This is a genomic window from Pseudomonas sp. BNK-45, from assembly GCF_047456255.1.
Lineage (GTDB): Bacteria > Pseudomonadota > Gammaproteobacteria > Pseudomonadales > Pseudomonadaceae > Aquipseudomonas.
In genome coordinates this window covers 2655626-2880508 of record NZ_CP179909.1, presented here as the reverse complement: position 1 = coordinate 2880508, position 224883 = coordinate 2655626, and the positions used below count along the sequence as shown (strand labels likewise).

Genomic DNA, 224883 nt, shown 5'->3' with positions numbered 1-224883 from the left:
TCGACCCCGGTATCGGCCCAGGCCTTGAGCATGTTCAGGGCCTTGAGGCCGTCACTGGCGATATGCATCTTCACCCCGAGCTGGCCGAGGGTATCGCGCAGCTGGGAGAGGGCCACATTGGAGTCGTCCACCAGCAGCACTTCACGACCGCGCGCGCGCTCCAGCACCGGATCTTCGAGTTTGTCCCGGGAAACCTTGGCATTGTAGGGGACGATTTCGGCCAGGACCTTTTCGACGTCGATGATCTCCACCAGTTGCTCGTCGACCTTGCTGATGGCCGTCAGATAGTGCTGGCGCCCGGCACTGGTAGGCGGCGGCATGATGGCTTCCCAGTTCATGTTGACGATGCGGTCCACCCCACCCACCAGGAACGCCTGCACCGAGCGGTTGTACTCGGTGACGATGATGGTGCTGTTGGGCCCCGGAACCAGCGGGCGCATGCCGATGGCCTGAGACAGGTCGATCACCGGCAGGGTCTGGCCGCGCAGGTTGACCACACCGCAGACAAACGGGTGACGCTGGGGCATCAGGGTCAGCTTGGGCAGTTGCAGGACTTCCTGAACCTTGAAGACGTTGATGGCGAACAACTGCCGACCGGCCAGGCGGAACATGAGGATTTCCAGGCGATTCTCACCCACCAGCTGTGTGCGTTGATCTACCGTGTCGAGAATGCCGGCCATTAATGACTCCTGGGCTTGTTCTGATGAATTCACTAAAGACAGATATCGGCGGGCTGCGCCGTATCTTGACCCACATGCAAATTGCCATATGAAAGCCATTGATGTCACATTAACATCATGCTTTACTGAGGCCGTCAATTCAGCAACACCAGTCTGCGACGACGCGACCTTAATCACGGCGTGAAGTTCCTGCGCCTAAGGGTTTCCCCTAGCAACAATCAGGACCATCCTGATATTCGCGATATCCAATAGCCATTAATGTGACGCCATTCTCATTGCATGAACGGAGTCAGGCTTTTGTTTGTGACCGCAGAAAGGTGGCCCAGCACCCTTTCAAGCCTAAACCCCCTCGCCCATCACGCCCCAGCGCCCATGCGCCGCATGGCTGTGGCCGGTATTTGGGCAGCGTTCGGAAACGATGAAAATCGCCTCTCGCAGGCGGCTGCAACCCCGGAAATAAAATCAGAATTATCCTATATACAATTTGAAAAAGCGCACCATACCTTAACCCCCTTCAGCCAGAGCCCTATCCCCTCATCGGACACGAAGTCATGGAGATAAGCATGCTAAAGGACAGCCACGAATGCGCCCCACCCCTGCCTGAGTTCCTGCTCGAAGCCCAGGCCCTGCTGGCCAAATCGGAAGATTGCCTGAGTCATCTGCACCTGATCAGAAACGACGAAGAGGCCATCAACTGCCTGCTCGCCAGCCTGCAGTCCCTGGCCCAGATCGCAGCGCGCCACGCCATCAGCCCGTTGGCCGAGTTCGCGCTGCATATCCATGGCGTGCTCAAACGCACCGTGCACCCGGTGGACCTCAACGACCCGATCCTCGATGCCTTGAGGAGCTGCCTGACCCTGATGGCCTGGCAATTGGAACTGGTCGACCCGCACAATGGCCAACTCAATCTGGACGACAGCGAACAGCTCATGCTGATCGGCGAACTGACCCAACAAGTGACACAGAACTGCACCTGCGCCTCCCCGTCCTGCAGCCATTGAAATTGCACTTGCGCCAAGCGATGGCCGATAAAGCCGCTATCTACGATCGCTAACACAGAACATCGATAGAACCCTGGGGCCCAAGGACAACTAATAGGTCGTTATTGAATATTTCATACTCAAGAACGACAGCATCGTTGCAAAAAAACCAACTAATGCCGGGCCCGGACTTACTGTTCCAATCCATATTTTCCCGCGCAAATTCAACGACAGTTCCTATTGGAGATTGGCTCTCCAAGGCCCGCAGACTAACTGGCACAAGCGTGCCTGAGCCCGATATTCCTGACTTTGAAGACATATATACCTGCGTGTATAAACGCGACCAACGGTATGTTCGGTGGTATTATGCGGCGCATAAACGGACCCAGATAATGGCACTTTGATTCCAATGTCGACAGTCACTACGCGGCTTCTGCAAAACCCACACCCTGCATTGATCGAAGCCGGCAATTCAAATAACACTGTTTCTCAAACAAGCCTCGTCATCCATACCTGACCGGGCACTTCGCAGCGAACATTCATTGGCTCCATCCGCTATGTACGCCAGCCTCAAGTCATTCTTCTCTTGGCCTCCTTCCCGTGATCATCTGCGCTGGTTCAGCCTGTTGCTGTGCTCCTGCTCAAGCCTGGGCAATGTGCTGATCTACAGCCTGGGCCGGCCCGTGCCCATGAGCCTGCTGGCAGTCAATATCGCGGCGCTGGCCTGCATCTGGATGCAATACGGCTATTCGCGAAAGTCCATCCGGTTCCAGCCTCAGGAACTGGCCGAGCGCCTGCTCAAGGTCAAGGAGAATGAACGCCACCGCCTGAGCCGGGAACTGCACGACGACATTGGCCAACTGCTGACCGCGGCCAAGTTGCAGACCGACTGGCTAAAGCGCCGTCTGCCGGACGACTTGCAGCAACCCTGCGCCGTGCTCGCCACCACCCTGGAAGAGACCCTGGCCAAGGTCCGCGACGTGTCCGCCATTCTCAACCCCCGGCAACTGACCAGCCTGGGCCTGGAGGCCAGCCTGCGCGCCCACCTGCTCAAGACCCTGGAAAACACCTCGGTGCACTGGAGCCTTGAATGCCACCAGCGCCTGACGGGAATTCCCGAGGAGATGGCGGTGGCGGCGTTTCGCATCACTCAGGAAGCCGTGACCAACATGCTGCGTCATGCCCGGGCCAAGAATCTGCTGGTGCGCGTACAGCGCTTGCCCGAAGGCCTCTCGCTGTTCATCAGCGACGACGGCCAGGGGTTCGCCCCGGCCAGCGATCCGGGCGCCCAGGGTCAGCGCGGCATGGCCGGGATGCAGGAACGAATCAGCCAGCTGGGCGGCCTGCTGAAAGTCACCAGCGAAGCCGACCAAGGCACCCAGATCGAAGCACTCTTTCCCTGGGCCCCCCGCACTCTGGAACGGGCCAGCACGAATAAGGTTTCCCATTGACCTGTAATTTACTCTTGGTGGATGACCACTCGCTCATCAGGGCTGGCGTGCGTGCCCTGGTCATGGACATTCCCGGATACGCGGTGATCGGCGAGGCCGACGACGGCGCGCACCTGCTGGAACTGGTCGAGCAACTGCGCCCGGACATCATCCTGCTGGACCTGTCGATGAAGCGCATCGGCGGCCTCGACGCCTTGCGCCGGCTCAAGGCGCTGCACCCGCAAAGCAAGGTCCTGATCCTGTCGATGCACACCGATCCGGCCTTGATCATGCAGGCCCTGGAGTCCGGCGCCCACGGCTACCTGCTCAAGGACACCACCGCCACCGAGCTGGAACATGCCCTGGAAGCCCTGCGCAACAACGAACGCTACCTGAGCCCGGCCATCGCTCACACAGTGATCACCCAGGCCCTGACCCGGGCCCAGAAACACACGCCGCAGCCGGTGGACAATCACAACCTGACCGCTCGCCAACTGGAGATCCTGCGGCTGATCGTGCGCGGCAAATCCACCCGGGAGATCGCCCTGGGCCTGGGGCTGAGCATCAAGACCGTGGAAACCCACCGTTCGCAGATCATGAAACGCCTGCAGATCTTCGACGTCGCCGGCCTGGTGCTGTTCGCCGTGCGCGAACACATCATCAGCCTCGACGACTGACCTAAGGCGTACCGCCGAGCAACGGCGAGTCCACCGGCAAATGCACCTGCAAGGCCGCCGGACGCGCGCTGAAGCGCAAGGTGTCGCCCTGCAGCGGCTCGCCATCGAGGTTGATGTCCAGCCCCCGTGAAGCCTTGATCTCGACCCAGGGCAGCCGCGCACGGACAAACATGTTGTCGATCCCCAGGCCGCCGGCAAGCAGGTTCTTCAACGTGCCCACCAGTTCCTGCGGGGCCGGCAGGATGCTGATATCCAGCAAACCGTCATCAGCCAGGGCACCCGGACACAGTTCATGCCCGCCCCCCGCCTGACGGCCATTGCCAATGCCCAGGGCCAGGAGTTCGCCGCGCCAGTGGAAATCCGGCCCCTGCAACTCGCCATAGGCCGCGCTCAGCTCGGCAAAGCGCGACAGCCCGGTAAACAGATAAGCCGCGCCGCCGAGTACCTTCTTCAGGTCTTCCGAAGTGTTGGCAGTCACCTGACTGCCGAAACCGCCGGTGGCCATGTTGAGGAATATCTGCCCGCCCACCTCCCCCAGATCCACCGCCCGGGGGGCAACCTCCAGCAGCTCCAGGGCGGCAGCCGGCTCCAGCGGCACCCCGGCGGCCCGGGCAAAGTCATTGGCCGTGCCCAGTGGCAACAACACCAGGCTGGCCGGATTCGGCGCATTGGCCAGGGCCTCGGCGATGTCACGCAAAGTGCCATCACCGCCCCCGGCAATCAGCCGCGTGTGGCCGGCGGCCAGCCCTTCATGCACCAGGCGCCGGGCATCCCCCGCCTCCCAGGTCAGCCGCACCGACAACGCCCAGCCCTGGGCCCGCTTGGCCTCGACCGCCGCGCGGACCTCATCGTTGAGGGCCTGTTTGCCGTGCAGTATCAGCAGTGCCTTGCGCTCACTCATCAGCCATGACTCCGATTATTGAATCCTTGAAGGATGTTGACCCCGGGCCATGCGAAAAAAGTCTGTCCCGTCGATTAATTTTTACCTGCCGCGGATCTGTCCGGGCGGCCCGCTCCGGATCAGGCTGAGTCAGCTGTCGCCCCTTCAGCACCTGCAGCCACTTCCCCCTGGCCGGGCGCAAACCAATGGCCGAGCGACCTCAAGCGACCGCCTGGAACAATCGCCCAACCTCTGGAATTCGCTGCGCGCCACAGCGAAAACCGATCAATCCGCTTTGATCTGCGCATCCGCTGGCGCACCATGGCGCCCATCATCATGTTCCGCGAGACCCACTGAGTGAGCACTCTCATTCCCTGCATCATTGCTGGCGGCGCCGGCGCCCGCCTGTGGCCGGTATCCCGCGAGGCCGCGCCCAAACCCTTCATGCGCCTGCCCGACGGCGACAGCCTGCTGCAGAAGACCTTCGCCCGCGCTGCCGCCCTCAAGGGCGTCGAACGGCTGCTGACGGTGACCAACCGCGAGGTGTTCTTCCGCACCCTGGACGACTATCGCCCGCTGAACCAGGCGCGGATCGAGCTGGACTTCATCCTCGAACCCTTTGGTCGCAACACCGCGCCGGCCATCGCCGCCGCGGCGCTGCACGTCAGCCAGCGCTACGGCGCTGATGCACAACTGCTGGTACTGCCCGCCGACCACCTGATCAAGGATGTCGCGGCATTCGCCGCCGCGGTGGACAGCGCCCGGCCACTGGCCGAACAAGGCTGGCTGGTGACCTTCGGCCTGGTGCCCACCCATGGGGAAACCGGCTTCGGCTATATCGAGAAAGGTCAGGCTCTGGACGACCACAGCTTCCAGGTCAGGCGCTTTGTCGAGAAACCCGATGCCGCCACCGCCCAGCGCTACGTCGAGGGCGGCCAGCACCTGTGGAACGGCGGCATGTTCTGCATGCGTGCCGACGCGATTCTTCAGGAGCTGCGGGAGTTCGTGCCGCAGGTGCTCAGCGCCGTCGAGCACTGCCTGGAGCAGAGCTACCGCAAGGAAGGCCCCCACGAGTTGCAAGTGGAGCTGGAGAGCGACAGCTTCGCCCAGGCGCCGGACATCTCCATCGACTACGCGGTGATGGAACGCTCGGAGAAAGTCGCCGTGGTGCCCTGCCAGCTCGGCTGGAGCGATATCGGCTCCTGGCAGGCGGTGCGCGAGCTGATCCCGGCGGACGAACAGGGCAACCAGTGCACCGGTGACACCGTGCTGCACGAAGTCAGCAATTGCTACATCGATTCGCGCCAGCGCCTGGTGGGCGCAGTCGGCCTGGACAACCTGATCATCGTCGACACCCCGGACGCGCTGCTGATCGCCGATGGCAAGCGCAGCCAGGACGTCAAACTGATCGCCCAGGAGCTCAAGCGCCTGGGCCACGATGCCTACCGGCTGCACCGCACCGTGAACCGCCCCTGGGGCGCCTACACCGTGCTCGAGGAAGGGCCGCGCTTCAAGATCAAGCGCATCGAGGTCAAGCCCGGTGCCTCACTGTCCCTGCAGATGCATCACCACCGCAGCGAGCACTGGATCGTGGTCAGCGGCATGGCCCGGGTGACCAACGGAGAAGACGAACTCCTGCTCGACACCAATGAATCGACCTTTATCAAACCCGGGCGCCCCCACAGGTTGAGCAATCCCGGGGTCATCGACCTGGTCATGATTGAAGTGCAGAGCGGCGAATACCTGGGCGAAGACGACATCGTGCGCTTCAACGACCTGTATGGCCGGGCCCCGATCGCCCCCGGCACTCGCTGAAACCGCGTCGAGCCCATGAGTCTAGCGCAACAGCCCCGAGGACCTGAAAAAAGGTGCAGGACTTAAAGTAAATTTTCTGACTGCAGAATGAGAATTGCCTGAATTGACCCTGTCGGGCCAATCAGTGACTGTGCATGCCAGGCGCTGACGCCTCATACAGGGAAGTGAATCGTCATGAACGACAAGGGGTTTTATTCACGGGGGCATTCACCCCTGACCCGCATCAAGGACAGCTCCTGGCTGACGGGGCACCCGTCACCGGAGTTCGATCTGCCGCTCTCCTGCGAGGCGCAAGCGCCTCATTCCAGGCTGCTGTCGATACTCAAGCGCGTGGGCTGGCTGACGCTGGCGGCCTCGATAATGGCGGGGCTGGTGGCTTGGGGTTTCCACAGCCGCTTCGGCCTGCTGCTGTTGCTCCTGCTGCGCTGAACCGCGAGGCGCGGGCCCGACACCGAACCGGGCCCGCCCTCGATCAATCCAGCACCTCGCTCAACGGAATGAAGCTGACCCAATCGCCCTCTTCCAGGGTCCGGCCTTCTTGCACTTCCACCAGACCTTCCGCCCAGGCCGCGCTGCGCAACACCCCCGAGCTCTGGTTGCGATAGATGATCGCTCGCCCGTTCTCCAGGCGCCCGCGCAGGTACTCGCGACGATTGCCCGGTTGGGGCCAGACAAAACCGGCAGGCACCTGGAAGCGCAATGGCTGCACCTGCTGCACACCCTGGCGCCGCAGCAGGTACGGCCGCGCCAGCAGGGCAAAGGTCACCAGGGTGGAAGCCGGGTTGCCCGGCAGACCGATCACCGGCACACCGCGAAAATGGCCGACGGTCAGGGGCTTGCCGGGTTTGATCGCCAGCTTCCACAGCGTCAGTTCGCCGGCTTCGCGCAGGGCCATACCGAGAAAGTCCGCCTCCCCCACCGACACCCCGCCGGTGGAGAGGATCAGATCGACCTCGCCCAACTCCGCCAGGCGCTGGCGGGTCGCGGGCAGGTCATCGGGCAGGATGCCCGCGTCCAGCACTTCGCAGCCCAGGCGCTGCAACCAACTGCACAGCAGTACCCGGTTGCTGTTGTAGATCTGCCCGGGGCCCAGGGCCTGGCCCGGCTCCACCAACTCGTCACCGGTGGACAGCACCGCCACCCGGACCCGCCGCACCACGACCAGTTCGGCACATCCCAGGGAAGCCGCCAGCCCTTGCTCGATCGGCCCCAAGCGTGTGCCAGCTGCGAGCACCTGCTCGCCCACCGTGGTTTCCTGCCCCTGGGGACGGATGTTCTGGCCGATCTTCAAGGCTTGGTTGAACAGCACCCGCTGATCGTCCTGAACCTGGACGTTTTCCTGCATCTCAACGCAATCCGCCCCGGCCGGCACTGGCGCGCCGGTAAAAATCCGCGCGCAGGTTCCCGGTTGCAACGGCTCGGGGGACTGTCCGGCGAAGATCCGCTGGCTGACCGGCAAGGGCTCGCCCTTCCAGTCCTCCAGGCGCAAGGCGTAGCCGTCCATGGCGCTGTTGGGCCAGGGCGGCAGGTCCAGGCTGGAGATCAGCGCCTCGGCCAGCACCCGGCCCTGAGTGGCCGCCAGGGGCAATGATTCGCGCTCGACAATCGGCGCCGCCGCGGCCATGGCCAGCAAACGCTCCAGCGCCTCCTCAACCGGCATCAAGGCGCCGAGCTTGCCCGGCTTACCCACGGGATTCACAAGCCGCCGCCTGTTTCAGATGGGGAACGAAATTGCACGGCCGGTGGCGTGCATCCAGTTGCTCGGCGAGGATTCCATCCCAGCCGGTGCGCACCGCATTGGTGGAGCCCGGCAGGCAGCACACCAGGGTGCCGTTGGCCAGCCCGGCCAGCGCGCGGGACTGCACGGTGGAGGTGCCGATATCGGCCACCGAAATCTGCCGGAACAGTTCACCGAAACCGTCGACCTGCTTGTCCAGCAGGCAGGCCACCGCTTCCGGGGTACTGTCGCGACCGGTAAAGCCGGTACCGCCGGTGATCAGCACCACCTGCACCTGTTCGTCGGCGATCCAGGTGGCGACCTGGGCGCGGATCTTGTACAGATCGTCCTTGAGCAACACCCGTGCGGCCAGACGATGACCCGCGGCGCCCAGACGCTCGACGAAGACCTGTCCGGAAGTGTCGGTTTCCAGGGTGCGTGTATCACTGACGGTCAACACCGCAATGTTCAGGGGAACAAAAGGTACATCAGCCTTGGCTTTCATAGGCTCGATCCTGAGGTAAGAGAAACAGCCCGGTGTTATATCACAGCGCTCCGATCCGCCGCCCCTGGCGGCCGGCAATCCCCTGGGACGGTCCTGCGCAGGCCGCCAGGAGCAGGCATCCGCCTGCGCGGCCAGCCACGCGACACTAGTCAAGATAACTCGCTGAACGCCTACGATCTGTCTGACAACGTGGCAGAATGCACCTGGCCAAGGAACTTGCAGACGCACCATACGTCTGAAGACCAGCACTCAAAAGTACTCATTTCGGAGACACACAATGACTCATCGGACCCTCGCCACTTTCATGCTCGCACTGGGCCTGGCCACGCTCGCCGGTTGCGCTTCGCCATCAGTGATCACCTTGAATGACGGTCGCGAAATCCAGGCCGTCGACACCCCCCAATACGACAAGGACTCGGGTTTCTACGAGTTCGAACAGCTGGACGGCAAGCGCACCCGCATCAACAAGGATCAGGTCCGCACCGTCAAGGAGCTGTAAGTCCGACGGCTAGCGATCTGCATGCAATAAAACCCGCCTGGTGCGGGTTTTATTGTTTCTGCGAAAGGGTTTTCACCACTGCAGGCGGATGCGGCTCTCGAACTCGCGTTCCTGTCCAGTCAGCGGATCGATGAAACGCAGCCCCTGGGCCAGCAGCTTCAGCGGCCTGGCATGATCGTCCTCGGCATCCTTGAGCACCTCGGGGTAGAACGGGTCGTTGCAAATCGCCGCCCCCAGCGCGCTCATGTGCACGCGCAACTGGTGCTTCTTGCCGGTCACCGGGTACAGCGCGTAACGCCACAGGTCGCCGTGCTTTTCCCTGACCTCAATGGCGGTTTCGGTGTTGCTTGCGCCCGCGCCTTCCTGCATGCGGAAAAAGGGCTCGCCGTCCACCAGGCGGCTCTTGTGCACCAGGGGAAAGCTCAGGTGCGGCAAGGCGCCGGCAATGGCCTCGTAGCGTTTCTCGATCCGCCGGGTGGGGAACAGCGCCTGATAGGCCGAACGACTGCCCGGATCGGCGGAAAACAGCACCAGCCCGGCGGTGTGCCGGTCGATGCGGTGCAAGGGCACCAGGTGCGGGTTGTCCAGGCGCCGGATCAGACGGCGCAGCAAGGTCTGCTCGACATACTCGCCCGCCGGGGTGACCGGGAGGAAATGCGGTTTGTCCGCCACCACCAGATGCTCGTCGGCGTAGAGGATGGTCTCCTGCACCGGGATCACCTTCTCGTCCGGCACCTCGCGGAAATAATGAATCCGCAGGCCTTCGCGATAGGCCAGGTCCACACTGATGGGCTGGCCCTGCCCGTCCAGCACCCGACCACGGGCGATGCGATCCAGCCATTGCTCGCGGCTGATGGCCTTGAAGTGATCGCACAGGCAGTCCAGCACCGTCGGCCAGGAGCCGGGGGGCAGGTACAAGGTGCTGGCTTGATGCTGTGCAGCAGAAAAACTCGCGGAGGACATGACAAAGCTCGAGGGTTCAATGCGAGGCGGCATTATCCAACAGCAGCCCCCGGGAAACCTAGGATCAGTTTGCCCGACCTCAAGCGCACGAATGCCGGGCCTGCGCGGCAGCCTCGGTGAACTCCTTGAGCCAGCGCAATACATCCACCGCCTCCCAGCGGCCTGGATCATAGAGGGCGTACAGCAGCCCCTGGTAACCCACCACATCCAGTTGCCGATGGTAACCGGCACGCTGGAACAGGGCCTCGATCTCGGCAAAGCAGGTATTGAAATGCAACTTGTTGAAGGGCGTCTTGCCTTCGGTGACCAGTCCGTCCAGGCGCAGCTCCAGCACCGCCTCCCGAACCACATCGGCAGACATGCCGTTCACGCTGTTTTTCAGTTGTTCGACATTGACCATCATGTATTCCTTTAACGATTCGAAGCGTGCGCCACATCCATCAGGGCTGCTTGCGCCCCACATAACTGACCACCCACAGCACCACGCCCCAGATCTCGATCGAGTCCGGGTCATCCAGCGCCATGGAGGGAATTGAAGGCCGCGCCGCCTTGAGCAACAGGCCGCCCCGAGGATCGGGCGCCAGCAGGCGCAGGGAGTATTCAGCCGTGCCCCGGGGCCTTACCACCAGGTACTGATCCACCACCGGAGTGGCCGAGCGATCGACGATCAACCGGTCTCCGGGGTAGATGCCGAACCCCAGCAGGTTGTCGTCATCCACCAGCAGGCCGTGGATCTGCGGAGCCCCCAGCCCCAGGGTCCGGTCAAGGGAAAAACCGTTGCCGATGGGCTCACTGGCCAGGGAGGCACAGTCACCGTCACCCTGCTCCAGGAAACGGGCTGGCAACGGCTGTGAGCGTTCGGAACCGGTCAGGAAAGTGAGAGACATGGCGAGACTCCTCGACAACTGTATATGCATACAGTAACCGAATCGACGGATCTCGCCAATGAATTCCGGGGACGGGCGACAGGCGGAAGTCGCGCCCCGGCTACCCGGGGGTCAGCGCAGGAACGCCACCACCTGTTCGGCATCGAAGGGCCAGCCCAGCTCGCCGCCATTGTCCACGCGGCGCAACACCGGAATGCGCAGGCCATAGGTTTCGAACAGCTCCTGACTCTCGGCGATATCCACCAGCTCGACCATCAGGCCGTGCTCCACCAGCGGCATCAACTCGGCCTCGGCCAGTTCGCACAAATGGCAACCAAGGGTGCCGAACAATTGGCATTCAGGGGGCATGACAGGGCAACCGTGTGAAGAACAGGTGCCTATTTTAGGCGCGAGCAGGCAAGCCGTCGACCCGCTCCTGGTCCTGGCTGACCCGGGATCCGTGCCCCTGCGTGGCTCTGCTCCGAGAATGCTGCGGCAGGCGGACAGCCCCCGGACAGGCAGATTCTGAGGCTCATGAATATGAAGCATTCTCGACAAAGAATGACGTGAGTCAGGGTGTTTTTTTGCCGTCCAGGCGATCCTCGCCGCTTTTTTGCCTCTAGGCTTTGCCCTGCCCGCCCCCTTGTCCGGAGATGCCCGTTGTTTGCCAATCTGCTGATCATTCTCGCCTCGTCACTGGTGGTCATCGCGCTGTTCCGGCGCCTGAGCCTGCCGCCGGTTCTAGGCTACCTGTCCGTCGGCCTGATGGTCGGGCCCACCGCTCTGGACTGGGTCAACGACAGTGAAGAATTGCCGGACCTGGCCGAACTGGGCGTGGTGTTCCTGCTGTTCTCCCTGGGCCTGGAATTCTCCCTGTCGAAGATGCTCGCCCTGCGCCATGTGGTGTTTGGCCTGGGCAGCCTGCAAGTGCTGTGCACCGGGCTGATCCTGGGGGGAGTACTGGCCTTGTTCGGCATGCCCCTGAGCGCGGCGCTGATGCTCGGCACCGGGCTGGCCCTGTCCTCCACCGCGATTGTCAGCAAGGAGCTGACCAGCCTCGGCGAGATCTTCAGCAGCCACGGGCAGAACGCCATCGGCGTGCTGCTGTTCCAGGACGTGGTGGCGGTGCTGTTGCTGACCCTGGTGCCGGTCTTCGCCGGCAACAGCGAGCACGCCTGGTACTGGGCCCTGCCGGCGACGCTGGGCAAGACCCTGGTGCTGTTCTTCGGCCTGCTGCTGGCCAGCCGCTGGCTGCTGCCGCGGCTGTTCCATGAAGTCGCCGCCTCCCACTCCGCCGAGCTCTTCGTGCTACTGGCCCTGGTGATCGTGCTGCTGACCGCCTGGCTCACCCACCTGCTCGGCCTGTCGCCGGCCCTGGGCGCCTTCCTCGCCGGCATGCTCCTGGGAGAAAGCCATTACCGGCACCAGATCGAAGCCGATATCCGCCCGTTCCGCGACATTCTGCTCGGACTGTTCTTCGTCAGCATCGGCATGCTCATCGACCTGCAACTGTTCATCGATCACAGCCTGCTGATCCTCGGCCTGACCCTGGCCCTGCTGCTGATCAAGGGCAGCGTGGTGGCGATCCTGCTCAAGCTGCGCGGCAGCGACGGCGAGACGGCCTGGCGCAGCGGCCTGGCCCTGGCCCAGGGCGGCGAATTCTGCTTCGCCCTGATGGCGCAGATGCAACTGACCCAGATGATCCCGTCCCACTTGAGCAGCCTGCTGCTGGCCGCCACCTTCAGCTCCATGCTGCTGACCCCACTGTTGCTGCGGGCCGCGCCGGTGATCACCGCGCGCCTGCACCGCAAGCCCAACCAGGCCGCCCAGCTGGAGGAGATCAGCGCGCAGAACGCCGAGCTGCAGGGCCATGTCGTGATCTGCGGCTATGGCCGGGTCGGCCAGTCCATCGGGCGTTTCCTGCGGCACGAGCACCTGCGTTTCATCGCCCTGGACGATGATCCGGTGCGGGTCCAGGAAGCCTCGGCGGCGGAGAGCTGCGTGCACTACGGCGATTGCCGCCGTGGTGACCTGCTGGCCGCGGTGGGCCTGGAGCGGGCCCGCCTGCTGGTGATTGCCGTGGACAAGACCGACATTGCCCTGGCGGTACTCAAGGCCGCGCGGCGCCTGGACCGCAATGTGCCGATCCTGGTGCGGACCCGGGACGACAGCCAGTTGGCCGAACTCAAGGCCGCCGGTGCCAACGAAGTGGTGCCCGAATTGCTGGAGTCGAGCCTGATGTTGGCCTCCCACGCACTGATCATGCTCGGCCTGCCGGAGCAGCGGGTGCAACGCAGCGTGGACGAAGTGCGCCATAGCCGCTATCGCCTGCTGCACGGTTTCTACCACGGCGCGCAAAGCACGACCCAGGACAATCACGAACCGCCGGCGGTGCAGATGCACGCGGTGAACCTGGACGCCGACGCCCACGCCTGCAACCGGCTGCTGCAAGAGCTCGGCCTGGAAGCCCTGGGGGTGGATGTGCAAGGCGTGCAACGCAACGGCAACGACCTGCCGCTGAACCCGGCACCGCGCCTGCAGGCCGGCGACCGGGTGCTGGTGTCCGGCTCCCAGGCCGCGATCGAGGCCTGCGAAGCCCGCTTGCAGGGCGGTTGAGGCCGCCCTGCAATGGCCCTGGGCGTGACGCCGCCAGGGCCGCGAGTGCCTCAGTCCTGACTCACCGCACCGATCTTGTGCAGCGACAGGTCGGCGCCGTAGTACTCCTGCTCCTGGGTCAGGCGCAGCCCGCAGGCGGCCTTGATCAGGCCATACACGGCAAAACCGCCCAGCAGCGCCACCAGCACCCCGAGGCCGGTGCCGAACACCTGACTGGCCAGGCTGACCCCGCCCAAGCCGCCCAACGCGCTCTGGCCGAAGATCCCGCAGGCAATCCCGCCCCACGCGCCACACAGGCCATGCAACGGCCAGACCCCGAGCACGTCGTCGATCTTCCAGCGGCTCTGGGCGGCGATGAAGCACCAGACGAACAAGGCCCCGGCAATCGCCCCGGTCACCAGGGCCCCTACCGGGTGCATCAGGTCAGAACCGGCGCAGATCGCCACCAGCCCGGCCAGTGGCCCGTTGTGCAGAAAGCCCGGGTCATTGCGCCCGACGATCAATGCCGCCACGGTGCCGCCGACCATGGCCATCAGCGAGTTCACCGCCACCAGGCCGCTGACCCCTTGCAAGGTCTGGGCGCTCATCACGTTGAAGCCGAACCAGCCGACAATCAGGATCCACGACCCCAAGGCCAGGAACGGAATGCTCGACGGCGCGAACGCCACCAGCTTGCCGTCGCGATAGCGTCCGTTGCGCGGCCCCAGCAACAGCACCGCCGCCAGCGCCAGCCAGCCGCCCATGGCGTGCACCACCACCGACCCGGCGAAATCATGGAACCCGGCGCCAAAGCGCTGTTGCAACCAGGCTTGCACGCCAAAATTGCCGTTCCACACCAGGCCCTCGAAAAACGGGTAGACGAAGGCCACGATCAGCACCGTGGCGCACAATTGCGGCACAAAACGCGCGCGCTCGGAGATGCCGCCGGAGATAATCGCCGGGATCGCCGCGGCGAAGGTCAGCAGAAAGAAGAACTTCACCAGGCCATAGCCGTGATCGGCGCTGATGACCGCGGCCGGTTGCAGGAAGCTCACGCCGTAGGAGATCCAATAGCCTATAAAGAAATAGGCCAGGGTCGAGACGGCGAAGTCACTGAGGATCTTCGACAGCGCATTGACCTGATTTTTCAGGCGCACGGTGCCCACCTCAAGGAAGGCAAAACCGGCGTGCATGGCCAGGACCATGACCGCCCCGATCAGGATGAACAGGGTGTTGGAACCGTGGACCAGGGTGTCCACAGCGCTTTGCAGATTTTCCATGGAGTAGGCAGATCCGAAATCGGCCATCATCTCCCGCACCCTGCAGCCGACCTTGCACCAAGTTGGCTCCCCGGGTGCGCGATCCGCGCTGTCGGTGAACCGTTTTGGCGCGCCAGGCAGCGGACGCAAGACCACGGAAAGCAGATTGACCTTGAGGTTGTGATTTTTCGGCCAGGGTTTACGCGGGCTAGCGCGCCACCCTCGCTCGTTTTCGGCGCAAGCCCGACGTCTTGCGCACCAGGACAAAGCAAAAGCTGTACCAGGCAATTACAGTGAACCTTCACTCAGGGCTCACACTCATAGCTCACACACGCAATCAACGGAGAAACAACCATGGCCAGCAAAACGGCGAAGACGGCTCAAGAAGTACTGATGGCGGATTTTCAGGCACTGGTCAGTGACACGGAGCGTCTGCTGGAACACACCGCGACCCTGGCTGGCGACCAGGCTGACGAACTGCGCGAACAGATCCACGAAAGCCTGCTCAAGGCCCGGGAAACCCTGCAACTGACCGAGGAATCCCTGCGCCAGCGCGGCCAGGCCGCCGTCACCGCCGCCGAGGACTACGTGCAGAGCAACCCTTGGCAGTCGGTCGGGATCGCCGCCGGCGTGGGCTTTCTGATCGGCCTGCTGGCGACGCGGCGCTGATATGGCTATCGGCGAATCCACTTCGTCCGGCAGCGGTCCAAGCGCGTCCTCCCGGCGTCTGGGAGCCGCGGTTCTGGGCCTGCTGCACAGCCACGTAGAACTGTTCGGCATCGAGTTGCAGGAGCAGAAGGCCCGCACCGTCAGCCTGCTGCTGTTCGCCGGGCTGGCCCTGGTGTTCGCCCTGCTGTTGCTGGTGGGGCTGTCGGCGCTGGTGCTGATCCTGTTGTGGGACAGCTATCGCCTGGCCGGCATCATCGGTCTGTGCGTGTTCTATGCCCTGGCGGCGCTGTTCTGCGGCCTGCGCCTGAAAGCGGCGATCTTCGATGAATCCTCGCCCTTCCACGCCACGCTCGAAGAGCTGGCCAACGATCGGGAGCGCCTGCTGCCATGAACTTGCCCGACATTCCGCAGAACACCTCACGCCGGGAGATGCGCAAGGTACTGATTCGCCTGCGCATGGAAATGCACCGCCAGGAAATCCGCCACGAGTCCCAGCAACTGCTGCAACCCCTGCAACGGGTGCGTGGCCTGGGACAAAGCTGGCAGGAAGGCTTTGGCATCAAGCACGCACCACTCTGGGGCGTGGCGGTAGTGACCCTGCTGGGGTTCCTCACCGGCAAGGGTGCCAAGAGCGGCGGCACCGGCGGCCTCACGCGCCTGGTTCGTCTGGGCACCAGCCTGCTGCCGCTGATCCGGCTGGCGCTGCAAGGCACTTCGCGCAAGCCCTGATCGCCCCTGCGCAACCGACCTGTCACTGGCGGTTCCACATCTGGCTGCATTCTTGCTATGCAACCCCGATCGGCCCCTTAACCAAGGGGCCGACTCCTGCCTGTGCACCCGGCAGCCAAGACTTCCTAACCACAAGAATCTTATAAGGAGGCTCTGTGATCGACGGGCAACCGCTCGCCTGCTTCCAGCCGTTCATCGATACCGCCACCGGGCGGATCGCCGGGGTCGAGGCCCTGGGCCGCCTGCGCCAGAGCAATGGCCAGCTGACGTCGGTGGGACCGCTGTTCGCCGATCCGCGTACCCCTTCCAGCGCTTTGCGGCGCCTTGACCGCCAGGTCCGCGACGACGCCCTGCGGCGCCTGCACGAGGCCCCGGCGGACTGGTTCCTGAGCCTGAACATCTCCCCGCGCTGGATCAGCCGGCTCAGGCCCGGGCAGGCCCTGCCGAGCCTTAGGCAGATCCAGCACAACGCCGTCGACCCACGGCGCATCGTCTTCGAAATCACCGAGCTGGGGGGCAACAGCCAGCGTCTGAGCGAAGTGGTGGCGCGCTACCGCCAGGCCGGGGCGCGGATCGCCATCGACGACTTCGGCGCTGGCTACTCGCAACTGGACCGGGTGCTGGCCCTGCAACCGGACATCCTCAAGCTCGACATGCGCCTGTTCCAGGCCGCCGCCCGCGGCGGCCCCAGCAGCGACGTGGTCAAGGCCCTGGCCCTGATGGCGGAAAAGACCGGCTGCTGGATCATCGCCGAAGGGGTGGAAACCGAGGCCGAGCTGGATTTCGCCCTGGAGTGCGGCTCGCGCTATGTCCAGGGTTTTCTGTTTGCCCGGGCCCAGGAACAGCTGTTCGCCAGTGATGCCTTCGTCCAGCCCTTCGCCCGCCTGCGCGAGCGCTATGTGCGGCACAAGCTGGCTGAACGCAATCGCCTGATGCACATGCGCCTGCAACTGGCGGAACTGATGCACCTGCTGCAGGCCTGGGCCCAAGCCCAGGCACCCATCAGCCAGTTGCCCGAGGTCACGGCCTTTCCCTGGCTGCTGCGCTTCTACCAGTGCGATCGCCACGGCACCCAACTGACCCCGAACCTGGAATGGCGCCACAACCATTGGCAGGCCGACAGCAGCTACGTCGGCCACAACTGGTCCTGGCGGCCGTACTTCTATCACCTGCTGGCCGAAGGCTGGGAGGAACGGCGCCTGACCCTGTCCAGCACCTACCGCGACGCCACCAGCAACCAGTACTGCCTGACCGCCGGCCAGTTCTTCGACAACGGCCAGCGCCTGCTGCTGATCGACATCGACGCCGCCGGCTTGTAGCCCCGCGCAGCGACACGATGGGTGCACGGGCTGCGGGCCCTTTCGCCGGCAAGCCGGCTCCTACAGCTGGGGGCGCAGGCCAGACCATTTTCGTGTAGGAGCTGGCTTGCCAGCGAAAGCGTCGGCCAGGTTGATACATGAGCGCAGGCCATGCGCCTCTTGCGGCGGCGCCCGGGAACCCGGAAGCTCTGCCCTTCAGTTTTTTTTCGGAGAGACCCCGCCTTGGATTGGCAGACCCTGCTCAACCGCGAACGCCTCGGAAAGCCAGTGCACAGCCCGGAAGAACTCGGCCGTAGCCCTTTCCATAAAGACCATGACCGCATCATCTTCTCCGGCGCATTCCGCCGCCTGGGACGCAAGACCCAGGTGCACCCGGTGTCCAGCAACGACCATATCCACACCCGCCTGACCCACTCCCTGGAAGTCAGCTGCGTCGGTCGCTCCCTGGGCATGCGCGTCGGCGAGACGCTGCGCGACGCCCTGCCCGACTGGTGCGAACCCAGCGACCTGGGGATGATCGTGCAGTCGGCCTGCCTGGCCCATGACATCGGCAACCCGCCCTTCGGCCATTCCGGCGAAGACGCCATCCGCCACTGGTTCCAGCAGGCCGCCGGGCGTGGCTGGCTGGACGCGATGAGCGAGGCCGAACGCCAGGACTTCCTCAATTTCGAAGGCAATGCCCAGGGTTTCCGGGTCCTCACCCAGCTCGAATATCACCAGTTCGACGGCGGCACCCGGCTCACCTACGCCACCCTTGGCACCTACCTCAAGTACCCCTGGACCGCGCGCCATGCCGACTCCCTGGGCTACAAGAAGCACAAGTTCGGCTGCTACCAGAGCGAATTGCCGCTGCTGGAGCAGATCGCCCACAAGCTCGGCCTGCCACAACTGGAAGACCAGCGCTGGGCCCGGCATCCGCTGGTGTACCTGATGGAAGCCGCGGACGACATCTGCTACGCCCTGATCGACCTGGAAGACGGGCTGGAGATGGACCTCTTGGAGTACGCCGAAGTCGAGTCCCTGCTGTTGGGACTGGTGGGCGACGACCTGCCGGAAACCTATCGCCAGCTGGGCCCGGGGGATTCGCGCCGGCGGCGCCTGGCGATCCTGCGGGGCAAGGCCATCGAGCACCTGACCAACGCCGCCGCCCGGGCCTTTGTCGAACAGCAGGACGCCCTGCTGGCCGGCACCCTGCACGGCGATCTGGTGGAGCACATGCATGGCCCGGCCAAGCGTTGCGTGCTCAATGCCAAGGACGTGGCACGGCGCAAGATCTTCCAGGACAAGCGCAAGACCCTGCACGAGATCGGCGCCTACACCACCCTGGAGATCCTGCTGAACTCGTTCTGCGGCGCGGCACTGGAGCAGCACGGCGGCAAGACGCCGTCGTTCAAGAACCGGCGGATCCTCGATCTGCTGGGCAACAACGCGCCGGATCCGAACTGGCCGCTGCACACCTCGTTCCTGCGCATGATCGATTTCATCGCCGGCATGACCGACAGCTACGCCAGTGAAATGGCCCGGGAAATGACCGGACGCTCAAGTCCGCAATGACCCTCGCACATCAAGTGCCTGGCGGCCGCGCCAGGCACTTGATATGACCGGCAACATTCAATCGACAACTAAGGGATTCCCCTAGCCCGGCCGGCGCAACAGCGGCCGACAAACTCCGGATATGCGCCAATACAGGGGGAAAAACACTCGGCATTACGGGCATGTCATTCAAGAGTCCGACTCTAAGGCATTCCCCGAGCAACATGACTTCAATTAACGAACAACAAGACTAGAGCAACTACTCAGGTAGAAAGAGCAACTAGCCGTAAACACTCGGTGTGCGGCGCGCAGATATTGCGCTGCTTTCACACATTCCAACACCTGTTCTTGATTCAACCAAACATCCTACCTTTGCAGATTCTCAGCAATTGCCTGAACCCCTTGCCAATCAAGGCCGCCAGGATTTTTTTGTTAGCCTTCTATGCATTTACAATTTACGTACAAATCGAGTTTTTAGTTTCGGATAGTCTCGATTTCAACAAGATATTTCCCCGCTGACCGCCCCCGGAAAAATTAGTTTCACACCACGCTGTAACGTTTGCACTGCAACTCACTCAACCCTTTTGTCATACCTGATTTTAGATTGAAGCACCCGGCTCTCACTCAGGAATTGTCACTCGCGAGCACTTGAAGATAGGTCGTCGATATAGCGATCGACGGCACCTCATATTCACAGTGCAGAACTTAAAGCGACGTCACTAGTTGAGCCTCAACGATCGGCTTTTCTGTTGTTCGTCACTTGGTCTTTTTACAGTAAGGATGCCAAGTGCCCTATTCATCACGCACTGACCGCTCCCTTTTCGCCCCTATGGGCAACGGCTGCCTGGGATTGTTGCTGGGCCTGATCTGCCTGACCCCGGCCCTGGCCCTGGCCGACGTGCAACCGGGCCAGGAAGCCCTGCGCCTGCAGCAGCAACAGCAACGCGACCTGCAACAACTGCAATTGGAACAGCGCCAGCGGCAGATGCAGCGCGGCAGCTTCAGCAGCACCCCGGCCAACCCCGACCTGCCCCGGCAGCCCGCCAGCGACGAGCGCTGCTGGCCCCTGAGCGGCACCCGCATCGGCGGTGTCAGCCTGTTCGGCAAAACCCGGCTCAACGACGCCATCAAGCCGTACGTAGCGCCGTGCATGGGGGTCAATCAGATCAACCAGTTGCTGGCGGCCATCACTCGCCTCTATGTCGAGGCCGGCTACATTGCCAGCCGCCCGTACCTGGCCAGCACCCCGGCCGCCGGGCACAGCCTGGATATCCTGGTGGAGGAAGGCTACGTCGAAGCCATCGAACTGGCCGACCAGAGCCTGCCGGTGTCCCTGGGCGGGGCCTTCCCCGGCATGCTCGGCAAGCCGCTGAACCTGCGGGACCTGGAACAGGGCCTGGACCAGTTGAACCGCCTGCGCTCCCTGGACCTGACTGCCGACATCGCTCCCGGCAGCCAGCCCGGCGCCTCGCGGATCATCCTGCGTTCGCGCAGCAGCGCCGCGCGCTGGGGCCTCGGCCTGGGTGTGGATAACCTCGGCAGCGCCGGCACCGGGCGTGACCGCCAGTCGATCAACCTCAACCTCGACAGCCCGTTGCAGATCAACGACGCGCTGAACCTGAACTACAGCGACACCCTCAACCACGGCCCGCGCTACAGCCGCAGCAGCAGCCTGTTCTACTCGGTGCCCTACGGTTACTGGACCTACAGCCTGTTCGCCAGCCACGCCGAATACCGCGCCCCGCTGAAGCTGGCCCGCACCACCCTGTACAACAGCGGCCGCACCGACATGGTCAGCGGCCGCGCCGACCGGGTGCTGTGGCGCGATCAGAGCCACCAGCTCAGCGCCAACCTGCAACTGGCCTACAAGGACGTGGACAGCTACCTGCAAAAAGCCCACCTGCAGATCCAGAGCCCGACCCTGACCGTGGCCGAGGCCGGGCTCAACCTGTTCTGGCTCGACAGCGCGGTGTGGAACCTGGATGTCAATTACGCCCAGGGCCTGACCTGGTTCGGCGCCGACCGCGACTCGCAACAGGTGCAGCGCAACCTGCCCCAGGCACAGTTTCGCAAGTACCGCGCCGGCCTCAGCCAGTGGCGCAACGGCCAGCTGGGCGAGCAGCGCTGGCAGTGGCAGAGCCAGCTCTCGGCGCAGTACAGCCCGGACCCGCTGCCGGCCATCGAACAACTGCTGGGCACCGACGATTCGGCGGTGCGCGGCTACCGCCTCAACAGTGCCTCCGGCGCCATCGGCGCGGTGTGGCGCAACACCCTGCGCCTGCCGCTCAACAGCGACCTGCCGCTCAAGATCACCCCGCGCCTGGGCCTGGACAACGGTTGGATCAAGGCCGAACACGGTGCCCAGAGTCGGCACCTGAGCGCGGCCAGCCTGGGCCTCAACCTGGCCTGGAAAAACCTTCAGGTCGACCTGGATTACCAGCACAGCCTCAACACCCCACAAGGTTTCCGAACGGAACCGGAAGTCTGGCTGGCCAGGTTCAGCCTGCAGATTTGATCAACCGCCGATTAGCCTGAAATACCCGACGAACCTGAGCACAACGCGCCGTCGCCCCTCTAGAAGGCAACGCCCGGCTCACTTACTCAGAACGAGGTTCTCATGCCTGACAACACTCACCGCTTCAACCTTTCGCCCCAGGGCAGATTGCGCTGGACCATCGCCGGCCTGCTGCTGGTATCCCATCTGCCCCTGGCCCTGGCCGGCGGGATCACCGTGGTCGAGGGCCCCGGCGGCACCCCGCAACTGCAGAACCAGGGCGGCGTGCCCATCGTCAACATCGTCGCGCCCAATGCCGGCGGCCTGTCCCACAACCAGTTCCTGGACTACAACGTCGGGCAACAGGGGGTGGTGCTGAACAACGCCCTGCAAGCCGGGCAGTCGCAACTGGCCGGGCAACTGGCGGCCAACCAGCAACTCCACGGCCAGGCGGCCAGCGTGATCCTCAACGAGGTGATCAGCCGCAACGCCTCGCAACTCAATGGCGCCCAGGAAATCTTCGGCCGCGCCGCCGACTTCGTGCTGGCCAACCCCAACGGCATCTCGGTCAATGGCGGCAGCTTCATCAACACCCCCAACGCCAACCTGGTGGTGGGTCGCCCGGAACTCCAGGACGGCAAGCTGCAGGGGCTCAACACCCAGGACGCCCGGGGCCAGCTGGATATCCACGGCGGCGGCCTGCGCAACGCCGAGGGCTCGATCAACCTGATCGCCCCACGCATCGACAGCAAAGGCAGCCTCGCCGCCCGGGACCAGTTGAACGTGACCGTGGGCCGCAATCAGCTCGACTACCCCAGCGGCAAGGTGCTGAAGGTCGACCCGACCAGCCACACCCAGGACCAGCGCATCGATGCCAGCCTGTTCGGCGCCATGCAGGCCGGGCGGATCAATATCGTCAGCACCGCTGAAGGCGCCGGGGTGCGCGTCGGCGCCGTCCAGGTGGACGGCCGCGACGGGGTCAAACTGACTTCCGCCGGTGACCTGGACATCCGCGGCCAGGCCGTGGACAACAGCCTCGACGCGGTTCGCGCCGGGGTGCGCAGCCAGGGCGATATCGAACTGCACGGCGCCAAGGACCTGACCCTGGCCGCCACCGACGTCAGCGGCCGCAACGTCAAGCTCGATGCCGGGCGCAACCTGACCCTGAGCAGCATCGAAAGCCGCAAGCTCCAGGAAAAACGCCAACAGTGGGACAAGAGCACCATCGGCATCACCTGGGAGACCTACGACGCTACCCAGACCGATAGCGAAACACGCCAGCACGGTAACAAGGTGCTGGCCCAGCATGACGCGGAGCTGAAATCCGGCGCCAATACCCGGATCCAGGGCAGCAGCGTCGAGGCTGGCCACAACCTCAACGCCCAGAGTGGCGGCGACCTGCAACTGACCGCCGCCACCGAAACCCACACCCAGCGCGACCAGGGCCAGCACCGCAAGCACCTGTGGAAGGAAAACTGGGACAACGCCAGCAGCCAGCAGCGCAGCGTCACCAGCCAGCTCAAGAGCGGCCAGCAACTGCAACTCGACAGCCAGCAGAAGCTGCGCCTTGAAGGGGCCGAGCTGCACAGCAAGGGCGACATCCAGCTGGCCGCCAAGGACGTCGACATCACCAGCGCCAGCCGCCAGCAGAGCCAGAGCAACCAGCATTACTCCGGCGACCTGGTGGGCGGTGGTTTCTTCGGCAAGAACGCCGACGGCGACCAGGGCAAGACCGAGAACCAGGGCAGCAAGGTCAACGCCGACGGCAAGCTGATCGTGCGTGCCGACAGCGTGCGCATCAGCGGCAGCCAGGCCCGGGGCGCCACCCAGGCCAGCGTCATCAGTAACAAAGGCTCGCTGACCATCGACGGCGTGCAGGACACCTCCCATCGCAACAGCCACAGCAAGGACAGCAAGTTCTTCGGCATCACCAAGGACGAGAGCCGTCAGCAGAGCCAAGGCAGCACCACCGTCGGCAGCCAGGTGCGCTCGGACAGCAACCTGAAGTTGCAAAGTGCCGAGGACCTGACCATCAGCGGCTCCCAGGTCGCCGCTGCGGGAGCCCTGGACGCCAGCGCCAAGGGCACGGTCAAGGTCGTCGCAGCCGAAGACACCCGGCACGACAGCAGCAGCACCCAGAAGCGCGGCTTCGACGCCTACGCCAAGGAAAACGCTCCGGGCACCGGCCAGTACCGGGCCGGGGTGCGCTACCAGGATGAGCAGCGCAACGACAGCAGCGACAGCACCCGGCAACAGGCCTCCAGCCTCACTGGCGGCACCCTGGCGGTCACTGCCGGCGAGGACCTCAAGGTACAAGGCAGCGACCTTGCGGCCACGGCCGGCGATGCCAGCCTGAGCGGCAAGAATGTGCAGTTGCTGGCCACGGACAACACCACCGACAAGCACAGCGACAGCACCACCACCGGTGGCGGCTTCTACTACACCGGCGGCCTGGACCGCGCCGGCAATGGCCTGGAAGTGGCCCACACCAGCACCCAGGACAGCAGCAGCAAGAGCACTGCCCAGACCAGCAACATCGCTGCCAGCGGCAACCTGACCATCAATGCCGGCAACCGCCTCACCACCGAAGGCGCCCAGGTCAAGGCTGGCGGTGCATTGCAGGTCAATGCAGCCGAAATCGACAACCAGGCCGCGCACAACCGCGAAAGCAGCAGCCACAAGGAGAACAACTGGGCGGTGGATGTCGGCGCCAACGTCGAATACAAGGGCGTCACCCGCCCCATCGAAAAAGCCATCCAGGGCGTGGCCCAGCGCAAGTTCCATCAGCCTGGGGTACTCGATGCCCTGGAACAGCCCAATGTCGGGCTCGATGTGGACGTCAGCCACCAGAACCGCCAGCGCAACGAAAGCGCCAGCACCGCCGTGGTCAGCCAATTGAGCGGCGCCCAGGTCACGGTCAAGGCCGACGGCCAACTCAAGGACCAGGGCACCCAGTACCGCGCCACCGACGGCGCGCTGAAGATCGACGCCGGCAGCCTGCTGGCCAGTGCCGCCAGCGATACCCACAGCAGCAGCGAACAGGCCGTGGACGCCAAGGTTGGCGTGCGGGTCTACACCAACACCGGTGAAGACTTGAACATCCGTGGCAGCGGTGCCGGTGGCAGCAGCAACGTCACCAGCAGCTCCGAGAAGGCCCAGGTCGGCAGCTACGCAGGCAGCCAGGGCGTGGACATCAAGGTCGGTGGCGATGCCCGCTTCGAAGGCAGCCAGTTCAATGGCGGCCAGGGCGGCGTCAACATCAAGACCGACGGCAAGCTGGCACTCAATCAGGCCAATGATCGCCAGAGCAGCAGCAACTCCAGCCTGCGTGGCGATGCCTCCCTGACCCTGGGCACCACTCCAGGTAGCAGCGGCACCAACCTCAATGTCGGCGCCGGCTTGCAACTGGATCACAAGGGCCTCGAACAGCAGGACAGCCAGGCACGGGTCGCCAGCATCCAGGGCCAGGGACCGGTCAACCTCAAGAGTGCAAGCGACCTGACGCTGCAAGGCACGCAGATCGGCAACGCCGCGCGTCCGGCCGGCGATATCACCCTGGACGCCGGCGGCAAGCTCGACCTGCAAGCCGCGGTGGACACCCACCACAGCCAGGGCAGCAACCTCGGTGGCGGCCTCACGGCCGGTGGCAGCAAGACCAGCAGCGAGCAAAGCAGCGGCAAGAGCGTCAACCTCAGTGCCAACTTCAACATCGGCCGGGTCAATGAAAACGATCAGAGCCAGCGCGGCGCCCAGCTCTACAGCCAGGGCCAGGTACGCCTGGCCAGCGCCGCCGAGGGCGACAGCGCCATTCACCTGCAGGGCACGCGCATCGACGCCGCCAAGGTGGTGCTGGATGCGGCCCAGGGCGGCATCTACCAGGAGTCGGCGCAGTCCACCCAGGTCCACAACAACTGGGGCCTGACCCTGGGCGCCGGTGGCAGCATGGGCAAGACCACCCTGGCCGATGCCGGTGAGCACGACTCGCCGAAAGTCGATCGCGGGATCAATGCCCGGGCCAAGATCGACGTCGATCAGCGCCAGAACACGACTCAGCACAACAGCCTGATCAAGGCCGATCAGGTGACCCTCAACAGCGCCGGCAACGTGCACCTGGCCGGCGCCAACATCGACGCGCAACGCCTCGACGGGGCCATCGGTGGCAACCTCGACATCGAAAGCCGCCAGGACCGGCTGCGCAGCACCCAGGTCAATATCGACGCCAAGCTGGAAGTGGCGAAGAACCAGCCGGGGCTGGTGGACAAGCTGGCCAAGCCGGCCGGTCCGCTCAAGGACGACCTGAAGGCCAAGGCCGAAAAAGGCTTCGACCAGCACCGGGAAAAGCTGGAAAACGCCGTCGACAAGAGCGTCGACAAACTCGGCTCGGCGAAAGACAACCTGATCGCCAAGGCCAGCGACGCCAAGGAGCGCCTGGGGGAAAAACTCAGCCGCAGCGGCAGCTACGACGTCAACCCCGAGCCACGCGGCGCCTTTGGCAACGGCGTGGACAAGGCCAAGAACTACCTGGCCGACAAGGCCGACGCCGTGGGCAATCGCTTCTCCAGCCTGAAGGAACGCTTCTGGCCGAAAACCAGCGACAGCTACTCGGTCAGCGAGAAGAACACCACCGGCAGCAAAGTGGCCAATACCGCTGAAGGCGTGCTGTTTGGCGACAAGAGCGGTCAGACCTCCTATACCCCGACCTTGAACCTGAACGTCAGCCACGAGAGCAAGAACCGCGTGGAACAGGCCTCGGGGATCAGTACCCAGCAGGGCGTCAACCTGAAGGTCAGCGGCGAAACCCAGCTCACCGGTGCGCGCATCGGGGCCAGCGAGGGTCGCGTCGAACTGGGGGGGTCCAAGGTCAGCAAAACCGACCTGGCCGGCTCGGAACTGCGCGTGGACGTCGGCGCCAACCTGTCCAAGTCACCGGTCAACATTGCCACCGGCAGCGTGGCCGAATTGACCCGCAAACAGGATGACGCCACCCGCCAGGACCAGGCGTTCAACCTCGGTCCGCTGCGGATCGGCGGCCATACCGACAGCCAGCTGCTGCAAGCCGGCATCGATCAGAAAACCCCATGAGGCCCGGGCCGCCCTCCTCGCGGGGGGCGGCCTGCACGGACTCGCGCCGGGGCCTTTATTCCGGGTTCAGGGGCGCTGCGCTCCGCCTTAACTTCACGTGACAGCCAACCGGCTGTAATACCTCCCCTTATTCGTTGTAAGACCTGTCTTAGATTGGTTTTTTCAACACTTTCGCAACTATTTCCGCTCCCGCGGCTGGGCTACTGTTCGGACTTTCCTTTATCGGCAGGAGGCCAACATGGGCTCAGTACTTATCATTGACGATCATCCCGTGATACGCATGGCGGTGCGTATTCTGCTGGAACACGAGGGGTATCAGATCATTGGTGAAACCGATAACGGCGTGGATGCCCTGCAAATGGTCCGCGAATGCGAACCCAGCCTGGTCATCCTCGATATCTGCATCCCGAAGCTCGATGGCCTGGAGCTGCTGGAGCGCTTGAGCAACATGCACCCATCCATGCGCATCCTGGTGCTTACGGCCCAGTCCGCGGCCCTGTTTGCCAGTCGCTGCATGCGCGCCGGGGCCAGTGGCTATGTGTGCAAGTGCGAAGACCTGAGCGAACTGCTCAGTGCCGTCAAAGCCATTTGCAACGGCTACAACTACTTTCCCAGCCAGGCCCTGCACCTTGACCGGACCGCCCTGGGAGCAACTTTGGAGTTGGCCCAATTCAACTCCTTGAGTGATCGGGAGTTGATGGTTCTGCAACTTTTCGCCATGGGCCAGACCAATAAGGAAATTGCCACGGGCATGTTTCTCAGCCACAAGACCGTCAGCACTTACAAGAAACGCATCATGCAGAAACTGGCCACCACCTCGATGAATGAACTGGTGGACATGGCCAAGCGCAATGAACTGATATGAGACACCAGTTGCCGATACCACCGTCGCGGCGAGCGGCCGAGCGATGATCGACACCCTGCTCCAGCCCGTTGGCATCATCAGCCTGATACTGCTGGCTTCATGGCTGAACCAGGTCCGGCTCTATCGGCAACTGCGCCAGCAGCGCCGGCACTTGCAGGCACTGGCCCGCTCGGCGACGGCCCTGGAGGCCGACAAGCAGCGCGCCGAAGCGGCCGATCGCAACAAGAGCCGCTTCCTCGGGCACCTTGGCCACGAACTCCGTACCCCGTTGAATGCCTTGATCGGCTTGCTGGAGCTGGTGCTGCGCCGCACCGGCGACAGTTCGCCAACCCACGCGCCGCTGGAGCTGGCGCTGGGCGCGGCCGGCGACCTCAAGGAACTGCTGGATGACCTGCTGGACATCAGCCGGATCGAGTCCGGCCACCTGCGCCTGAACCCGACCTGGGTCGACCTGCGCGATTGCATCGAGGGGCAGATCGGGGTGTTCCACGCCCAGGCCCGGCAAAAGCACCTGGCGCTGGAGCTGGAATTCAACGCCCCCAGCCCCGTTCCCCAGGTACTGATCGATGTTCTGCGCTTCAAGCAAGTGCTGGGCAACCTGTTGAGCAACGCCATCAAGTTCACCCAGCAGGGCGCGATCCAGGTCAGGGCGACTTTGCAGCCCGCCGCAAGCCAGGATCGGTACGAGCTGCTGTTGCAAGTGCAAGACAGCGGTATCGGCATTCCCGAGCAGGAACGCCAGGGGCTGTTGCTGCCCTTCGCCCAGCTTGACGCCGACAGCCAGTCGCCGCGAAACAGCGCCGGGCTTGGCCTGCCCATCAGCCACCAGTTGTGCCGGCAGATGGGCGGCAGCCTGAGCCTGCACGGGCGCAGCGGCCCCGGCTGCGAGGCGCGGGTCAGGCTCCCCCTGAGCGGCCGCACCGCCCAAGCCGCCGCGGGTGCCACAGAGCCGCCGCCCGCCACGGCGGTGCCGCTGGATGTGCTGCTGGCAGACGATCACCGCGCCAGCCTGACCCTGCTGCAGGGCCAGCTGGAGTACCTCGGACACCGGGTCACCTGCGCCAGCGACGGACGCCAGGCCTTTGAGTTGTGGCGCCAAGGCGACTTCGACCTGCTGATCCTCGACTGCAACATGCCATCGATGGACGGCTACCAACTGGCTGAGGCCATACGCCAGCACGAAACACGGGAGCAGCGACCGGCGACCACCCTGATCGGCTGCAGCGCCGACACCGACCCGCCAGCGCTCCAGCGCGGCCTCGACGCCGGCATGCACGACTGCCTGGCCAAGCCCCTGGGCCTGGAGCACTTGAGCCGCAGGCTGGCGAGCCTCAAGCCCCGGCCTCGGCCCGACAGCTTCAGCATCCGCGCCTTGCGGACCCTGACCCGTGGCAAGCCGCTGTTCGCCCGGCGCATGCTCAACGAGTTGCTGCGCTGCTGCCAGGAAGACCGGCGCCAGCTGGAGCAGATCCCGACCAGTGATCCCCGGGCGCTGGTGGCCCTGGCCCACAAGATCAAGGGCTCGGCGCTGATGGTCGGGGCCGGGGCATTGCAAGCCGGGTGCGAGGCTCTGGAACAGGCTTGCCTGCAACCGGCTGCACAGCAGGCGATAAGCGCTGCGGTCCGCCGCCTGGACCGGGACCTGGTGCACTTCGCCCAGTCCTTGCATCGCCACCTTGATCACCCGCCACCCGAGCCCTCCAAGACGCAAGCCACAGGGCAGAAAAGCATCGCCCCGCAGCTGACGAATCCGCCATGAAGCCTGCGCTTGCCAGATAAATATCAAAGGGCCAGTATTGCCTCGCCACCCGTCCCTGCAGGCCAGCCCCGTCAACCCGCAGCCGACGGGGCCAAGGCAGGAAGAGCCGGCCTTAACTATGCTTGGGCCTAGAACCCAGCCCCATGCGCCTCCGGAGAGAATTGCAATGCCGAGCACGCCAACGCCTGCCCTCCGTCGCTTTCCTCTTCATATCCACATCAGCGTGATGTTCACCCTGCTGATGTTGCTCACCGGGGTCATCCTGGGGATCTACAACTACCGACAGACCACCCGCATCATCCTGCAAAGCAGCGAAAAGCTCTTCCAGCGCATCGAACAGGATGTGCGCGGCGACCTGAAGTCCACTTACGAACCCATCCGCCATCTGCTGCGCCTGCTGGCCGGGGACCCGGCGACCCAGAGCGGCAACCTGGAGCAACGCCTGGCACTGCTCAGGCCGTTCAGCCAGTCGCTGCAGGACAACCCGAACCTGGCCTCGTTGTACCTGGGGTATGCCAATGGCGATTTCTTCATGGTGCGGCCCCTGCGCGACGCGGCTATCCGCAATCAGCGCCAGGCGCCGCCCAACAGTGCCTACGAAGTCTGGAGCATCGAGCGCGACGCCAACGCCGGACAGATGCACTCACAATCACTGTTCTTCGATTCGCAGCTCTCGATGATCGGCCGCCAGGAGCACCCGCAGGAGGGCTACGACCCTCGCAACCGCGATTGGTTTTCCAACGCCCGCAGCGAAACCGAGCAGATCACCACCGAGCCCTATGTCTTCTATTCCACCAACAACGTCGGCACCACCCTGGCCCTGAGCAGCGGCAACCTGGCAGTGATGGGCGCCGACCTGACGCTGGAACAACTGTCCTCGACCCTGGCCAAGCACCGGGTCACCCCCGGCACCGAGATTGCCCTGCTCGACGACCGGGGCAACGTCGTGGCCTATCCCGACAGCGACAAGCTGGTCCTGGAAAAGCACAGCGCACGCCTGATCAAGGCCAATGCTCTGAATCCGGTGTTCGGCGCGCTGCTGCGAGAGCAGGCGGAAAACGGCCACTTGCAGTCCGAGGGGCGCAGCTGGATCGCCGCCAGCAACCGGATCGCCGAGGGCGGGCCGGGCGGCCTGCAACTGGCCTTGCTGGTGCCCGAGGATGAGCTGCTGGCCGATGCCTATCGCCTGCGCTGGCAAGGCGCGCTGATCACCCTGACCATCCTGCTGCTGTGCCTGCCCTTGGGCTGGCTGATCTCACGGGTGCTGGTGCGACCGCTGCGCGCCCTGGTGCAAGAAGCCGACGCCATCCGCAGTTTCGACTTCAAGGCGCCGATGTCACGCCGCTCGCCGGTGCTGGAAGTGGATCAACTGAGCCTGTCCATGGCCCGGATGAAAGACACCCTGGCGAGTTTTTTCGAGATCAATGCCAGCCTGTCGGCGGAAACCCGCTTCGACCCGCTGCTGCAACGAGTGCTGTCGGAAACCGTCAAGCTGGCCCAGGCCAAGGCCGGCCTGATCTACCTCTCTGAAAGCAAGGGCGCGCGCCTGGAACCCTATGGCCTGATCATCGACGGCGAGCATCAGGATCTACCTCGCTTCAATATCGCCACCAAGGACCTGACCGACCACCGGCTGCCGGACTGGCTGCGCCAACTCACCGACAGCGACACCGTGGTCACCACCCTGGGCTTCGAACAGGCCGGCAGCCTGCAAAGCGTGCTGCTGGCCCTGGACAGTCCCAGCGCCCACTTGCTGGGCCTGCGCTTGCGCAACCGCCATCACGAAATGGTGGGCATGCTCCTGCTGTTTCTGGAAGACAGCGGCACCGAGGCGGACCTGGACAAACTCAGCCCGGATCGGATCGCCTTTATCCAGGCGGTGTCTGCCACCGCCGCGCTGTGCATCGAAAGCCAGCGCCTGCAGAACAAGCAGAAGCAACTGCTGGACGCCTTCATCCAGCTACTGGCCGGCGCCATCGACGCCAAGAGCCCGTACACCGGCGGCCACTGCCAGCGAGTGCCGGCCCTGACCCTGATGCTGGCCGAGGCCGCGGCCGCCAGCCACGACCCGCGATTCGCCGCCTACCAGCCTACCGACGACGAATGGGAAGCCCTGCATATCGCAGCCTGGCTGCACGATTGCGGCAAGGTCACGACCCCGGAATACGTGGTGGACAAGGCCACCAAGCTGGAAACCCTGAACGATCGGATCCATGAAATCCGTACCCGCTTCGAAGTGCTCAAGCGCGATGCCTGGATCGACTACTGGCGGGCCGTGGCCGAAGGGGCGGAAGTCACTGCCCAGGCCGCCAGCCGCGACGAGCGCCTGCGTGCCCTGGACGACGACTTCGCCTTTGTCGCGCGCTGCAACCTGGGGGCCGAGTTCATGGCCGAGGCCGACCAGCAGCGCCTGCAGAATATCGCCCTGCGCACCTGGAGCCGGACCCTGGATGATCGCCTGGGGGTGTCCTGGGAAGAGCTGCGGCGCCAGGAACGCACGCCGGCGCCCAGCCTGCCGGTGCAGGAGCGGCTGCTGGCGGACAAGCCGGAACACCTGTTCGAGCGCAGCGCGGTGGAGATCATGACCGCGGACAATCCCTGGGGCTTCAAGCTCCAGGTGCCGGCCCACAAGTACAACCGCGGCGAGCTGTACAACCTGAGCGTGCCCCGGGGCACGCTGACCGCCGAGGAGCGCTATGTGATCAATCACCACATCGTGCAGACCATCATCATGCTCAACCACCTGCCCTTCCCCAGCCACCTGCAGAACGTGGCGGAGATCGCCGGCGGCCATCACGAGAAGATGGACGGCAGCGGCTACCCCAAGCAGCTCAGGCGCGAACAGATGAGCCTGCCGGCGCGGATGATGGCCATCGCCGATATCTTCGAGGCCCTGACCGCCGCGGACCGCCCCTACAAGAAGGGCAAGACCCTCAGCGAAGCGCTGAACATCATGGCCATGATGTGCCGCGACGCCCACATCGATCCCGAGCTGTTCGAGCTGTTTCTCCAGGAGCAGATCTATCAGCGCTACGCCGAGCGCTTCCTGGTGCCGGAGCAGATCGATGCCGTGGATCGGGACGCGCTGTTGAAAAAGGCAGGGTTGACCGCCTGATGGCGGTCAGCAGTCACTCAGGCGCAGGAAGATCGCCGCCAGTTGCTCGATCCCGGCCTGGTCCGCCGGGCTGAAGCGGGCCAGCTTCGGGCTGTCCAGGTCGAGCACGCCGATCAGCTGGCCGTCCTTGACCAGGGGCACCACCAGCTCGCTGTTGGACGCGCTGTCACAGGCGATGTGTCCGGCAAAGGCATGCACATCCTCTACCCGCTGAGTCTGCAGGGTGGCCGCGGCAGTGCCGCAGACGCCACGGCCGAAGGGAATCCGCACGCAGGCGATCTGGCCCTGGAACGGACCCAGCACCAGTTCCTGGTTGCGGTTGAGGTAGAAGCCGGCCCAGTTCAGGTCGTCGAGCTGGCTGAACAGGAACGCCGAGAACTGCGCGGCATTGGCGATGAAGTCACGCTCATCGGCCAACAGCGACTCCAGCTGGGCACACAGCAGCCCGTAGCCATCCAGACCTTGGCCGGCACTTTGCAAATCGATCATGCTTTTTGCTCCAACAACTGCAAGCCCACCCAATAGCGGGCAAATTGATAGGCACACCGGCCGTTGCGGTTACCCCGGCCCGTGGCCCAGCGTACCGCCAGAATGTCCAGCTCCTCCGTGCGCTGCCAGCTCAAGCCGGCCTTGCGCGCCAGCTCGCCGATCCAGTGTTCCACCACATTGAGAAAGTGTTCCTGAGTGAAGGGATAGAACGACAGCCACAGGCCGAAGCGGTCCGACAGGGCGATCTTGTCCTCCACCGCTTCGCTGGGGTGCAGCTCGCCGTCGACGCGCTTCCAGTTCTCGTTGTCGCTTTCCTTTTCCGGCACCAGGTGCCGGCGGTTCGACGTGGCGTACAGCAATACGTTTTCCGGGGCCTGTTCCAGGGAGCCGTCGAGCACGCTCTTGAGCACCCGGTAATCGCCCTCGCCGGCCTCGAACGACAGATCATCGCAGAACAGCACGAAACGCTGGGGCAGCTTGACCAGTTGCTCCACCACCCGCGGCAGGTCCGCCAGGTGATCACGCTCGATCTCGATCAGCCGCAGGCCGCCCTTGGCATGTTCGGCCAGCAAGGCGCGCACCAGGGAGGATTTGCCCGTGCCACGCGAACCCCAGAGCAGGGCATGGTTGGCCGGCAGGCCATCGAGGAATTGCCGGGTGTTGCGCGCCAGTTGCTCGCGCTGCTTGTCGACCCCGATCAGATCGCTCAGGCGCATGTCCAGGCTGACCTCCAGGGGCAGCAGGAAGCCGCTGCGGCCCTCGCGCTGCCAGCGCGCGGCCAGGCACTGGTTCCAGTCGATGTTCTGGCGCAGGGTCGGCAACAGCGGTTCGATCCGGGCCAGCACGGCGTCGGCACGTTCAAGAAATGCATTCAATCGGGCATCCACGGCTTTTCCTCAGGCACGTTCAAGGTAATGATGCGGCACACAGACCAAACGCCGTCCTGATCAAAGGGTCTATCGCCTTGTCAGCTGCTGCCGACCCGACCGGCAACCAAAGATGATCAGCTATGCTTGCGCAGCGAAGGGAAACGAAAGTGGTTCACCCCCCCATGGATATCAAGTTCACCAACCGCCTGTCCTATAAACAGGCCCGGCTCACCGTGCTGGTGGGGTTCATTCTGGGGACCGCGCTCAGTCTGCTGCAAATCGGCATCGATTATGCCAGTGAAGACGCCTCCATCAATCGTGAAATCCAGTCATTGCTGGAAATCAGCCACAACCCGGCCTCGCGTATTGCCTACAACATCGACGCCGAACTGGCCCAGGAGCTGACCCTGGGCCTGTTGCGCTCCCCGGCGATCATTCGCGCGCAATTGATCGACAACAACAATACCCTGCTGGCCAACGTCGAGCGCCCGCCGCAACAGAGCGGTTACCGGGCCCTGAGCGACTTCCTGTTCGGCGCCGACCGCCAGTTCGAGGACCGCCTGTACCTGAGCCACCTGCCGGAAGAATCCCTGGGCACCCTGCACCTGGACGTGGACACCTATGCCTTCGGCAGTCGCTTCCTGCGCCGCGCCGAGGTCACCCTGATCAACGGTTTTGCCCGCAGCCTGATCCTCACCGGGATTCTCCTGGCCTTGTTCTACGTGATGCTGACCAAGCCGCTGGTGGGGGTGATCCGCGAGCTCAGCAGCCGCGATCCGCGCAGCCCGCAACAGACTCCGCTGGAATTCCCCCCGGGCCATGAAAACGATGAAGTCGGGGTGCTGGTCAAGGTCGCCAACCAGCAGTTCGAGATCATGGCCACGGAAATCCAGCAGCGCCGCATTGCCGAGAACCGCCTGACCGAGTACCTCGGGCAACTGGAAAACATCGTCTCGGCGCGTACCACCGAGCTCAAGGCCAGCAACGCCCGGCTCAGCCAGTCCAACGAAGAACTGGAGCTTGCCCGACGCACCGCGCTGGACATGGCCCAGGCCCGCGCCGCCTTCCTGGCCAACATGAGCCACGAGATCCGCACCCCGCTCAACGGCCTGCTGGGGATGATCGCCCTGGCCCTGGACAGCCCTCTGAACCCCGAACAGCGCCAGCAGCTGTCCATCGCCCACGACTCCGGCAAGGTGCTGGTGGAGCTGCTCAACGATATTCTCGACATGTCCAAGTTCGACGCCGGGCAGCTGGAACTGGAGCGCATTCCCTTCGATCTCGGGGTGCTGGTGGAGGACACCGCCAACCTGTTGTCGCAGAACGCCGCGGCCAGCGTGGAACTGGCCTGCCTGATCGCTCCGGACTTTCCGGCCCTGGTGCTGGGGGATCCGATGCGGGTGCGGCAGATCGTCAGCAACCTGCTGTCCAATGCCCTCAAGTTCACTCGCTTCGGCCGGGTCGATGTGCGCCTGAGCACGCAGGGTGACGGGGTGCGCATCGAGATCTGCGACACCGGCATCGGCATCGCCCAGGAAGCCCAGGTGAAGATTTTCCAGCCCTATACCCAAGCAGGCGCCGGCATCACCCGCCAGTACGGCGGCACCGGCCTGGGGCTGGCGCTGACCAACAACCTGTGCGAAGCCATGCACGGGCGCCTGACCATCAGTTCGGAAGTCGGTTTCGGCAGCCAGTTCTGCGCCGATCTGCCGCTGCCTTGCCATACGCCTTCGGCCCCGCCGCCGGCCTTGTCCGGAAAGGTCGTGGGCATTACCGATGCCGGTAGCGGCCTGGCCGAACTGCTCGACTCCCTGCTGCCGACCTGGGGCCTGGACTACCGGCGCTACGACATCGAGGCCTCGCTGGCCGGGATCAATCCCGACCTGCTGATCACCGATTGCCCGGAATGCCTGTTTGGCCTGCGCCCGGCCATCACCGCGCCGATCCTGCTGGTGACCGCCTATGGCAGCTTCCTGCCCAGCGAGGAGGCCAGCGCCCTGGCGCCACTGCAGCAACAGGCCCGTCCCCTGGCGCGCAATGCCCTGTATCAGACCCTGCGCCGTTCATTGCTGGCGGAAACCATCACCCTCAACGACGCCCAGTTGAACATGCCGACGCAGCGGCGTCGGGCCGACATTTTGCTGGTGGAAGACAACCCGGTGAACCAACTGGTGGCCAAGGGCATGCTGAGCAAACTCGGCTGCGCGGTGACCGTGGCCGCCCACGGTGCCGAAGCCCTCAACCAACTGGAGCACAACCGCTTCGATCTGGTGCTGATGGATTGCAACATGCCGGTCATGGACGGTTACGAGGCCAGCCGGCAGATCCGTCGCAGCGGACGCTGGCCGGACCTGCCGATCATTGCCCTGACCGCCAACGCCATGCCCGAGGAACGTGAACGCTGTCGGGCCGCGGGCATGAGCGACTACCTGGCCAAGCCATTTCGCCGCGAGGAACTGATCGCCCTGCTGGACCAGTGGGTGCCGACTACGACAAGGCTCTGATCTGCTGCAGCAGGTGATCGAGGCCGTCGCGCAAGGGATCAAGGTTGTCGAGATCGACGCCGCTGTCGCACAACAGCGCCGCCTTGAGCGGCGGCACCTGATCCCGCAGAGCCAGTCCGGCTTCGCTCAGGCTCAGGTGCACTTCCCGTTCATCGCGCCCGGAACGTTGGCGCTGCACCAACTGCAGTTGCTGCAAACGCTTGAGCAGCGGGGTCAGGGTTCCGGAGTCGAGCAACAGACGCTCCCCCAGGGCTTTGACGGTCGGCTGCGGCACAGGCGTCGCCTGCCACTCCCACAGCACCAGCATTACCAGATACTGCGGGTAGGTCAGGCCGAGGCGGTCGAGCATCGGCTTGTAACCACGCACCACCGCCCGCGAGGCGGCGTACAGCTTGAAGCACAGCTGGCGGTCGAGCTGGAGGGAGGCATCCACGGGCAGGTCGTTCATTTGAGCAGGGCTTCGATCTCGCGGGTCAGGTCCTGGGGCTTGGTCGCCGGAGCGAAGCGCTTGACCAGCTTGCCGTCCCGACCGATCAGGAACTTGGTGAAGTTCCACTTGATGCCCTGGGAACCGAGGACACCGGGCGCGCGCTTCTTCAACTGGACGAACAGCGGGTGGGCCGCGGCGCCATTGACGTCGATCTTCTTGAACAGCGGGAAGCTGACGCCATAGTTCAGCTCGCAGAACTCGGAAATCGCCCCTTCGTCACCCGGCTCCTGCTTACCGAACTGGTTGCAGGGAAAACCCAGCACCACCAGGCCCTGGTCCTTGTAGGTCTGCCACAACTGCTCAAGCCCCTTGTACTGAGGGGTGAAGCCACATTTGCTGGCGGTGTTGACCACCAGCACGGCCTTGCCGGCGAAGTCCGCCAGGGTCTTGTGTTCGCCCTTGATGGTGGTGCAGGGAATAGTCAGCAGCGAGTCGGTCATGGCAGCAATTCCACTCAGGATAAGAGTCGGTAAAAATAGCGCCCAATTAAATTGTGTGCAATTTAATTGATAAAAAGGCGACCCAAGAGTCGCCTTGTGCCCTAGCGCGGCGAGAGATCCAGGCACACCGAGTTGATGCAGTAACGCAGGCCGGTGGGTGGCGGACCGTCCGGAAAGACGTGGCCCAGGTGGGCATCGCACTTGGCACAGACCACTTCGGTGCGGATCATGCCGTGGCTCATGTCCCGGATCTCGACCATGGCGCTGTCGGCGATCGGCTCGTAGAAACTGGGCCAGCCGCAACCGGAGTCGAATTTGGCCCGGGAGTCGAACAGCGGCTCGTTGCAGCAGATGCAGTGATAGACGCCATCGGTCTTGGTGGCGTTGTACTTGCCCGAGAACGGGCGTTCGGTGCCTTTGAGCCGGCAGACGTTGTACTGCTCCGGATCGAGCATCGCCCGCCACTCTTCCAGGGTTTTTTCCAGCTTTTCCATGGTCCTTCCTCTGCAACGGAAAAAGCCCGATCTGTGTCTTTTCCACGGATCGGGCGGCACGTATGATTGCGCCTCGTCAGACGCCAGTCTGGCAGCCGCGTTACACCCATTCAAACGGATTTTGCCGCAGCCGGTGCGGGCTACAGGCCGGTGTGACACGGCAGGATTCCCAGTACGGTAGTTCATCCTCCGCCTGGATCGTTCATTTTCGGGAACACATCGCCATGCAGGTCAGCAAATCGAACAAGCTCGCCAACGTCTGTTATGACATTCGCGGCCCAGTGCTCAAGCACGCCAAGCGTCTGGAAGAGGAAGGCCATCGCATCCTCAAGCTGAACATCGGCAACCCGGCGCCCTTTGGTTTCGAAGCGCCGGACGAGATTCTCCAGGACGTGATCCGCAACCTGCCCACCGCCCAGGGCTACAGCGATTCTAAGGGCCTGTTCAGTGCGCGCAAGGCGGTGATGCAGTACTACCAGCAAAAGCAGGTGGAAGGCATCGGCATTGAAGACATCTACCTGGGCAACGGTGTTTCCGAGCTGATCGTGATGGCCATGCAGGCCCTGCTCAACAACGGCGACGAAGTGCTGGTGCCGGCCCCGGACTATCCGCTGTGGACCGCCGCGGTGAGCCTCGCCGGCGGCAACCCGGTGCACTACCTGTGCGACGAGCAGGCCAACTGGTGGCCGGACCTGGCCGACATCAAGGCCAAGATCACCCCGAATACCAAGGCCCTGGTGATCATCAACCCGAACAACCCCACCGGCGCCGTGTACCCCAAGGAAGTGCTGCTGGGCATGCTGGAACTGGCCCGCCAGCACAACCTGGTGGTGTTCTCGGACGAGATCTACGACAAGATCCTCTACGACGACGCCTTGCACATCTGCACCGCTTCCCTGGCACCGGACCTGCTGTGCCTGACCTTCAACGGCCTGTCCAAGTCCTACCGCGTAGCCGGTTTCCGTTCCGGCTGGGTGGCGATTTCCGGTCCCAAGCAACATGCCCTGAGCTATATCGAAGGCATCGACATGCTGGCCAACATGCGCCTGTGCGCCAACGTGCCCAGCCAGCACGCGATCCAGACCGCCCTGGGCGGCTACCAGAGCATCAACGACCTGGTGCTGCCGCCGGGCCGCCTGCTGGAACAGCGCAACCGCACCTGGGAGCTGCTCAACGACATTCCCGGGGTCAGCTGCGTGAAACCCATGGGCGCGCTGTATGCCTTCCCCCGGATCGACCCGAAAGTCTGCCCGATCCATAACGACGAGAAGTTCGTTCTCGACCTGCTGCTTTCGGAAAAACTCCTGGTGGTCCAAGGCACCGCCTTCAACTGGCCTTGGCCGGATCACTTCCGCGTGGTCACCCTGCCGCGGGTGGATGACTTGGAACAGGCCATTGGTCGGATCGGAAGTTTCCTCAAGTCCTACCGTCAGTAATCCGAATCACGCAGTGCGATCCTTACCCGGTCGCACTGCGATTAATTCAGCAACACATCTTCACTGCCCTGCACCACGCCCCTTCTATAAGCTTGCACTTTCCGCCCGGCCCATGGTCACAAACCCTGCACCGCAGCCGGTTGATTGCCCCATCCGACAATCGCTCGCGCCGCGTCAATGCAAGCGCCTAACACTGGGGCTAGACGACACAGTTTGAAATAGAAGCCGTATTGAATAGGCCGTTGCCGCACCTTATATACCCCGCAGTACGCTACATCTTTAGCTTGAGGAGATTTCTACAACCATGATGCGAATCCTGCTGTTTTTGGCCACTAACCTTGCGGTCGTGCTGATTGCCAGCATCACCCTGAGCCTTTTCGGCTTCAACGGGTTCATGGCGGCCAATGGGGTTGATCTCAACCTCAATCAGCTGCTGATTTTCTGTGCCGTCTTTGGTTTTGCCGGTTCGCTGTTCTCGCTGTTCATCTCCAAGTGGATGGCGAAGATGAGCACCAGCACGCAGATCATCACTCAACCGCGCACCCGCCATGAGCAATGGTTGTTGCAAACCGTTGAGCAACTGTCCCGCGAAGCCGGGATCAAGATGCCCGAAGTGGGTATTTTCCCGGCCTACGAGGCCAACGCCTTCGCTACCGGCTGGAACAAGAACGACGCCCTGGTAGCGGTCAGCCAGGGCCTGCTGGAGCGTTTCTCGCCCGATGAAGTGAAAGCCGTGCTGGCCCACGAGATCGGTCACGTTGCCAACGGCGACATGGTGACCCTGGCGCTGATCCAGGGCGTGGTGAACACCTTCGTGATGTTCTTCGCGCGGATCATCGGCAACTTCGTCGACAAGGTGATCTTCAAGAACGAAGAAGGCCAGGGCATTGCCTACTACGTAGCGACCATCTTCGCCGAGCTGGTCCTGGGCTTCCTGGCCAGCGCCATCGTCATGTGGTTCTCGCGCAAGCGTGAATACCGTGCCGACGAAGCCGGTGCCCGCCTGGCCGGCACCAACGCCATGATCGGCGCCCTGCAGCGCCTGCGTTCGGAACAGGGCCTGCCGGTGCATATGCCCGACACCCTGAACGCCTTCGGCATCAATGGCGGCATCAAACAGGGCCTGGCTCGCATGTTCATGAGCCACCCGCCGCTGGAAGAGCGTATCGACGCCCTGCGTCGTCGCGGCTGATCCGCTGCAAGGCCATACCCAAAAGGGCGACGCGAGTCGCCCTTTTGCATGGCCGCCAATAAAGCCTATTCACGGACACCTTGCTTGTTCAGGCGATAGACCCGCTCCACCAGCCGGGTCACGCCACCCTGGAGAAACTTCCAGCTCTCTCCCAAAATGTCGCGCTCCGTTTCGATCTGCAGCTGCCAGACATCACCCAGGCGCTGGTGAACTTCATCGTCGAGCACCGCGAATGGCGGCCCGTCCAGTTGCTCCTGGGCGTAGTCCATGGTTATCAGCAGCCCCTGGCTGCCCTCCGGCAGCAGGCCATTGAGGTGGGCGGTGTAGCGCTGCCGCATCGGCGGGGGTAAGGCAATCATGGCCGCACGGTCGTACAGGGCTGTGCAACCAGCCGTGTCCTCGGCAGTCAGGGCAAAGAAATCGCCGCACCAGAGCTGGATCGGACCCTGGGCATAAACCTTGAACTCTCCGTGCTGACTGATCTGAGGCTGCAACTGATGCTCACGGAAGAAATCCTCCACCGCCTTTTCCGCCAGCTCGATGCCCAGCACCTCGAAGCCCTGGTCGGCGAGCCAGATCAGGTCCAGGCTCTTGCCGCACAACGGCACCAGCACACGGGTTTGTGCTGCCAGCCCCAGAGCCGGCCAGTACTGCTGCAGGTAGGGGTTGACCTCTGCCAGGTGAAAGCCGATCTGATCCCGCTCCCAACGCTTGTGCCAAAAGTCCGCTTGCATGAGAAGTCCTTAAAATTCGATCAAAAAGCGCTAAAACTTATATTAGATTTAGATCAATGATCTGATTGAAGATGGCGCATCTTAACCTTCAGGACCTTCCTCATGCTCCCCAGCCTGTTTATCTCCCATGGTTCTCCCATGCTGGCCCTGGAACCCGGTGCCAGTGGTCCCGCCCTGGCCAACCTGGCGGCACAGCTGCCACGCCCCAAGGCGATCCTGGTGGTTTCAGCCCATTGGGAAAGCCAGGATCTGCGGGTCAGCGCCCAGCCTCATCCGGAAACCTGGCATGACTTCGGCGGCTTCCCAGCCGCCTTGTTTGCCGTGCAATACCCGGCTCCCGGCGATCCTGAACTGGCGGCACAAGTGGTGGAGCTGCTCAAGGCCGACGGCCTGCCGGCGCAGCTGGACAACCAGCGCCCCTTCGACCACGGCGCCTGGGTGCCGCTGTCGCTGATGTACCCGCAAGCGGACATCCCGGTGATCCAGCTATCGCTGCCCACTCGTCTGGGCCCGGCACTGCAGACCCGCATCGGCCACGCCCTGGCAGGCCTGCGGCAACAGGGCGTGTTGCTGATCGGCTCCGGCAGCATCACCCACAACCTGCGGGAACTGGACTGGCACGCCGGCCCGGAAAGCGTGGAGCCCTGGGCCAAGGCCTTTCGTGACTGGATGATCGAAAAACTGGCGGCCAATGATGAAGCGGCCCTGCATGATTACCGGCAGCAGGCACCGCATGCCGTGCGCAGCCATCCCAGCGATGAACACCTGCTGCCGCTGTACTTCGCCCGAGGTGCCGGTGGCGAATTCAGCGTGGCCCACCAGGGCTTCACCCTGGGCGCGCTGGGCATGGACATCTACCGCTTTGGCTGAAGCCTCAGCGCCAAGGCTGCTACACCGCCGCGCAGCAGCCGGCTTGCCGGCGAACAGTCCCGGCCCGAACTCCAGGCAAAAAAAATCCCCGAACCAGTCGGGGATTTTTTATGCCTGATCAATCAGCCCGAGGGCGGATCAATCTTCGCGGTAGCGACGCAGCTTCAGCTGCTTGCCAGCCACGCGAGTGTCCTTGAGCTTGGTCAGCAGACGGTCAAGACCGTCTTCCGGCAGCTCGACCAGACTGAAGCTGTCACGCACCTGGATGCGACCGATGGCTTCACGGGCCAGGCCGCCTTCGTTGAGGATCGCGCCCAAGAGGTTCTTGGCAGCGATACCGTCACGGGCACCCAGCGCGGTACGGCAGCGAGCACGGCCTTCGCCCAGAGGCATTGGCGCGCGACGCTCACGATCACCACGATCAGGACGATCGCCGGAACGCTCAGGACGATCACCACGTGGCGCGCTGTTGGGCACCAGTGGACGCTCTTTCTCGATGGCTGCCAGGTTCAGCGCTTGACCGTTGGTGGCCTTGCGCAGCAGGGCCGCGGCCAGGGCGCGCGGGCTGCAACCGATGTCGGCAGTCAGGCGATCCAGCAGCTCACCGTGGGTCGCTTCGGCATCAGCTACCAGCGGCGACAGGCTGTTGGTCAGTTTCTTGATGCGGGCATCAAGAACGGCCTGGGCGTCCGGCAGGCGAACTTCGGCAACCTTCTGACCGGTCACACGCTCGATCACTTGCAGCATGCGGCGCTCACGCGGAGTCACCAGCAGCAGCGCACGACCTTCGCGACCGGCACGGCCGGTACGGCCGATACGGTGCACGTAGGATTCCGGGTCGTACGGCATGTCCACGTTGAATACGTGGGTGATGCGCGGTACGTCCAGACCACGAGCGGCGACGTCGGTGGCCACAACGATGTCCAGACGACCATCCTTGAGGGAGTCGATCACGCGCTCACGCTGGTTCTGGGCAATGTCACCGTTCAACGCAGCGGCCTTGTAGCCTTTGGCTTCCAGGGCACTGGCCAGGTCCAGGGTCGCTTGCTTGGTGCGCACGAACATGATCAGGGCGTCGAAATCTTCAACTTCCAGCAGGCTCAGAACGGCAGAGGTCTTCTGGTCAGCGTGAACCAGCAGGTGAGCCTGCTCGATCGCGGTGACGGTCTGGGTCTTGCTCTGGATCTTGACGTGTTTCGGGTCTTTCAGGTGACGCTCGGCAATGGCCCGGATCGACTGCGGCAGGGTGGCCGAAAACAGTACGGTCTGGCGGGACTCAGGCATGGCCTTGAAGATGACTTCCAGGTCATCCATGAAGCCCAGCTTGAGCATTTCGTCGGCTTCGTCGAGAACCAGGTGGTTCACGGTGGCCAACACTTTTTCGTCGCGACGCAGGTGGTCGCACAGACGGCCCGGTGTGGCGACAACGATCTGTGCGCCATTCCGGATTGCTTTCAATTGTGGGCCCATCGGCGCACCGCCGTAGACGGCCACAACAGTCACGCCCGGCATCTGCTTGGCGTAGGTTTCGAAAGCGGTTGCAACTTGCAGCGCCAACTCACGGGTTGGGGCCAGGATCAGAGCTTGCGGCTCGCGCTTGGACGGATCAATGCGGTGCAGGATAGGCAGGGCAAAGGCAGCGGTTTTACCGGTACCGGTTTGCGCCTGGCCAATCATATCGTGCCCGGCAAGGATGATCGGGATCGACTGCTGCTGAATAGCCGAAGGCTCTTCATAGCCGGTAGCGACTACTGCAGCAACAATATTGGGATGAAGTTCAAGAGCGGCGAAGCCGCCGATTTCCTGGGTCATGGGTCTGCCTCTAAGTGCATCCGCAAAGACCCATGCTCCAAAGCTGCGCATGCCGTGTAAGACTCAAGAGTCACCCTGGCAGCTTTGTCGGCGGGGATTTGCGAAAACGATTGGATGAATGGATCGTCAAGGATAGTCCGCGCAGCGGACAAGCAGCCGAAGCTGACTTCGGGGAATTGCATTACCTAAACGTGGCCCGGCTAAAGGCCGGCGCGCACTATACCGGAATTACTCAAAAAAGGGAGTTTTTTTTATCGGAAAAATCCGCTCAACGCCCGATGGTCACGGGCTTTGCGCAGACTCGAAGGGCGCGCTATTTTGCTTGGGCCCGCCGCTGTTGGTCGTCACCGCTAAAACGATTCACCCTGGTGCTTGAAAGCCGTCTCGCCCATTCCCTCTAACCCCTTGAGGATCGCGTCCATGAATCAGCCCAGTGCCAGCCGTGTCAGCCGCGAACTGCGCGGTCACCTATTCCTGATCGGCCTGGACCGGGTCGCCAAGCGCAATGCCTTCGACCTGGAGCTGCTCAACCAGCTGAGCCTGGCCTACGGCGAGTTCGAAGCCAGCAGCCAGGCGCGGATCGCCGTGGTGTTCGGCCACGGCGAGCACTTCACCGCGGGATTGGACCTGGCCAATGTCGGTGCCGCCCTGGCCCAGGGCTGGCAGGCACCACCCGGCGGCTGCGACCCTTGGGGCGTGTTCGCCGGACCGCGGGTGAGCAAGCCGGTGATCGTCGCCGTGCAGGGCTACTGCCTGACCATCGGTATCGAGCTGATGCTGGCGGCGGACATCAATCTGTGTGCCAGCAATACGCGCTTTGCCCAGATGGAGGTGCAACGCGGAATATTTCCCTTCGGCGGCGCGACCCTGCGCCTGCACCAACTGGCCGGCTGGGGCAATGCCATGCGCTGGTTGCTCACCGGCGATGAGTTCGACGCCCATGAAGCGCTGCGCCTGGGACTGGTGCAGGAGGTGATGGCCAGCGAAGACCTGCTGCCCCGGGCCGTGGAACTGGCCGAACGCATCGCCCGGCAAGCACCGCTGGGCGTGCAGGCGACGCTGATGTCGGCGCGTCAGGCCCGGCTTGAGGGCGAAACACTGGCCGCTCAGGGCCTGCCGCCGCTGGTGCACAAGCTGATGAACAGCGAGGACGCCAAGGAAGGTGTGCGAGCGATGATCGAGAAACGCCCCGGGGTGTTCAAGGGCTGTTGAATAGGCTGGCCGGCGGATCGTCTTCGCCGGCCAGCCGTGGCCTGGCAGGGGTTTAAGTGGCGGGGCGAATGGCCTTGATCAGCGGCTGCAGGGAGTAACCCAGGCGCGGGGCCAGGGCTTCGGCGCGGGCATTCAGAACTGGCAGATCGAGCGTCTGATCAAGATCGGAGGGCACGATCAAAATCACGTTGCCTTCCTTCACCGGCAGCTCCCAGTAATGCCGGTGATAGAGCCCGCGCAACAGCGCGGCGCCCAAGGGCTTGCCATCATCGGTGGCCCATTGGTTGATCACCAGCCAGCCCCCGGGATTGAGGCGCTTCTGGCAGTTTTCCAGAAACCCCCAGGCCAGATGGCCAACGCCGGGGCCGACATCGGTGTACAGGTCGACGAAGATCAGGTCGGCGGATTCGGCGCTGTCCAGCAGCTCCAGGGCATCGCCGATTCTTATATATAGACGCGGATCGTCGTCCAGCCCCAGGTACTCGATGGCCAGGCGCGGCACATCCGGACGCAGTTCGATGGCCTCGACGTCTTCCAGGGGCAAGAACTTCAGGCAGGCCTGGGTCAGGGTCCCGGCGCCCAGGCCGAGAAACAGCGCGCTCTCGGGGGCGGCATGACACAGGGCGCCGATCAGCATGGCCCGGGTGTAGTCGTACTCCAGCCAACTGGGGTCGGCGGTGAACACGCAGCTTTGCTCGATGGCGTCGCCAAATTCGAGGAAGCGGTAGTCCGCCACTTCCAATACCCGAATCATGCCGAACTCGTCATGAACCTCGGCGAGCACACGCTCGACGCGCTCCTCAGTCATTTCATCTCCTAGTCGCGGGGCCCGCAATCGGGCCGGCGCGAGAAACCAACCGCTCGGCAGCGAGCGGGAAAGGCGCGATTGTCGGCCAAGCGAGAGGAGCAGGTCACGCACTAATTTGCTGCTAACATACCCCTCCCACTGTAAAGTACTCGAGTCCGCGATGAGCCAACCCTGGAGCCCCGACAGCTGGCGCGCCCTGCCGATCCAGCAACAACCCCAGTACCCCGACGCCGCACGTCTGCTGCAGGTCGAGCAGACCCTGGCCAGTTATCCACCGCTGGTGTTTGCCGGTGAAGCCCGGGAGTTGCGCCGCCAGTTCGCCGAAGTTACCCAGGGTCGCGCCTTCCTGCTACAGGGCGGCGACTGCGCCGAAAGCTTTGCCGAATTCTCCGCGGCGAAGATCCGCGACACCTTCAAGGTGCTGCTGCAGATGGCCATTGTCATGACCTTTGCCGCCGGCTGCCCAGTGGTCAAGATCGGGCGCATGGCCGGGCAATTCGCCAAACCGCGCTCGGCCAACGACGAAACCATCAATGGCGTGACCTTGCCGGCCTATCGCGGCGACATCGTCAACGGCATCGGTTTCGATGAGAAAAGCCGGGTACCGGACCCGGACCGCCTGCTGCAGTCCTATCACCAGGCCACCGCCACCCTGAACCTGCTGCGGGCCTTTGCCCAGGGCGGGTTTGCCGACCTGCATCAGGTGCACAAGTGGAACCTGGATTTCATCGCCAACTCGGCCCTGGCCGCGAAGTACAGCCAGCTGGCGGACCGCCTCGATGAAACCCTGGCCTTCATGCGCGCCTGCGGCATGGACGGCTCGCCGCAACTGCGCGAAACCAGCTTCTTCACCGCCCACGAAGCGCTGCTGCTCAATTACGAGGAAGCCTTCGTCCGTCGCGACAGCCTGACCAACGACTACTACGACTGCTCGGCCCACATGCTGTGGATCGGCGACCGCACCCGCCAGCTCGACGGTGCCCACGTCGAGTTCCTGCGCGGGGTGAACAACCCGGTCGGGGTCAAGGTCGGCCCGAGCATGAACACCGAGGAACTGATCCGCCTGATCGATATCCTCAACCCGAGCAACGATCCAGGCCGGCTCAACCTGATCGTGCGCATGGGTGCCCACAAAGTCGGCGATCACCTGCCACAGCTGATCCGCGCGGTCGAGCGCGAAGGCAAGCAAGTGCTCTGGAGCTCGGACCCGATGCACGGCAACACCATCAAGGCCAGCAGCGGCTACAAGACCCGGGATTTCGCGCAGATCCTGAGCGAGGTCAAAGAGTTCTTCCAGGTGCATCAGGCCGAAGGCAGCTATGCCGGCGGCATCCATATCGAGATGACCGGACAGAACGTCACCGAGTGCATCGGCGGCGCCCGCCCGATCACCGAAGACGGCCTGTCGGACCGCTATCACACCCATTGCGACCCGCGGATGAACGCCGACCAGTCCCTGGAACTGGCCTTCCTGATCGCCGAGACGCTCAAGCAGGTCAAGCGTTGAGAAGCGCTTTCGCGGGCAAGCCCGCTCCTACAAGGGCAGCGTAGGAGCGGGCTTGCCCGCGAAGCTCATCACGCCATGACCTCACGCAGACGGCGTGCGCCGTCACGTCGGCAATTGAGCTGAATCTGCTCCAGCCCCAGCCAAGTGGCCATCTGCCGTAGCTGCCCGGCCAACGCCACCACCCCCTCCTCGTCCAGGCCTGGCGCCTCCTCATGCACCGCATGCACCGCCAGGCAGCCTTGGGCTCGCTCCGCCCGCAGGTCGATGCGGGCGACAATCCGCTCGTTGTGCAGGAACGGCAGCACGTAATAGCCATAGACCCGCTTGTGCCTTGGCGTGTAGATCTCCAGCCGATAGCGGAAGTCGAACAGCCGCTCGGTGCGACTGCGCTCCCAGATCAGCGAATCGAACGGTGAGAGCAACGCACTGGCGTCGACCTGGCGCGGCACCCTGACCTGCGGCAGACAGTAGGCCGGCTGGCGCCAGCCCTGCACTTCGCAGCTCAACAACTCGCCGGACTCCAGCAACTCCGCCAGCCGCGCACGGCTGTCGCCGGGATCCAGGCGAAAGTAGTCTCGCAGGTCCTTCTCCGTGGCCACGCCCAGGGCCCTGGCCGCGTGCACCAGCAAGCCGCGCTGGGCCTGGGCTTCGTCCAGCGGCGACTGCTGGAGAATGGCCGCCGGCAGCACCCGCTCCGGCAAATCGTAGAGCCGCTCGAAGCCACGACGCCCGGCCACCGTCACTTCACCGGCGGCGAACAACCACTCCAGGGCGTGCTTTTCATCGCTCCAATCCCACCAGGGCCCGGCGCGCTCCTCACGGGTGGAAAGGCTGCCGGCACCCAGCGCGCCCTGCTCTTGGACCGCCGCCAGAACCCGACGGACCGTGACCAGGCGCTCCTGGCCAAAACGCGCCAGCTGCGAATAGATGCCCTGCCCTTGCCGCGCCCGCTGCATCCGCCAGCGCAGCAACGGGTACATGGACATGGGCAGCAACGACGCCTCATGCCCCCAGTATTCGAACAAGGTGCGTTGCCGGCCCTGACTCCAGGCGGCCTGGTCGAGCAGCGCCTGTGGATAACTGCCCAGGCGGGAGAACAGCGGCAGGTAATGCGCCCGTACCAGGGCATTGACCGAATCGATCTGCAGCAGGCCCAGGCGCTCGATCTGTCGATTGAGCCCCGCGGCCTTGATCGTTGCCGGCGGCCGGCGCCCGCCGAACCCCTGGGCGGCCAGGGCCAATCGGCGAGCTTGTTTGAGTGAGAAAGAACATTCTGCGGGCATGGGGGAGTCTCCTTGTCTGCCCGCACGCTAGCGCACCGGGAACCGGCTTGTGTAGCACCCTTGCCGCTATTTATGCATTGGGTCGTCCCAGAACGGGCGGACCCGCTCATGCTCGACATCGACCCGCGTGAGCCCCAGGTCCTTCAACGCCTCATCGCTCAGCCCGGCCAGCATCCGGCGCTCGCGCCCAAGCTCATACCAGCGCAAGACCCGACGCCACAGGCCGCTGAAGGCCAGCGCCTGAAATGACAGCTTGTGGACCAGCACATAACCCTTTTGACCTTTCATCATCTTGCCCTCCAGTGGGGATGACGACAGTGTCTGCCGGGGCTTAAGATCAATCCAACGAATGTTTCTTATGCCATACATCTCAGGATTTGATGCAATGTCCCAGTTCCCCAGCATCGACACCGAAGTTCTGCGCACCTTCGTCGCCATCGCCGATGAAGGCGGTTTTACCCGGGCCGGCGAGCGGGTCAATCGCACTCAATCCGCGGTGAGCATGCAGATGAAGCGCCTGGAGGAAGACGTGCTGCAGCGCCAGCTGTTCCAGCGCGACGGGCGCCAGGTCAAGCTCACCGCCGAGGGCCAGGTGCTGCTGGGCTACGCCCGACGCATCCTGAAACTGCATAGCGAGGTGTTCAACACCCTGCGCGAGCCGCACATGGTGGGCCTGGTACGCATCGGCACCCCGGATGACTATGTGATGCGCTTTCTGCCGGGGATTCTGTCGCGCTTTGCCCAAAGCTACCCGCTGATCCAGATCGAGGTGCATTGCGAGTCGAGCAAACAGCTGTTGCAACGCCAGGACCTGGACCTGTCCATCGTCACCCGCGAGCCGGGCAGCGAGATCGGCCAACTGCTACGCAAGGAGCGCTTCGTCTGGGCCGTGGCCCAGTGCTTCAATCCCCACGAGCAAACACCTCTGCCCCTGGCAATGTTCAACAGCGACTGCTTCTGCCGGCTCTGGGCCTGCAACGCTCTGGACGCTGCGGGCCTGGACTACCGCATTGCCTACAACAGTTCCAGCCTGTCGGCGATCATGGCGGTGGTCAGCGCCGGGCTGGCGGTCACCGCCCAATTGGAAAGCCTGATCACCCCGGACATGCGCATCCTTGGCGAGGCACAGGGGCTGCCGCAACTGCCGGAAGCCAGCATCATGCTGGTGCGCAACCTCAACAATCCCTCCCCGATCACCGAGTGCCTGGCAGAGCACATCGTCGAAGGCTTCAAACTTTGAAGGCCAGCATCACGGCACACACCACCAGGAAACCGCAGAACAACCCACGCAACAGGCGCTCGGGCAAGGCATGAGCCACCTTCACCCCCCAACTGATGCTCAACAGACCGCCGGCCGCCAACGGCAGGCCGATCATCCAGTCCACCTGATGATGCAAGCCGTAGGTCACCAGGGTCACCCCGGTGCTCGGCAGCGCCAGGGCCAGGGACAGTCCCTGCGCCACCACCTGGGTGGTGCCGAAGATGCTGGTCAATACTGGCGTGGCCACTACCGCACCGCCCACGCCGAACAAACCGCCCATGGCCCCGGAAGCGGCGCCCAGAACCCCCAGCCAAGGCCAGGAATAACGCATCTGCGTGCTGGCCGGCGCGCTGCTCATGAACATGCGCAGCAGGTTGTAGGCCGACAGCACCAGGAGAAAGGCGACAAAGCCGATACGCATCTTCTGCGCGTCAATGCCCACCGCACAGATCGAGCCGAGCCAGGCGAAACAAAAGCCCATCAGCGCCAGCGGCAGGGCATGGCGCAGTTCGATGCGGTTGCGCTGGTGATAACGCCACAGCGCCAGCATCACATTGGGCACCACCATCACCAGCGCGGTGCCCTGGGCAATCTGCTGGTCCAGGCCGAACATGACCCCCAGCACCGGAATGGCGATCAAACCGCCACCGATCCCGAACAGACCGCCCACCGTGCCCAGGGCTGCGCCCAACAACAGATACATCACTAACTCGATCAAAGCGTCTCTCCTCACCCGAGAGCTGCATGCTACGCAGTCGGCCCTGGCTCGGAAACGCACAGCAACGCACAATGGCTGTGCCGTTTTCGCATAAGCGACCTGATCATGAATCCCAATATCCTCACCGAACAACTGGGGCTGTTTCTCGATGTGCTGGAAGCCGGGAGCTTTTCCGCCGCGGCCCGCCGTCATCCCCTGACCCCTTCCGCCGTGGCTCGGCGCATCGACAGCCTGGAAAATGCCGTGGGCACCCCACTGTTCATGCGCACCACCCACGCGGTAGTCGCTACTGCGGCGGGCCTGGCCTTCGCCGAACGGGCTCGGCGCATCGTCGCTGAACTGCAACTGGCTCGCGCCGAAGCGGTGTCCTTGAGCCACGCCCCGGAAGGCCTGATCCGCATCGATGCCCCGGCCGCCTTCGGTCGCCGCCATCTGGCACCGGCCATTGCCGACTTCCTGGCGCTCTATCCGGGGCTGGACGTGCAGTTGCACCTGATCGACAGCTTCGTCGACATGCAGGGCTCGCATCTGGGCAAGGTCGATCTGGTCCTGCGCGCAGGCCAGCGGGTGGATACGCGAATGGTCGCCACGTCCCTGGCCAGCATCGTGCGCATCGCCTGCGCCAGCCCGTCCTACCTGAAAAACCGCGGCATCCCGACCCATCCCGCCGAACTCAGCCAGCACGATGGCCTGGACTGGGACGGGCTGGCGCCGCTGTTTGCCTGGCGTTTCGAGCTTTATGGCCAGGTGCAGAGCCATCGCCCCCAGCGCATCCGCCTCAGTGCCAACAATGCCGAAGCGCTGCTTTCCGGGGCCCTGGCCGGCCTGGGGATTGCGCACCTGCCGACCTGGCTGGTGAGCGAATACCTGCTGCGGGGGGAACTGGTGCCGCTGTTCTGCGACGGCGGCCTGCCCAAGCCGGAAACCGCCGGCATCTACGCCTTGCGCATGGAACAGCATCCCAATGCCCGCAGCCGCTTGCTCCTGGAATACCTGAAGAGCCGTTTCAGCCCGATTCCACCCTGGGACCTGGCGCTGCAAAGCGCCATGGGCTAGGCCTGGGGGAAAATTATCTGGCGCATTAAAGACTCGCCCGCTAGATTCAGGACCATTAATGATCAAGGCCAGCCTCATGACCACCCAACCCTCTACCGCGGACACTTGCGAACAGCTGCTGCTGGATAACCAGGTATGTTTCGCCCTGCACTCCACATCGCTGCTGATGACCAAGGTCTACAAGCCATTGCTGCAGCGACTGGGTCTGACCTACCCGCAGTACCTGGCCATGCTGGTGCTCTGGGAGCGCGACGGACTGACCGTGGGCGAGATCAGCCAGCGGTTGCTGACCGATCCGGGCTCACTGACGCCACTGCTCAAGCGCCTGGAAGCCGAGGGCCTGCTGAGCCGGACCCGCAGCCGGGAAGATGAGCGGGTGGTGATTGTGCAACTGACCGAGCAGGGTCGCGCCCTCAAGGATCAGGCCCGGGAAATCCCCCAGTGCATCCTCGGCGCCAGCGGCCGCACGGTGGAGCAGTTGCGCCGGTTGCAGGAGGAGTTGCAGGTACTGCGGGGGCATTTGCAAGACAGCCTTTGAGGCGGCATGGATCAACCAGCTCTCAGCGGCGGGAGCTGGTTTTCGCAATGAAAATATATCTTTTTTAAAATCAACTGCTTGGCGCGAATTGATGGGCTTTTTGCGGTGTTCTCTGAAAAATTATCTTGCGCACTAAATATTGGCGCAGTACATTTATTTCGCACTTACTTGGCGCGCAAACTATTAGCGCAAAAACAATCGATACGAGGCTCTCGCCATGCAAACTCTCTACACCGCTGTTGCAACCGCCACGGGTGGCCGTGATGGTCGCGCCGTCTCCAGTGACAATATCCTCGACGTCAAACTGGCCACTCCTAAGGAGCTGGGCGGTGCCGGTGGGCAGGCCACCAACCCGGAACAGTTGTTCGCCGCCGGCTATTCCGCCTGCTTCATCGGCGCACTGAAGTTCGTGGCCAGCCAGAGCAAGCGCAAGATTCCGGACGACGCGTCGATCACCGCCCATGTCGGCATCGGTCAGATCCCTGGCGGCTTTGGCCTGGATATCGATCTGCATGTGCGCCTGCCCGGCCTGGCCCAGGATGAAGCGCAAAGCCTGGTGGACGCGGCGCATCAGGTCTGCCCCTACTCCAACGCCACCCGCGGCAACGTCGATGTGCGCTTGCACGTTAGCGTCTGAAGGGCAAACGCCAGGCATAAAAAAGCCCGACTCGAAGTCGGGCTTTTTCATGTACAAGGTCGAGCCAGGATCAAACCTTGGCGCGGCCCTTGTAGGAACCGCCTTCGCGGGTATCGATCTCGATCATGTCACCGATCTCGATGAAGTCCGCAACGCTCAGCTCGGTACCGTTTTTCAGTTTGGCAGGCTTCATCACCTTGCCCGAAGTGTCGCCGCGAGCGGAACCTTCGGTGTAGTCAACCTGACGCACGATGGTGGTCGGCAGGTCAACGGAAACCAGACGGTCTTCGAAGAACACGGCTTCGCAAACGTCGGTCATGCCTTCTTCGATGAACGGCAGAACCGCTTCGATGTCTTCGGCGTTCAGCTCGTACATGGTGTAGTCGGTGGTGTCCATGAACGTGTAGGTGTCACCGCTGATGAACGACAGGGTCGCTTCTTTGCGATCCAGGATCACGTCGTCCAGCTTGTCGTCCGCACCGTAAACGGTTTCGGTCTTGTAACCGGTCAGCAGGTTCTTCAGCTTGGTCTTCATGATCGCGCTGTTACGACCGGACTTGGTGAATTCAGCTTTCTGAACCAGCCAAGGATCGTTGTCGATACGGATCACGGTACCGGGTTTGAGTTCTTTACCAGTTTTCATTGCGAATATCCGAATTTGGATGGGATTTACAAAAATCTAGGCCGCGTATCATATCCAATTTAGGTAAAACTGCACCAGCGCCGCAGCAAGATCGGCCTGCAAGCCTTGTTCCAGACACCATTGCTCGGCATGTGCGGCGACTTCCGGCCAGTGTTGCAGCAGGTTTTTCCAGGGTTCGGCCATCGCGGCCTCGGTATTCCAGGCCTGCCACAGGGCCAGTACCGCCGCCTTGGCGCCCGGGGAAAGTGCCCGGGTGTACAGGGCAAGAAAGGCCTCGAGCTTGTCCAGGTGAATATCTTCGTCCTGGCGATAGATATGCCAGAGCATCGGCCGCCCGGCCCATTGTGCGCGCACGAAGGAATCCTCCCCGCGCACCGCGTTGAAGGCGCAGCACCACAGCAAACGGTCGTAATCTTCCTGGCGCACAAAGGGCAAGACCTGGACCGTCAGCGACTGACGTACCTGCAGACTGCCGACCGTCAGAGGTTCCACTCCCAGCCAGCGCTGCACGTCGCCCAGAATACGTCCTTCAGGCACCAGCAAATGAGTCGGTCGCGCATCGGCGGCCAACGCTTCCAGCCAACTGCCAAGGCCGGCGTTTTCGTAGGCAAACAGCGACATCAAGCGGCTATCGGCGGCGGGAGTCACTCCCAGGCCCTGCAGAAACTCCTGCTGGGCCTGGCGATCGGCCTGAAAATGCCGGCGGCGCTCAAGCAACCCGGCTTCGCGCAGCAAACCGCCCGTACCAGGCTGGAATCCGGGGAAGAAAAAGTACTTCTGTACGCCACGAAACTTCACTGACGGCAGGCCGTGACAGCCACTGACCCAGTCTTCCGCACTCAGGTAATCCAGGTTCAGCCACAGGGGCGCCCGCTCGCGATCAGCCATGGCCTCCATATAGGCGTGGGGCAACTGGCAGGCGAACGCGGCAATCACCACATCCGCGGCCGCCTCAGCCTGCCACTGGGCCGACCAGTGCCGCACCTCGACCCCATCCTGTTCCTGGCGCTGCCGCTGGGTGTCAATTTCCGGGCAAATCCTTTCAAAGGCCCGCAGATCATCGACCCACAAGCGCACCGCGCATTGATGCTCGGCCACCAACTGCCGGGCCAGACGCCAGGTCACGCCGATGTCGCCGTAGTTGTCGACGACGCTGCAAAAAATGTCCCAGGAGGCTTTCATTCCAGTCCCCGATTGGCAAAGGCGCCGATTGTCCGCATAAATGCTCCTGCGCAGAAGAGCCAACCTCGATTAATCTTCGTGCGACAATCAGCCCTCGCCCACTACCGCCCGCCAGGAGGCAACCATGTCCTATCGCCCGCCCGCTCGTCGCCCCTTGCGCATCAGCTTCAATGCCCTGGCGCTCAGCGGCAGCATTGCCCTGGGCTTGTGGCTGGGTTTTCTGGCGATTGCCCTGACTTGCTGGCTGGGTTCGCACTTTCTCTTCAGCCAGCAACTGGCCCCTGTGGCGCAAGCCGTACAGCAATTGGCGAAGCCGCCGGTAGTGGCGCCGGAGCCGCCCAATCGGATGTTCGAGCAATATCAGGAAAACCTGCGCAAGAACGAAGAACTGCAATCCCTGGATAACGCTCGCAGCAATCCGCGCAACCTGTCCAACCCCAAATGCCAGTTCTGGTTGCAGCAGGACCAGACCGCACCCAGTGACAAGAGCCGGGCCAATGTCCTGCAATTCTGTAATTGATCATGAATAAACAGTCTGTCTGCCAACTGATTCTGCAACAGCTCCGGGACGACCTGGAGGTCGCGGTACGGGCCGCACAAACCGCCTACGAAACCGCCACCCATGAAGAGAACATCGCCGAGAACAAGTACGACACGCTGGGACTTGAGGCGTCCTACCTGGCAGCCGGACAGGCTCGCCGGGTCGAGGAGATCCGCCAGGCATTGAGCCTCTGGCAAAACCTTGGCCTGCGTCCCTACGACGCGCAGTCAGGGATCCAGGTCGGCACGCTGTTGGGACTTGAGGATGAAAATGGCCGCGAACAATGGCTGTTTCTCGGTCCGGATGGAGCGGGCTTGAAAGTCCAGGTGGTCGGACAGCTGGTAACCGTCATCACCCCGCGCTCCCCGCTGGGCAAAAGCCTGTTGGGCAAGTTCGAGGAGGATGAGGTGGAAATCGTGGTGGCGGGGACTCGGCAACACTTCACTGTCACCGAGGTCCGCTAGGATCAGTGAACCGGCAGTTCGACGCCGTCGAACAGTTCTTCCAGTTCCTGCTTGTTGTGGCAGGCAATGGCCTTGGCCATGACTTCGCGAGTCAGGTGCGGAGCGAACTTCTCGATGAAGTCGCACATGAAACCGCGCAGGAAGGTGCCGCGACGGAAACCGATCTTGGTGATGCTCGACTCGAACAGCTCACTGGCATCCAGGACCACCAGGTCGCTGTCGAGCTTGGTGTCGACGGCCATCTTGGCCACGATGCCCACGCCCAGCCCAAGGCGCACATAGGTCTTGATCACGTCGGCGTCGGCGGCGGTGAACACCACCTTTGGCGTCAGGCCGCGATGACTGAAGGCTTCGTCGAGCTTGGAGCGGCCGGTGAAACCGAACACGTAAGTGACGATCGGGTACTCGGCCAGGGTTTCCAGAGTCAGTTTCGGCAACTTGGTCAGCGGGTGGCCCTGTGGCACCACCACGCAACGGTTCCAGCGGTAGCACGGCATCATCACCAGATCGCCAAACAACTCCAAGGCCTCGGTAGCGATGGCGAAATCCACGGTGCCGTCGGCGGCCATTTCGGCGATCTGCATCGGTGAGCCCTGGTGCATGTGCAGGGCCACATCCGGGTATTGCTTGATGAAGCTGCTGATCACCGGAGGCAAGGCGTAACGCGCCTGGGTGTGAGTGGTGGCAATCGACAAGGTGCCTTTCTTCTCGTTGGAGAACTCCTGGGCGATCTGCTTGATGCTTTCGACCTTGCGCAAGATCTCGCCAGCGGTAGTGATGATCCGCTCGCCGGCCGGGGTCACCCGCGTCAGATGCTTGCCACTGCGGGCGAAGACCTCGACCCCGAGCTCGTCCTCGAGCAGACGGATCTGCTTGCTGATACCCGGTTGCGAGGTGTAAAGGCTTTGCGCGGTGGCTGAAACGTTGAGGTCGTGGTGCGCCACTTCCCAGATGTAGCGCAATTGTTGAAGCTTCATATGAATCCCTCAAAGCAGGTAGACGCCACGGGTATCAGCGACGGTATATAACTATATTAATGGTCAGGAGAATAAATCTAGAACTTTTATTCAGATTTTTCCATTCCGCCCTCAGGCATCCCCCTGCCGTCGACGCTGGACCAGCGGCACCAGGTAAACCGGCACTTTGGACAACTGCAAAACCCGTGATGCGGTGCGCCCCAGAGGAGTTTGCGCACCGACCCCGTGGCTGTGACTTCCTACGATCAGCAAATCCACCGAGAGTTTCCCCGCCTGCTCCAGAATCACTTGGGACGGATCCCCCTGAAGCACCCGCACCGACTGGATCAAGCTCAGGTCGTGCATGCCTTCACCCAGCTCCTCGCGAAAACTGTCCAGTACCCGCTGTTCGATATTGGCCATCACGGTGCTCAGGCCCTGGCGATGAAACTCGTTCAGCGACTGCTCGTCCAGATAGCTCTGCAACACCGATTCGGCGAACAATCCCATGGGCTCCACAGCGTGCACTACATGTAAGTCGGCATTGAACGTTCGAGCCAGCTCCAGGGCATGCTGCATGACAAAGGGAGCGTACAGACCGAGGTCCGTGGCATACAGCATCGAACGAATCATATGACCTCCTCAACTGCCAAGATGGCGGAGATGGATTCAGCTTAGCAGTGCCAGGAACTGTGGGAGGCTGGAGGCAAAACCACCAGGTTTCGGGCTCAAGTCCTGGCTTCGTTGCTGATGCCATGAGGCACATGACCGGTAGCGACCACCTCGCGAGCGGACTCGCAATGACCGGCCTGGTCGTCGAAAAAAACATCGGCGGCGAAGGCTTCGAGAAAGGCCGCTTTCTCCAGGCCGCCCAGGAACAGGGACTCGTCGAGACGGATGTTCCACTCGCGCAAGGTGCGAATGACCCGCTCATGGGCCGGTGCCGAGCGGGCGGTGACCAGGGCCGTGCGGACCGGGCAGGCGTCGTCGGCAAACTCGCCCTGAAGCAGATTCAGCGCCGCCAGAAACCCCTTGAAAGGTCCTCCGGGCAGAGGCTCACGCGCCGACTGCCGCTCACTGGCCTGAAACGCTTCCAGACCTGCGGCCTGGTAGACCCGTTCCGAGTCGTCGGAAAACAGCACCGCATCGCCATCGAAGGCGATGCGCAGTTCGCCATTGGCAGCGCGTCGGGCCCCACCGGAAAGGATCGTTGCAGCGGCGAATCCGGCCTCCAGTGCGCTGCGGACATCGTCGGCATGAGTGGAGAGAAACAGATCGCTGCCGAAGGCTGCCAGGTAGGGATAGGGACTGCGCCCCCCCACAAATGCCGCACGGGAGATACCCAGGCCGTAATGTTCAATCGAGTTGAACACCCGCAGGCCGGTGTCGGCACTGTTGCGCGACACCAGCACCACTTCGACCCGCGCCCGGCCCAGGCTGGCATTCAGGCTCAGGAGTTTCTTCACCAATGGAAAGGCATCGCCTGGCTCAAGAATCTCGTCCTCGTGCTCGATCTGATATTGCCGATAGGCTTCGACGCCCTGGGCCAGATAGACCTTATGGCTTTCGCTCAGGTCGAACAAAGCGCGCGAAGAGATTGCCACCACCAGTTTGCCATCCAGTCCCTTTGCCATACCGCGCCCCCTTCAGGTCATAAGCTCAAACATGGTGCCGGTCGATAAAACACAGGCTCTGGTACAACGCCCGGATTTTCGGCAACTCGCAACCCGCGGCCCGTGCCGCTGCCAAAGGTGCAGCATAAATAGCCGCCAACTCCAGAGGGCGCTGATGCAGGAAATCGTGGTACATGCTCGGCCAATAATCGGGCATGTGCTCAGTGGACCTGAACAGTTGCTGTGCATAAGCCTCAGGGATCACATGACCGCAAGCCGCAGCCCCCTGCAAGACTTCCTGCATCAGGTCCTGAATCAGCTCGCGACTGGCCGGGTCGGCCATAAGCGGCGTGGTGCTGGCCTTGAGCAGCACCGACAGGCCGTTGTACGGCACATTCCACACCAGCTTCTGCCAGCGCGCCTGATGCAGATTGTTCATGGCCTGGGAGTCGAGCCCGGCAGCACGAAACAACGCCGCCCCCTCCTCGACCAGCGCCTGGCTCAGGGCCGGATCGGCACTGGACGGACCACTGTGGTAACCCAGGTTCACCGCCCCCAGAGCCTGGTGTTCGATCTGGCCGGGGCCCGCGCGATGCACGCAGATAAAGCACAAGCCGCCTAATAGATGCAGCGTGTCGGGGAGCTCGGCACGCAAGGCGTCCTCCACGTCCAGCCCGTTTTGCAGCAACAGCACCTTGGCCCCAGGCGCCGCCGCCTGGATGATCGCCGGCGCCAACTGGAGATTGTTGGTGGTCTTGGCGCCCACCAGCAGCCAGTCACAAGGTGGCATCTCTTCGGCACTGGCGTATGCCTGCACCGGCTTCAGGCTCAACACCCCATGCTGGGCGCTATTGACCCGCAGTCCCTGCTCCACCACCGCGGAGAACTCGCTGCGCAGCAGAAAATGCACGTCGAAACCGGCCCGCGCCAGCATCACCCCGTAAAAACCTCCGATCGCTCCGGTTCCGATAATGCCTATACGCGGCTTACGGTCTGCACCCATCAAGGCAACTCCTCTAGCATTCGATTGAGCGCCTGACGCAGGCCCGCAATGAGCGCATTGGGCGTCAGCCGCGATTCTAAGGATCCATAAAACTCACCGTCGCGCACCACGAACAGCGCCGGCAGGTGAAACACTTGATAGCGCTCCACTGCCCCACCGTTGTCGCCCGCATCGACCCAGCACAGGCGCGCGACCGGCAGTCCCATCCCGGGCAGCTGTGATCGTGCCCAGCGACAACCGGAGCAACCGGGGGAGGTGAAAACCACCAGGGAAACGCCATCAAGGCTCAGTAATTGCTGGTCGATATCGAAGTCGGTCAGTTCCAATTCGATCACTATACTGGGGGAAATAATGTCAAATGGACGACACTCGGAGTCTGCGGTCATGGGACGTTTTCTGCCTCATCCTGATGATGTTCCGGTTGAACTGACCCTGCGCAAGTACGCCTGCATTTCGCGCCAGCGGTTGCACACTATCAGCCTCGGTGGCATGGCGTGCAATTACCACCGCGCCTGGCGCCACGGCACCGCGCTGGAAGTGCACATGCCCTCGCTGGGGGAAAACGCACGCTACAACGGTTATGTTGCCTGGTGCCTGAAACGCAAGCGCGGCTATCTGGTGGGTATCGCCTTCGTCGATGAGCAAACCCTGTTCAGCGCTCGCATGGGCGAGCAGGTGTGCCAGATCGCCCGCTACTGCCGCCTGCATGAACCGCTAAGCGAACAGCAATGCATCGAAGCCCTGGCTCTGGATTGGGTCGAACGGCATGCAGAAGACTATTCGCAAGACCGCGTACACCAGGCTTTTGTGCAGCCTTAGCCCAATAAAACCGCCCCTTGCCCATTGTAGAGTCACCGGCTAACGCGCTAAGGTTCCGCTCCCCGACGCGCTCAAATCCGCTGTGCTCCGCCGCGCGGGGATCGCTGGCGGCCGGCACCCGTGACCTGACGAGTAACACGATGGCTGATTTACCGATCAACGACCTAAACGTCGCCTCCAACGAGACCCTGATCACCCCTGATCAACTCAAACGAGACATCCCGCTGAGCGACACCGCCTTGCGAACCGTGACCAAGGGTCGCGAAGTGATCCGCAACATCCTCGACGGCACTGACCATCGGTTGTTCATCGTCATCGGGCCCTGCTCGATCCACGACATCAAGGCAGCCCACGAGTACGCCGAGCGACTCAAGGCCCTGGCGGCGGAAGTTTCCGACACCCTGTATCTGGTGATGCGCGTTTACTTCGAGAAACCGCGGACCACTGTTGGCTGGAAAGGCCTGATCAACGACCCGTACCTGGACGACTCGTTCAAGATTCAGGACGGTCTGCATATTGGTCGCCAGTTGCTGCTGGACCTCGCGGAAATGGGTCTGCCCACTGCCACTGAAGCTCTGGACCCCATCTCCCCGCAATACCTGCAGGACCTGATCAGTTGGTCGGCCATCGGTGCCCGCACCACGGAATCCCAGACCCACCGCGAGATGGCTTCCGGCCTGTCCTCTGCCGTGGGCTTCAAGAACGGCACCGACGGCGGCCTGACGGTAGCGATCAACGCCCTGCAATCGGTTTCCAGTCCCCACCGCTTCCTGGGGATCAACCCACAGGGCGGCGTGTCGATCGTCACCACCAAAGGCAACGCCTACGGCCACGTAGTATTGCGTGGCGGCAATGGCAAGCCCAATTATGACTCGGTCAGTGTCGCGGTCTGCGAACAGGCCCTGAGCAAGGCCAAGATCAAGCCGAACATCATGATCGATTGCAGCCACGCCAACTCCAACAAGGATCCGGCGCTGCAACCACTGGTCATGGAGAACGTCGCCAACCAGATCCTCGAAGGCAATCAGTCGATCATCGGCCTGATGGTGGAAAGTCATCTGAACTGGGGTTGCCAGGCCATTCCAAAAGACTTGTCGGACCTGCAGTACGGGGTGTCGATTACCGATGCCTGCATCGATTGGGAAAGCACCGAGAAAACCCTGCGCAGCATGCACGCCAAGCTCAAGGATGTACTGCCGAAACGCGATCGCAGCTGATCACCTTCGCCAGACACAAAAACGCCGGGCCAAGCCCGGCGTTTTTCATGGTCGCCCCGATCAGAGCTTCGCGGCGTGACGCTGATGGCGTTCCATGTAGCGTTCTACATAGGAGCAGGAAGGAATCACTGTGTAGCCCATACGTTCGGCGTACTCCAGTGCCTGCTCGGTCAGCGCCGCGGCAATACCGCGCCCACGCAACGCATTGGGCACGAAGGTGCGGTAGATATCCAGGGTTTGCTTACCCAGGTCCATATAGGTCAGGTAGGCACGATGACCGTCCACATTGGTCTCGAACTGATGACCAGCCTGGTCATGGTGGATGGACAACGCCTCGCTCATCACTACTCCTTGCGGGTCTGGAATGCTGACCCCTACCTTACCGATGTTTTTCCGGCGAAGGAACAACTTACGCCACCTCGTGCCAGTCGGACGCCGAGTAGAAGCTACCGCTCTTGCATCGCGAGCACGTTACAAAATAGTAGGCGCCCTTGGCGCAAATGCTCAAGCCACACTCGTCACAGATCAGCGCAAATACTCCAATCGGGCCTTACAGGAACCACTGCCCGGTTAAGCGCATGCATGGGTTGAGGCTATACATCGCCGGATGCTGGAACTTAAGACGAACAGCGCTTCTTAAAGTCACCGGCGAGATGGATAAAGATAGGCCAAGGCTGCGCGGAATCTGAAGAAAAGTGTCGGTCACGCAATATAGAACGACTTTAGCCTAGACTCCGAAACAGTGATCGGAAAAGTCCGTGAGCAATGCTGGCAAACGAGCAGCACCCTCTGGCAGAGCCTTGCGATTGAATATTTTTTATACAACCGCCCAAAAAGTTGCTCGAAAAAGAATCACCACCTAGAATTTTTTTTGCTTCTTGCGCTACGTCAGTTTACTTACTACAAGTAATGGGTAGTATGTACGCCGGTTATTTCCCCACTCTGGGGGGATAGCTACTAATAGAAAGTCCTTGAAGGGGAACACGATGAACAACGTTCTGAAATTCTCTGCTCTGGCTCTGGCCGCAGTTCTGGCTACCGGTTGCAGCAGCGTATCCAAAGAAACCGAAGCTCGTCTGACTGCTACTGAAGATGCAGCCGCTCGTGCTCAGGCTCGTGCAGACGAAGCCTACCGTAAAGCTGATGAAGCTCTGGCTGCTGCTCAAAAAGCACAACAGACTGCTGACGAAGCTAACGAGCGCGCTCTGCGTATGCTGGAAAAAGCTAGCCGCAAGTAATAGTCCCTCGGGATTGTTATCAAGCCGATCCATTTTTTGGATCGGCTTTTTTATTGCCCGGAGTTTTTCACCGGCAATAAAAAACCCGCCGCTGCCAGTCGACATCGGCGGGTTTCTGTTGCAGCGCTTACTGCTGCAGATCGTAGGACAGGTTGGACGTCGATGCCGCAGGCGCTGCGGTCGTCGGTACCGCGATCTCCACTGGCAGCCCGTCTTCGGCGGCCACTACATCACGCACCACGTCCCAGTTCATACGCAGGTTATTGGCAAGATCTTCGCGCTTGAGCAAGGCATTGATCACCGCAGTGTGTTTATCGACCACTGAAGGATTGCCCTTGTCATCCAATGGCGTGTGCGCCTCCAGATAGACTTTTCCGCCACTGACGCCGAACTTGTACGGCTCGTTGATGATGCGCACCGAAGTTCCGACCGGAACCATGCCAGCCATCTCCAGCACGTTGTTGTTGAGCATGCGGAAACAGCCATGGCTGGTGCGCATGCCAATGCCAAACTTCTTGTTGGAACCGTGAATCAGGTAGCCGGGGGTGCCCAAGGTGAACTTGAATGGTCCCAATGGGTTGTCCGGCCCGGCAGGTACGACGCTTGGCAACGGGTCACCGTCGGCAGCGTGTTCTGCCCGGATCGACGCCGGTGGCGTCCAGGTCGGATTCGGAGTCTTCGCGGTGATGCTGGTGTGCGCGATCGGCGACCCCCAGCCCTCACGCCCAATGCCCAGGGGGAAGGTGTAAACCACATTCCGCCCTTTGGGAAAGTAGTACAGGCGATACTCCGCCAGGTTGATCACAATGCCTTCACGAGGCCCGGGAGGCAGGACAAAGCGAGTCGGCAGGACCACCTCGGTGCCGGCTCCCGGCAACCAGGGATCGACCCCCGGGTTGGCCGCCACCATTTCCAGGTAGCCCAGGTCGTAGGCGGTACCCAGATCGGCAAAGGTGTCTTCGTACTTGGCCTTGATCACCTGCACCTGGCCGACGATATCTTCACCGGGCGGCGGTAGAGGCAATTCCAATGCTGCAACGGGACCGGCCACACACAATGCGGCAAGTGTCAGGCAGCGGGTGACGGCAGGGAGGCGCGGCAACATCCGGATAATCCTTCGCATGAACAACGAGTGATAGAAACGCGATTGTACACCCCCGCCCCGAGGCTACGGGAGCCAAGCGGGGAGACAAGCACAGACACATGAAATCCCTGTCGCAACGGTCGGCGATCGACCGCCTACAGCTCGAAGCGCAGCTCAGGCCAGATCGGTGGCGTCCCGCGCTTTTGTGACTCCAGGATCGCCCGACACAGAGGGCAGAGTCGCTGGTCCTGGAAAATCGTCCGATCCACGCTCGACCAGCGCGGCTGCGCAGGCAGCAAGGTGCCGCACAAGGTCCGGTCGGCCGAACCACCCAATTCCAACTGCCGAGTCACCAGATGCACCCGAACTTCCTGACAGGCGAACAGGTCAAGCTGCTCATCAGGCTCGATCAGTTGATAGGCAAACAGGGACCAGGCGGGACGCGGCATCGGGGGCTCCAAATCGGGGGCGCCACATTAGCCGAAACACTGCCACTAGAAAAGCGTCAAAGCAGCGGTTTTAGCGTCGGCCAGACATTTTCCAGCAACTTGCCCTGGGCCGCTGCCGCGGGGTGCAAACCGTCCGCCTGCATCAGTTCGGGATGACCGCCGACCCCTTCGAGAAAAAACGGCACCAGGGCCACCTGCTTGTCGCTGGCCAACTGGCTATAGACCTGGGCGAACGCCCGGGTGTAGCGCACACCGTAATTGGGCGGCAACTGCATGCCCAACAGCAGAACCTTGGCCCCATCGGCCTGGGCACTGTCGATCATCGACGCAAGATTTTGTTGCAATTGCTGCGGCGGCTGGCCGCGCAAGCCATCGTTGCCACCCAATTCAAGGATCACCACTTGCGGCTTATGTGCTGCAAGCAGCGCCGGCAGCCGCGCCTGCCCCCCCGCACTGGTGTCGCCGCTGACCGAGGCGTTGACGACCTTGTCGCTAAAACCCTGGTCCTTGAGCCGCTTCTCCAGCAGGGCCACCCAACCATCGCGGGTATCCAGGCCGAAAGCCGCACTGATACTATCGCCCACGATCAGGACCGTACCCGCCGCTGCGTTCTGGGCCATGCACATCAAGGCCAGGCCGGCACTCAAAAACCATACACGCATCGGATTCTCCATGGGCGCAAGCATTCTCACTGCGCGGAACCTTAGCAAAGTGGTTCCCAGCGCGGAAGGTGAACTGACCATCCTGCACGAACTCGACCTGGAGCTGAATCAGGGCGACAGCCTGGCCATCGTCGGCGCCTCCGGCTCCGGCAAATCCACCCTGCTCGGCCTGCTGGCCGGACTCGACCTGCCCAGCAGCGGTGAAGTGACCCTGGCCGGTCAGGCCCTGAGCCGCCTGGATGAGGACCAGCGGGCGCGGATCAGGGCCGAACACGTGGGATTCGTCTTCCAGTCCTTTCAACTGCTCGACAGCCTCAATGCTCTGGAAAACGTCATGCTGCCCCTGGAACTGGATGGCCGCCGTGACGCCCGAGAGCGAGCCACCGAGTTGCTGCAGCGAGTCGGCCTCGGCCAGCGCCTGAGCCACTCGCCACGCCAACTGTCCGGCGGCGAGCAGCAACGAGTAGCTATCGCCCGGGCCTTTGCCGCCGAACCCGATGTGCTGTTTGCCGATGAGCCCACTGGCAACCTCGACAGTCACACCGGCGAACGCATCAGTGACCTGTTGTTCGAACTCAACAAGGAAAGCGGCACCACCCTGGTGCTGGTGACCCACGATGAACGCCTGGCCCATCGCTGCCGGCGCCTGATCCGTCTTGAAGCGGGCTTGCTGGTCGCCCCTCTGGAGCCTTGATGGCACGCATGCCACTGTTGCGCCTGCTGAGCCTCGCCGTCCGCCAGTTGCTGCGCGACGCCCGCGCCGGCGAGTTGCGCGTATTGTTCTTTGCGTTGCTGGTCGCCGTGGCGGCAAGTACCGCCATCGGCTATTTCGGCGCCCGTCTCAATGGCGCCATGTTGTTGCGCGCCACCGAGTTTCTCGGCGCTGACCTGCTGTTGGAAGGCAGCTCGCCGGCACGCCCGGAACAAATCGACAGTGGGCGCGAACTTGGGCTGGAGCATGCACGCATTGTCGAATTCTCCAGCGTCATCGCCACAGACAACGGCATTCAGCTGTCGAGCATCAAGGCCGTGGACTCCGCCTACCCGCTGCGCGGCCAGCTCAAGAGCGCAGCAGCTCCCTACGCCAGCGAAGAGTCGGGCGGGGGGCCGAAGGCGGGCGAGGCCTGGGTCGAGTCACGACTGCTGACCGCGCTGAACCTGAAGATCGGAGACAGCATCGATGTCGGCCTGCAGACCCTGCGCCTGGCGCGGGTCCTGACCTATGAGCCCGACCGGGCCGGCAACTTCTACAGCCTGACGCCCCGGGTGCTGATCAGCCTGGATGACCTGCAAGCCACCGGCGTCGTCCAGCCTGGCAGCCGGGTCAGCTACAAGGAGCTCTGGCGCGGCCCCGCCGCAGCCCTCGAACACTACCGCCAATTGATCAAGCCGGGACTGGCAGCCAACCAGCGACTGCAGGACGCCCGAGATGGCAACCAGCAGATCGGCGGCGCCCTGGGCAAGGCCGAGCGCTACCTGAACATGGCCAGCCTGGTGGCAGTGCTGCTGTCGGGTGTCGCCGTGGCCTTGTCAGCCAATCGCTTTGCCGCCCGCCGCTTCGATGCCAGCGCCCTGTTGCGCTGCCTGGGCTTGTCACGCCGGGAAACCATGCTGCTGTTCAGCGTGCAGTTGGCAGTGCTGGGGCTGCTGGCCAGCCTCGCCGGCGCGCTGCTGGGCTGGCTGGCCCAGCTTGGCCTGTTCTACCTGTTGCATGATCTTTTGCCCAACGACGTGCCACCTGGAGGACTGCTGCCAGCCATCGCCGGGATTGGCACCGGGCTGGTCGCCCTGGCGGGATTCGCCTTGCCGCCCCTGGCCGCACTGGGACGGGTCCCGCCATTGCGGGTCCTGCGGCGCGACCTGCTGCCGATTCCCTCCAGCACCTGGATGATCTATGGCGCCGCGCTATTTGCCCTGGGCCTGATCATGTGGCGCTTGAGCCTGGATCTACTGCTGACCTTCGCCCTGCTCGGTGGCGGCCTGATCGCTGCACTGTTCCTGGGCGGATTGCTGCTGTTGCTGCTGCAAAGCCTGCGTCGCCTGCTGGCCCGGTCGTCCCTGCCCTGGCGCCTGGGGCTGGGCCAATTACTGCGTCACCCCCTGGCGGCGGCCGGGCAATCCCTGGCCTTCGGCCTGATTCTGCTGTCCATGGCCTTGATCGCCCTGCTGCGGGGCGAGTTGCTGGATACCTGGCAGAACCAGTTGCCCAAAAATGCCCCGAACTACTTTGCCCTGAATATCCTGCCGGCCGAAAAGCAGGCTTTCAGCGATCGCCTGGTACAACTCTCGGCGCCCTCAGCACCGCTGTATCCGGTGGTTCCCGGACGCCTGGTGAGTATCAATGGCGAACCTGTGAGGGAGATTGTCAGCAAGGACTCCAGTGGCGACCGGGCCGTTCAGCGTGATCTGAGCCTGACCTGGGCCGCTGATCTGCCTGCCGGCAACAGCATCACCGAAGGCCAATGGTGGTCGAGCCAGACCGATGACCCGGTGCCTGGCGTGTCCGTGGAGGCCAAGGTGGCGCAAAGCCTGAAGCTGAAACTGGGTGACTGCTTGATCTTCACCGTGGCGGGAGTCAATCGGGAGGCCCAGGTCACCAGCCTGCGCAGCATCAACTGGGACAACTTCCAACCGAACTTCTTCATGATCTTCCAGCCAGGCACCCTGAAGGACCTGCCCGCCACCTACCTCACCAGCTTCTATCTGAGTCCAGGTCACGACCAGCAGATCGTCGAACTGTCCAGGGCTTTCCCGGCAGTCACCATCCTTCAAGTGGAGGCCCTGCTGGAGCAGCTGCGCAGCATCCTGGCCCAGGTCACTCTGGCGGTGGAATATGTGTTGCTGTTTGTCCTGGCGGCGGGAATGGCCGTGCTGTTTTCCGGCCTGCAAGCCACCCTGGACGAACGCATTCGCCAGGGTGCGCTGCTGCGCGCCCTCGGTGCCGAACGACGGTTGCTGATCAAGGCCCGACGGATCGAGTTCGGCTTGCTTGGCGCGGTCAGCGGCCTGCTGGCGGCCCTGGGCAGCGAACTGATCAGCCTGGTGCTCTACCGGTTTGCCTTCGACTTGCCCTGGCACCCCCACCCCTGGCTATTGCTGCTGCCGGTGATTGGCGCGCTGCTGATAGGCGGAGCCGGAATTTTCGGCACCCGCCGGGCGTTGAACGCCAGCCCCTTGAGCGTCCTGCGCGAAGGATGAAGACTCATGGCTCGCCAGCGCCGGCTGCCGAGCCTACTTCACGTACTCGATCTGGTTGATCCACCAGCAGGTTTCACCCGCCGGGGTATGAACAATGGCTTCGTCGCCCACTTCCTTCTTCAGTAGCGCCCTGGCCATCGGCGAGTCGATGGAAATGTAGTCCTTGCGCAGATAGATCTCGTCATAACCGACGATACGAAAGCGCTTGATCTCGGCGGCCTCGTTTTCCACTTCGACCCAGGCACCGAAAAATACCCGGCCTTCCTGCTCCGGGGCATAGGTCACCACTTTCATGTCTTCCAGACGCTTGCGGATGTAGCGCACCCGACGATCAATCTCCCGCAGCAGCTTCTTGTTGTACTGATAGTCGGCATTCTCGCTGCGATCCCCCAGGGACGCCGCCCAGGTGACCTTCTGGGTGATGTCCGGACGTTTCTCCCGCCACAGATAATCCAGCTCCTGCTTCAGTGCGTCGTAACCATCCTGTGTGATGAGCTTGGTACTCAATTGGCTTGTCACCTTCCAGCCTTGTAGCGGCTGTTCTGTTATTTGAATTAACCGTTGAACCCGGCCGATCTCGGGCGGCTGCTCTCCCCGCGCATCGTTAACGCAGCACTATCAGATTTGTCCGATTTAGATTTCAGAGAGGTCGGCCAATCATAGAGCCAAACCGCCGAGGCTTACGGCCTCAGACACATTTTAAGCAACAGAGTTTGCACTCGGCGCGCCTGACAACCTGCAACCGACCTCCGCAAAGAACCCGCCACCAACGACCAAAACCTCTAAAAAACAAAGGGAATGCACTAAATGGGCAACATCATTATCGTCGATGACCACCCACTGATCCGACTGGCCATCAGGTCGGTGCTGGAACCCCATCACCACACCATCGTCGCTGAAGCCGACAACGGTGCGGACGCCGTGCAGTTGGTGCGCAAACACATGCCGGACCTGTTGATCCTCGACCTGGGGATTCCCAACCTGGACGGGTTCTCGGTCATCGCCCATATCAAGTCCGCGGACCTGCATGTGAAAACCCTGGTCCTGACTTCAAGCGACTCGAAGAACTTCGCCTTGCGCTGCCTGCAGGCCGGAGCCGCGGGCTTTCTGTGCAAGACCGAGAATCTTCACGAACTGGCCAATGCAGTGAAGGCCATTCTGTCCGGGTACAGCTACTTCCCGGAAGACACTATCAATATCCTGCAGCAGAACACCAATGCCGCCAGCCAGGAAAGCGTACTGATCTCCCGCCTGACCGATCGCGAGATCACAGTCCTGAAACTACTGGCCACCGGCCTCAACAATCAGCAGATTGCCGACGCCCTGCTGATCAGCCACAAGACCGTCAGTACCTACAAAGTGCGTTTGCTCAAGCGCTTCAACATTTCCAACCTGGTAGCCCTGGCTGAACTGGCAAAGCGCAATGCGGTTGTTTGAATAGCCAGCCCCGATCAGTGCATGAGCAAGGAGCATCCGCCACAGCTGGAGATACGCCAGCCACTGTCTGCTCGATGCAATCACTATCTAAATACGGCGCAGTCAGCAGCAAGCTGCACAGCGCCGTCGGAGCCGCCGAACCACTAACGGCGAATGATCAGCCCTTGGCGAGCGACGCGGGTCAATTGCTTGATGACTTCAGCGGCGTGCTCGGCACTGGGTGCCGGAATGACCGCCAGATCAAAGCTGTCACTGGCAAAACGTGCCAGGGACTCGCCCTCTTCGACGAACTGGATCAGAAATGCCGCCGGGCCCGCGGAACGCCGCGGCCAGCCATCGAGATAACGCAACAGGGTGGGTTGGTGCTTGCCGCCAAGAAGAATTTTCGGGTTGCGCTGGGAAAGACTCGCCGTGAGCGGCGCAAGACGTACAAGGGGGCGTGGTGCATTCATCGTATTGTGTCTCTGCCTCTGGTTTCTGCCGGGCAGGTGAGAGGCAACACCGAACCAGCGCTTTAGCGGTATTTCGAAGCCTGCCTGCAGCTTCTATCGATGGTCTTTCGACTCACCTGGCGCCCCGCAAGTAGCTGTTTAAATCGGCGCATGGGCAGCATCCTAGAGAAGCCGGCCGGTCAGTGTCAAGATTTCGCAGCAACGAAAAAGGCCTGCACAGGCAGGCCTTGGAATTTCTCCTAAGGGTTGATCCAGAGCGTCCGAAAGCCACCAGCGACGGACGAATCAAGCCCACGGATTACTTGGCGATCGTTGCATCCAGCGACAGTTTGCCGGCGCCTTCAAACAGCACGGCAAGGGTACCGCCCAGCAGCGCCAGGGCGAATTCATAGCCATTGTTGGCCATGAACAAACCGTGGCTGATATGCACCGAAAAGATTGCCACCAGCAGGGTGAACGACAGGCCCAGCGCAGCAGGACGCGCCAACAGGCCAATGATCAGCGCCAGACCCGCGAAGAACTCGGTACCACCGGCCAGCAACGCCATCAGATACCCCGGCGCCAGGCCGATGCTCTCCATCCACTGAGCCGTCCCCGCCAGGCCGCCACCACCGAACCAGCCAAAGAGTTTTTGCGAACCGTGGGCGGCAAAGATGATGCCGACGAAAATCCGCAAAACGGTCAAGCCATAACCGGCGCGAGTGCTCAGTACGTTTTTGATCAGTGTGCTCATGCTGTGTAGTCCTGTGTAAGACGGGGAAGTTGGTCGCCATATTAATCAGTTTTTATCATGTTAAAAGCGGAATAATTCCGAGATAACAATCAGTATTTTCGATTATTTGCGAGACGCAACTTTTCGCTCCCGAGGCTCCAGCGAGTCCCGTTCACGATCGAAGGCCAGATAGTATTTGTTGACGCTATTAACATAGCTGACCGCGCCCATACCCACCTGCTCCATGGCGATCCGCTCCACCTGGAAAAACCACTGATTGGGATTGAGCCCTCGCCGCCGGGCTTCGCTGCGCATGCCCTGCACCCGTTCCGGCCCCATGTTGTAGGCGGCCAGGACAAAAGCCATGCGCTCGCGTTCGTTGAGCTTGGGACTGGCAAAAAACTTGCGACGAATCATCGCCAGGTACTTGGCTCCCGCCTGCACATTGCTATCGAGGGACTGGATATTGTTGACCCCGACCCGTTGCGCCGCCGAAGGCGTGATCTGCATCAGTCCGGTGGGGCCACTACCGCTCCTGGCGCTGGGTTGCAGAGCCGACTCCTTGAACGCCAGGGCCGCCAGATTCAGCCAGTCCATGCCCTGTTCCCCGGCATGCTTCTGCAACACCGGACGCAGTTTCTCCAGGCGCTGTCGGTCGGCTTGGGCCAGGGGGTAATGCACCTGATACTGACGCCGATAGATGCGCAGGAACGCCACATCCTGATCCGCCGGGGTCTTATAGCTCTTGAGAAAACGGTCGATGCTGGCCCGCAGCATCGACGCATCGCGCCGCACAAACCAGTGCTCCTCGCCCGGCTCGCTGATCTTCAACTGTCGATCGAAACGCAGCTTGGGCAGGATCTTGCTCCAGCGCTCGGCAATCGGCTGCTCGACGATGGTCAGGTGAAAGATTCCCCCCTGGACCATTTCCAGCACGTCCTCCACCGCCAGACTCGGGTCCACCCACTCGACCTTGATCGGCGCCAGCTTGCGCAACGCCAGTCGCTGATTGATCTGACTCACCGCCTCGCCGGCGGCACTGCCGGTGGTCAGGGTCAGCGTCTTGCCGGACAGCTGTTCGATCCGCGTGTAACGACGCTCGCCCTTGATACCCACCAACAGCAACGGAACATTGCTGACGATGGGATCGCTGGAACTGACCGCATGGCCCGGCAGAGCCTCCAGTAATTCCCCAGGCGCCACCAGATCGCCCTCTCCCCGCTGCAACGCGCCCAGCAACTGATCCTTGGCTTTGGGAATGATCTTGAGGCTGATTTCCTGTCCGTCACGGGCATGACCATTGAGGTATTGCTCGAACGCGCGCAAGCGATGGTATTCGACGCCGATGGCCTGTCCCTGGACCTCACCGGAGCTGTTGCGGCTCTGATTGACCAGCACCCGCAGCACGCGGCTGCTGCGGATCTCTGCCAGGTCCCGGACCTTGCCGGACGCCAGGGCTTCCGGCGGTCCGGCCAGACGGGCCAGCGCCGGCAAGGGCAGCAGCAGCGACAGGCACAGCGCGAGCAAGATCGAGGGTCGGGTCATCCGTTCTCCGCAGGAAATACTGTTCAACCCTTCGTCGTTTTTTGAAGGCTTGATCGACAGAAACAGAGCGCCTTGAGCGCTGCCAAGGTGCAAAAGAGCTGCGAAACGGCGGCACAATGCCCGGCCGCTACGTGCTTCTGGCAGCAAAAGACAGCGTTAACTCGTTGTAGTTCTTGGCTTTTCTTATAAATCTACAGCTCTGATATGCTTTCCGGCCGCAGGCGGAGATAGCACCATGCAACTCATCGATATCGGCGTCAACCTGACCAATCCCTGTTTTGCCGAAAAACACCAAGCCGTTCTCAATCGCGCCTATGAGGCCGGGGTCTGCCAATTGATCCTCACCGGAACCAGCGTCGATGGCAGCGAACAGGCCCTGGAACTGTGCCAGCAACTGGATGCCGATGGGCAAAGACTGTTCGCCACTGCGGGCCTGCACCCTCACTCTGCCAGCGACTGGAATGCCGACAGTCCGCGGCGCTTGCGCGCCCTGCTCAGCGAGCCACGGATACGGGCGGTGGGCGAATGCGGACTGGACTTCAACCGCGACTTCTCCCCTCGCCCGCAGCAGGAAAAGGTCCTGGAAGAGCACCTGGCCCTGGCGGCCGAACTGCAACTGCCGGTGTTCCTCCACGAGCGCGACGCCAACCAGCGTCTGCTGGACATTCTGCGAGACTTTCGTGACCGTTTGCCGGCGGCCGTGGTGCATTGCTTTACCGGCGAGCAACGAGCGCTGTTCAGCTACCTCGACCTGGACCTGCATATCGGCATCACCGGCTGGATTTGCGACGAACGCCGGGGCACCCATCTGCATCCACTGGTGCGCAACATCCCCCGGGGACGCCTGATGCTGGAAAGCGACGCCCCTTACCTGCTGCCCCGCAGCCTGCGGCCGAAACCGAAAAATGGCCGTAACGAACCGGCCTACCTGACAGAAGTCCTGCGGGAAGTGGCTCTGCACCGGGACGAAACGCCGCAAGACCTGGCCAGCCACAGCACGGCCTGCTCCAGAGCCTTTTTCAACTTGCCAGAAATAGCTTGACCCATATCAAGATTTTTCCGAGATCATAGCGGCACAATACTGGCACCTTGCCAATACTGTTTCGCTCAATCAGAGAAGACCTTCTATGGGTGCCTGGCTTAGCAATATCTCGCTGAAATACAAATTCTGGGCGGTCAATGCGGTCGCCTTCGTCACCACCCTGTTATTGGTGCTGTACGCGGTGCAACTGGAGCAGCAGGCCCGTAGTCAGGCCGCCCAGGCCGCAGCCCGGAGCCAGGCCCATCTGCTCAATGCCTGGCCTGCGGGACAGCCCTTGCCCACTGGCGAGAACCTGTTGGCCTTCTCCCAGGGCCAGACTCCCAGCCTCAACGAACAGACCTTGCCTGAACTGAACGGCGCCAACGGCTGGGTCGAAATCAATCACATGCCGCTCTTCGGCGACAACCCGCTGCTGGGTGCCGAGGTCGTCAGCCGCGCCAATGGCCAGCAGGTTGCCGTACTGGCCCACGCACCGAGCCTGGCTCAGGTCTTCAGCGACCGCTTCACCAATTACGCCGTGGCCGTCTTCATCCTGATGTTCGCCATGCTTTGCGCCTCGCAGTTGCTGATCCGCTTTCTCCTCAGCCAGCTCAACACCCTCAAGGATGTGATGCTGCATGTGGAGAAAACCGGCGACCTGTCGGCCCGGGTGCCGCTGTCCTGCAAGGACGAAGTCGGCCAGATGGCCAGCGCCTTCAATGCCATGCAGGCCGGTTACCAGCGGGTGGTGAACACCGTGGCCAACACCGCTCGCCAGCTGGATCAGGGTGCCGCGCGCCTGGCCTCGAGCATGAACGATGTGCGTCACGGCATGCTCGGTCAGCAAAGTGAAACCGATCAGGCCGCCACTGCCATCAACGAAATGTCCGCCACCGTCTTCCACATCGCCCAGCACGCCGGCGCCACCCGGGACCTGTCCCAGACCGCCGACACCCTGGCCGGCACCGGCCATGAAGTGGTCGGCCGAGTGCAGAAATCCATTGCCGGGCTCTCCAACGGCGTGCAGCAAACCGCCGAGATGATTCAAAAGCTCGCGGAAGACAGCCAGAAGATCAACGGCGTGGTCAACGTGATCCACAGCATCGCCGAACAGACCAACCTGTTGGCTCTCAACGCCGCCATCGAAGCCGCCAGAGCTGGCGAAATGGGCCGCGGCTTTGCCGTGGTGGCCGACGAGGTGCGCAATCTGGCCAAACGCGTACAGTCTTCCACCGACGAGATCACCGGCATGGTCGCAGCCTTGCAGGCAGGCACCCGGGACGCCGTGGACTTCATGCAGGAGAGCTCGTTCAAGGCCGACGACTGCGTACAGCAGGCCCAGGAAGCCGGGGCGGCTCTGGCGGAGATCACCGGCGCGGTGGCGCAGATGCGCGAAAGCAATACGCAGATTGCCGTGGCCGCAGAACAACAAAGCCAGGTGGCCGAAGAAATGAACCGGGCGGTGGTGAGCATCCGCGACGTCACCGAAAACACCGTGCAACAGACCGTGGCCTCCGCCACCACCAGCAGTGAACTGGCGACCCTGGCCGGCGAACTGAGCAAGGCCATCGGCCAACTGAAACTCTGATCCCCTGCACATGCCCGCTGGCTATCGGAACGATAGCCAGCCTTGATTCGCCCTCTTACGACCTCGCCCCTATTCTTGGTTCACGAGTTTTCAAGAACTGAGGATGATCACCATGGGCAAACGTCACCCCAATCTTCCGGCCTGGCAATGGCGCGTCTACCCGCAGAGCCACCAGCACCCGACCAATCTGGTGTTGCACCTGATTGCCGTACCGCTGTTCATCGTCGGTTTTCTGCTGATTGTCTCGGGCGTGTTTTCCCTGAGTTTCCTGAGTCTGGCCATCGGCCTGGTCGGTGTATTGGCCGCCCTGGGCCTGCAACGCCACGGCCATAGCCTGGAAGCCCAAGCCGTCGAGCCTTTCACTGATCGCCAGGACGCCGTGCAACGCCTGCTGGTGGAACAGTTTCTGACCTTCCCGCGCTTTGTCCTCAGCGGTGCCTGGTGGCGGGCCTGGTTGCAACGCCACCGGCACTGAGGCCTCAGGCGAAGATGGTCACCGTCTGCCGGCTCAGAGCAATCAGTTGTCCATCGGGACTCCAGAGTGCCGCCGCCGCGTGGCCGTAACCGTCGCGGGCATGTTCGGTTTCCACCCGGTACTTGCACCAGTCCAGGGTGCTGACTGGCAGCAGCGGCTGCACGAACTCGATGGTCCAGGTCAGGGTGCTGCCGGCGGCCGGCTTGCTCAGGTGCGGCAACAAGGCCGGCGGCCAGGCATCCACCAGCGCCAGGATATGCGCCTCGGTCACGGGTTCTTCCTTGACCTCCCCGCGCAAACGCACCCAGCCGCCCATGTCCCGGGAACGGTTGCCGGTAAAGGGCAGGCCGCCAACGCTCCAGCGCATCGCCAGATGGCGCATGAACTCCGGCGTTACGCCCTTTATGTAGGGCAGCTCCTGGCAGTCATCCCAGTGTTTCATCTCGGGCGCAGGTTCGGCGTCAATCGTCACCGAAGACTCGCGTGAGGCGCCAAAGCTGCCCTGCACCAGGGTCACCACCTGGCCTTCCTGCATCACCCGTCCCAATACCTGGCTGACCGCCTTGCCTTCACGCAGGACATCCACTTCAAAACTGACCGGAACGTCCGGCGCCACGGGCCCGACAAAAGTGACCGCCAAAGAGCGCACCGGGCGGTCGGCCGGAACCTTGGCGCGCATCGCTTCGTACTGCAGGGCGACCACCAGGCCACCGAAACTGGCGCGACCTTGAGCCCACTCGGCCGGAATGGTCAGCGCTTGGGGCTGGCTGCGAACGGCTTCGAGCAAATCATAGAAACGCATGAAAACCTCGGGGGCAAAAAAAAGACTCAGGGATCTTAACCAGCACCTTAGAGCCGCACAGCCACTATTCCGGCCAAAGCAGCGGACAGATAAGCCGCACAACGACAATCACTTTCGCAAGCAATCGTCGTACAACTGATCCAGCACCTGGTCAGCCGCGGTTTCGGCCTTGAGCATGGTTCGACGCCAGACGGCGACACAGGGCAGCAGATCCGCTTGCTGCTCGGCCTGAGCCAGCCACTGCCAGCAGTCATGCCAATCCCCCAGGGCGCCCTGGGCCGCCTTGAGACGTTTCATCGCCAGCGCCGGCAAACGATCGAGCTCGGGATAGGCATCGGCCGCGTAGCGCACACGCTTGATCAACAGCCGCAAACGATGGCGATCGTGAGCGGGATCCTGCAGCGCCTTGCCCAGGGCTTTCCACTGCTTGGCCAGGCGCTTCTCAATCCGCACGCGCAAACCTCGGAGCAAACCCTGGCGCTGGCAAGCCCGCAGGAATCGCGGAAACGCATCCAGTACCAGGAACAGCTGGGCCAGCTGGGGTCCGCCAGCCACTGCCGAATACTCCCGGCGCAACTGGGCGGTGCGCCGCTCGGCGGCAAGGTGCTGGCCATGCTGGTGCAGATAAGCCGCCAGTACTTCACGATCACGAATCGGCGTTGTCAGTTGCCCGACCGCGCCGGCTGCCGCCTCCAACTGCTCGACACCGGGCAAGCCGCGCAACGGGCGCAACAGGCTGCGCAAGCGGCGCACGGTGATGCGCAAGTCGTGCAGCGCCTCGGCATCGGTGGCCGCCGCCATGCGCGCCTGACAAGCCAGCAAGCTCACTTCCAGGCTCAGGATCTGAACCACCAAACGATCAACCAAGGCAGACATCACGGGTTCCCCAATACGACGTGCAAGCCTGAATTCGGCTTATCCAGCTCAAGAATGAAAACGTGGGCCCGTGACCGGCATTGCGCCCGGTCACGGCCCCACGCTATGAGGGTTGCCGCTTCAGCGTAGCGCCTGGCGCGACTCAGCGCCCAGCACGCGACTCGCGAATGTAGAAGCGCGCCTTCTCGGCTTTCTTGGTGCAGCCTTCAAAGGCTTCGAATTGCTGCTGGGTCTTGGCACCGGTCAGCAGCGACAGGGCCTTGGAATAGCTCACGGTGCCAGCGAACCCTTCGGCCTTGGCCAGGTCCAGCTCATGCCAGGCGGCGTCCAGCTGAGTGCCGCAACTGTCGCGGTAGGCGGTCTTGCCCGCGCAACCGGTCAGAACCAATGCAATCAGGGGCAAACAGATCCAGGCTTTCATCAATGACACCTCAGGAAAAAGAAACAGTCGTACAGGTTAAGACGATGGCAGCCGCGAAAAGTGCCTGACTCGACCTTTGGAAAATATAGCCGCAGGAGCATAGCGTCACCGCCCCATCGCCCCTAGGAAAAAACACTGATGCAAGCCGCAGGCGCATCAGCAATTGAACCCCGGGGCGCTATGGGTGCATTGTTGCAGCCTGTTTGGCGAAGGGACGAATCATGAACAAACGTGTTGCATTGGTCCTCGGCTCAGGAGGCGCACGCGGGTATGCCCATATCGGGGTCATCGAGGAGATCGAAAGACGCGGGTATGACATTGCCTGCATCGCCGGTTGCTCGATGGGCGCGGTGGTGGGCGGCATCTACGCGGCGGGCAAGCTCGCCGAGTACCGGGAATGGATCGAAAGCCTGGACTACCTCGATGTGCTGCGCCTGGTAGACGTGAGCTTCCGCCTGGGGGCGATTCGCGGCGAAAAGGTCTTCGGCCAGATCCGCAAGATCGTCGGTGACGTCAACATCGAAGACCTGCGCATTCCCTACACCGCCGTGGCCACCGACCTCACCAACCAACAGGAGATCTGGTTCCAGGAGGGCTGCCTGCATCAGGCCATGCGCGCCTCGGCGGCCATTCCCAGCCTGTTCACCCCAGTGATGCAGGGCAATCGCATGCTGGTGGACGGCGGCCTGCTCAACCCGCTACCGATCGTGCCGGTGGTGTCCAGTCATTGCGACCTGATCATCGCGGTCAACCTCAACTCCACCAACCAGCGCCATTACCAGTTGCCGGTGATCCAGCGCCCGCCGGCGTTCAAGAGCCGCTTCGACAGCCTGATCAATTCCCTGGGCTCGCACCTGCCGTTCCGCCGCAAGCAGGCCGAGCAACTGTTGCTGCTCGAACAGGAAGCCTTCAAGAGCGAAGCGGCCGACATCAATCCCTGGGTCGAAGGCGCCGAGCCGGAGGCCCAGCAACCGGCGGCCGCACCGGAAACCGAAGGCGCGCCCAAGTCCGCCAGTGGTTCATTCATCATCGACAACGTCGGCCCGGCGTCGCTGCTGGACCTGGTGAACCAGAGCTTCGAGGTGATGCAGACCTCCCTGGCGCAGTACAAGATTGCCGGCTACCCGCCGGACATCCTGATCAACGTGCCCAAGCGCGTGTGCCGGTTCTTCGAGTTCTACAAGGCGCCTGAGCTGATCGCCCTGGGGCGGGAAATCGCCAGCGACACCCTGGACCGCTACGAACAGGAACAGCGCTGAGCCAGCAAGAGCCGAGCCCGACAGCTCAGGAATCACCGCCCAACAGCCGGTAGCCCACTCCCGCCTCGGTCACGATGAACCGAGGCCGGGTCGGATCGTCCGCCAGTTTCTGCCGCAGATGCCCGACCACGATCCGCAGGTAGTGGCTGTCCTCGGTGTGGGTCGGTCCCCAGATGTCCTTGAGCAACTGCTGCTGGGTGATCACCCGCCCGGGATGCCGTGCCAGCTGCGCCAGCACGGCGTATTCCTTGCGGGTCAGGGCCACTTCAAGACCGTCCAGAAGTACCCGGCGATAGGCCAGGTCCACCGTCAGCGGCCCCACCTGCAAGGCCGCTTCCTGCACCTCGCCGGCGGGCGCCTGGCGCAGCAGGGCACGGATGCGTGCCAGGAATTCCTGGATGCCGAAGGGTTTGGTCACGTAGTCATTGGCGCCGCCATCCAGGGCTTCGACCTTCTCCACTTCGCTGGCGCGCACCGAAAGCACCAGCACCGGCACCGTCGACCACTCGCGAAACTCGCGCAGGACCTGCTGGCCATCCATGTCCGGCAGCCCCAGATCGAGCACCAGCAGGTCCGGTTTGTTCAGCGCAGCCTGGGCCAGGCCTTCGGCACCGGCTCCGGCTTCAATCACTTTGTATCCTTGTGACGCCAGGCTGATGCGCAGGAACTTGCGGATCTGCGGCTCGTCGTCGATGACCAGGATGGTCGCGGTCTGGCTCATGGGTTCAATTCAAGGCAAATAAGAGGCAAAAGAGTAGCGCACGCCGGGCCACATCCAAATGGCCTTCGTGCGCGCTGGCAGTGTTGCGGATCACGGCTTGTCACAGGTCGTTCTCCAGCTCCGGCTGGGTTTGCAGCGGCAGGTGCAAGGTGATGCAAGTGCCCTGGCCGTCGATGCCTTCGGCGACGCTGATATGCCCGCCATGGGCGCCGACCATGCCCTGACAGATCGCCAGCCCCAGGCCCGTGCCCTGCCCGCCACGGTCGCCGCGGGCGGAGGTGTAGAACATGTCGAAGATCTTCGCCCGCTCCTCCTCGGGAATCCCCGGCCCCTCGTCGCTGACGGCAAAGCTCAACTCCCCCTCACCGGCACTGACTTTCAGCTGCAAACGCCCTTGGGGCGGCGAGAAGCGTGCGGCGTTTTCCAGGACATTGACCAGCGCCTGCTCGATCAGGGCCGCATGGACATAGAGCAGCGGCAGGTCCGGCGGCAGCTCGGTGCTCACCCGCAACGGCGCCAGCACCACCCGCAGACGGTTGAGGGCACTGCCGACTATGTCCCCCGGCGCCACCCAGTCCCGGGCCAGCTTCAACGCACCATGCCCAAGCCGGGTCATGTCCAGCAGGTTCTGGATATAGCGATCCAGGCGCTCGGCTTCATCCCGCGTCCCTTCGAGCAATTCGCGCCGATCTTCCAGGGGGATCGCCTCCCCCAGGGCCAGCAGGCTGTCGATACTGCCGCGCATCGACGTCAGCGGCGTGCGCAGGTCGTGAGACACCGAGGCCAGCAAGGCACTGCGCAACTGTTCGGTTTCGCCGTGCAGGCGCGCCGCCTCCAGGTCCTCGGCCAGACGCGCCCGGGCCAGGGCCTGGGCCAGGGGCTGGCTGAGGGCCGTGAGCAGGCGCCGGCGCTGACCGCTGAACTCCTCGCCTTCCCTGGGGCACACGCCCAACAGCCCCAGGGGACCGTCGTCCACCGAGAGCGGCCACCACCACCAGCGTCCGAATGGCAGGGTCCCGGTGCCCAGGCCCGCCGGTTGATCATGCTGCCAGGCCCAGTCCGCCGCGGCCCGCTCGGCCTCGGAAAACTGCAGCGAACCGCCGGTCTCGACTTTCCAGCCGCCCTGCCCGTCGCGATTGAGCAGGCAGATGCGCAATTCATCGCGACCGTGCAGGTGCTGGGCTGCGGCGCTGATCACCGCCTGCCGATCGGTAGCGGCCGTGAGCTTGCGCGACAGATCGAGCAACTCGCCGGTTTCCTCCTGGGTTTCACGCAACGCCTGCAGCTGCCGCCGCTGGCGCGCCGCCAGGTTGCCGGTGAGCGCCGCCATGAGCAGGAAGAACAACAGGGTCAGCACATCCTCTTCACGTTGGATGGCAAACGAGAAACTGGGCGGGATAAACAGAAAGTCATAGGCCAAAAACGACAGCGCGGCGCAGGCCAGGGCCGGCCCCAGGCTGCTGCGCACCGCCACCAGCAACACCGCGGCGAGAAACACCAGCGAGATGTTCGGCAGCGGCAGGACACTGGCCACCCCCCAGGCTAGGGCACTGGCCAGAACGGTGGCCAACAGCGCCAGGCCATAGTCGAACCACTGCAGGGAATGCTGGCTGCGCAAGCCCGGCTGATGCGGCAGAGGATCGGTATCCAGGACATTGATCTCCAGGCCCTCGGCGTTGCGCAACAGCCGCGCCGCCAGGCCGCCGCCAAACCAGCGCCGACGCCAGCGACGACTGGACTGCCCCACCAGCAGCAAACTGGCACGGCGTTCGGCGGCGTGCTGGATCAAGGTCTTGGCCACCTCACCGGCGCGCAGCAGCACCACCTCCCCGCCCAGGCGCTCAGCCAGTTGCTGCGCCGCCTGCAACCGCAGGCGCGATTGCTCGTCCTGCAGCCGACCATTGTCCACATGCACCAGGCTCCAGGGCAGGTGCCGACGCTGGGCCACGCGACTGGCATGGCGCACCAGGCGCTCGGCCTGGGCATCGCCGTCAATGCCCACCAGCAAACGCCCCCGCACCGCCGGCGCCGCCTGGCCGAGCTGGCGGTAGCCCAGGGCCAGGTCGTTATCCACCTGGGCCGCGGCGGTCTGCATCGCCAACTCGCGCAAGGCGGTGAGATTGGTCTGGGTAAAGAACGCATCGATGGCCGCCCGCGCCTGCTCCGGCACATAGACCTTGCCGTCTCGCAGGCGCTCCAGCAGCTCTCGTGGCGGCAGGTCAACCAGCAGCAGTTCATAGGCTTCCTGCAGCACCCAGTCGGGCAGGGTTTCACGCACCTGGACCCCGGTGATGCCGCGGACCTGATCATTCAGGCTTTCCAGGTGCTGGACATTGACCGTGGTGAACACGTCGATGCCGGCCGCCAGCAGTTCCTGAATATCCTGCCAGCGCTTGGCGTGCCGACTGCCGGGGGCATTGCTGTGGGCCAGCTCATCCACCAGCACCAGCTTGGGCTTGGCCTTGAGCAGGCCGTCCAGGTCCATTTCCTCGAGCATCACCCCGCGGTATTCCGAACGCACCAGGGGCTGCTGCGGCAAACCGGCCAGCAGCGCCTCGGTCTCGGCGCGTCCGTGGGTTTCCACCACCCCGGCGAGCACCTTGACCCCTTGGCGCAGCTGCGTGTGGGCAGCCTGGAGCATGGCGTAGGTCTTGCCGACGCCGGGAGCGGCACCGAGAAAGACCTTGAGCCGGCCACGACCGTCACGGGGCAGTTCAGCGAGCAGCGCATCGGCGCGACCGGAATCACTCATGGGGTATCTCTCTGCAACGAAACATTCTATTCACCAGGCACTCTAGCTGCCGCCGCCGGCGCCAGCGCTTACAACTGGTCCAGGGCTTGATTCAGGGTCAGCACATTGACCACCGGTGGCCCCACCAGGGGCCGCTGGGTATGTGCCGCCACCAGGGCCCGCAGCTGGTCCGCCGGCAGATTGCGCGCCGCCGCGACTCGCGCCAGTTGATAGTCAATTGCCTCGGGTGGCAAGTGCGGATCAAGGCCGCTGCCCGAGGTGGTGAGCAGGGCCAGGGGCACCGGGCCCTGACCCGCAACCTGGAGCTTGTGGGCATCGTCGATCACCCGGGTGGCCAGGGCCGGGTTGCTCGGCGCCAGGTTGCTGGCAGAGCTGGATACCGTGGCAAAGGCCCCCGCCGAAGGGCGCGGATGGAACCAGGCATCGCCGACAAAATCCTGGGCAATCAGGGCCGAGCCCCGCACCTTGCCCTCGGCATCACGCACCAGGCTGCCGTTGGCCTGGTCCGCAAACGCGACCTGGGCCACTCCAGTGACCACCAGCGGATAAGCCACGCCGGTGATCAGGGTCATCAACACCATCAGGCTCAAGGCCGGACGCAATACGCTAGTCATTTCTCATTCCTCGATTCATTCGGTCACGTGCAGGAGCCGGCTGCCGGCGATCAGGTCGCAAAACTTGCTGCGTCCTGCGCCGGCCAGCGGCGGGCTACACCAGGTGCAGCGCGGTCAGCAGCATGTCGATCAGCTTGATCCCGACAAAGGGCACCACTATCCCGCCCACGCCATAGACCAGCAGGTTGCGCCGCAGCAGGTGGGCGGCGCTGGCCGCCTGGACCCGCACGCCACGCAGCGCCAGGGGGATCAGCACCACGATGATCAGGGCGTTGAACACGATCGCCGAAAGGATCGCGCTCTGCGGGCTGGTCAGTTGCATGATGTTGAGCACGCCCAGCTGTGGATAAATCGCCGCGAACAACGCCGGCAGGATGGCGAAGTACTTGGCCACGTCGTTGGCAATGGAAAAGGTGGTCAGGGCGCCACGGGTCACCAGCAGCTCCTTGCCGATCTGCACCACGTCCAGCAGCTTGGTCGGATCGCTATCCAGGTCGACCATGTTGGCCGCCTCGCGGGCCGCCTGGGTGCCGTCGTTCATCGCCATGCCGACATCGGCCTGGGCCAGTGCCGGGGCGTCGTTGGCGCCGTCGCCGCACATGGCCACCAGACGCCCGTCGTTCTGCTCATGACGGATGCGCGCCAGTTTCTTTTCCGGCGTGGCCTCGGCCAGCACATCATCGACCCCGGCCTCCGCCGCGATGGCGGCGGCGGTCAGCGGGTTGTCGCCGGTGACCATGACGGTGCGGATCCCCAGCTTGCGCAACTCGGCGAAACGCTCGCGGATACCGGGCTTGACCACGTCCTTGAGGTGAATGGCGCCGAGCATCCGGCCTTCGCCACAGACCAGCAGCGGCGTGCCGCCGCTCTGGGCGATCTTGTCGATCTCCCGGGACAGGGCCGGGGCCAGGTCGCGGCGCTCCAGGCCGACGAAACTCAGTACCGAATCCACCGCGCCCTTGCGATAGATCCGCCCCTGGTAATCGACGCCGGAAAGACGGGTTTCCGCACTGAACGGCACGGCGGTCAACACATCGCTGGCCGGCTCGGGCTGTGGATAAAGTTCGCGCAGGTACTCGACGATGGATTTGCCTTCGGCGGTGTCATCCGCCAGGGAGGCCAGCAAGGCCGCCTCCGCCAGTTCCCGAGCGTTGATCCCGGGAGCCGGGTGGATGGCGCTGCAACGACGGTTGCCGAAGGTGATGGTGCCGGTCTTGTCCAGCAACAGCACGTGCACGTCCCCTGCTGCTTCCACCGCACGACCGGATTTGGCGATCACGTTCAGGCGCACCAGTCGGTCCATCCCGGCGATCCCGATCGCCGACAGAAGGCCGCCAATGGTGGTGGGGATCAGGGTCACCAGCAACGCCACCAGGAACACCAGCGGCAGGCTGCCATTGGCGAAATGGGCGAACGGCTGCAGGGTCACCACCACCAGCAGGAAAATCAGGGTCAGGCCGATCAGCAAGATGTCCAGGGCCACTTCATTGGGGGTCTTCTGCCGCTTGGCGCCCTCCACCAGGGCAATCATGCGATCCAGGGTCGACTCTCCGGGGTTGCTGGTGATGCGCACCAGCAGCCAGTCGGAAACCAACCGGGTATTGCCGGTCACCGCCGAACGATCCCCACCGGATTCGCGGATCACCGGTGCCGACTCACCAGTAATCGCCGCCTCGTTGACCGCGGCGATGCCCTCGATCACCTCGCCGTCCCCGGGGATCATTTCCCCGGCTTCGACTCGAACTACATCGCCTTTGCGCAGTTGGGTCGCCGGCACCAGCTGATAGCCGCCATCGGCGCTCCGGCGCCGGGCGCTCAAGCCCTCGCTACCGGCCTTGAGGCTGTCGGCGCGAGCCTTGCCCCGACCTTCGGCCAGGGCTTCGGCGAAGTTGGCAAACAGCACCGTGAACCACAGCCACAGGGCGATCTGGGCAGCGACGAAAGTCGGCACCGTAGTGTCCGGCACGAAACACAGCACGGTGGTCAGGAGCGCCGTCAACTCCACCACCAGCATCACCGGCGAGCGCTGCAACTGGCGCGGATCGAGCTTGACGAAGGCCTGGATCAGCGCCGGACGCCACAGGGCCGAGATCGCGGTGCCCGACGCTTCGGCCTTGGCCGGCTTGGTCTTGGGGGGCGCATCGGCAGCCTTGTTTGAGGCAGGAACATGCATATTCATCATCAGGTCCTCAGAAGCCCATGCTCAGGTGTTCGGCGATAGGGCCCAGCGCCAGGGTCGGCAGGAAGGTCAGGCCCCCCACCAGCAAAATGGTCACGGTCAGCAAGGCCACGAACAACGGGCCATGGGTGGGGAAACTGTTCAGGCCGATGGGCGCGGTTTTCTTCAAGCCCAGGCTGCCGGCCAGGGCCAGCACCGGCAGGATGTAGCCGAAACGCCCGATCAGCATGCCCAGGCCCAGCATCAGGTTGTGGAACGGGGTATTGGCGCTGAAGCCGCCAAATGCCGAACCGTTGTTGGCGCTGGCCGAGGTGTAGGCGTACAGCAACTGGCTGAAGCCGTGGGGCCCCGGGTTGCTGATGGCGGCGGCCGGACCCGGCAGGCTGGCAGCCAAGGCGCCCAGGACCAGTACGCCGATGGGCATCACCATCAGGGTCACCACCAGCAGTTGCACTTCCTTGGCCTGAAGCTTCTTGCCCAGGTATTCCGGGGTGCGGCCGATCATCAATCCAGCCAGGAACACCGCAATCAGCACGTTCAGCAGCATGCCGTAGAGACCAGCCCCCACGCCGCCGAAGATCACTTCGCCGACCATCATGTTGATCAGCGCCACCATGCCACTGAGCGGGTTGAGGCTGTCATGCATGCCGTTTACCGAGCCATTGGAGGCGGCGGTGGTGGTCACCGACCAGAGCACCGTGGCAGTGGTGCCGAAGCGTGCCTCCTTGCCTTCCAGAGGGGCGGTCTGTTCTACCGCAGCGTTCTGCAACGCGGGGTTGGGCTGGTATTCGGCCCACAGCGAGGTGGCGCCGCCGATCAGGAACAGGGCGAACATGCAGGCGATGATGGCGCGGCTCTGGCGCAGGTCCTTGACGTAATGGCCGAAGGTAAACACCAGGGCCACCGGAATCAGGATGATCGACACCAGTTCCAGCAGGTTGCTCCAGGCGGTGGGGTTCTCGAAGGGATGCGCCGAATTGACGCCGAAGAAGCCGCCGCCGTTGGTACCCATCTGCTTGATGGCGATCTGGCTGGCTGCCGGGCCCAGGGGGATCACCTGCTCGTTGCCTTGCAGGGTCAGGGCGTCCACGTAATGGGCAAAGGTCTGAGGCACGCCCTGCCAGACCAGGAACAAGGCCAGCAGCAGGCACAGGGGCAGCAGGCCATAAAGGGTCGCGCGGGTCATGTCGACCCAGAAATTGCCCAGGGTGCGAACCGAACGCCGGCCGATGCCGCGGCACAGGGCAACCAGCACCGCCAGGCCGGTGGCCGCGCTGACGAAGTTCTGCACGGTCAGGCCCACCATCTGACTGAGGTAGCTCAGGGAGGCTTCACCGCTGTAGGACTGCCAGTTGGTATTGGTCATGAAACTGACCGCCGTGTTGAACGCCAGGGTCCATTCCTGCCCAGGAAGATGCTGCGGGTTGAGCGGCAAGTGATCCTGGAACAGCAGGATGGCGAACAGCAGGACAAAGCCGGCAAAGTTGAACGCCAGCAGGGCCAGGGCGTATTTCTGCCAGCTCTGCTCCACCTGCGGATCGACCCCGGAAACCCGGTAACAGACACGCTCCACCGGCCCCAGTAGCGGCGTCAGCCAGGTGCGCTGACCTTCCATGACCCGGTAGTAGAAACGTCCCAGCCAGGGCGCCGGCAACAGCACCAGGGCGAAAAAGGCCAGGATCAGCCAATAGTCATAACTGTGCATAACCGCAGCTCCTAGTTCCGGTCCGCGCGCAACAGCGCAACCAGTAGATAAACGAACAGGCCCACTGCCAGCAGCAGCGACACCGCGTCCAGAATGTTCATGGAATGTCTCCGAGGTACGGCGATTGCCGCGAATGCCGTCATTGTCCGCAGGGTCCCTGTAAAGGAACGAGATCGACGGGGTGGGCAGCCCATAAAGAAAGCGTAAAGACTGGGTTGGCGCGCACGGTGGCAGGACGGGCCTGAGAGGCCAACAGCAGTCGTGCCCCAAAAAGAAGCGCAAGGACAGCGCGGGTGGAAGGGAATCAGCGGCGAAAAAGCGGGAAATATCCTCGATACGACAGCTTTCCCGGCTTTACGACGCGGGTTGCGGGACTGGCACGGCTGCTGCAGCGGCCTATCCCGAGCACTGTCAACCGTTCAGGGAGCCACCGATGAACACACAACTCAAACCCACCTTGGGCACGCTGCATTTATGGGGAATCGCGGTTGGCCTGGTGATTTCCGGAGAGTATTTCGGCTGGAGCTATGGCTGGGGGGTCGCCGGGACCCTGGGCTTTTTGCTGACCTCCTTACTGGTCGCAACCATGTATACCTGCTTTATATTCAGTTTCACCGAGCTGACCACTGCCATTCCCCATGCGGGAGGCCCGTTTGCCTACAGCCGTCGCGCCTTCGGCGAGAAAGGCGGCTTGATCGCCGGATTGGCCACCCTGATCGAATTCGTCTTCGCCCCACCGGCCATCGCCCTGGCGATCGGGGCCTATCTGAATGTGCAGTTTCCGGCGCTGGACCCCAAGCACGCTGCGGTGGGCGCTTACATCGTCTTCATGGGCCTGAACATACTCGGGGTGAAACTGGCGGCCACCTTCGAGCTGGTGGTCTGTGTGTTGGCGGTGGCGGAACTCCTGGTCTTCATGGGGGTGGTGGCCCCGGCCTTCAGCTTCAGCAACTTTGCCCTCAATGGCTGGGCCGGTGCCGACACCTTCGGCGCTCCGGCGATCGCCGGGATGTTCGCCGCGATTCCCTTCGCCATCTGGTTCTTCCTGGCCATCGAGGGCGCCGCCATGGCCGCCGAGGAAGCCAAGGATCCCAAGCGCACCATTCCCAAGGCCTATATCAGCGGCATTCTGACCCTGGTGCTGCTGGCCATGGGTGTCATGTTCTTCGCCGGCGGCGTGGGCGACTGGCGCACCCTGTCGAACATCAACGATCCTTTGCCCCAGGCAATGAAGGCGGTGGTCGGCGACAGTTCCGGCTGGCTGCACATGCTGGTGTGGATCGGTCTGTTCGGACTGGTCGCCAGTTTTCACGGGATCATCCTCGGCTATTCGCGGCAGTTCTTCGCCCTGGCCCGGGCCGGTTACCTGCCCGCTTCCCTGGCCAGGCTGTCGCGCTTTCAAACACCGCACCGAGCAATCATCGCCGGCGGCCTGATCGGCATCGCCGCGATCTACAGCGACGGCCTGATCAACCTGGGCGGCATGACCCTCACCGCAGCGATGATCACCATGGCCGTGTTCGGCGCCATCGTGATGTACATCATGAGCATGCTCAGCCTGTTCAAACTGCGCCGGGCCGAACCGAACCTGCCACGCAGCTTTCGTGCTCCTGGCTATCCGCTGATTCCGGGGGTCGCCCTGGTCCTGGCCGTGGTGTGCCTGGTTGCCATGGCCTGGTTCAACGCCCTGATCGGCCTGATCTTCCTGGCTTTCATGGTGCTGGGCTTCATCTACTTCCAACTCACCGCACAACTGCGGGCCAATGCTCCGGCGGATGCCATGCTCACCGGGCTGTAAGCATCGGTCGCCACTGGCCAGGGCAATCGGGCATACAATGGAACCCCTGCGCAGTGCTTTAACTCAAAGCATTACAGGCCGTGCCGAGGACGAACCTTCGTCCTCGGGAACTGCCGTTCAAGGAGAGTCCTATGCCCTGGTATGCCTGGTTGATCCTGGTGGTTGCTATCGGTTCGATCGTCGGCGGCTTGATGCTGCTGCGCGACACCGCCAACAAGGTGGAGTTGACCGATGAGCAGCGTAAACGCGTGGCACAACGCAACGCGGAAATGGATGCCAAGGAAGCACGAGATCGTTGATCCCCAGCCCCTTCACCGACGGATGAAGGGGCTATTTCGTGCCCTACTGTTCCCATTCGGCCTTGGCGATATGCAAGCCGTGCAATCCTTTGTAGGCCGCGCGCTGCGGCTGGCTCCAGCCTTCGAGCAGGGTTTCGTCGAGACGATAGATCTCGACCCCCAACGGTCGGCATACGCTCAAGGGATCCTGGGCATCCGGGCCCCACATCGGTAGCGACAGATCACCGCCCGGGCAGGTCGACAACGCACACAGCAAGTCGATCTCGGCAAAGAACTCCAGATAATCGCCCTTCTGTGCCGGACAGGCCTTCATGAAGTACATGTCGTCGTGATTCAGGCCGGTGCACTGGAAGATGTTCAAGACATCGTGCACGTCAAACTCGGTCAGCCCGTGGGGCAGCACCGCCCGGGTCAGGTTGGAGTGACAGTGGTGGTGGAAGTCCTCGCCGGTGAGCATGCGGTTGACATAGGGATCACAACGGGTGCCCAACAGGTCGTGAAGGCGACCGCCGTGCTCATCAATGCCGTAATTCGCCAGGCTGTCATCGGTGATGGTGACCAGGGGCCGAAGAAAAGGCAGGTTCGACCAGAGTCGATCGTGGGTACTGACGTGAGCCCCTTGCAATTGCCGGGTCCGGGCCGCCCATAACCTTTCCCGCGGGTCGTTGGCATTCCAGACGTTGAAATCGCCCACCTGCGGCCCTGCCGGAGTGGTGACGCGAAACACATGTCCGGCGGGAACCTTCCAGGCACGCCCGGTGCGGATCGGCACCTCAAATTGCTCGACCAGCGTGCGCTGCTCACGGCTGTCGCGAATACGTTCATAGAACGCCGTGTCCACCTGCAGCGCCGAACCTTTACTGACTTGGTAAGCCGCTGGATAGTCTTTGTACATGGGTATCGCCCTCGCTCAGTGACGTAAGGATTGGCTGAACATGCTCAACAACAAGCGCTCGGAGTCGTCCAGATAGGTCTCCATGGCCTCGCCGGCGGAGGTTCTGTCCCCCTCTGCCAACCACTGGTAAATGATCCGGTCACGCATCAGCCAGGGGGCCTGAAACTGCGCTTCGTCTGGCGCGTTGCAAAACACCAGGCGCAACTGTGCGACCACATTGGTGAAGAACTCATCGAACAGCGGCGAATCCAGCAACCCCACCACATGCTGATGGAAGCGCAAACCATGGGTACCGACGGCGCGCCAGTCTTCACGTTCCCGGGCCAGCTCGGCCGCTTCGATGGCATCAAGCATGCGCTCGGACTGCAGCTCACACAGAGGGCGGGCGCCAGCGATCGCCTGCAACTCGAGAGTGCGGCGTACCCGAAACAGGTCCCGTATGTCGTCATGACCGAGACGGCGAACCACCACGCCCTTATGCCGGACATAAAGGGCCAGGCCCTCCTGACCCAAACGGTGCAGTGCTTCACGAATGGTGTTGCGAGAGGCGTTGTAACTGTTGACCAGCTCGCTTTCCACCAGCGGCATGCCAGGCAGCAAGCGACCGCCGATGATGTCTGCACGCAGTTCCACGGTGATCTGGTCCGCCAGGGATAAACCGTTGCTCATGGAGGCGCCTCTGGATTGTTCAACAACTTTTGATCAATCAGCGAACAATTATCGTGCCAAACCTCCATGAGACTCCTAGCAGCAATACCTGTCAGAACGCTGTACCTACAGATAAAGCCTACAAGAAGGTGCGGCGTGATCTGACCATCCTTGGTTAAAATGGCGCTCTAGATGTGGAGGTTTCTCAAATGCGTTATTCAGCAGACCATAAAGCCCAGACTCACCAACGCATTATCAAAGAAGCTTCGGAACGCTTTCGCCGTGATGGAATAGGCGCAACGGGGTTACAACCCCTGATGAAGGCGCTGGGCTTGACCCATGGCGGTTTCTACTCCCACTTCAAATCCAAGGATGAGCTGGTAGAGGAAGCACTAAGCTCAGCGGCCCAAGACCTGGATGCCCATTGCGCCACCTTGCTCGCACAAGCGCAGCCGCTACAGGCGTTTATCGACAACTACCTGTCCGAATGGCACCGGACTTCCCCCCATCTGGGCTGCCCGCTACCGACCATGAGCGCGGAGCTCGGCCAACGTGGCCAACCCAGCCCCATCACCGATGCAGTACTGAACACCAGGCTCGCGCAACTGGAAGACACCCTGGAAGGCGATAACAAAGCGCAGCGCAGCCTGATGATCATGTCGACCCTGGTGGGTGCGCTGATGCTCTCGCGCAGCGTGGAAAACGCTGAATTGGGCGAGCGGATTCTGGATGTTGTCGCCAATGGCCTGAAGGAGCGGGAGCTTAAGTAACACCGCCCGCTCCAGACAACGCTCGAAGGCAGTGAACGCTTGCGACCTGACATCCCTGAGTCGCTAAAACCATCCAAGACTTCGCCGCAGGTTCACTTGCGAGCCAGAAGCCCTCAGACATGCCAGAGGCCGGTGGAAGTCCGGCCTCTGGTGATTACAGAATCAAATCAATTGACCTCGAGCTTGTCCCGATTGCGCTCCAGGATGGTCTTGCCAATCCCCTTGACCTCCAACAGCTCATCCACCGAAGCAAAAGGGCCATTCTCTTCGCGATAAGCAACAATCGCCTTGGCCTTGGCCTCGCCAATACCGAAGAGCTCGCGCTGCAGTAAGGCCTGGTCAGCGGTATTGATATTGACCTTGCCACTTTGAGCGGTTGCCAGCTCCACGATTTCGGGAGAGCTGGCCGGCGCGTTGACAAGAGGAGCCGCTTGAGTGGTAAGCGAAAGACTGGCCAGGAAGGCAAAGATCAGAGAGAGGAAATACGAGTTTTGCATAATGACGCTCCATGACATCGAGTAAGGAAAGCAGCTTTTCCGAAGCTGCCTTCCAAACCTAGGTGATGCGGGAGGCAAGTCAAAGATGGGAGAGTTACTGCGTATGTAGCCTCAGGGTTTGAGGCGGTGCTGCTGATAAACCCAGTCGACAATTTCGCCATCCGGTGTATAGCCACTCACCGTCTCACGGAGCAACTGGCGAACCCTTGCATAATCATCTGCGTCCAGCGCAGCAAGGAGCTCACTGAGCTTGACCTTCAGTGAATCCCAAGGCAGATGGTCTTCATTGGCACTCATGATCATCGGATGCTGAGTAGCCACTACGTTGTCACCAATCAGCAACTCTTCGTAAAGCTTTTCCCCAGGACGCAGACCGGTAAACTCGATGGCGATATCACCGTGGGGATTTTTTTCCGAGCGTATGCTCAGCCCGGAGAGATGAATCATCTTTTCTGCCAGCTCGACAATTTTTACTGGCTCGCCCATGTCCAATACAAAAACATCACCACCCTGCCCCATCGACCCTGCCTGAATAACCAACTGCGCAGCCTCAGGAATGGTCATGAAGTAGCGAGTAATTTTCGGATGGGTGACCGTCAATGGGCCGCCGGCTTTGATCTGTTTGTGGAACAGCGGAATGACCGATCCCGAGGAGCCCAATACATTGCCGAAACGCACCATGGTGAAACGGGTTTTATTGACCCTTGAAATATTCGACGGGTCATTGAATAACACCGGAGCCACTTCTTTGCTTAAGGCCTGCAGAGTGAGCTCCGCCAAACGTTTGGTGCTGCCCATTACATTGGTTGGGCGAACAGCCTTGTCAGTGGAAATCAGTACAAAGTTGGCAACACCGGACTGCAAGGCAGCTTGTGCAGTGTTGAGTGTGCCTATCACATTGTTGAGCACGCCCTCCGCAATATTATGCTCCACCATAGGCACGTGTTTATAAGCCGCTGCATGATAGACCGTCGCGACGTTCCAGGTCTTCATGACCGACAACAACTTCTCGAAGTTACGCACCGATCCTAGAATCGGAAGCAGTTTTACAGCGCGCGCCTCACGCGTTCGCCGCTGTTCAAGCTCGGACAAGATACTGTAAAGGTTGAACTCGCTATGCTCGAACAATATTAACGTACTAGGGTTCAGACTCAGAATCTGTCGACATAGTTCAGAACCAATAGATCCACCGGCACCTGTCACCAGGACGGTTTGTCCCTGGATGCAATGCGCCAGCAAATCCCCTTGAGCGGGAACAGAGTCACGACCGAGCAAGTCAGCAATGTCTACTTCTTGAATGTCATCTACCTTCACTCGACCACTGGCAAGATCCATGAATCCGGGAACACTACGGACATGAAGAGGAAAACCCTCAAGAAAACCAAGGATTTCTCTACGACGACTGCGAGTTGATGAAGGAATTGCCAAAAGTATCTCTTCTGCTCCGGTGTCGTCGATCATTTGCTGCAAATGCTTGGGTTTATATACCTGCAACCCAGCGATCATTCTGTCGGCAATACTGCTGTCATCATCGATAAATGCAACTGGGCGCATAAGACGCCCTAATCGTAACGCGGCAACTAACTGATTACCTGCGGCACCTGCGCCATAGATCGCAACTTTGGGCAAACCATCATCACGATTGGTGAACGGTACATGCTGAGCAGCCGTGAACCAATCCCCGAGAAAGTAATGGCGCATAACCAGTCTGAGCCCACCGATCATAACCATACTCAACCACCAATAGTTGAATACAATTGAACGTGGCACTACGGTTTGATGATTACTGTACAGATAGACAACAAGTGCAAGAACCAATGCAGACAAGGTTACCGCCTTGACTATTGCAATGAGGGCATCGTTCCCGAAGTAACGCATGACCGCACGGTACATTCCAAACTTGATGAATAACGGAATAGCAACGACAGGGGCACTGGCAAAAAGCCAGAAATGCACAACAAAGGGGTTACTGAGATCATCAAAACCCAGCCTCACGACGAACGCTATCCACAATGCCGCCCATACCAAAAAGATATCGGTTATTACTTGCAGGACTCGTTTTTGTCGGCGCGGAAGCCTCAAGAGACGTGTTCGTACTTTATCCATAATCGCTTCTATGAGCCCCAGCCCCTTTCCTGAATATCAGTTTTAGCGCCAATGGGGAGCTTTCTTTGGCAGCCCATGATATTGACCACTATCAGGCGGTTTTCTCAAGCTTGCCAGCATTAAACCTAGCAGCAAGGAAAACCAACGGCGCATATGCCAATACCGTGCCTATAGTACCATCCAGATCGAAGAGCCCCACCCATATGGCTATCGGCAACAACCAAAAAATATTGATTACCATGACCGCTAAGGTCACAGGCAAATGCCTACCAAACTGACGCGACGCAAACTGATAAGCATGACTACGATGCGCTTCATAAACTTTATCGCCACGTAATAATCTACGCATCAGTGTAAAGGTCGCATCAACAATAAATACACCGAGAAGAATCACCCACACCCAGAGGAAGCGCGGCGAAACCCACGCCGCCTGTATTGATAAAATCCCCAGCACAAGACCAAGAAAACCACTACCCGCATCCCCCATGAAGATACGCGCAGGAGGAAAATTCCAATACAAAAAGCCCAAAACGGCCATAACCAATAATAACGGTGACCAGATCAAAGATGTATCACCAGCCAGCCAATAGATAAGACATGCGCCAAGGCATGTAGTTACCGCCTGAACACTGGCTATTCCATCAATACCATCCATGAAATTATATAAATTAAGCATCCAGACCAGATAGAAAACGGCTAAAAGATGACCAACCCAAGACAGATCGAAATCGACTCCTAATAACTGTAAAGCTGGCAGACCACGCATCCAGAACATTGCCCAAATAGCGGCAGAGAAATGCGCGACTAGTCGCCAACGTGCAGCTATATGCCCATGATCATCCAGAAAACCAACCACAGCTATAAGCCCACCTGCGCCCCATAGAGTCCAGATAAATGACCAAGACAAATCAGCAAAAAATGACAGGAAAGGGGCTGCCGCAAGAAAACTCAAGACAATTGCTACCCCTCCTCCTCTTGGAGTAGGAAAAGAATGGGAACTACGATGATTGGGAATATCCAGCAAGCTGCGAGTTAATGCGTAACGCCGCAACCCCCATGTTAAAAACAACGAAGCACCAAATACCACCGACATCAACCACCAAATCACCATTTATGTTTAAGCCCCAAACCGAATGAGAACGCGACAACTGGCAAACCGCTCCCTTTGAATAAAATATTAGGCAACCCGCGCCTCATAAAGAAATAAAATACAATATCCTTCTCGACAACGCTGTTTAACAGCGAGACAAAAGCCAAAATCTAGGACTACAAAAACTTCCAAAAATCAAATCTTTTTAAAAAATTCAAAATGATAAAAAACGCTACCCCCAAAAAACAGCAAAAAAGCACGTAACTGTGCTCACCAAAAAAAGTACTACCCAATACATTGTTCGCCAGCACAGCCATTAATAGGCAACTCCCATCATTGACTAGAAACCTTGATTCAAAACCAACAAAAGATGCAATTACCTCCCAAACTCATTTCACTATGCAGATCCCGCCCCCACTTATAAATTTAAAAAAATCAAGATACTTAATAGAAAATTCTGTACACATATAAATTTCAACAAGAATAATGCATAACAACAGCAAAATCTGTCACAACCTAAATCTGATCCGCAGCACAGCCAATCTAATCAGCATGAACCACACCATTTCCCAAAAGCGGCCCACATACAAAAACTATTGATTAATGACCCTAAACACAAGCCCTCGAAATTACATTTACCCCCCAAAAAACAAAACATATACACAGCAAAAAACATAAAAACAAAAAACGACACACTCATTCCAACAAAAATGCGCCAAAAACACTAACGCTTAAAACAAACAGAAGTTTCAAACAGAAAAAGCTCATTAAAAACATTGAAATACGAAAAACTCACAAATCCAAACCAGGCACCTGTTCAATCATTACTCATCCTCTTCATTCACACGATCTCGAAGTTCCTTACCGGGCTTGAAGTGTGGAACGAATTTTCCATCCAAACTAACTGATTGACCCGTTTTTGGATTCCGACCTACCCGAGGAGCCCGATAGTGAAGCGAAAAGCTACCAAACCCACGAATTTCAATCCGATCACCTGTAGCCAAACACTGAGACATTTGCTCAAGCATTGTCTTGATGGCCAACTCGACATCCTTGGATGACAGCAGCCCTTGATGGGTGACAATTCGTTCGATCAACTCCGACTTCGTCATATTTTTCCCTTCTTTTTCAAGCAGCTAGGTCAGTGCTCAAAAGGTTTTAGCACGCCCAGAAGGTTTTGAACAGCCCATGCGCAAAGCAGATACAAACTCAGCAGCCTATAAAAGAAGCAGCAGCCAAAATACGATATCTACCTATCGACACACGACTAACATCGTTCGAGTCAGATGACCCGCCGGATTCCAACCAAAAGGGTAATCCCCCTCCTCATCCTTGGAGTCGCTGGACTTGGTGATGACCTTGTATCCATCAGCCCTACACTCAAGCTCAGCACGCTCGTAACACTTGCCCCAGCCCACCCCCAATCCTGAACAGTCAACCTCTATACCACTGCCCCCACGAACTGCATGAGTCTTTACATTGGTCACACACCCGACCAGGAGAAGAAGAAAAACAACAACACTCAGCTTGATCATGCTCTTCCTTAGGACAGCCAGCGCCGCCCGGGCAACACACCGTTAGACTAAAAGCTGAGACCCAAAGGAGTCAGCCACTAAGAAAGAGACAACCCATTGCTAACATTGGTTTCGCCACTCTTTTCACCTCAAATCTCACGCACAAAAAAAGGGCGACCGAAGTCGCCCTTTTTATGGTCAAACAGAACTTAGTTCTGTTTTTCCATCTGTGCACGCAGCAGGTCGCCCAGAGTGGTAGGACCAGCAGCGATATCCGAAGCAGCTGGCTTGTCGCGCAGGCTCTGGATAGCTTCTTTCTCGTCTTCAACGTCTTTCGACTTGATCGAGAGCTGGATTACACGGCTCTTACGGTCAACGCTGATGATCTTGGCTTCAACTTCTTCGCCTTCTTTCAGAACGTTACGCGCATCTTCGATGCGGTCGCGGCTGATTTCGGAGGCTTTCAGAGTAGCTTCGATATCGTTAGCCAGGGTGATGATGGCGCCTTTGGCGTCAACTTCTTTTACAACACCCTTAACGATTGCGCCTTTGTCGTTCTCTTGAACGTACTCGGAGAACGGATCGCTTTCCAGTTGCTTGATACCCAGGGAGATACGCTCGCGCTCTGGGTCAACCGACAGGATAACGGTGTCCAGCTCGTCGCCCTTCTTGAAGCGACGTACGGCTTCTTCGCCCACTTCGTTCCAGGAAATGTCGGACAGGTGAACCAGACCGTCGATGCCGCCGTCCAGACCAATGAAGATACCGAAATCGGTGATCGACTTGATGGTGCCGGAGATTTTATCGCCCTTGTTGAATTGGCCAGAGAAGTCTTCCCATGGGTTGGACTTGCACTGTTTGATGCCGAGGGAGATACGACGACGCTCTTCGTCGATGTCCAGAACCATAACTTCCACTTCGTCGCCAACTTGTACGACTTTCGAAGGATGGATGTTCTTGTTGGTCCAGTCCATTTCCGAAACGTGCACCAGACCTTCAACACCCTCTTCCAGCTCAGCGAAGCAGCCGTAGTCGGTCAGGTTGGTTACACGCGCGGTAACGCGGGTGCTTTCTGGGTAACGAGCCTTGATAGCGACCCATGGATCTTCGCCCAGTTGCTTCAGACCCAAGGAAACACGATTGCGCTCGCGATCGTACTTCAGAACCTTGACATCGATCTCGTCACCAACGTTGACGATCTCGGATGGATGCTTGATGCGCTTCCAAGCCATGTCGGTGATGTGCAGCAGGCCATCGACGCCGCCCAGATCAACGAATGCGCCGTAGTCGGTGAGGTTCTTGACGATACCTTTGACTTGCTGACCTTCCTGCAGGGATTCCAGCAGAGCTTCACGCTCAGCGGAGTTCTCGGCTTCGAGGACGCTACGACGGGAAACGACAACATTGTTGCGCTTCTGATCGAGTTTGATGACTTTAAACTCGAGCTCTTTGCCTTCCAGGTGCGTGGTATCGCGCACAGGACGGACGTCAACCAGAGAACCTGGCAGGAACGCACGGATGCCGTTAACGTCGACAGTGAAGCCGCCTTTAACCTTACCGTTGATAACGCCCTTGACCACTTCTTCGGCTGCGAAGGCTGCTTCCAGAACGATCCAGCATTCAGCGCGCTTGGCTTTTTCACGGGAGAGCTTGGTTTCACCGAAACCGTCTTCAACCGAATCCAGAGCAACGTGAACTTCATCACCAACATTGATGGACAGTTCGCCAGCATCGTTGTAGAACTGCTCAAGCGGGATCAGTGCTTCAGACTTCAGACCAGCGTGAACGGTTACCCAACGCGCTTGGTAGTCGATGTCGACGATAACACCGGTGATGATGGAGCCTGCCTGAAGGTTCAGGGTTTTTAGGCTTTCTTCAAAGAGTTCCGCAAAGCTTTCGCTCATTTTAATTCCTGTTGATAAGGGCGAAGAATACGCCCATCTGCCACATCCCAGACAATGTGGGTTACGTTCATATAAAAGAAAGATCGCAGGACTATGACTGGTCCCCCGCGATCTTCCTTGTTCACCCGGCGATATCGCGAATGGCGATCTCGCTCAGAATGCGTTGCAACACCTGATCGATGGACAACTCCGTAGAATCCAGCTGTATGGCGTCGGCCGCCGGCTTGAGCGGGGCCACCGCTCGCTGGGTATCGCGCTCATCGCGCGCACGAATCTCATCTAGCAGACTCGACAGACTAACACCATCGACTTTCCCCTTCAACTGCAAGTAACGTCGACGAGCACGCTCCTCGGCGCTGGCAGTGAGGAAAATTTTTAACGGCGCATCCGGAAACACCACTGTCCCCATATCGCGACCATCCGCAACCAGCCCCGGCGGCTCCTGGAAAGCTCGCTGACGCTGCAACAAGGCATCACGTACGGCCGGCAGCGCCGCGACCTGAGAAGCCCAGGCACCAACCTGCTCATTACGCAGATCATCAGTTACATCATCGCCCTCGAGAATGATCCTCTGCGGATGATTTTCGGTGGCGCCGAGAAACTGCACATCAAGATGCGCCGCCAGCAACTTAAGCGACTCTTCGTTGGTCAGGTCGACCCCATGATTACGTGCCGCGAACGCCAGCAACCGGTACAAAGCGCCGGAATCCAGCAAGCACCACCCCAAATGCTTGGCCAACTTGCCGGCAATGGTGCCCTTGCCGGAACCGCTGGGCCCGTCGATGGTGATTACAGGCGCCTTGATATTCACGACTGAGCCTCTTGTGCAACCCGAATCCCAACCTGCGCGCACAGCGCGAGAAAATTCGGGAACGAAGTCGCGACGTTCGCGCAGTCGTGAATACGAATCGGCGCATTGGCCCGCAACGAGGCAACACTGAAGGCCATGGCAATACGGTGATCGCCGTGACCGTGCACTTCGCCCCCGCCGATCTGCCCACCATCAATGATGATGCCGTCCGGAGTCGGCTCGCACTTGACCCCCAAGGTCAACAAGCCGTCAGCCATGACCTGGATGCGGTCGGATTCCTTGACCCGCAGCTCTTCCGCGCCGCGCAGCACAGTGCGTCCTTCAGCGCAGGCCGCCGCCACGAACAACACAGGGAATTCATCGATTGCCAGCGGTACCAATTCCTCGGGAATCTCGATCCCCTTGAGTTTGGCTGCGCGCACATGCAGATCCGCAACAGGCTCACCGCCGACTTCGCGCTGGTTCTCCAGACGAATATCAGCACCCATCAGCCGCAGGATATCAATTACGCCAGTACGGGTCGGGTTGATACCCACGTGCTCAAGCACCAGTTCCGAACCTTCGGCGATCGACGCCGCGACCAGGAAGAACGCTGCAGAGGAGATATCTGCCGGCACTTCAATATGAGTCGCCTTGAGCTTGCCGCCGGATTCAACCGAAGCGGTTGCACCGTCGACATTCACCGAGTAACCGAAGCCTCGCAGCATGCGCTCGGTGTGATCGCGAGTTGGCGCAGGCTCGGTGACGGTGGTCTTCCCATCGGCGTACAAACCGGCCAACAGCAGGCACGACTTAACCTGGGCACTGGCCATCGGCAAGGTATAGGTCAGCCCCTTGAGCTTGTGGCCACCGCGAATCACCATCGGTGGACGCCCTTCGGCCGCCGTCTCGATCACCGCCCCCATTTCCCGCAGCGGATTGGCCACGCGGTTCATTGGGCGCTTGGACAGAGAAGGATCCCCCGTCAGAGTGCTGTCGAAGCTCTGCGCAGCCAGCAAACCGGAGAGCAGACGCATCGAAGTACCGGAGTTGCCCAGGTAGATCGGGCCCGGTGCCGGCTTCAAGCCATGCAACCCCACACCATGGATGGTCACACGCCCATGGTGCGGCCCCTCGATGACCACCCCCATATCGCGAAATGCCTGCAACGTGGCCAAGGCATCTTCACCCTCGAGGAAACCCTCGACTTCAGTGGTGCCTTCAGCCAGGGAGCCGAGCATGATCGAACGGTGGGAAATCGACTTGTCGCCCGGTACACGAATCCGCCCAGACAGGCGGCCACCAGGATTTGCCAGGAAAATCAGATCGTTGGAGTTCATAGCGTCCACATAGGCCCGGCGGGCCAGGATTTTACCGAAATGCTCGCGGGCAACCCGGGCGCGAGTGAATACGCCCAACAACTGATGCCCGTCCCCTGCATCGACCGCATCGCGCAGGGCGTCGAGGTCGTTGCGAAATGTATCGAGTGTGCGCAGAACCGCTTCGCGATTGGCGAGGAAGATGTCGTGCCACATGACCGGGTCGCTGCCGGCGATTCTCGTGAAATCGCGGAACCCGCCCGCAGCGTAACGGAAGATGTCGAGATTTTCACTGCGCTTAGCCAGCGAATCCACCAGGCCGAATGCCAGCAAGTGCGGCAAGTGACTGGTGGCCGCCAGGACCTCGTCATGGCGCTCGACCTGCATGTGTTCAACATCAGCCCCCAGTTCACGCCAAAGCCTGTCGACCAGATCCAACGCATCCGGATCGGTTTGCTCCAGAGGCGTCAGGATCACTTTATGGCGACGGAACAGCTGGGCATTGGAGGCTTCGACACCGCTCTGCTCGGAGCCGGCAATCGGATGCCCGGGGACGAAGCGCGCCGGCATGCCAGCAAACGCCTCTTGTGCCGCGCGCACCACATTACCCTTGGCACTGCCGACATCCGTCAGCACCGCCTGCCCCAGATCCATCCTGGCCAGCAGCGCCAGAAGCTTTTCCATGGCCAGGATCGGCACGGCCAGCTGAATCACATCGGCCCCCTGGCAAGCCAGAGCCAGATCCTCTTCACAGCGATCCACAACCCCCAGCTCAACCGCCAACTGGCGGGACTGCGGGTCCAGATCGACACCGACCACTTCGCGGCACACGCCACTTTCGCGCAACCCCTTAGCGAAAGAGCCGCCAATCAATCCCAGACCGATCACCACCAGGCGACCGATCATAGGCACAGCAGATTGCGTTGGAATGACATCAACCACGAGCCAGAACCTTGGCCAAAGCCTCAAGGAAACGTGTGTTTTCCGCCGGCAAGCCGATGGTGACGCGCAAATGGTTAGGCATCCCGTAGTTAGCCACCGGACGCACAATCACCCCTTCACGCAACAAGCCCTGAAACACGGGGGCAGCCTCGCGCCCCACATCCACGGCAATGAAGTTGCCCTTGGACGCAATCCAGCTCAAGCCCAGATCACCGAATCCGGCCTCCAGCTGCTGCATGCCCGCCTCATTCAAACGACGGCTCTCAGCCAGGTAATCCCCATCCTGCAACGCGGCACAAGCCGCCGCCAGGGCCAGGCTGTTGACGTTGAACGGCTGACGGACTCGGTTCAGCACATCCGCCACCACCGGGGTCGAGAGACCATAACCAACCCGCAGGGCCGCCAGGCCGTAGGCCTTGGAGAAGGTCCGCGATACCAGCAGGTTCGGGTAGGCCGCCAGGAAGTCCAGGCCGTCCGGCAGATCGCTGCCTTCGGCGTACTCGATATAGGCTTCGTCCAGTACCACCAGCACATGAGCCGGGACGTCCTGCAGAAACTCATCCAGTTCTTCGGCACTGAACCAGGTACCGGTCGGGTTGTTCGGGTTGGCAATGAACACCACACGGGTCTGCTCATCAATGGCCTTGAGCATGGCCGGCAAGTCATGCCCCCAATTCCTGGCCGGAACCACACGCGCCGCGGCTCCCACCGCCTGGGTCACGATGGGATAGACGGCAAAGGCATGCTCGCTGAACACCGCATTCAGTCCTGGCGCCAGGTAGGCCCGCGCCACCAGCTCAAGGATGTCGTTGGAGCCGTTGCCCAGAGTGACCTGCTGGATATCCACGCCGCAGCGTTCGGCCAGCAGGGATTTGAGGGCAAAGCCGTTGCCATCGGGATAACGGGTCAATTCCGCCAGCTCGTCACGAATCGCCGCCAGCGCCTTGGGGCTGGCGCCCAGCGGGTTTTCATTACTCGCCAGCTTGACGATTGTGGCCGGATCGATGTCCAGCTCACGGGCCAGTTCGTCCACGGGCTTGCCCGGAACGTAAGGCGAAAGTTGTTGCACGCCTGGTTGTGCCAGTGCGAGGAAGTCGCCACTCATTGTTAAAGCCTCAGAGAACCGCTTTCGGGTAGGAACCCAGCACCTTGAGTGCCACTGCTTCCTGACTGATCTTCTCCAGCACATCCTTGATCAACGGATCACGGTGGTGGCCAACGAAGTCGATGAAGAACACATAGGTCCATTTGCCACTGCGCGAGGGTCGGGTCTCGATGCGCGTTAGGTCGATACCGTTGTCGTGGAACGGCACCAACAACTCGTGCAGGGCCCCAGGCTTGTTGCTCATGGAGACAATGATCGAAGTCTTGTCGTCGCCGGTCGGCGGCACTTCCTGATTACCGATCATCAGGAAGCGCGTGGAGTTGTCCGGACGATCCTCGATCTTCTCTGCCAGGCGCGTCAGCCCATACAGACCCGCAGCCATGTCGCCGGCAATGGCCGCCGAGTTCCATTCGCCCTTGACCCGCTTGGCCGCCTCAGCGTTGCTGGACACCGCCACGCGCTCGACATTCGGATAATGGGCGTCCAGCCACTTGCGGCACTGGGCCAGGGACTGGGCATGGGAGTAGATACGACTGATGCTGTCGGTCTTGGTGTTCTCGCCCACCAGCAGATGGTGGTGGATACGCAGCTCGACTTCGCCGCAGATCACCATGTCGTGTTCGAGGAAGCTGTCGAGGGTATGGTTGACCGCGCCCTCGGTGGAGTTTTCCACGGGTACCACACCGAAGTTCACCGCACCGGCCGCCACTTCGCGGAACACTTCGTCGATCGCCGCCATCGGCTTGCTGATCACGGCATGACCGAAGTGCTTCATGGCCGCCGCCTGGGTGAAGGTACCTTCAGGGCCGAGGTAAGCCACTTTCAGCGGCTGCTCCAAGGCCAGGCACGAAGACATGATTTCGCGAAACAAACGCGCCATCTCTTCATTGCCCAGCGGCCCCTGGTTGCGCTCCATCACCCGCTTGAGCACCTGAGCTTCACGCTCGGGACGATAGAACACCGGCACTTCGCCTTCTGCCAGGGAAGCCATCTTCACCCGGGCAACTTCCTGGGCACACCGCGCACGCTCACTGATCAACTCCAGGACCTTCTCGTCCAGAGCATCGATGCGCAGGCGCAGGGCCTTGAGTTCTTGCTCAGACATCAGCCGTGTTCCTTCTCGAACTCTGCCATGTAAGCCACCAGCGCATTGACCGCGTTGATGTCCACGGCGTTGTAGATGGAGGCGCGCATGCCGCCCACCGAGCGATGGCCCTTGAGGTTGAGCAGGCCGCGGGCCTCGGCGCCAGCCAGGAACGGCTTGTCCAGGCGATCGTCGGCCAGGCGGAACGGCACGTTCATCCACGAGCGGTCGGACTTGTTGATCGGGTTGCTGTACAGGCCGCTGGCATCGATGAAGTCATACAGGGTGCGCTGCTTGACCTCGTTGAGCTTGGCGATGGCTTCCACCCCGCCCTGCTCCTTCAGCCATTCGAACACCAGGCCGGACAGGTACCAGGCCAGGGTCGGCGGCGTGTTGTACATCGAGCCGTTATCCGCAGCGACCTTGTAGTCGAGCATGGTCGGGCACAGGGAACGGGCACGCCCCAGCAGGTCTTCGCGAACGATGTTCACCAGGATGCCGCTAGGACCGATGTTCTTCTGCGCGCCGGCGTAGATCATGCCGAAACGGGAGATATCCACAGGGCGCGAGAGGATGTCGGAAGACATGTCGGCCACCAGGGGAACATCGCCGGTTTGCGGGATCCAATTGAACTCCAGGCCGCCGATGGTTTCGTTCGGCGCGTAGTGCACGTAGGCGGCGTCTTTCGACAGCTGCCATTCGTTCTGGCCGGGAATCGCAAAGTAGTCGTAAGGCTTGGCAGTGGCCGCGACATTGACCTGACCGTAGCGGGAAGCCTCTTCGATGGCTTTCTGCGACCAGATACCGGTGTCGATGTAGTCAGCCTTGCCGCCTTCTGGCAGCAGGTTCAGTGGAATCTGGGCAAATTGCTGGCTGGCGCCGCCTTGCAGAAACAGCACTTTATAGTTCGAGGGGATATTCAGCAGATCACGCAGATCCTGCTCGGCCTTGGTGGCAATGGAGACGAATTCATCGCTGCGATGACTCATCTCCATGACCGAGAGGCCCTTGCCATGCCAATCCAGCAATTCGGCCTGGGCACGCAACAGGACAGCTTCAGGTAGCGCAGCGGGACCTGCGCAGAAGTTATAGGCTCGTTTGCTCACATCCACTCTCGCTATGCATTCACGGTAGCGGACAGAGCAAACACTCTGCCCTGCTACGATTTATTTAGTCTTGCGACTCTTCTTCGCCTGCGGCGTCTGCCTGTTGGCTATCGGTTGCATCATCCGGCTCGGCTGCCGCATCCAGCACGGTGCCCTCGATTTCAGCGCCCTCTTCACCTTCGTACTCTTCGCCCTCGATCTCCGATGGCTCCTGCACACGCTCCAGGCCCACCAGGGTTTCATCGTTGGCCAGCTTGATCAGGGTCACGCCCTGAGTGTTACGGCCCAGGCTCGACACTTCGTCGACCCGAGTACGAACCAGGGTGCCCTGATCGGAAATCAGCATGATTTCCTCACCGTCCAGCACCTGCACCGCACCAACCAGGCGACCGTTACGCTCGTTGCTGACCATGGCGATAACGCCCTGTCCGCCACGCTTGTACTCGGGGAACTCGCTGATGGCCGTGCGCTTGCCAAAACCACGCTCGGAAGCGGTGAGAATCTGGCTGCCTTCTTCCGGGATCAGCATGGAGATCAGTTTCTGGCCTTCGACCAGACGCATGCCGCGCACACCGCGGGCGGTACGGCCCATGGCACGCACGTCGGACTCCTTGAAGCGAGTCACCTTGCCACCGTCGGAGAACAGCATCACTTCGCGCTCGCCATCCGTGATAGCGGCACTGATCAGCACATCGCCTTCGTCCAGCTCCAGGGCGATCAGACCGACGCTGCGCTGACGGCTGAAGGATTCCAGCGGGGTCTTCTTCACGGTGCCGTTGGCGGTGGCCATGAAGATGTAGTGACCTTCGGTGTATTCCTCGACCGGCAGCATGGTGGTGATGTATTCGCCATCGTCCAGCGGCAGCAGGTTCACCAATGGACGGCCGCGAGCGGCGCGGGATGCTTCGGGAATCTCGTAAGTCTTGAGCCAGTACACCTTGCCCTTGCTGGAGAACAGCAGCAGCGTGGTGTGGCTGTTGGCAACCAGCAGGTGAGCGATGTAGTCCTCATCCTTGACGCCGGTAGCCGACTTGCCCTTACCGCCGCGACGCTGAGCCTGATACGCAGCCAGCGGCTGGGTCTTGGCATAGCCGCCGTGGGAGATGGTCACCACGCGCTCTTCTTCCGGAATCATGTCGCCCAAGGTCAGGTCGAGACGGGCATCAAGGATCTCGGTGCGACGGGCATCGCCGTATTCGGCACGGATCACTTCCAGCTCTTCGCGGATCACTTCCATCAAGCGCGTAGCGCTGTTGAGGATGCGGATCAGCTCGCCGATCTGGTTGAGGATCTCCTGATACTCGGCCAGCAGTTTCTCGTGCTCGAGGCCGGTCAGGCGGTGCAGACGCAGCTCCAGGATGGCTTGCGCCTGCTCCGGGGACAGGAAGTACTTGCCATCGCGCAGACCGTACTGCGGATCAAGGTTTTCCGGACGGCAGGAATCGGCGCCGGCGCGCTCGACCATGGTCATGACCGCGCTGGACTCCCACGGCGTGCTGATCAGCGCTTCCTTGGCTTCCGACGGTGTTGGCGAGGCCTTGATCAGGGCAATGACCGGGTCGATGTTGGACAGGGCAACGGCCTGGCCTTCAAGGATATGGCCACGCTCACGGGCCTTGCGCAGTTCGAACACGGTGCGGCGGGTCACGACTTCGCGACGGTGACGAACGAAGGCTTCCAGCAGGTCCTTGAGGTTGAGGATCCGCGGACGACCGTCGATCAGCGCCACGATGTTGATGCCGAACACTGCCTGCAGCTGGGTTTGGGCGTAGAGGTTGTTGAGGATCACCTCAGGCACTTCGCCGCGACGCAGCTCGATCACTACGCGCATACCGTCCTTGTCGGACTCATCGCGCAGCTCGGTGATGCCTTCGAGCTTCTTCTCTTTCACCAGCTCGGCGATCTTCTCGATCAGGCGAGCCTTGTTCAGCTGGTAAGGCAGCTCGGTGATGACGATCTGCTGGCGGCCACCGACCTTGTCGATGTCTTCGATGATCGAGCGGGCACGCATGTAGATGCGGCCACGGCCAGTACGATAGGCCTCGATGATGCCTTCACGACCGTTGATGATCGCCGCGGTCGGAAAGTCCGGACCGGGGATGTATTGCATCAGATCGTCAACGCTCAGCTCGGGGTTGTCGATCAGCGCCAAGCAACCGTCGATGACTTCACCGAGGTTGTGCGGCGGAATATTGGTCGCCATGCCCACGGCGATACCGCTGGAACCGTTGACTAGCAGGTTGGGGATCTTGGTCGGCATCACCGCCGGGATCATCTCGGTGCCGTCGTAGTTCGGCACCCAGTCCACGGTTTCCTTGTGCAGGTCGGCCAACAGCTCGTGCGCCAGCTTGGTCATGCGCACTTCGGTGTATCGCATGGCCGCCGCGTTGTCGCCGTCGACCGAACCGAAGTTACCCTGGCCGTCTACCAGCAGGTAGCGCAGGGAGAATGGCTGGGCCATACGAACGATGGTGTCGTACACCGCGGTATCACCATGCGGGTGATACTTACCGATCACGTCACCGACAACACGGGCAGATTTCTTGTACGGCTTGTTCCAGTCGTTACCGAGCTCGCTCATCGCGTAGAGCACACGCCGGTGCACGGGCTTCAAGCCATCGCGCGCATCAGGCAGTGCCCGCCCGACGATTACGCTCATCGCGTAGTCGAGATAGGACTGTTTCAGCTCGTCTTCGATATTGACCGGGAGGATTTCTTTGGCCAGTTCGCCCATGAGAAGCCTGATTCCTTTTTCTGGTGAAACTTCGTCACATCCATATGGGACGAACGAAGCTCGCCGCTGCAGGCCTAGTGCCATGCACCGACTTACGACAAATCAACAAGTTATGCCATGGATTTGCGCAGTGAAGGCGGCCGCATCGGACCACCTTGGAAACCGCCGGATGTTATCACAATCGCCGCCACGCACCTATCCCCCAGACGCGCATGGAGCATAGTTAGTTGACCGGTGACAGCCTGATAAGAGACGAGAGAGCCTCAGAGGACAAATTCGTACGCATTTGACCGGTTTTTGCTGACTGGACAGCCGCCCAGGGAAGTCGCCACCGACCATTTCCGCGGACCACGGTCAATGCAAGCGCTTGCGACACATCAATTGCGCCATCTTGGCGGCGTCCGGACGCTCGACAACGCCCTTCTCGGTGACGATGGCATCGATCAGGTCCGCCGGGGTCACATCGAATACCGGATTGAAGACTTCCACCAAGGCACCCAGCGGTTGCCCGCCGACATCCAGCAGCTCACTGCCTTCGCGCTCTTCCAGAGGAACATCCTCGCCACTGACCAGGGTCATATCAATGCTCGAACTGGAGGCCACCACCATGAAGCGCACGCCATGGTGCATGGCATTGACCGCCAGTTGATAAGTGCCGATCTTGCTCGCCACATCACCATTGGCGCAGATCCGATCAGCGCCGACCACCACCCAGGTCACCCCCTTGGTCTTCATGATGTGCGCGGCCGCGGAGTCGGCATTGATGGTGCACGCAATCCCCTCATGGGCCAGCTCCCAGGCGGTCAAGCGCGAGCCTTGCAGCCAGGGCCGCGTTTCATCGACATAGACCCGCTCGACCATGCCTTCCAGCCACGCCGCACGGATCACCCCCAGCGCAGTGCCGAAACCGCCGGAGCCCAAGGCGCCGGTGTTGCAGTGAGTCAATAGGACCTGGGGATTGCCCTGATGCCGGCGAATCAGCTCCACGCCCAATTGGGCCATGGTCAGATTGGCCTCCCGATCGCTTTCGTGGATCGCCAGTGCCTCGGCTTCCAGGGCCGCCAGTGGACTGGCCTGATCCTTGACCCGATCCAGGCGCTCGCGCATGCGATTCAGGGTCCAGAGCAAATGACCACCGGTTGGGCGCGAGTCCGCCAGCAGGTTGAAATCCTCTTCCAGGGCTGCCAGCCAGTCACCGCCCGCGGCAAGGCGCGCGCCCACCGCCAGGACCACGCCATAGGCCGCGCAGATGCCAATGGCCGGCGCACCGCGCACCACCATCGAGCGAATCGCCTCAACCACCCCGGCCACACTGTCGCATGCAACCCAGACTTGCTCGCGGGGCAATTTCCGCTGATCGAGCAGGTACAGAGTGCTATCTCGCCATTCAATGGCCTTGACCTTCTCCGCAGCCAACAGACGATCGCGCATCCCTCACCCCGTACTCATGAACAAAAGCGGCCGATTATAGCGATCACCCCGCCAGGACGCTCGGGTATACTTCGCCATCCTTTATATGAAGCCCTGGACCGATATTCGATGCCAAACCGTGACATTGCGCTCGACCTGCTGCTGTTGCCGACCTGGTTGGTACCGGTGGAGCCGGCCGGGGTCGTGCTCAAGGACCACGGGCTGGGCATCCGCGACGGCCGCATCCACTTCATCGGGCCACGCAGCGAAGCCCTGAAGTGCCGCGCCAGCGAAATCCGCGAGCTGCCCGGCATGCTGCTCAGCCCCGGTCTGATCAACGCCCATGGGCACGCGGCCATGACCCTGTTCCGTGGCCTGGCCGACGACCTGCCACTGATGACCTGGCTGGAGAAGCACATCTGGCCCGCCGAAGCCAAGTGGGTGGATGAAGCCTTCGTCCGTGACGGCACCGACCTGGCCATCGCCGAACAGATCAAAGGCGGTATCACCTGTTTCTCTGACATGTACTTCTTCCCAAAGGTTGCCAGTGAACGGGTGCACAACAGCGGCATTCGTGCACAGATCGCCATGCCGATCCTGGACTTCCCCATCCCCGGCGCCCACGACGCCGACGAAGCCATTCGTCAGGGAGTGGAACTGTTTGGCGACCTCAAGCATCACCCACGGATCAAGATCACCTTCGGCCCCCACGCCCCCTACACCGTGGGCGACGAAAACCTGGAAAAGATTCGGGTGATCGCCGAAGAGCTCGACGCTTCGATCCACATGCACGTGCATGAAACCGCATTCGAGGTGCAGCAATCCCTGGAGCAGCGCGGTGAGCGGCCGCTGGCGCGCCTGGCTCGCCTCGGACTGCTGGGACCGCGCTTCCAGGCCGTTCACATGACCCAAATCAGCGATGACGACCTGGCTTTACTGGTAGAAACCAACACCAGCATCATTCATTGCCCGGAGTCCAACCTGAAACTGGCCAGCGGCTTCTGCCCGGTGGAGCGTCTGTGGCAGGCCGGTGTCAATGTTGCGCTGGGCACCGATGGCGCGGCCAGCAACAACGATCTGGATCTGCTGGGGGAGACTCGCACCGCGGCCCTGCTGGCCAAGGCCGTGGCCGGATCGGCAACCGCCCTGGACGCCCATCGCGCGCTGCGCATGGCCACCCTCAACGGCGCCAGGGCCATGGGCCTGGAGAGCGAAGTCGGCTCCCTGGAAATCGGCAAGGCCGCAGACCTGGTGGCCTTCGACCTGTCCGGACTGGCCCAGCAACCGATTTACGACCCGGTGTCGCAACTGATCTACGCCACCGGCCGGGACTGCGTCAGGCACCTGTGGGTCGCCGGCAAGCAACTGCTGGAGGACCGGCGCCTGACCCGCCTCGATGAACAACAGCTTGGCGCCACCGCCCGCAGCTGGGGCCAGCGCATCGGCGGCCACACCCAATAACCCGGGCCTTGAGCGGATGCTCGAGGCCCAACACAGCATTCATTAGCTTTGGAGCACCACCCATGAGCAACGTCGACCACGCTGAAATCGCCAAATTCGAAGCCCTGGCCCATCGCTGGTGGGACCGCGAAAGCGAATTCAAGCCCCTGCACGACATCAACCCGCTGCGGGTCAACTGGATCGATGAGCGGGTCGGCCTGGCGGGCAAGAAAGTCCTCGACGTCGGCTGTGGCGGCGGCATCCTCAGCGAAGCCATGGCCCAACGTGGCGCCACCGTGACCGGCATCGACATGGGCGAGGCCCCCCTTGCCGTGGCGCAACTGCACCAGCTGGAATCCGGCGTCAACGTCGAGTACCGGCAGATCACCGCCGAAGCCCTGGCCGAGGAAATGCCCGAGCAATTCGACGTGGTCACCTGCCTGGAGATGCTCGAACACGTTCCCGATCCTTCATCGGTCATCCGTGCCTGCTTCCGCATGGTCAAGCCCGGCGGCCAGGTGTTCTTCTCGACCATCAACCGCAACCCCAAGGCCTACCTGTTCGCCATCATCGGTGCGGAATACATCATGAAGCTGCTGCCCCGCGGCACTCACGATTTCAAGAAATTCATCCGCCCCTCGGAGCTTGGCGCCTGGAGCCGCTCCGCCGGCCTGACCGTCAAGGACATCATTGGCCTGACCTACAACCCGCTGACCAAGCACTACAAGCTGGCGGCGGACGTTGACGTCAACTACATGATCCAGACCCTGCGAGAGGAGTGAGACATGGCTATCAGAGCCGTTCTTTTCGATATGGATGGCACCCTGCTCGATACTGCGCCGGACTTCATCGCGGTCTGCCAGGGCATGCGCCATGATCGCGGCTTGCCACCGATCAACGATCAGCACATTCGCGACGAAGTCTCCGGCGGCGCCAAGGCCATGGTGGCCGTGACCTTCTCCATGGATCCGGAATCCCCGGGCTTCGAAGAACTGCGCCTGGAGTTCCTCGAGCGCTACCTCGCGCATTGCGCCGTGCACAGCCGGCTCTTCGACGGCATGGCCGAGCTGCTGGCCGATATCGAAAAAGCCAATCTGATCTGGGGCGTGGTCACCAACAAGCCGCTGCGCTTCGCCGAACCGATCATGCAGCAACTGGGACTGGCCGAGCGCTCGGCGCTGCTGATCTGCCCTGACCACGTCAAGAACAGCAAGCCCGATCCGGAGCCGCTGATCCTGGCGTGCAAGATGCTCGACCTGGACCCTGCCAGCGTCCTGTTCGTCGGCGACGACCTGCGAGACATCGAGTCCGGCCGCGACGCCGGCACCAAGACTGCCGCAGTGACCTATGGCTACATCCATCCGGACGATAACCCCCGGCACTGGGGCGCCGATGTGGTGATCAATCACCCGCTGGAACTGCGCCAGGTTCTGGATAACGCATTGTGCAGCTGCTGAGCAGCGGCATTCCCGGCTAAGCGCCGGGAACGCTCCATTTTCTGTTGAGGCCCTTTATGTTTGATTACTCCGCTCGCCCCGAACTGCTCAAGGATCGGGTCATCCTGGTCACCGGCGCCGGCCGCGGCATCGGCGCCGCCGCCGCCAAGACCTTCGCTACCCACGGTGCCACGGTACTGTTGCTGGGCAAGACCGAAGCCAACTTGACCGAGGTCTACGACGCCATCGAAGCCGCGGGCCACCCTCAGCCTGCGGTGATCCCGTTCAACCTGGAAACCGCCCTGCCACACCAATACGACGAGCTGGCGGCGATGATCGAGACCGAGTTCGGCCATCTCGACGGCCTGCTGCACAACGCCTCGATCATTGGCCCGCGCACACCGCTGGAGCAGTTGTCGGGGGAAAACTTCATGCGGGTGATGCAAGTCAACGTCAACGCGATGTTCATGCTGACCAGCACCCTGCTGCCCTTGCTCAAGCTGTCCCAGGATGCCTCGGTGGTCTTCACCTCCAGCAGCGTCGGACGCAAGGGGCGGGCCTATTGGGGGGCTTACGGCGTGTCCAAGTTCGCCACCGAGGGCCTGATGCAAACCCTGGCCGATGAGCTGGATACCGTGGCCCCGGTTCGCGCCAACAGCATCAACCCCGGCGCCACCCGCACCAGCATGCGGGCCCAGGCCTACCCCGGGGAAAACCCGAGCAACAACCCGACACCGGAAGAGATCATGCCGGTCTACCTGTACCTCATGGGCCCGGACAGCGCCGGGATCAACGGCCAGGCTTTCGACGCGCAGTAACCCCTCCCGTTCGTCGCGCCAGAATACTGGCGCGATGCCTCTACCGCTCCCGGTTCTCGGGGGTTCTCAAGCCAAACAAGTGTCGCTTGAGGCGACATGCCTTCCGAAACAATCACCAACCATTTGAATTAAAACGAGTTTTATTCAGATGAACCGAATGGCACGAGTTTCGCTCTAAGAACACTCAACGCACAGTGCATCAACACTGTGGTAACCGGCTTGCGCCAAGGGCTTTCTAGCCAATGGCGAGCGGCATAAAATGCGCGCAATTGTCCTACGGGACTGAAGGAACAGTATGACGCGCAGCTCCGAGCCGCTCTCACCCAGGCAGTAACAGCGTACACAGTGCTCAGGGGGCTCAAGCTCAGATGAAAACACCTTCCCAGACCAACGCAATTGACTTCGATAGCGCGAAATTGCAACGCCTGGGTTTTGGCCAACAGACACCGCCGGTCAAGCACCCCATCAGCCTCGGACAATTGCGCCAGCAACTGAGCCTGCAACTGCAGACCAGCCTTGAGCCACAACGCATCCTCGGCCTGTTCTTTCGCGAAGCGCAAAGACTGGTCCCCCTTGATGCCCTGCGCTATGAGCACGCCCCCAGTGATCTGCGCCTGGAATTTGGCCAGCGCGGGCACCACTCCATCAGCTACAGCCTGAGCCATGAAGGCGAGCCCATGGGCGAACTGGTGTTCCGGCGCAACCAGCGTTTCAGCGACAGCGAACAGGGCAGCCTGGAGTCGTTGCTGTCCACCCTGCTGTACCCCATGCGCAACGCCCTGCTGTATCGCGCCGCCACCCGCAGTGCACTGCGCGATCCGCTGACCGACACCGGCAACCGCATCGCCATGGACCAGACCCTGCAACGGGAAATCGAGATGGCTCGCCGCCACCAGCTACCACTGTCATTGCTGATGCTGGATATCGATCACTTCAAGCGGATCAACGACAGCTACGGCCACAGTACCGGCGACGAAGTGCTCAAAGCCGTGGCGGCCTCGATCAAGGCGCAGTTGCGCAATGTGGACATGGTGTTTCGCTTTGGCGGGGAGGAGTTCCTGATCCTGCTTTCCAACACTGGACGCGAAGCCGCAGCAATGGTGGGAGAACGGCTGCGACATGCCGCGCAAGCGCAGGAGTATCGAGCCGATGACCACTCAATCGAACTGACGGTGAGTCTGGGCTGCTCGACCCTGCTGCCGGGAGAGTCCGCCGAGAGCCTGTTGCGTCGCGCCGACAGCGCGCTATACGTGGCCAAGCGCGAGGGCCGCAATCGCCTGGCGATGGCCGGCTAGACGCCGGCCCACACCTCACAAGCAGTGGCGGGCAACGCCATCGTCACAAGCGCCCCGCGCCCGCGACCAGCGAGCTGCCCGCCCCCTCCTGCCTTACCCCTCGACCAGCGCGAGACGCTCGCGGGTTACCGTGGTCTTTTCCTGCTGCATGCAACGTTCCAGAAACAGGAACATGTAGTCATAGCTTTTGCAGATCGCCTGCCGCAGCTCGGCTTGCAGCGCCTTGCTCGGATTCAGGCCCGCCAGGGTGACAATGATCTCCAACGCTTCCCAGGGATGAGCATCATCGTACTGGGCATGCATCTTCAGCCACTTCATGGCGCGCTTGCGCTCCTCTTCCGGGAACGCGGCAGCGTAGACACCACTGGAGCAAACCAGGGCCGACCATTCGCCCGTCGCCCCTTCGATGGCGTAATTGGTGGCCGCAATAGCCACGATCAGCGAATCCGCAGAGCTGGTGTGCCAGCACCAATGACTCAGGGCATGCAGTTCCGGTGGCACTTGCTGGGCCTGCAAGTCCTCCAGGGTCACACCGTGGGCCCGACTCCAGTGCACCCAGTAATCGGCATGATTGAGTTCGACACGAATGTTGCGCATCAGCCAGCGGCGCGCCATGTCCTCGCCGGGGTGGCGGGCAAAACGGGTCTTGGTCAGGTTCTGCGCCATGTACAGGGCAAACTGCTCAACCACCGGCCAGCCGCCGATCAGGTACTGGCGCATGACTTTGGCGCTGAGCTTGTTGTCGCGCATGCGCTGGTACAGCTCATGCTCCACCACACGGCGCTTGCTCTCGCTGCAGTCCTGGATCAATTGCTGGGTCCAGGCGGGGTAGCTGGCAGCTTCCATGAGCGGGCCGGTTCGGTTGAATGTGTCGATCACTGTCGGACTCCTTTTGATTGTGATGTGCGGACCCAAAAGAGGTTTCAACGGAAGGTGCCGGGCGCCTTGAACAACAAGGGCCGTGGTCGCACGGGTCGACACTGCAGGCTGTCACAGGTAAACAATTGCGGGCGTTCAACAATGTAGCCTTGAGCATAATCCACGCCGATCTCAAGCAAGGCCTGCTCGATCTGCGGTGTTTCAACAAACTCGGCAATCGTGCGCTTACCCATGACATGCCCGATGTGGTTGATCACTTCGACCATGGCGCGGTTAATCGGGTCGTCCAGCATATCCTTTACGAAACTTCCATCGATCTTGAGGAAGTCTACAGGCAAATGTTTGAGATAAGCGAACGACGACATTCCCGCACAAAAGTCGTCCAGGGAAAAATGACAGCCCAAGCCCTTGAGTTCATTTATAAAACGGATCGCACTGCCCAAATTGGCAATCGCACTGGTTTCAGTAATTTCAAAACAGATCATCTGCGGCGGTACGCCGTAGACGATGAACTGCTCCCTCAGGAAGTCGAGAAATTCGTCGTCGCCAATGGTGATCCCCGACAAGTTGATCGCGCACATGGCCATGGGCCCTTCACGCCCCTCGGCAATGCACTGGGCAATGACCTTGAACACGTTCTGCACCACCCAGCGATCCAGAGAGGTCATCAGGCCGTAGCGCTCCGCCGCCGGGATAAAGCTGTCCGGCAGGATCATCCTGCCCGCCTCGTCGTGCAGACGCAGGAGAATCTCGACATGCCCACCCTCACGCTCGGCATGACCCAAGGCCGTGATTTCCTGGGAATAGAGGCAGAAACGGTTCTCCTCGAGAGCCATGTGCAGGCGCTGGACCCAGGCCATCTCGCCGAATCGCAGGGAAAGCTCCGAATCGTCGGCATGGTAGACCTGGACCCGGTTGCGTCCTTTTTCCTTGGCCATGTAGCAGGCCATATCCGCCGCCCGCAATGACGCCTCAAGGGTGGTCGGGGTCTGGGCGATGTGCACCAGACCGATACTCACCGTGGTGACGAACGGCCGGCCCTTCCAGACAAAGTGCAGATTCTGCACCGTCTGACGCAGCCCTTCGGCAATCTTTTCCGCCGCCTCCGGCGAGCAGTTTTCCAGGAGAATCCCGAACTCGTCGCCCCCCAGCCGCGCCAGGGTGTCACCTTCGCGCAGCCCCGACTGCAGCAGCGCACAAATATGTCGCAGCAACTCGTCTCCGGCGGCATGACCACAGGTGTCGTTGACCAGCTTGAACTGGTCCAGATCCAGGAACATCAACGCGTGCCGGGCCGGCTGGCGGATCAGGTTGTGCAGGGCCTGCTCCAGGCGGAACTCGAACTCGCGGCGGTTGGCCAGCCCGGTCAGTGCATCGTGGGTCGCCTGCCAGGACAGATTGGCGATGTACTGCCGCTCCTGGGTCATGTCATGCAGCACCAGCACCGTGCCACTGACCTTGCCGGCATTGCGGATTGGCGCCCCCACCAGGGTCACCGAGACCGTGCTGCCATCCAGGCGCTGGATCAGCTTGGAATGTTCGCTGCCACCGCTGAGCTGGCCGCTGAGAATGTGCTCGATCAGGGTGAACCCATCGGTCTGGGCGTTCTCATCCAGCAGATTGAACAGCGCGGCCAGGGGCAATCCCACCGCCTGCTCGGCCTTCCAGCGGGTCAACTCTTCCGCGGCCGGGTTCATATAGGCAATGGCGCCCTCGACATCCGTGGTGATTACCCCATCGCCAATCGATTGCAGGGTAATCTGCGCGCGCTCCTTCTCCAGTTGCAAGGCGTCGGCAAAGGCATGGCGCTGGGCCAGCAGCTTGTGGGTGCGCAGCAACGCCAGGGCAATCAGGACCAACGCCGTGGCCAGGTTGGTCACCAGCAACAGGCGCAAGATCACCCGCGAGCCCTCTCCCAGGGCGTCGCTGAAGGCCTTGGCCGCCGGCGTCACCCCATCGTTGATGGCAAAGATCTGACCCTTCCAGCGCTTGACGTCGGCTTCGCTGGCGCTGTTGCTGCCGATCCCCTGGTGCATCTCTCGGGCCACCGTATCGAGCTGCAGCAGGTAGCCGTCACCCACCGTCCACAAATCGATGGCCTTTTCTAGATAGCTGAAATGACGGAAGTTGAGATACAGCCAGATCAGACTGGGGACGTCATCCGGGTGATTGCCGCCCTTGAGGATCCCCAGCCGCGCCGCCTCCAGATCCGGCGGCTGGCGATCCAGGGCCACCCGCAGCTCATGCCCGCCCTGAGGCACGGCTATGGCGTTCTGGTATTTGAGAAAGGTGCCTTCGTCGCGGCTCTCGGCGTACAGATTGAGGTAGTAGATGGCGTCCTTCTGCCCTTTGGACCACAGGCTTTCGCCAGCCACGTAACCACGCACTGCCGACAGGACATAGAGGCTGAGGCCACCCAACAAGGCTTGGAATAACACCACGGCGATAAAGGGCCAGACGATGCCCAACAACCGCGGCGTTGCGAAAGTCCGCTTTTGCTTCATGAGGGTCCTTGCTCGCGCACTGCCAAATGAACACCCAGTAGTCCCGCCCCAGCCAGCACAGATTAGGCCAATTTCCTCAGATCCGACGCAAGGCGAGCTGCAAGCGGATCTGACCAGCAGGAGGAAACGGCCGCTGCCTCACGCTGAAACGGTTATTCCACCAGGAAATTCAAGCACTAAGCACAGAAAGCCGGATAAAACTCAAGACTATCGAACCTGCTGCAGATGCCCGTAAAGCTTGGCATAAAGGCCGCCATCGGCAATAAGCTGCTGATGGTCGCCATCTTCGGCAATCTGCCCGCCATCGAACACCAAAACCCGGTCTGCCTGTTTTACCGCCGACAGGCGATGAGCAATGATCAGCGTAGTCCGCCCACGCAGAAAGCGCGTCAAGGCCTGATGCAGGTTGTATTCGGTGGCGGCATCCAGGGCTGAGGTGGCCTCGTCCAGGATCACCACCTTGGGCTCGGCCAGGACCATCCGTGCAATGGCCAGGCGCTGGCGCTGGCCACCGGACAAACGCACCCCGGAGCGTCCGACCACGCTGTCCAGTCCCTGCGGCAGAGCCCTGACGGTGGCGTCCAACTGGGCAATTTCCAGAGCCTGCCAGCAGGCGCTGTCACTGCGCTCGCGCCCCATGGTCAGGTTGGCGCGAATGGTGTCGTTGAACAGCGCAGGATGCTGCAGCACCACGGCGACGTTATCGCGCACGGTTTCCAGGCCGATTTCCTGCTGGGTCGCACCACCAAAACGGATCACTCCGGTCTGCGGCGTGTACAACCCCAGCAGCAGCTGCACCAGGGTGCTCTTGCCACCGCCACTGGCGCCGACGATGGCCACCTTTTCGCCAGGCGCAATGGACAGGTTCAGGTTGTCCAGCACCCGTTCATCGCCGTAACCGAAGCTCAGGCCGCGGACCTCGATGCCCACGGTTTCGCAGCCCAGGAACGGATCCGTACCACCGCTGTACTGCGGCTCGTCGGCCCGCGCCAGCAACTCGTTGATCCGGGTCAGGGCCCCGCCGGCGGCGTAGTAGGCGTATTGCAGGTTCAGCAACTGCTCCACCGGGCCGATCATGAACCACAGGTAGCTGAACACCGCCAGCATCTGGCCGATGGACAGGTCGGAGAACAGCACCGTGAGCATCGCGGCGGCGCGGAAGATATCGATGCCGAACTGAAACAGCAGGCCGCTGGCCCGGCCCGAGGCATCGCTCTTCCACTGCGAGGCCACGGCATAATCGCGCACCTCTTCGGCACGCCGCCCCAGGCGACCGAGAAAGTAGCCCTGACGGTTGCCGGCTCGAATTTCCTGAATCGCCTCCAGCGTCTCGGTCAGCGCCTGGGTGAACCGCGAGGTGCTGTCGTTTTCCAGTTTTTTCAGGTGCTTGACCCGCTTGCCCAGTTGCACCGTGGCAAAGATCACCAGCGGGTTGAACAGCAGGATCAGCAGCGCCAGCTTCCAGTGCATCCACATCAGGATGCCCGCCGTGCCCACCAGGGTCAGCATGGCCACCAGGAACCGGCTCAGGGTTTCCCCGACGAACTTGTCCACGGTGTCCAGATCGGTGACCAGGTGGGTGGTCACCGTGCCGCCCCCCAGGCTTTCGTATTCCCCCAGGGAAATACGCTTGAGCCGCTCGATCAGGCGCACCCGGATCCGGTAGACGATGTCCTTGGCCAGCCCGGCAAACAGCCGAGCCTGGACCACGTTGAACACCAGGGCGGAGCAACGCAGGATCAAGGTCGCCAGCAGCATCAGGCCGATGTAGCCCGCCGCGCTCTGCCAGCCGCCCGGCAGCAGGCGGTTCATCACTTGCAGCGCCGCGTCGCCATGCCCCAGCAGCACCTCGTCCACCAGCAATGGCAGCAACAGCGGAATCGGCACACTGCACAGCGTTGCCAGCACGGCCACGCCGTTGGCGATCCACAGCGACTTCCGGTGGTGCAGGGCCAGACGGCGGATCTCACCCCAGCTCAGACGATCGACGGTTTTGCCGGGGATGCTGGATTCGACCGGCTCAGGCACAGGCGGCGCGCTCCAGCCAGCGGCCAAGCAACGGCGACAACTCGCTCAGCGGCTGATAGCCATTGGTCAGCAGCGCCAACTGGCCGTTGCGCTCTGCCAGCAAGGTAGGAAATCCGGCGATTCCCAGGTCCTGGACCCAGGTGAAGTCCGCCGCCGTGGCCGCGTGCTGCTCGGCCCGGTCGAAGGCTTCGGCGAACTCGATCCGCGGAACCCCGGCCTGCTCCGCCAGCTCGACCAGCACACTGGCCAGGGTGACATCACGGCCTTCGACATAGAACGCCCGCTGGATCAGCCCCAGCAGCCTCCAGGCGCAGTCCGGGGCCAGGCTCCGGGCGGTGACGATCGCCCGGCAAGCCGGCTCGGTGTCGTAGACAAAGCCATCGGGCAAGGCGCCTTCGAAGGTGAACGGCTGGCCTGTAGCCTGCTGCACCGCCTGCCAGTGCTCAAGAATGTAGCGCCGGGTGTTGGGTTCCAGCGCCGAGCCGCTCCCGGTGCGCAAGCCGCCCACCACCAGATGCAGCTCGACACCGGCAGCCTGGGCCTGCTCTGCCAGGGCCTGGGCCACGGGCGCAAAACCCCAGCACCACGAACACATCGGGTCCATCACATAGAGCAGGCGGGCAGACATGGCTCAAGCCTCGGAGGAAGATTGCTTGTAGTTGTAACCGATCGGGTGCGGCATGTTGCGCGCCTTGGCCAATTCGATCTGCTTCTGCCGGTCGATGGCACTGCGGCGGGTCTTCTCGCTCAGCTTGTCCCAGCAATGCGGGCAGCTGATGCCGGGCACATAGTGCTCGGACGCCCGATCCTCGACGCTCACCGGAGTCCGGCAGGCATGACATTGATCGTAGTCGCCTTCGCTCAAGTCGTGGCGAACGGTGACCCGGTTGTCGAACACGAAGCAGTCGCCCTGCCACTTGCTCTCCTCTTGTGGCACCTCTTCGAGGTACTTGAGGATCCCGCCCTTGAGGTGGAACACCTCGTCGAAGCCCTCGCTGAGCATGTAGCTCGAAGCCTTCTCGCAACGGATGCCGCCGGTGCAGAACATCGCCACCTTCTTGTGCTTGCTTGGGTCGAAGTTGGCTTTGATGTAGTCCGGAAACTCGCGGAAGCTGGTGGTCTTGGGGTCGATGGCGCCTTCGAAGGTGCCGATGGACACTTCGTAGTCGTTACGGGTGTCGATCAGCAGCACTTCCGGATCGCTGATCAGGGCGTTCCAGTCCTGGGGCTCGACATAGGTCCCGACTTTCTTGTTGGGGTCCACGCCGGGCACGCCAAGGGTGACGATCTCTTTCTTGAGCTTGACCTTGGTGCGATAGAACGGCTGCTCGTCGCAATACGACTCTTTGTGATCGATATCGACCATGCGCGGATCGTTCTTCAGCCAGGCCAGCAGCCCGTCAATGCCTTCGCGGCTGCCGGAAACCGTGCCGTTGATGCCTTCTTCGGCGATCAGCAAGGTGCCCTTGATGCCGTTGTCGAGCATGGCCTGCAACAGGGGCTCGCGCAGGCTGACGTAATCTTCGAGGGTGACGAACTTGTACAGTGCCGCCACGACAATGGGTTGTGTCATGGGAAATCTCTCCAGGTGGCTACCCTCGTAAAGGGTGAACCGGATGCAAAAAAAAACGCGCCGGCATAAGCGGCGCGTTGCGGATTCTATCAGAAAGGCAGCCTCAAGCTCCAAGCGGCAAGCCGCACCTGAGTGACCTCAGAACTGCGGCGAGACGCACCCGCTCCTATCGACCACCGGCGCAGGTCGGCGAGGCCGGAGCCACACCGATCTTCGACCACTCCTCGGGGGTGTAGGTGTGCAGCGCCAACGCATGGAACTGGCCCATCAGCTCACCGAGGGTGGCGTAGACCTTCTGGTGACGCTTGACGCTGTTGAGGCCGGCGAACTGCTCGCTGACCAGTACCGCCTTGAAGTGGGTTTCCAGGCCACGGCTGTGCATGTGGCTTTCATCCAGCACTTGCAGGTGCTCGGGCTGCAAGGCCGCGAGCGCCGCTTCGATACGTTGTTGCATGGTCATTGCGGGCTCCGCTTACTTCTTCTTCGCCGGGGCCGCCTTGGGCTCGAGCTCGGCGGTCATGTCGGCCAGCAGCTTGTTCACCACCGGCACCGCGCTTTCCAGCTTGGCCTGGGTCATCTGCGCCGATTGCTGGGTCAGTTGGGGCATTTTTTCCAGGACTTTCTTGCCCAGTGGCGACTGGTAGAACGCGACCAGGTCCTTGAGCTCGGACTCGCTGAAGTTGCTGGTGTAGAGCTTGACCATGTCCGGTTTCAGCTTGTTCCAGCCAATGGCCTGATCCAGCGCGGCGTTGGCCTTGGCCTGGTAGGTTTCCAGCAGAGCGCGCTTGGATTCCGGGGCTTTGGTCTGTTCAAAACGCTGGGCGAACATTTGCTGGACTTGCATGTACACCGGCGTACCGAGCTTGTCCGCATGGGCCAGGGTCAGGAAGGCCTCGGCACTGGCGTTGTGGCTGGCGGTATCGGCAAGAACCTGGCCGCTGGCACACACCAGAACAACCGCGGTACAGATGGCACGAAAACGGGTCATCGAGTTTCCTTTTCTAGCAGGCGAGGTAAAACCCCAAGGGCGCCCATTCTGCGCCTATTAATCCGCGTCCCTCAACCCCACGCCCCAGCGACCCCGGTTTTGCCCGGATAACCGACACAAAACCTCCGCGCACGGAACCCGGGCCGCAGATCAGGGCCTAAACTGGCCAGTCAGACTTGGAGGAATGTCACGATGAATCGAATCGAAACCGACAGCCTGGGCCAGGTTGAAGTCCCGGAACAAGCCTATTGGGGCGCACAGACCCAGCGCTCGCTGATCAACTTCGCCATCGGCAACGAGCGCATGCCCCTGGCCGTGCTGCATGCCCTGGCCCTGATCAAGAAAGCCGCCGCCCGGGTCAATGATCGCAATGGCGATATCCCCGCCGACATCGCCCGGCTGATCGAACAGGCAGCCGACGAAGTGCTGGCCGGCGAGCATGACGATCAGTTCCCCCTGGTGGTGTGGCAGACCGGCAGCGGCACCCAGAGCAACATGAACGTCAACGAGGTCCTGGCCGGGCGGGCCAACGAACTGGCGGGCAATCCCCGGGGCGGCAAGTCTCCGGTGCACCCCAACGATCATGTCAACCGCTCGCAAAGCTCCAACGACTGCTTCCCCACCGCCATGCACATCGCGGCGGCCCAGGCCGTGCAGTTCCAACTGCTGCCGGCGATCACCGAGCTGTCCGGCGGCCTGGCCGAACTGTCGGCCCGGCACATGAAGCTGGTGAAGACCGGGCGCACCCACATGATGGACGCCACGCCCATTACCTTCGGTCAGGAAATCTCCGCCTTCATCGCTCAACTGGGCTACGCCGAACGGGCCATCCGCAGCGCCTTGCCGGCGGTCTGCGAACTGGCCCAGGGCGGCACCGCGGTGGGCACCGGGCTGAATTCGCCCCACGGCTTCGGTGAAGCCATTGCCGCCGAACTGGCCGCGCTGTCCGGCCTGCCGTTCGTCACCGCCCCCAACAAGTTCGCCGCCCTGGCCGGCCACGAGCCGCTGACCACCCTGTCCGGCGCGCTGAAAACCCTCGCGGTGTGCCTGATGAAAATCGCCAACGACCTGCGCCTGCTGGGCTCTGGCCCGCGGGCGGGGCTGGCCGAAGTCAAGCTGCCGGCCAACGAACCGGGCAGCTCGATCATGCCCGGCAAGGTCAACCCGACCCAGTGCGAAGCCCTGTCGATGCTCGCCTGCCAGGTGATGGGCAACGACGTGGCGATCGGCTTTGCCGCCAGCCAGGGCCATCTGCAGTTGAACGTGTTCAAGCCGGTGATCATCCACAACCTGTTGCAATCGATCCGCTTGCTGGCCGACGGCTGCAGCAACTTCCAGCAGCACTGCATCGCCGCGCTGGAACCGGATCCCCAGCAGATGGCCGCGCACCTGGAACGCGGCCTGATGCTGGTGACCGCGCTGAACACCCACATCGGCTACGACAAGGCCGCCGAGATCGCCAAGAAGGCCTATGCCGAAAACCTGACCCTGCGCGAAGCGGCGCTGGAGCTGGGCTACCTGACCGATGAGCAGTTCGATGCCTGGGTCCGCCCGGAAAACATGCTGGAGGCCGGAAAACAGGGTTAGCGCGGCGTCTTGTTCGCTGGCCAGCCAGTCCCTACAGACGGGTTGCTGCAGGAACTGACTCGCCAGCGCAGCTCACCCCGCCGCGATCCGCTGCCGCCGGGCGCGCAACCCCGCCATCAATGACGGCCCCAGGGCCGTCAGCGCCGACCCCAGCACCACCAGCAACGCCCCACCATAACCCAGGCCGTTGATCTGTTCGGCCTGCACATGCTCCGGCCAGACCCAGGCCGCCCACGCCACCGCGGCAAAGGTCACCAGGGGCGTGATCGCCAGGGTCGCGCTGACCCGCGACGCCTCCCAATGCGCCAGGGCCTCGGCAAAGGCACCGTAGGCGATCAGGGTATTCAGGCAACAGGCGAGCAACAGCCAGCCTTGCAGGGGGCTCAGCTCCAGGGCTTCCAGCGGGCGTACCCAGGGCGTCAGCAGCAAGGCGCAGAACAGGTAGATCACCATCATCACCTGCAAGGAATTCCACACGCTCAGCAGCTGCTTCTGGCCCAGGGCATAGAAGGTCCAGACCGCGGAAGCGGCGAGAATAGTCAGGACGCCGGCGGTGTAGTCACTGAGCGAGGTCAGCAGCTCGGTCAGCCGTTGATTGAAGAACAGCCCGAAGCCAATCAGCAGCACCAGCAACCCCAGGCCCTGCCCCAGGCTGAACCGCTCCTTGAACACAAACACACTGGCGATCAGCAACAGGATCGGTCCCATCTGCACCACCAGTTGCGCGGTGCCTGGGCTCAGCAGGTTCAGGCCCATCAGGTACAGCACGTAGTTGCCCACCAGGCCCAAGACCGAGATCGGTACCAGCCATATCCCTTTCGGCCCAAGCAAGCGCCAGCTTGGCAAGCGCCTGGCCGCCGCCAGATAGAGCAACAGGCAGCCGCCGGAGACCGTCAGGCGAAACCAGGTCACGGTGACCGGGTCCATCACCAGCAGCACTTGCTTGAGCTTGATGGGCAGGATGCCCCACAACAGCGCGGTCAACAGGGCCAGGAACAGACCGTAGACCCAACGACCGGACGAGACGTGCATGCGAACCCCAAAAAGCCGTGCCAATGAGGTGCACATTCTAGGCCTGCGCCAACCCTCGACACAGTGACAGTTGGCGACCCAGCGCAAACAGAATTGTGCAGGTCGCAAACCGGCCCCGCAGGAGCCGGCTTGCCGACTCCGCGAAAACTAGCGCACGGCTTCGAACAGCCCCGTGGCGCCCATGCCACCGCCCACGCACATGGTGACAATGCCGTAACGCAGGTTGCGCCGCTGCAATTCACGCACCAGATGCCCGACCTGGCGCGAGCCGGTCATGCCGAACGGGTGGCCGATGGAGATCGAGCCGCCATTGACGTTGTACTTGGCGTTGTCGATCTCCAGGCGGTCGCGGGCATACAGGCACTGCGAGGCAAATGCCTCGTTGAGTTCCCACAGATCGATGTCGTCCACCTTCAGGCCCTTGGCCTTGAGCAGCTTGGGCACCGAGAACACCGGGCCGATGCCCATCTCGTCCGGCTCGCAGCCGGCGACCGTAAAGCCACGGAAGAACGCCTTGGGCTTGAGCCCCAGGGCCAGGGCCCGTTCCAGGCTCATCACCAGGGTCATGGAGGCGCCATCGGACAGCTGCGAAGAGTTGCCCGCGGTCACCGAACCGTCCTCGGCAAACACCGGCTTGAGGGCCGCAAGGTTTTCCAGGGTGGTATCCGGGCGGTTGCAGTCGTCACGATCCACTACACCGTCGAGCATCTGTACTTGCCCGGTGTGCTTGTCCTCGATGTGGTACTTGACCGTCATCGGCACGATCTCGTCGCGAAACAGGCCGTCGGCCTGGGCCTGGGCGGTACGCTGCTGGCTTTGCAGGGAATACCGGTCCTGGGCTTCACGGCTGACGTTGTAGCGCCGGGCCACCACCTCGGCGGTCTGGCCCATGGGGAAGTAGATGCCCGGCACCTGCTCCTTGAGCAGCGGGTTGATCAGGTTGTCGGTGTTGACGCTCTTCATGGTCAGGCTGATGGATTCGACACCACCGGCAACGATGATGTCGCTGCAGCCGGAGGCGATCTGGTTGGCGGCAATGGCGATCGCCTGCAGGCCCGAGGAGCAGAAACGGTTGAGGGTCATGCCCGCCGTGCCGGTACCCAGGGCCGAGAGCACCGCGACGTTGCGGCCGATGTTGAAGCCCTGGGCCCCTTCATTGGAACCGGCGCCGACGATGCAGTCCTCGACGCTGGCCGGATCGATGCCATTGCGGGCGAGCAGCGCATTGACGCAGTGCGCGGCCATGTCATCCGGACGGGTCTGGTTGAACTTGCCGCGAAAGGACTTGGCCAGGCCAGTCCGTACGCTGTCGACGATCACCACTTCACGCATGACGCACCTCATTGTTGTTGGCAGCAGGAAGAGCCTCGAGCATAGATGCCCCTCCCTCGCTGCCGCGACAATCATTCACTGGGCGTATGCGCGACCATCGGCCTACTTCTTGTCCTTCCGGTCTTTCTTGTCGTGCTTGTCGGAGCGCTCGAAGGCGGCTTCCAGGGCACGGTTGATGGTGCGCAGAACCTTGACCCGGGCCCAGCGCTTGTCGTTGGCTTCCACCAGGGTCCAGGGCGCCACTTCGGTACTGGTACGGTCGACCATGTCGCCGACGGCAAGGCGGTAATCGCCCCATTTATCGCGGTTGCGCCAATCGTCCTCGGTGATCTTGAAGCGCTTGAAGGGAATCGCCTCCCGCGCCTGGAAACGCTCCAGTTGCGTGTCCTTGTCGATGGCCAGCCAGAACTTCACCACAATCACCCGGGCATCGGCCAACTGCTCCTCGAAGTCGTTGATCTCGCTGTAGGCCCGCAGCCAGTCAGCGGGCTGGCAGAAGCCCTCGACCCGCTCCACCAGAACCCGGCCGTACCAGGAACGATCGAAGATGGTGAACTTGCCGCGCGCCGGAATATGCCGCCAGAAACGCCAGAGATAGGGCTGCGCGCGTTCGTCTTCAGTGGGCGCGGCAATCGGCACGATGCTGTATTGGCGCGGGTCCAGGGCCGCGGCGACCCGACGAATGGCGCCGCCCTTGCCCGCCGCGTCATTGCCCTCGAAGACCGCCACCAGGGCGTGCTTGCGCATGCGCTTGTCCCGCAGCAGACCGGCCAGGCGCGCCTGCTCGGTAATCAACTGCTCCTCGTAGTCGTCCTTGTCCAGGTGCTGGGTCATGTCCAGGCTGTCCAGCAGACTCAGCTCATCCACCGCTGTCGGCAACGGCGCGGCGTTGACCTGGGCCGGTCTCAGCGGCTGGCGGTTCAAGGCATTCTGCAGGCCCTCCAGAAGGATCCGGCCCACGGTAAGGCTGCGGTAATGCGGATCGACACCCTCGATCACATGCCAGGGCGCATAGTCGCGACTGGTACGCCGCAGGACCCGCTCGCCGTACTTGACGAACTTGTCGTAGGTTTCTGACTGCTGCCAGTCCAGCGGGCTGATGCGCCAGCTGTGCAGCGGATCATCCTGCAAGGACTTGAGGCGGTCCTTCATCTGTTTCTTGGACAGGTGAAACCAGAACTTGAAGATCAGCGCGCCTTCATCGCAGAGCATCTTTTCCAGGCGTTCGGCGCCATTGATCGCCTGGTCCAGGCGCGGGTCCTTGATCTGGCCATGCACCCGGCCCTGGAGCATCTGGCTGTACCAGTTGCCGAAGAACACCCCCATGCGGCCCTTGGCCGGAAGCATCCGCCAGTAGCGCCAGGCCGGCGGTCGCGACAGTTCTTCATCGGTCTGCTGGTCGAAGGTGCGCACTTCGATCAGCCGCGGGTCCATCCATTCGTTGAGCAGCTTGACCGTCTCGCCCTTGCCCGCGCCCTCGACGCCATTGATCAACACAATCACCGGAAACCTGGCCTTCTGGCGCAGCTCGAACTGCGCCTCGAGCAAGGCTTCGCGCAAGGCCGGCACTTCGGCATCGTAGGTTTCTTTGTCGATGGCGTGACCGATTTCAGCGGATTCGAACATGGGTGGCTCCTTCCAAGAATTGTCCAAGACTAGCGGATCGGCCTCGGCCAAGGAAAACAAATCCCCGACCCCGCTCAGCCTTGCCGTGGATCAGGCACGGCGCGGGCGATCGGCTAGAATGGCCGCCTTGCGCCAGACGAGCCGAACATGACACCTGAACTGCCCCACGCCCAGCTCGACTGGGACGACCAAGGACGCCCGCGCTCGCGGGTCTTCGATGACGTGTACTTCTCCAGCGACTCGGGCCTGGAGGAAACCCGCCATGTGTTCATCGAACAGAACCGCCTGCGAGAACGCTTTGCCGCCTTGAATGCCGATGCGCGATTCGTCATCGGTGAAACCGGCTTCGGCACCGGACTGAACTTTCTCTGCGCCTGGCAGTTGTTCCGGCAGCAGGCGCCGGCCACTGCACGGCTGCATTTCGTCAGCGTGGAAAAGTACCCCCTGAGTCCGGCCGATCTGCAACGGGCCCTGGCCCTGTGGCCGGAACTGACGGAACTGAGCCAGCAGTTGCTCAAGCACTACGTCGCCGTGCACGGCGGTTTCCAGCGCATCGTGCTGGACGACGGCCGGGTCACCCTGACCCTGCTGATCGGCGACGCCCTGGAACAATTGCCGCAACTGGACGCACAGATCGACGCCTGGTTTCTCGACGGCTTCGCCCCGGCGAAGAACCCCGACATGTGGACCCCGGAACTGTTCGCCGAACTGGCGCGCCTGGCGGCACCGGGTTCCACCCTCAGCACCTTTACCAGCACCGGCTGGGTACGCCGCCTGTTGAACGCGGCGGGTTTCAAGATGAAGCGCACCCCGGGCATCGGTCGCAAGTGGGAAGTGCTGCGCGGCGAATTCCTGGGCTGGCCCGAGGACAGTCCATCGCCGGCACAGGCCAAGCCGTGGTTCGCCCGCCCGCCGGCCCAGGCCAAAACCGCCCTGGTGATCGGCGGCGGCCTGGCCGGCTGCTCCAGTGCGGCCAGCCTTGCCGCCCGCGGCTGGCAGGTGCAATTGCTCGAACGCCACGAACAACTGGCCCAGGAAGCCTCGGGCAATCCGCAAGGGGTGCTCTACCTCAAGCTCTCCGCCCACGGCACTGCGCTATCGCAAATGATCCTCAGCGGTTTCGGCTACACCCGGCGCCAGCTGGAACACCTGCAACGTGGCCTGGACTGGGACGGCTGCGGGGTACTGCAACTGGCCTTCAACCCCAAGGAAGCCGAGCGCCAGGCGCAGTTGGCCGCGGCCTTCCCCGCCGACCTGCTGCGGCAGCTGGGCCAGCCAGAGGCCCAGGCCCTGGCCGGCATCGGCCTGGAACACGGCGGCCTGTTCTACCCCGAAGGCGGCTGGGTGCATCCGCCAGCGCTGTGTCAGTGGCAGGCCGATCATCCGCAGATCCAGATCCTGGCGCACCGGGAGGTGCTGGAGTTACGCCGGGTCGATCAGCAATGGCAAGCCTGGGACGGCGAACGGATGCTGGCCAGTGCGGCGGTGGTGATCCTTGCCGGTGCCGCCGAAATCAGGCGCTTCCCGGCCAGTGCCGAATTGCCCCTCAAGCGCATTCGCGGGCAGATCACCCGCCTGCCGCAGACCGCGCAAAGCCAGAGCCTGGCCACCGTGGTCTGCGCCGAGGGTTACGTCGCTCCGCCGCGCCTTGGGGAGCACACCCTGGGCGCCAGCTTCGACTTCAAGAGCCAGGACCTGACCCCGACCAGCGCCGAGCATGCCGGCAACCTGGACATGCTGCGGGAAATCTCCAGTGATCTGCTGCAACGCCTGAACGCCGAGCAACTGCCCCTGGACCGCCTGCAAGGTCGTGCGGCCTTCCGTTGCACCAGCCCGGACTACCTGCCCATCGTCGGCCCCCTGGCGGCCCCGGCAGCGTTCGCCGACACCTACGCCGCCCTGGGCAAGGACGCGCGCCAGGTGCCGGACCTGCCCTGCCCCTGGCTCGATGGCCTGTACATCAACAGCGGCCACGGTTCTCGCGGCCTGATTACCGCGCCACTGTCCGGCGAACTGCTGGCCGCCTGGCTGGAAAACGAGCCGCTGCCACTGCCCAGGAGCGTGGCCGAAGCCTGCCATCCCAATCGCTTTGCCCTGCGCCGCCTGATTCGCGGCAAGGCCTGAGACAGAGCGCCAACCCCGGGTGTTGAAGAGCGCCGCCGGCCCTTGGCCGAACGCAAAACCGCTCTTCACGCCTCAGCACCACCGGTCGGCTTATAACCGATCGGTCTAAAACTCCCGAGTTATGCACAGGTCAGTTTCCAGGTAGCCGCCGTTTTGGCGACTGCGGATTGACTCTCCCCAACGGAAAAACCGGTAAGGACTTATGTGCGGATTAGCTGGCGAATTACGCTTTGATCATCAACCTGCCGACCTGGCAGCGGTTGAACGAATCACTCATCACCTGGCCCCCCGTGGCCCCGACGCCTGGGGCTTTCACAGCCAGGGCCCGATCGCCCTGGGCCATCGACGACTGAAAATCATGGACCTGTCGGACGGCTCGGCGCAGCCCATGATCGACAACCAACTGGGCCTGTCCCTGGCCTTCAACGGCGCGATCTACAACTTCCCCGAATTGCGCGCCGAACTGGAAGCCCGGGGCTATGCCTTCCATTCCGGCGGTGACACCGAAGTGCTGCTCAAGGGCTATCACGCCTGGGGCGCCGACCTGCTGCCCAAGCTCAACGGCATGTTCGCCTTCGCCATCTGGGAGCGCGACGCCCAGCGCCTGTTCATCGCCCGCGACCGCCTCGGGGTCAAGCCTCTGTACCTGTCGCGCAACGGCCAGCGCCTGCGCTTCGCCTCGGCCCTGCCGGCCTTGCTCAAGGGCGGCGACATCAACCCGATTCTCGATCCGGTGGCGCTCAATCACTACCTGAACTTCCACGCCGTGGTGCCGGCGCCACGCACCTTGCTGGCGGGCATCGAGAAACTGCCACCGGCCACCTGGATGCGCATCGAAGCCGACGGCCGCACCGAACAGCAGACCTGGTGGTCCCTGCCCTACGGCCCCCGTGCCGACGAAACCCAGCTGACCCTGGAAGACTGGACTGACCGGGTGCTCGATAGCACCCGCGAGGCAGTGGCCATCCGTCAGCGGGCCGCGGTGGATGTCGGCGTGCTGCTGTCCGGCGGTGTCGATTCCAGCCTGCTGGTGGGCCTGCTGCGAGACGTCGGGGTGGACGACCTGTCGACCTTCTCCATCGGCTTCGAGGATGCCGGCGGCGAACGCGGCGACGAGTTCCAGTACTCGGACCTGATTGCCCGCCACTACGGCACCCGGCATCACCAGTTGCGCATCGACGAGGGCGAGATCATCGACCAGTTGCCGGCGGCGTTCCGCGCCATGAGCGAACCGATGGTCAGCCACGATTGCATCGCCTTCTATTTGTTGTCCCGAGAAGTGGCCAAGCACTGCAAGGTGGTGCAAAGCGGCCAGGGCGCCGACGAACTGTTCGCCGGCTACCACTGGTACCCGCAGGTAGACGGCGCCAGCGACCCGTATGCTGCCTACCGTGCGGCCTTCTTCGATCGCAGCTACGACGACTACGCGGCCACCGTGCAGCCGCAATGGCTGACGGCACACGACGCCGCCGGCGACTTCGTCCGCGAGCATTTCGCCCAACCCGGCGCCGACGCGCCTGTGGACAAGGCCCTGCGCCTGGACAGCACGGTGATGCTGGTGGATGACCCGGTCAAACGTGTGGATAACATGACCATGGCCTGGGGCCTGGAGGCGCGCACGCCGTTCCTCGACTACCGCCTGGTGGAGCTGTCGGCCCGGGTGCCGGCACGCTTCAAGCTGCCGGACGGTGGCAAGCAGGTGCTCAAGGAAGCGGCGCGGCGGGTGATCCCCAGCGCGGTCATCGACCGCAAGAAAGGCTACTTCCCGGTGCCGGGCCTCAAGCATTTGCAGGGCGACACCCTGAACTGGGTGCGTGAACTGCTGCTGGACCCGAGCCAGGATCGCGGCCTGTTCAACCCGGCCATGCTCGATCGCCTGCTGACCGATCCCCAGGGCCAACTGACCCCACTGCGCGGCTCCAAGCTGTGGCAACTGGCGGCCTTGAACCTGTGGCTCAGCGAACAAGGAATCTGACCGATGAAAGCCAATGCCACGGCTTACAGCCAACGCCTGCTGCGCGGCCAGGCGCCCTCCTATGAACGTCTGCAAGCGCGCTTTGCCGAAGACGGCAGCGAACCCGGCAACGCCCCCATTGCCCTGCACTGCGGCTGGGGCCGACTGCTGATCGGCCACACCTTTCCCGATCCCGGCAGCCTCGCCGCGGAACTGCTCAACGAGCAGCCCGGTGAACGCGACATTGCTCTGTATGTGGCCGCGCCGCAGCAGGTGCTGGGCCTGGAACCGACGCAGCTGTTCCTCGACCCTTCCGACACCCTGCGCCTGTGGTTCAGCGACTACCGCCAGGCCACCCGGGTGTTTCGCGGCTTCCGCATCCGTCGCGCGCAAAGCGAGTCCGACTGGCAGGCCATCAACCGCCTGTACCAGGCACGGGGCATGCTGCCCATCGACCCGCAACGGCTGACCCCGCGCCATCAGGGCGGTCCGGTGTACTGGCTGGCCGAAGACCAGGACAGCGGCGCGGTGATCGGCAGCGTCATGGGCCTTGATCATCACAAGGCCTTCCAGGACCCGGAGCACGGCAGCAGCCTCTGGTGCCTGGCGGTGGACCCCGATTGCAGCCGCCCGGGCGTGGGCGAAGTGCTGGTGCGGCATCTGATCGAACACTTCATGAGCCGCGGCCTGAGCTATCTGGACCTGTCGGTGCTGCACGACAACCGCCAGGCCAAGAGCCTCTACGCCAAGCTGGGCTTTCGCACCCTGTCGACCTTTGCCATCAAGCGCAAGAACGGCATCAACCAGCCGCTGTTCCTCGGCCCCGGGCCCCAGGCGGACTTCAACCCCTATGCACGGATCATCGTCGAGGAGGCCCATCGCCGTGGCATCGATGTCCAGGTGGATGACGCCGACGCCGGGCTGTTCACCCTCAGCCACGGCGGTCGCCGGGTGCGCTGCCGGGAATCCCTGAGCGACCTGACCAGTGCCATCAGCATGAGCCTGTGCCAGGACAAGAGCCTGACCCACAAGGTGCTCAAAGAGGCCGGCCTGAAGCTGCCCGCCCAGCAATTGGCGGGCAACGCCGACGACAACCTGGAGTTTCTCGACGAGCACCAGCGAGTGGTGGTCAAGCCGTTGGACGGAGAACAGGGACAAGGCGTGGCCGTGGATCTGAGCACGATTGAAGAGGTGCAGCAGGCCGTCGACCACGCCCGCCGCTTTGACAGCCGGGTGCTGCTGGAGAGCTTCCACGAAGGGCTGGACCTGCGCATCCTGGTGATCGGCTTTGAAGTGGTGGCCGCGGCCATTCGCCGTCCCGCCGAGATCATCGGCGACGGCCAGCACTCCATTGGCGCGTTGATCGAGGCCCGCAGCCGCCGACGCCAGGCGGCCACCGGAGGCGAAAGCAAGATCCCCCTGGACCAGGAAACCCAGCGCACCCTGCATGCCGCCGGTTACGACTACAACAGCGTGCTGCCGGCCGGGGAGCGGCTGTTCGTCCGACGCACCGCCAACCTGCACACCGGCGGCACCCTGGAAGACGTCACCAGCCTCCTCCATCCGGCCCTGGCCGACGCCGCCATCCGCGCGGCCCGGGCCCTGGACATTCCGGTGGTCGGCCTGGATCTGCTGGTACCCGCGGCGGACCAGCCGGACTATGTGTTCATCGAGGCCAACGAGCGCGCCGGGCTGGCCAACCACGACCCGCAACCCACTGCCGAGCGTTTTATCGACCTGCTGTTTCCCCACAGCCAACCTGCGCCTTGATCCTTCGCCGGCCAGCCGGCTCCTACCCTCATTCGTAGGAGCTGGCTTGCCAGCGAAAGCCCTCTTCAGGCCTCTCACTGCCTCATCGAAACCATCGATGGCCTTTTTCATCCGGAGTTTCCATGACCCGTCAGATTCCCCAGCCCGATCTCGCTTACCTGCAGAAAGTCCTTCTGGAAATGCTCGCCATTCCCAGCCCCACCGGCTTTACCGACACCATCGTGCGTTACGTTGCCGAACGCCTGGAAGAACTGGGCATTCCCTTCGAGCTGACCCGGCGCGGCACCATCCGCGCCACCCTCAAGGGCCAGAAGAACAGCCCGGACCGGGCGGTGTCCGCACACCTGGACACCATCGGTGCCAGCGTGCGCGCGGTGAAAGACAACGGCCGCCTGACCCTGGCCCCGGTGGGCTGCTGGTCCAGCCGCTTTGCCGAGGGTAGCCGGGTCAGCCTGTTCACCGACAACGGCGTATTGCGCGGCAGCGTGCTGCCGTTGATGGCCTCCGGCCACGCCTTCAACACGGCGGTGGATGAGCTGCCCATCAGTTGGGACCATATCGAACTGCGCCTGGACGCCTACTGCACCACCCGCGCCGATTGCGAATCCTTAGGTATAGGCGTGGGCGACTTTGTCGCCTTCGACCCGCTGCCGGAGTTCACCGAAAGCGGCCACATCAGCGCCCGGCACCTGGATGACAAGGCCGGCGTCGCCGCCCTGCTGGCAGCGCTCAAGGCCATCGTCGACAGCGGTGAGTCGTTGATGATCGATTGCCACCCGCTGTTCACCATCACCGAGGAAACCGGCAGCGGCGCGGCGGCGGCCCTGCCCTGGGATGTCAGTGAATTCGTCGGTATCGACATCGCCCCGGTCGCCCCGGGCCAGCACTCCAGCGAACACGCGGTCAGCGTGGCCATGCAGGACTCCGGCGGCCCTTACGACTATCACCTGTCCCGGCACCTGCTGCGCCTGGCTGCCGAGCACGAGTTGCCGGTGCGCCGCGACCTGTTCCGCTACTACTTCAGCGACGCCCACTCGGCCGTGACCGCCGGCCATGACATTCGCACGGCGCTGCTGGCCTTCGGTTGCGACGCCACCCACGGCTACGAACGCACCCACATCGACAGCCTGGCGGCGCTCAGCCGCTTGCTCAGCGCCTACATTCTCAGCCCGCCGGTGTTTGCCAGCGATGCACAACCGGCCCAGGGTTCCCTGGACCGCTTCAGTCATCAGCTGGAACACGACACCCAGATGGAAAGCGACACTCGGGTGCCCTCGGTAGACAGCCTGGTGGGCAACAGGTCCTGAACCGCGACCCGGGGTTTGTGCGCGCTACAACTGGCGGCACGGCCCCGGGCGCAGTAGCATCCGGGATTGTTTTTCGGAGGCCCCCATGCTGATTCCCCACGACCAACTTGAAGTCGACACCCTGACCCGTCTGATCGAAGACTTCGTCACCCGCGAGGGCACCGACAACGGCGATGAGACGCCTCTGGAAACCCGTGTGCTGCGGGTTCGTCAGGCCCTGAGCAAGGGCCAGGCGGTGATCGTTTTCGATCCGGACAGCGAACAGTGCCAGTTGATGCTCAAGCACGACGTGCCCAAGGAGCTGTTCGACTGATGCCTGGACCGGCCCAAACCTTTGGGCCGGGATGCTCAACCGTTGGAAAAGCGCGGGCCGAACAGAATCACACTGGCCCCGATCACACACAGCAACAGCCCCAGCCAGTCCGAGCCCAGGGGCCGCACCCGCTCCACCACCGCCAGCCAGCCAATGGATGCAACGATGTAGATGCCACCGTAGGCGGCATAGGCGCGTCCGGCGTAAGTGGCTTCGACTTTGGTCAGCAGCAGGGCGAACAGGGTCAGGCTGATCAGGGCGGGAATCACCCACAAGGCGCTCTTGCCCTGGCGCAGCCACATCCAGAAGGCATAGCAGCCGGCGATTTCAAACAGCGCGGCGAGGAAGAACCACAGGTAATTGAGCATGCAAGGTCTCGTCAGGATTGCCAGGTGCCGGCAACCCTAACGAGGCCAAGGGGGTGGAGCAAGCTCAAGGAGCGCTCTGTTTGGCCTTGGCGCGCATCTTGTCGGCCATCAGGGTCATTTCGTCGTACAGCGCCTGAGGGTTCTGCTGCTTCAGGGCCCAGGCCATGCGTCCCTGCTCGTGGGGCAGGATCATGAACTGGCCGGCGTTGACCTGGGTGTGGATGTAATCGGCAATCTGGGCGGCGGTAATCGGCGAGCTTTCCAGCAATTTGCCCACCTGGGCCTTCATCGCCGGGGTCGGACCACGGAAGGAATCCAGCAGGTTGGTCTGGAAGAACGACGGGCAGACCACGTGCACGCCGATTTCCTGCTGCGCCAGCTCGACCAGCAGGCTCTCAGACAACGCCACCACGCCGGCCTTGGCCACGTTGTAGTTGCTCATGGCCGGGCCCTGCATCAAGGCGGCCATGGAGGCGATGTTGATGATCTTGCCCTTGCTCTGTTCCAGCAGCGGCAGAAAGGCCTTGCAGCCCTTGACCACGCCCATCAGGTTGATCGCGATCTGCCAGTCCCAATCCTCCAGGGACAGCTCGCTGAAGAAACCGCCCGAAGCCACACCGGCGTTGTTGACGATGATGTCGATGCCGCCGAACTTGACTTCGCAAGCCTGGGCAAACGCCGTCAACTGGCTGTAGTCACGCACGTCGCAGCGCTGCACGAAGCCGTCGCCACCAGCTTCGCGGACCCGTTTCAGGGTTTCCTGCAGACCCGCTTCGCTGACATCGGACAAGGCCAGCCGCCAGCCATCGCGGGCCCAGCGCAAAGCGATTTCGCGACCCAGGCCGGAGCCCGCGCCAGTGATCATCATGCGATTGTGCATAAGAGTTGCCTTGTTGTTCCGGGGAAGATGGGCCGCAGTGTAGCGAAGGGCCCTGCGCCACCCACGCACCATCAGGCTGCTGAATGCCCCGGGCAAACCACTGGCCGGGTGCACGGTGCCGCGCGACCGATGACAGACGCAAAGGAAATAACCCGGGCAGCGCAATGCATTAAAAAATTTGGAATTATCTCGATAGGTGCAGAGTCGGATTTATTAAGCGCTTGGCTTTATTTATAAAGCCAAGTTGTCCTTGAACAACTGCGTTGTTCAACTCTATTCAATTCAAGGAAACCACCATGGGCACCATTCTGATCGTCATTCTGATTTTGCTGCTGATTGGCGGCCTGCCTGTATTCCCCCACTCCAGAAGTTGGGGTTACGGCCCTTCGGGAATCATCGGCGTCGTGCTGGTGGTGCTCTTGGTGTTATTGCTGCTGGGCAGGATTTGAATCAGCCAGACCGCTTTAGCGTGAACTGACTACTGAAACAGCCAGCGTCCTGACGACAGGACGCTGGGCAGGGTTCACAGACGAGTGAAGAACCCCCGTTCATTCATACATGAACGTCACCGTGGCGTTGGCCAGGACATCGCCTGCCGTTACTTCCGGACCGTACTGAAAATAAAAGACGGTGAGCGGGATACTCAGCAATTCGCCATCGACAGTGGTTTGCGAAGTCTTGAATTCAGTGCGGGTGCTGAGCTCTTGCAGAATCGGGCTGCTGGCATCACCTTGTACCAGGAACAGGCCCACGCCCTTGGCCATGCCCTTCCCCTCGCTATTTTTTAGAATATGCAGGTTGCTGTTGAGCCCGGTGATGTAATAGGCAACCTTGACGCCTTTGTCACACTCAAGATCGATCGCAAACGACTTGGGGCCGATCGGAGTGGCATCCGGCTTGAACTTGCCCAGTGGAACAGTGGGCATGGTGACCGTTTGCACCGGACGGGCGACAGTACACCCCCTGCTCTGAGCGGTGTAGGACACGTTATTGAACAAAATCTCATTGCTCAGTTGGTTGTGATAATAAATCCTGATCTTGTGATCGATGAACTTTCCCGAACTGATGGTGCCGGTCTTCACCAGTTCGAACTTGAACTTGTGCGGTGGTAAATAGGCGTTGGGGGTTATTCGACGCTCGAACCTGGGCCAGTCCATATAAACCCCTCCCTCGTTGTACCAGTAAATCCGCATGCCAATCCCAGGCACTCCCGTCTCATAGACATGTTCATAGGCGGTCTTGGTAGCGCCACCGACAAAGCCGTAGTCAAACCAGAGTCCGTCGCCGTTGCAGTTCATGGTGGTTTTGCCCTGGTCTATCTCCTTGACCAGGATAGTGCTGCCCACCGGAATATCGCGCGGAGGCTTGAGCATGGCGAAATCGGCACTGGTGAAGTGCGTCGCCAATGGCTCTCCGATGCATTTATTGGCCCAAGCGTGACCGCCATGAATGGTGGCAAGCAGTAACCAAGCCATTAAGGACCATCGATTGTTGAGCAGGACTTTGATACTCATCCCTTACCTACCTGTTTAAGATTGCGCCGCCCTTATGGCAGGGCAACTCCAATTGCTGGTAATACTCGTCATTCGAGGAGGGGGCGCTGGGCATACGATAAGAGGCCAGGCAACTCTGCCCTGCCCCCCACTGAATCAACAACTGGCCCTGACCTTCCAACCCCCGAACAAAGGCTCGGCCGCCCTGTCCGACCTGCGTCAACACCTCCCCATTGACACCGAGAACTTGCGCGCCCAAGGGAATCATCTGGCCATCATCGCGTACCAGTTTGAGCAGCACGGCCGTCCCCACCACGGTCGGATAACGCAACATGACCACCGCCCCCGCACGCGGAGCTGTCTGTTGCGAGGTCATCTCCAACTCGACATCCCGGGAAGTGCCCTTAGGGTCCAGGGCCATATCGTTGCGTCGATAAGGAGTAAGTCCGGTCACGACTGCATAACCGTTATCAGCGATCCGCGTGTTGGCGTTACTCAGGACCTGGGCGCCCTTGGCCCCGGCGGCTTCGAGCACGGCCATGGTTTCGCCCTGCCCCGAGGTGGCGTTGATGCCGCCCGGGTGGGCGACCAGGGTGCCTTGCATGGCGAAGCTGGCTTGCTGATAGTTCTGGCCACGGCTGGCGCTCAGGTTGTAGTTGGCATGGGCCGCGTCATAACGCAGGTTGCCGCCATAGTTGCTGTTGCTTTGCCCCGCATAACGATCACGTGAACCGTAGAGGCTGTAACCGACCTGGGCGTTTTCGCCGAGACTGCCACTCAAGGAGCTATTGACGCCGTGATTGCCGCTGCCGTCGTAGTTGATGGACGAGCTCAGGTAGGGTGAATAGCGGCTGCGTCCCAGAGGCAAACTGATACTGAGCAGGTATTGATTGTCCATGCTGCCCCCTCCGCTGCGGGTGCGGGCGGCGCTGAAACTGAAACTTCCCCAGCTGTAACTGTTGGAGTACCCCACCTGATAGCTCAGATCCCGCCCCTGATCGCGACGCCAGTAATCCTGCGCCAGAGCGGAAAAGTTCAGCTGCCCCATGCGCTCGCCTATCGGCTGACTCAGGCTCAACTGCAGCCGACTGCGTTGCTTGAACGACCGGTCTTGCGACGGGCTGTCCCGCAGGCGAGCGTACTCGTCGAAGTTCAGATAACCCTCACTGGAGAACCGATAGGCCGCCACGCTGAAGTTGGTGGCAGTGGTTTCAATCAGCTTGTTGTACGACAAGCGCAGGCTGCGACCACTGAGTTGCGTGGGGCCGTCAGCCTCTGAATCGTTCAAGCCCGAGGCCTGGGAATGGGTCAGATCCAGCGCCACCGCTCCCAGGGAAGTGCTCAAGGCCACGCCGCCCTGCCAGGCCCGATAATCCTGAGCCAGGATACTGCCGCCATAACCGGTCCACAGATTGGACAAGCCGTACTGATAGGTTCCCTGGACAAAACCGGGCAGCGTATCCAGGCTGTCATCGCGGTAGCGTCCGGCACTCAGGCTGAAGCGCGAACTGCCGGGCCGCAGTAACTGGGCCATCGAGGCATAGGGCACCACAAAACTTTTGGTCCGCCCATCGGCTTCGGTGATGGTGACATTGAGGTCACCGGCGTAGCCCGCGCTGTTCAGGTCATCGATGGCAAACGGCCCCGGGGGCACCGTAGTTTCATGCAACAGGTTCTGGCCCTGACGCACGCTGACCTTGGCGGTGGTATCGGCGACGCCACGCACCACGGGCGCAAACCCACGCATCGAATCAGGCAACATGCGCTCATCGCTGCGCAGTTGTACGCCGGTAAAGGAAAAGCTGTCGAACAGATTGCCGGGGGTATAGAACTCCCCCAAGGTCAGCTGGGCCTGGGCTGCGGTGATATCGCGCTGCACATAGCTGCTCAAGGCGTTGTACTGGCTGCGACCGCCGGAACCTGACTGATCGTCATAACTGTAGGAGCCATTGTGTCGCAGGCGCCATTGGCCCAGGTTGAGCCCCGTATTGAGGCCGCTATAAAACTGGCGACTGCGCTGTCCGTTGCTACGGTTCTCGGACAGGTTGTTGCTGTAGCCGAGAAAGCCTGCATTGACCCCCGCATCCCACTCTTTGGACGACACATAACCGCGCTGGGTCCGGCTCAGGTACAACTGAGGAATGGACAGATCAGCGCGCAAGTCGGCCATGTCCACTTCCAGGCGCCCCTGAGGCACCATTTCGTCGGGCCCCAGGCACTCGGCGGCTCGGGCCCGGTTGGCCTGGTCCTCGGGCAGCCGGGTGAAATCAACGCCCAGTTGCTCCAGCAAAGCGGGTGGCAGGCAGGGCTCGACCCTTGAACCATCGGCCACGGTCCTGAGCAGAATCTCTTGAGTCCCAACCCGGTTTTGATTGAGATACACGTCAAGGCGATAAGTCCCGGGCGTCAGCGGATTACCTTGCTCATACCTGGACAGGTCCAGCGTTTCTCCACGACTGCTGCCAAAGAACGCCGGATTGAAACGAATCGGTTCGTCAGCCACGCTGACATCAATAACCATCCACGATCCGATCAGCGTCATGCTGCCCAGAATAAAACCATCACGCACAACCAAACATTTTCTAGAGCAAGCAAGTACGCAACTCATAACTAACGACAACTTTTTTGACAAAGCACTCATCTAACCTGCCCGAACAGTCAGTACGATGGGTCAATGACGAAAATACCGAGGCAAATGCCTCGGCACGAACATTAAGAAAGGGATAAAACCAATAACTTTCCTGGAGCACTTTACTATTGAAGCTTGGCCTCAACGCGCATATTGGTTCCAAAATCGTTGATCCATTCGTACATCACACCCACCCCGACATCCGAGGCTTTGGGTGTTTGTTCAAAAACAAAATCAGCAGATGATTTTGGAGCGACCATATGACTTTTTACTGTTAGAGCCCGACCATTGTTGAGCTTTAACTCAACCGACTTGAAAGACACATGAAAGGCTCCATCATTGTGCACCTGCAAGACAGTGCCCTTGCCAGACCTGGATAAATTCCAGCGCAGTTTCTCCGCACTTTCAGTGGAACTTCCCGGAAGATCCGCAGGGCGGAAAAACAACTTCAGACGCGTACGAAACGCCAGTTGCATGTGATTGCCGACCTGCGCACTCGCCAGTGGGGGTACATCCAGCACATTGAGCCAGAACACCGACTCACGATCCTTGGGCAAATGAGTTGACGGTATAAAGGCAATCCGCAGCGACTGCCCCTTGTCGGGATCGATCCGCACCATGGGCGGCGTCACCATGAAAGGTGTATCCACCTCATCAGGCTTGGCATCGACGCGGCCATCGTCGATCCAGGTCTGTACCAGCGCTGCTTGTTGCCCCTGATTGCTCAGCCTGAGAGAAACCTCGCGCTCCTTGGCTGGATAGACAATTCGCGTGGCATCAACCACCACGCTGGCCTGGACGGAGAGAGAGCACAGCAAAATAGCGATACAAGTGATCAAACGCGAAAAGAAACAACAAAACATGGGCTCTATCGCTCACAGGATTAAGCCTTGAAGCTCAGGCTTCAAGGCTTTGATTTCACTCGTAGACAAGGTCAAAGGTTAGTTCGGCTTTAACATCCCCTGCTGTCACCGGGACATCACCTGCCAAGTACCGAGCAGCTAGTACGAATTGCGCGGCATTTGCACTTACAGACAGAGGCGCAAAAAAGGGCTTACTAATAGAATCGAGCATTAGATCAATAGGTTTACTTTCATGATCAAGCAGTTGAATCATAGCCGTGGAACCATCGGGAACACTGTTTTTAAGGGCGCCTGTTTTATGGTCAACTTTAGAAAAATCAGGACTAAACATTCCTTTCAACTTAGTGCCATCACACCCCGACACGCTGATAAAAAAGACCTTTTCACCTGCGTAACCACCTGGTTCTTTAAGAGCCTCGGTACTAACAGGGTTCATTCCAATTTCATTAAGTCCGTCCACTTGACATGTTGTGGGCACGACCTTCCCCTCAAACTTCAACAGCACATCATATGCAAAAGCACTGTTTGCCGCGAAGAGTAGAGCCGATACAACACCAGCCGCCAAACGAAACTTTTTCATTTAACTCTCCCTTTAACCATCATCATGGCGTACTACCCAGCACCCCATTTAATAATCAATGCTACGTTCCAGGTCTGGAGTTTTGCGTGTATCAGTCCAGACCGAAGCGGATGCGATCATTACAGTCTGTTGTATTGGCTAACATCAGATGAATCCTAAAATCCAAGAAATTTCCCATTTAAACGCGAGAAATCGACTAATCACCGAGAAACTTTTCCCAAGAAGAACGGGAAATACCTCAAGACAAATCAATGGCCTCATCTGTCGACAGGCAAAAAAAAACACCCCATCAGGGGTGTTTTCTTTCTCAGCAAGGTCTTGCCAACGCTCTACAAGCGCCGACAAGTCCAAGGGTCAATCCGGCTTGCCGTTGACCACGCCGGCGGTGTTGTCGATCAGGCTCTTGGTCGCCGTCTGCAGGAAGGATTCCAGCTTCTGCTTGAGCTGAGCCTCATCGGCGGCTCCGGAAATCAGCTCGCCTCCGGGTGCTGCACCCAGTTCGTACTTGTACAGCCTGGGCGGCATTTCCTTGGGCAGGACCAGCACCCGATCCGCCGTCAACAGCGCCACGGTCTGATCGCTACCCGACGGCTTGATCACGCCAAAGCCCTTGTCGCCTTCGGGCAGGTTGAGCAGGTCACGCCCCCAGCACTGGTGCAACACATCACCACCGAGGCGGCCCATGATGGTCGGCACGATATCGATCTGCGTGCCCACGGTGTGGTCGCGCTGACCGAACTTCTCCTGGATACCGGGTGCGATCATCAGCATCGGCACGTTGAAACGGCCCAGGTCCATTTCCGTGATCTGTTGCTCATTGCCAAAACCGTGGTCGCCGACCACGACAAACAGCGTTTCCTTGAAGTACGGCTCCTTGCGCGCCTTCTCGAAGAACTGGCCCAGCGCCCAGTCGGAGTAGCGCATGGCGGTCAGGTGCTCGTTGAGGCTGCCACGGTCGGTGACCTTCTCCACGGGCAATGGTGTCGGCAACGCATAGGGGGTGTGGTTGGACAGGGTTTGCAGCAGGGCGTAGAACGGCCCCTTGCCATCACGGGCCTTCAACTCTTCCAGGCCCCGGTTGAACATGTCCTGGTCGGACACACCCCAGGTCGGGTCGGAGAACACCGGATTGACGAAGTCATTGCGGCCGACGAAGTTGGTCATGCCCTGGTTGCCAAAGAACCCCGACTGGTTGTCCCAGGCGAAATCACCGTTATAGACATACACATCGTCGTACTTGCGGGCGCTGAGCAGCTGCGGCAAGCCGGACAGCTTGTGGCTGCCTTCCGGGGTCTGCATCAGGTACTCGAAGCCCGGCAGGTTGGGGAAGCAAGCCATGGTGGCGAACATGCCCTGGTGGGTATGGGTGCCGTTGGAGAAGAAGCGATCGAACAGCAGGCCTTCCTTCGACAGCTTGTCGAAATAAGGGGTGATCTGACCCGGACGCTCCAGAGCACCGACCGAGTGCCCGGCGAAGCTTTCCATCAGGATCACCACGACGTTCTTGATCGGCAGGGTCTTGTCCGCATCCGGGCTGTAGTTACGGCGCACGGCGGCGATGTCCGCATCCACCAGCTTGTCGTTCGGCACCAGCAGCATGTCGCGTACGGTCTGCTGGGCCAATGGCTGAGGCAGGGTCGCCTTCCAGATATTGTTGCGGTCTTCGGACAGGCGATCCTTGGCGGCCGCCATCAACTGCAGAGTGCCGTTGAGGCCCAGCTGGTTGGCGAAGTTCGACTCGGTGGTGTAGACGTCGCCCCAACGCATGGGCGGGCCCTGCCGCAGCGTGCCACGGGCGGCGACCACACAGATCAGCAGGCAGACCACGAACACCGCGATGCGCGCATACCAGGGCGCAATCTGCCGCGTACCGACATTGCCTCCGCTGAACGGGCCACGGGGCCGAGTGGCGCGGTCAGCGCCCTTGAATGCCAGGCTGAGAATCCAGGTCCCCACAGCCCAGGCCAGCAGGTAGCGAACCACCGGGAAACCGTACCAGAGCATGCTCATCACGGTTTTCGGATCTTCTTTCACATACTGAAAGACCAAGCCGTTGAGGCGCTGGTGGAATTCACGGTAGAAGTCCATCTCCATCAGGCCGAGGAACAGCGCGATGCTGGAAGTCACCGTCAGCCAGAAGCGCAACAGTCCGCGCGCCGCCATGGCCCGGGCACTGGTCAGCGCCAGGATCAGCGGAACGCTGAGATAGACCACCAGCCGCAGGTCAAAACGCAGCCCATTGGCGAACGCCTCAAGGAAGGTCGAAGCCGGGGTGTCGAGAATCATCTCGCGGTTGTAGATCAGCAGCGCAACGCGCAACAAAGAGAGCATCACCATCACGACCAGCGCACACAGCAGCGTGTAGGCCAGATGGGATTTAACGGTCGGTTGCAGCAGGCGATTCGAGGATCGCTGCTGACTCAGGGCATCCGAGTTTGCCATGTCGTTTTAGGACCCATTGGAAGTTTAAGTTGCAAAGAAAAAGCGGCGTTCTGCCCTCTTTTTGTCGCCAGGGCGACGGGGATTACGCGGTGCGCAGATGTTGCACGATCACTGAAGGCATTGCCATTGATTAGTGGGCACTACCGACCAGCCCACCTCCTACGGCTCTGGAACAACAGATGGCGGGGATTGACACCAGGGGAAAAACGCCGGCGAATTGTCTTTGAGGCTTTGTGAAAATTTCGTTCAACGCATGTTTAGTCACACAAAAAGGGCCTGACGGCCCTTTTCTTCATCTTGCAACCTTCACGGGTCAGAGCCGCACATTGCCTCGCGGCCCGGCAATGGCCCAGATGATCAACCCCAAAACCGGCAGGAAGATGATCAACAGCACCCACAGGATCTTCATCCCGGTTTCGGCGCCACTTTTCAGCACGTTGATGATGGCCCAGATATCCAGGGCCAGAATGATCAGGCCAATCAGGCCATTGAAGGTGGAACCCATGGTGTCGCTCCCAAATGATGGTGTGCCTCCTTAGGATAGCCGCCCACCTTCGGGGTTCCCCTGTATTGCACGGAGACCCGCTCAGACGTGCACGGCAATCTTCAGCGCTTCCAGGGCCGGCGCCGCGGCGATCCCGACCTCGGCACACAGCTCAAGCACTCGCGGCAGGTCATGGCCGTAGACCAGCACCATCTGCAGCTCGTCATCGAGCAACTGGCTGAAATTCATCAGCACATAGCCGCCGTTTTCCGGGTTCATGCTGCCCATCTGGATCTGGATGCGGTTCAAGGCCGTCAGGGCTTCGATCTTCGCCAGCTGCTTGGGCTTGATGTTGAAAGGCACGTCCTTGCCGAAGGAAGCGACGATCTGTGCAAACAGATCGACATAAGTGTCGGCCTGAAACAGCACGGTATCGGGCAAGCTGCCGACCACCACCCACTCGCCCAGGGGAATGGGGAAGCTGTCGTCATAGTTGATGTCCGGGTTGGCCGCCAGGAACGCCTGGGGATCGGCGTAGGCCTGGGCCGCTTCGTCGGCGATCTGCTGGATCTCGGCGTCGCCCATGCACCCGGAGCTGATTTTGCTGATGAGTTCGATAAGGGCGGTTTTCATGGGCACATCCTGCAGGCAAGGAAATTCGAGGGCGCGAAGGATAGCCTAAAGTGGGCGGCCAGACCTACGCCTGTGAGGCGCACCCGGCGCCCTCGCCCCTCGGGCCTTGACGGCTCAGGCCAGGAGTTTTTCCAGCTGTGCGGCGGTGTCCACCGCGCCCATGGTCCTGGCGGCTTCCAGGGCACTGACACCATTGCTGTCGCGCGCCTTGGGATCGGCGCCCTGGCTGATCAGGTAGGTGACGATTTCGCAGCGGTTGAACATCGCCGCCATCATCAACGCGGTACGCCCGTCAAAGGACGAACCTTCCACTTGCGCGCCGCCCTCCACCAAGGCCTTGACTACCGCCAGGTCGCCCTTGAAGGCAGCGCCGGCTATCGGGCTCTGGCCATTGTCGTTGCGAATCTCGGGGTCGGCGTTGTGCTTGAGCAGCACCTGCACGGCCTCGACATGCCCGTGATAGGCGGCCAGCATCAGCAAGGTGTCGCCCTTGTGGTTGCGCAGGTTGACCGGCAGGCCACTGGCCGCCAGCTTGTCGAGCATCTGTGCGTCACCCTGACGGGCCACGTTGAATACCTGTTCGACAAACTGGGCGGCCTCTTCTTCAGTCATCTGGCGGCTTTTGTCGGTCATCGGAAACTCCAGGTTCGGCAAATCGGAAAGGCGCTAGTGTCCCCAAGCCGGCCGCGGCCTGTCATCCCTTTTTTCCCAAGAAGCGCCATAGACACAATCAATAACGCAGGCGTCCGGCCTGAATGTCCGCCAGAATCGGCGGGGTCAGCCGCACGTAAGTGTCCGACCCCGGCAACCAGGCATAGATCGGATCATCGGCCACCTGCTCCAGGTCGAATGCCTGCTCCTTGAGGCGGCTTTTCTGATATTTGAACGTGCCGGTGGTGTCCATCTTCACCTTGATCCGCAGAAACAGCGGCACGGCATACGCCGGCATCTGCTGCCGGGCAAATTGCAACAATTCGCCGAAATCCAGGGTCGCCAGGGACTCCGCGGGCGTGATCGCCACCATCCCCGCCCGGCCGTTGGTGTTATGGATTTCAACGCCATAGGCCACCACTTCGGCAATCTGTGGATGCCCCAGGAGAATGTTCTCCACCTCGGTGGTGGAAACGTTCTCGCCCTTCCAGCGATAGGTGTCCCCCAGCCGATCGACGAACTGCACATGGCCAAACCCGATGTCGCGCAGCAAGTCACCGGTGTTGAAGTAGCAATCGCCCTTCTCGAACACATCCTTGAGGATCACCTTGAGGTTCTTTTCCGGATCGGTGTAGCCATCCAGCGGCGCCTTGTCGTCGATCTTCGCCAATAGCAGGCCCTGGCCGCCCTTGGCCACCTTCTGCATGAAGCCCTGGCTGTTGCGCAATGGCGCCCCGGTGTCGTGGGCATATTCCACCAACGCCCAGGGAATCAGGGAAAACCCCACCGTGTTGTCGAAGTTGAGGATATTGCTGAAGCCGATATTGCCGTCGCTGGCCGCGTACAGCTCACAGACATGTCCGACGCCGAAGCGCTGCTTGAACTCGCTCCAGACTCCCGGCCGCAGGCCGTTGCCGATCATCTTAAACACACCATGCTCGGTGTCCTGCGCACTGCCTGGCTGATCGATCAGGTAGCGACACAGCTCACCGACGTAGCCCAGGGTCGTCGCCTTGTAGCGACGCGCATCGTCCCAGAACTGACTGGCGCTGAACTTGCGGCGAATGGCGAATCCCGACGCCCCGGTGATGGCCGAGCCCCAGCACACGCACAACCCGGTGGCGTGATACAGCGGCAAGGTGCAATACACCACGTCGTCGGGTTGCATATCCAGGGCGATGGTGCCGAAACCGGCGGATGTGCGCATCCAGCGCCCATGCTTGAAGATCCCCGCCTTGGGCAGGCCCGTAGTGCCGGAGGTATAGATATAGAAGCAGGGGTCATTGAAGAAGATCTGCTGAGTCTGCTGCAGATTGTCGGCGGGATAACCGGCACTCTCGCCCATCAGGTTGAGCATCCCGTCCGGGGCAGTGCCCGGATCGGCGAAGGTGTCCTGATCGGCCACGAACCAGGTGCGCTGCGGGTCGATCCCCACCTGCTCGCGCACCGCCCCGTAGGCCGCCAGCAACTCACCGCCCAGCATGATCCCCGCCGGCCTCACCAACTCCAGGCTATGCGCCAGCACGCTGTGGGTCTGGGCCGTGTTGAGCATCGCGCAGATCCCCCCGAGCTTGGCCACCGCCAGCACCGTGACCAGCAGTTCCGGGCGGTTCTCGATGAAGATTGCCAGCACATCGCCCTTGCCGATGCCTCGATCCTGCAGGTACGCGGCGATACGGTTGGCCCACTGATTGACCTGGGAATAGCTGAGGATCCGATCGCCATACAACAAGGCCGGCCCATCGGGATTGCGCCGGGTCGCCTGCTCGAAGCTCCAGCCCAGGCCACAGGCCTGATCAGGCTTGTCGATATTTCCCGCCCTGACGCCGCGCACCACTCGCGGCAGCGCCCTGGCAATCGAAGGCAGCTTACGCAGCATCATGCCCCAGGTGATCATGTCGCTCTTGTGCTTGTTCATGCGTGCTCCGGTTCGAAGACAACAGTCTGTGCCCCGACCAGACGGGTCGGGCGTGACAAGGGCCGGAACAGGGCTCAACCGGGCGCCGCGCCCCGGGTGTCGGCAACGGGCAAGCAGGGACGGTGGATGGCTCCCGGGGCGGGACAGAGAAAGGACAAGCGCGGCGCTGCTGACAGCACCGGCATCGATGCGGTGGGACCGTTCATGGAGTGCGTCCTGGTATTTTTATTATCTGGCGGGCTGGATCGCCAAGATCGCGCCCCACCATTCCATGTCGCAGAAACGCCTCTCAACGGTCTTCGGCAAGGTGCCAAGGCCGACTTGAAACGGCGTGACTGGCTGGAAAATACGTCAGCCGTCGCGAGACTGTACACGGGGTTTTTGCAAACTTTTGTATCTCTACGGCGGGATTCGGCAGAGGCCTGAAACCTTGCATCAGCGATTGAATTTTCCGCCCCAGCCTGTGGTCACACCTCTGTACCTACGCCCGCCCTGCCCCGCCGCCAACCTGCAAAATGCAGGATGCACGATGGCCTTTCATGCAATTTGCACGAATCAGGATTTCAATGAAAAATATAACTAATTGATTTAAAAGGATTTTTAAAAATATCAATACTGGCACAATCGCTGCACCTATCCGTTCACGCTTGCCCTTCAAGAGCTAACGGAGCTGATAGACATGAGCCTGATCCAAGAAAAATTCTCCTCCCTGTTCTCCAACTTCGAAGTCACCACCCAGCCTCGTCCCGACGGCGGCATCCTGCTGACCCTGCGCAACAGCGAAGGCAAACAGTTCAAGCGTTCGATTTCCTACGCGCAGCTGCATGCCGCCGACCAACTGTCCTGGGTCATCAGCGCGATTCGTCGGGATCTGGCCGAACAGGCCAGTGAGCTGCCTCAGATTTCCATGCTGCAAAGCCAGAACCGCTTCGCCCTGCCGACCTACCACAGCGCGTAAGCCTGCTGCCATGGTTCGACTGGCCGGCCCACGTTGCGTGGGCCGGCCTGTGGTCGTTGTTCCCCGCGCCTAGTCGTCCAGCCGCGGGAACTGGCTGGCGATGGGATCGCCGGTCGGATTGGCAACCCAGCCTTGCGGGTTATTGAATAGGCGGATGGCCACCAGATTCGGCTCCTCGCCCATATCGAACCAATGCGCAGTGCCCGCAGGCAGCGAGATCAGGTCATTTCTTTCGCAGAGCACGGCATAGACGTAGTCGTCGATGTGCAGGGAAAACAGACCGCGTCCGGCCACGAAAAATCGCACTTCATCCTCGCCATGACGATGTTCGTCGAGAAAGCTGGCGCGCAGCTCGGCTTTCTGTGGGTGGTCGCGGTTGAGGCTGATCACGTCGACGCTGAGATACCCCTGCTCGGTCATCAACCGGTCGATCTGCTCGCGATAGGCGTCGATCACCTCTTGCTGGCTGGCGCCCGGCACGATGCGGGTGGTGGCCGGCCAGCGCTCGAAGCGAATGCCCTGCTCGGCCAGGGTCGCCGCGATATCGTCGAAATGGGTCAGAACCTTGTTTGGCAGGTCCGGGCTGGATACGTGGTAGACGGACAGGCTGCTCATGACGGCAACTCCTCTTGCATGCGGGTGGCAATGATAACGGCTGCGGCCATGGCGGCGACGCTGGCAATACTAAAGGTCAATGTGGCGCCCAGGACGTTCCAGCTGTAGCCGGCATACAAGGCCCCCAGCGCACCACCGGTTCCGGCCAGGGCGGCATACAACGCCTGCCCCTGACCTTGCTGGCGCGCACCGAAACTGCGTTGGACAAAATGAATGGCCGCGGCGTGAAAACTGCCGAAGGTGGCCGCGTGCAGCACCTGCGCCAACAACAGCACCCCGAGATACTCCGCCAGACTGCCCAGCAGCAACCAGCGCAGCGCCGCCAACAGAAAACTCGCCAACAGCACTCGACGCACGGAAAACCGCGCGAGAATCCGGCTCATGGCCAGGAACATCAGCACCTCGGCCACCACTCCCAGGGCCCAGAGCATGCCGATCAGGCCGCGGGTATAGCCCAAACGTTCCAGGTGCAGAGTCAGGAAGGTGTAATACGGCCCGTGGCTCATCTGCATCAGCGCCACGCACAGGTAGAACGCCAGCACACCGGGACCGCGCAACTGCTGGAGAAAGCCGTCCCCGGCCAGACGCGGCCCCTGGACCACGGGACGGGCATTGGGCACCCACAGGCTGCTGAGCACGATCCCCGCCATGATCATCACCAGCGCCACGGGATAGATTTCCAGGCTCAGCCACTCGAACAGGCGGCCCATCGCGACCACCGTAAGGATGAAACCGATGGAGCCCCAGAGACGGATCTGGCTGTAGCGAGAGGCCTGCCCTTGCAGATGCGCCAGGGTAATCACCTCGAACTGTGGCAGGACCGCATGCCAGAAAAAGGCATGCAGCGCCATGACCATCGCCAGCCAGGCGTAGCTCTTGCTGACGAAGATCAGGGAGAAACAGACCAGGGTACAGAACGCGCCAAAACGCACGATTGCCAGGCGCCGGCCGGTGTAATCACCGAGCCAGCCCCACAGGTTGGGCGCCACGCAACGCATGAGCATGGGAATGGCTACCAGCTCGCCGATCCGCGCGCTGGAAAAACCCAAATGATCGAAATACAACGCCAGGAACGGCGCGGTCGACCCCAGCAGGGCGAAGTAGAACAGGTAGAAACTGGAAAGCCGCCAGTACGGCAGCGCCGCCCCGGCCATCAGGCCGTGGCGACTGGCAGAACCGCCATTACAGCTGACCCAGTACCGGCGTGCTGACGCGCACGTCGGCATTCTGGCCGCGGTGACGCAGCAGGTGATCCATCAGCACGATGGCCATCATCGCTTCAGCGATCGGCGTGGCGCGAATGCCCACGCAGGGGTCATGGCGGCCCTTGGTGATCACGTCCAGCGGGTTGCCATCGATGTCGATCGAGCGCCCGGGCGTGGTGATGCTGGACGTCGGCTTGAGAGCCAGGTGGGCGATGATCGGCTGCCCCGAGGAAATGCCCCCCAGAATGCCGCCGGCGTTATTGCTGAGGAACCCTTGCGGGGTCAGTTCATCGCGGTGCTCGGTCCCGCGCTGGGCGACGCAGGCGAAACCGGCGCCGATTTCCACGCCCTTGACCGCATTGATGCTCATCAACGCATGGGCCAGCTCGGCATCCAGACGATCGAAGATCGGCTCGCCCAGGCCCGGCATCACGCCTTCGGCCACCACGGTGATCTTGGCTCCCACCGAATCCTGATCTCGACGCAACTGGTCCATGTAGGCTTCAAGCTCCGGAACCTTGTCCGGATCGGGACTGAAGAAGGCGTTGTCCTGCACCGAATCCCAGGTCTTGAAGGGAATCTCGATCGGCCCCAGCTGGCTCATGTAGCCGCGGATCACGATGCCCTGAGTGGCCAGGTATTTCTTGGCAATGGCTCCGGCCGCCACGCGCATGGCGGTTTCCCGCGCCGAGCTGCGACCGCCGCCACGGTAGTCGCGAATGCCGTACTTGTGGTGGTAGGTGTAGTCGGCGTGAGCCGGACGGAACAGATCCTTGATCGCCGAATAGTCCTTGGACTTCTGGTCGGTGTTGCGGATCAGCAGGCCAATGGCGCAGCCCGTGGTCTTGCCCTCGAACACTCCGGAAAGGATCTCGACCTCGTCGGGCTCCTGGCGCTGGGTGGTGTGCCGACTGGTGCCGGGCTTGCGCCGGTCCAGATCACGCTGCAGATCCTCCAGGGACAGCTCAAGACCCGGCGGGCAGCCGTCGACAATGGCGACCAACGCCGGGCCATGGCTTTCGCCCGCGGTGGTGACAGTGAACAGCTTGCCGTAGGTATTGCCGGACATGCGGGGAGCTCCGTGAAATCAGCCGAAATAACTCAATCAGGATTACTGAAGGGCGCAAGTATACGCAGGCTACCCAACTAGTTCATCCTCGAACCTTCTGCCGCTGCCTGAGTCCAACTGGCACCTTATCCATGATGGCGTGATGATGCTGCGAGCCCTTCTCTTGAGCCTTTCCCTGTTCACCGGCCTGGTCCAGGCGACCGTCCTGCAACGCCCCGTCAGCCTGGACACCGGCCACGGCGAGCTGTATGGCTCGTTGCTGCTGCCCAAGTCCGAGCAACCCGTGCCGGTGGTGCTGATCATTTCCGGCTCGGGCCCCACCGACCGCGACGGCAACAATCCCGACGGCGGACGCAACGACAGCCTCAAGCGCCTGGCCTGGGTCCTGGCCAAGCACAACATTGCCAGCGTGCGCTACGACAAGCGCGGTGTGGCGGCCAGTCTCGCGGCGACCCCGGACGAACGCAACCTGACGCTCGATGCCTACGTGGCCGACGCCGTGGCCTGGGGCAAGAAGCTCAAGGCCGACCCGCGCCTGGGCCAACTGATTGTGCTGGGCCACAGCGAGGGGGCGCTGATCGCCAGCCTCGCCGCACCGCAACTGGATGCCGCGGGGGTGATATCCATCTCCGGCACCGCCCGGCCCGTGGATCAGGTCCTGCGCCAGCAATTGAGTTATCGCCTGCCACCCGCACTGATGGTGCGCAGCAATGAACTGCTGGACAGCCTCAAGGCCGGCCAGGTGGACAGCGATGTGCCGCCGGCCCTGCAAGTGATCTTCCGCCCCAGCGTACAGCCCTATCTGATCACCCTGTTTCGCGAAGACCCGGCCGCCGCCTTCGCTCGCCTGAAAATGCCGGCGCTGATCATTCAGGGCAGCAACGACATCCAGGTCAGCGTCGACGACGCCCGGGTGCTCAAGGCGGCGAAACCCGACGCCCAACTGACCCTGATCGACGGCATGAACCACGTCATGCGTATCGTGCCCAACGATCTCAAGCGCCAACTGGCGTCCTACAGGGACCCGCAACTGCCCCTGGCGGCAGAACTGGGCCGGTCGATCATCAGTTTTATTGACGGACTTCACACCCGTTAGGCTGTTTTTACCCTCCAGTCCTGAAAAAAACGGCCGATAAGTCTTTGCCGGCCGTTCGATTGCTGTCGGCGCGCAGCGATTGGACAGGACTTGCCCTTATGACTGATACCCCGAATTCACCCGCCTCCGAGCAGGAAGCCGTCGCCCCGGAAGCGCCGCCGTTGCCGTGGGCGGACGTTCAGGCCGAACATCACAAGATGCTGCGCCTGGCGCCCCTGAAGACCGATCGCGCCACCGGCGTGCGGCCTTTGCGCTTTGTCGAGTTCGGTTATGCCGAACGCAACAACAAAGAGCACAGCCTGCTGCGCATGACGATCCGCCTGCCCGGTCAGCGGGTGCGCAAGGAACAGAATCACCTGGATGTCTGGGTGGAGCACGAGACCCGCCGGGTGTACTTCGAGCCCGAGGGTGGGCTGCAGATCGAACCGCTGAACCGCGGCATCGGGCGCTTCCTGCTGGCCCAGGCCGCGCAGTGGGCGCAAAAGAAGTGGCCGCATTACCGGGTGGACGGCTTCGACCTCGGCAACAAGGAGGCCCTCAACGAAGACACTCGCCTGCGTCGCGATCATGTGTTGCGCACCCAGGGCTTCGACGTGGTGTATGCCGACGCCCAGCACCTCAAGGGCAGCGTCAAGGATGTCCAGGCAGGCGAGCTGCTGAGCCAGTGGAACACCGAGAAGCTGCAGTTCGTGGAAATACTGGAAGCGGCGCAGATGCTCCAGCAGGCCGAACAGAACCTGGAAGAGCTGGAAGTCAATCTGCGCAAGCAGGAAGAGAAAGTCACCAAGTACAAACGTGAAGACACCGGCCTGCGCTTCACCATCACCTGCCTGGTGGCCTTCGCGGTATTCCAGGCGGGGCTGCTGATCTGGATTGCGACGCACCGCTGAGTCGCATCCTGCTGACGGCTCAAGGCCCGCATCACGCGGGCCGGCCCATCACTCAAACGCGAGAAGCAAACAGCGCCTGATGCTCGCGGCACTGCTCTGCCGTGAGCATGAACACGCCATGACCACCGCGCTCGAAGTCGAGCCAGGCAAAATCCACTTCCGGATAAAGCGCCTCGACGTGAACCTGGCTGTTGCCCACTTCGACGATCAGCAGTCCCTTCTCGGTCAGATGATCGGCAGCTTCGGCGAGCATGCGGCGCACCAGGTTCAGGCCATCGTCGCCACAAGCCAGGCCCAGCTCGGGTTCATGCTGGTACTCGTCCGGCATGTCGGCAAAGTCTTCGGCATCGACATAGGGCGGGTTGGACACGATCAAGTCGAAGCGCTGCCCCGGCAAGCCATCGAAGCCATCGCCCTGAACGGTAAACACTCGCTCGTCGACGCCGTGCCGCTCGATGTTCTGATTGGCCACTTCCAGCGCTTCGAAGGACAGGTCCGCCAGCACCACTTCGGCGTCGCGGAATTCGTAGGCGCAGGCGATACCGATGCAACCGGAGCCGGTGCACAGGTCGAGAATCCGCGCCGGCTCGTTGCCCAGCCAGGGTTCAAAGCGTTTTTCGATCAGTTCGCCGATAGGGGAACGGGGAATCAGCACCCGCTCATCGACGATGAACGACATGCCGCAGAACCAGGCCTCGCCCAACAGGTAGGCGGTGGGCACCCGCTCTTCGATACGGCGCTTGAGCAGGTGCTGCAGGTGGGCCAGTTCGTCCTCTTCCAAAGCGCAGTCCAGATAGCTGTCGGCAATTTCCCAAGGCAGGTGCAAGGCACCGAGCACCAGTTGGCGGGCCTCGTCCCAGGCATTGTCGGTGCCATGGCCGAAGAACAGATCCTCCCCATGAAAGCGGCTGACAGCCCAGCGGATATGGTCGCGCAAGGTGCGCAGGCGGGAAGTGATCACGGGACAGACTCCTGACAAAACGACCGGCAATACTACCAGCCAAAACGCCCGCCGACGACGAATGAAAAACCGCAGTCAGGCAATCGTCCGCCGCGCAGGTTTTGCCGCTCAAGGGCCAATACCTTGCCCCTCTTGACAAGGCTGCAGGCCAACAACGGCGCACCTTACGTTAGTAGCGATTCACAGAAGCGCTCTGCCAGAGGACAATGTCGCAAAAGCCCCACTCACAGGAGCCCCAGAATGTCCGTTCCAAAGACGATGTTTCAACTCAGCGGTCGTGGTTACGCCGCGGCCAATTTGAGCCACGCGACCCTTGTGATCATCGACGCCCAGAAAGAGTACCTCAGCGGTCCCCTGGCCCTGTCCGGCATGGACGCGGCCGTAGCCAATATTCGTCAACTGCTGGTGGCGGCCCGGGCGGCCGGCCGGCCTATCGTGCATGTGCGCCACCTCGGCACCGTCGGTGGTCTGTTCGACCCCCAGGGCGAGCGCGGCGAGTTCATCCCCGGCCTTGAGCCGCAAGGCGACGAAACCATCATCGGCAAGCTGTTGCCCAGCGCCTTCCATGGCACCGAACTGGAAAAACGCCTGCAAGACCTCGGTTCCCTGGACCTGATCGTGGCCGGTTTCATGAGCCACTCCAGTGTCAGCACCACCGTGCGGGCAGCCAAGAACCTGGGGTTCCGCTGCACCCTGGTGGAAGACGCCTGTGCCACCCGCGACCTGCCCTACAAGGGCGGCATCCTCAGTGCCGAGCATGTTCAGCAGACCGAAATGGCGATCATGGCCGACAACTTCGCCACCCTCGCCCAGACCGCAAGCCTGATCTGATCAGCCCTGGTGAGCGGCTGGCGGGCCGCTCATCCATAAACGCCTCGCATTTGCAGCAATTGCCTTAGCCTCAGGAACCACCCGGTCAACTCCCGGTCGAAGGGCCGATACCCATTGAGGAAGGTCGGAATGAAGATATCCGATGGTTTTGACGCACGCCGGTTGCGGCCCAGAAGCCCGCGGAACTGGCGATTGCGCCTGGGGGCGGGATTCTCCGCGTTGCTGGCGACATTCGGCATACTGCTGGCGATGGCAGGTGCGGCCAGCCTGCTGGGCCGCGCTCCGGCACTGGGAGAACTCAATGCCAGCCCGGCCGGGTCGGCGGTGATTCTGGCGGTTGGCCTGTTACTGCTGTATGTCGGCGTTCGCCTGTGGCGGCGTTGCCGGCGGCGCATGCGCCAGCCCCTGGCACTGAACATGGCGCCACACCTGATGAAAAAACACGACTGACGAATCTGCGCGCGATTTGCGCGCCAGAAGGTGTACCGAGTTGGGTAAACTAGCCGCCCTTCGCGGAGGCTGACATGCAAGACGACGATTTTTCCCTGTTCAAAAACGAGATCCGCGGCGTCAAGCCGATCAAGCACGATCGTGCCGACACAGGCAAACCCAAGGCTGACCGCGCGCAGATCGCCAAGCTGCGCCAGGCCGCCACCGTGCGCAGCGAAACCACTACGGTGGATGGGCTGTCCGATCAGTTCGTCATCGATGTAGGACCGGAAGATGAGCTGATGTGGGCCCGCGACGGGGTCCAGGAAAGCCAGATGCGCAAGCTGAAAATCGGCCAGATCCCCTTCGAAGGCAGCCTCGACCTGCACGGCATGACGGTGGAAAAGGCCCGGGAAACCCTCTGGGCATTTCTTGCCGAGGCCACCCGTTTCGAGATCCGCTGCGTGCGCGTCACCCACGGCAAGGCCGTGCGCCTGGACGGCAAGCGCCCGATGATCAAGAGCCACGTCAACACCTGGCTGCGCCAACATCCACAGGTGCTGGGCTTCACTTCGTGCCAGGCCAAACACGGCGGCACCGGTGCGCTTTACGTGATGCTCAAACGCACCATGATGGAAGGCCGTGACGAATAAAGCCGCTGCATCACGCTTGCAGCGTCGTGTCCGCCACCGTACCCTTGCCCTTTGCGTAAAATCCCACAGGTAGTTTCATGTCTCTGGAACAGAATTACACCGCGATCCTCGGCCAACTGGGCGAGGACGTCTCCCGCGAGGGCCTGCTCGACACGCCCAAGCGTGCCGCCAAAGCCATGCAGTACCTTTGCCGCGGTTATGCCCAAACCCTGGAAGAGGTCACCAACGGTGCCTTGTTCAGCTCCGACAACAGCGAAATGGTGCTGGTCAAGGACATCGAGCTCTACTCGCTGTGCGAGCACCACCTGCTGCCGTTTATCGGCAAGGCGCACGTCGCCTACATTCCCAGCGGCAAGGTTCTGGGACTGTCGAAAGTGGCGCGCATCGTCGACATGTATGCCCGTCGCCTGCAGATCCAGGAAAACCTCAGCCGGCAGATCGCCGACGCCGTCCAGCAAGTGACCGGTGCCCTGGGCGTCGCCGTGGTGATCGAGGCCAAGCACATGTGCATGATGATGCGCGGTGTGGAGAAGCAGAACTCGTCGATGATCACCTCGGTGATGCTGGGTGAGTTCCGCGAGAATGCGGCGACCCGCAGCGAGTTCCTCAGCCTGATCAAGTGACAGGCGGCAGACAAGAAACCGGCGATGTTCGCCGGTTTTTTTTCGCCCGGCAAAATCAGGTAAGCTGCCGCCCCTTCATTCATGGGCAAGAGGCAATACCGTGATCGTCAAAGCGCTGCGAGTCGGCCTGGGTCAACTCATCATTTTCATCGACTTCATCACCCGTCCGCGCAAGCAGAAGCGCACAGCTGCTGCTCAGGCGAACGTCGAAGCGGCCGCCAAGGGCCTGACCCTGTATCAATTCCACGCCTGCCCGTTCTGCGTGAAGACCCGCCGCACCCTGCACCGCCTGAACGTGCCGGTGGCCCTGCGCGACGCCAAGAACAACGAGCAGGATCGCCAGACCCTGCTGGAACAGGGCGGCAAGATCAAGGTGCCGTGCCTGCGGATCGAAGAAAACGGCCAGACCACCTGGATGTACGAATCCAAGGTGATCATCGATTACCTGAACCAGCGCTTCTCCGCGGCCTGAGGCCCTTCCCCGGGACGATGCCGTCCCGGGTCAGTTGCAGATCCTGCCAGGTCCGTTCAATCGAACATCCCGACATGCCGCGGATGGCTCTGCACTCGCTGGATCCAGGCCTGGATCCCCGGGTATCGGGCCAGGTCGAAGCCGCCTTCATGGGCTACGTGGGTGTAGGCATAGAGCGCGATATCGGCAATCGAATAGTGCTCGCCCACCAGGTAAGGCGTGCGGCTCAGCTGCTTTTCCATCACATCCAGTGCCTTGTAGCCACGCTTGTGCAACTTCAGGTATTCCTCCCGACGCTCTTCGGGCAAGCCTTCGTAGACTTGGATAAAACGCGCCACGGCGATATAGGGCTCATGGCTGTATTGCTCGAAGAATTGCCACTGCAGAACCTGGGTACGCAGGCGCGGTTCGCTGGGCAGGAACTCGCTGCCATCGGCGAGAAAGTTGAGAATCGCGTTGGACTCCCACAGACAAGTGCCGTCTTCCAGTTCCAGCACCGGAATCTTGCCGTTGGGATTTTTCGCCAGGAAAGCCTCGGTCTGGGTATCGCCTCCGAGAATGTCCACCGCCTGCCATTCATAGGGCAGCCCCAGCAAATTGAGCATCAGCTTGATCTTGTAGCAGTTGCCCGAACGGTAATCGCCATAAACCTTGTACATGGCCCTCCCCTTAGGCTGCCTGTGCAGCCTGTGCTTGACGTATCACGGTGGCCAGCCGCTTGAGGCCTTCGTCCAGACGCGCCGGATCGATATGGCTGAAATTCAGCCGCAGATGCCCATGATTGCGCTCCGGTTCAGAGAAGAACGGTTCGCCGGGCATAAAAGTCACGTCCTGCTCCAACGCCGACTTGAGCAAAGTGCGGGTATCCAGGGGCTGTTTCAAGCTCAACCAGAAAAACAGACCGCCCTCGGGCACCTGCCAATCCGCCAGATCGGCGAAATGACTCTGCAATGCCACCTGGAAAGCATCCCGTCGCTGGCGGTAGAAACTGCGCAGCGCGTCCAGGTGCTCCTGGAACTGCCGGCTGCCGATCCATTGCATGGCTTGCCACTGGCCGACGCGGTTGGTGTGCAGGTCAGCAGACTGTTTCAGACGCAACAGGTGGGGAAACAGGTCCGGACTGGCAATCAGGTAGCCGACCCGCAATCCCGGGAGCAAGGTTTTCGACACCGTGCCGGTGTAGATCCAGCTGGCCTTCTGCAGACGACTGACAATCGGCGTGGCACTGCCACCATCGAAAGTCAGTTCGCGATAGGGCTCGTCCTCGATCAGGGTGACCCCGAACTCGTCCAGCAACGCCGCCACGGCGGCGCGCTTGCTCTCGCTATAGCGCACCGCCGATGGGTTCTGGAAGGTCGGAATCAGGTAGACGAAGGCCGGACGATGCTGTTCCAGGTTCGCCCGCATCTGCGCCAAGTCCGGACCGTCAGCCTCCAGGGGCAACGTCAGGCAATCGGCACCGAACAGCTGGAAGATCTGCAGGGCCGCCAGATAGGTCGGGGCCTCCAGCATGATCTGCGTGCCCTTGTCGATGTAGAGCTTGGCCGCCAGATCGAGGGTCTGCTGGGAGCCGCTGACCACCAGGACCTGGCTCGCCTCGCAGGCTACACCCAGCTTGCGCGCCTCGGCAGCCAGGGCCTCTCGCAACTGCGGCTCGCCTTCACTCATGCCGTACTGCCCCATGGACAGCGGCATGTCTTGCCACTGCACCTTGGGCAGCATCACTTCGGCCGGCAGGCCTCCAGCGAACGACATCACTTCCGGGCGCTGGGCCGCTGCCAGGATTTCACGGATCAGGGAGCTTTTGAGGCGCGATACACGTTCGGAGAAAGCCATGGAGATCACCGCTAGCGAAGGAGGGAGAAAATACGTCAAACTGCTTGACCAAAATTACGCCGACTCTCGCAGATACGTCAATATGCTTGACCTTAAAAACCCGACCTCGCAACAGGCCGCCATGGAGGCCTTCTTCTTTGGCTATCAGGCCTTCACCGCCAAGGCCGACGAAATGCTCGAACGCCGTGGCCTGAGTCGCGTGCACCAACGCATCGTGTTCTTCATCGCGCGCTACCCGGGGCTGAGCGTGAAAGAGCTGCTCAACCTGCTGGGTGTGAGCAAGCAGGCGTTGAACACGCCCTTGCGCCAACTCATGGAAATGCACCTGGTGGACAGCGTCGCCCCGGACAGCGACAAACGAAAACGCCTGCTGCAGTTGAGCGCCGATGGTGCGCGTTTCGAACAAGCCTTGCGCCGCGAGCAGGTCAAGCTGCTGCAACGCGCGTTCAGCGAAGCTGGAGAAAGCGCCGTCGACGGCTGGCTGGCGGTGAACCAGGCCCTGGCCGGAAAAACCGCAGACCTCTGATCCTGCCCTCCCTCGCCGTCCGCTCGGGCGGCGTCTATCGCACACGCACGACGGTCGGCCCCTGGGCATAAGCGGGGGCCGGTATATAGCCACGCCCTCAGATTTTTCGCACACAAAAGCAAAAACATTATTTGCTTTCTTTGTATACAAAAGCATAATTCGCCCGTGTGAGTTCTTGACCTGAAAGTCAACAAACCCCACAAGCCCTGCCTGCCTCAAAGAGCCGCCGCCCACCTTCTGATGCCCGGTTCTGGAAAAAACAATAAAACTCTTGAGGAGTACTCGCTGTGGAAAGCCGCAAATCCGAAGCCTCTCCGCTGGACCTCTCGCCCTCGCTGAACAGCGGCTGGCTGGAACGCATCTTCAAACTCAGGTTGCACGGCACCACGGTGAAGACCGAGCTGATTGCCGGTCTGACAACCTTCATCACCATGGCCTACATCATCTTCGTCAACCCCAACATCATGGCCGATGCCGGTATCGATCACGGCGCCGCCTTCGTCGCCACCTGCATCGCTGCCGCCCTGGGCTGCCTGTTAATGGGCCTGTACGCCAACTGGCCGGTGGGCCTGGCCCCGGGCATGGGCTTGAACGCCTTTTTCACCTACACCGTGGTCGGCACCATGGGCTACCACTGGGAAACGGCTCTCGGAGCCGTGTTTATTTCCGGCGTGCTGTTCATGATCCTGACCCTGTCCCGGGTCCGTGAATGGCTGCTCAACAGCATTCCGGTGAGCCTGCGCTATGCCATGGGCGCCGGGGTCGGCCTGTTTCTCGGCCTGATCGGCCTGAAAACCGCCGGCATCATCGTCGACAGTCCGGCGACCCTGATCAAGCTCGGCTCCCTGCGCGAGCCCGGCCCGCTGCTGGCGGCGATCTGCTTTCTGATGATCGCGGTGCTCAGCTACCACCGGGTGTTCGGCGCCATTCTGCTCAGCATCATCGCCGTGACCCTGGCCGGCTGGGGCATGGACCTGGTGCACTACAACGGTATTCTCTCCACCCCACCGAGCCTGGCGCCAACCTGGATGGCAATGGATATCGCCGGGGTGTTCAACGTCAGCATGATCAGCGTGGTCCTGGCCTTCCTTTTCGTGCACATGTTCGACACCGCCGGCACCCTGATGGGCGTGGCGCAGCGCGCCGGCCTGGTCAACCCCGACGGCAAGATCGAGAACCTGTCCCGGGCCCTCAAGGCGGACAGCGCCTCCAGCGTCTTCGGCGCGGTGGTCGGCGTACCGCCAGTGACCAGTTACGTGGAAAGTGCCGCCGGGGTGGCGGCCGGCGGGCGCACCGGTCTGACGGCAGTCACCGTAGGCGTGCTGTTCATCGCCGCCATGTTCTTCGCGCCGCTGGCGGGGATGATCCCCGCCTACGCCACAGCCGGCGCCCTCATCTATGTCGCGATGCTGATGATGGGCGGCATGGCCCACATCAACTGGGACGAAGCCACCGACAGCATTCCGGCCATCGTCACGGCAATCATGATGCCCCTGACCTTCTCCGTTGCCGACGGCATTGCCCTGGGCTTCATCACCTATGTGGTGCTCAAGGCCGGAACCGGCAAGCACAAGGAAATCTCCATCAGCCTGTATGTGCTGTGCGCAATCTTCATCGCCAAGTTCATTTTCTTGTAAATTGCTCCGGCTTCACCTGCCCCATCCCGCCGGATGGGGCTTTTGCGCATGGAGAGAACGTGATGAACCCGGAAACCTGGCTGTTGTTCAGTGGCGCTGCACTGGTGGTGATTCTGATCCCCGGGCCCTTGTCCTTGCTGATGATCAGCAACAGCCTGAACCATGGCCTGCGCCGCTCCTACCCGGCGTTTCTGGGTGGCGTGCTGGCCTCGATCTGCCTGTTGAGCGCATCGGCCCTGGGCCTGGGGGCGGTGTTGATGGCCTCGGAACAGCTGTTCAGCACCTTGAAGATCGTCGGCGCGCTTTACCTGTTCTATCTGGCCCGGCAAAGCTGGCTGCAGTCACGGCTGCACAAGCAAGGCGCCGTGTTGATGGATGCCGCACCGATACCGCGCTTTCGTGCACTGTTCGGGCGCGCTTTTGTCCTGGGGGCGAGCAATCCGAAGGACATTCTGTTTTTCGCCGCCTTCTTGCCGCAGTTTCTCAGCGCCCAGCAACCGTTTATGCCGCAACTGCTGATCATGCTCGCCACCTGGACCCTGCTGGACCTGGGCTGCAAGCTGGCCTACGGCCTTGGCGCCCGCGGCGCCGCCGGCTACCTGCGCACCGGCAAGGGCCAGAGTTGGTTCAATCGCCTCAGCGCCGGACTGTTCGGCGCGGCTGGAGCTGCATCCCTCCTGAGTCGTTGACACGCTTGTTGCCAACCCGCCAATAGCCACCTGCACCGGCGGCACTTTCAACAGGACGAAAAAAAGCCCGCAGTGTGAGCGGGCAAGGACCAAAAGAAGCTATTTGCGCAGGATTCTTGGGGGTAAGTCCTAGCTTCCTCTGTAGGTCGAATAGCTGTAAGGCGAGATCAACAGCGGCACGTGGTAATGCTCCTGCTCGGCACTGATGCCAAAACGCAGCACCACTACATCCAGAAAGGCCGGCTGCGGCAGTGGCACGCCTCGGGCGCGGTAGTAGTCACCGGCATGGAACTGCAACTGGTAGACCCCGGAGCGGTAGTCTTCCCCCTGCAGCAAGGGACTGTCGCAGCGGCCATCGCTATTGGTCAGGGCGCTGGCGACCAGTTCCAGCTGCGTCCCTTCAACCCGATACAGCTCGACCTTGATAGCGCTGCCAGGGCAGCCATGTGCGGCATCCAAAACATGTGTAGTCAAACGTCCCATTGATTCTGCGTGCCTGTCGCCCAATGAGTGAACAGGCCTCGCGCCTCCCGGAGTCAGTGATTGAAAGGGGACCGCGGCGTTTCAGCAGTGAAAAGGCTGCGGAGAGGTTCCGATTAAGACATTTTTCAAAAAAATTGTACACAATAATAATCACAAATATGCCCACAACCGGTGCCCTCCCCGGCAACTTGCGAATCGCCCTCCAAACCTCAGCAGCAGGCGACTCTCCAGGCATAAGCTGACCAACCGGGCAAGTTTCTTGCAAGCAGGATCCGTCGTGACAAAAGCGGAAAAATGCAAAAAAACGGGCTTACAAACTGAATATAAATTTGTATACAATCGCCCCATCGCAGTGACGCCCACCTGGCTTCCCGGCTTCAGGTTCCGCCACGCCACCGTTATCACGAACAAGAAGGAAGACTGCAGTGAGCGCTGACTACCCTCGCGACCTGATCGGTTACGGCTCCACCCCTCCTCATCCTCACTGGCCGGGCAATGCCCGCATCGCCCTGTCCTTCGTGCTCAATTACGAAGAAGGCGGCGAGCGCAACATTCTTCATGGCGACAAGGAATCGGAAGCCTTTCTGTCGGAAATGGTTTCGGCGCAGCCGCTGCAGGGCGAGCGCAACATGAGCATGGAATCGCTTTACGAGTACGGCAGCCGCGCCGGCGTCTGGCGGATTCTCAAGCTGTTCAAGGAATTCGACATTCCGCTGACCATCTTCGCCGTGGCCATGGCCGCCCAGCGCCACCCGGACGTGATCCGCGCCATGGTCGAAGCCGGTCACGAGATCTGCAGCCACGGCTACCGCTGGATCGACTACCAGTACATGGACGAGGCCCAGGAACGCGAGCACATGCTCGAAGCCATCCGCATCCTCACCGAGATCACCGGCGAGCGCCCCCTGGGCTGGTACACCGGCCGCACCGGCCCGAACACCCGGCGCCTGGTGATGGAGGAAGGCGGTTTCCTCTACGACTGCGATACCTACGACGATGACCTGCCCTACTGGGAACCCAACAACCCTACCGGCAAGCCCCACCTGGTGATCCCTTACACCCTGGACACCAACGACATGCGCTTCACCCAAGTGCAAGGCTTCAACAAGGGCGACGACTTCTTCCACTACCTCAAAGACGCTTTCGACGTGCTCTACGCCGAAGGTGCCGAAGCGCCGAAGATGCTCTCCATCGGCCTGCACTGCCGCCTGATCGGCCGCCCTGCACGCCTGGCTTCGCTCAAGCGCTTCATCGAGTACGTCAAAGGCCATGAACAGGTCTGGTTCACCCGCCGCGTCGACATCGCCCGCCACTGGCAACAGACCCATCCTTACCAGGGAGCGACGAAATGACCGCCTTCCAGAGCCTCAAGCCCTCGAGCCTGAGCCGTGAAGCCTTCGTCAAGGCCTTCGCCGACATCTACGAGCATTCGCCGTGGGTGGCTGAAAAAGCCTACGACCTGGGCCTCGACGCCTCCGTCGACCAGATCGAAGGCCTGCACCAGCGCATGAGCGATATCCTCTTGAGCGCCGATCACGCCGCCCAATTGGCACTGATCAACGCTCACCCGGACCTGGCCGGCAAAGCCGCCGTCCAGGGCCAGCTGACCGAAGCCAGCACCAACGAACAGGCCGGTGCCGGCATTCACCAATGCACGGCCGAAGAGTTCCAGCGTTTCACCGAGTTGAACGATGCCTACAAGGCCAAGTTCAAGTTTCCCTTCATCATGGCGGTGAAGGGCAGCAACCGGCACCAGATCCTCGCCGCGTTCGAAACCCGCATCCACAACACCGTGGATACCGAGTTCAAATGCGCGCTGGCCGAGATCAACAAGATCGCCCTGTTCCGCCTACAGGCCCTGTAGCGGCAGCTCAGCATCCCCGCTCCGCTTGAGGCCGCCGTCGCCGGCAAGCCGGCGGCGCCAGGGGATGATGAACCGACACCCTTATCAGAGAACATAAGAAGAACAGCATGCGCACATTAGTGATTGAACCCCTGAGCAAAGAAGCCTTCGCCCCCTTCGGTGACGTAATCGAGACCGACGGCAGCGACCACTTCATGATCAACAATGGTTCGACCATGCGCTTCCACCGCCTGGCGACGGTTGAAACCGCCCAGCCGGAGGACGAAGCGATCATCAGCATCTTCCGCGCCGACGCGCTGGAAATGCCCTTGACCATTCGCATGCTGGAACGCCATCCGCTGGGCAGCCAGGCCTTCATCCCGCTGCTCGGCAACCCCTTTCTGATCGTGGTCGCGCCACTTGGCGATGAACCTGTATCAGGCTTGGTCCGCGCCTTCGTCAGCAATGGCAGGCAGGGCATCAATTACCATCGCGGCGTCTGGCACCACCCGGTGCTGACGATCGAAAAGCGGGATGACTTCCTGGTGGTTGATCGCAGTGGCAAAGGCAATAACTGCGATGAGCATTTCTTCAAAGAGGATGAGCGTTTGATCCTCGCCCCCCACCAATAAGAGAAGGCCTGATCACTCGACAACAAGGGTGACAGGCAAGAGGTAAAGACTGTGGAAGCACATCTGTTGGAATGGCTCAACCTGAGCGTGCGTTGGGTACATATGATCACTGGTGTGGCCTGGATCGGCGCATCGTTCTACTTCGTCTGGCTGGAGAACAACCTCAATCGCGTCAACCCCAAGGACGGCCTGTCCGGCGACCTCTGGGCGATTCACGGTGGCGGTATCTATCACCTGGAAAAATACAAGCTGGCCCCTCCCTCGATGCCGGAGAACCTGCACTGGTTCAAGTGGGAAGCCTACTTCACCTGGATGTCGGGGATCGCCCTGCTGTGCCTGGTGTTCTACTACAACCCGATGCTCTACCTGGTGGCTCCCGGCAGCGGCCTGACCGGCCCTGAAGGCGTGGCCATCGGGATCGGTGCGCTGATCGCCGGCTGGTTCGTCTACGACTTCCTCTGCGACTCGCCACTGGGCAAGAAACCCGCCCTGCTCGGCTTCATTCTGTTCCTCCTGCTGATCGGCGCCGCCTACGGCTTCAGCAAGGTGTTCAGCGGCCGAGGCGCGTACCTGCATGTGGGTGCAATCATCGGCACCATCATGGTGGGCAACGTGTTCCGCATCATCATGCCGGCCCAGCGCGCGCTGGTGGCGGCGATCGCGGAAAACCGCACCCCCGACCCGACCCTGCCGGCCAAGGGCCTGTTGCGTTCGCGTCACAACAACTACTTCACCCTGCCCGTGCTGTTCATCATGATCAGCAACCACTTCCCGAGCACCTACGGCAGCCAGTACAACTGGTTGATCCTGGCCGGGATCGCGGTCCTGGCAGTGCTGGTGCGTCACTACTTCAACACCCGTCATGACAGCCACAAGTTCGCCTGGACCCTGCCCGTGGCGGCGCTGGGCATGATCTGCCTGGCCTATGTGACCGGTCCGACGCCAGCGCCCAGTGCTGCGGACGTGGCCAAGGCCCCTGCCCAGACCCAGTTCCAGCCATTGCCGGAAACCGCCCTGGGTGGCAAACCGGCAACCACGACCGAAGCTCAGCCAGCACCAGCGTCAGCTGCGCCTGCCGCGGCCAGCGCCCCGGCGCAGGCTTCGAATGCCGGCCCGGCCTTCGACAAGGTGCACAGCGTGATACAGGAGCGTTGCGCGGTCTGCCACTCGGCCAAGCCCACCAGCCCGCTGTTCAGCGCCGCGCCGGCCGGGGTGATGTTCGACACACCGGAACAGATCCGCCTGCAAGCTGCGCGTATCCAGGCCCAGGCCGTGACCAGCCAGATCATGCCGCTGGGCAACATCACCCAGATGACCCAGCAGGAACGTGAATTGATCGGCGCCTGGATTGCCCAGGGGGCCCAGACCCACTGATCAGTGCCTGCACCCAGGCTGCTTCGCGAGCAAGCTCGCTCCTACAGAACCGGATTCATCTGTAGGGGCGGGCTTGATTGCCGTCAGCCGTCCAAGATTCGTCCGCGGCAAACCCGTTGCGCACCAAGACGCAGCGGTTAAATCACAAGAATAAAAAGATTCGAGGTGTTGCATGTCCGATTCATCCGAACAGTGCGTCCCCGCCGCGCCCGCCATTGTGCGCTTGCCTTTCCTGCAACTGATCCTGGTGGGGCTGCAACACGTTCTGCTGATGTATGGCGGTGCAATTGCGGTGCCGCTGATCATCGGACAGGCCGCGGGCCTGAGTCGTGAAGAAATCGCCTTCCTGATCAATGCCGACCTGCTGGTGGCCGGAATCGCCACCATCGTCCAGTCGATGGGCATCGGCCCCATGGGCATTCGCATGCCGGTGATGATGGGCGCCAGTTTTGCCGCCGTAGGCAGCATGGTGGCCATGGCCGGTATGCCCGGCATCGGCATGCAGGGCATCTTTGGCGCCACCATCGCCGCAGGCTTCTTCGGCATGCTGATTGCGCCGTTCATGTCCAAGGTGGTGCGCTTCTTCCCGCCCCTGGTCACCGGCACGGTGATCACCTCGATCGGCCTGTCACTGTTTCCGGTGGCGGTGAACTGGGCCGGCGGTGGCAGCAGTACCGCGCAGTTCGGTTCGCCCATCTACCTGACCATCGCTGCACTGGTGCTGGGCACCATCCTGCTGATCCATCGTTTCATGCGTGGTTTCTGGGTGAACATTTCCGTGCTGATCGGCATGGGCCTTGGCTACGTGCTGTGCGGCATGATCGGCATGGTCGACCTCAGCGGCATGGCCCAGGCGCCCTGGCTGCAGGTCGTCACCCCGCTGCACTTCGGCATGCCGCAGTTCCACCTGGCGCCCATCCTGTCCATGTGCCTGGTGGTGGTGATCATCTTTGTCGAATCCACCGGGATGTTCCTGGCCCTGGGCAAGATCACCGGCCAGGAGGTCACCCCGCGCATGCTGCGCCGTGGCCTGCTGTGTGATGCCGGCGCCTCGTTCTTCGCCGGTTTCCTCAACACCTTCACCCACTCTTCGTTCGCCCAGAACATCGGCCTGGTGCAGATGACCGGGGTGCGCTGCCGTTCCGTGACCATCGTTGCCGGCGGCCTGCTGATCATCCTCAGCCTGCTGCCCAAGGCGGCGTTCCTGGTAGCCTCGATTCCTCCAGCGGTACTGGGCGGCGCAGCCATCGCCATGTTCGGCATGGTGGCCGCCACCGGGATCAAGATCCTCCAGGAAGCCGATATTGGCGACCGGCGCAATCAACTGCTGGTGGCGGTGAGCATCGGCATGGGCCTGATTCCCGTGGTGCGCCCGGAGTTCTTTGCCCACCTGCCGCTGTGGATGAGCCCCATCACCCACAGCGGCATTGCCATGGCGACCTTGAGCGCCCTGGTGCTGAACCTGCTGTTCAACATTCTCGGGGGTACCGAGCGCGCCATCAGCAACGCTGAACAGGCTCACCAGCATTAAGGCTTGACCAGGGCGCCGGACCGGCGCCCCGATCCCTGCCTCACCGCTCATGCATGAGTGCAGTGCTCGCCAGCCCTGCACCGATCACTGCCCAACAACGCCGCGCCTTGAAAACAAGAATAAACAGGGAGCCCGCCATGCAGCCTGCACCAGCCCGACAACTGTCCGCCGCTCACCCACTTGCGGCCACCCACTGCGCCCCTGATGGCGGGTCGTCCGCGCGGTTTCTGCGCCTCTCAGTACGGACAGCGCGCTGAGATGTGCGGTCTGCCTGCCCCAAAGTGGCTGCCAGTGCGCTGTTGCAGAGCACTTGAGCCCTGCCGTGGGAGCCAGTATTCTCCGCGGCCGCGCAAATCCGGTCTAAAAAAAAGCCCGGATGAAAAACCTGACCTGAAGGCCAACTTATCCCGGCCAGGACAGGTCTCGAGGCGCACGAAATCAATGCTCGAAACACTCTCGTTCGACTGTATTGCTACAGCCGACCGGGAGTTTTTTTGCTTTTTTTCGGCCTTGGCTCAGCTCTTGCTACCAGCAACAAAGCTGACCGATCGGATGGTTTTTTAAAGCAAAGAAAAAAGGCGCCATACCAGAGCGCCGAGCCATAAAAACGTGGAACTACCTACTTGGGAGCAACCGAATGAAACCGATGTGCAAGAGCCTGATGTTGGCCGCCAGTGCGCTGGTGGGGGGACAGGCCGTGGCTGGCGACCTGTTGCAGTGGCAGAACAACAGCCTGACTTACTTGTACGGCAAGAACTTCGAGGTCAACCCGCAGATTCAACAGACGGTGACCTTCGAACATGCCGACGCCTGGAAGTACGGCGACAACTTCTTCTTCCTCGACCGGATCTTCTACAACGGCAAGGAAGACGGCAACGTCGGCCCCGACACCTACTACGGCGAGTTCTCGCCACGCTTGTCGTTCGGCAAGATCTTCGACCAGAAACTGGAATTCGGCCCGATCAAGGACGTGCTCCTGGCGTTCACTTACGAATTCGGCGAAGGCGACAATGAGTCCTACCTGATCGGCCCGGGCTTCGACCTGGCAGTACCGGGCTTCGACTACTTCCAGCTGAACTTCTACCAGCGTCACACCGAAGGCAGCCGCCCGGGCGACAACGTCTGGCAGATCACTCCGGTGTGGTCCTACACCATTCCCGTGGGCCGCTCGGACATCCTGATCGACGGATTCATGGACTGGGTGGTGGACAACGACCAGAACGCCAAGGGCACCTACCACGCCAACCTGCACTTCAACCCACAGATCAAATATGACTTGGGCAAGGCACTGAACTGGGGCGCCAAGCAGTTGTACGTCGGTTTCGAATACGACTACTGGAAGAACAAGTACGGTATCGAGGATTCGCGCAACTTCGAGACCAACCAGGACACTGCCAGCCTGCTGGTCAAGTACCACTTCTGATTGTTGGGCGAGCCGCTGATGCCGTACGGAGCTTTGGGCGACGTGCGGTTGACCCGTACCTCGCTCTTCGCGGGCAAGCACGCTCCTACGGCGCAGGTTCTGTAGGAGCGGGCGTGCCCGCGAAGCCCTTGAGTCCCAGAAACCGCGCCAACTCCTCCCCTTTGGCCAGGGCGTCACTGCGGCCCAGTTCGATCAGCTCGCTGCAGTACGCCGCCTCGAACAGCAGATAACTCAGGACCCCGGCACCGCTGGTGCGGGTCGCCCCGGGTCCACGCAGAAACAGGCGCAACGCCGCCGGTAACTCCTGCCGATGCCGCGCCGCGATTTCGTCGATCGGTTGGCTCGGGGCAATCACCAGTACTTCCACAGGCGCAATGCCCAAGCTGCGATCCGCCGCGCTGCCCGGCAACAGGCGACTGAAATGATTGAGTCGCTCCAGCAGCTCGATATCGCTTTCCAGGCTGTCAATGAAGGTGCTGTTGAGCATATGGCCGCCGATCTGCGCCAGGGTCGGCTGCTGCCCGGTGTACGTGCGCTGCAGTGAGGTGTCCGGATCGTTGCCCCGCGGGTTGCCACTGACCCCCACCACCAGCACGCGACTGGCTCCCAGGTGCAAGGCCGGACTGATGGGCGCCGACTGGCGCACCGCGCCATCGCCGAAGTATTCCTGGTCGAGCTTGACCGGAGCGAACAACAGGGGAATGGCCGCACTGGCCAGCAGATGGTCCACCGTCAGATGGGTGGGAATGCCGATCCGCCGGTGGCGCAACCAGGGATTGATGACTCCGCCCCCTTGATAGAAGGTCACCGCCTGTCCGGATTCATAACCGAAAGCCGTTACCGCCACCGCGTGCAACTGCCCCTGGGCAATGGCCTGATTGATGCCCGAAAGGTGCATGTGCTGGTTGAGCAGGTCACGCAACGGTGAGTTGTTGATCAACGCCACCGGCACCTGAGCACCAAGCCCCAGCAGACTGTGGCCGACAAAACGGCTGGCCTGGCGAATCACCCCGGGCCAATCGCTGCGCATCACCTGATCACTGCGAAAGCTGCTCCAGAACGCTGTGAGACGCTTGATTGCCGCGGAAAAATCCGTGGCGCCACTGGCCAGGCTGACGGCATTGATGGCCCCGGCCGAGGTGCCGACAATCACGGGAAACGGATTGCGCGCCCCGGGGCCCATCAACTCGGCAATCGCCGCCAGCACGCCCACCTGATAGGCCGCCCGGGCGCCACCACCCGAAAGAATCAAACCGGTGACCGGTTCCGCCGCACTCATCAATTCACTCCATCCATGGCGCACAAGGTCCCGATCAGTACCCGTAAGTTCAACCGCGCTTCGTGTAGAGCTTGGGCTCGCCCGGCGGCCGGCTCTTGAAGCGCCGATGGGCCCATAGGTACTGCTCGGGGCAGGCGCGCAACGCCGTTTCGACCCACTGATTGATCCGCAGGCAATCCTCTTCTTCCGTGGCGCCAGGGAAATCCGTCAGCGGCGCATGGATCACCAGGCGGTAGCCACTGCCGTCGGCCAGGCGCTCCTGGGTGAAAGGCACCACCAAGGCCTTGCCCAGACGCGCGAACTTGCTGGTGGCGGTAACGGTAGCGGCCTGGATGCCGAACAGCGGCACGAACAGGCTCTGCTTGATGCCATAGTCCTGATCCGGCGCGTACCAGATCGCCCGGCCGGCCCGCAGCAGCTTGAGCATGCCACGCACGTCCTCACGCTCGACGGCCAGAGAGTCCAGGTTGTGCCGTTCACGGCCACGGCGCTGAATGAAGTCGAACAACGGGTTCTTGTGTTCGCGATACATGCCGTCAATGGTGTGCTGCTGGCCCAGCAGCGCCGCGCCGATCTCCAGGGTGGTGAAGTGCAGGGCCATGAGAATCACCCCATGCCCGTCGCGCTGGGCCTGCTTGAGGTGTTCCAGCCCTTCGACATGGGCCAGGCGCGCCAGGCGCGGCTTGGACCACCACCAGCTCATGGCCATTTCGAAGAAGGCGATCCCGGTGGAGGCGAAGTTCTCCTTGAGCAGGCGCTTGCGCTCTGCGGCGGACTTTTCCGGGAAGCACAGTTCCAGATTGCGCCGGGCGATCGCCCGCCGATCACCGGCCACCCGGTACATCAGCGCCCCCAGGGCACGACCGATTTGCAGGAGCACGGGATAAGGCAGCTGGACGACCAGCCATAACACGCCAAGTCCCAGCCACAGCGGCCAGAAACGTGGAGACAAGAATGCAGCTCGAAAACGCGGGCGATCCATTACAGATTCCGGGACAGACAACAAGGTCGCGCATTCTACATCGGTTCGCCCTGGCTTGCGGGCCGCGGGCGATCTCGTTATAAGTCTCGGCACTTTTAGTGACAAGCCGCCTTCTGCAGACCATGAGCCAAACCGAATCGCTAGACCAAGATCCTGTGTTCCAGTTAAAGGGCAGCATGCTCGCCATCACGGTGCTGGAACTGGCCCGCAACGACCTTGAAGGCCTTGATCGCCAACTGGCCGCGAAAGTCGCCCAGGCCCCGAACTTCTTCAGCAATGCGCCGCTGGTGCTGGCGCTGGACAAGCTGCCTGCCGCCGAGGGCTCGGTGGATCTGCCCGGGCTGATGCGCGTCTGCCGCCAGCACGGCCTGCGCACCCTGGCCATTCGTGCCAGCCGCATAGAAGACATCGCCGCGGCGATTGCCGTCGACCTGCCGGTGCTACCGCCTTCCGGTGCCCGGGAACGGCCACTTGAGCCGCCCGAGAGCGAAATCAAGAAAGTGCCGGAAAAGCCCCCGGAGCCTACGGTCAAACCGACCCGCATCATCACTTCGCCAGTACGCGGCGGACAGCAGATCTATGCCCAGGGTGGCGATCTGGTGGTGGTGTCCTCGGTAAGCCCCGGAGCGGAACTTCTCGCCGATGGCAATATCCATGTATACGGCCCGATGCGCGGCCGGGCCCTGGCTGGCGTCAAAGGCGACACCAAGGCACGGATTTTCTGTCAGCAATTGAGCGCTGAACTGATCTCCATCGCCGGTCAGTACAAGGTTTCCGAGGACCTGCGACGCGACCCGCTATGGGGCTCTGGAGTCCAGGTCAGCCTGTCGGGTGACGTGTTGAACATCACACGTCTTTAACGGATACTGCCGCATTTTCCAAGCATCTCTAAAACGTAGCGATTACGGCTCAAACGAAGTAGGAAATTGGCAATCAGCAGTGTTTATCGACGATGAACCCTGCCGCTGACCGAGCTCCAGCCAAGGCTGTCCGACTGCAGTAGTTTTCAAGAGATGTTTTTCAGGGGCTAAAAGTCCTTTTTCCTTAGGGGTGAAACACCTTGGCCAAGATTCTCGTGGTTACATCCGGCAAGGGTGGCGTGGGTAAAACCACCACCAGCGCCGCTATCGGTACCGGCCTCGCTCTGCGTGGTCACAAAACAGTCATCGTCGACTTCGACGTCGGCCTGCGTAACCTCGACCTGATCATGGGCTGCGAGCGTCGCGTGGTGTATGACTTCGTCAACGTGGTGAACGGCGAAGCCAACCTGCAGCAAGCCCTGATCAAAGACAAGCGCCTGGAAAACCTCTACGTGCTGGCCGCCAGCCAGACCCGGGACAAGGACGCGCTGACCCTCGAAGGCGTGGAAAAAGTCCTGATGGAACTCAAGGAAACCTTCGAGTTCGTGGTCTGCGACTCGCCTGCCGGTATCGAGAAAGGCGCGCACCTGGCCATGTACTTCGCCGACGAAGCGATCGTCGTGACCAACCCTGAAGTGTCCTCGGTCCGTGACTCCGACCGCATGCTCGGCCTGCTGGCCAGCAAATCCCGCCGCGCCGAAAAGGGCGAAGATGCGATCAAGGAGCACCTGCTGCTGACCCGCTACAACCCGGAGCGCGTCAGCAATGGCGAAATGCTCGGCGTTGAAGACGTCAAAGAAATTCTCGCAGTGACCCTGCTCGGGGTGATTCCCGAATCCCAGGCGGTACTCAAGGCTTCCAACCAGGGCGTACCGGTGATTCTCGACGACCAGAGCGATGCGGGCCAGGCCTACAGCGACGCGGTCGATCGTCTGCTGGGCAAAACCGTGGAACATCGGTTCCTTGATGTCGAGAAGAAGGGATTCTTCGAGCGCCTGTTTGGAGGTAGATAATGAATCTTTTTGACTTCTTTCGTGCCAGCAAAAAGGTCAGCACCGCGTCGGTAGCGAAAGAGCGTCTACAGATCATCGTGGCGCATGAACGCGGCCAGCGCAGCACCCCTGATTACTTGCCCGCCTTGCAGAAGGAACTGGTGGAAGTGATCCGCAAGTACGTCAATATCGGGTCCGACGACGTGCACGTCGCTCTGGAAAACCAGGGCAGCTGCTCGATCCTGGAACTCAATATCACCCTGCCTGATCGCTGATTGATCCGCCAGGAGCCACGGCGGCTCGCAGGCCTCATGCATTGAATGGGGTCGGCGAGCCGCCGTTGGCGTTTGTTACGAGGCTGTTTTAATGCCGTTGTCGAATATCCACATCCTGCATCAGGACGCCGCCGTCCTGGTGGTGAACAAACCCACCCTGCTGCTTTCAGTCCCTGGTCGCGCCGACGACAACAAGGACTGCCTGATCACCCGTCTGCAGGAAAACGGTTACCCCGAAGCCCGGATCGTCCACCGACTGGACTGGGAAACCTCCGGCATCATTCTCCTGGCTCGGGACCCGGACACACATCGCGAGCTGTCGCGGCAGTTTCATGACCGGGAAACCGAAAAAGCCTACACCGCCCTGTGCTGGGGCCAGCCGGAACTGGACAGCGGCAGCATCGACCTGCCCCTGCGTTATGACCCGCCAACCAAGCCCCGGCATGTGGTGGATCACGAATTCGGCAAACACGCCCTGACCTTCTGGCGCGTGCTGGAGCGCTGCGGCGACTGGTGCCGGGTCGAACTGACGCCGATCACCGGACGCTCCCACCAACTGCGGGTACACATGCTGTCCATCGGCCACCCGCTCCTGGGCGACGGCCTCTACGCCCACCCGCAAGCCCTGGCTGCCTGGCCACGCCTGTGCCTGCACGCCAGCATGCTCAGCTTCACCCACCCCCAGACCGGTGAGCGCCTGCGCTTCGACTGCCCTGCGCCGTTTTGAGAACAACCTGATCAGCCCGCGCCCTCAGTAAGGACACTTGACCGATGACGTGCATAGCAGCACTTGCCCCGCACTCCCTGGTAAAAACTCCAGAGCAACTGCTCTACCTGGTTTACGGTAACCACGAGGTTTATCGGCGCGAAGCCAAATTCAGCATCCTCACAGCACTTAGCCTGTTAAGTAACGGAGAGTCGCTGTGCATCAGGATAATGACCGACCGACCTCAGGATTACGTTGGCTGGCCGGTAGATATCGTCACTTTGAACGAAGAAATCCTGCACCAGTGGCAAGGCCAGAACGGCTATCACCATCGGCGCAAAGCCTGCGCAATGGCCGCCGGACTTAAACTCGCGGAAAAAACCCTTTTTGCAGACACCGATACACTTTTTCTGAAAAACCCTCATCAGCTACTGAAAAAGATCAGTCCTCAGCACTACTTGATGGATGAGTTTGAATACCATTGGCGAGATGTGAGTACGCGTCAGAATTACCTCAAGCTTGGTGCATGCCTGCAAACGCATGGCATAAAGCCTGACAGCGATTTCAAGCTCTACAACAGTGGCCTGTGCGGACTGACCAACAGCGATACACCACTGCTGGAAAAGTCCATCGGTTATATCGATGAGTGGACTCAGGCCCCGTTCGATATCCACACGATCGAACAGATTGCTTTGTCATTTGCAATGCGTGACAAGCCCGTGCAGGAAACCAAGAAGTACGTCTATCACTACTTTGCCAAAAAGCGTTTCTTCCACACGATGCAGGCGCGCTTTTTCGCACTTCACGGCGAAGACTATCGTTGCGAACTGATCTCGCTATCTCGAGAACTTCCACGCCAGGTGCCCGAGCCCTCGCTTTGGAAACAACTTCAAATTAAGTGGCGCCTACGTAAACTCGACGGTGAATTAAAAAAGATTGCCCGGGACCTGCATTATGGAAACGCGCTGTCCAGCAATCCTTACCACTTGGCCTGCAGGCACGAGTGGTGGAAAAACGCGTCCCGGGAGATCGGGCGCTGGGATCCGCAGAAACAACAACGATTGCTCAATCTCGACAGTGGCTCCTGGCCGAAGGTGTTGCCCAAACCCGCGAGCCAGGAAGACCAAGAGGCCATCCTGAATTATCTGCGCGAGCAGTTGGCATCAACGAACCGCTGACGTGGGTTCTGCTGTCGATGGGCAACCAGCTTCAAACGCTCTTGCCCATCGCCGCGATCCAATACGTTAAACTCGCGCCACTGCTGTCTGGAGCTACTTATGCGCGAAGAGTTGAACCAAGGCCTGATCGACTTCCTCAAGGCCTCCCCTACCCCTTTCCATGCCACTGCCAGCCTTGTTCAACGTCTGGAAGCGGCCGGTTATCAACGCCTCGACGAGCGCGAGCCATGGACCACCGAGGCCAACGGTCGCTACTACGTCACCCGTAACGACTCCTCCATCGTCGCCTTCAAGCTGGGACGGCACTCGCCGTTGCAAGGCGGTATCCGCCTGGTGGGCGCGCACACCGACAGTCCGTGCCTGCGGGTCAAGCCGCAACCGGAACTGCAGCGCCAGGGCTTCTGGCAGCTGGGCGTGGAAGTCTACGGCGGCGCGCTGCTGGCGCCCTGGTTCGACCGCGATCTGTCCCTGGCAGGCCGCGTGACTTTCCGCCGCGATGGCAAGGTGGAAAGCCAACTGATCGATTTCAAGACACCGATCGCGATCATTCCCAACCTGGCCATTCACCTCAACCGGGAAGCCAACCAGGGCTGGGCGATCAATGCACAAAATGAACTGCCGCCGATCCTGGCCCAGTTCGCCGGCGACGAGCGCGTGGATTTCCGTGCGGTACTCACCGACCAGCTGGCTCGGGAACACGGCCTGAACGCCGACGTGGTGCTGGACTACGAGTTGAGTTTCTATGACACCCAGAGCGCTGCGGTAATCGGCCTGCATGGCGATTTCATTGCCGGTGCGCGCCTGGACAACCTGCTGTCCTGCTACGCCGGATTGCAGGCCCTGTTGAACGCCGACAGCGAAGAAACCTGCGTGCTGGTGTGCAACGACCACGAGGAAGTCGGCTCCTGCTCGGCCTGCGGCGCCGACGGTCCGATGCTCGAACAGACCTTGCGTCGCCTGTTGCCCGAAGGCGACGAGTTCGTGCGCACCATCCAGAAATCGCTGCTGGTGTCCGCCGACAATGCCCACGGCGTGCACCCCAACTACGCGGACAAGCACGACGCCAACCACGGCCCGAAACTCAATGCCGGCCCGGTGATCAAGGTCAACAGCAATCAGCGTTACGCCACCAACAGCGAAACCGCCGGTTTCTTCCGCCACCTGTGCATGGCCGAAGAAGTGCCGGTGCAGAGCTTCGTGGTGCGCAGCGACATGGGCTGCGGCTCGACCATAGGCCCGATCACCGCCAGCCACCTGGGGGTGCGCACCGTGGATATCGGCCTGCCGACCTTCGCCATGCATTCGATCCGCGAACTGTGCGGCAGCCATGACCTGGCCCACCTGGTGAAAGTGCTGAGCGCCTTCTACGCCAGCCGCGAACTGCCGTAAGGCATGCGGCGGGCGTGGACCTCCACGCCCGCCGGCTCCTGATACACATCAACCCAGGTCGCGACAAAGCGACCTAGACTCATGAGTACCTCTTCAGACAAGGCCGTCGCCATGATCTCGATGTCTTCGTTCCATTCCATGCTCATCCCGATTCTCACGGGCATGATCCTGTTGGCCATCGGCTTCAACTTCCGGGACAAGAACCTCGGGGTGTTCAGCATGTGGATCGGCATGCTGCTGATTCTCGGCACCGTGGTCTACAAGATCCTGGCCAAGCTCGCGGAATAAATGCGGCGCCTGCCCTCGCATTGAATTTGGTGGCCTCGTACACTCGGTCGATCCTTTTGCCTGCGAGGTTGACCGCCCAGTGTTTGCTCGTCTTTTCGCCCTGCCCTGCTATGCACTTGTCTGCCTGCTGACCCTGCTGCCGCTGAGCAGCGCCCAGGCGGTGGGCCTGCCTGGCCTGCTGGGCAGCCAGACCAAGGCACAGCCCCAGGCCGAGGAACCCCTGGGACAATCCCTGGACGAGGTGATCAAGTCCCTGGAGAACGACCAGCAACGGGCGAAGCTGCTGGCGGACCTGAAGAAGCTCCGGGACGCCACGAAAAAAGCTCAACCCACCCCAGAGGAAGGCGTACTGGGCTTGATCGGTGGCACCCTGAGCAGCCTTGAGAAGCAGTTCTCCGGTGCCGACAGTCCGGTCAACCGCTGGACCGACGAGTTCGATCTGGCCCAGGAAGAACTGGCCGCGCTGATGCTGCCGGCCAGCCAATGGCTGCCGATCATCTTTGCCTTTGCCCTGATCCTCATGGTCTGGAGCCTGTTGGCGGCGGCGTTGATCTGGCTCAGTCACCGGGTGCGCCTGCGTTTTGGCCTCACCGACGAACTGCCCCAGCATCCCAAGACCTGGGACTTGCTGCGTTTCGCCCTGCGCAAGCTCGGCCCCTGGCTGATCGCCCTGCTGATCACCGTCTACATGACCTATTCCCTGCCTTCTTCCCTGGGCAAGGACCTGGCCATGGTCCTGGCCTACGCGCTGGTGGTGGGCACCTGTTTCTCGGCGATCTGCGTGGTGGCGTTCTCTGTGCTCGATGGCCCGCACCGCCATCGCGCGCTGTACATCCTGCGCCGCCAGGCCTTCCGCCCGCTGTGGTGGATCGGCAGTTTCGCCGCCTTTGGCGAAGCCCTGAGCGACCCGCGCATGGTGGCCAGCCTCGGCCAGCACCTGGCCCATACCGCGGCGACCTTCGCCAATGTGATGGCGGCGCTGTCCACCGGGGTGTTCATCCTGCGTTTCCGCCGGCCAATCGCCCACCTGATCCGCAACCAACCGTTGTCCCGGCGCCTGACCCGCCGGGCCCTGAGCGACACCATCGAAATCATCGGCACCTTCTGGTACCTGCCGGCCCTGGTGCTGGTCGGGATTTCCCTGTTCGCCACCTTCGTGTCCGCCGGCGACACCAGCACCGCCCTGCGCCAGTCCCTGCTGTGCACCGTGCTGCTGGTGCTGTGCATGGTGATCAACGGCCTGGTGCGGCGTCATGCGCTCAAGCCGCAACGGGGCCACAAGCGCCACGCGCTGTACTCCGAAAGGCTGAAAAGCTTCTTCTATACCCTGGCCCACCTGGCGGTGTGGCTGGCGTTCATCGAACTGGGCCTGCGGGTCTGGGGCATGTCGCTGATCCGCTTCACCGAAGGCGACGGCCATGAAGTCAGCGTCAAGCTGTTCAGCCTCGGCGGTACCCTGATCTTCGCCTGGCTGATTTGGATTCTCAGTGACACCGCGGTGCATCACGCCCTGACCCGCTCGCGCAAGGGCCTGGCCAACGCCCGCGCGCAAACCATGATGCCGCTGATCCGCAACGTGCTGTTCGTGGCGATCTTCATCATTGCCACCATCGTCGCCCTGGCCAACATGGGCATGAACGTCACGCCGCTGCTGGCCGGTGCCGGCGTCATCGGTCTGGCCATCGGTTTCGGCGCCCAGTCCCTGGTGGCGGACCTGATCACCGGTCTGTTCATCATCATCGAGGACTCCCTGGCCATCGACGACTACGTGGATGTCGGCGGCCACCTGGGCACCGTCGAGGGCCTGACCATCCGCACCGTGCGCCTGCGGGACATCGACGGCATCGTGCACACCATCCCGTTCAGCGAAATCAAGAGCATCAAGAACTACTCCCGGGAGTTCGGCTACGCGATCTTCCGCGTGGCGATTCCCTACAACATGGAGATCGACGACGCGATCAAGCTGATGCGCGATGTCGGCCAGAAGATGCGCACCGACCCGTTGCAGCGGCGCAATATCTGGTCACCGCTGGAGATTCAGGGCGTGGAAAGCTTCGAGTCCGGCAGCGCCATCCTCCGGGCTCGCTTCAAGACTGCGCCAATCAAGCAATGGGAAGTGTCCCGGGCCTTCAACCTGTCCCTCAAGCGTCACCTGGACGAAGCCGGGCTGGACCTGGCCACCCCGCGCATGAGCATTCAAGTGATCACCCCCGGCAGCGCCCCGGAGAAACAATGACCCTGTAGGAGCCGGCTGCCGGCGAACGGCACCGGCCTCTAAAGCACGTCAACGCCGACATGAATTGCGTCATGCCGCCAGAACTCCAGATCACAATCGATCAGCCGCTCGTGCTGGTCATAGTTGACCCGGGCGATGCGCAGCCCGGGACTGCCCACCGAAACCTTCAAGGCCGCCGCCGCTTCCGGCTGCAAGGAGGTGGGCACGATCTCGAAGCGCACCCGCCCGTAATGCAGGTCGTAATGCCGGGCATAGAGCTCGGTGATCGACTGGTTCAAATCCAGCTCGAGAATGTGCGGAAAGTACTTGGGGTTCAGGTAGTGCTCCACGTACAGCACCAGCCGGTCGTCGATGCGCCGCGCCCGGCAGATCTGGATCACGCTGGACAGCGCCGGTAGCTGCAGCCAGGCGCAGACCGCCGCCGAAGCCGGTTGCAGGCGTGCCGAGATCACCTCGGTGGAAGGCACTCGTCCCTGGGCACTGACCATGGCGTGGAAGTGGCTGCGCTGCATCAGGTTGTAGGCCAGCCGCGGCGGCGAAACGAACCAGCCCCGGCGCTCCTCACGGTAGATCTGCCCCTGGGCCTCCAGTTGCAGCAAGGCCTCGCGCACGGTGATCCGGGTGGTGGCGAACAGCTCGCTGAGCTTGCGCTCGGCCGGCAGCTTGCTGCCCGGCGCCAACAGACCATGGGCGATCTGCTCCTGCAGGACCTGGCCGATGGCTGTCACCGCTTTGGTTGCATCAATACGCATCAACGTTACCTATCTGGACTAGACCAGCACTGTTTCAGGGCAGTGCAGTGGTCGGGACAGCGCTCCGCAGCCGTGTCCAAAGCCTAGGCAATGCATATGACTGAGAGATGACAAAGCCGCCGAGCGGCCCCCTGGCGAACCTGCAAATTGCCCGCCAGATCCTTGCAGAACGGGTGTTTGCTCATGGTCTACGCTTATTTCGCAGCGCCGGACCTGCGCCCGAATCCATGCGCCGACCGTTGGCACCGACATCAAAGTGTCATCCAACACGCCTAAATTGGCTCAGGTATTGCTGACCTAGACCAACCCACCGCAAGACCGTCGATAAAAACGCAGCGTTGAACACGCCCAAAGGAGCTTCGGATGAAACAGCTTTTCCTGGCATCACTGTTAGGCTCGACCATTGCCCTGTGCACCGCCGCCATGGCTGCTGATAACGATTTGAAAACCCTGGAAGCCGCTGCGAAAGCAGAAGGCGCGGTCAACAGCGTCGGCATGCCCGATGACTGGGCCAACTGGAAAGGCACCTGGGAGGACCTGGCGAAAACCTACGGCCTCAAGCACATCGATACCGACATGAGCTCGGCCCAGGAGATCGCCAAGTTCGCCGCCGAGAAAGACAACGCCAGTGCCGACATCGGCGACGTCGGCGCGGCCTTCGGCCCGATCGCGGTCAAGCAGGGCGTAGCCCAGCCTTACAAACCGAGCACCTGGGCCCAGGTCCCGGACTGGGCCAAGGACAAGGACGGCAATTGGGCGCTGGCCTACACCGGCACCATCGCCTTCATCATCAACAAGAAGCTGCTGCACGGTTCCGAAGCACCCAAGAGCTGGGCCGACCTGGAAAAAGGCAAGTACAAGGTTTCCATCGGTGACGTGAGCACCGCCGCCCAGGCCGCCAACGGCGTACTGGCAGCGGCCATCGCCAAGGGAGGCGACGAGAAGAACATCCAGCCGGCGCTGCTGATGTTCGCCGAGATCGCCAAGCAGGGTCGCCTGTCCCTGGCCAACCCGACCATCGCCACCATGGAAAAGGGTGAAGTGGAAGTCGGCGTGGTCTGGGACTTCAACGGCCTGAGCTACCGCAACAAGATGATCAACAAGGACGACTACGAAGTACTGATCCCGTCCGATGGCTCGGTGATCTCCGGCTACACCACCATCATCAACAAGTACGCCAAGCACCCCAACGCCGCCAAGCTGACCCGCGAATACATCTTTAGCGATGCCGGCCAGACCAACCTGGCTCGCGGCAATGCCCGGCCGATCCGCGCCGAACACCTGACCCTGCCGGCGGACGTGCAGGCCAACCTGCTGCCCAACGAACAGTACAAGCACGTGACTCCGATCAAGGACGCCGATGCCTGGGAGAAAACCTCCAAGGCCCTGCCGCAGAAGTGGCAGGAAGAAGTGATCATCAACATGCCGTAACGCTGCATCAGTCGTAGGAGCCGGCTTGCCGGCGCAGGCCTGCACGAATGTGCAGACGCCTTCGCCGGCATACGCGGTGCCGTGCGGCCGCTTCTACAGGTTCCATGCGCCGCCTGATCCCGGAGTTTCCCCGTTCATGAAGCACAACGTCATTCTTGTGGTGCTCGACGGCCTCAACCACGAAGTGGCCCGACACGCCATGGGCCACCTGCAAGCCTACGTCGGCGCAGGCCGCGCCGCCCTGTACAAGTTGCAATGCGAGTTGCCGGCCCTGTCCCGGCCCCTGTACGAATGCATCCTCACCGGTGTCGCCCCCATCGACAGCGGCATCGTGCACAACCAGGTCTCGCGCCTGTCCACTCAGCGCAGCCTGTTCCACTATGCCCGCGAGGCCGGCCTGATCACCGCCGCGGCGGCTTACCATTGGGTCAGCGAGCTCTACAACCGCAGCCCGTTCAACGCCCCCCGTGACCGCCATACCGCCAACCCGGAACTGCCGATCCAGTACGGCCACTTCTACTGGAGCGATCACTACCCCGATTCCCACCTGTTCGCCGATGCGGAGCACCTGCGCCTGCGCCATCAGCCGAACCTGCTCCTGGTGCACCCGATGAACATCGACGATGCCGGGCACAAGTACGGCCTGGACAGCGCCCAGTACCGCAACAGCGCGCGCTCGGCGGACATCATCCTCGCCGACTATCTGCAAGGCTGGCTCGAGGCCGGCTATCAGGTGCTGGTGACGGCCGACCACGGCATGAACAACGACCGCTCGCACAACGGCCTGCTGGCCGAGGAGCGGGAAGTCCCGCTGTTCGTGCTCGGCGATGCCTTCAGCCTCGACCCCAACGCCACGCCCAAACAAACCGAGCTGTGCGGCACCGTCTGCCAACTGCTGGGCGTGCCCCATGACAAACCTTTCTGCCGGGAGCTGTTGCAGTGAATTCAGTGACCCGCGGCAAATGGCTGGCGGCGCTGTGCCTGGTGCCCTTTGCCCTGTTCTTCATCGTGTTCCAGATCGCCCCACTGGCATGGGTGCTGATCAACAGCCTGCAGTCGGAAGAGTTCGGCTGGGGCCTGGCCAACTTCAGCAAGATCTTCAGTTCGAAGTTCTATCTGCAGGCCATCCAGTACAGCCTGGAGATCAGTTTCTGGTCCAGCGTGTTCGGCATCATCATCGCCGTGCTGGGCAGCTACTCGCTGCGCCGGGTGGACTCCAGGCTGCGCAACTTCGTCAACGCCTTCGCCAACATGACCAGCAACTTCGCCGGTGTGCCCCTGGCCTTTGCCTTCATCATCCTCCTGGGTTTCAACGGCACCATCACCATCATGCTCAAGCAGTCGGGGATCATTCAGGACTTCAACCTGTACTCCAAGACCGGGCTGATCATCCTCTACACCTACTTCCAGATTCCCCTGGGCGTGCTGCTGCTCTACCCGGCCTTCGACGCCCTGCGGGAAGACTGGCGCGAATCCGCCGCGCTGCTGGGGGCCAGCGGCTGGCAGTTCTGGCGGCATATCGGCCTGCCGGTGCTGACCCCGGCATTGCTCGGCACCTTCGTCATCCTCCTGGCCAACGCCCTGGGCGCCTACGCCACGGTCTATGCCCTGACCACCGGCAACTTCAACGTGCTGCCGATCCGCATCGCCGCCATGGTTTCGGGGGACATCTCCCTGGATCCGAACATGGCCAGCGCCCTGGCCGTGGTGCTGGTAGCGCTGATGACCCTGGTGACCATCGTCCATCAGCTGCTGTTGAAGAGGAGCTACCATGTCTCGCGCTGAACCCGGCTCCGCCGCGCTCTACCACCGGGTGGTGGTCTACTTGCTGTTCGCCATCCTGCTGCTGCCGCTGCTGGGGACCTTTGTCTACTCCATCGCCAGCAGTTGGTCGGCCACCATCCTGCCCAGCGGCTTGACCTTCAAGTGGTACCTGCAACTGTGGAGTGACCCGCGCTTTCTCAACGCCTTCGGCCAGTCGCTGCTGGTCTGCGTCGGCGCGCTGGTGCTGTCGGTGGTCTTGATCCTGCCGCTGCTGTTCGTGGTGCACTACCACTTTCCCAAGCTCGATGCGCTGATGAACATCCTGATCCTGCTGCCCTTCGCGGTGCCGCCGGTGGTGTCCTCGGTGGGCCTGCTGCAGCTCTATGGTTCGGGGCCCTTGGCCATGGTCGGCACGCCCTGGATCCTGATCGGCTGCTACTTCACCGTGGCGCTGCCGTTCATGTACCGGGCCATCACCAACAACCTGCAGGCGATCAACCTGCGGGACCTGATGGACGCCGCCCAACTGCTCGGCGCCAGCACCTGGCAGGCGGCCTTCCTGGTGGTCCTGCCGAACCTGCGCAAGGGCCTGATGGTGGCGCTGCTGCTGTCGTTCTCGTTCCTGTTCGGCGAGTTCGTGTTCGCCAACATCCTGGTGGGCACCCGCTATGAAACCCTGCAGGTCTACCTGAACAACATGCGCAACAGCAGCGGCCACTTCACCAGCGCCCTGGTGATTTCCTACTTCTTCTTTGTGCTGGTTCTGACCTGGGCCGCCAACATCTTGAACAAGGACAAAAGCCAATGAGCTTCGTCAGCGTCCAACACCTGCAAAAGAACTACGCCGGCACCACGGTGTTCAGCGACATCAATTGCGAAATCCGCAAGGGCGAGTTCGTCACCCTGCTGGGCCCGTCCGGCTGCGGCAAATCCACGCTGCTGCGCTGCATCGCCGGGCTGACCCCGGTGGACGGCGGCAAGATCCTCCTCGACGGCCAGGACATCGTGCCCCTGAGCCCGCAGAAACGCGGGATCGGCATGGTGTTCCAGAGCTACGCGCTGTTTCCCAACATGACGGTGGAACAGAACGTGGCCTTTGGCCTGCGCATGCAGAAGGTCAACGCCGACGACAGCCACAAGCGTGTGCAGGAAGCCCTGCAACTGGTGGAGCTCAACGACTACGCCAGCCGCTACCCGCATCAACTGTCCGGCGGCCAGTGCCAGCGCGTGGCCCTGGCCCGCTCCCTGGTGACCCGCCCGCGCCTGCTGTTGCTGGACGAACCGCTGTCGGCCCTGGATGCGCGGATCCGCAAGCACCTGCGTGAACAGATCCGCAACATCCAGCGGGAGTTGGGACTGACGACCATCTTCGTCACCCACGACCAGGAAGAAGCGCTGACCCTGTCCGACCGGATCTTCCTGATGAACCAGGGCAAGATCGTCCAGAGCGGCGACGCCGAAACCCTCTACACCGCACCGGTGGATGCCTTCGCCGCGGGCTTTATCGGCAACTACAACCTGCTGTCCGCCGAGAGCGCCAGCAAGTTGTTGCAACGGCCGGTCAACGGGCGCATCGCCATTCGCCCGGAAGCCATCGAACTGCGCAAGGAAGGGCAACTCGATGCCCTGGTACGCAGTCACAGCCTGCTGGGCAACGTGATCCGCTATCGGATCGAAGCCCGTGGCGTGGAACTGGTGGTGGATGTACTCAATCGTTCGGCCGATGACCTTCATGCAGACGGCCAGCGTCTGGCATTGACCATCGATCCGGCAGCCCTGTGTGAGGTAGCCTGATGGCATTCACGCAATTGATCCTGAAGAGAGAGCGGCACTGATGGCCTTGGCAATTTTTGATCTGGACGAAACCCTGATTCACGGCGACTGCGCCACCCTCTGGAGCGAACAGATGGGCCGCCTGGGCTGGGTCGACAGCGAATCGTTCATGCGCCGCAACCATGAACTGATGGACGCCTACAGCCATGGCAAGCTGGCCATGGAAGAGTTCATGGACTTCAGCCTGGAGCCCATGACCGGACGCACGCCGCAAGAAGTCGCACACCTGGTCGAGCCCTGGGTCGAAGAGGTGATCGAACCGATCATCTTCAGCGATGCCTGCAAGGCCATTGCCGCCCATCGCCAGGCCGGCGACCGGATCCTGGTGATCTCGGCCTCGGGCACCCATCTGGTGAAGCCGATAGCGGCCCGCCTAGGCATCGGCGAAGTGCTGGGCATCGAGCTGGAAGTGCAGCATGGGGTCTACAGTGGCCGCACCGTTGGCACCCTGACTTACCGCGAAGGCAAGATCACCCGTCTGCTGGAATGGCTGGATGCCGAGGAAGAAAACCTGGAAGGCGCGACCTTCTACTCCGACTCGCGCAACGACCTGCCGTTGCTGCTGCGAGTGGATCATCCGCAAGTGGTGAACCCGGACCCGGTATTGCGTGAGCACGCCGAGAAGGCCGGCTGGCTGATCCATCACTGGAAGTGACCCACCCCCAAGATCCTCGAAGCAGGCTCGTGCAGGAGCTGGCGGCCAGCCAGCAGCCTGTCAGGCCTGACGCCCCCTTCGTCGGCAGGCCTGCTTCTACAGGGTTCAGATCAAGCTGGAGTCGATCACCAGCACCAGCTTGCCCGACACCTTGTTGGTCGCCAGTTCGGCGAAGGCGGCTTCAGCGTCCTGAATCGGGAAGGTCTTGGCCAACTGCGGGCTCAGACGCCCTTCGGTGAACAGCGGCCAGACATTTTGCCCGAGGTCGCTCAGTAGGTCAGCCTTGAACTGCTCGTTGCGGCTGCGCAGAGTCGAGCCCAGCAACTGGATGCGCTTGGCCAGAACCTGGGCCAGGTCCAATTGCGCTTCGCGCCCTCCCATCAAGCCAATCAACACCCAACGCCCATCCACGGCCAGCAACTTGATGTTGTCGGCCGCGTAATTGGCGCCTACCGGATCAAGGACGACATCGAATGGGCCGAAGTCCCGCAGCGCCTCCAGGCCATCGGTGCGTACCACACCGCCCTGGGCACCCAGGCTTTCGCAATAGGCCAGGCGATCGGGGGAGCCGACACTGACCCAACACGGATTGCCGAACGCCTTGCACAATTGAATGGCGGCCGAACCGACACCACTGGCCCCGGCGTGCAACAGCACCTTCTCTCCGGGCTTGAGCGTCGCCAGTTGGAACAGATTGAGCCAGGCGGTGGCGTAGACCTCGGGCAGTGCCGCCGCCTCGACCAGGGACAGCCCCTCAGGCACCGGCAGCACATGGCGCGCATCCACCACCACTTCCTCGGCCATGCCGCCACCGGCGAGCAGCGCGCACACCCGATCGCCGATCTGCCAGGACGAACCCGGGCCGACTTCGCTGATAATCCCGGAGCACTCCAGCCCCAGGATCGGGCTGGCTCCTGGCGGCGGCGGATAAAGTCCGGCTCGCTGCAGCAGATCGGCACGATTGAGCCCCGCAGCCGCCACACGAATGCGAACTTGCCCTACATCACAGGCCGGACTTGGTTCTTCAACCCACTCCACATGACCTTCAACGCCTTGCAATGCTTTCACAGTGCCTCCATAGTGAGTCTGGACTGAGCCCGGAGCGGTAGCACCGGGCTTTTTGCATTATGCGACCGGCCCTTATGGAACCGGCGACTTCAAAGACGGCCTAATATGCGTTATCAATTGCCCCCGCGTCGAATCAGCATGAAGCATTTGTTCCCCAGCACCGCCCTCGCCCTTTTCATTGGTTTCGGCTTACTGCCGATGTCGACCAATACGTTCGCAGCCAATAGCTGGGACAACCTTCAGCCCGATCGCGATGAGGTAATTGCCAGCCTCAATGTTGTAGAACTGCTCAAACGCCACCATTACAGCAAACCGCCGCTGGACGATGCGCGCTCGGTGATCATCTATGACAGCTACCTGAAGCTGCTGGATCCGTCGCGCAGCTACTTTCTGGCCAGCGACATTGCGGAATTCGACAAATGGAAAACCCAGTTTGACGACTTCCTCAAGAGCGGCGACCTGAACGCCGGGTTCACCATCTACAAGCGTTATCTGGACCGGGTCAAAGCGCGTCTGGACTTCGCCCTCGCGGAACTCAACAAAGGCGTCGACAAGATCGACTTCAACGCCAAGGAAACCTTGCTGATCGACCGCAAGGACGCGCCATGGCTCAAGACCACCGCAGAACTCGACGACCTGTGGCGCAAACGCGTCAAGGACGAAGTGCTGCGGATGAAGATCGCCGGCAAGGATCCCAAGCAGATCCAGGAAACCCTGACCAAGCGCTACAAGAACCAACTGGCGCGCCTGGACCAGACCCGAGCCGAAGATATCTTCCAGGCCTACATCAACACCTTCGCCATGTCCTACGATCCGCACACCAATTATCTGTCGCCGGATAACGCGGAAAACTTCGACATCAACATGAGCCTGTCGCTGGAAGGCATCGGCGCCGTATTGCAGAGCGACAACGACCAGGTCAAGGTCGTGCGCCTGGTGCCGGCAGGCCCGGCGGACAAGACCAAGCAAGTAGCGCCTGCGGACAAGATCATCGGCGTTGCCCAGGGCAACAAGGAAATGGTCGACGTGGTGGGCTGGCGCCTGGACGAAGTGGTCAAGCTGATCCGCGGCCCGAAAGGTACCCTGGTGCGCCTGGAAGTGATCCCGGCAAGCAACGCGCCAAATGATCAGACCAGCAAGATCGTGCCCATCACCCGTGAAGCGGTGAAGCTCGAAGACCAGGCAGTGAAGAAGTCGATCCTCAACCTCAAGCAGGACGGCAAGGACTACAAGCTCGGGGTGATCGAGATCCCGGCCTTCTACCTGGACTTCAAGGCCTTCCGCGCCGGTGATCCGGACTACAAGAGCACCACCCGCGACGTGAAGAAACTGCTGACCGAGTTGCAGAAAGACAAGGTCGACGGCGTCGTCATCGACCTGCGCAACAACGGCGGCGGCTCTCTCCAGGAAGCCACCGAACTGACCAGCCTGTTTATCGACAAGGGCCCGACCGTCCTGGTACGCAACGCCGATGGCCGTGTTGATGTGCTCGAAGACGAAAACCCCGGCGCCTTCTACAAAGGGCCGATGGCGCTGTTGGTCAACCGCCTCTCGGCTTCGGCTTCGGAAATTTTCGCCGGCGCCATGCAGGACTACCACCGCGCACTGATCATCGGTGGCCAGACCTTCGGTAAAGGCACGGTGCAGACCATTCAGCCACTGAACCACGGCGAGCTGAAGCTGACCCTGGCCAAGTTCTACCGGGTTTCCGGACAGAGCACCCAACATCAGGGCGTGCTGCCGGATATCGGCTACCCATCGATCATCGACACCAAGGAAATCGGCGAAAGCGCCCTGCCTGAAGCCATGCCTTGGGACACCATTCGCCCGGCCATCAAGCCCGCCATGGATCCGTTCAAGCCGTTCCTGGCCCAGCTCAAGGCCGAACACGAAAACCGTTCGGCGAAAGATCCGGAGTTCGTGTTCATCCGCGACAAACTGGCCCTGGCACAGAAACTGATGGCGGAAAAGACCGTCAGCCTCAACGAAGCCGAGCGTCGCGCACAACATGCCGACATCGAAGCCAAACAACTGGCCCTGGAAAACGCTCGTCGCAAGGCCAAGGGCGAAGAGCCGCTCAAAGAGCTGAAGAAAGAGGACGAAGACGCGCTGGCCGCTGCCGAGCCGGACAAGACCAAGCCGGAAGATGACGCCTACCTGAGTGAAACCGGGCGCATCCTGCTGGACTATCTGAAGCTCAACACCTCGGTGGCCAAGCACTGAAGATGATGGCAATTTAATTCGATCGCTCCCCGGATCGTCATTAAACAGTCATCATTCTGTCGTGAAATAAAGGACCGGGCGCCGCTCTTGAACTGGAGCGGCGCCCGGTCCTTTTTTCATCGACAGAGATCGCCATGACCACGACCGAACAGCTGAGTGCATTGAGTTCAATCCTGGCTCAAAGCGGTTTGCACAGCCTGTTCCAACCGATCATCAGCCTTTCCGAGCGGCGCATCCTGGGTTACGAAGCCTTGAGTCGCGGCCCCTCCAACAGCCCCCTGCACTCCCCTGTCGCCCTGTTTGCGGTGGCACGCCAGGCCGGCCGCCTGAGCGAACTGGAGATCGCCTGCCGCCACAGCGCCTGCAAACGCTTCAGCGAGCAGCAACTGCCCGGCAAACTGTTTCTCAACGTCTCCCCCGAATCCCTGCTGGAAGCGGCCCACCAGCCCGGGCGCACCCTGCAACTGCTGCAGGACTTCGGCATCCCGCCGAGTCAGGTGGTGATCGAACTCACCGAACAGACGCCCATCGACGACTTTCAGCTGCTGCAGAATGCTCTGCATCACTACCGCGACATGGGATTTTCCATCGCCCTGGACGACCTCGGCGCCGGCTATTCAAGCCTGCGCCTGTGGTCCGAGTTGCGACCGGATTATGTGAAGATCGATCGACACTTTATCGATGGCATTCATCAGGACGCGCTCAAACGCGAGTTCGTCGGTTCGATCCTGCAGATCGCCAAGGCTTCCCGCGCCCAGGTCATCGCCGAAGGCATCGAGATGTTCGAGGAGCTGGCGGTGCTCACGGAAATGGGGGTCGATCTGGTCCAGGGCTACTTGCTGTGCCGGCCGCAGGAGCAGCCGCCCCGTGATGCGCGGACGATGATGCCCAAACACGACAACCCCAGCGTGGCGCTCAACGACGAAGGCAGCGATCTCAGCGCCTTGCTCAACGAGCAGCCGGCGGTTGCCCGCAATACGCCCACGGCCAACGTCCTGGAAGCCTTTCGCCGGCAAGCCAACCTCAATTCCCTGGCGGTTCTTGACGAGCAGGGCCAGCCCTGCGGGATCGTTCATCGACATTCACTCTCGGACGCCCTGCTCAAACCCTTCGCCACCGACCTGTTTGCCCGCAAACCCATCAGTCGCCTGATGAACGATGATTTCCTCGCCGTCGAACTCAGCCAATCCCTGCAGCAGGTCAGTCGCCTGATCACCAGTCGCGCACGACAACGCATCGAGGAAGACTTCATCATCACCCTCAACGGCCAGTACCTGGGACTGGGGCGGGTCATAGACGTACTCAAGCTGATCACCGAGCTGAAAATCCAGCAGGCTCGCTACGCCAACCCCTTGACCCTGCTGCCGGGCAACGTCCCCATCCAGCAGTGCCTGACGCGCTTGCTGCAGCAGGGACGGGAATCGGTGATCTGCTATGTGGATATCGACAGCTTCAAGCCCTTCAACGATATCTACGGTTACGGCCGTGGCGATGAGGTGCTGCTGTGCCTGGCTCAATGCCTGAATGATCGGGTCGATCCCAGCCGCGACTTCGTCGGGCATATCGGCGGCGATGACTTCTTGCTGGTGCTGGGGCCGGAAGACTGGCGCAGGCGCCTGAATCAGCTGCTGGACGACTTCCACAGTCAGTGTCGGCGCTTCTATCGCAGCGAACACCTGGAAGCCGGCTGTTTTGTCGCGCCCAACCGCCAGGGCGTGCGCCAGGAATTTCCCCTGCTATCGCTGTCTATCGGCGTGGTGCACCTGTATTCGGAGGCCTGTGGACAACTGGACTCCAGTCAGCTGGCAGAACTGGCCTCCCAGGCCAAGCATCACGCCAAGAACGTCCATGGCTACAGCATCCATGTGATCGACAGCCTGGATGCTGCAGCCAGCCTGGGAACGCACTCCCTCAATGAGCCGCTGCGGGATCAGCCGATTGATCGAGCTGCATCAGTTTGAGCTCCGCAAGAGGATGACCGGCCTGCGCCGAGAGCCGCCACCAACGGGCGGCCTCGACCGCATCGGGCGCCTTGCTGGGCGAGCCGGCCAGACTGATCACACCGAGCTGATAGGCCGCTTTGCCGTCACCCGCCAATGCCGCCAGGCGCAACAGGCGCTGACCTTCCTCACGCGCACCCAGCCCTTGTCCGCGAAAGGTCAGGATATGCCCATAGAAACTCTGCGCAGCGACGTTACCCAGATTGGCCATGCGCGCGAACTGCCCTTCCATCCAACGCCAGATACGGGGTTGACGGATAAACCAGGGCCAATGAAACAAGCGGCGCGCCAGCCAATAACCGAGACGCGCCTTGAGTGGCAGGAACATTCAAGCCTCCGCTGATTCGGGGTATTCGTACTCGAACACACGCACCACCTCCGAGGCGTGCCATGAAGCGGCAGCCACCCCGTCGGAAGGCCCGGAAAAACGTCCCAGGCGCTCGACACACTCGAAGAATCCGGTCCGCGGCAAACGACTGGCGCCCTGGCTGATCACCAATGAGCTGCGCAGCGGCTGTTCGGCCCGGGCATCCAGGGCCGCCAGGTGCTCCAGAGCGGCCGTCAAGGTCTGCATCGCCGGACTGGGCAGTTGCAATCGCTCCAGCAGCGCACGATAGGTTAAAAGGTGACGTTGACGACGGGCTTGATCCAGCTCACCCAACAGCCCATCCCAGTGCTGACGACTGATCCTTACACTCACGATTGCTCCCTCCACCCCGGCACCGTCAATTCCCAGGCCAGGCTGCGGCGAATCGCAGCGTCAGGGTGACGCTCGCCACTTTCAATCAGGGCCAGGTAAGACGGACTGATACCTACTTTGCGGGCCAGCGCCTCGATGGCGATGCCCTTCCCTTCGCGCAGATTGCGTAATTGATCCAGGCCCGGAAGACTCTGGGCCGGTGGCGCTGCCTGAGACGTAGCGCCAGCATGCGATAGTGGTTCGGTGAGGCCTGCGGCTGTCAATAAAGCTTGATACTGAGCCCACGGCAGAACCGCGTATTCGGGCTCGCCATCGCGTTCAATAATCTGAATATCCATTACTACCCCGTAGGACAACGACACTTATCGAGTCGGACTTTTCCTTTGAAGTGTAATCCTAACAGCGGCTGCGGTCGCGGGGAGCATGATTGTTGAACCTGCGAGTCAATCGACTCAATTTTGCCGTGGCCCCTCCAACCGCAGCTGTTCCGGTGTATCCGGCAGACGTTCGACTACCGCCAGCTTTTCCGGCCGCTGCCGGCCACGCCAGGCGCGGAAGGCGCTGAGCTCGTCATCCAGGGTCTTCATCAGCCAGGCCAGCACGGCAATGTCGTCGAGCATGCCGAACACCGGGATGAAATCGGGAATCGCATCCACCGGACTGAGGAAATACATCAGCCCCGCCACCACCGACAACAAGGACTTGGAGCTGATTGCCCGATATTCGCCTCGCCAGTAAGCCAGGCATAACGCCTGGAGCAGGCGCAGGTCCTCTTTGACCTTGCCCAAGCGCCCTCCCTGAATCGCCCCCTTGCTGGCGACAGCGAACAATAGCGTCGGCAAACGACCGCGGCTCAGCAACCGGCCCGCCAAAGGCAGGAAGCGAGCAAAGTTCCAGGGTGTTTTCATCATCACTCCCACTGAAATGTTATCCACACAAATTGTGGATAACCTTGTGAACAGAGCTATTTTTCACGGCTGAAAGCCCCGTCTCACAAGGGCTGAGCTCAGATCGGGCGTTTTTTACTCACATAAAAAAACCCATAATTTCATTGACTTGGCAGCCCTCAACGACTACCCGCAGCCGACAACCCGTTCTGACCACCGGCGAGGCCGCAGGTTCGGATTAATTGCCAGATGAGCCTTGCAGAAACGACAACGCCCCGTAAAACGGGGCGTTGCTTCAGGCGCAAAGACAGGTTACTTGGCGGCGTCCTGCTTGGCTGGATCCTTGATCCCCAGCAGTTCCAACTCGAATACCAGCACCGAGTTGGCCGGGATCGACGGGCTTGGGCTCTGCGCGCCATAAGCCAGATCGCTTGGGATGTACAACTTGTACTTCTCACCTACGTGCATCAGTTGCAGGCCTTCAACCCAACCAGGGATCACGCCGCTGACCGGCAGATCGATCGGGCTGCCACGCTCAACCGAGCTGTCGAACACGGTGCCGTTGGTCAGGGTACCGGTGTAGTGAACGGTGACCACGTCAGTCGGCTTTGGCTGAGCGCCATCGGCCTTCTTCAACACTTCGTACTGCAGGCCGGAAGCGGTGGTGGTCACGCCGGCCTTCTTGCCGTTTTCTTCGAGGAATTTCTTGCCGGCAGCCGCCGACTCTTCGCTCATCTTGGCCATACGCTCTTCAGCACGCTTTTGCAGCGCGGCAAAGGCTTCGACCAGTTCTTCGTCTTTCAGCTTCTGTTCTTTCTTGCCGACGGCATCTTCGATGCCCTGGGCTACGGCTTTGGAATCCAGGTCATCCATGCCTTCCTGAGCCAGGCTCTTGCCCATGTTCAGGCCGATACCGTAGGAAGCTTTTTGCGCCGGGGTTTTCAGCTCTACGCTGGTCTGCGAATCACAACCCGCAAGTACCAGGCTAACCAGGGCCACCGCCGCCGCCAACCGATGCTGTTTCATGCTATTTCCTTGTTCATGCGCCTAAAGGGCAATCGAATAAAGCCGCGAGCTTATCAGGCGACCACGACCAATGGCTACCGGCGTAAGAGTAGTAAATGTCTGATAAGTTCACGTCTTTAAACACGTTTTTGTGCTGTGGAGAACGCCCCGCCCAGGCGGCTGAATGAGGCGCTGGAACGAGCGCGAATAACCATAGCGCAAGTAATGGCTACTTGCCGCGTCAATGACGCTCAGGCATAAGGAAGGCAAATTCGACAAGGACGTACATCTTGCGCCTCATCTACCGTGTATTACTGATAATCGCCGTACTGATCGGCACAGTCCTGGCCGTGGTCCTGTACTACATCGCCAACCCCAAGCTGGCGGAATATGTCCCCGTCGAGCAGGTGCACTACCTGGATCAATGGGATGCAGCAGACCGCCAGACCTACTATTTCACCCCCCAAGGCACCCAGGTCAAAGGCCTGCGCTATGAATGGTTTGTTGCCCTGGAACTGCCCTTCTCCGAACAGTCCTTTGCCGCTCCCGAGTACCTGGCACGCTTCGGCTTTCTGGTGGAGCCCGGACAGAAAGCCACAGCGCAGAATCCCGGCAACCTTCCGGTAGGCTTCGCGCGCCACCAAAACCCCGGCAGCCCGGAACAATACCTGGACATCACCTGCGCGGCCTGTCACACCGGCGAACTGCGCTTCAACCATCAGGCCCTGCGCATCGACGGAGGCTCGGCGCAACACGTACTGCCTTCAAGCGTGCCGACCCTGCGCGGCGGCAGCTTCGGCCAGGCGCTGGTGGCCAGCCTTACCGCCACCTACTACAACCCCTGGAAGTTCGAGCGTTTCGCTCGCAAAGTCCTGGGCGACAACTACGAGGCGCAGCACCCGCAACTGCGCAAAGACTTCAAGCGCTCACTGGACAACTTCCTGCAAGTGGCCTGGAACGACACCCACCGCGGCCTTTATCCCACCGAGGAAGGGCCGGGCCGTACCGACGCATTCGGGCGCATCGCCAACGCCAGTTTCGGCGACGCGATTTCCCCAGAGAACTACCGCATCGCCAACGCCCCCGTGGACTATCCGCAACTGTGGGATATCTGGACATTCGACTGGGTACAGTGGAACGGCTCGGCGCAGCAACCCATGGCGCGCAATATCGGCGAAGCCCTAGGCGTCGGCGCGACCCTGAACCTGTTCGACGCCAACGGCCAGCCGCTCACTGGCGAATCACGCTATCCATCCAGCGTGCGGGTTCGTGACCTCAACCTCATCGAAGAAACCTTGCAGCGCCTCAAGCCCCCTGCCTGGCCGGAAACACTGCTGGGCGCCGTCGACAAGCCCCTGGCGGCCAAGGGTCGTGAGCTGTTCGCCCAGCATTGCGCTGGCTGCCATCAGCCGTCGGTGAGCGAGTCCAACGGCCGACCGGTTCAACAGCTGAAAATGCTCCCGGTTTCCGTGATTGGCACCGACCCGAACTCCGCCAGCAATATCGCCGACCTGCGCTATGACCTCAGCGCCCTGCAGTGGGATACCGCCGAGCTGGCAAAATCCAATGTCGAGCTGCACCCGACGCCCACCGAACCGCTGGACCTGCGTCAACTCTCGGCAGCCAAGGGCCTGGCCTACATCACCGCTTTCGTTGAAGAACGCGCCTACCGTGACGCCAAGGTCAGCCCCGAGGAGCGCCCACGACTGGACGGCTACGGCCTGCCAATCGGGGTACGCGAGCTGCGCGCCTACAAGGCCCGCCCGCTGGCCGGGGTCTGGGCAACCCCGCCCTACCTGCACAACGGCTCGGTGCCCAACCTGTATCAACTGCTGTCTCCGCAATCGGAGCGCTCGACGACCTTCTATCGCGGCACCTTCGAGTACGACCCCAAACACCTGGGCTATCGTCCGGAAGCCTTCAAGAACGGTTTTGAATTCGACACCCGCATCAGCGGCAACCACAACAGCGGTCACGAGTTCCGCGCCGGCCAGCGAGGCAACGGGGTTATCGGCCCGCTGCTGCAGCCGGAGGAGCGCTGGGCATTGCTGGAATACCTGAAAGTGCTGGGCGGACCGCTGGAGTCACAACTGCCATGAAACTCGATCTCGCAAGAAAACGACCGTCGCTGCTGGCCAGGCTGTGGCTGCGCCTTGGCGCATTGCTGGGCAGGACGCTGCTACTGCTGCTGGTCATCGGCCTCCTGGCCTGGGCGCTGTCCAGCGCCTGGTTCGCCTGGCAGCACCGCGGTCCGGTGGCGGTACAAGAGCAGATTCCCGCCGATGAGGCCGCGCGCACCCAGGACATCATCCAGACTGCCGTGCGCATCGTCGACCAGCACCGCGAGGGCACCCGCTACCTGCGCGATGCCCATGCCAAGGCCCATGGCTGCGTAAAAGCCGAGGTCCAGGTCCTCAAGGACCTGAGTCCGGAGCTACGCCAGGGCGTGTTCGCCAATCCTGGCCAGACCTGGCAAGCAACGGTGCGCTTGTCCAATGGCAATGCCTATCCGCAGTTCGACAGCATTCGCGACGCCCGCGGCATGGCAATCAAACTGTTGGAGGTGCCAGGGCAACAGTTGATCCCTGCGGAATCGGGGCGACGCGAGCAGGACTTCGTGATGTTCAACCATCCGAACTTCTTCGTCAGCGATGTGGCCGAGTATCAGCAGAACATCGCGGCGCAGGCGGACGGCAAGAAAGTCGGCGCCTTCTTTCCTGGCTGGGATCCTCGCCGTTGGCAGATCCGCCACCTGTTCATTGCCCTGGCCACGCTGTCACCGGCACCGGCCAGCCCGACCCAGAGCACTTACTTCTCGGTTTCGCCCTACAAGTTCGGCAATGCCAACGCCAAGTTCCGGGTCATGCCGGACCCTGACAGTTGCCCGGCCTACAGCCTGCCGGCACAGAATCAGGACCTGCCCAACTTCCTGCGCAGCGCCCTGACCCAGCAACTTTCCACCGATCGGGTTCCGGCCTGCTTCGTCCTGCAGATCCAGCGTCAGAACCCGAGCCGGTTCATGCCGATCGAAGACACCAGCATCGAATGGAAGGAAAGCGACGCCCCCTTTGAAACCGTGGCTCGCTTGACCATTCCTGCCCAGGACTTCGACACGCCAGCGCAGAACCTGGCCTGCGACAACCAATCCTTCAACCCCTGGTTCGGCATCGAAGCCCATCGCCCCATTGGCGGTATCAACCGCTTGCGCAAGGCGGTGTACGAAGCGGTCAGCGACTATCGGCATAGCCGAAACGCCGAGCAGTAAGCCATAAACGAGAAAAGCGGCCCAAGGGCCGCTTTTTTTCGCACAGGATCTGCACCAAACCAAATCCCGGACAGCAAAAAGCCCGCATTAGCGGGCTTTCTGTGGTGACTTGGCGTTCAGTGTTCCAAGTTACCGAATATGGCGCAGCGGACGGGACTCGAACCCGCGACCCCCGGCGTGACAGGCCGGTATTCTAACCGACTGAACTACCGCTGCGCGTAGCGTTGAAAGTAAGTGGTGGGTGATGACGGGATCGAACCGCCGACATTCTGCTTGTAAGGCAGACGCTCTCCCAGCTGAGCTAATCACCCTTTACCTTCGTTGCGGGGCGCATTATGCCACAGAAATTCTTAAAGTGTTGATTTAATTGATAAATTTATCAAAAAAATCTGAATTCCAATGATTTGCCGCGCTACCCGCCAACTCTTTACAGCAAAAAGCCCGCGTTAGCGGGCTTTCTGTGGTGACCTGGCGTTCAGTGTTCCAGGTTACCGAATATGGCGCAGCGGACGGGACTCGAACCCGCGACCCCCGGCGTGACAGGCCGGTATTCTAACCGACTGAACTACCGCTGCGCGTAACACTGAATGCGAATGGTGGGTGATGACGGGATCGAACCGCCGACATTCTGCTTGTAAGGCAGACGCTCTCCCAGCTGAGCTAATCACCCTTCACGTTCGGTGTGGCGCGCATTCTACGGAGCAGCCCGTACTCTGGCAAGCACTTTTTATAATAATTTTTTCAGGCCTTCCAAAGGCTTAGCGAAGGGTTGGCCTGAGCAGCAGCGAAGAGAATAATGCCCTCCTTTGTATAAAGGAGAGATTCACCCCATGTGGTTCAAAAACCTGCTGATCTATCGCCTGACCCAAGATCTGCCTTTTGATGCTGAGGCGCTGGAAACTGCACTGGCGACCAAACTGGCGCGCCCCTGTGCAAGCCAGGAGTTGACCACTTACGGTTTCGTCGCCCCTTTCGGCAAAGGTGAAGATGCCCCGCTGGTTCACGTCAGCCAGGACTTCATGCTGGTGGCCGCGCGCAAGGAAGAACGCATCCTGCCTGGCAGCGTGGTGCGCGACGCGGTGAAGGAAAAGGTCGAAGAGATCGAAGCCGAACAGATGCGCAAGGTCTACAAGAAGGAGCGCGACCAAATCAAGGATGAAATCATCCAGGCGTTCCTGCCCCGTGCCTTTATCCGTCGCTCTTCGACTTTCGCCGCCATCGCCCCGAAACAGGGTCTGATCCTGGTCAACTCGGCCAGCCCGAAGCGCGCCGAAGACCTGCTCTCCACCCTGCGTGAAGTCCTCGGCACCCTGCCAGTACGTCCGCTGACCGTGAAGATCGCCCCGAGCGCAATCATGACCGACTGGGTCAAGACACAGAAAGCCGCCGACGACTTCTTCGTGCTCGACGAATGCGAGCTGCGCGACACCCACGAGGACGGCGGCATTGTGCGTTGCAAGCGCCAGGACCTGACCGGCGAGGAAATCCAGCTGCACCTGAGCACCGGCAAGGTGGTCACTCAACTGTCCCTGGCTTGGCAGGACAAGCTGTCCTTCATGCTCGACGACAAGATGGTGGTCAAGCGCCTGAAGTTCGAAGACCTGCTGCAGGACCAGGCGGAACAGGACGGTGGCGATGAAGCCCTCGGCCAGCAGGACGCCAGCTTCACCCTGATGATGCTGACCTTCGGCGACTTCCTGCCGGCGCTGTTCGAAGCCCTGGGCGGCGAGGAGATTCCGCAAGGCATCTGACGCCTTGTCCGGATAGCCGCTCCGCACCAGACGCCACCGCCTTCGGTGGCGTTTTCACATAACAAGGAACAGGTCATGCGCGCACTGGCTGCACTCAGCCGCTTTGTCGGCAACACCTTCGCTTACTGGGTACTGATCTTCGCCGTCCTGGCATTCTTCCAACCCGGCTGGTTCATCGGCCTCAAGGGCGCCATCGTGCCGCTACTGGGCCTGGTGATGTTCGGCATGGGCCTGACCCTGAAACTCGAAGACTTCGCCGAAGTGGCGCGTCATCCCTGGCGGGTGGCCCTGGGAGTCGTGGCGCATTTCGTGATCATGCCGGGCGTGGCCTGGGTGCTTTGCCAGGCATTTCACCTGCCGCCGGAAATCGCCGTCGGAGTGATTCTCGTCGGCTGCTGCCCAAGCGGCACCTCCTCCAACGTCATGACCTGGCTGGCCCGGGGCGACCTGGCGCTGTCGGTAGCGATTGCCGCGGTGACCACCCTGCTCGCCCCGCTGCTGACCCCGGCGCTGATCTGGTTGCTGGCCTCGGCCTGGCTACCGGTGTCGTTCATGGAGCTGTTCTGGTCGATCCTGCAGGTGGTGCTGCTGCCGATCGTGCTCGGCGTGCTGGCCCAACGCCTGTTGGGCCAGCGGGTGCAGCACGCGGTGGAGGTGTTGCCGCTGGTGTCGGTGGTCAGCATCGTCATCATCGTCACCGCCGTGGTGGCGGCCAGCCAAGCGAAAATCGCCGAATCCGGACTGCTGATCATGGCCGTGGTGATGCTGCACAACAGCTTCGGCTACGTGCTGGGCTACTTCACCGGCCGGGTCTTCAAACTGCCCCTGGCCCAGCGCAAATCCCTGGCGCTGGAGGTCGGCATGCAGAACTCCGGCCTGGGGGCAGCCCTGGCCAGCGCCCATTTTTCGCCCCTGGCGGCGGTGCCCAGCGCCTTGTTCAGCGTCTGGCACAATATTTCCGGGGCGCTGCTCTCTACCTACTTCCGCCGCATGAATGACGAAAGCGAGCAAAAACTGGAAACAAAACAGCTCAGCGACTGAGCGGAAAAACTGATCGCCCAAACAAAACTGGGCAGTATACTGCGCAACGCGAGGACGACCTCGCCACTCGATCGAGTGATTCATTCTGGGGACGACCCCATCCACCGATGAGGTCAGCATGTCCTGGATCATTTTGTTGTTTGCCGGTTTATTCGAAGTAGGCTGGGCCGTCGGCCTGAAGTACACCGACGGTTTCAGCCGTCCGTTGCCCACCGCCCTGACCATCCTCGCCATGGCCATCAGCCTGGGCCTGCTCGGCCTGGCCATGAAGGAGCTGCCCCTGGGCACCGCCTACGCCATCTGGACCGGAGTGGGTGCCATCGGCACGGTTATCGCCGGGATCATCCTGTTCGGCGAATCCATGGCCCTGGTACGCCTGGCCAGCGTGGCGCTGATCATCGCCGGCCTGGTGGGCTTGAAAGTCAGCGCCAGCTGACCGCCACCCCGCAGACATGAAAACGCCCGCAGCATTGCGGGCGTTTTTGTATCCGGCAGAAACTAGCGCCGCGGGCCGCGCAACTGCGCCACCAGGGTCTGCAAGTACGCCGGCTCCGCCGTTTCCACCGCCACTGCCGGCCCGGCCACCAGGGTCACTCGCGACCAGATGCGATGAAAGAAGCCCTTGCTCGGATCGCGGCTGAAGAAACTGCCCCACAAGCCTTGCAGGGCCATGGGAATCACCGGCACCGGGGTTTCTTCGAGAATCCGCGTCAGCCCGCCCTTGAACTCATTGATCTCGCCATCGGCCGTCAGCTTGCCCTCGGGGAAAATGCACACCAGTTCACCATCGCGCAGGTACTGGGCAATCCGCTTGAAGGCCTTTTCGTAGATCTCCAGGTCCTCATGCCGTGCAGCGATAGGAATGGTCCCGGCGGTGCGGAAGATAAAGTTCAGCACGGGCAGGTTGTAGATCTTGTAATACATCACGAAGCGAATCGGCCGACGTACAGCGCCGCCAATCAACAAGGCATCGACGAACGACACGTGGTTGCACACCAGCAACGCCGCCCCTTCATCGGGGATCTGCTCCAGGTTGCGATGCTCGACACGGTACATGGAATGGCTGAGCAGCCAGATCATGAAGCGCATGCTGAATTCCGGCACCACTTTGAAGATGTAGACGTTGACCGCGATATTGAGCAGCGACACCACCAGGAACAGATGAGGAATGGTCAGCTCGACCATGCTCAGCATGACGATGGAAACCAGCGCCGAAACCACCATGAACAACGCATTGAGAATGTTGTTGGCGGCGATCACCCGAGCCCGTTCGTTCTCCGGAGTGCGTGACTGGATCAGCGCATACAGCGGCACTATATAGAAGCCACCGAAGACCCCCAGGCCCAGCACGTCGAACAGCACCCACCAGGCGTGGGCAAAGCCCAGGATTTCGAGCCAGCCATGTCCGCTGGCGCTCTGCGGAATTCCGCCGGAATGCCACCACAGCAACAGACCGAACACCGTCAGGCCAAATGAGCCGAACGGCACCAGGCCGATCTCGACCTTGCGCCCCGAGAGCTTCTCGCACAGCATCGAACCCACCGCGATACCCACCGAGAACACGGTGAGAATCAGGGTCACCACCGTCTCGTCACCGTGCATCCACTCCTTGGCATAGGCCGGAATCTGGGTCAGATAGATCGCCCCGACAAACCAGAACCAGGAATTGCCGACAATGGAGCGCGACACAGCCGGAGTCTGCCCCAGGCCCAGGCGCAAGGTGGCCCAGGACTGGCTGAAGATGTTCCAGTTCAAGCGCATGTCCGGGGTCGCAGCGGCCGCCCGGGGAATGGCCCGGCTGGCCAGGTAGCCCAGCACCGCGACACCGATCATGGCGCTGGAGACAATCGGCGCGTAATGCGCCGAGGACATCATGATCCCGGCGCCAATGGTGCCTGCCAGGATCGCCAGAAATGTGCCCATTTCCACCAGGCCGTTGCCGCCAACCAGTTCCTCTTCGTGCAGGGCCTGGGGCAGGATCGAGTACTTCACCGGCCCGAACAGCGCCGAGTGAGTCCCCATGGCGAACAGCGCCACCAGCATCAGCGACAGGTGATCGAAGGCGAACCCCACCGCCCCCACCACCATGATCGCGATCTCCCCCAGCTTGATCAGGCGGATCAACGCGTCCTTGGCGAACTTCTCGCCAAACTGCCCGGCCAGGGCAGAAAACAGAAAGAACGGCAGGATGAACAGCAAGGCACAGAGGTTGACCCAGATAGAGCGATCCCCCTCGATGCTCAGCTTGTAGAGAATGGCCAGAATCAACGACTGCTTGAAGATGTTGTCGTTGAACGCGCCGAGGGATTGCGTGATGAAAAACGGCAGGAACCGCCGCTTGCGGAGCAAGGTGAACTGCGAAGGGTGACTCATCGTCCATGTCCCTGAGTGGCGTGGATACTGTTATTGGAATGTCGAATATCGATCCAGGCCACAACCTTACCTATCTTTGGCGATTATTTCCCCAAGCCCGCAATGCACGGCGAAACAAACAACTCTCCCTTATAGGCGCCCTGCAGCGTGCGCTTGGCCACGATCAGCCACATCACCGCCAATGCCGCCACCAGCACCGCGCCAAACAGACTGAAGAAGCCCAGGTGCAAGGTGCTGCCCAGCTTCAGGGTCGCCAGCGAATACACCCCCAGCGGGAAGGTAAAGCCCCACCAGCCGAGGTTGAAGGGAATGCCCTCACGCAGGTAACGGCGGGTGATCAGCACGGCCATCAACATCCACCACAGGCCAAAACCCCAAAGGGTCAGGCCCGCCACCAGCCCCAGGCCGGCGGCAATCTCACCGACGCCTGGCAGGCCATTGGCAGCAAAGATCGCCGGCGCGTCGCCGCCCAGCACCAGCATGCCCAACGCGCCGGTGCCGATCGGCCCCAGGGCCAGCCAGCTGGAGGCGGCCATGCTTTCGTGGGGCAATTTGTGCAAGGCCATGCGCAGTAGCAGGATGGTCAGGATGCTGAAGGCCACCGGCAGCGAGAAAGCCCACAACACGTAACTGGTACTGAGCACTACCCACTGGGCATGGGCATCCGCCAGATGCGGCGCCAGCAAGCCACCGCTGGCCGCTGCCACTTCGGCCGCCACCACCGGCAGCAACCAGACGGCGGTCATCTGATCGATGCTGTGCTCCTGCCGAGTGAACATCATGTAGGGGATCAACACCCCGCAAGCCAGGGACATGGCCACATCCAGCCACCACAACACTTGCGCCAGATGCACCGCCGCCTCACCCCAGCGTGGAATGCCGAACAGCAGCAAGCCGTTGATGAGGGTTGCCAGCCCCATGGGAATGGTGCCGAAAAACATCGATACCGTTGAGTGAGCAAAGATCCGCCGCGCCTCATCGAAGAACAGCACCCAGCGCGCGGTGTACATCGCGGTAAAGAGCAAGAACAGGACGATGGTCAACCACCAGAAGCCTTCGGCCACCTGATGCAGGCCCGGCACCGGGGCCGGCCATTGGGCCAGCGCCAGGGCCAGAACTCCGGTGCCCATGGTGGCGGCGAACCAGTTGGGAGTGAACTGACGAATGGCTTCGCGCGGGTGTTGCAGATGACTCAAGGGCCGGCGGCCGGTTTTGATGCTGTGGGTGCATGGCATGGCGTGTCTCCTGTCCTCTGATGAGGTGGAGCCCATGGTAGAACCGAATCGAATATCTATATAACGGGTAATTTCTCTATCTGTTATCTATTTTACAGATATATAACTAGACGCTACCCGAGGATTCGATCACCAACACCCTGGCAACACCCTGAGGATGAGCCACATGTTCGGTCCCCAGGTCGGCATAAAAAATGTCGCCCACCTCCAGCAGCACTGACTGCTCCAGCCCTTCAACGCGATAACGCATCTGCACCTGGCCACCCAGCACCACGAATACCTCCTCACCGTCATTGACGTGCCAGCGGTAGGGCTGGTCAGTCCAGTGCAGGCGCGTGGTGATGCCGTTCATGTTGGCGATGTCCAGGGCCGCCCAGGCCCGCTCGCCGGTAAAGTCTGCGCTGCGAATGACCTTCATGCCGACCTCCCTGGCACCCAGGACGCTGAGCGACCCGCGCGGCGGACCGTTACCGGTAAGGTGAAACACCAGCGATGCGCCAGCCGGTCGAACAACCGATGATCAGGCTCAGGGGACATAAGGCACTCCATGGCAACAGGGAACAGGGAACAGGGAACAGGGAACAGGGAACAGGCGCCCATAGTGAACGTAGGCGACCCTTTCGCCAACCGAGGCACCTGCACTCAGCCCCCCAGGGCAAACCGGCCCATGGACCATCAAGCCTACTGCCGGGCAATCGAGCATTTGCTCAGGCTCCCGGCGCCGCACAGGGCTGCAGGGGACGACGCACCAGCACCAGAAGCGCGCCGAGGGACAACAGGATCAGCAGCGCACCGTAACCATCGGTGGTGGCAATCAGGCCGAAGCGACGGGTCAGGTTTCCCGCCAGCAAGGCCGGCAGGCAGAACGCCAGGTAACTCAAGACATAAAACGCCGACATCAGGCCCGCGCGCTCATGGGGCAAGGCCAGCGGCACCACGCTGCGCAACGCGCCGAGAAAACCGGCACCAAAGCCGCCGCCCAGCACCAGGGTGCCGACAAAAAACACTGTCAGGCTGGCACTGTGCACGGCCCCGAGCAGCAGCATCACCCCCAGCGCCAGCAACCCGGCCCCCAAGCGCAGGACCTTGTCGGCCGGACGCTGGCGCAAGGAAAAGATCATCGCCGCACCACTGAGGGTCAGGACTGCCACCATGGCACCGCCGATCAGGTTCGAAGTGGAGCCGGTGGCGGCGCGAACCAGCGATGGCGCCAGGGACAGATAGAAACCGCCCACCGCCCACACCGCCACATCCACCGGCAACGCCAGCCATAAAGCCCGACGTGCTTGCGGCGGCACATGCAGCCTCGGGCGCAGCGAGGCCCAGGCGCCGGGTTGCGCGCTGACACTTTCCGGCAAGCGCCAGACATACAGGGCCTGAACGCCGAACACCCCCAACAGCAGCCAGTAACTGAGCTGCAGCGGCAGGGGTGCGAACTCCACCAGCAGGCTGGCCCCCATCGCGCCGCAGGCCATGCCCAGCAGGGGCGCCACACTGTTGACCAGAGGGCCCTGGCGACGATCGACATCCAGCAGCGCGGCGCCGAGCACACTGGTGGCCATGCCGGTGGCAAAGCCCTGCATCACGCGCGCGGCAATCAACCATTGCACCCCGCTTTCATTGATGAACAGCAGCATCGCCAGGCAATTGAGCAGCAGGGCGACAAAAATCACCGGCCGCCGTCCCAGGTAGTCCGACAGCGAACCCACGGTCAACAACGCTGCCAACAGGCTCAGGGCATAAACCCCGAACACCAGGGTCAACACCGCCGGAGAAAAATGCAGGGACTCCTGATACAGGTAATACAGCGGTGTCGGCACGCTGGACGCCGCCAGGAAACTCAGCAGGGTAAGGGCCAGAAACACCAGACTGCGACGGCTGGCCCCACAAGCATTGATTGCACCGGACATGAGCACGCCCCACTAAAGCTAATATTTTGCTTTTGCGCAGTGTGCTACCGGCCAGGACTTAAAGCAAATTCTTTGTGTTAAGGTTCGACCCCATGGCCATTAAAGAAGCTTTACGCCCCGGCGGCCGCAGCGCCCGGGTTCAGGAATCGATCCATACGGCAGTTCGCGAACTCCTTGAAGAACAGGAGCGTTCGACCCTGACCGTGCCACAAATTGCCACTCGCGCCGGTGTCACCCCGTCGACCATCTATCGGCGCTGGGGCGACCTCTCGGCGCTGCTGGCCGATGTCGCCCTGGCGCGCATGCGTCCGGACAGCGAACCGGCGAACACCGGCAGCCTGCGAGGCGACCTGCGCGCCTGGGCCGAGCAGTACCTGGATGAAATGAGCTCGGAACCCGGGCGCAACATGATGCGCGACGTGCAGAGCAGCGCCACGCCAGGCTATTGCGTGACGATCCTCAGCGCTCAACTGCAGACCATCCTCGAACGCTATCGGGACAGTGAAGAACGCCTGCCGAACATCGACCGCCTGCTGAACCTGATCGTGGCCCCGACGGTGTTCCGCATCCTGTTCTCCGCCACCCCGCTGTCGGTGCCGGAACTGCACGCCCTGATCGAGCTGGCCCTCCTGCCCTAGCCTGCGGATACGGCGGCCCGGCCCTGCGACATCAGACCGCGCTGATACCTTGGTCGACACTGACGCCAACGACACATCGTGCCAGACTGTCTGGCCGGGCTGAGGTGCCCGGTGTCTTTGCTCCGGAGTTTCCATGTCGTTGTCCAGCGGGCTGATTGCCGCCGTTGCCCTGGCCTATATGGCCATCATGTTCGCCATCGCTTTCTACGGTGATCGGCGCAGCACGCCCCTGCCGCCACGGGTCAGGGCCTGGGTATACAGCCTGTCGCTGGCCGTCTACTGCACCAGCTGGACCTTCTTCGGCGCGGTCGGCCAGGCCGCCGAGCAGCTCTGGGCCTTCCTGCCGATCTACCTGGGCCCGATCCTGCTGCTGGTACTGGCGCCCTGGGTACTGCAGAAGATGGTGATAATCAGCAAGCAGGAGAACATCACCTCGATTGCCGACTTCATTGCCGCGCGCTACGGCAAATCCCAATCCCTGGCGGTGGTGGTGGCCTTGATCTGCCTGGTGGGCGTGCTGCCCTACATCGCCCTGCAGCTCAAGGGCATCGTCCTCGGAGTCAACCTGCTGATCGGCGCCGGGGCCGATGCCATGGGCACCCGGGCCCAGGACACGGCGCTGATCGTGTCGCTGATCCTGGCGCTGTTCACCATCGTCTTCGGCACCCGCAACCTGGATGCCACCGAGCACCACCGCGGCATGGTGCTGGCGATTGCCTTCGAGTCACTGGTCAAGCTGTTCGCCTTTCTCGCCGTGGGCGCCTTCGTCACCTTCGGCCTGTATGACGGTTTCGACGACCTGTTCAACCAGGCCATGCTGGCGCCGCGCCTGGAGCAATACTGGAAGGAAACCATCAACTGGCCATCGATGGTGGTCCAGACCGGGGTGGCGATGATGGCGATCATCTGCCTGCCACGGCAGTTCCACGTCACTGTGGTGGAGAACATCGAACCCCAGGACCTGCGCCTGGCCAAATGGGTGTTCCCGGCCTATTTGGCCCTGGCGGCGCTGTTTGTGGTGCCCATTGCCCTGGCCGGACAGATGCTCCTGCCCAGCAGCGTGCTGCCGGACTCGTTCGTCATCAGCCTGCCCCTGGCCCAGGCCCATCCGTCCCTGGCCCTGCTGGCGTTCATCGGCGGCGCTTCGGCCGCCACCGGCATGGTGATCGTGGCCAGCGTGGCGCTGTCGACCATGGTGTCCAACGACATGCTGCTGCCCTGGCTGCTGCGCCACAAGAATGCCGAGCGGCCCTTTGAAGTGTTCCGCCACTGGATGCTCTCGGTCCGCCGGGTCAGCATCGTGGTCATCCTGCTGCTGGCCTATGTCAGCTATCGCCTGCTGGGCTCCACCGCAAGCCTGGCGACCATTGGCCAGATCGCCTTTGCCGCGGTGACCCAACTGGCACCGGCCATGCTCGGCGCGCTGTACTGGAAGCAGGCCAACCGTCGCGGGGTGTTCGCCGGGCTCGCCGCCGGCACCTTCATCTGGTTCTACACCCTGATCCTGCCCATCGCCGCCCACAGCCTGGGCTGGTCCCTGAGCAGTTTCCCCGGTCTGGCCTGGCTGCACGGCAACCCGCTGAACCTGCCGATCACGCCCCTGACCCAGGGCGTGGTGCTGTCCCTGGCCGGCAACTTCACCCTCTTCGCCTGGGTCTCGGTGCTGTCCCGCACCCGGGTTTCCGAGCACTGGCAGGCCGGACGCTTCATCGGCCAGGAAATCAGCGGCCGCCTCAGCTCGCGCTCCATGCTGGCGGTGCAGATCGATGACCTGCTGAAGCTCGCCGCGCGCTTCGTCGGCGAGGAACGCGCCCGCCAGAGCTTCATTCGCTTCGCCTATCGCCAGGGCAAAGGCTTCAACCCGAATCAAAACGCCGACGGCGAATGGATCGCCCACACCGAACGCCTGCTCGCCGGTGTTCTTGGCGCCTCCTCGACCCGTGCCGTGGTCAAGGCCGCGATCGAAGGCCGGGAGATGCAGCTCGAAGACGTGGTGCGCATCGCCGACGAAGCTTCGGAGGTGCTGCAGTTCAATCGTGCCCTGCTGCAAGGGGCGATCGAAAACATCACCCAGGGCATCAGCGTGGTGGACCAGTCGCTGAAACTGGTGGCCTGGAACCGTCGCTACCTGGAGCTGTTCGATTACCCGGACGGCCTGATCAGCGTCGGCCGGCCGATTGCCGACATCATTCGCCACAACGCCGAACGCGGCCTGTGTGGCCCGGGGGAGGCGGAAGTCCATGTCGCCCGGCGCCTGCACTGGATGCGCCAGGGACGGGCCCATACGTCCGAGCGCCTGTTCCCCAACGGCCGGGTCATCGAGTTGATCGGCAATCCGATGCCCGGCGGCGGCTTCGTCATGAGCTTCACCGACATCACCCCCTTCCGCGAGGCCGAGCAGGCCCTCACCGAGGCCAACGAAGGCCTGGAGCAGCGGGTGGCGGAACGTACCCACGAACTGTCCCAGCTCAACGCCGCGCTGACCGAAGCCAAGGGCACGGCGGAAGCCGCCAACCAGTCCAAGACCCGTTTCCTTGCCGCCGTCAGTCACGACCTGATGCAACCGCTGAACGCGGCAAGACTGTTCTCCGCCGCCCTCTCCCATCAGGACGACGGACTCTCGCCCGAAGCCCAGCAACTGGTGCAGCACCTGGACAGCTCGCTGCGCTCCGCGGAGGACCTGATCAGCGACCTGCTGGACATCTCGCGCCTGGAGAACGGCAAGATCACCCCTGAACGCAAGCCCTTCGTGCTCAACGAGCTGTTTGACACCCTGGGAGCGGAGTTCAAGGCTCTGGCCCAGGAACAGAACCTGCAGTTCCGGGTGCGCGGCAGTCGCTTGCGGGTCGACAGCGACAGCAAGCTCTTGCGCCGGGTCCTGCAGAACTTCCTCACCAACGCCTTCCGCTACGCCAAGGGGCCGGTACTGCTGGGGGTACGCCGTCGCGGCGACTCATTGAGCCTGGAAGTCTGGGACCGTGGACCGGGCATCCCCCAGGACAAGCAGCAGGTGATCTTCGAGGAGTTCAAGCGCCTGGACAGTCACCAGACCCGCGCCGAAAAAGGCCTGGGCCTGGGCCTGGCGATTGCCGATGGCCTGTGCCGGGTGCTCGGCCACCCTCTGCAGGTGCGTTCCTGGCCCGGTCGGGGCAGCGTCTTCAGTGTCAGCGTGCCCCTGGCCCGAAGCAGCGCCATTGCCCCGGGCAAGACCGCCGAGCTCAACGGGCAGTCGCTCAATGGCGGGCAAGTGCTCTGCGTGGACAATGAAGACAGCATTCTGATCGGCATGAATAGCCTGTTGACGCGCTGGGGGTGTCAGGTCTGGACCGCGCGCAACCGCGAGGAGTGCGCGGCGCTGCTCAAGGACGGCATCCGTCCACAATTGGCGCTGGTGGACTACCACCTGGACGATGGCGAAACCGGCACCGACGTCATGGCCTGGCTACGCACTCAGTTGGGGGAGCCGGTGCCTGGCGTGGTGATCAGTGCCGATGGACGTCCGGAGATGGTCGCCCAGGTGCACGCGGCGGGGCTGGATTATCTGGCCAAGCCGGTTAAACCGGCGGCCTTGCGCGCCCTGTTGAGCCGGCATCTGCCACTGGGCTGAGCCTATGGCGGATTACTCCGGCAACTCCAGCTCGCGCCCTTCGGCATCAGTCATGGCGCGCTCCAGCAAATCGCTCGGCAGGCTCTTGCTGGCACGGGCGCCCAGCAACTTGAGCTGTTCACTGCGGCTGACCAGGTTGCCCCGGCCCTCGGTAAGCTTGTTGCGCGCCGCCGAATAAGCCTTGTCCAGCTGCTGCAGGCGATTGCCGACTTCATCCAGGTCCTGGATAAACAACACGAACTTGTCATACAGCCAACCTGCGCGCTCGGCGATTTCCCGGGCGTTCTGACTCTGGCGCTCTTGCTTCCACAGACTGTCGATCACCCGCAGAGTGGCCAGCAAGGTGGTCGGACTGACAATCACGATGTGCCGATCGAAGGCTTCCTGAAACAGATTGGGCTCAGCCTGCAGGGCCGCGGAAAAGGCCGCCTCAATGGGCACGAACAGCAGCACGAAGTCGAGGCTGTGCAGCCCTTCAAGACGCTTGTAGTCCTTGCCGGACAGGCCTTTGACGTGATTGCGCAACGACAGCACATGCTGCTTCAGGGCCGCCTGGGCAATCTGCGGGTCATCGCTGCCGACATACTGCTGATAGGCGGTGAGGCTGACCTTGGAATCCACCACCACCTGCTTGTCGCCCGGCAGCATGATCAGTACGTCGGGCTGGAAACGCTCGCCGTCCGGCCCCTTGAGGCTGACCTGGGTCTGGTATTCGCGCCCTTTCTCCAGGCCGGCGTGCTCCAGGACCCGTTCAAGTATCAGTTCGCCCCAGTTGCCCTGGGTCTTCTGGCCCTTGAGGGCGCGAGTCAGGTTGGTGGCCTCATCGCTCAGACGCAGATTCAGTTGCTGCAGGCGCTCCAGTTCCTTGGCCAGGGAAAAGCGCTCGCGGGCCTCGGCCTGATAGCTTTCCTCGACCCGTTTCTCGAACGATTGAATGCGCTCCTTGAGCGGGTCCAGCAACTGCCCGAGACGCTGCTGGCTGGTTTCGGCGAAACGCTGTTCGCGCTCATCGAAAATCTTGCCCGCAAGTTCGGCAAACTGGGCCCGCAGTTCGTCCCGGGAACCCTGCAAATCGGTCAGGCGCTGCTGGTGGCTTTCCTGTTGCTCGCGCAGTTCGGCGTGCAACGAAGCGGCCTGGGCATCCAGGCGACGCAGTTCGTTCTCCTTGGCGGCTCGCTCGAGGTTCCAGGCGTGGGCCGCGTCACGGGCGTTATCGCGCTCGATCTGCAGCAGCTCCACTTCACGCCGCAAGGCGGCCAGGTCCGCTTGCTTGAGGGCATTGGCCTGACTCAGATCACTGACTTCATCGCGGCAGGCATCCAACTGCGCAGCCAGGCCTTCCTGGGCCAGCTGGGCAGTGGCCAGACGCTCCTCCAGCAGCGCCAGCTCGCTCTGACTGGAACTGGCGCGCCGCTGCAGCTGCCAGGCCAACATCAGTAACGGCAACGCCGCACCCGCCAGGCCGAGCAGCAGGCTGGTCAAGTCCATAGCCATAGCGATTCCTGTCATCGAAATAAGAAATGAAGGTTAACCAAGCCACCAGAGGTTGGACAGCTCAGTCTTCGATGCGACCCAGCTCAAGTTGCGCACGGCGGTCGCCGGCACGGGCAGCCTGGCGCAAGAGATCGTGACCGATTCGCCGGTCCCGAGCGTTGCCGCACTCGCGGCACATCAACTGCCCCAGGCGACTCTGCGCCGCTACCACGCCATCACGCGCAGGTTGCTTGAGCAAACGCCCGGCAAAGTACTTGACGTTGGTGTTGTGCCCCAGGCGTGGACTGTCCAGCAGCCATAGGGCAACCCGCAGGGAAAAGCGCTTGGGCTCGGTAACACTGGCAGGGGTGGCGGTAACAGAGGGTGATACTGAGCGAAACTTCATAAAGCACTGTGGGGGCAGATCGGAAGGCGCGCCACTCTACTCCTTTTTTCGCTCGGGTAAAGACCAAAAGAGCCAGCATGCCCGTGCTAGAGCAAGCGCTTGGGACAATCCACAGAAGCTGTGGATAACTCAGTGGACAACCCCTCCACAACCCTCCCAAAGCCCCATGAGACGGGCCTTGCAGTCAAACTGACGATTTTTTCACCAGTAAAAAAAGACGATGTTTATCATTGACTTAAATTCTCGAGACAGGCTATGGGAGCCGCCCCGGGGAAGGTGACAACCCGGTGACATGTGGCGCAACAAGTGTGCACAACCCTGCGCACATTAAGCTCGGCAATGCACCACTTTCGTACACCGCGCCGTCTCGCAGGTGACACAATCGTCACCCCGTGATGTCGTTGCCCAGGGAATATTTTTCCTAGCACACTTGCATTCCGGCCTTCAACCCAATAGACTCCGCCCCGTTAGTACCAAGCTGAAATTCAATTCTGGTCGAACAAGTCCCACCGACACCTCTCCTAACGAGAACAACGTCGAATATCAAGGACCGACCACCTCGCTGGTTTCCAGGTAATTCTCAAACTGACACCGCCCTTGAAACGAAATCAAAGGCCGTGCCCAAGTTACTTACTCTGACCGAACCAACCTGCAAATTGATCAGGATCGCCACCCTGGGCACAGAACCTTTGCCCTTGTTGTGTTGCCTGCCCTCCTAAGTACCTACCTGCCAGCCCCTAGCGCAACCTTATTACAGCGCTGCAACTGGCTGCTTTGTTCCAGTCGGGTTCTTCGTCTGACCAATGGTGGTCGACGTTACTGGAACGTTTTAACGCTGCACGGTTCTTAACCGTGTCATTTGTAGGAACACCTAATAATTATGTCCACTCAACTCCAGACTCAGGATGCCATTCGCACCCTAACCCACGCCTTTGCTCCGTTGAACTGCCTGATCATGGCCGCTCGCAAAGGCTGCTTCAGCTTCACCCTGGTCAACGAACACGGCATCGCCCGTCACAGCGAACGCCTGTATCCCGATCAATACTCCAGCGCCGAACCGCTGCAGGCCGTGATCGAGCGTACACGCCAGGCCCTGGTGGCCTGATACGCCAAAGCGCTGAAACCCCAAGAGCCTCGCCTGATCGCGGGGCTTTTTATTGCCTGCGATTCGCCAATGCCCGCCTCCAACCAAAGCACCAATAGATATAAGGCTTATAACAAGAGCTCGGAAATGTTTTAAAAACAGGCCTTTACAACATAGATATGACACTACACTTCAAGTCAGGCGGCCCGCGCCGCTTCCGGCAAACCTGATCCCTTCATTGCTGCCAAGCACCTTCGGGTTTCGCCGGCCACCTTCACCCCTCGAGGGCATTATGGGTATCGCCGCCAGCGAGTTGTGCCGCTATGTCATTCGCCCGACGCTGATGTACCTGGGCAGTCATAGCAAAACCGCTGAAGCCTTGTTGCTGGGCATTGCCGCCAGTCAGTCGGCGCTGGGCTCGGCACTGCACGATCGCCGTGGCCACGGCCTGTACCGCATCACTGAAGTGCGCCACCAGGCCCTCTGGGATCACTACCTGGCGCTGGACCCGGAACGGGCCAGCCTGGTGAGAGGACTGGCCAGCCAGCATGCGTTCCTCGCCGGACCGCACCTGGAACTGACCGTCAATCTGCGCTACGCCACCGCCATCGCCTGGTTGCTGGTGGAACAACAACACACCCCGCTCCCCGCAGCCGACGATCTGCTCGGCATGGCCCGTATCTGGAGGAAGACCTTTCAACCACAAGGACGTTTGAGAGATTTCGCCTGTGCCTGGCAAACCTGTGTTTCACCGTTGAGCCAAGTCGCCTGCTGATACCGGCTTTTACAAAATCAGAGAAAAAAGCCGATTTTGGTCAGATTGTCCTACAAAATGCCGGAAAATCTACTGATTTAGCCTATAGCGCCGTAGCCGAAATGTTGGTAATTTTCGCCTCGGTGATCACCAGGAGTTCTAATAATGAAAAAAGTCATGCTCAAATCCACCATCAGTCTCGCAGTTGCACTTGCCTCTACTCAGCTATTTGCCAGCGGCTTTGCTCTTAACGAACAAAGCATTAGCGGCATGGGTACGGGTTTCGCGGGACGTTCTTCCGCTGCCGATGACGCAAGTACTGTATTTGGTAACCCAGCCGGCATGTCCCGCCTCAAACGCCAGCAAGTCACTGGCGGTATGGCTGCTATCGATGCATCCACCGACCTCAAGGACACCAGCGGCAGCCGCAGAGGCACCAACAAGGGCGATATGGTGCCCTTCACCGCCGTACCCATGGGCTTCTACGTCAAACCAATCGATGACCAATGGGCATTCGGCCTGGGCGTTTATGCTCCGTTTGGCCTAGTCACCGATTATGAAAACAACTTTCAGGGACGTAACTTCGGCAGTAAGAGCGAAGTTAAAGTCGTAACCTTCCAGCCAACGGTCAGCTACGCCTTCAACGATAAGGTCTCCATCGGTTTTGGCCCGACCATCAACCGGATTTCCGGCGTGCTGGAATCGGCGCTGACCACTCCTGCCTCGCCTAATGACGGCCGGGTCCAGATCAAAGGCGACGACATTGGTTACGGCTACAACATCGGGGTTCTGGTCCAGGCGACCGACACCACTCGTGTCGGCCTGACCTACCACTCCAAAGTGAACTACAAACTGGAAGGCCATACCGAAGTCACTCCAGGAGCCGGTACCAACCCGCTTCTCTTGAAAAGCAATCGCTATGACGCCTCTCTGAAGATCGAAACTCCAGAGTCCTATGACCTTTCGGTCACCCAAGAGCTGAACGATGCCTGGAAGCTCTATGCCGGTACCACCTGGACCCGCTGGAGCCGCCTGAAGGACATCACCGTCAACAACGAAGGTGTGACTGCCTCCTCCGGCGGTGCACTGGCCCCAATCCTGAACCTTGGCACCATCAAGGAAGAGCAGAACTGGCACGACACCTGGGCTTACGCCATCGGCACCTCGTATCAGCTGAACAAACAGTGGATCTTGCGTACCGGTCTGACCTTTGACCAAGCGCCGACCAACAACACTGACCGCTCGCCTCGTATCCCTACCGGCGACCGGACCATCTTCAGCCTGGGTGCCGGCTGGAGCCCGACAGACGACCTGACCATCGACGTGGCCTACTCGTACCTCAAGGAAGAGAAAGTCAACGTCAACCGCAAAAACGCACTCGGCCAGACGTACAACGCCGAGTACGAAAACAGCGCAAACGGTTTTGGCGTAGGTGCAACCTACCGCTTCTAATCGTTCAGAGGCCTGCGCCTCCAGAGCTGAATAAAAAAGCCCCGCCTTTCAAAAGGCAGGGCTTTTTCATTTACCGGGACGAAAAGCTCAAGACTTCGACGCCAACGCCTTCTCCACCGCCTCCAGGAATTCCGGATTATCCGGTTTGGTCAGGCTGGAAAAGCTGGCAATCACATTGCCCTGTCGATCCACCACGTATTTGTAGAAATTCCACTTCGGCGCGCTGCTCTGCTGCGCCAGTACCTTGAACAGGTGCACCGCATCCGTCCCCAGGACCTTCTGTGGCTCGGTCATGGTAAAGGTCACGCCATAGTTGACGTAGCAGACCTTGGCCGTCTCGGCCCCGTCCTTGGACTCCTGCTTGAAGTCGTTGGACGGCACGCCCACCACCTCCAGCCCCTGCTCCTTGTAACGCTGATACAGCGCTTCAAGACCTTTGAATTGCGGCGCGAACCCACAGAAGCTCGCGGTATTGACCACCACCAGCGGCTTGCCGGCGAAGCGCTGACACAGATCGATGGATTCCTTGGCGTGCAACTTGGGCACAGATCCCTGCAGCAACGCTGGACAATCCGCCGCCCAGGCCGAACCGGCAAACAGTGTGAGTAATGCCGGAACCACAAACCAGCGCTTAGCCATGTTCAATGTCCTTCAAGAGTGGTCGGACACCGACGTTACTCGCCCCTGCGCCCACCTAGCAAGCACCCATGCCCAACTGCATCAGCGCCAGTCCGCCGCGATGCCACCCCCACCAGGCCAGCCACAACAGCACAAGGGCGACGCCCAGGCCGGCGCTCCAACCCAGCCATGACTTCATGCTGCACTCGCCTGCAAGCGCGCTACCGGCCGCTCGCGCACCGGCCAATTGAGAGCCGCGGCCAACAGACTGAGAAGAATCGCCACCTGCCAGATCAAGTCATAACTCCCGGTACGGTCATACACCACGCCCCCCAGCCAACCGCCAAGGAAGGAGCCCAGCTGATGGAACAGAAAGACGATGCCGCCAAGCATCGACAGGTTCCTGACCCCGAACAGGGTCGCGACCGTGCCATTGGTCAAGGGCACGGTGGACAGCCAGAGAAAGCCCATGGCCATGCCGAACAGGTAGGCACTGGTCTGGGTCACCGGCAGCCACAGGAACAGGCCGATCACCACCGCCCGCAGCAGGTACAGACCGGTCAACAGCCGCGGCTTGGACATCCGCCCGCCCAACCAGCCCGCCGTGTAAGTGCCAAAGATGTTGAACAAGCCGATCAGCGCCAGCACCGTGGTTCCGACTGTCGCCGGTAGATGCTGATCCACCAGATAGGCCGGCAGGTGCACGCCGATGAACACCACCTGGAAACCACAGACAAAAAAACCGAACGCCAGCAACCAGAACCCCGAGTGAGAACAGGCTTCACGCAGGGCCTCGCCCAGGCTCTGTTCATGCCCCAGCACCGGCAGCGGCTTGTCCTTGAGCACGCTGACCAGCGGCACGATCAGCGCCACCAGCAGCCCCAGCACCAGCAATGCCGTCGACCAGCCCAGCCAGCCGATCAGCCCCAGGGTTCCCGGGAGCATGGCGAATTGGCCGAAGGAGCCTGCAGCACTGGCGATCCCCATGCCCATGCTGCGCTTTTCCGGCGGCAAGGCACGACCGACCACCCCGAGAATCACCGAGAAGGAGGTTCCGGACAAACCGATGCCAATCAGCAACCCGGCACTCAGGGACAGGCTCAGCGCCGAATCCGAAAGCCCCATGAACACCAGCCCGACCGCGTACAGCACGCCGCCGATCAACACCACCCTGGCCGCCCCAAAGCGATCGGCCAGGGCTCCGGTAAAGGGCTGGGCCAGCCCCCAGATCAGGTTCTGCAGGGCAATGGCAAAGGCGAACACTTCACGCCCCCAACCGAACTGCGCACTCATGGGCGGCAGAAACAGGCCAAAACCGTGCCGCACGCCCAGGGACAGCGCCAGGATCAATGCACTGCCGAGGAGGACCCAACCACTGGTGCGCCACATCGATGACATTTTTATTCTCCAGTTACGGGTATATACCCGCTTGTAATCAAACGAAGCAGCATCAGGCCAGTTCGTTCAGCAAGGCCAACAAGGTTTCACGCTTCTGCGCGCCCAGGCGATCGATCAGTCGCTGCTGAGCCGCCTCCCAGGCCGGCAAGGCCGCCGCCAGTCGCTCGTGCCCCGCCTCGGTCAGTTGCACCAGACGATTGCGCTGATCATCACCTTCCAGCAAGCGGACCAGACCGGCCGCCTCCAGCACCCGCACATTACGTCCCAGGGTGCTGCGATCCAGGCCCATGGCCTCCGCCAGGCTGGAAATGCTCGGCTGATCGAGACGCAGCAGATTGTTCAGCAAGGAATACTGGGCGACGTTAATCCCGAAGCCATCGAGGACGCCGTCGTAATACCTGCTGACGCCACGCGCGGCACGACGCAGATTGGTGCACAAACATTGAGAGGGAAGCATGGTGCGTGTATATACCCGCGATTAATTCAAGGCAAGAATTTTCCACTCAATCGGCTGATCCGGATCTGCCTCAAAATGCCACCACCGCCAGCAGCACGGTCACTTCCAGCAACTCCAGCAACGCCCCGGCGGTGTCGCCGGTGGTGCCGCCCAAACGCCGCATCATCAACTGGCGCAACCAGACAAACAGCACCAGCGCCAGCAGCAGCGCCCAGAGTCCGCTGTAGCCGCCCAGCAGCAAACAACCGAGCACGCTCACCCCCAACACCTGCCGCCCCGCTAGCCGCGGCAGGTGATCGGCAAGAGCCTGTCCCAGACCGCCGGCGCGAACATAGGGCGTACTGAGGAACAACCCGAGCAGCGCCGCACGCCCGATCAGCGGCGCCAGCAACAAGGCGAACGCCTGCTGCTGCTCGATCAGCGCCACCAGAGCGGCGAACTTGAGCAGCAACACCAGCACCAGAGTCACCACCGCGATCGGTCCGCTGCGCGGGTCCTTCATGATGCTCAAGGTGCGCTCGCGATCGCCAAAGCCCCCCAGCCAGGCATCGGCGCTGTCGGCCAGCCCGTCCAGGTGCAGGCCGCCGCTGAGCAGGACCCAGGCAGCCAGCAACAGCGCTGCATGCAGCAGCAACGGCGTTCCCGCAAGCAGCGCATGCAACCCACACAGCAACAGGCCAAACACCAGCCCCACCAGCGGATAGAACAACAGGGAGCGCCCCAGCTCTTGAGGTTCCGGCATGCCTGGCAAGCGCACCGGCAAGCTGCTGAGAAACTGCAAGGCAATCCAGAACGGCAGCATCTCAGCCCTCCTCGCTCAGCAGGCCCGGGGCGACTTTCAGGCTGAACAACGCGCCATGACTCACTTCGACACTCAACAACTGCTCCCGGGGCAGCCCCCGCGCCCGAGCCAGCAACAGGCGCATGACCCCGCCATGACTGATCAACAGCACCCGCTGCCCGGCCCACGACTGGTAGAGGCCATCAATGGCCCCCAGCACCCGCCGGGAAAAGTCCGCCACCGGCTCTCCCTGGGGCGGTGTGAAGCTGTAGGGATCGGCCCAGAAACGCCCCAGGTCCTCGGCGTCGGTGTCCATCAGCGCCGCCGCGCTGCGCCCTTCCCAGGCACCAAAATGCAGCTCCTGCAGATCAGGCGCCAAACTCAGGGGCACCTCCAGCCGGGCAGCCAGTTGCTCGGCAAACCGCGAACAGCGCTGCAACGGCGAACTGACGATCCGGTCCCAAGGCCCGCGCCCCTGAACCCCTTCGCGCATCTGTTGCCAACCACGCTCCGTCAGGGCGTCATCCAGACTGCCGCGCAGGCCGCCGCCCAGTTCGGTTTCCCCGTGGCGCAACAGGTCCAGGTGCAAGGTCATGCCGGGCGATCCGCCACCGCCGCCTCGGCGAAGGTCGCCATCTGCCCGTGCAGATCGCAGGCCAGACGCAGCAATGGCACCGCCAGCGCCGCACCGCTGCCCTCCCCCAGACGCAAGCCCAGGTCCAGCAGCGGCTCGGCCTCAAGGGTCTGCAACACATGCCGGTGTCCCGGCTCCGCACCCTGATGGGCAAACAGCAGCCAGGGACGACAGGCCGGATTCAGACGCACCGCCACCAGCGCCGCGACGCTGCAGATAAAACCATCCACCAGCACCGCGATGCCTTCCTGGGCACACGCCAGATAGGCGCCCACCAGCGCCGCCACTTCAAACCCGCCCAGGTTGAACAGGGTTTGCAGGGCATCGCCACGGGAGGCGGCATGCCGCGTCAGGGCCCGTTCGATCACTTGAGCCTTGTGGCTGACTCCGGCGGCATTCAGGCCGGTGCCCGGACCGGCCAACCGGGCCACCGGGATATCCAGCAAGGCACAGGCAATGGCGCTGGCAGCCGTGGTGTTGCCAATGCCCATTTCACCGCCGATAAACAGCTGGGCGCCCTCGGCACGGGCCCGCAGCACGCTGTCACGCCCGGCCTGCAGGGCCTGCTCGCCCTGATCCGGGGTCATGGCCGGTCCCTGGACAAAATTTTGCGTACCCGCGCCCAGGTTCAGGTGGCGCACCCCCGGCAGGTTCAAACCGGACGCCACCGTTCCCAGGTCCACCACTTCCAGTTGCGCCCCCAGTTGCCGCGCCAGCACGCTGATCGCCGCCCCACCACTGACAAAGTTCAACAGCATCTGCCCGGTGACCTCTTGCGGATAGGCGGACACCCCTTCGGCGACCACCCCGTGATCACCGGCGAAGATCGCGATCCACAACCGCTCAAGGCCAGGCTTGAGCTGCCCCTGCAAACCGGCCAGGCGCACCGCCAGGGGCTCCAGCTGGCCAAGAGAGCCGGCCGGCTTGGTCAGTTGCTGCTGTCGCGCCAATGCTTGCTCGACCATCTGCGCATCGATCGCCTTGCATGGATTCAGCCACCAGGAGTTACTCATAACGCAGTTCCTTTCAAAGTCAGGGGCAGGCCGGCCACCGTCAGCACCACACGCTGACACCGCTCGGCCAGAGCTTGATGCAGCCAACCGGCTTCATCCACGTAACGGCGAGTCAATTCGCCCAGCGGCACGACACCCATTCCGGTTTCGTTGCTGACAAAAATGATCGTTCCCGGCAGACCGGGCAGGCACTGCAACAAGGCGTCGCGCTCGGCCAGCAGACGCTCCCGGTCATCCAGCATCAGCAGGTTGGTCAGCCACAGGGTCAGGCAATCCACCAGCAGGCAATGCCCGGGGGCGGCGGCTTGCTGCAGCACCCGGGCCAGCTCCAGAGGTTCTTCGATCAAGCCCCAATGACTCGGCCGACGCTCGCGATGATGGGCGATACGCTGGTTCATCTCGCCATCCAGAGGCTGGCTGGTAGCGATATAGGTGACCGCCAGGGCGCTGTCGGTGGCGAGTTGTTCCGCCAGGCGACTCTTGCCGGAACGGGCACCGCCGAGAATCAGTTGCAGCATGCTTGAGCACCTTTGAAATGAATGTTCACCGCGGTTCTAGCGACCACAGAGCGTGAGCAGCGCGCGGGTGTCCAGATGCTGCTCCACCAGATCCGCCAGCCGCTCGATATCGCGCTCGCGCAAGGCGTGGTAGTCCACCTCCTGCACCGCCTCCAGGCCGGCCCAGCGCAGCAGCGCGCTGCAGGCCGCCGGGGTTTCGAACAAGCCGTGCAGGTAAGTGCCGAGAATCTGCCCGTCGGCGCTCAAAGCACCGTCGCTACGCCCATCGTCCAACTGCACGGCGGCCTGCTCCAGGGCCGGGCCACGAGTGACCCCGGCGTGAATCTCATAGCCACTGACCGCCGCATTCTCCAGGGTCAGGCGGCCACTGACGTTGCGCAGCTGCTTCTCCTCTTCAAGCACGGTTGCAAAGGCCAGCAGGCCCAGGCCCGGGCTGGAACCGGCTGCGCCCTCGAGCCCCAGCGGGTCATGCAACTGCTCGCCGAGCATCTGCAGGCCGCCGCAAATACCCAGCACCTTGCCGCCGTAGCGCAGGTGCCGGGCAAGAGCCTGCTCCCAGCCGTTGCTGCGCAAGTAAGCCAGGTCGCCGCGCACGCTTTTCGAACCGGGGAGGATGATCAGGTCGGCGGCAGGAATCGCCTGCCCGGGCCCGATGAATTGCAAGTCGACCTGGGGATGCAAGCGCAGCGGATCGAAATCCGTGTGGTTGCTGATCCGCGGCAACACCGGCACCACCACCTTGAGCACTTGCTCGACCTTGCCGGCCTGACGCTGATCGATGCCGTCCTCGGCTTCCAGGTGCAGGTCCATCACATAGGGCAGCACCCCGAGCACCGGTTTGCCGGTGCGGGCCTCCAGCCAGTCCAGTCCCGGTTGCAGCAGGGCCAGGTCGCCTCGGAAGCGGTTGATGATGAAGCCCTTGACCCGCGCCTGCTCACTGGGCGACAGCAGTTCCAGGGTGCCCACCAGATGCGCGAACACCCCGCCGCGGTTGATATCGGCGATCAGCAGCACCGGGCAGTCCACCGCCTCGGCAAAGCCCATGTTGGCGATGTCGCCAGCACGCAGATTGATCTCCGCCGGCGAGCCGGCACCCTCCACCATCACCACCTCATAAGCCCCCCGCAGGCGCTCATGGGAAGCCAGCACCGCCTGCATGGCGATGGCCTTGTAGTCGTGATAGGCCACGGCATTCATGGTGGTCACGGCGCGACCGTGAATGATCACCTGGGAGCCGGTGTCGCTGTTGGGCTTGAGCAACACCGGGTTCATGTCGGTGTGGGGCACCAGGTTGGCCGCCTGGGCCTGGACCGCCTGGGCCCGACCGATTTCGCCACCGTCGGCGGTCACCGCACTGTTGAGCGCCATGTTCTGCGGCTTGAACGGCACCACGCTGACGCCCTGGCGCAACAGCCAGCGACACAGCGCGGTAACCAGGGTGCTCTTGCCGGCATCCGAGGTGGTGCCCTGCACCATCAGGGTGGTCATGGGTAATCCTTGCGATAGGCCTGCAGCGCCTGCTCCAGGCGTGCCCAGTCGGCATCGTCGGCGGGCAGGCCGAAGCGCAGGCTGCTGTTGTGGGCGAACAGCCGCAGCAGAATGCCGCGCCGTGCCATGAATTGATAAAGCTGCTCGGCCTCGGCGGTGATCAGCCATTGGAACAGGGCACAGCCGCCCTGGGGCTTGAAGCCGAACCCTTCCAGGACCTGACTCAGGCGCTGGCTGGCTACCTCGCTGCGCCGGCGCTGCCGCACATGCCCGTCGACATCCTGCAGGCACGCCTGCCCCAGCACCCGGGTCGGCCCACTGACCGCCCAGGGCCCCACCTGCTCCGCCAGCAGCTTGAGCAGCCGACGCTCGGCCAGGACAAACCCCAGGCGCACGCCGGCCAGGCCGAAGAACTTGCCAAACGAGCGCAGGACAATCAGCCCCACCTGATGGGCATGCCGGGCCAGGCTCAGGTCCGGGGTGTTGTCCATGAAGGCTTCATCCACCACCAGCCAGCCGCCGCGCTGGGCCAGGCGGGCATGCCAGTCCAGCAGGCGCTCCGGAGTCAGGCTCAGGCCGGTGGGGTTGTTGGGGTTGACCACCACCAGCACATCGAGGCTGTCGAGAAAGAAATCCACTTCCTGCTCCAGCACCTCTCGCACCCGGTAGCCACTGCGGCGCCAGGCTTCGGCGTGCTCGGCATAACAGGGCGACAACACCCCGACCTTGCCCGCCCGCCGCAGTCGCGGCAGCAATTGGATCGCGGCCTGGGAACCGGCCACCGGCAGTACTTCGTCGGCACCGTAGTAGGCACAGGCCGCCTGTTCCAGACCGTCATCGGTTTCCGGCAGGCGCGCCCAGGCCCGCAAGGGAATGGCCGGAATGGGAAACGGCCAGGGCGCCAATCCGCTGGACAGATCCAGCCAGGCCTCTTCGGCAATCCCGTATTCCTGGGCCGCCTTGCGCAACCTTCCGCCGTGCTCAAGCATAGAATTCAGCCCCCAGACACAGAATCAACAACCACAGCCAGACACCTCGCTGCACCAACTGCCAGCCACGATCAATGGAGTCGGCACTGGCCGGCTCGCCTTCGCCCAGAGGCGGACGCTGATGCAACTCGCCGTGATAGATCGCCGCCCCGCCCAGCTCCACTCCTAGGGCTCCCGCTCCGGCCGCCATGACCGGGCCGGCATTCGGGCTGTCCCAGGTCGGGCCCTGGCGGCGCCAGCACTTCAGCGCCAGCCGGGTCTTGCCGAGCAAGGCGTAGGTCAGGGCCACCAGACGCGCAGGAATGTAGTTGAGCAGGTCGTCGATCTTCGCCGCCGCCCAGCCGAAACGCTCGAAACGCTCGTTACGGTAGCCCCACATCGCATCCAGGGTGTTGCTCAGGCGATAGAGCACCACCCCCGGTGCGCCGGCCACGGCAAACCAGAACAACGCGGCGAACACGGCGTCGCTGCCGTTCTCCAGCACCGATTCAGTAGCCGCACGGGCCACGGCGGTGGCGTCCAGTTCGCTGGTCTGGCGGCTCACCAGGAACCCCACCCGGTGCCGTGCTTCCTGCAGATCATCGCTGCGCAAGGCCTGAGCCACCGGCTCGACGTGCTCGCCGAGGCTGCGCAGGCCCAGGGCGCAATACAGCGCCAGGATCTCCACCAGCCAACCGATATAGGGCAGCCAGGACAGCACGGTGGCCAACAGGGTCAGGGGCAGTACCGCCAGCACCCAGGCGCTGACGCCATGACTGCGCCAGCCCCGACCCGCGGCGTTGAAACGTTGCTCGATACGATCCGCCATACGACCGAAGGCCACCAGCGGATGCCAGCGCTTGGGTTCGCCCAGCAGCGCGTCCAGCGCCACGGCGGCGACACTCAGCAACGCCACGCTCATTGACTCACTCCCCAGTAATTCTCATACAGCAACTCACTCAATGGCCGGGTCTGCGCCCAGCCCTGCAGCGCCAGCATCGGCGCCGGATAGAACTCGGTAACCGGTCCCAGGCACAACACGGCCAGGGGCTTGGCACCGGCGGGCAACCCCAGCAGGTCGGCCAGGGCCTGGGGCTCGAACAGCGACACCCAGCCCATGCCCAGGCCTTCGCTGCGCGCCGCCAGCCAGAGGTTCTGAATGGCACAGGACAGCGAGGCCAGGTCCATTTCCGGCAGGGTTCGCCGGCCGAAGACATGCCGCTCGCGGCCATCCATCAGGGCCGCCACCAGCACCTCGGCACAGTCATGGATGCCTTCGACCTTAAGCTGCATGAACTCATCGGAACGCTCGCCCAGCGCCTCGGCGGTGCGCACCCGCTCCTCCTCCACCAACTGCTGGATACGCCCGCGCAACGGGCGATCGCTGATGCGGATAAAACGCCAGGGCTGCATCAGCCCCACGCTGGGCGCCTGATGCGCCGCCTCCAGCAAACGGCGCAGCAACTCGGGCTCGACACTGCCGCCGGCGAAATGCCGCATGTCCCGGCGTTCGGCGATGGCGCGATACACGGCCTCACGCTCCGCCGCAGAAAATCCCTGCTCACTCACCGCTCACACTCCCTGCAGGAGACGGAGCGAACAACGCCGCTACCGCTGCCGGATTGGACGGAAAGTAGAAATGCACATAAGAAGCGGTCATCCGCCCGTCGCGATACACCGCCTCTGCCCCCCGCCCACCGTTGGGACTGATGCCACGGGCAATCGGCTCAAGGGCGGTCGTGGTCAGGGAGTGATGGTAGGTATGGCCACGCAAGCCGCCCTCCGGCAACTCCACGGCCTGCAAGGCCAGAGCGGCCAGACGCTTCTGCATCACCGCCGCGCCGGGCAGCAGCCCCAGCAGCTCGGCGCACCGGCCTTCGACGTCGGTCAGGGAGTCGAGCAGGTACAGCATGCCGCCACACTCGGCGAGCAATGGCTTGCCCGCACCATGGTGGGCACGAATCGCGTCGAGCATGGCGCGGTTCTGCGCCAGGGCCTGGTGGTGCAACTCTGGGTAGCCACCGGGCAGGTACAGGCTGTCCGCCTCCGGCAACTGCGTGTCATGGATAGGGGAGAAGAAATGCAACTGCGCCCCCATGGCCCGCAACAGATCGAGGCTGGCACCGTAGGTGAAGGCAAACGCCTCGTCGCGGGCCACGGCGATGCGCACCCCCTCCAGCAAGGGCGCGCAGGCCACGGGCGCTGGCGCGGCAAAACTCACCGCAGGCGGCAGCTCCACCTGGCAGCTGCTGGCCAACGCCTCGGCGGCGGCATCCAGGCGCAGGTCGAGATCGTTCAGTTCACGGGCCTGCACCAGCCCCAGGTGCCGGCTGGGCAGTTCGATATCGGTTTCCCGGGACAGGGCGCCGTACC

The 224883-nt window shown here is 61.9% G+C and carries 212 protein-coding genes, 4 tRNA genes and 1 pseudogene (2 of these 217 only partly in view); 98 read left to right on the top strand and 119 right to left on the bottom strand.

The window, feature by feature from the left end; translation table 11 throughout:
• Positions 1 to 680 carry the 5' portion of a chemotaxis protein CheV gene (locus tag ACMGG8_RS13570; protein WP_060840378.1) on the bottom strand. The gene continues 256 nt to the left of window position 1, outside the view, so only the first 680 of its 936 coding nucleotides appear in the window; the start codon lies at positions 678 to 680; the stop codon falls past the left edge of the window.
• Between the two features lie 563 nt (positions 681 to 1243).
• On the opposite strand from ACMGG8_RS13570, the gene ACMGG8_RS13565 reads away from it, so the two are divergent.
• From ACMGG8_RS13565 to ACMGG8_RS13555, 3 genes are all read left to right on the top strand, one after another.
• Positions 1244 to 1681, top strand: coding sequence for a hypothetical protein (locus tag ACMGG8_RS13565; RefSeq protein ID WP_060840379.1), 438 nt, complete (start codon positions 1244 to 1246; stop codon positions 1679 to 1681).
• A gap of 536 nt (positions 1682 to 2217) precedes the next feature.
• Entirely contained in the window at positions 2218 to 3111 is an 894-nt protein-coding gene (locus tag ACMGG8_RS13560) for a sensor histidine kinase (RefSeq protein WP_060840380.1), read from the top strand.
• Positions 3108 to 3767, top strand: a complete 660-nt coding sequence (locus ACMGG8_RS13555; RefSeq protein WP_060840381.1) for a response regulator transcription factor — start codon at positions 3108 to 3110, stop codon at positions 3765 to 3767. The genes ACMGG8_RS13560 and ACMGG8_RS13555 overlap by 4 nt, the downstream gene beginning before the upstream one ends.
• A gap of 1 nt (position 3768) precedes the next feature.
• Here the strand turns inward: ACMGG8_RS13555 and yegS are convergent, their stop codons facing one another.
• Positions 3769 to 4668 carry a lipid kinase YegS gene (gene yegS / locus ACMGG8_RS13550; RefSeq protein ID WP_060840382.1) on the bottom strand — a complete coding sequence of 300 codons (900 nt, stop codon included), beginning with the start codon at positions 4666 to 4668 and terminating at the stop codon, positions 3769 to 3771.
• A 336-nt stretch (positions 4669 to 5004) separates the two neighbouring features.
• Here yegS and ACMGG8_RS13545 point away from each other — a divergent pair, with 336 nt between their 5' ends.
• The gene (locus tag ACMGG8_RS13545; protein WP_414159707.1) at positions 5005 to 6462 is read left to right on the top strand and encodes a mannose-1-phosphate guanylyltransferase/mannose-6-phosphate isomerase; all 1458 of its coding nucleotides are present in this window, start codon (positions 5005 to 5007) and stop codon (positions 6460 to 6462) included.
• A 174-nt stretch (positions 6463 to 6636) separates the two neighbouring features.
• Positions 6637 to 6891, top strand: a complete 255-nt coding sequence (locus ACMGG8_RS13540; protein ID WP_414159706.1) for a hypothetical protein — start codon at positions 6637 to 6639, stop codon at positions 6889 to 6891.
• A 43-nt stretch (positions 6892 to 6934) separates the two neighbouring features.
• Here ACMGG8_RS13540 and glp read toward each other — a convergent pair whose 3' ends face one another.
• Together glp and moaB are read right to left on the bottom strand one after the other, a co-directional pair.
• Positions 6935 to 8122 carry a gephyrin-like molybdotransferase Glp gene (gene glp, locus ACMGG8_RS13535; RefSeq protein WP_414159937.1) on the bottom strand — a complete coding sequence of 396 codons (1188 nt, stop codon included), beginning with the start codon at positions 8120 to 8122 and terminating at the stop codon, positions 6935 to 6937.
• 22 nt (positions 8123 to 8144) lie between these two features.
• Positions 8145 to 8684, bottom strand: coding sequence for a molybdenum cofactor biosynthesis protein B (gene moaB, locus ACMGG8_RS13530; RefSeq protein ID WP_060840386.1), 540 nt, complete (start codon positions 8682 to 8684; stop codon positions 8145 to 8147).
• A 277-nt stretch (positions 8685 to 8961) separates the two neighbouring features.
• Here moaB and ACMGG8_RS13525 point away from each other — a divergent pair, with 277 nt between their 5' ends.
• The gene (locus tag ACMGG8_RS13525; protein ID WP_060840387.1) at positions 8962 to 9183 is read left to right on the top strand and encodes a YgdI/YgdR family lipoprotein; all 222 of its coding nucleotides are present in this window, start codon (positions 8962 to 8964) and stop codon (positions 9181 to 9183) included.
• A gap of 72 nt (positions 9184 to 9255) precedes the next feature.
• Here ACMGG8_RS13525 and ACMGG8_RS13520 read toward each other — a convergent pair whose 3' ends face one another.
• From ACMGG8_RS13520 to ACMGG8_RS13505, 4 genes are all read right to left on the bottom strand, one after another.
• A complete protein-coding gene (locus tag ACMGG8_RS13520; protein WP_060844269.1) occupies positions 9256 to 10146 on the bottom strand; it encodes a pseudouridine synthase in 891 nt (296 codons plus the stop codon).
• 79 nt (positions 10147 to 10225) lie between these two features.
• Entirely contained in the window at positions 10226 to 10546 is a 321-nt protein-coding gene (locus ACMGG8_RS13515) for a hypothetical protein (RefSeq protein ID WP_060840389.1), read from the bottom strand.
• 40 nt (positions 10547 to 10586) lie between these two features.
• Complete coding sequence (locus tag ACMGG8_RS13510; protein WP_414159705.1) at positions 10587 to 11033, bottom strand: S24 family peptidase; 447 nt, start codon at positions 11031 to 11033, stop codon at positions 10587 to 10589.
• Between the two features lie 111 nt (positions 11034 to 11144).
• The gene (locus tag ACMGG8_RS13505) at positions 11145 to 11381 is read right to left on the bottom strand and encodes a glutaredoxin family protein (protein ID WP_060840391.1); all 237 of its coding nucleotides are present in this window, start codon (positions 11379 to 11381) and stop codon (positions 11145 to 11147) included.
• 291 nt (positions 11382 to 11672) lie between these two features.
• Between ACMGG8_RS13505 and ACMGG8_RS13500 the strand changes: the two genes are divergently transcribed.
• Positions 11673 to 13628 (top strand): monovalent cation:proton antiporter family protein, encoded by a 1956-nt coding sequence (locus ACMGG8_RS13500; protein WP_060840392.1) that lies wholly within the window; start codon positions 11673 to 11675, stop codon positions 13626 to 13628.
• 50 nt (positions 13629 to 13678) lie between these two features.
• Here ACMGG8_RS13500 and ACMGG8_RS13495 read toward each other — a convergent pair whose 3' ends face one another.
• Entirely contained in the window at positions 13679 to 14887 is a 1209-nt protein-coding gene (locus ACMGG8_RS13495) for an ammonium transporter (protein WP_414159704.1), read from the bottom strand.
• A gap of 333 nt (positions 14888 to 15220) precedes the next feature.
• On the opposite strand from ACMGG8_RS13495, the gene ACMGG8_RS13490 reads away from it, so the two are divergent.
• The 10 genes from ACMGG8_RS13490 to ACMGG8_RS13445 all read left to right on the top strand — a co-directional run bounded on the left by ACMGG8_RS13490 (position 15221) and on the right by ACMGG8_RS13445 (position 32431).
• Positions 15221 to 15535 carry a DUF883 family protein gene (locus tag ACMGG8_RS13490; RefSeq protein ID WP_060840393.1) on the top strand — a complete coding sequence of 105 codons (315 nt, stop codon included), beginning with the start codon at positions 15221 to 15223 and terminating at the stop codon, positions 15533 to 15535.
• Between the two features lies 1 nt (position 15536).
• The gene (locus ACMGG8_RS13485) at positions 15537 to 15926 is read left to right on the top strand and encodes a phage holin family protein (protein ID WP_016965309.1); all 390 of its coding nucleotides are present in this window, start codon (positions 15537 to 15539) and stop codon (positions 15924 to 15926) included.
• Entirely contained in the window at positions 15923 to 16264 is a 342-nt protein-coding gene (locus tag ACMGG8_RS13480) for a hypothetical protein (RefSeq protein WP_060840395.1), read from the top strand. The genes ACMGG8_RS13485 and ACMGG8_RS13480 overlap by 4 nt, the downstream gene beginning before the upstream one ends.
• A gap of 155 nt (positions 16265 to 16419) precedes the next feature.
• Positions 16420 to 17583, top strand: a complete 1164-nt coding sequence (locus tag ACMGG8_RS13475; protein WP_060840396.1) for an EAL domain-containing protein — start codon at positions 16420 to 16422, stop codon at positions 17581 to 17583.
• 222 nt (positions 17584 to 17805) lie between these two features.
• Positions 17806 to 19137, top strand: coding sequence for a deoxyguanosinetriphosphate triphosphohydrolase (locus tag ACMGG8_RS13470; protein WP_060840397.1), 1332 nt, complete (start codon positions 17806 to 17808; stop codon positions 19135 to 19137).
• 766 nt (positions 19138 to 19903) lie between these two features.
• Positions 19904 to 21631, top strand: coding sequence for a ShlB/FhaC/HecB family hemolysin secretion/activation protein (locus ACMGG8_RS13465; protein WP_060840399.1), 1728 nt, complete (start codon positions 19904 to 19906; stop codon positions 21629 to 21631).
• A gap of 102 nt (positions 21632 to 21733) precedes the next feature.
• The gene (locus ACMGG8_RS13460) at positions 21734 to 26692 is read left to right on the top strand and encodes a hemagglutinin repeat-containing protein (protein WP_414159703.1); all 4959 of its coding nucleotides are present in this window, start codon (positions 21734 to 21736) and stop codon (positions 26690 to 26692) included.
• A 238-nt stretch (positions 26693 to 26930) separates the two neighbouring features.
• Positions 26931 to 27557, top strand: coding sequence for a response regulator transcription factor (locus tag ACMGG8_RS13455; RefSeq protein WP_060844273.1), 627 nt, complete (start codon positions 26931 to 26933; stop codon positions 27555 to 27557).
• A gap of 43 nt (positions 27558 to 27600) precedes the next feature.
• Complete coding sequence (locus ACMGG8_RS13450; RefSeq protein ID WP_060844274.1) at positions 27601 to 29316, top strand: response regulator; 1716 nt, start codon at positions 27601 to 27603, stop codon at positions 29314 to 29316.
• Between the two features lie 166 nt (positions 29317 to 29482).
• On the top strand, positions 29483 to 32431 hold the full coding sequence (locus ACMGG8_RS13445; protein WP_414159702.1) for an HD domain-containing phosphohydrolase: 2949 nt from the start codon (positions 29483 to 29485) through the stop codon (positions 32429 to 32431).
• A 6-nt stretch (positions 32432 to 32437) separates the two neighbouring features.
• On the opposite strand, the gene ACMGG8_RS13440 is transcribed toward ACMGG8_RS13445, so the two are convergent.
• Both ACMGG8_RS13440 and ACMGG8_RS13435 read right to left on the bottom strand, forming a co-directional pair.
• Positions 32438 to 32920, bottom strand: coding sequence for a GAF domain-containing protein (locus tag ACMGG8_RS13440; RefSeq protein ID WP_414159701.1), 483 nt, complete (start codon positions 32918 to 32920; stop codon positions 32438 to 32440).
• Positions 32917 to 33807, bottom strand: coding sequence for an ATP-binding protein (locus ACMGG8_RS13435; protein WP_060840404.1), 891 nt, complete (start codon positions 33805 to 33807; stop codon positions 32917 to 32919). The genes ACMGG8_RS13440 and ACMGG8_RS13435 overlap by 4 nt, the downstream gene beginning before the upstream one ends.
• Before the next feature lie 164 nt (positions 33808 to 33971).
• Between ACMGG8_RS13435 and ACMGG8_RS13430 the strand changes: the two genes are divergently transcribed.
• Positions 33972 to 36293, top strand: a complete 2322-nt coding sequence (locus ACMGG8_RS13430) for a response regulator (protein ID WP_060840405.1) — start codon at positions 33972 to 33974, stop codon at positions 36291 to 36293.
• Here ACMGG8_RS13430 and ACMGG8_RS13425 read toward each other — a convergent pair.
• The 3 genes from ACMGG8_RS13425 to msrB form a co-directional block, all read right to left on the bottom strand.
• Complete coding sequence (locus tag ACMGG8_RS13425) at positions 36277 to 36741, bottom strand: MarR family winged helix-turn-helix transcriptional regulator (RefSeq protein WP_060840406.1); 465 nt, start codon at positions 36739 to 36741, stop codon at positions 36277 to 36279. The two genes, ACMGG8_RS13430 and ACMGG8_RS13425, sit on opposite strands and share 17 nt — an antisense overlap.
• Positions 36738 to 37223: a glutathione peroxidase gene (locus ACMGG8_RS13420; protein ID WP_060840407.1), complete on the bottom strand. Its 486-nt coding sequence runs from the start codon at positions 37221 to 37223 to the stop codon at positions 36738 to 36740. Before ACMGG8_RS13420 ends, ACMGG8_RS13425 begins: the two co-directional genes overlap by 4 nt.
• A gap of 101 nt (positions 37224 to 37324) precedes the next feature.
• Positions 37325 to 37717, bottom strand: a complete 393-nt coding sequence (msrB, locus tag ACMGG8_RS13415) for a peptide-methionine (R)-S-oxide reductase MsrB (protein WP_060840408.1) — start codon at positions 37715 to 37717, stop codon at positions 37325 to 37327.
• A 224-nt stretch (positions 37718 to 37941) separates the two neighbouring features.
• Here msrB and ACMGG8_RS13410 point away from each other — a divergent pair, with 224 nt between their 5' ends.
• Together ACMGG8_RS13410 and htpX are read left to right on the top strand one after the other, a co-directional pair.
• Positions 37942 to 39153: a pyridoxal phosphate-dependent aminotransferase gene (locus tag ACMGG8_RS13410; protein ID WP_414159700.1), complete on the top strand. Its 1212-nt coding sequence runs from the start codon at positions 37942 to 37944 to the stop codon at positions 39151 to 39153.
• Between the two features lie 304 nt (positions 39154 to 39457).
• Complete coding sequence (gene htpX / locus ACMGG8_RS13405; RefSeq protein ID WP_016965069.1) at positions 39458 to 40345, top strand: protease HtpX; 888 nt, start codon at positions 39458 to 39460, stop codon at positions 40343 to 40345.
• A gap of 65 nt (positions 40346 to 40410) precedes the next feature.
• Here the strand turns inward: htpX and ACMGG8_RS13400 are convergent, their stop codons facing one another.
• The gene (locus ACMGG8_RS13400) at positions 40411 to 41079 is read right to left on the bottom strand and encodes a thiopurine S-methyltransferase (RefSeq protein WP_414159699.1); all 669 of its coding nucleotides are present in this window, start codon (positions 41077 to 41079) and stop codon (positions 40411 to 40413) included.
• A gap of 102 nt (positions 41080 to 41181) precedes the next feature.
• On the opposite strand from ACMGG8_RS13400, the gene ACMGG8_RS13395 reads away from it, so the two are divergent.
• Positions 41182 to 41949, top strand: coding sequence for a DODA-type extradiol aromatic ring-opening family dioxygenase (locus ACMGG8_RS13395; RefSeq protein ID WP_414159698.1), 768 nt, complete (start codon positions 41182 to 41184; stop codon positions 41947 to 41949).
• A gap of 138 nt (positions 41950 to 42087) precedes the next feature.
• On the opposite strand, the pseudogene ACMGG8_RS13390 reads toward ACMGG8_RS13395, so the two are convergent.
• Positions 42088 to 43795, bottom strand: a pseudogene (locus ACMGG8_RS13390) (DEAD/DEAH box helicase).
• Positions 43796 to 43871: 76 nt separating this feature from the next.
• Here ACMGG8_RS13390 and ACMGG8_RS13385 point away from each other — a divergent pair.
• Both ACMGG8_RS13385 and ACMGG8_RS13380 read left to right on the top strand, forming a co-directional pair.
• Positions 43872 to 44162, top strand: a complete 291-nt coding sequence (locus ACMGG8_RS13385; RefSeq protein ID WP_164990744.1) for a hypothetical protein — start codon at positions 43872 to 43874, stop codon at positions 44160 to 44162.
• A gap of 19 nt (positions 44163 to 44181) precedes the next feature.
• The gene (locus ACMGG8_RS13380; RefSeq protein WP_016968523.1) at positions 44182 to 44973 is read left to right on the top strand and encodes a crotonase/enoyl-CoA hydratase family protein; all 792 of its coding nucleotides are present in this window, start codon (positions 44182 to 44184) and stop codon (positions 44971 to 44973) included.
• A gap of 52 nt (positions 44974 to 45025) precedes the next feature.
• Here ACMGG8_RS13380 and ACMGG8_RS13375 read toward each other — a convergent pair whose 3' ends face one another.
• On the bottom strand, positions 45026 to 45781 hold the full coding sequence (locus ACMGG8_RS13375) for a spermidine synthase (RefSeq protein ID WP_414159697.1): 756 nt from the start codon (positions 45779 to 45781) through the stop codon (positions 45026 to 45028).
• 160 nt (positions 45782 to 45941) lie between these two features.
• On the opposite strand from ACMGG8_RS13375, the gene ACMGG8_RS13370 reads away from it, so the two are divergent.
• Positions 45942 to 47288: a class II 3-deoxy-7-phosphoheptulonate synthase gene (locus ACMGG8_RS13370; protein WP_414159696.1), complete on the top strand. Its 1347-nt coding sequence runs from the start codon at positions 45942 to 45944 to the stop codon at positions 47286 to 47288.
• A gap of 68 nt (positions 47289 to 47356) precedes the next feature.
• On the opposite strand, the gene ACMGG8_RS13365 is transcribed toward ACMGG8_RS13370, so the two are convergent.
• Both ACMGG8_RS13365 and ACMGG8_RS13360 read right to left on the bottom strand, forming a co-directional pair.
• The gene (locus ACMGG8_RS13365) at positions 47357 to 48571 is read right to left on the bottom strand and encodes a winged helix-turn-helix domain-containing protein (RefSeq protein ID WP_414159695.1); all 1215 of its coding nucleotides are present in this window, start codon (positions 48569 to 48571) and stop codon (positions 47357 to 47359) included.
• A 66-nt stretch (positions 48572 to 48637) separates the two neighbouring features.
• Positions 48638 to 48859 (bottom strand): DUF1127 domain-containing protein, encoded by a 222-nt coding sequence (locus tag ACMGG8_RS13360; protein ID WP_414159936.1) that lies wholly within the window; start codon positions 48857 to 48859, stop codon positions 48638 to 48640.
• 97 nt (positions 48860 to 48956) lie between these two features.
• Here ACMGG8_RS13360 and ACMGG8_RS13355 point away from each other — a divergent pair, with 97 nt between their 5' ends.
• Positions 48957 to 49811 carry a LysR substrate-binding domain-containing protein gene (locus tag ACMGG8_RS13355; RefSeq protein WP_060840414.1) on the top strand — a complete coding sequence of 285 codons (855 nt, stop codon included), beginning with the start codon at positions 48957 to 48959 and terminating at the stop codon, positions 49809 to 49811.
• Here the strand turns inward: ACMGG8_RS13355 and ACMGG8_RS13350 are convergent.
• The gene (locus ACMGG8_RS13350; protein ID WP_414159694.1) at positions 49801 to 50550 is read right to left on the bottom strand and encodes a sulfite exporter TauE/SafE family protein; all 750 of its coding nucleotides are present in this window, start codon (positions 50548 to 50550) and stop codon (positions 49801 to 49803) included. The genes ACMGG8_RS13355 and ACMGG8_RS13350 overlap by 11 nt on opposite strands.
• Positions 50551 to 50655: 105 nt before the next feature.
• On the opposite strand from ACMGG8_RS13350, the gene ACMGG8_RS13345 reads away from it, so the two are divergent.
• The 3 genes from ACMGG8_RS13345 to ACMGG8_RS13335 all read left to right on the top strand — a co-directional run bounded on the left by ACMGG8_RS13345 (position 50656) and on the right by ACMGG8_RS13335 (position 52781).
• The gene (locus ACMGG8_RS13345; protein ID WP_414159693.1) at positions 50656 to 51606 is read left to right on the top strand and encodes a LysR family transcriptional regulator; all 951 of its coding nucleotides are present in this window, start codon (positions 50656 to 50658) and stop codon (positions 51604 to 51606) included.
• Between the two features lie 76 nt (positions 51607 to 51682).
• Complete coding sequence (locus tag ACMGG8_RS13340) at positions 51683 to 52144, top strand: MarR family winged helix-turn-helix transcriptional regulator (protein ID WP_060841991.1); 462 nt, start codon at positions 51683 to 51685, stop codon at positions 52142 to 52144.
• Between the two features lie 217 nt (positions 52145 to 52361).
• Positions 52362 to 52781: an organic hydroperoxide resistance protein gene (locus ACMGG8_RS13335; RefSeq protein WP_060840417.1), complete on the top strand. Its 420-nt coding sequence runs from the start codon at positions 52362 to 52364 to the stop codon at positions 52779 to 52781.
• A 70-nt stretch (positions 52782 to 52851) separates the two neighbouring features.
• Here ACMGG8_RS13335 and ACMGG8_RS13330 read toward each other — a convergent pair whose 3' ends face one another.
• Positions 52852 to 53424, bottom strand: a complete 573-nt coding sequence (locus ACMGG8_RS13330) for an elongation factor P (protein ID WP_007931398.1) — start codon at positions 53422 to 53424, stop codon at positions 52852 to 52854.
• A 48-nt stretch (positions 53425 to 53472) separates the two neighbouring features.
• Positions 53473 to 54606: an elongation factor P maturation arginine rhamnosyltransferase EarP gene (gene earP / locus ACMGG8_RS13325; RefSeq protein ID WP_414159692.1), complete on the bottom strand. Its 1134-nt coding sequence runs from the start codon at positions 54604 to 54606 to the stop codon at positions 53473 to 53475.
• Between the two features lie 124 nt (positions 54607 to 54730).
• Here earP and ACMGG8_RS13320 point away from each other — a divergent pair, with 124 nt between their 5' ends.
• A complete protein-coding gene (locus tag ACMGG8_RS13320) occupies positions 54731 to 55126 on the top strand; it encodes a hypothetical protein (protein WP_060844285.1) in 396 nt (131 codons plus the stop codon).
• Positions 55127 to 55128: 2 nt separating this feature from the next.
• Entirely contained in the window at positions 55129 to 55611 is a 483-nt protein-coding gene (locus ACMGG8_RS13315) for a GreA/GreB family elongation factor (RefSeq protein WP_060840420.1), read from the top strand.
• Between the two features lie 2 nt (positions 55612 to 55613).
• On the opposite strand, the gene cysB is transcribed toward ACMGG8_RS13315, so the two are convergent.
• The 5 genes from cysB to ACMGG8_RS13290 all read right to left on the bottom strand — a co-directional run bounded on the left by cysB (position 55614) and on the right by ACMGG8_RS13290 (position 59569).
• Positions 55614 to 56588 (bottom strand): HTH-type transcriptional regulator CysB, encoded by a 975-nt coding sequence (gene cysB / locus ACMGG8_RS13310; protein ID WP_011062541.1) that lies wholly within the window; start codon positions 56586 to 56588, stop codon positions 55614 to 55616.
• 111 nt (positions 56589 to 56699) lie between these two features.
• Positions 56700 to 57200, bottom strand: a complete 501-nt coding sequence (locus tag ACMGG8_RS13305) for a universal stress protein (RefSeq protein WP_060840421.1) — start codon at positions 57198 to 57200, stop codon at positions 56700 to 56702.
• A gap of 95 nt (positions 57201 to 57295) precedes the next feature.
• A complete protein-coding gene (locus ACMGG8_RS13300; protein WP_060840422.1) occupies positions 57296 to 58201 on the bottom strand; it encodes a 5'-nucleotidase in 906 nt (301 codons plus the stop codon).
• A gap of 25 nt (positions 58202 to 58226) precedes the next feature.
• Complete coding sequence (locus tag ACMGG8_RS13295; RefSeq protein WP_414159691.1) at positions 58227 to 59183, bottom strand: putative 2-dehydropantoate 2-reductase; 957 nt, start codon at positions 59181 to 59183, stop codon at positions 58227 to 58229.
• Positions 59183 to 59569, bottom strand: a complete 387-nt coding sequence (locus ACMGG8_RS13290) for a thioredoxin family protein (RefSeq protein WP_414159690.1) — start codon at positions 59567 to 59569, stop codon at positions 59183 to 59185. Before ACMGG8_RS13290 ends, ACMGG8_RS13295 begins: the two co-directional genes overlap by 1 nt.
• Between ACMGG8_RS13290 and ACMGG8_RS13285 the strand changes: the two genes are divergently transcribed.
• A complete protein-coding gene (locus ACMGG8_RS13285) occupies positions 59568 to 60002 on the top strand; it encodes a PilZ domain-containing protein (RefSeq protein ID WP_060840425.1) in 435 nt (144 codons plus the stop codon). The two genes, ACMGG8_RS13290 and ACMGG8_RS13285, sit on opposite strands and share 2 nt — an antisense overlap.
• 140 nt (positions 60003 to 60142) lie before the next feature.
• Positions 60143 to 61219: a 3-deoxy-7-phosphoheptulonate synthase gene (locus ACMGG8_RS13280; RefSeq protein WP_016967428.1), complete on the top strand. Its 1077-nt coding sequence runs from the start codon at positions 60143 to 60145 to the stop codon at positions 61217 to 61219.
• A 60-nt stretch (positions 61220 to 61279) separates the two neighbouring features.
• Here the strand turns inward: ACMGG8_RS13280 and ACMGG8_RS13275 are convergent, their stop codons facing one another.
• Positions 61280 to 61561: a GNAT family N-acetyltransferase gene (locus ACMGG8_RS13275; protein WP_011062548.1), complete on the bottom strand. Its 282-nt coding sequence runs from the start codon at positions 61559 to 61561 to the stop codon at positions 61280 to 61282.
• A 644-nt stretch (positions 61562 to 62205) separates the two neighbouring features.
• Between ACMGG8_RS13275 and oprI the strand changes: the two genes are divergently transcribed.
• Entirely contained in the window at positions 62206 to 62457 is a 252-nt protein-coding gene (gene oprI, locus ACMGG8_RS13270; protein WP_003448337.1) for an outer membrane lipoprotei OprI, read from the top strand.
• Positions 62458 to 62584: 127 nt separating this feature from the next.
• Here oprI and ACMGG8_RS13265 read toward each other — a convergent pair whose 3' ends face one another.
• The 3 genes from ACMGG8_RS13265 to ACMGG8_RS13255 form a co-directional block, all read right to left on the bottom strand.
• On the bottom strand, positions 62585 to 63562 hold the full coding sequence (locus ACMGG8_RS13265; RefSeq protein ID WP_060840426.1) for a L,D-transpeptidase family protein: 978 nt from the start codon (positions 63560 to 63562) through the stop codon (positions 62585 to 62587).
• A 134-nt stretch (positions 63563 to 63696) separates the two neighbouring features.
• Positions 63697 to 63990 carry a hypothetical protein gene (locus ACMGG8_RS13260; RefSeq protein WP_007931378.1) on the bottom strand — a complete coding sequence of 98 codons (294 nt, stop codon included), beginning with the start codon at positions 63988 to 63990 and terminating at the stop codon, positions 63697 to 63699.
• Positions 63991 to 64046: 56 nt separating this feature from the next.
• The gene (locus tag ACMGG8_RS13255) at positions 64047 to 64652 is read right to left on the bottom strand and encodes an arylesterase (protein WP_060840427.1); all 606 of its coding nucleotides are present in this window, start codon (positions 64650 to 64652) and stop codon (positions 64047 to 64049) included.
• A 10-nt stretch (positions 64653 to 64662) separates the two neighbouring features.
• Between ACMGG8_RS13255 and ACMGG8_RS13250 the strand changes: the two genes are divergently transcribed.
• Both ACMGG8_RS13250 and ACMGG8_RS13245 read left to right on the top strand, forming a co-directional pair.
• Positions 64663 to 65346, top strand: coding sequence for an ABC transporter ATP-binding protein (locus tag ACMGG8_RS13250; protein ID WP_016967432.1), 684 nt, complete (start codon positions 64663 to 64665; stop codon positions 65344 to 65346).
• Positions 65346 to 67850 carry an ABC transporter permease gene (locus tag ACMGG8_RS13245; RefSeq protein ID WP_414159689.1) on the top strand — a complete coding sequence of 835 codons (2505 nt, stop codon included), beginning with the start codon at positions 65346 to 65348 and terminating at the stop codon, positions 67848 to 67850. The genes ACMGG8_RS13250 and ACMGG8_RS13245 overlap by 1 nt, the downstream gene beginning before the upstream one ends.
• A 33-nt stretch (positions 67851 to 67883) precedes the next feature.
• Here the strand turns inward: ACMGG8_RS13245 and greB are convergent, their stop codons facing one another.
• Entirely contained in the window at positions 67884 to 68357 is a 474-nt protein-coding gene (gene greB, locus ACMGG8_RS13240; protein ID WP_060840429.1) for a transcription elongation factor GreB, read from the bottom strand.
• Between the two features lie 300 nt (positions 68358 to 68657).
• On the opposite strand from greB, the gene ACMGG8_RS13235 reads away from it, so the two are divergent.
• Positions 68658 to 69287 carry a response regulator transcription factor gene (locus tag ACMGG8_RS13235; protein ID WP_016967435.1) on the top strand — a complete coding sequence of 210 codons (630 nt, stop codon included), beginning with the start codon at positions 68658 to 68660 and terminating at the stop codon, positions 69285 to 69287.
• 143 nt (positions 69288 to 69430) lie between these two features.
• On the opposite strand, the gene ACMGG8_RS13230 is transcribed toward ACMGG8_RS13235, so the two are convergent.
• The 3 genes from ACMGG8_RS13230 to ACMGG8_RS13220 all read right to left on the bottom strand — a co-directional run bounded on the left by ACMGG8_RS13230 (position 69431) and on the right by ACMGG8_RS13220 (position 71996).
• Positions 69431 to 69739, bottom strand: coding sequence for a hypothetical protein (locus ACMGG8_RS13230; RefSeq protein ID WP_060840430.1), 309 nt, complete (start codon positions 69737 to 69739; stop codon positions 69431 to 69433).
• Between the two features lie 298 nt (positions 69740 to 70037).
• Complete coding sequence (locus ACMGG8_RS13225) at positions 70038 to 70472, bottom strand: DoxX family protein (protein ID WP_060840431.1); 435 nt, start codon at positions 70470 to 70472, stop codon at positions 70038 to 70040.
• A 102-nt stretch (positions 70473 to 70574) separates the two neighbouring features.
• The gene (locus ACMGG8_RS13220) at positions 70575 to 71996 is read right to left on the bottom strand and encodes a transglycosylase SLT domain-containing protein (protein ID WP_060844289.1); all 1422 of its coding nucleotides are present in this window, start codon (positions 71994 to 71996) and stop codon (positions 70575 to 70577) included.
• Between the two features lie 235 nt (positions 71997 to 72231).
• On the opposite strand from ACMGG8_RS13220, the gene ACMGG8_RS13215 reads away from it, so the two are divergent.
• The 3 genes from ACMGG8_RS13215 (at position 72232) to ACMGG8_RS13205 (ending at position 75080) form a co-directional block, all read left to right on the top strand.
• Positions 72232 to 73038: a TatD family hydrolase gene (locus ACMGG8_RS13215; RefSeq protein WP_060840433.1), complete on the top strand. Its 807-nt coding sequence runs from the start codon at positions 72232 to 72234 to the stop codon at positions 73036 to 73038.
• Between the two features lie 85 nt (positions 73039 to 73123).
• The gene (locus tag ACMGG8_RS13210; RefSeq protein ID WP_414159688.1) at positions 73124 to 74605 is read left to right on the top strand and encodes a methyl-accepting chemotaxis protein; all 1482 of its coding nucleotides are present in this window, start codon (positions 73124 to 73126) and stop codon (positions 74603 to 74605) included.
• Positions 74606 to 74717: 112 nt separating this feature from the next.
• Positions 74718 to 75080 carry a terminase gene (locus ACMGG8_RS13205; RefSeq protein ID WP_060841993.1) on the top strand — a complete coding sequence of 121 codons (363 nt, stop codon included), beginning with the start codon at positions 74718 to 74720 and terminating at the stop codon, positions 75078 to 75080.
• Between the two features lie 4 nt (positions 75081 to 75084).
• On the opposite strand, the gene ACMGG8_RS13200 is transcribed toward ACMGG8_RS13205, so the two are convergent.
• From ACMGG8_RS13200 to ACMGG8_RS13190, 3 genes are all read right to left on the bottom strand, one after another.
• Positions 75085 to 75882 (bottom strand): acyl-CoA thioesterase, encoded by a 798-nt coding sequence (locus tag ACMGG8_RS13200; RefSeq protein ID WP_060840435.1) that lies wholly within the window; start codon positions 75880 to 75882, stop codon positions 75085 to 75087.
• Between the two features lie 108 nt (positions 75883 to 75990).
• The gene (locus ACMGG8_RS13195) at positions 75991 to 76758 is read right to left on the bottom strand and encodes a CHAD domain-containing protein (protein WP_060844291.1); all 768 of its coding nucleotides are present in this window, start codon (positions 76756 to 76758) and stop codon (positions 75991 to 75993) included.
• Positions 76759 to 76900: 142 nt separating this feature from the next.
• Entirely contained in the window at positions 76901 to 77179 is a 279-nt protein-coding gene (locus ACMGG8_RS13190) for a hypothetical protein (protein ID WP_016964073.1), read from the bottom strand.
• A 221-nt stretch (positions 77180 to 77400) separates the two neighbouring features.
• On the opposite strand from ACMGG8_RS13190, the gene ACMGG8_RS13185 reads away from it, so the two are divergent.
• Complete coding sequence (locus ACMGG8_RS13185; protein WP_060840437.1) at positions 77401 to 78438, top strand: patatin-like phospholipase family protein; 1038 nt, start codon at positions 77401 to 77403, stop codon at positions 78436 to 78438.
• Between the two features lie 25 nt (positions 78439 to 78463).
• On the opposite strand, the gene ACMGG8_RS13180 is transcribed toward ACMGG8_RS13185, so the two are convergent.
• The 6 genes from ACMGG8_RS13180 to kdpF form a co-directional block, all read right to left on the bottom strand.
• Positions 78464 to 79159, bottom strand: a complete 696-nt coding sequence (locus tag ACMGG8_RS13180) for a response regulator (RefSeq protein ID WP_414159687.1) — start codon at positions 79157 to 79159, stop codon at positions 78464 to 78466.
• A gap of 100 nt (positions 79160 to 79259) precedes the next feature.
• Positions 79260 to 81911, bottom strand: a complete 2652-nt coding sequence (locus tag ACMGG8_RS13175) for a sensor histidine kinase (protein WP_060840439.1) — start codon at positions 81909 to 81911, stop codon at positions 79260 to 79262.
• A 68-nt stretch (positions 81912 to 81979) separates the two neighbouring features.
• Positions 81980 to 82525: a potassium-transporting ATPase subunit KdpC gene (gene kdpC, locus ACMGG8_RS13170; RefSeq protein ID WP_060840440.1), complete on the bottom strand. Its 546-nt coding sequence runs from the start codon at positions 82523 to 82525 to the stop codon at positions 81980 to 81982.
• A 94-nt stretch (positions 82526 to 82619) separates the two neighbouring features.
• Entirely contained in the window at positions 82620 to 84704 is a 2085-nt protein-coding gene (kdpB, locus tag ACMGG8_RS13165; RefSeq protein ID WP_414159686.1) for a potassium-transporting ATPase subunit KdpB, read from the bottom strand.
• A 10-nt stretch (positions 84705 to 84714) separates the two neighbouring features.
• A complete protein-coding gene (gene kdpA / locus ACMGG8_RS13160; RefSeq protein ID WP_414159685.1) occupies positions 84715 to 86409 on the bottom strand; it encodes a potassium-transporting ATPase subunit KdpA in 1695 nt (564 codons plus the stop codon).
• An 11-nt stretch (positions 86410 to 86420) separates the two neighbouring features.
• Entirely contained in the window at positions 86421 to 86510 is a 90-nt protein-coding gene (kdpF, locus tag ACMGG8_RS13155) for a K(+)-transporting ATPase subunit F (RefSeq protein ID WP_016964080.1), read from the bottom strand.
• 332 nt (positions 86511 to 86842) lie between these two features.
• Here kdpF and eat point away from each other — a divergent pair, with 332 nt between their 5' ends.
• Positions 86843 to 88207 (top strand): ethanolamine permease, encoded by a 1365-nt coding sequence (gene eat / locus ACMGG8_RS13150; RefSeq protein WP_060844295.1) that lies wholly within the window; start codon positions 86843 to 86845, stop codon positions 88205 to 88207.
• Positions 88208 to 88338: 131 nt separating this feature from the next.
• On the top strand, positions 88339 to 88506 hold the full coding sequence (locus ACMGG8_RS13145; protein ID WP_082729282.1) for a DUF2897 family protein: 168 nt from the start codon (positions 88339 to 88341) through the stop codon (positions 88504 to 88506).
• A 43-nt stretch (positions 88507 to 88549) separates the two neighbouring features.
• Here ACMGG8_RS13145 and ACMGG8_RS13140 read toward each other — a convergent pair whose 3' ends face one another.
• Together ACMGG8_RS13140 and ACMGG8_RS13135 are read right to left on the bottom strand one after the other, a co-directional pair.
• Complete coding sequence (locus tag ACMGG8_RS13140; RefSeq protein WP_060844296.1) at positions 88550 to 89401, bottom strand: urea carboxylase-associated family protein; 852 nt, start codon at positions 89399 to 89401, stop codon at positions 88550 to 88552.
• A 15-nt stretch (positions 89402 to 89416) separates the two neighbouring features.
• Positions 89417 to 90070, bottom strand: a complete 654-nt coding sequence (locus ACMGG8_RS13135) for a GntR family transcriptional regulator (RefSeq protein WP_414159684.1) — start codon at positions 90068 to 90070, stop codon at positions 89417 to 89419.
• A gap of 188 nt (positions 90071 to 90258) precedes the next feature.
• Here ACMGG8_RS13135 and ACMGG8_RS13130 point away from each other — a divergent pair, with 188 nt between their 5' ends.
• The gene (locus tag ACMGG8_RS13130; RefSeq protein ID WP_414159683.1) at positions 90259 to 90819 is read left to right on the top strand and encodes a TetR/AcrR family transcriptional regulator; all 561 of its coding nucleotides are present in this window, start codon (positions 90259 to 90261) and stop codon (positions 90817 to 90819) included.
• Positions 90820 to 90986: 167 nt separating this feature from the next.
• Here the strand turns inward: ACMGG8_RS13130 and ACMGG8_RS13125 are convergent, their stop codons facing one another.
• The 13 genes from ACMGG8_RS13125 to mtnA all read right to left on the bottom strand — a co-directional run bounded on the left by ACMGG8_RS13125 (position 90987) and on the right by mtnA (position 108441).
• Complete coding sequence (locus tag ACMGG8_RS13125) at positions 90987 to 91316, bottom strand: ComEA family DNA-binding protein (RefSeq protein WP_060840447.1); 330 nt, start codon at positions 91314 to 91316, stop codon at positions 90987 to 90989.
• A 111-nt stretch (positions 91317 to 91427) separates the two neighbouring features.
• Positions 91428 to 93422 (bottom strand): polysaccharide biosynthesis protein, encoded by a 1995-nt coding sequence (locus ACMGG8_RS13120; protein ID WP_414159682.1) that lies wholly within the window; start codon positions 93420 to 93422, stop codon positions 91428 to 91430.
• Between the two features lie 91 nt (positions 93423 to 93513).
• Entirely contained in the window at positions 93514 to 94533 is a 1020-nt protein-coding gene (locus ACMGG8_RS13115; protein ID WP_414159681.1) for an MraY family glycosyltransferase, read from the bottom strand.
• A gap of 803 nt (positions 94534 to 95336) precedes the next feature.
• Positions 95337 to 95624, bottom strand: coding sequence for an integration host factor subunit beta (ihfB, locus tag ACMGG8_RS13110; RefSeq protein WP_017906414.1), 288 nt, complete (start codon positions 95622 to 95624; stop codon positions 95337 to 95339).
• Positions 95625 to 95765: 141 nt separating this feature from the next.
• Positions 95766 to 96047, bottom strand: a complete 282-nt coding sequence (locus tag ACMGG8_RS13105) for a hypothetical protein (protein WP_414159680.1) — start codon at positions 96045 to 96047, stop codon at positions 95766 to 95768.
• A 188-nt stretch (positions 96048 to 96235) separates the two neighbouring features.
• Positions 96236 to 97930 carry a 30S ribosomal protein S1 gene (gene rpsA / locus ACMGG8_RS13100; RefSeq protein ID WP_007931318.1) on the bottom strand — a complete coding sequence of 565 codons (1695 nt, stop codon included), beginning with the start codon at positions 97928 to 97930 and terminating at the stop codon, positions 96236 to 96238.
• A gap of 121 nt (positions 97931 to 98051) precedes the next feature.
• Entirely contained in the window at positions 98052 to 98741 is a 690-nt protein-coding gene (gene cmk, locus ACMGG8_RS13095; protein ID WP_011062580.1) for a (d)CMP kinase, read from the bottom strand.
• Positions 98738 to 100945: a bifunctional prephenate dehydrogenase/3-phosphoshikimate 1-carboxyvinyltransferase gene (locus tag ACMGG8_RS13090; protein ID WP_016964090.1), complete on the bottom strand. Its 2208-nt coding sequence runs from the start codon at positions 100943 to 100945 to the stop codon at positions 98738 to 98740. The genes cmk and ACMGG8_RS13090 overlap by 4 nt, the downstream gene beginning before the upstream one ends.
• A 28-nt stretch (positions 100946 to 100973) precedes the next feature.
• A complete protein-coding gene (gene hisC, locus ACMGG8_RS13085) occupies positions 100974 to 102086 on the bottom strand; it encodes a histidinol-phosphate transaminase (protein ID WP_414159679.1) in 1113 nt (370 codons plus the stop codon).
• A 10-nt stretch (positions 102087 to 102096) separates the two neighbouring features.
• On the bottom strand, positions 102097 to 103191 hold the full coding sequence (gene pheA, locus ACMGG8_RS13080; RefSeq protein WP_016964092.1) for a prephenate dehydratase: 1095 nt from the start codon (positions 103189 to 103191) through the stop codon (positions 102097 to 102099).
• Positions 103191 to 104276 (bottom strand): 3-phosphoserine/phosphohydroxythreonine transaminase, encoded by a 1086-nt coding sequence (serC, locus tag ACMGG8_RS13075; protein ID WP_060845166.1) that lies wholly within the window; start codon positions 104274 to 104276, stop codon positions 103191 to 103193. The genes pheA and serC overlap by 1 nt, the downstream gene beginning before the upstream one ends.
• A gap of 64 nt (positions 104277 to 104340) precedes the next feature.
• Positions 104341 to 107010: a DNA gyrase subunit A gene (gene gyrA, locus ACMGG8_RS13070; protein ID WP_414159678.1), complete on the bottom strand. Its 2670-nt coding sequence runs from the start codon at positions 107008 to 107010 to the stop codon at positions 104341 to 104343.
• Positions 107011 to 107364: 354 nt separating this feature from the next.
• Entirely contained in the window at positions 107365 to 108441 is a 1077-nt protein-coding gene (gene mtnA / locus ACMGG8_RS13065; protein ID WP_060840452.1) for an S-methyl-5-thioribose-1-phosphate isomerase, read from the bottom strand.
• A 108-nt stretch (positions 108442 to 108549) separates the two neighbouring features.
• Between mtnA and ACMGG8_RS13060 the strand changes: the two genes are divergently transcribed.
• The 5 genes from ACMGG8_RS13060 (at position 108550) to ACMGG8_RS13040 (ending at position 113409) form a co-directional block, all read left to right on the top strand.
• Positions 108550 to 109881 carry a TRZ/ATZ family hydrolase gene (locus ACMGG8_RS13060; protein ID WP_414159677.1) on the top strand — a complete coding sequence of 444 codons (1332 nt, stop codon included), beginning with the start codon at positions 108550 to 108552 and terminating at the stop codon, positions 109879 to 109881.
• Positions 109882 to 109943: 62 nt separating this feature from the next.
• Complete coding sequence (gene ubiG, locus ACMGG8_RS13055) at positions 109944 to 110642, top strand: bifunctional 2-polyprenyl-6-hydroxyphenol methylase/3-demethylubiquinol 3-O-methyltransferase UbiG (RefSeq protein WP_016964097.1); 699 nt, start codon at positions 109944 to 109946, stop codon at positions 110640 to 110642.
• A 3-nt stretch (positions 110643 to 110645) separates the two neighbouring features.
• A complete protein-coding gene (gene mupP, locus ACMGG8_RS13050; protein ID WP_060840454.1) occupies positions 110646 to 111317 on the top strand; it encodes an N-acetylmuramic acid 6-phosphate phosphatase MupP in 672 nt (223 codons plus the stop codon).
• Between the two features lie 56 nt (positions 111318 to 111373).
• Positions 111374 to 112114 carry a YciK family oxidoreductase gene (locus tag ACMGG8_RS13045; RefSeq protein WP_414159676.1) on the top strand — a complete coding sequence of 247 codons (741 nt, stop codon included), beginning with the start codon at positions 111374 to 111376 and terminating at the stop codon, positions 112112 to 112114.
• A 368-nt stretch (positions 112115 to 112482) separates the two neighbouring features.
• Positions 112483 to 113409, top strand: a complete 927-nt coding sequence (locus ACMGG8_RS13040) for a GGDEF domain-containing protein (protein ID WP_060840456.1) — start codon at positions 112483 to 112485, stop codon at positions 113407 to 113409.
• A 93-nt stretch (positions 113410 to 113502) separates the two neighbouring features.
• Here ACMGG8_RS13040 and ACMGG8_RS13035 read toward each other — a convergent pair whose 3' ends face one another.
• The 7 genes from ACMGG8_RS13035 to ACMGG8_RS13005 form a co-directional block, all read right to left on the bottom strand.
• Positions 113503 to 114255: a TenA family transcriptional regulator gene (locus ACMGG8_RS13035; RefSeq protein WP_375136276.1), complete on the bottom strand. Its 753-nt coding sequence runs from the start codon at positions 114253 to 114255 to the stop codon at positions 113503 to 113505.
• Between the two features lie 77 nt (positions 114256 to 114332).
• Positions 114333 to 116792, bottom strand: a complete 2460-nt coding sequence (locus tag ACMGG8_RS13030; protein WP_414159675.1) for an EAL domain-containing protein — start codon at positions 116790 to 116792, stop codon at positions 114333 to 114335.
• Positions 116793 to 116999: 207 nt separating this feature from the next.
• Positions 117000 to 118796 carry an ABC transporter ATP-binding protein gene (locus ACMGG8_RS13025; protein ID WP_173664442.1) on the bottom strand — a complete coding sequence of 599 codons (1797 nt, stop codon included), beginning with the start codon at positions 118794 to 118796 and terminating at the stop codon, positions 117000 to 117002.
• Between the two features lie 16 nt (positions 118797 to 118812).
• A complete protein-coding gene (locus ACMGG8_RS13020; protein WP_173655954.1) occupies positions 118813 to 119415 on the bottom strand; it encodes a DsbA family protein in 603 nt (200 codons plus the stop codon).
• 36 nt (positions 119416 to 119451) lie between these two features.
• Positions 119452 to 120393: a rhodanese-related sulfurtransferase gene (locus ACMGG8_RS13015; RefSeq protein ID WP_060844311.1), complete on the bottom strand. Its 942-nt coding sequence runs from the start codon at positions 120391 to 120393 to the stop codon at positions 119452 to 119454.
• A gap of 166 nt (positions 120394 to 120559) precedes the next feature.
• Positions 120560 to 120853, bottom strand: a complete 294-nt coding sequence (locus ACMGG8_RS13010; RefSeq protein WP_060840462.1) for a BolA family protein — start codon at positions 120851 to 120853, stop codon at positions 120560 to 120562.
• 12 nt (positions 120854 to 120865) lie between these two features.
• Entirely contained in the window at positions 120866 to 121381 is a 516-nt protein-coding gene (locus tag ACMGG8_RS13005; RefSeq protein WP_042940787.1) for a DUF2059 domain-containing protein, read from the bottom strand.
• Between the two features lie 192 nt (positions 121382 to 121573).
• Between ACMGG8_RS13005 and ACMGG8_RS13000 the strand changes: the two genes are divergently transcribed.
• Positions 121574 to 122968: a class II fumarate hydratase gene (locus tag ACMGG8_RS13000; protein WP_414159674.1), complete on the top strand. Its 1395-nt coding sequence runs from the start codon at positions 121574 to 121576 to the stop codon at positions 122966 to 122968.
• Positions 122969 to 123040: 72 nt separating this feature from the next.
• Here the strand turns inward: ACMGG8_RS13000 and ACMGG8_RS12995 are convergent, their stop codons facing one another.
• The 3 genes from ACMGG8_RS12995 to pap all read right to left on the bottom strand — a co-directional run bounded on the left by ACMGG8_RS12995 (position 123041) and on the right by pap (position 126958).
• The gene (locus tag ACMGG8_RS12995) at positions 123041 to 124000 is read right to left on the bottom strand and encodes a DMT family transporter (protein ID WP_414159673.1); all 960 of its coding nucleotides are present in this window, start codon (positions 123998 to 124000) and stop codon (positions 123041 to 123043) included.
• A 147-nt stretch (positions 124001 to 124147) separates the two neighbouring features.
• The gene (locus ACMGG8_RS12990; protein WP_414159672.1) at positions 124148 to 125332 is read right to left on the bottom strand and encodes a thiolase family protein; all 1185 of its coding nucleotides are present in this window, start codon (positions 125330 to 125332) and stop codon (positions 124148 to 124150) included.
• A 102-nt stretch (positions 125333 to 125434) separates the two neighbouring features.
• Entirely contained in the window at positions 125435 to 126958 is a 1524-nt protein-coding gene (gene pap / locus ACMGG8_RS12985; protein WP_414159671.1) for a polyphosphate:AMP phosphotransferase, read from the bottom strand.
• A 147-nt stretch (positions 126959 to 127105) separates the two neighbouring features.
• Here pap and mnmC point away from each other — a divergent pair, with 147 nt between their 5' ends.
• The 5 genes from mnmC (at position 127106) to ACMGG8_RS12960 (ending at position 134426) form a co-directional block, all read left to right on the top strand.
• Positions 127106 to 129082 carry a bifunctional tRNA (5-methylaminomethyl-2-thiouridine)(34)-methyltransferase MnmD/FAD-dependent 5-carboxymethylaminomethyl-2-thiouridine(34) oxidoreductase MnmC gene (mnmC, locus tag ACMGG8_RS12980; RefSeq protein WP_414159670.1) on the top strand — a complete coding sequence of 659 codons (1977 nt, stop codon included), beginning with the start codon at positions 127106 to 127108 and terminating at the stop codon, positions 129080 to 129082.
• A 202-nt stretch (positions 129083 to 129284) separates the two neighbouring features.
• The gene (locus ACMGG8_RS12975) at positions 129285 to 131057 is read left to right on the top strand and encodes an N-acetylglutaminylglutamine amidotransferase (protein WP_414159669.1); all 1773 of its coding nucleotides are present in this window, start codon (positions 129285 to 129287) and stop codon (positions 131055 to 131057) included.
• A 3-nt stretch (positions 131058 to 131060) separates the two neighbouring features.
• Entirely contained in the window at positions 131061 to 132806 is a 1746-nt protein-coding gene (gene ngg, locus ACMGG8_RS12970) for an N-acetylglutaminylglutamine synthetase (RefSeq protein ID WP_414159668.1), read from the top strand.
• Between the two features lie 122 nt (positions 132807 to 132928).
• The gene (locus ACMGG8_RS12965; RefSeq protein WP_060840470.1) at positions 132929 to 134113 is read left to right on the top strand and encodes an osmoprotectant NAGGN system M42 family peptidase; all 1185 of its coding nucleotides are present in this window, start codon (positions 132929 to 132931) and stop codon (positions 134111 to 134113) included.
• An 85-nt stretch (positions 134114 to 134198) separates the two neighbouring features.
• On the top strand, positions 134199 to 134426 hold the full coding sequence (locus tag ACMGG8_RS12960; protein WP_025127101.1) for a YheU family protein: 228 nt from the start codon (positions 134199 to 134201) through the stop codon (positions 134424 to 134426).
• Positions 134427 to 134461: 35 nt separating this feature from the next.
• Here ACMGG8_RS12960 and ACMGG8_RS12955 read toward each other — a convergent pair whose 3' ends face one another.
• Complete coding sequence (locus ACMGG8_RS12955; protein ID WP_102860827.1) at positions 134462 to 134794, bottom strand: YnfA family protein; 333 nt, start codon at positions 134792 to 134794, stop codon at positions 134462 to 134464.
• Positions 134795 to 134858: 64 nt separating this feature from the next.
• Complete coding sequence (locus tag ACMGG8_RS12950) at positions 134859 to 135674, bottom strand: SDR family oxidoreductase (protein WP_102860826.1); 816 nt, start codon at positions 135672 to 135674, stop codon at positions 134859 to 134861.
• A gap of 296 nt (positions 135675 to 135970) precedes the next feature.
• On the opposite strand from ACMGG8_RS12950, the gene ACMGG8_RS12945 reads away from it, so the two are divergent.
• Positions 135971 to 136123: a DUF3309 family protein gene (locus ACMGG8_RS12945; protein ID WP_007945780.1), complete on the top strand. Its 153-nt coding sequence runs from the start codon at positions 135971 to 135973 to the stop codon at positions 136121 to 136123.
• A 99-nt stretch (positions 136124 to 136222) separates the two neighbouring features.
• On the opposite strand, the gene ACMGG8_RS12940 is transcribed toward ACMGG8_RS12945, so the two are convergent.
• The 9 genes from ACMGG8_RS12940 to ACMGG8_RS12900 form a co-directional block, all read right to left on the bottom strand.
• On the bottom strand, positions 136223 to 137188 hold the full coding sequence (locus ACMGG8_RS12940; protein WP_060844319.1) for a fimbrial protein: 966 nt from the start codon (positions 137186 to 137188) through the stop codon (positions 136223 to 136225).
• 7 nt (positions 137189 to 137195) lie between these two features.
• Positions 137196 to 139688 (bottom strand): fimbria/pilus outer membrane usher protein, encoded by a 2493-nt coding sequence (locus tag ACMGG8_RS12935; RefSeq protein WP_414159667.1) that lies wholly within the window; start codon positions 139686 to 139688, stop codon positions 137196 to 137198.
• Between the two features lie 233 nt (positions 139689 to 139921).
• Positions 139922 to 140659 carry a fimbria/pilus periplasmic chaperone gene (locus tag ACMGG8_RS12930; RefSeq protein ID WP_414159666.1) on the bottom strand — a complete coding sequence of 246 codons (738 nt, stop codon included), beginning with the start codon at positions 140657 to 140659 and terminating at the stop codon, positions 139922 to 139924.
• A gap of 55 nt (positions 140660 to 140714) precedes the next feature.
• The gene (locus ACMGG8_RS12925; RefSeq protein ID WP_148659669.1) at positions 140715 to 141239 is read right to left on the bottom strand and encodes a fimbrial protein; all 525 of its coding nucleotides are present in this window, start codon (positions 141237 to 141239) and stop codon (positions 140715 to 140717) included.
• Positions 141240 to 141593: 354 nt separating this feature from the next.
• On the bottom strand, positions 141594 to 143681 hold the full coding sequence (locus tag ACMGG8_RS12920; protein ID WP_060840476.1) for an LTA synthase family protein: 2088 nt from the start codon (positions 143679 to 143681) through the stop codon (positions 141594 to 141596).
• 313 nt (positions 143682 to 143994) lie between these two features.
• Positions 143995 to 144186 carry a PLDc N-terminal domain-containing protein gene (locus ACMGG8_RS12915; RefSeq protein WP_060840477.1) on the bottom strand — a complete coding sequence of 64 codons (192 nt, stop codon included), beginning with the start codon at positions 144184 to 144186 and terminating at the stop codon, positions 143995 to 143997.
• Positions 144187 to 144267: 81 nt separating this feature from the next.
• Entirely contained in the window at positions 144268 to 144798 is a 531-nt protein-coding gene (locus ACMGG8_RS12910) for a hypothetical protein (RefSeq protein ID WP_060840478.1), read from the bottom strand.
• A 114-nt stretch (positions 144799 to 144912) separates the two neighbouring features.
• On the bottom strand, positions 144913 to 145431 hold the full coding sequence (locus ACMGG8_RS12905; protein WP_108546090.1) for an ankyrin repeat domain-containing protein: 519 nt from the start codon (positions 145429 to 145431) through the stop codon (positions 144913 to 144915).
• A gap of 97 nt (positions 145432 to 145528) precedes the next feature.
• The gene (locus tag ACMGG8_RS12900) at positions 145529 to 147367 is read right to left on the bottom strand and encodes a long-chain-acyl-CoA synthetase (protein WP_414159665.1); all 1839 of its coding nucleotides are present in this window, start codon (positions 147365 to 147367) and stop codon (positions 145529 to 145531) included.
• 679 nt (positions 147368 to 148046) lie between these two features.
• Between ACMGG8_RS12900 and ACMGG8_RS12895 the strand changes: the two genes are divergently transcribed.
• Positions 148047 to 148325 (top strand): DUF3509 domain-containing protein, encoded by a 279-nt coding sequence (locus tag ACMGG8_RS12895; RefSeq protein WP_019093389.1) that lies wholly within the window; start codon positions 148047 to 148049, stop codon positions 148323 to 148325.
• Between the two features lie 69 nt (positions 148326 to 148394).
• Here the strand turns inward: ACMGG8_RS12895 and ACMGG8_RS12890 are convergent, their stop codons facing one another.
• From ACMGG8_RS12890 to aroC, 3 genes are read right to left on the bottom strand one after another with little or no spacing between them, the layout of a single operon-like run.
• Complete coding sequence (locus ACMGG8_RS12890; RefSeq protein WP_060840482.1) at positions 148395 to 148940, bottom strand: 1,2-dihydroxy-3-keto-5-methylthiopentene dioxygenase; 546 nt, start codon at positions 148938 to 148940, stop codon at positions 148395 to 148397.
• Entirely contained in the window at positions 148937 to 150094 is a 1158-nt protein-coding gene (locus tag ACMGG8_RS12885) for an MFS transporter (RefSeq protein WP_414159935.1), read from the bottom strand. The genes ACMGG8_RS12890 and ACMGG8_RS12885 overlap by 4 nt, the downstream gene beginning before the upstream one ends.
• 28 nt (positions 150095 to 150122) lie before the next feature.
• The gene (gene aroC, locus ACMGG8_RS12880) at positions 150123 to 151214 is read right to left on the bottom strand and encodes a chorismate synthase (RefSeq protein ID WP_060844324.1); all 1092 of its coding nucleotides are present in this window, start codon (positions 151212 to 151214) and stop codon (positions 150123 to 150125) included.
• Between the two features lie 142 nt (positions 151215 to 151356).
• On the opposite strand from aroC, the gene ACMGG8_RS12875 reads away from it, so the two are divergent.
• Together ACMGG8_RS12875 and ACMGG8_RS12870 are read left to right on the top strand one after the other, a co-directional pair.
• The gene (locus ACMGG8_RS12875; RefSeq protein WP_129406371.1) at positions 151357 to 152310 is read left to right on the top strand and encodes an alpha/beta hydrolase; all 954 of its coding nucleotides are present in this window, start codon (positions 151357 to 151359) and stop codon (positions 152308 to 152310) included.
• A gap of 98 nt (positions 152311 to 152408) precedes the next feature.
• Positions 152409 to 153200 carry a hypothetical protein gene (locus ACMGG8_RS12870; protein ID WP_060840486.1) on the top strand — a complete coding sequence of 264 codons (792 nt, stop codon included), beginning with the start codon at positions 152409 to 152411 and terminating at the stop codon, positions 153198 to 153200.
• 52 nt (positions 153201 to 153252) lie between these two features.
• Here the strand turns inward: ACMGG8_RS12870 and prmB are convergent, their stop codons facing one another.
• Positions 153253 to 154161: a 50S ribosomal protein L3 N(5)-glutamine methyltransferase gene (prmB, locus tag ACMGG8_RS12865; RefSeq protein ID WP_016962780.1), complete on the bottom strand. Its 909-nt coding sequence runs from the start codon at positions 154159 to 154161 to the stop codon at positions 153253 to 153255.
• Between the two features lie 240 nt (positions 154162 to 154401).
• Between prmB and ACMGG8_RS12860 the strand changes: the two genes are divergently transcribed.
• The 5 genes from ACMGG8_RS12860 (at position 154402) to ACMGG8_RS12840 (ending at position 157169) form a co-directional block, all read left to right on the top strand.
• Complete coding sequence (locus ACMGG8_RS12860) at positions 154402 to 154992, top strand: cysteine hydrolase family protein (protein ID WP_060840487.1); 591 nt, start codon at positions 154402 to 154404, stop codon at positions 154990 to 154992.
• 129 nt (positions 154993 to 155121) lie between these two features.
• Positions 155122 to 155442, top strand: coding sequence for a hypothetical protein (locus ACMGG8_RS12855; RefSeq protein ID WP_414159664.1), 321 nt, complete (start codon positions 155122 to 155124; stop codon positions 155440 to 155442).
• A 74-nt stretch (positions 155443 to 155516) separates the two neighbouring features.
• On the top strand, positions 155517 to 156074 hold the full coding sequence (locus tag ACMGG8_RS12850; RefSeq protein ID WP_060840489.1) for a Smr/MutS family protein: 558 nt from the start codon (positions 155517 to 155519) through the stop codon (positions 156072 to 156074).
• Between the two features lie 77 nt (positions 156075 to 156151).
• Complete coding sequence (gene folE / locus ACMGG8_RS12845; protein ID WP_011062625.1) at positions 156152 to 156697, top strand: GTP cyclohydrolase I FolE; 546 nt, start codon at positions 156152 to 156154, stop codon at positions 156695 to 156697.
• Between the two features lie 100 nt (positions 156698 to 156797).
• Positions 156798 to 157169: a glutathione S-transferase N-terminal domain-containing protein gene (locus ACMGG8_RS12840; protein ID WP_060840490.1), complete on the top strand. Its 372-nt coding sequence runs from the start codon at positions 156798 to 156800 to the stop codon at positions 157167 to 157169.
• 56 nt (positions 157170 to 157225) lie between these two features.
• On the opposite strand, the gene ACMGG8_RS12835 is transcribed toward ACMGG8_RS12840, so the two are convergent.
• Together ACMGG8_RS12835 and ACMGG8_RS12830 are read right to left on the bottom strand one after the other, a co-directional pair.
• Entirely contained in the window at positions 157226 to 157828 is a 603-nt protein-coding gene (locus ACMGG8_RS12835; RefSeq protein ID WP_060840491.1) for a glutathione S-transferase family protein, read from the bottom strand.
• A 10-nt stretch (positions 157829 to 157838) separates the two neighbouring features.
• Positions 157839 to 159005 carry a PLP-dependent aminotransferase family protein gene (locus tag ACMGG8_RS12830; RefSeq protein ID WP_414159663.1) on the bottom strand — a complete coding sequence of 389 codons (1167 nt, stop codon included), beginning with the start codon at positions 159003 to 159005 and terminating at the stop codon, positions 157839 to 157841.
• Positions 159006 to 159087: 82 nt separating this feature from the next.
• On the opposite strand from ACMGG8_RS12830, the gene ACMGG8_RS12825 reads away from it, so the two are divergent.
• The 3 genes from ACMGG8_RS12825 to ACMGG8_RS12815 all read left to right on the top strand — a co-directional run bounded on the left by ACMGG8_RS12825 (position 159088) and on the right by ACMGG8_RS12815 (position 161857).
• Complete coding sequence (locus ACMGG8_RS12825; RefSeq protein ID WP_060840493.1) at positions 159088 to 159531, top strand: MarR family transcriptional regulator; 444 nt, start codon at positions 159088 to 159090, stop codon at positions 159529 to 159531.
• Between the two features lie 287 nt (positions 159532 to 159818).
• Positions 159819 to 161168, top strand: coding sequence for an NCS2 family permease (locus tag ACMGG8_RS12820; RefSeq protein WP_060840494.1), 1350 nt, complete (start codon positions 159819 to 159821; stop codon positions 161166 to 161168).
• Between the two features lie 62 nt (positions 161169 to 161230).
• Positions 161231 to 161857, top strand: coding sequence for a LysE family translocator (locus ACMGG8_RS12815; RefSeq protein ID WP_414159662.1), 627 nt, complete (start codon positions 161231 to 161233; stop codon positions 161855 to 161857).
• Positions 161858 to 161986: 129 nt separating this feature from the next.
• Here ACMGG8_RS12815 and uraH read toward each other — a convergent pair whose 3' ends face one another.
• Positions 161987 to 162340 (bottom strand): hydroxyisourate hydrolase, encoded by a 354-nt coding sequence (uraH, locus tag ACMGG8_RS12810; protein WP_060840496.1) that lies wholly within the window; start codon positions 162338 to 162340, stop codon positions 161987 to 161989.
• 425 nt (positions 162341 to 162765) lie between these two features.
• On the opposite strand from uraH, the gene puuE reads away from it, so the two are divergent.
• The 6 genes from puuE (at position 162766) to ACMGG8_RS12780 (ending at position 169143) form a co-directional block, all read left to right on the top strand.
• Positions 162766 to 163692 carry an allantoinase PuuE gene (gene puuE / locus ACMGG8_RS12805; protein WP_060840497.1) on the top strand — a complete coding sequence of 309 codons (927 nt, stop codon included), beginning with the start codon at positions 162766 to 162768 and terminating at the stop codon, positions 163690 to 163692.
• A complete protein-coding gene (gene uraD / locus ACMGG8_RS12800) occupies positions 163689 to 164204 on the top strand; it encodes a 2-oxo-4-hydroxy-4-carboxy-5-ureidoimidazoline decarboxylase (protein WP_060840498.1) in 516 nt (171 codons plus the stop codon). The genes puuE and uraD overlap by 4 nt, the downstream gene beginning before the upstream one ends.
• Positions 164205 to 164311: 107 nt before the next feature.
• Positions 164312 to 164815, top strand: a complete 504-nt coding sequence (locus tag ACMGG8_RS12795) for an ureidoglycolate lyase (RefSeq protein WP_016962791.1) — start codon at positions 164312 to 164314, stop codon at positions 164813 to 164815.
• Positions 164816 to 164866: 51 nt separating this feature from the next.
• Entirely contained in the window at positions 164867 to 166189 is a 1323-nt protein-coding gene (locus ACMGG8_RS12790; protein ID WP_414159661.1) for a urate hydroxylase PuuD, read from the top strand.
• 172 nt (positions 166190 to 166361) lie between these two features.
• The gene (locus ACMGG8_RS12785) at positions 166362 to 167720 is read left to right on the top strand and encodes a nucleobase:cation symporter-2 family protein (protein ID WP_060844328.1); all 1359 of its coding nucleotides are present in this window, start codon (positions 166362 to 166364) and stop codon (positions 167718 to 167720) included.
• 637 nt (positions 167721 to 168357) lie between these two features.
• Positions 168358 to 169143, top strand: a complete 786-nt coding sequence (locus ACMGG8_RS12780; RefSeq protein WP_060844329.1) for an outer membrane protein OmpK — start codon at positions 168358 to 168360, stop codon at positions 169141 to 169143.
• 85 nt (positions 169144 to 169228) lie between these two features.
• Here the strand turns inward: ACMGG8_RS12780 and ACMGG8_RS12775 are convergent, their stop codons facing one another.
• Together ACMGG8_RS12775 and ACMGG8_RS12770 are read right to left on the bottom strand one after the other, a co-directional pair.
• On the bottom strand, positions 169229 to 170422 hold the full coding sequence (locus tag ACMGG8_RS12775) for a patatin-like phospholipase family protein (RefSeq protein WP_060840502.1): 1194 nt from the start codon (positions 170420 to 170422) through the stop codon (positions 169229 to 169231).
• Positions 170423 to 170471: 49 nt separating this feature from the next.
• On the bottom strand, positions 170472 to 171404 hold the full coding sequence (locus tag ACMGG8_RS12770) for a lipid A biosynthesis lauroyl acyltransferase (RefSeq protein ID WP_414159660.1): 933 nt from the start codon (positions 171402 to 171404) through the stop codon (positions 170472 to 170474).
• A 122-nt stretch (positions 171405 to 171526) separates the two neighbouring features.
• On the opposite strand from ACMGG8_RS12770, the gene minC reads away from it, so the two are divergent.
• The 8 genes from minC to ACMGG8_RS12730 all read left to right on the top strand — a co-directional run bounded on the left by minC (position 171527) and on the right by ACMGG8_RS12730 (position 179328).
• Positions 171527 to 172264, top strand: a complete 738-nt coding sequence (gene minC / locus ACMGG8_RS12765) for a septum site-determining protein MinC (protein WP_060840504.1) — start codon at positions 171527 to 171529, stop codon at positions 172262 to 172264.
• A gap of 200 nt (positions 172265 to 172464) precedes the next feature.
• A complete protein-coding gene (gene minD / locus ACMGG8_RS12760) occupies positions 172465 to 173277 on the top strand; it encodes a septum site-determining protein MinD (RefSeq protein ID WP_011062650.1) in 813 nt (270 codons plus the stop codon).
• Positions 173277 to 173531 (top strand): cell division topological specificity factor MinE, encoded by a 255-nt coding sequence (minE, locus tag ACMGG8_RS12755; RefSeq protein ID WP_007898843.1) that lies wholly within the window; start codon positions 173277 to 173279, stop codon positions 173529 to 173531. The genes minD and minE overlap by 1 nt, the downstream gene beginning before the upstream one ends.
• 91 nt (positions 173532 to 173622) lie before the next feature.
• Positions 173623 to 174258, top strand: coding sequence for an RluA family pseudouridine synthase (locus tag ACMGG8_RS12750; RefSeq protein WP_060840505.1), 636 nt, complete (start codon positions 173623 to 173625; stop codon positions 174256 to 174258).
• Between the two features lie 44 nt (positions 174259 to 174302).
• Positions 174303 to 175415, top strand: coding sequence for a hypothetical protein (locus tag ACMGG8_RS12745; protein WP_414159659.1), 1113 nt, complete (start codon positions 174303 to 174305; stop codon positions 175413 to 175415).
• 99 nt (positions 175416 to 175514) lie between these two features.
• Entirely contained in the window at positions 175515 to 176804 is a 1290-nt protein-coding gene (locus ACMGG8_RS12740; RefSeq protein ID WP_414159658.1) for a M18 family aminopeptidase, read from the top strand.
• 81 nt (positions 176805 to 176885) lie between these two features.
• Positions 176886 to 177092, top strand: coding sequence for a hypothetical protein (locus tag ACMGG8_RS12735; RefSeq protein WP_129406377.1), 207 nt, complete (start codon positions 176886 to 176888; stop codon positions 177090 to 177092).
• A 79-nt stretch (positions 177093 to 177171) separates the two neighbouring features.
• Complete coding sequence (locus ACMGG8_RS12730; protein ID WP_060840506.1) at positions 177172 to 179328, top strand: mechanosensitive ion channel family protein; 2157 nt, start codon at positions 177172 to 177174, stop codon at positions 179326 to 179328.
• A gap of 38 nt (positions 179329 to 179366) precedes the next feature.
• Here the strand turns inward: ACMGG8_RS12730 and ACMGG8_RS12725 are convergent, their stop codons facing one another.
• Positions 179367 to 180080, bottom strand: a complete 714-nt coding sequence (locus ACMGG8_RS12725; RefSeq protein WP_060840507.1) for a UTRA domain-containing protein — start codon at positions 180078 to 180080, stop codon at positions 179367 to 179369.
• A gap of 363 nt (positions 180081 to 180443) precedes the next feature.
• Here ACMGG8_RS12725 and ACMGG8_RS12720 point away from each other — a divergent pair, with 363 nt between their 5' ends.
• From ACMGG8_RS12720 to ACMGG8_RS12695, 6 genes are all read left to right on the top strand, one after another.
• Positions 180444 to 181511 carry an ABC transporter substrate-binding protein gene (locus ACMGG8_RS12720; protein ID WP_414159657.1) on the top strand — a complete coding sequence of 356 codons (1068 nt, stop codon included), beginning with the start codon at positions 180444 to 180446 and terminating at the stop codon, positions 181509 to 181511.
• 136 nt (positions 181512 to 181647) lie between these two features.
• On the top strand, positions 181648 to 182454 hold the full coding sequence (locus tag ACMGG8_RS12715; protein WP_414159656.1) for an alkaline phosphatase family protein: 807 nt from the start codon (positions 181648 to 181650) through the stop codon (positions 182452 to 182454).
• Positions 182451 to 183296: an ABC transporter permease gene (locus tag ACMGG8_RS12710; RefSeq protein ID WP_060840509.1), complete on the top strand. Its 846-nt coding sequence runs from the start codon at positions 182451 to 182453 to the stop codon at positions 183294 to 183296. Before ACMGG8_RS12715 ends, ACMGG8_RS12710 begins: the two co-directional genes overlap by 4 nt.
• The gene (locus tag ACMGG8_RS12705; RefSeq protein ID WP_060840510.1) at positions 183283 to 184083 is read left to right on the top strand and encodes an ABC transporter permease; all 801 of its coding nucleotides are present in this window, start codon (positions 183283 to 183285) and stop codon (positions 184081 to 184083) included. The genes ACMGG8_RS12710 and ACMGG8_RS12705 overlap by 14 nt, the downstream gene beginning before the upstream one ends.
• A complete protein-coding gene (locus ACMGG8_RS12700) occupies positions 184080 to 185069 on the top strand; it encodes an ABC transporter ATP-binding protein (protein ID WP_060840511.1) in 990 nt (329 codons plus the stop codon). Before ACMGG8_RS12705 ends, ACMGG8_RS12700 begins: the two co-directional genes overlap by 4 nt.
• A gap of 40 nt (positions 185070 to 185109) precedes the next feature.
• Positions 185110 to 185763 (top strand): HAD family hydrolase, encoded by a 654-nt coding sequence (locus ACMGG8_RS12695; RefSeq protein WP_414159655.1) that lies wholly within the window; start codon positions 185110 to 185112, stop codon positions 185761 to 185763.
• A 105-nt stretch (positions 185764 to 185868) separates the two neighbouring features.
• On the opposite strand, the gene ACMGG8_RS12690 is transcribed toward ACMGG8_RS12695, so the two are convergent.
• Positions 185869 to 186831 (bottom strand): NAD(P)H-quinone oxidoreductase, encoded by a 963-nt coding sequence (locus tag ACMGG8_RS12690; RefSeq protein WP_414159654.1) that lies wholly within the window; start codon positions 186829 to 186831, stop codon positions 185869 to 185871.
• A 138-nt stretch (positions 186832 to 186969) separates the two neighbouring features.
• Here ACMGG8_RS12690 and ACMGG8_RS12685 point away from each other — a divergent pair, with 138 nt between their 5' ends.
• Positions 186970 to 189054, top strand: a complete 2085-nt coding sequence (locus ACMGG8_RS12685; RefSeq protein WP_414159653.1) for a carboxy terminal-processing peptidase — start codon at positions 186970 to 186972, stop codon at positions 189052 to 189054.
• A gap of 134 nt (positions 189055 to 189188) precedes the next feature.
• Complete coding sequence (locus tag ACMGG8_RS12680) at positions 189189 to 191015, top strand: bifunctional diguanylate cyclase/phosphodiesterase (RefSeq protein WP_414159652.1); 1827 nt, start codon at positions 189189 to 189191, stop codon at positions 191013 to 191015.
• Here ACMGG8_RS12680 and ACMGG8_RS12675 read toward each other — a convergent pair.
• The 5 genes from ACMGG8_RS12675 to ACMGG8_RS12655 all read right to left on the bottom strand — a co-directional run bounded on the left by ACMGG8_RS12675 (position 190966) and on the right by ACMGG8_RS12655 (position 193667).
• Positions 190966 to 191382, bottom strand: a complete 417-nt coding sequence (locus tag ACMGG8_RS12675) for a sel1 repeat family protein (protein WP_414159651.1) — start codon at positions 191380 to 191382, stop codon at positions 190966 to 190968. The genes ACMGG8_RS12680 and ACMGG8_RS12675 overlap by 50 nt on opposite strands.
• Positions 191383 to 191754: a hypothetical protein gene (locus tag ACMGG8_RS12670; RefSeq protein WP_003179080.1), complete on the bottom strand. Its 372-nt coding sequence runs from the start codon at positions 191752 to 191754 to the stop codon at positions 191383 to 191385. It lies immediately after the preceding gene.
• Positions 191751 to 192092, bottom strand: coding sequence for a helix-turn-helix domain-containing protein (locus ACMGG8_RS12665; RefSeq protein ID WP_060845168.1), 342 nt, complete (start codon positions 192090 to 192092; stop codon positions 191751 to 191753). The genes ACMGG8_RS12670 and ACMGG8_RS12665 overlap by 4 nt, the downstream gene beginning before the upstream one ends.
• Before the next feature lie 114 nt (positions 192093 to 192206).
• The gene (locus tag ACMGG8_RS12660; protein ID WP_414159650.1) at positions 192207 to 192662 is read right to left on the bottom strand and encodes a YkvA family protein; all 456 of its coding nucleotides are present in this window, start codon (positions 192660 to 192662) and stop codon (positions 192207 to 192209) included.
• A gap of 291 nt (positions 192663 to 192953) precedes the next feature.
• Entirely contained in the window at positions 192954 to 193667 is a 714-nt protein-coding gene (locus ACMGG8_RS12655; RefSeq protein ID WP_016963891.1) for an FKBP-type peptidyl-prolyl cis-trans isomerase, read from the bottom strand.
• Positions 193668 to 193936: 269 nt separating this feature from the next.
• Between ACMGG8_RS12655 and ACMGG8_RS12650 the strand changes: the two genes are divergently transcribed.
• Positions 193937 to 195745 (top strand): di-heme-cytochrome C peroxidase, encoded by a 1809-nt coding sequence (locus tag ACMGG8_RS12650; protein WP_060844338.1) that lies wholly within the window; start codon positions 193937 to 193939, stop codon positions 195743 to 195745.
• Positions 195742 to 196911, top strand: coding sequence for a catalase family protein (locus tag ACMGG8_RS12645; RefSeq protein WP_414159649.1), 1170 nt, complete (start codon positions 195742 to 195744; stop codon positions 196909 to 196911). Before ACMGG8_RS12650 ends, ACMGG8_RS12645 begins: the two co-directional genes overlap by 4 nt.
• Before the next feature lie 139 nt (positions 196912 to 197050).
• On the opposite strand, the gene ACMGG8_RS12640 is transcribed toward ACMGG8_RS12645, so the two are convergent.
• The 4 genes from ACMGG8_RS12640 to ACMGG8_RS12625 all read right to left on the bottom strand — a co-directional run bounded on the left by ACMGG8_RS12640 (position 197051) and on the right by ACMGG8_RS12625 (position 197581).
• Positions 197051 to 197127, bottom strand: a tRNA-Asp gene (locus tag ACMGG8_RS12640).
• A 19-nt stretch (positions 197128 to 197146) separates the two neighbouring features.
• Positions 197147 to 197222: transfer RNA gene (locus tag ACMGG8_RS12635), tRNA-Val, on the bottom strand.
• 187 nt (positions 197223 to 197409) lie between these two features.
• Positions 197410 to 197486: transfer RNA gene (locus ACMGG8_RS12630), tRNA-Asp, on the bottom strand.
• A gap of 19 nt (positions 197487 to 197505) precedes the next feature.
• Positions 197506 to 197581 (bottom strand) — tRNA-Val (locus tag ACMGG8_RS12625).
• 160 nt (positions 197582 to 197741) lie between these two features.
• Here ACMGG8_RS12625 and rdgC point away from each other — a divergent pair.
• The 3 genes from rdgC to sugE all read left to right on the top strand — a co-directional run bounded on the left by rdgC (position 197742) and on the right by sugE (position 200139).
• Positions 197742 to 198662 (top strand): recombination-associated protein RdgC, encoded by a 921-nt coding sequence (rdgC, locus tag ACMGG8_RS12620; protein ID WP_016967448.1) that lies wholly within the window; start codon positions 197742 to 197744, stop codon positions 198660 to 198662.
• A 75-nt stretch (positions 198663 to 198737) separates the two neighbouring features.
• Positions 198738 to 199703 carry a bile acid:sodium symporter family protein gene (locus tag ACMGG8_RS12615; RefSeq protein ID WP_060844340.1) on the top strand — a complete coding sequence of 322 codons (966 nt, stop codon included), beginning with the start codon at positions 198738 to 198740 and terminating at the stop codon, positions 199701 to 199703.
• 118 nt (positions 199704 to 199821) lie between these two features.
• Positions 199822 to 200139, top strand: a complete 318-nt coding sequence (sugE, locus tag ACMGG8_RS12610; RefSeq protein ID WP_016967450.1) for a quaternary ammonium compound efflux SMR transporter SugE — start codon at positions 199822 to 199824, stop codon at positions 200137 to 200139.
• Between the two features lie 62 nt (positions 200140 to 200201).
• Here the strand turns inward: sugE and ACMGG8_RS12605 are convergent, their stop codons facing one another.
• The 4 genes from ACMGG8_RS12605 to ACMGG8_RS12590 form a co-directional block, all read right to left on the bottom strand.
• The gene (locus tag ACMGG8_RS12605) at positions 200202 to 202076 is read right to left on the bottom strand and encodes an MFS transporter (RefSeq protein ID WP_060844341.1); all 1875 of its coding nucleotides are present in this window, start codon (positions 202074 to 202076) and stop codon (positions 200202 to 200204) included.
• A gap of 83 nt (positions 202077 to 202159) precedes the next feature.
• The gene (locus ACMGG8_RS12600) at positions 202160 to 203311 is read right to left on the bottom strand and encodes a TDT family transporter (protein WP_060840522.1); all 1152 of its coding nucleotides are present in this window, start codon (positions 203309 to 203311) and stop codon (positions 202160 to 202162) included.
• Between the two features lie 106 nt (positions 203312 to 203417).
• Entirely contained in the window at positions 203418 to 203729 is a 312-nt protein-coding gene (locus tag ACMGG8_RS12595; RefSeq protein ID WP_414159648.1) for a cupin domain-containing protein, read from the bottom strand.
• Between the two features lie 289 nt (positions 203730 to 204018).
• On the bottom strand, positions 204019 to 205221 hold the full coding sequence (locus tag ACMGG8_RS12590) for an MFS transporter (RefSeq protein WP_414159647.1): 1203 nt from the start codon (positions 205219 to 205221) through the stop codon (positions 204019 to 204021).
• 92 nt (positions 205222 to 205313) lie between these two features.
• Here ACMGG8_RS12590 and ACMGG8_RS12585 point away from each other — a divergent pair, with 92 nt between their 5' ends.
• Positions 205314 to 205859: a TetR/AcrR family transcriptional regulator gene (locus ACMGG8_RS12585; protein ID WP_060844344.1), complete on the top strand. Its 546-nt coding sequence runs from the start codon at positions 205314 to 205316 to the stop codon at positions 205857 to 205859.
• A 133-nt stretch (positions 205860 to 205992) separates the two neighbouring features.
• Positions 205993 to 209466, top strand: a complete 3474-nt coding sequence (locus ACMGG8_RS12580; RefSeq protein WP_414159646.1) for a NahK/ErcS family hybrid sensor histidine kinase/response regulator — start codon at positions 205993 to 205995, stop codon at positions 209464 to 209466.
• 12 nt (positions 209467 to 209478) lie between these two features.
• Here ACMGG8_RS12580 and rmuC read toward each other — a convergent pair whose 3' ends face one another.
• Both rmuC and ACMGG8_RS12570 read right to left on the bottom strand, forming a co-directional pair.
• Positions 209479 to 210846 (bottom strand): DNA recombination protein RmuC, encoded by a 1368-nt coding sequence (gene rmuC / locus ACMGG8_RS12575; RefSeq protein WP_164990747.1) that lies wholly within the window; start codon positions 210844 to 210846, stop codon positions 209479 to 209481.
• A 175-nt stretch (positions 210847 to 211021) separates the two neighbouring features.
• A complete protein-coding gene (locus tag ACMGG8_RS12570; protein WP_082729289.1) occupies positions 211022 to 211345 on the bottom strand; it encodes a hypothetical protein in 324 nt (107 codons plus the stop codon).
• 880 nt (positions 211346 to 212225) lie between these two features.
• On the opposite strand from ACMGG8_RS12570, the gene ACMGG8_RS12565 reads away from it, so the two are divergent.
• From ACMGG8_RS12565 to ACMGG8_RS12555, 3 genes are all read left to right on the top strand, one after another.
• A complete protein-coding gene (locus ACMGG8_RS12565) occupies positions 212226 to 212450 on the top strand; it encodes a hypothetical protein (protein ID WP_060840529.1) in 225 nt (74 codons plus the stop codon).
• 271 nt (positions 212451 to 212721) lie between these two features.
• Complete coding sequence (locus tag ACMGG8_RS12560; protein ID WP_016967458.1) at positions 212722 to 213204, top strand: hypothetical protein; 483 nt, start codon at positions 212722 to 212724, stop codon at positions 213202 to 213204.
• 144 nt (positions 213205 to 213348) lie between these two features.
• On the top strand, positions 213349 to 214635 hold the full coding sequence (locus ACMGG8_RS12555) for an OmpP1/FadL family transporter (protein ID WP_060844347.1): 1287 nt from the start codon (positions 213349 to 213351) through the stop codon (positions 214633 to 214635).
• A gap of 87 nt (positions 214636 to 214722) precedes the next feature.
• Here ACMGG8_RS12555 and ACMGG8_RS12550 read toward each other — a convergent pair whose 3' ends face one another.
• From ACMGG8_RS12550 to ACMGG8_RS12490, 13 genes are all read right to left on the bottom strand, one after another.
• Positions 214723 to 215274 (bottom strand): glutathione peroxidase, encoded by a 552-nt coding sequence (locus ACMGG8_RS12550; protein WP_016967460.1) that lies wholly within the window; start codon positions 215272 to 215274, stop codon positions 214723 to 214725.
• Between the two features lie 55 nt (positions 215275 to 215329).
• A complete protein-coding gene (locus tag ACMGG8_RS12545; RefSeq protein ID WP_414159645.1) occupies positions 215330 to 215452 on the bottom strand; it encodes a hypothetical protein in 123 nt (40 codons plus the stop codon).
• On the bottom strand, positions 215449 to 216651 hold the full coding sequence (locus ACMGG8_RS12540; protein WP_414159644.1) for an MFS transporter: 1203 nt from the start codon (positions 216649 to 216651) through the stop codon (positions 215449 to 215451). Before ACMGG8_RS12540 ends, ACMGG8_RS12545 begins: the two co-directional genes overlap by 4 nt.
• Before the next feature lie 52 nt (positions 216652 to 216703).
• Complete coding sequence (locus ACMGG8_RS12535) at positions 216704 to 217108, bottom strand: MarR family winged helix-turn-helix transcriptional regulator (protein WP_047305612.1); 405 nt, start codon at positions 217106 to 217108, stop codon at positions 216704 to 216706.
• Positions 217109 to 217178: 70 nt separating this feature from the next.
• Positions 217179 to 217910 carry an adenosylcobinamide-GDP ribazoletransferase gene (locus tag ACMGG8_RS12530; RefSeq protein ID WP_108546110.1) on the bottom strand — a complete coding sequence of 244 codons (732 nt, stop codon included), beginning with the start codon at positions 217908 to 217910 and terminating at the stop codon, positions 217179 to 217181.
• Between the two features lies 1 nt (position 217911).
• On the bottom strand, positions 217912 to 218484 hold the full coding sequence (gene cobC, locus ACMGG8_RS12525; RefSeq protein ID WP_414159643.1) for an alpha-ribazole phosphatase family protein: 573 nt from the start codon (positions 218482 to 218484) through the stop codon (positions 217912 to 217914).
• Positions 218481 to 219536, bottom strand: coding sequence for a nicotinate-nucleotide--dimethylbenzimidazole phosphoribosyltransferase (cobT, locus tag ACMGG8_RS12520; protein WP_414159642.1), 1056 nt, complete (start codon positions 219534 to 219536; stop codon positions 218481 to 218483). The genes cobC and cobT overlap by 4 nt, the downstream gene beginning before the upstream one ends.
• Positions 219533 to 220054, bottom strand: a complete 522-nt coding sequence (gene cobU, locus ACMGG8_RS12515; protein WP_060840533.1) for a bifunctional adenosylcobinamide kinase/adenosylcobinamide-phosphate guanylyltransferase — start codon at positions 220052 to 220054, stop codon at positions 219533 to 219535. Before cobU ends, cobT begins: the two co-directional genes overlap by 4 nt.
• Before the next feature lie 36 nt (positions 220055 to 220090).
• A complete protein-coding gene (locus ACMGG8_RS12510; protein ID WP_060844353.1) occupies positions 220091 to 221542 on the bottom strand; it encodes a cobyric acid synthase in 1452 nt (483 codons plus the stop codon).
• Complete coding sequence (cobD, locus tag ACMGG8_RS12505) at positions 221539 to 222531, bottom strand: threonine-phosphate decarboxylase CobD (protein WP_414159641.1); 993 nt, start codon at positions 222529 to 222531, stop codon at positions 221539 to 221541. Before cobD ends, ACMGG8_RS12510 begins: the two co-directional genes overlap by 4 nt.
• On the bottom strand, positions 222524 to 223432 hold the full coding sequence (gene cbiB / locus ACMGG8_RS12500; RefSeq protein ID WP_414159640.1) for an adenosylcobinamide-phosphate synthase CbiB: 909 nt from the start codon (positions 223430 to 223432) through the stop codon (positions 222524 to 222526). The genes cobD and cbiB overlap by 8 nt, the downstream gene beginning before the upstream one ends.
• Positions 223429 to 224079: a 5,6-dimethylbenzimidazole synthase gene (bluB, locus tag ACMGG8_RS12495; RefSeq protein WP_414159639.1), complete on the bottom strand. Its 651-nt coding sequence runs from the start codon at positions 224077 to 224079 to the stop codon at positions 223429 to 223431. The genes cbiB and bluB overlap by 4 nt, the downstream gene beginning before the upstream one ends.
• A protein-coding gene (locus ACMGG8_RS12490; RefSeq protein WP_060840538.1) for a cobyrinate a,c-diamide synthase crosses the window boundary here: on the bottom strand, positions 224072 to 224883 show its 3' portion. Its footprint extends 511 nt past the window's final position; 812 of the gene's 1323 nt are visible here — the last part of the coding sequence; its start codon lies off the right edge, out of view; it ends in the stop codon at positions 224072 to 224074. Before ACMGG8_RS12490 ends, bluB begins: the two co-directional genes overlap by 8 nt.

Bases quoted from the DNA above. Each gene is read 5' to 3' on its own strand.
- ACMGG8_RS13060 (WP_414159677.1), top strand. From the start codon at position 108,550: ATGCCAAACCGTGACATTGCGCTCGACCTGCTGCTGTTGCCGACCTGG.
- cysB (WP_011062541.1), bottom strand. From the start codon at position 56,588: ATGAAGCTTCAACAATTGCGCTACATCTGGGAAGTGGCGCACCACGAC.
- ACMGG8_RS13440 (WP_414159701.1), bottom strand. From the start codon at position 32,920: ATGATCGATTTGCAAAGTGCCGGCCAAGGTCTGGATGGCTACGGGCTG.
- ACMGG8_RS13195 (WP_060844291.1), bottom strand. From the start codon at position 76,758: ATGTCTGCCTTGGTTGATCGTTTGGTGGTTCAGATCCTGAGCCTGGAA.
- ACMGG8_RS12655 (WP_016963891.1), bottom strand. From the start codon at position 193,667: ATGAAACAGCATCGGTTGGCGGCGGCGGTGGCCCTGGTTAGCCTGGTA.
- ACMGG8_RS13510 (WP_414159705.1), bottom strand. From the start codon at position 11,033: ATGTCTCTCACTTTCCTGACCGGTTCCGAACGCTCACAGCCGTTGCCA.
- ACMGG8_RS12870 (WP_060840486.1), top strand. From the start codon at position 152,409: ATGACTGATACCCCGAATTCACCCGCCTCCGAGCAGGAAGCCGTCGCC.
- ACMGG8_RS13290 (WP_414159690.1), bottom strand. From the start codon at position 59,569: ATGACCGCAGACTCCGAGTGTCGTCCATTTGACATTATTTCCCCCAGT.
- moaB (WP_060840386.1), bottom strand. From the start codon at position 8,684: ATGAAAGCCAAGGCTGATGTACCTTTTGTTCCCCTGAACATTGCGGTG.
- sugE (WP_016967450.1), top strand. From the start codon at position 199,822: ATGTCCTGGATCATTTTGTTGTTTGCCGGTTTATTCGAAGTAGGCTGG.
- ACMGG8_RS13230 (WP_060840430.1), bottom strand. From the start codon at position 69,739: ATGAATGCACCACGCCCCCTTGTACGTCTTGCGCCGCTCACGGCGAGT.
- ACMGG8_RS13360 (WP_414159936.1), bottom strand. From the start codon at position 48,859: ATGAAAGGTCAAAAGGGTTATGTGCTGGTCCACAAGCTGTCATTTCAG.
- ACMGG8_RS13140 (WP_060844296.1), bottom strand. From the start codon at position 89,401: ATGTACAAAGACTATCCAGCGGCTTACCAAGTCAGTAAAGGTTCGGCG.
- ACMGG8_RS12740 (WP_414159658.1), top strand. From the start codon at position 175,515: ATGCGCGAAGAGTTGAACCAAGGCCTGATCGACTTCCTCAAGGCCTCC.
- ACMGG8_RS12885 (WP_414159935.1), bottom strand. From the start codon at position 150,094: ATGGCCGGGGCGGCGCTGCCGTACTGGCGGCTTTCCAGTTTCTACCTG.
- ACMGG8_RS12705 (WP_060840510.1), top strand. From the start codon at position 183,283: ATGTCTCGCGCTGAACCCGGCTCCGCCGCGCTCTACCACCGGGTGGTG.
- ACMGG8_RS12745 (WP_414159659.1), top strand. From the start codon at position 174,303: ATGACGTGCATAGCAGCACTTGCCCCGCACTCCCTGGTAAAAACTCCA.
- cobC (WP_414159643.1), bottom strand. From the start codon at position 218,484: ATGACCTTGCACCTGGACCTGTTGCGCCACGGGGAAACCGAACTGGGC.
- ACMGG8_RS12660 (WP_414159650.1), bottom strand. From the start codon at position 192,662: ATGAAAACACCCTGGAACTTTGCTCGCTTCCTGCCTTTGGCGGGCCGG.
- earP (WP_414159692.1), bottom strand. From the start codon at position 54,606: ATGAAAGCCTCCTGGGACATTTTTTGCAGCGTCGTCGACAACTACGGC.
- ACMGG8_RS12595 (WP_414159648.1), bottom strand. From the start codon at position 203,729: ATGAAGGTCATTCGCAGCGCAGACTTTACCGGCGAGCGGGCCTGGGCG.
- uraD (WP_060840498.1), top strand. From the start codon at position 163,689: ATGACCGCCTTCCAGAGCCTCAAGCCCTCGAGCCTGAGCCGTGAAGCC.
- cobT (WP_414159642.1), bottom strand. From the start codon at position 219,536: ATGAGTAACTCCTGGTGGCTGAATCCATGCAAGGCGATCGATGCGCAG.
- glp (WP_414159937.1), bottom strand. From the start codon at position 8,122: ATGCCGGTTGAGGAGGCGCTGGAGCGTTTGCTGGCCATGGCCGCGGCG.
- ACMGG8_RS12860 (WP_060840487.1), top strand. From the start codon at position 154,402: ATGTCCGTTCCAAAGACGATGTTTCAACTCAGCGGTCGTGGTTACGCC.
- ACMGG8_RS13180 (WP_414159687.1), bottom strand. From the start codon at position 79,159: ATGAGCCAGACCGCGACCATCCTGGTCATCGACGACGAGCCGCAGATC.
- ACMGG8_RS12685 (WP_414159653.1), top strand. From the start codon at position 186,970: ATGAAGCATTTGTTCCCCAGCACCGCCCTCGCCCTTTTCATTGGTTTC.
- ACMGG8_RS12975 (WP_414159669.1), top strand. From the start codon at position 129,285: ATGTGCGGATTAGCTGGCGAATTACGCTTTGATCATCAACCTGCCGAC.
- ACMGG8_RS13225 (WP_060840431.1), bottom strand. From the start codon at position 70,472: ATGAGCACACTGATCAAAAACGTACTGAGCACTCGCGCCGGTTATGGC.
- ACMGG8_RS12590 (WP_414159647.1), bottom strand. From the start codon at position 205,221: ATGTCCGGTGCAATCAATGCTTGTGGGGCCAGCCGTCGCAGTCTGGTG.
- ACMGG8_RS12555 (WP_060844347.1), top strand. From the start codon at position 213,349: ATGAAAAAAGTCATGCTCAAATCCACCATCAGTCTCGCAGTTGCACTT.
- minE (WP_007898843.1), top strand. From the start codon at position 173,277: ATGAATCTTTTTGACTTCTTTCGTGCCAGCAAAAAGGTCAGCACCGCG.
- ACMGG8_RS13035 (WP_375136276.1), bottom strand. From the start codon at position 114,255: ATGGAAGCTGCCAGCTACCCCGCCTGGACCCAGCAATTGATCCAGGAC.
- ACMGG8_RS13250 (WP_016967432.1), top strand. From the start codon at position 64,663: ATGGGCGCAAGCATTCTCACTGCGCGGAACCTTAGCAAAGTGGTTCCC.
- ACMGG8_RS12955 (WP_102860827.1), bottom strand. From the start codon at position 134,794: ATGCTCAATTACCTGTGGTTCTTCCTCGCCGCGCTGTTTGAAATCGCC.
- ACMGG8_RS12835 (WP_060840491.1), bottom strand. From the start codon at position 157,828: ATGTACAAGGTTTATGGCGATTACCGTTCGGGCAACTGCTACAAGATC.
- ACMGG8_RS12785 (WP_060844328.1), top strand. From the start codon at position 166,362: ATGTCCGATTCATCCGAACAGTGCGTCCCCGCCGCGCCCGCCATTGTG.
- ACMGG8_RS13175 (WP_060840439.1), bottom strand. From the start codon at position 81,911: ATGAGTGATTCCGGTCGCGCCGATGCGCTGCTCGCTGAACTGCCCCGT.
- ACMGG8_RS13450 (WP_060844274.1), top strand. From the start codon at position 27,601: ATGATCGACACCCTGCTCCAGCCCGTTGGCATCATCAGCCTGATACTG.
- ACMGG8_RS12925 (WP_148659669.1), bottom strand. From the start codon at position 141,239: ATGAAAAAGTTTCGTTTGGCGGCTGGTGTTGTATCGGCTCTACTCTTC.
- ACMGG8_RS13515 (WP_060840389.1), bottom strand. From the start codon at position 10,546: ATGGTCAATGTCGAACAACTGAAAAACAGCGTGAACGGCATGTCTGCC.
- ACMGG8_RS13420 (WP_060840407.1), bottom strand. From the start codon at position 37,223: ATGACCGACTCGCTGCTGACTATTCCCTGCACCACCATCAAGGGCGAA.
- ACMGG8_RS12530 (WP_108546110.1), bottom strand. From the start codon at position 217,910: ATGCTGCCGTTCTGGATTGCCTTGCAGTTTCTCAGCAGCTTGCCGGTG.
- ACMGG8_RS12535 (WP_047305612.1), bottom strand. From the start codon at position 217,108: ATGCTTCCCTCTCAATGTTTGTGCACCAATCTGCGTCGTGCCGCGCGT.
- ACMGG8_RS13280 (WP_016967428.1), top strand. From the start codon at position 60,143: ATGGCTGATTTACCGATCAACGACCTAAACGTCGCCTCCAACGAGACC.
- ACMGG8_RS13315 (WP_060840420.1), top strand. From the start codon at position 55,129: ATGAATAAACAGTCTGTCTGCCAACTGATTCTGCAACAGCTCCGGGAC.
- ACMGG8_RS12725 (WP_060840507.1), bottom strand. From the start codon at position 180,080: ATGCGTATTGATGCAACCAAAGCGGTGACAGCCATCGGCCAGGTCCTG.
- mtnA (WP_060840452.1), bottom strand. From the start codon at position 108,441: ATGCGCGATCGTCTGTTGGCTGCGGAGAAGGTCAAGGCCATTGAATGG.
- ACMGG8_RS13320 (WP_060844285.1), top strand. From the start codon at position 54,731: ATGTCCTATCGCCCGCCCGCTCGTCGCCCCTTGCGCATCAGCTTCAAT.
- kdpC (WP_060840440.1), bottom strand. From the start codon at position 82,525: ATGACTAGCGTATTGCGTCCGGCCTTGAGCCTGATGGTGTTGATGACC.
- ACMGG8_RS12830 (WP_414159663.1), bottom strand. From the start codon at position 159,005: ATGGCTTTCTCCGAACGTGTATCGCGCCTCAAAAGCTCCCTGATCCGT.
- ACMGG8_RS13040 (WP_060840456.1), top strand. From the start codon at position 112,483: ATGAAAACACCTTCCCAGACCAACGCAATTGACTTCGATAGCGCGAAA.
- ACMGG8_RS12645 (WP_414159649.1), top strand. From the start codon at position 195,742: ATGAAACTCGATCTCGCAAGAAAACGACCGTCGCTGCTGGCCAGGCTG.
- ACMGG8_RS13445 (WP_414159702.1), top strand. From the start codon at position 29,483: ATGCCGAGCACGCCAACGCCTGCCCTCCGTCGCTTTCCTCTTCATATC.
- ACMGG8_RS13460 (WP_414159703.1), top strand. From the start codon at position 21,734: ATGCCTGACAACACTCACCGCTTCAACCTTTCGCCCCAGGGCAGATTG.
- ACMGG8_RS13190 (WP_016964073.1), bottom strand. From the start codon at position 77,179: ATGAAAGCCTGGATCTGTTTGCCCCTGATTGCATTGGTTCTGACCGGT.
- oprI (WP_003448337.1), top strand. From the start codon at position 62,206: ATGAACAACGTTCTGAAATTCTCTGCTCTGGCTCTGGCCGCAGTTCTG.
- ACMGG8_RS12775 (WP_060840502.1), bottom strand. From the start codon at position 170,422: ATGAGTGCGGCGGAACCGGTCACCGGTTTGATTCTTTCGGGTGGTGGC.
- ACMGG8_RS13395 (WP_414159698.1), top strand. From the start codon at position 41,182: ATGCTCCCCAGCCTGTTTATCTCCCATGGTTCTCCCATGCTGGCCCTG.
- ACMGG8_RS12900 (WP_414159665.1), bottom strand. From the start codon at position 147,367: ATGAACAAGCACAAGAGCGACATGATCACCTGGGGCATGATGCTGCGT.
- ACMGG8_RS13375 (WP_414159697.1), bottom strand. From the start codon at position 45,781: ATGACTGAGGAGCGCGTCGAGCGTGTGCTCGCCGAGGTTCATGACGAG.
- msrB (WP_060840408.1), bottom strand. From the start codon at position 37,717: ATGGAAAAGCTGGAAAAAACCCTGGAAGAGTGGCGGGCGATGCTCGAT.
- pap (WP_414159671.1), bottom strand. From the start codon at position 126,958: ATGTTCGAATCCGCTGAAATCGGTCACGCCATCGACAAAGAAACCTAC.
- ACMGG8_RS13300 (WP_060840422.1), bottom strand. From the start codon at position 58,201: ATGGCAAAGGGACTGGATGGCAAACTGGTGGTGGCAATCTCTTCGCGC.
- ACMGG8_RS12965 (WP_060840470.1), top strand. From the start codon at position 132,929: ATGACCCGTCAGATTCCCCAGCCCGATCTCGCTTACCTGCAGAAAGTC.
- ACMGG8_RS12920 (WP_060840476.1), bottom strand. From the start codon at position 143,681: ATGGCAAACTCGGATGCCCTGAGTCAGCAGCGATCCTCGAATCGCCTG.
- ACMGG8_RS13245 (WP_414159689.1), top strand. From the start codon at position 65,346: ATGGCACGCATGCCACTGTTGCGCCTGCTGAGCCTCGCCGTCCGCCAG.
- ACMGG8_RS12945 (WP_007945780.1), top strand. From the start codon at position 135,971: ATGGGCACCATTCTGATCGTCATTCTGATTTTGCTGCTGATTGGCGGC.
- ACMGG8_RS12565 (WP_060840529.1), top strand. From the start codon at position 212,226: ATGTCCACTCAACTCCAGACTCAGGATGCCATTCGCACCCTAACCCAC.
- ACMGG8_RS13105 (WP_414159680.1), bottom strand. From the start codon at position 96,047: ATGATCAAGCTGAGTGTTGTTGTTTTTCTTCTTCTCCTGGTCGGGTGT.
- kdpF (WP_016964080.1), bottom strand. From the start codon at position 86,510: ATGAACATTCTGGACGCGGTGTCGCTGCTGCTGGCAGTGGGCCTGTTC.
- ACMGG8_RS12735 (WP_129406377.1), top strand. From the start codon at position 176,886: ATGAGTACCTCTTCAGACAAGGCCGTCGCCATGATCTCGATGTCTTCG.
- ACMGG8_RS13295 (WP_414159691.1), bottom strand. From the start codon at position 59,183: ATGGGTGCAGACCGTAAGCCGCGTATAGGCATTATCGGAACCGGAGCG.
- ACMGG8_RS13480 (WP_060840395.1), top strand. From the start codon at position 15,923: ATGAACTTGCCCGACATTCCGCAGAACACCTCACGCCGGGAGATGCGC.
- cobU (WP_060840533.1), bottom strand. From the start codon at position 220,054: ATGCTGCAACTGATTCTCGGCGGTGCCCGTTCCGGCAAGAGTCGCCTG.
- ACMGG8_RS13410 (WP_414159700.1), top strand. From the start codon at position 37,942: ATGCAGGTCAGCAAATCGAACAAGCTCGCCAACGTCTGTTATGACATT.
- ACMGG8_RS13260 (WP_007931378.1), bottom strand. From the start codon at position 63,990: ATGCCGCGTCCCGCCTGGTCCCTGTTTGCCTATCAACTGATCGAGCCT.
- ACMGG8_RS12570 (WP_082729289.1), bottom strand. From the start codon at position 211,345: ATGAAGTTTCGCTCAGTATCACCCTCTGTTACCGCCACCCCTGCCAGT.
- ACMGG8_RS12715 (WP_414159656.1), top strand. From the start codon at position 181,648: ATGAAGCACAACGTCATTCTTGTGGTGCTCGACGGCCTCAACCACGAA.
- ACMGG8_RS13340 (WP_060841991.1), top strand. From the start codon at position 51,683: ATGACCACCCAACCCTCTACCGCGGACACTTGCGAACAGCTGCTGCTG.
- ngg (WP_414159668.1), top strand. From the start codon at position 131,061: ATGAAAGCCAATGCCACGGCTTACAGCCAACGCCTGCTGCGCGGCCAG.
- ACMGG8_RS13430 (WP_060840405.1), top strand. From the start codon at position 33,972: ATGGATATCAAGTTCACCAACCGCCTGTCCTATAAACAGGCCCGGCTC.
- ACMGG8_RS12680 (WP_414159652.1), top strand. From the start codon at position 189,189: ATGACCACGACCGAACAGCTGAGTGCATTGAGTTCAATCCTGGCTCAA.
- ACMGG8_RS13045 (WP_414159676.1), top strand. From the start codon at position 111,374: ATGTTTGATTACTCCGCTCGCCCCGAACTGCTCAAGGATCGGGTCATC.
- ACMGG8_RS13220 (WP_060844289.1), bottom strand. From the start codon at position 71,996: ATGACCCGACCCTCGATCTTGCTCGCGCTGTGCCTGTCGCTGCTGCTG.
- ACMGG8_RS12580 (WP_414159646.1), top strand. From the start codon at position 205,993: ATGTCGTTGTCCAGCGGGCTGATTGCCGCCGTTGCCCTGGCCTATATG.
- ACMGG8_RS13020 (WP_173655954.1), bottom strand. From the start codon at position 119,415: ATGTGTTCGTGGTGCTGGGGTTTTGCGCCCGTGGCCCAGGCCCTGGCA.
- ACMGG8_RS13490 (WP_060840393.1), top strand. From the start codon at position 15,221: ATGGCCAGCAAAACGGCGAAGACGGCTCAAGAAGTACTGATGGCGGAT.
- cbiB (WP_414159640.1), bottom strand. From the start codon at position 223,432: ATGAGCGTGGCGTTGCTGAGTGTCGCCGCCGTGGCGCTGGACGCGCTG.
- ACMGG8_RS13540 (WP_414159706.1), top strand. From the start codon at position 6,637: ATGAACGACAAGGGGTTTTATTCACGGGGGCATTCACCCCTGACCCGC.
- ACMGG8_RS13115 (WP_414159681.1), bottom strand. From the start codon at position 94,533: ATGGTGATTTGGTGGTTGATGTCGGTGGTATTTGGTGCTTCGTTGTTT.
- ACMGG8_RS13255 (WP_060840427.1), bottom strand. From the start codon at position 64,652: ATGCGTGTATGGTTTTTGAGTGCCGGCCTGGCCTTGATGTGCATGGCC.
- eat (WP_060844295.1), top strand. From the start codon at position 86,843: ATGAACACACAACTCAAACCCACCTTGGGCACGCTGCATTTATGGGGA.
- ACMGG8_RS13265 (WP_060840426.1), bottom strand. From the start codon at position 63,562: ATGTTGCCGCGCCTCCCTGCCGTCACCCGCTGCCTGACACTTGCCGCA.
- ACMGG8_RS13275 (WP_011062548.1), bottom strand. From the start codon at position 61,561: ATGAGCGAGGCGTTGTCCATCCACCATGACCAGGCTGGTCATCAGTTC.
- ACMGG8_RS13485 (WP_016965309.1), top strand. From the start codon at position 15,537: ATGGCTATCGGCGAATCCACTTCGTCCGGCAGCGGTCCAAGCGCGTCC.
- ACMGG8_RS13120 (WP_414159682.1), bottom strand. From the start codon at position 93,422: ATGGATAAAGTACGAACACGTCTCTTGAGGCTTCCGCGCCGACAAAAA.
- ACMGG8_RS13005 (WP_042940787.1), bottom strand. From the start codon at position 121,381: ATGACCCGTTTTCGTGCCATCTGTACCGCGGTTGTTCTGGTGTGTGCC.
- kdpB (WP_414159686.1), bottom strand. From the start codon at position 84,704: ATGAATATGCATGTTCCTGCCTCAAACAAGGCTGCCGATGCGCCCCCC.
- ACMGG8_RS13135 (WP_414159684.1), bottom strand. From the start codon at position 90,070: ATGAGCAACGGTTTATCCCTGGCGGACCAGATCACCGTGGAACTGCGT.
- pheA (WP_016964092.1), bottom strand. From the start codon at position 103,191: ATGTCTGAGCAAGAACTCAAGGCCCTGCGCCTGCGCATCGATGCTCTG.
- ACMGG8_RS12875 (WP_129406371.1), top strand. From the start codon at position 151,357: ATGATGCTGCGAGCCCTTCTCTTGAGCCTTTCCCTGTTCACCGGCCTG.
- ACMGG8_RS13125 (WP_060840447.1), bottom strand. From the start codon at position 91,316: ATGCAAAACTCGTATTTCCTCTCTCTGATCTTTGCCTTCCTGGCCAGT.
- folE (WP_011062625.1), top strand. From the start codon at position 156,152: ATGTCTCTGGAACAGAATTACACCGCGATCCTCGGCCAACTGGGCGAG.
- ACMGG8_RS13335 (WP_060840417.1), top strand. From the start codon at position 52,362: ATGCAAACTCTCTACACCGCTGTTGCAACCGCCACGGGTGGCCGTGAT.
- ACMGG8_RS13355 (WP_060840414.1), top strand. From the start codon at position 48,957: ATGTCCCAGTTCCCCAGCATCGACACCGAAGTTCTGCGCACCTTCGTC.
- ACMGG8_RS13145 (WP_082729282.1), top strand. From the start codon at position 88,339: ATGCCCTGGTATGCCTGGTTGATCCTGGTGGTTGCTATCGGTTCGATC.
- ACMGG8_RS12720 (WP_414159657.1), top strand. From the start codon at position 180,444: ATGAAACAGCTTTTCCTGGCATCACTGTTAGGCTCGACCATTGCCCTG.
- ACMGG8_RS12665 (WP_060845168.1), bottom strand. From the start codon at position 192,092: ATGGATATTCAGATTATTGAACGCGATGGCGAGCCCGAATACGCGGTT.
- ACMGG8_RS13330 (WP_007931398.1), bottom strand. From the start codon at position 53,424: ATGAAAACTGGTAAAGAACTCAAACCCGGTACCGTGATCCGTATCGAC.
- ACMGG8_RS12890 (WP_060840482.1), bottom strand. From the start codon at position 148,940: ATGAGCAGCCTGTCCGTCTACCACGTATCCAGCCCGGACCTGCCAAAC.
- ACMGG8_RS12675 (WP_414159651.1), bottom strand. From the start codon at position 191,382: ATGTTCCTGCCACTCAAGGCGCGTCTCGGTTATTGGCTGGCGCGCCGC.
- ACMGG8_RS13520 (WP_060844269.1), bottom strand. From the start codon at position 10,146: ATGTCCTCCGCGAGTTTTTCTGCTGCACAGCATCAAGCCAGCACCTTG.
- ubiG (WP_016964097.1), top strand. From the start codon at position 109,944: ATGAGCAACGTCGACCACGCTGAAATCGCCAAATTCGAAGCCCTGGCC.
- ACMGG8_RS12935 (WP_414159667.1), bottom strand. From the start codon at position 139,688: ATGGTTATTGATGTCAGCGTGGCTGACGAACCGATTCGTTTCAATCCG.
- ACMGG8_RS13185 (WP_060840437.1), top strand. From the start codon at position 77,401: ATGAACAAACGTGTTGCATTGGTCCTCGGCTCAGGAGGCGCACGCGGG.
- ACMGG8_RS13200 (WP_060840435.1), bottom strand. From the start codon at position 75,882: ATGCGTTTCTATGATTTGCTCGAAGCCGTTCGCAGCCAGCCCCAAGCG.
- ACMGG8_RS12615 (WP_060844340.1), top strand. From the start codon at position 198,738: ATGCGCGCACTGGCTGCACTCAGCCGCTTTGTCGGCAACACCTTCGCT.
- ACMGG8_RS13380 (WP_016968523.1), top strand. From the start codon at position 44,182: ATGAATCAGCCCAGTGCCAGCCGTGTCAGCCGCGAACTGCGCGGTCAC.
- ACMGG8_RS12930 (WP_414159666.1), bottom strand. From the start codon at position 140,659: ATGTTTTGTTGTTTCTTTTCGCGTTTGATCACTTGTATCGCTATTTTG.
- ACMGG8_RS12995 (WP_414159673.1), bottom strand. From the start codon at position 124,000: ATGCACGTCTCGTCCGGTCGTTGGGTCTACGGTCTGTTCCTGGCCCTG.
- ACMGG8_RS13400 (WP_414159699.1), bottom strand. From the start codon at position 41,079: ATGCAAGCGGACTTTTGGCACAAGCGTTGGGAGCGGGATCAGATCGGC.
- ACMGG8_RS12550 (WP_016967460.1), bottom strand. From the start codon at position 215,274: ATGGCTAAGCGCTGGTTTGTGGTTCCGGCATTACTCACACTGTTTGCC.
- mnmC (WP_414159670.1), top strand. From the start codon at position 127,106: ATGACACCTGAACTGCCCCACGCCCAGCTCGACTGGGACGACCAAGGA.
- ACMGG8_RS13505 (WP_060840391.1), bottom strand. From the start codon at position 11,381: ATGCCCCCTGAATGCCAATTGTTCGGCACCCTTGGTTGCCATTTGTGC.
- ACMGG8_RS13015 (WP_060844311.1), bottom strand. From the start codon at position 120,393: ATGACACAACCCATTGTCGTGGCGGCACTGTACAAGTTCGTCACCCTC.
- ACMGG8_RS12795 (WP_016962791.1), top strand. From the start codon at position 164,312: ATGCGCACATTAGTGATTGAACCCCTGAGCAAAGAAGCCTTCGCCCCC.
- ACMGG8_RS12750 (WP_060840505.1), top strand. From the start codon at position 173,623: ATGCCGTTGTCGAATATCCACATCCTGCATCAGGACGCCGCCGTCCTG.
- ACMGG8_RS12510 (WP_060844353.1), bottom strand. From the start codon at position 221,542: ATGACCACCCTGATGGTGCAGGGCACCACCTCGGATGCCGGCAAGAGC.
- ACMGG8_RS12545 (WP_414159645.1), bottom strand. From the start codon at position 215,452: ATGAAGTCATGGCTGGGTTGGAGCGCCGGCCTGGGCGTCGCCCTTGTG.
- ACMGG8_RS13235 (WP_016967435.1), top strand. From the start codon at position 68,658: ATGGGCAACATCATTATCGTCGATGACCACCCACTGATCCGACTGGCC.
- ACMGG8_RS13370 (WP_414159696.1), top strand. From the start codon at position 45,942: ATGAGCCAACCCTGGAGCCCCGACAGCTGGCGCGCCCTGCCGATCCAG.
- hisC (WP_414159679.1), bottom strand. From the start codon at position 102,086: ATGAGTGGCGACTTCCTCGCACTGGCACAACCAGGCGTGCAACAACTT.
- gyrA (WP_414159678.1), bottom strand. From the start codon at position 107,010: ATGGGCGAACTGGCCAAAGAAATCCTCCCGGTCAATATCGAAGACGAG.
- aroC (WP_060844324.1), bottom strand. From the start codon at position 151,214: ATGTCCGGCAATACCTACGGCAAGCTGTTCACTGTCACCACCGCGGGC.
- ACMGG8_RS13215 (WP_060840433.1), top strand. From the start codon at position 72,232: ATGCAACTCATCGATATCGGCGTCAACCTGACCAATCCCTGTTTTGCC.
- ACMGG8_RS13305 (WP_060840421.1), bottom strand. From the start codon at position 57,200: ATGATTCGTTCGATGCTGTATGCCACGGACCTCGGTCTGTACGCTCCC.
- ACMGG8_RS13495 (WP_414159704.1), bottom strand. From the start codon at position 14,887: ATGGAAAATCTGCAAAGCGCTGTGGACACCCTGGTCCACGGTTCCAAC.
- ACMGG8_RS12825 (WP_060840493.1), top strand. From the start codon at position 159,088: ATGCTTGACCTTAAAAACCCGACCTCGCAACAGGCCGCCATGGAGGCC.
- rdgC (WP_016967448.1), top strand. From the start codon at position 197,742: ATGTGGTTCAAAAACCTGCTGATCTATCGCCTGACCCAAGATCTGCCT.
- ihfB (WP_017906414.1), bottom strand. From the start codon at position 95,624: ATGACGAAGTCGGAGTTGATCGAACGAATTGTCACCCATCAAGGGCTG.
- ACMGG8_RS12915 (WP_060840477.1), bottom strand. From the start codon at position 144,186: ATGGGTTCCACCTTCAATGGCCTGATTGGCCTGATCATTCTGGCCCTG.
- ACMGG8_RS13565 (WP_060840379.1), top strand. From the start codon at position 1,244: ATGCTAAAGGACAGCCACGAATGCGCCCCACCCCTGCCTGAGTTCCTG.
- ACMGG8_RS13030 (WP_414159675.1), bottom strand. From the start codon at position 116,792: ATGAAGCAAAAGCGGACTTTCGCAACGCCGCGGTTGTTGGGCATCGTC.
- uraH (WP_060840496.1), bottom strand. From the start codon at position 162,340: ATGGGACGTTTGACTACACATGTTTTGGATGCCGCACATGGCTGCCCT.
- ACMGG8_RS12600 (WP_060840522.1), bottom strand. From the start codon at position 203,311: ATGCCATGCACCCACAGCATCAAAACCGGCCGCCGGCCCTTGAGTCAT.
- ACMGG8_RS12855 (WP_414159664.1), top strand. From the start codon at position 155,122: ATGAAGATATCCGATGGTTTTGACGCACGCCGGTTGCGGCCCAGAAGC.
- htpX (WP_016965069.1), top strand. From the start codon at position 39,458: ATGATGCGAATCCTGCTGTTTTTGGCCACTAACCTTGCGGTCGTGCTG.
- ACMGG8_RS13560 (WP_060840380.1), top strand. From the start codon at position 2,218: ATGTACGCCAGCCTCAAGTCATTCTTCTCTTGGCCTCCTTCCCGTGAT.
- ACMGG8_RS12905 (WP_108546090.1), bottom strand. From the start codon at position 145,431: ATGACCGACAAAAGCCGCCAGATGACTGAAGAAGAGGCCGCCCAGTTT.
- ACMGG8_RS12850 (WP_060840489.1), top strand. From the start codon at position 155,517: ATGCAAGACGACGATTTTTCCCTGTTCAAAAACGAGATCCGCGGCGTC.
- ACMGG8_RS12585 (WP_060844344.1), top strand. From the start codon at position 205,314: ATGGCCATTAAAGAAGCTTTACGCCCCGGCGGCCGCAGCGCCCGGGTT.
- ACMGG8_RS13525 (WP_060840387.1), top strand. From the start codon at position 8,962: ATGACTCATCGGACCCTCGCCACTTTCATGCTCGCACTGGGCCTGGCC.
- ACMGG8_RS13365 (WP_414159695.1), bottom strand. From the start codon at position 48,571: ATGCCCGCAGAATGTTCTTTCTCACTCAAACAAGCTCGCCGATTGGCC.
- cobD (WP_414159641.1), bottom strand. From the start codon at position 222,531: ATGCTTGAGCACGGCGGAAGGTTGCGCAAGGCGGCCCAGGAATACGGG.
- ACMGG8_RS12960 (WP_025127101.1), top strand. From the start codon at position 134,199: ATGCTGATTCCCCACGACCAACTTGAAGTCGACACCCTGACCCGTCTG.
- ACMGG8_RS13345 (WP_414159693.1), top strand. From the start codon at position 50,656: ATGAATCCCAATATCCTCACCGAACAACTGGGGCTGTTTCTCGATGTG.
- ACMGG8_RS12700 (WP_060840511.1), top strand. From the start codon at position 184,080: ATGAGCTTCGTCAGCGTCCAACACCTGCAAAAGAACTACGCCGGCACC.
- ACMGG8_RS13000 (WP_414159674.1), top strand. From the start codon at position 121,574: ATGAATCGAATCGAAACCGACAGCCTGGGCCAGGTTGAAGTCCCGGAA.
- ACMGG8_RS12815 (WP_414159662.1), top strand. From the start codon at position 161,231: ATGAACCCGGAAACCTGGCTGTTGTTCAGTGGCGCTGCACTGGTGGTG.
- kdpA (WP_414159685.1), bottom strand. From the start codon at position 86,409: ATGCACAGTTATGACTATTGGCTGATCCTGGCCTTTTTCGCCCTGGTG.
- yegS (WP_060840382.1), bottom strand. From the start codon at position 4,668: ATGAGTGAGCGCAAGGCACTGCTGATACTGCACGGCAAACAGGCCCTC.
- ACMGG8_RS12540 (WP_414159644.1), bottom strand. From the start codon at position 216,651: ATGTCATCGATGTGGCGCACCAGTGGTTGGGTCCTCCTCGGCAGTGCA.
- ACMGG8_RS12780 (WP_060844329.1), top strand. From the start codon at position 168,358: ATGAAACCGATGTGCAAGAGCCTGATGTTGGCCGCCAGTGCGCTGGTG.
- ACMGG8_RS12695 (WP_414159655.1), top strand. From the start codon at position 185,110: ATGGCCTTGGCAATTTTTGATCTGGACGAAACCCTGATTCACGGCGAC.
- ACMGG8_RS12560 (WP_016967458.1), top strand. From the start codon at position 212,722: ATGGGTATCGCCGCCAGCGAGTTGTGCCGCTATGTCATTCGCCCGACG.
- ACMGG8_RS13210 (WP_414159688.1), top strand. From the start codon at position 73,124: ATGGGTGCCTGGCTTAGCAATATCTCGCTGAAATACAAATTCTGGGCG.
- ACMGG8_RS13010 (WP_060840462.1), bottom strand. From the start codon at position 120,853: ATGACCATGCAACAACGTATCGAAGCGGCGCTCGCGGCCTTGCAGCCC.
- ACMGG8_RS12950 (WP_102860826.1), bottom strand. From the start codon at position 135,674: ATGCACAATCGCATGATGATCACTGGCGCGGGCTCCGGCCTGGGTCGC.
- ACMGG8_RS12990 (WP_414159672.1), bottom strand. From the start codon at position 125,332: ATGCGTGAAGTGGTGATCGTCGACAGCGTACGGACTGGCCTGGCCAAG.
- ACMGG8_RS12895 (WP_019093389.1), top strand. From the start codon at position 148,047: ATGAGCCTGATCCAAGAAAAATTCTCCTCCCTGTTCTCCAACTTCGAA.
- ACMGG8_RS13285 (WP_060840425.1), top strand. From the start codon at position 59,568: ATGGGACGTTTTCTGCCTCATCCTGATGATGTTCCGGTTGAACTGACC.
- ACMGG8_RS12770 (WP_414159660.1), bottom strand. From the start codon at position 171,404: ATGGATCGCCCGCGTTTTCGAGCTGCATTCTTGTCTCCACGTTTCTGG.
- ACMGG8_RS13425 (WP_060840406.1), bottom strand. From the start codon at position 36,741: ATGAACGACCTGCCCGTGGATGCCTCCCTCCAGCTCGACCGCCAGCTG.
- ACMGG8_RS13455 (WP_060844273.1), top strand. From the start codon at position 26,931: ATGGGCTCAGTACTTATCATTGACGATCATCCCGTGATACGCATGGCG.
- mupP (WP_060840454.1), top strand. From the start codon at position 110,646: ATGGCTATCAGAGCCGTTCTTTTCGATATGGATGGCACCCTGCTCGAT.
- ACMGG8_RS12940 (WP_060844319.1), bottom strand. From the start codon at position 137,188: ATGAGTATCAAAGTCCTGCTCAACAATCGATGGTCCTTAATGGCTTGG.
- ACMGG8_RS12910 (WP_060840478.1), bottom strand. From the start codon at position 144,798: ATGAAAACCGCCCTTATCGAACTCATCAGCAAAATCAGCTCCGGGTGC.
- rpsA (WP_007931318.1), bottom strand. From the start codon at position 97,930: ATGAGCGAAAGCTTTGCGGAACTCTTTGAAGAAAGCCTAAAAACCCTG.
- ACMGG8_RS13205 (WP_060841993.1), top strand. From the start codon at position 74,718: ATGGGCAAACGTCACCCCAATCTTCCGGCCTGGCAATGGCGCGTCTAC.
- ACMGG8_RS12605 (WP_060844341.1), bottom strand. From the start codon at position 202,076: ATGAGTCACCCTTCGCAGTTCACCTTGCTCCGCAAGCGGCGGTTCCTG.
- ACMGG8_RS13130 (WP_414159683.1), top strand. From the start codon at position 90,259: ATGCGTTATTCAGCAGACCATAAAGCCCAGACTCACCAACGCATTATC.
- minC (WP_060840504.1), top strand. From the start codon at position 171,527: ATGAGCCAAACCGAATCGCTAGACCAAGATCCTGTGTTCCAGTTAAAG.
- ACMGG8_RS13090 (WP_016964090.1), bottom strand. From the start codon at position 100,945: ATGATCGGTCGCCTGGTGGTGATCGGTCTGGGATTGATTGGCGGCTCT.